The following is a 224060-nucleotide window of genomic DNA, read 5'->3' as shown; positions in this document are numbered from 1 at the left end:
GGTGGTCCCGTCCTCGTCCTGACAGCCGAGCAGCGCCAGCGTGAGGATCGCGAGGACGGGCAGCCATGGCCTCACGCCGGCTCCCCACCGCTGCCGAAACTGCCGTCCAGCGGTCCGGGTGCCATGATCTCGGGCTGCGACTGCTCCCACGGAGACTCCAGATCGTCGACGGGGACAGGGTCGGTGCCAGGGTAGTCCGGCTCGTCGTAGACGTTGTCCGGTCCGATCCAGTCGTCGTCCTCGCGGTACGGGATGACCTCACCGCCAGTGATGACACCCACCGTGTTGGCCCAGGCGTCGGTGCCGGGTGTGACCACGTGGGTGTGCGCGTCGAAGCCCTCCAGGCGTTCTCCGGCGTGCTCACCCTCGGTCCAGCGCCCCGTCTCCAACCGGATGAACTGGTCCGAGGTGTTCGGGTTGTCGCCGTGCCCCCAGTCCTCCGGAAGGCCCACCCACCAGCGCACGTCCTCCGAGGCCTGGGCCACCCCGATGCTGTCGCCCGGGGCGGTCTGGGTGAAGCGCTGGACCTGTCGGTCGTGGCCGTCCCACGTCTGGGGCGGGTACTCGCTGGGGGTGGCGGGTCGCGCACCCCAGGGAGCCAGGGGCCAGGGAAGCGGCCGGTGCAGACCCAGGCCGGACCCCGACGGTGCGACGAGCATCGTCCGGTCGACGTCGAAGCCGTAGACGTCGGCGAAACCGACGATGCCGCCACCGGCGGAGTGACCGACCGCTGTGACCGTCCGCTCCGACATGCCCAGGCCCTCGACGAAGCGCAGCAGCGCCTGACCGCCGTCCTCGGAGTACCGGGTCTGCGTGGCGTCGGAGGCGACCGAGTCCGGCAGGTCGATACCCATCCAGGTCACGCCACTGGTGTTCGGCTCGCGCGCCCAGCGTTCGACCCGCTGCGCATAGCTCCCGATGTTCGACAGGTCGGTCGTCGTGCCGGGGACGAAGATCCCGACGTTCTCGCTGTCGAGCTCGCCGTGCCACTCGGCATACCGGCCGTCCCCACGAGGGTCGAAGAGCAGGACGGCCCGCGCATCGGCGGGCAGCACCGTGCCAGCGGCGTCCTCCACGTCGGCGAAGCGGGGATGCTCCACGGGCTCCACCAGCCCCTCGTAGAACTCCAGCCTGGCCAGGGAGCGCTCCACCTCCTGGTCCCGCAGCCGGAAGTCGTGGAGGAGCGTCTGGGCGTCGTCGCCCATCAGACCGTCGAGGATCGTCTCGCCCAGCCAGTCGGGGTACCACCCGGGCAGCGCGTCGAGAGCCTGCTCGCGGGTCGCGGCGTTGTCCGGCATCGCCTGGAGGATGGCCAGCCGCTGCTGCTCGACGTCGATCGCGCTCTCGACCAGCAACCGGTTGGCCGCCGCCCGGTGCTCCACCGGTATGCCGTCCAGGCTCCCGACCAGGGTCGGGTAGAACAGCCGCATCCGTTGCTGCTCCTGCGGGCTCAACCCGGCCCAGTAGTCCCGGATGACCTCGATCGCGTAGGGGTCGGTGACCTGACCGTCCTCGAGCTCACCGATCGCCTCCCACAGGCCCGACAGCACCGGGTCGTCGGGGTCGCGCGGCTCGTGGTCCGTCGCCAGCGCCGCCATGACGTGCGGATTGCGCTGCAGGAAGCCGGCCAGCCGTTCCTGGTCGAGCTCGTCGAGCAGGGCGCGCACGGCGTCCGGGTCCTCTGCCCGGGCGATCCGGGCGAGCAGGGCCTCGTCGGCCGCGGTGTCGACCAGGCCGTGGTCCCGGAAGACCTGCCAGGTCCCCTCCGGCGCCTGGGACCGGGTGAAGCTCGCGGTGGAGGAGCCGGGCTCCAGGGCGGCCAGGGACGAGCGGACCTGGGCGAGGGTGTCGCGACAACCGCGGTCGGCCGTCCGCAGCATCTCCTGAGGGTGCGCGGCGCGGTCGCGCAGCGCGTCCTCCCGCCGCCGCACCTCCGCCCAGTCCACCGTCTCGATCGTCTCGCCGGTGTAGTGCGTCACCTCGGTGCGCGGCCGGTCGGCGTGCAGCGCATCCCAGTCGCGCTGCACGCCGCGCAGGGTCGGCGCGTGCTCGTCGAGGGCCCCGGCCACACCGTCCAGGGCGCCGCCGGCGGCACGGAGGTCCTCCTGCAGGATCCGCAGGCCGTCCTGCGCCGGGTCGGCGGCCGCGTCGGCCCGGTCGGTGATCTGGCCCTCCCACCCGAGGGCGGTGGCCGCCTGCCCGAGGGTGCGCCGCAGACCCACCCGCTCGTCGTCGACGACGTCCGCGGCCGCGCGCAGGCCCCGGGCGGCGGTCCGCAGCGGGTCGCCGTCACCGACCATCCAGCCGGGGATGTCGAGACTCATCGTCCACCCGTGGCGTCGGCGGTGTGGTCGGCCAGCGTCTGCATCCCCTCGCCCAGCGTCGCGAGCTCCCGACCGGCGTCCGTCAGGCGCAGCCGCGCCGTGCTCTGCAGGTCGGCGAGCACGGCCGCGGTGGAGGTCCCTCGCAGCGCCCCCGCCAGCTCGGCGACCGCGACGTCACCCGTGGCGCCCTCCAGCGCCGCGCCGCCGTCGCCCAGCTCGCGCGCGGCCTCCCTCGTGGCGTCGATGTCGACCCGTGGCATGACCCCTCCCTCGGCGGAGACCATACCGGAGCGAGGGTGCGAGGGCTCCCGGTGAGAGGGGGACGGCGTCGCCGACAGGACACGAGGACGGGCGTTTGGGACGATCAGGGCCCCACCCCACCGCAGGAGGTCGACGATGACCAGCGCCAGCGCGAACCTCGCCCACAACCTCGCCGCCACCGCGCAGGCCCACCCGGACGCCCGGGCGGTGATCCTCGACGACCTCGTCCTCACGTATGCCGAGGTCGAGCACTCGGCCCGGCAGCTTGCTGGGTGGATGCGCGCCCAGGGGGTCGGCGAGGGCGACCGGGTGGCCCTCATGCTGCCGAACGTGCCGGCCTTCCCCGTCCTCTACTACGCCGCGCTGCGGCTCGGGGCGGTCGTGGTGCCGATGAACCCGTTGTTCAAGAGGCGGGAGATCCAGTTCTACCTCGAGGACTCCGGTGCGACGCTGCTCGCCGCGATGCCGGGCGAGGACGCCGTCGCCGCGGCCGAGGCGACGGGCACCCGGCTGCTCACCGTCGGCCCGGAGGGCCTGAGCTCCTACGTCCACGGGGACGACGCGGTGGACCCGGTCGATGAGGTCGTGGAGCGGTCCGGCGACGACACCGCCGTCATCCTCTACACCTCCGGCACCACCGGTCGCCCCAAGGGGGCGGAGCTGACCTGCGACAACCTGCAGTCCAACCAGCTCGCGACGACCGAGACCCTGCTGCACCTCGACTCCTCGGACGTTGTCATGGGCTGCCTGCCGCTCTTCCACGTCTTCGGGATGACCTGCGGCATGAACACCGCCTTCGCGACCGGGGCGACGCTGACGATGATCCCGCGGTTCGACCCGGCGAAGGCGCTGGAGGTCATCGAGCGCGACCGGGTCACCGTCTTCGAGGGGGTCCCGACGATGTATGGCGCGATGCTCGCCGCCGCGGGCGCCGCGGCCACCCCGCCGGACCTGTCGACCCTGCGCACCGCGATCTCCGGCGGGGCCAGCCTGCCGCTGGAGGTCATGAAGAGGTTCGAGGAGACCTTCGGCGCCACGATCCTGGAGGGCTACGGGCTGTCCGAGACCTCTCCGGTGGCCTCGTTCAACCACCCGGACGCCGAGCGCAAGGCCGGCTCCATCGGCACGCCGATCCGCGGGGTGCAGATGCGTCTGGTCGGCGCGGACGGCACCGAGGTCGGGTCCAGCAGCGAGGACGAGCCGCAGGTCGGGGAGATCTGCATCCGCGGGGAGAACATCATGAAGGGCTACTGGAATCGGCCGGACGCCACCGCCGAGGCCATCGACGGCGAGGGCTGGTTCCACTCCGGCGACCTGGCCCGCCGCGACGAGGACGGCTACTACGTCATCGTCGACCGCACGAAGGACCTCATCCTCCGCGGCGGGCTCAACGTCTACCCGCGCGAGGTCGAGGAGCTGCTCTACGAGCACCCGGCCGTCGCCGAGGCCGCCGTCGTCGGGGTCCCGCACCCCGAGCTCGGCGAGGAGGTGGCGGCCTACGTCGTGCTGGCCCCGGACGCGCAGGCCGACGAGGCCGAGCTCATCCGGCACGTCAAGGAGCAGGTCGCGCCGTACAAGTACCCCCGCACCGTGACCCTCATCGACGAGCTGCCCAAGGGCGCGACCGGCAAGATCCTCAAGCGCGAGCTGCGCGGCGAGGGGACCTGACGGCATCTCTCGTCCGGCAGGTCCACCCTCGGCCGCCAGGTCAACCATCAGCCCCCTCCTCGCGGCTGATGGTTGACCACGGGGCCGGGAGACGGCGGGCATGGGGCAGGATCGTGGGGTGACCACGGACCGGCATACCCCTGGCGAGCCCGCGCGGCGCCCGCACATCCTGCTCATCCTCACCGACGACCACGCGGCGCACGCGGTGGGCGTCTACGGCTCGCGCCTCAACGCCACCCCGCACATCGACGGGATCGCCGAGCGGGGGGTGCGGCTCGACCGCTGCTTCGTCACCAACTCGCTGTGCACGCCGAGCCGGGCCAGCATCCTCACCGGCACCTACAGCCACGTCAACGGCGTGCGGACGCTCTCGACGCCCATCGACCCGAGCCAGCCCACCTTCGTGTCGCTGCTCAAGGAGGCGGGCTACCGCACCGGCCTGGTCGGCAAGTGGCACCTCGGCGAGGGGCCGGCCCACCAGCCGCAGGGCTTCGACCACTGGGAGATCCTCGTCGACCAGGGGGAGTACGTCGACCCCACCATCGTCAGCCCGGAGGGCACGCGCACCGAGCCGGGCTACGCCACCGACGTCCTCACCGACCTGGCCCTGGGGTGGCTGGACTCCCTGGACGGGGACGAGCCCTGGTGCCTGCTGCTGTGGCACAAGGCCCCGCACCGGCCCTGGGTGCCGGCGCCACGGCATACCGACCTCTTCACCGAACCGATCCCGCTGCCGGAGACCTTCGAGGACGACCACACCGGGCGCTCCGAGGCGGTGCAGCACGTGTGGATGAGCGTGGCGGAGCACCTGAACGCCGAGGACCTCAAGGTCGAGCCGCCGGCCGGCCTGGTCGGCGCCGAGCTCACCCGGTGGAAGTACCAGCGCTGGATGGAGGACTACCTGCGCTGCGTCCAGGCCGTCGACGAGAGCGTGGGGCGGGTGGTCGACGCCCTCACCGCCCGGGGCGAGCTGGACGACACTGTGCTCGCCTACAGCTCCGACCAGGGGTTCTTCCTGGGTGACCACGGGTGGTTCGACAAGCGGCTGATGTTCGAGGAGTCGATCCGGATGCCCCTCGTGCTGTCCTGGCCGCGCGGCCTCCCGGGCGGCGGGGTGCACGACGGCATCGTGTCCAACGTCGACCTCGCGCCGACCATCCTCGAGGCGTGCGGGGTCCCTGCGCACCCCCGGATGCAGGGCCGCAGCTTCTGGCGCGACCTCGTCGGCGGCGACGCCCCGCCGCCGGCCGACGGCCTCTACTACCGCTACTGGGAGCACGCGGACGGCAACCACCACGCCCCGGCGCACTACGGCTACCGCACCGAGCGGCACAAGCTCGTGTACTACTACAACGACCCCCTCGGCCTGCCCGGGACGACCGGCGGGCCGGGCGAGCCGGAGTGGGAGCTCTACGACCTGCGGGCCGACCCCGCCGAGCTGCGCAACGTCGCCGACGACCCCGGCTACGCGCAGGTGCGCGAGGAGCTGGAGGCCCGGATGTGGCGGGCGCAGGCCGCGCTGGGGGACGAGCCGCACCCGAGCCAGCCCGTGCCCCGGCTGCTGGGCTGAGACCGGGCGGTAGCCTTCCGGGGAGTCCGGGCAGGCCGACGGGAGGAAGGGCCGATGGTGGAGAGCACGGGGCGACGTCCCACGATCTACTCGGTCGCCGACCGCGCGGGGGTCTCGATCGCCACCGTCTCCCGGGTGCTGCGCCGCCCCGGCGAGGTCCGCGCCTCGACCCGGGACCGCGTGCTCGCGGTCGTCGAGGAGCTGGGCTACGTCCCGGACGGCGCGGCGCGCTCGCTCGCGGTGAAGTCGCACGAGGCCCACGGCCTCGTGCTGCCCGAGCTGCGCGGCCCCTACTACGCCGACCTGCTCACCGGCTACGAGCAGGGCGCCGCCGAGGGCGGCGCCAGCGTCGTCGTGCTGCTCACCCACGGCAAGGACGACGTGGACCTGCTCGTGCGCCGCCTGGCCGGGCGGGTCGACGGGATGGTGCTCATGGGTGCGGTTCCCGTGTCCCCCGGCACCCTCGCCGCTGTGCGCGCCAAGCTCCCGGTGCTCGTGCTGGCCGACCGGCACCAGGTCTCGGTCGAGAGCTTCAGCACCGAGAACGTGCGCAGCGCCGAGCAGCTGACCCGCCACCTCATCGACGTGCACGGGCGGCGCTCGCTGCGCTTCGTCGGGTCGCCGGAGTTCGCGGACGACGTCCGGGAGCGGTATGCCGGCTTCGTCGCCGCCCACGAGGCGGCCGGCCTGGTGCCGGCCGAACCGGTCCCGGCCACCTTCCGCGAGGACGACGGTCCCCGGGTGGCCTCCCTGCTGCTGGAGGGCGGGCTCGGGTCCGACGGCGTGGTCTGCGCCAACGACGAGCTGGCGCTGTCGGTGATGCAGCGGCTGCTCGCGGCGGGCGTCGACGTGCCGGGGCGGATCAGCGTCACCGGGTGGGACGACGTCATGGCCGCCCGTTACGTCACCCCGGGCCTGACCACGGTGAGCCAGCCGGTGCGCGAGCTGGGCCGGGAGGTGGCGGTGCGGATGCGGGCGCTGCTGGAGGACCGTCACTCGGCCCCCGAGCAGCACGTGCTGCCGACCCGGCTGGTGCTCCGGCAGTCCTGCGGCTGCGCCTGACCCCTTGTGCTGCCCCGGGACCCGGTGTATCTTCAGGGCAACGCGATGTAAGCGCTTACGACGACGAAGGAGTCCTCATGCGACGTTCCACCCTGCTGGTCGCCCTCACGACCACGACCGCGCTGGCCCTCACCGGGTGCGGCCGGGACGACGGCGGTGCGGGTGACGCGGGTGCCCCGCAGACCGGGGAGGCGGTCTCGACCGACGACCTGTCCGGCGAGCTCCAGGTCTGGGCCATGGGCGCCGAGGGTGAGGCGCTGCCCGACCTCGTCGCCGGCTTCGAGGAGCAGTACCCCGAGGTGAGCGTCAACGTGACCCCGGTCCCGTGGGACTCGGCGCACGACAAGTTCGTCAACTCCATCACCGCCGGCACCACGCCCGACGTCGCGATGATCGGCACCACGTGGATGGGCGAGTTCGCGGGCATGGACGCCCTGGACCCCACCCCCGCCTCCATCGACACCTCCGCGTTCTTCGAGGGCGCGCAGGGCACCACCGAGGTCGAGGGCACGTCCTACGGCGTCCCGTGGTACGTCGAGACCCGGATGGTCTACTACCGCACCGACCTCGCCTCCGAGGCCGGCTACGACGAGGTGCCCACCGACCAGGAGGGCTTCCAGGAGATGGCCGCCGCCATGCAGGAGCAGGAAGGGGTCGACTGGGGCATCAGCCTGCAGCCCGGGCAGACCGGCTCGTGGCAGACCGTGGTGCCCTTCTCCTGGTCCCGCGGCGGGCAGATCGCCACCGAGGACGCCTACACCCTCGACACCCCCGAGACCGTCGCCGCGGTCGACTACTTCGGCAGCTTCTTCGACGAGGAGATCTCCGACGCCAACCCGCCGGAGGGCCAGACCGAGGCCACCTTCACCGACGGCAGCGTCCCGATGTTCATCTCCGGCCCCTGGATGATGAGCCTCATCGAGGACTTCGCCGCCGAGGGCGGTGAGGAGGACTTCGCCCAGCTCTACGACGTCGCCCCCATCCCCACCGCGGACGGCGGCGAGTCCACCTCCTTCATCGGGGGTTCCAACCTCGGCGTCTTCGCCGACACCGAGAACCGCGACGCCGCCTGGGCGCTCGTCGACTGGCTCACCCAGCCCGAGACGCAGGTGGAGTGGTACGACATGACCAGCGCCCTGCCGTCGGTCCAGTCCGCCTGGGACGACGAGGCCCTGACCGAGGACGAGAAGCTCGCGAAGTTCGGTGAGCAGCTCACCACCGCGCAGGCCCCGCCGTCGTTCCCCACGTGGGAGCAGGTCGCCGCCGCCTTCGACGCCGAGATGGAGAAGGTCGCCAAGCAGGACCTCTCCGGCGAGGAGGCCGTCCAGACCGCCCAGCAGCAGGCGGAGTCCATCGGCACCGGGCAGTAAGCCCGTGAGCGCCGTCACCGGGACGCGCCGAGGCGCCCCTCAGACCACCCGTGAGGCCCGGAGGGCCGGCTCCTCGCGCCCACCGGGCGCGCGGCGCGAGGAGCGGGCCGGCTGGCTGCTGACCCTGCCCTTCCTGCTCCTCTTCGGCGTCTTCACCGCCTGGCCGGTGATCCAGTCGGTCTTCTTCTCGGTCACCGACATCACCAACCGGGACCTGCGTACCCCGTTCCAGGTGAACTTCGTCGCCTTCGAGCAGTACGCCAAGGCCTTCGCCGACCCGGTCTTCCGGCAGGCGGCGCTGAACACGGCATACTTCGTGCTCGTCGGGGTGCCGCTGACGATGACCATCGCGCTGGCCGCGGCGATCGCGCTCAACACCGGGATCACCCGCTTCCGGGCGGTCTACCGCCTCGGCTTCTACACCCCGGTCATCACCTCGATCGTGGCGGTCGCCGTGGTGTGGCGCTTCCTGCTGCACCCGGACAGCGGCCTGGTCAACACCGTCCTGGCCTGGGTCGGCATCGACGGGCCCAACTGGCTCGGGTCGACCACCTGGGCCATGCCCTCGCTCATCGCCATGGCGACGTGGCGCAACTTCGGCACCGCCATGATCATCTTCCTGGCGGGTCTGCAGGCGGTGCCCCAGCAGCTGCACGAGGCTGCGGCGATCGACGGGGCCAACGCGTGGCAGCGCTTCCGCAACGTCACCGTCCCCGTGCTGCGGCCGACGATCCTCTTCGTCTCGGTCACCACGGCGATCGGCTACCTGCAGTTCTTCGAGGAGCCCTTCGTCATGACGCAGGGCGGTCCGCTCAACAGCACGATCTCGGCGTCGATGTACACCTACCAGCAGTTCAGCTTCGGCAACTACGGGTATGCCGCCGCGCTGAGCTACCTCATCTTCCTCGTCATCGCGATCGTCACCGCGCTGCAGTTCCGCTTCCTCTCCGAGAAGGAGGACTGAGCGATGAACGAGGTCGGCACCCGTTCCCGCTGGTGGCTCTACGTCCTGCTCACGGTCGCGCTCGTCCTGGTCATCACCCCCTTCGCCTGGATGGTGCTCGGGTCGTTCAAGACCAACGCCGAGCTGCGGCAGATCCCCCCGACGTGGTGGCCGCAGAACCCGACGCTGGACAACTTCACCCAGCTCTTCAGCAGACTGTCCTTCGGGACCTACTTCTCCAACTCCACGATCGTCGCGGTCGTCGTCACGGCGGGCAACCTGCTCTTCTGCTCGATGGTGGGCTACGCCCTGGCGATGCTGCGCTTCCGCGGCCGGAAGATCATCTTCGCCCTCATCCTGGGCACCCTGATGATCCCCGGGGTGGTCACCTTCGTGCCGCTCTTCGTCCTGGTGGCCAACCTCGGCCTCGTCGACACCCTGCCAGGGCTGTTCCTGCCCTTCCTCGTGGCGCCGTTCGGGGTCTTCCTCATGCGCCAGTTCGTGCTCGGGCTGCCCCGGGACCTCGTGGAGGCCGCGCGGATCGACGGTGCCGGGGAGTTCCGGATCTTCTTCCAGGTCATCCTGCCGTTGCTGACTCCGGCCCTGGCGACGCTGGGCATCCTCACCTTCCTCGGCAGCTGGAACAACTTCCTGTGGCCCCTCGTGGTCGCCCAGAGCAATGACACCTACACCCTCCCGGTGGCGCTCGCGCTCTACTCCACCGGGCAGAACGAGCAGCAGTACGGCCTGCTCATGGCCGGCGCGACGATCGTCGTCCTGCCGGTGCTGGTGGTCTTCCTCATCTTCCAGCGGCGGTTCATCCAAGGGATCGCCACGACCGGGATCAAGTGAGTCCCGCGCACCCCTCCATCCCCTCCATCACCGACGAAGGAGCACCGATGCACCCGCTCGACGCACGTCATACCTCTCTGTCCCGCCGCACCATGCTCGCCGGCGGGCTGGCCGGGGGCGTCGCCCTCGGTATGCCCCCGGCCGCCCTCGCCACCCCGCGCGGACCCCGGCGCCCCGGGCCGGCGCCGGAGGGCACCGACGCCGCCACCCTCCTGCGGTGGACGCAGGACACGTGGGCCTCGATGGTCGCGATGACGCCCGAGGACACCGGGCTGGTGTCGGACAACATCACCGGCGACCTGTCCACGCCGGGTGTCTACACCTCGCCGACCAACATCGGCGGCTACCTCTGGTCGGCCGTCGTCGCCCGCGACCTGGGCCTCATCACCCCCGGTGAGGCCACGCGCCGCATCCGGCGCACCCTGCGCACGCTGCAGGGGATGGAGCACCACGAGGCCAGCGGGATGTACTTCAACTGGTACGACCCCCGGGACGGCTCGGTGATCTACTCCTGGCCCGAGAGCGGCGACCCGGTCGTGCCGTTCGTCTCCAGCATCGACGCCTCCTGGCTGGGCGCGGCGCTGCTCGTCGTGCGCAACGCCGACCGGGCCAACGCCCGGCTCGCCGGGCAGCTCTTCGACCGGATGCGCTTCGACGTCTTCGCCGACCCCACCTTCGACAAGCCCTACCTCAACTACGGCGGGTTCTACCTGGAGGAGCCGACCCGGCTGCTCGACCCGCCGCGGACCGAGGCGCGCGACCTCATCGGGGCCGGTGAGCCGGTCTGGTACACCGCCGACCACCACTACGACACCATCGTGTCCGAGACCCGGATCACGACCTACCTGGGCATCATCAAAGGACAGGTGCCGCCGGAGGCCTACTTCCAGGCGTGGCGGACCTTCCCGCCGGAGTGGACCTGGCCGGAGATGCCGCCGGTCGGCCGGTGGGAGACCTACCTCGGCGTCGACGTCTTCGAGGGCGCCCACGACTACCTCGGCCACCGCACGGTGCCGGGCTGGGGTGGCTCGATGTTCGAGGAGCTCATGCCCAACGTCTTCGTGCCCGAGGAGACCTGGGCGCCGGACTCCTGGGGGCGCAACCACCCCAACCACGTCGCGGTGCAGGCCGCCCACGGGCTGGCCGAGTACGGCTACTGGGGGTTCTCGCCCGCGAGCCACCCCGCCGGTGGCTACGCCGAGTGGGGCGTGGACGCCCTGGGCCTCAACCCGGAGGGCTACTTCTCCGATGTCGAGCGCACCGACCGGGTGCACGGGCAGCCCGAGCCGGACTACGGCCAGGGTGTCGTCACCCCGCACGCGGCCTTCCTGGCGATGATGCACGCCCCGGCGCAGTCCTACGACAACCTGGCGGCCATCGAGGCCGACTTCGACTCCTACGGCCCGGGTGGCTTCTACGACGCGGTCAACACCAGCTCGGGGCAGGTCGCGACCCGCTACCTCTCGCTGGACCAGGCGATGATCCTCGGGGCGCTGGGCAACGTCCTCGGCGGTGGCCTGCTGCAGCGCTACTTCAGCACCGGCGCGGCCGAGCGCGCGCTGCGCCCGGTGCTCGCCATGGAGGAGTTCGGTGCGAGCGCATGAGTGACCAGGGCTTCCGCACCGGACCGGAGGGTGTGCGCTACCGCGACCTCAACCACAACGGCGTCATGGACCCCTTCGAGGACCCGCGCCTGCCGGCCGCCGCACGGGTCGACGACCTGCTCGGCCGGCTCGGCCGGGACGAGAAGATCGGGCTGCTCTTCCACACGGTCATCGAGACCGGGCCGGGCGGCAGCGTGCTGGACGGACCGGGGGCGATCAGCAAGACCGGCACCCGGCACGTCGTCGTCGACAAGGGCGTCAACCACTTCAACGTCCACCAGCTCGGCCCGGCCCACGAGGCGGCCCGCTGGCACAACGCGGTCCAGCGCCTGGCGCAGGAGACGCCGCACGGCATACCCGTCACCATCTCGACCGACCCCCGGCACGGCTTCAGCGAGAACGCCGGCGCCAGCTTCTCCGCCGGCTCCTTCTCCCAGTGGCCCGAGCCGCTGGGCATCGCTGCGCTGCGCGACGAGCAGGTGTGCCGGGAGTATGCCGAGGCCGTCCGCTCCGAGTACGTCGCGGTCGGCATCCGGGCGGCGCTGCACCCGACGCTGGACCTCGCGACCGAACCCCGGTGGGCGCGCCAGCTGCACACCTTCGGGCAGGACCCGCAGGTGGTGACCGAGCTGGGCCTGGCCTTCCTCGAGGGGCTGCAGCGCGGCGAGCTCGGGCCGGGCAGCGTGGCCTGCACGGCCAAGCACTTCCCCGGGGGCGGGCCCCAGGCCGACGGGGAGGACGCGCACTTCCCCTACGGCCGGGAGCAGGTCTACGGCGGCGGGCACTTCGCCGACCACCTGGCGCCGTTCCTCCCGGCGGTCCGGGCCGGGGTGGCGGCGATGATGCCCTACTACGGCATGCCCGTGGGGTTGGAGCTGGACGGCGAGACCGTGCCGGAGGTGGGCTTCGGCTTCAACCGGCGCATCGTCACCGGTCTGCTGCGCGACGAGCTCGGTTACGACGGGGTCGTGCTCACCGACTGGGAGCTGGTCAACGACAACCACGTCGGCGACCAGGTGCTGCCCGCCCGCGCCTGGGGCGTCGAGCACCTCGACGCGGCGGGCCGGATGGAGCTGCTCCTGGAGGCCGGCTGCGACCAGTTCGGCGGCGAGGAGTGCGTGGAGGTGCTCGCCGGGCTGGTGGCCGAGGGCCGGGTGAGCGAGCAGCGCCTCGACGTCTCGGCCCGGCGGCTGCTGCTGGTCAAGATGCAGCTCGGCCTGTTCGACGACCCCTTCGTCGACGAGGCGCTGGCCGACGAGCGGGTCGGCACGCCCACGACGGTCGAGGCCGGCCTGGCCGCCCAGGCCGCCTCGGTCACCGTGCTGGCCGACGAGGGCGGGTTGCTGCCGATGGCGGGGTCCGGGCGCGCGGTCTACGTGGAGGGCATCTCGGCCCAGGACGCCGCCGCGCTCGGCCGGGTGGTGGAGCGTCCCGAGGAGGCCGACCTGGCGGTGATCCGGCTGGCCGCCCCGCACGAGCCCCGCTCCGACCTCTTCCTCGAGGCGTGGTTCCACCAGGGGTCGCTGGAGTTCCCGCCGGGGCTGCCGGTGCGGCTGCGCCGGATCCGGGAGCACTGCCCGGTCGTCGTCGACGTGACCCTGGACCGGCCCGCGGTCCTCGGACCGGTCATGGAGGCGGTCGACGCGGTGGTCGCCAGCTACGGCACCGGCGGACCTGCGCTGGTCCGCGCCCTGCAGGGCGAGGCCCGGGGCCGGCTGCCCTTCGACCTGCCGCGCTCCATGGAGCAGGTGCGTACCCACCACCCCGACCAGCCGGGGCTGGGCGACCCGCTGCTGCCCTGCGGGCACGGCATACCTCTGGCCGCGCGGGTGTGACGTGCCGGCGCCCCTGAGGGCGCCGACACCCAGCCTGCCGCGCCATCTCTCGCACCACCCGGACGGAGGGGCGTGGGGGGGGGGGGGGGGGGGGGGGGGGCCCCCCCCCCCCCCCCGGGCCCCCCCCCCGGGGGGGGGGGGGGCGCCCCGCCCGCCGCGGACCCCCCCCACCCCCCCGCTCACCCCGACCGGGCCCACCCCCCCCGCGACCGGGGGCGTCCGGCCCGCCCCCCCCCCCCCCCCGGCGGGGGGGGGGGGGGGGGGGGGGGGGCCCCCCCCCCCCCCCCCCCACCACGGGTGCCGGGCTGCAGGCTGGCGGTGAGCCAGCCGCGCGAGGAGCTCGCCCACCCTCCGGAGCAGCCCCGGGGGCAGACCGACAGTCACGGAAGTCACACCAGACACACCGGCACCCAGGTGCGGGGACGTTGACAGACGCCGGGGATATATCCCGGGGGTCTGTGCATGTCTCCGCACGATGTGACCTCAGTGACGCAGGGGGTGCGTGTGGCAGCTGCCCCACGGCCCGTGCCTGCTCGCTACGCCATCACCCCGAGCTGCGGGCGAGATCGCCCGCGCGACGCTGGAGGTAGCCCTCGGCGGCCCGCCGCCCGGAGACCATGGCGCCCTGGATGGACCCGGTGTCCAGGTGGTCGCCGGCCATGATGAGCCGCGGCTCGACCTCGAGCGACTCCCGCACGTTCAGCGGCGCGGGCTGGGCGGGCAGGGCGTAGTGGATGTCGTCGCGCCGGAGCAGCTCCCAGCCGTCGGTGGGGACGCCGTAGATCCCGGCGAGCTGAGCCGACACCTGCGCGTCGGTGACCGGTTCCTGCCCGGCTCGTAGCAGGCTGCTGGCCTCCACCAGGTGCCGCCCGGGCGGGGCGTAGGACGGGGCGGCGTTGCTCATGACCGCGGTGTTGATGACCGGGCCCGGGTCGGTCCTCTGGTCGATGACCAGCATCGCGTGCTCCGTGGGCGCCTCGTCCACCGCGAACCAGTGCGTCGTCACCCCCTTGCCGGGTGCCGTCTCCCGACCCGTGAGGGCGGCGGCAGCCTCTGCCCCCGTGGCCACCACCACGAGGTCCGCGGAGATCTGCTCACCGCCGGCGGTCTCCACCCGGCCCGGGCCGACCGAGACCACCTCGGTGCCGAGCTCGACGGGGTTGTCCAGCCCGGCCGCCAGCTGCTCGGGCAACGCCTGCATCCCGCGCTCGGGCAGCCCCGGCTTTCCCCGGGCGAACATGCGCGTGAGCATGTGGACGAAGGCGGTCGACGTGCTGCCGTCGTCCTCGAGGACGACGCCGGAGAGGAAGGTGTCGACCACCCGGCGCAGCGGTCCCTGCAGACCCGACCGGTCCATCGACTCCTGGCGCGAGGCGTCCTCGCGGTCGTTGCGCAGGGCCCAGTCCACGCCGAGAGCGGGCGCGGCCCAGCGGGCGAGCGCACCCAGGGCGGCGGGGTGCAACTTGCCCGAGCGCATGGTCTGGCCGATGAACTGGGGCTCGCGCCGCGGGTCGGCCATGACGAGGAGGGAGTCCGAGCGGTCGCTGCGGATCGCGAGGCCGGCGCGGAAGGACCGCAGGCCGAGGGCCTCGACGTCCACGTCCGGGCGCAGCGCCGGGTAGGCCGGGTTGAGGACCTGGAACCCCCGGTCCAGGAGGAAGCCGTCCACCTCGTCGGTCCGGATGCGTCCCCCGACGGCGTCGGACTGCTCCAGCACCCGCACGCCCACGCCGGCGGACTGCAGGGTGCGGGCGCACGTGAGCCCGGCGAGTCCGGCTCCGACGACGGTCACTTCGACAGATGAGGACATGTCCCTCAGGGTAGGACCGCGCACGCCGCACGTCATGTCGTGGCGTGTGGCCCCGGCCCGGACCACCGGGGCCGTGCAGGTCACGCCCCGGATCGTCCGTCCCCACGCCCACCAGGACGGGCGCCGTCGCGGCCGCCTCCGTCGCCAGGTGCCGGTCCAGACGGCGCGATCGCCGGACTCGGCCTATTGTCCAGACTGACGTTCGATGGTCGAGCATGCCGGCGCAGGCGCATGCCCACGTCACGTCGCCCACCCGATGACTGGAGGTTCTGCTATGCACGTCGTGGTCGTCGCCCACGCCCGACACCCGTTGGCCGAGCCCTTCGCCGGGGGCCTGGAGTCGCTAACGGCGCACCTCGTCTCGGGCCTCGCCACGCGGGGGCACCGGGTCAGCGTCTTCGCGGCTCGCGGCAGCCAGGAGATCCCCGGGGTGGACTACCTGTGGCCCGAGCGCCTGAAGCTCAGCGCCGCGGCCCAGACCGACGTCTCCATGCCCGAGGCGGGGTGGATGCAGCAGCACCACGCCCACCTCAGCCTCATGATGAACCTGGCCCAGCGCACGGACGTCGACGTCGTGCACACCCACGCCCTGCACTACCTGCCGGTGGCGATGGCGCCCCTGCTGCCCGCGCCGACGGTGCTCTCCCTGCACACCCCGCCGACGCCGTGGCTGGAGTCCGCGCTTCGGGCCGCCCAGGGCATACCGGGTCGGCAACCGGTCGTGACGGCCGTCAGCCGGCACACCGCCCGGGCCTGGTCGGACCTGGTCCGCCCCCAGCTCGTGCCGAACGGCATCGACACGCGGGAGTGGCGCGTCGGACCCGGCGGCCCGGCCCTCGTCTGGTCCGGGCGGATCACCCCCGAGAAGGCACCGCACCTGGCCGTCGCCATCGCCCGGCGCGCGGGCCTGCCGCTCGTGCTGGCCGGCCCGTTGTCCGACGAGACCTACGCGCGGGAGGTGCTGTGGCCGCTCCTGGGCGAGGGCATCACGTATGCCGGTCACCTGCGCACCTCCGACCTCGCCTCGCTCGTGGGACGCAGCGCGGCCGCGCTCGTCACCCCTGACTGGGACGAGCCCTTCGGCCTCGTGGCCGCCGAGGCCCTGGCGTGCGGCACCCCCGTGCTCGCGCTCGACCGGGGTGGCCTCGGCGAGGTCGTGGGGGAGCACGTCGGGCGGCTCGTCCCGGTGCAGGACCGGGCCGGCCGGCCGCTCCCGGAGACGGAGCTGGTGCGCACCGGCGCCGAGCTGCTGGGCGAGGTGCTGCAGCTCTCGCGCCCGCTGGCCCGCGCCCACGCCCTGGAGCACCACTCGGTGGACGCCATGGTCGACCGCTTCGAGCGGGTCTACGAGTCCGCCGCGCGGCTGGGCCGCCGCTCCCTGCGTCAGCCCCGCAGTGCCGGCAGGGCTCCGCAGCGGGCGGGCCGCAGGGAGCGCGCCCTCCTCGAGCGGACCGCGCACCCGCGGACCGTGGGGTCCCTGGCCCTCTCCGAGGCCGAGGCAGAGCCCGGCCGGTGATCGGCTACTACCTGCACCACCAGGGGTCGGGCCACCGGCGCCGCGCCACCGCCGTGGCCCGCCGCACCCGGCACGCCGTCACCGGGCTCGGCAGCGGCCCCGCCCCGGAGGGTTGGCCGGGCGACTGGGTCGAGCTGGCCCGCGACGACGACCCGCCGGTGTACCCCGAGGGGGCCGACGTCACCGCCCACGGGGTGCTGCACTGGGTGCCGCTGCACCACCCCGGCCTGCTGCGACGGCACGCGCAGCTCCTGGCCTGGCTCGAGCAGGCCGGCCCCGAGCTGCTCGTCGTGGACGTGTCGGTGGAGGTCAGCCTGCTGGCGCGGCTGTGCGGGGTGCCCGTGGTGGTGGGCGGGATGCCGGGGCGGCGCACCGACGCGGTGCACGCGCTGGCCTACGACGTGGCGGAGGCCATCCTCGCCCCCTGGCCCGCCGGCGCCCATCCCCTGGAGGACTGGCCGGCGCGATGGCGCCTCAAGACCTGGGAGGTCGGCGGGATCAGCGCGCTCGCCGGCGCACGGCCGTCCTCCACCGGCGCCCCCGCGCCCGCGGCGGCCGCCGCCCCTGCCCCGACCCGGGAGACCGGCGGGACCGGTCGGCAGGTGCTGGTGCTGTGGGGCCACGGAGGGGAGCCGTTGCGCCCCGCGCACTTGCAGGACGCGCGGTCCGCGACCCGCGGATGGACCTGGGTGGTCCGCGGTGGCGGGCACCCGCCGTCGCCGGACCTGCCGGGCGAGCTGTCCCGCGCCGACGTGGTGGTGTGCCACGCCGGACAGGGCGCGGTGGCCGACGTCGCGCTGGCCCGCCGTCCGGCGGTCGTGCTGGCCCAGACGCGGCCCTTCGACGAGCAGGTGGCGACGGCCGCCGCCCTGTCCCGCCTCGGGATCGCGGCGACGTCCGACGGGTGGCCCGACGGCAGGCGGTGGCCCGGGCTGCTGTCGCGCGCCCTCGAGCTCGGCGGGCAGGGATGGTCGCGCTGGGGGCAGGACGGTCCGGGCGCCGCCGCCGGCCACCTGGACGCGTTGGCCGACTCGCTGGCGCGGCCGGTCGGCGCCGACGCGGACGTGCCCCGCACCCCGACGGATCCTGCGGTCCGTCCCGGCGTGGAGCGGGGCGCATGAGCGTCGCGGTCCTCACCCTGGCGCACGGCCGGCACGACCACCTGCGCGGTCAGATCGCCGGGCTCGCCGGCGGCGTGCGCCGTCCCGACCTCCATGTCGTGGCGGCCATCGACGACCCGGACGTCGCCCGGGTGGCGCGGGAGGCCTGGGACGAGCACGACCGCCCCGACCGGCCCGACCCCCCCGCCGGCCCGGGCGCGGGACCCCGACCGGCCCCGGGGGCCGCCACCCCGCGGCTGCTGGTGGTCGAGGTCGAGGCCGACCCGCAGGGACTGCCGCTCGCCCTCGCCCGCAACACCGCAGCCACCACGGCCGTGCGGCACGGGGCGCAGACCCTCGTCTTCCTGGACGTGGACTGCATACCCGGTCCTGGCACGGTGGAGACGTATGCCGACGCGTTGGCCGCCCCGCGCGACGACGCCGGACCGCTGGTCCTGGGCGGGGACGTGGCCTACCTGCCTCCCCGGGAGCAGGGGTGGAGCAACCCGGCCGAGCTCGTGCGGCTCGGTGAGCACCGGCCCGACCGGGTGCGGCTGACGGCGGGGGAGCAGCGCCGGGAGCCCGACCTCACCCGGTTCTGGTCGTTGAGCTTCGCGACGACGGCCGAGGACCTTCAGGCGGTCGGCGGCTTCTGCACCGACTACGTCGGCTACGGCGGGGAGGACACCGACTTCGGCCAGCTGCTCGGTGCACGTGGCGGGAGGCTCGTCTGGGTCGGTGGGGCGACCGCCTACCACCAGCACCACCCCTCGTCCTCCCCGCCGGTGGCGCACCTGGCGGCGGTCGTGCGCAACGCGGGCGTCTTCGCCGACCGCTGGGGGTGGTGGCCGATGGAGGGCTGGCTCGAGGCCTTCCGCCGGCTCGGCCTGGCCGAGCAGGACCGGTCCGGGCGCTGGGTGGTGAGCGGGTGAGCCCGGTGCGGGTGCGGCACGTCCCCGCCGCCCATCCCTACGTCGAGCACGTGCAGGCGCCACCGACGGGAGCGTCCCCGCCCGCCGTGACGGTGCTCCCCGACCCGCCGGTGCCCGGGGCGCCCGCGGGCCGGTGGTGGCCGCACCCCGCGCTGGAGGAGGCGTGGGTGCGCGAGCACGCGCGCGAGCAGGACGTCCTGCACGTGCACTTCGGGGTGGAGGGGCGCAGCCTGCCCGAGCTGCGCGCCTTGCTGGACGCGCTGGCCGACCTCGGCCTTCCGCTCGTCCACACCGTCCACGACGTCGACCACCCCCACCTGCACGACCAGACCCACCACCGGGACCAGCTGGCCCTGCTCGTCGAGCGCTCCGACGGTCTGCTCACCCTCAGCGAGGGTGCGGCCGACCGCGTCGAGCAGGAGCACGGCCGCCGCCCGCTCGTCCTGCCGCACCCGCACGTGGTCCCGCTCGCGCTGCTCGACGGGCCACGCCCCGTGCACGAGGAGCTGCGCGTCGGGCTGCACCTCAAAAGCCTGCGGACCAACCTGGCGCCGATGCGGGTCCTGCCGGCGCTGCTCGAGGCCCTGCCGGACCTGCCCGCGCGAACCGGCCGCGCGACCGTGCTGGAGGTCCGGGCGCACCCCGAGGTGCTGGACCCGGGCTTCCCCCGGCACGACGAGGCGCTCGCCGGGCTGCTGCGCCGGCTACTCGACGACCCACCGCCGGGGGTCGAGGTGGTCGTGGGCCCACGCCTGGACGACGAGCAGCTCTGGTCCGCCCTGCAGAGCGTGGACGTCTCAGTCCTGCCCTACGCCTGGGCCACGCACTCGGGCTGGGTCGAGGCGTGCCGCGACCTCGGCACCTGGGTGCTCGCCCCGCAGGTCGGCCACCTCGAGGAGCAGGGCGGCGGGATGGTCCGGACGTGGGGGGCGCCGGACCGGGCGCCCTCGCCGTCGCGGCTCGCCGACCTGCTCGCCCGGTGCGCGGTCGGACCCCCCGCCCGCCCCGGCCGGGCGGCACGGTCCGCGCAGCGGCTCGAGCTGGCGCGACGGCACGCCCAGGTGTATGCCGGTGTCCTCGAGGGACGACGGATCGACGGAGGGAGCCCACCGTGAGCGAGGACGGACGGCGTCGCCACTACGGCGGCTTCTACGGGCTGGAGGAGCTGCCCGCGACCGGGCGGCCGCGGCTGGCGGTCTTCGGCAACTGCCAGGCCGAGGCGCTGCGGGTCGCCCTCGACACCGCCGACGTCCTCGACACCGTGCGGATGCCGCCGGTGCACGAGCTGGAGGAGGCGGACCTGGCCCACCTCGACCGCCTGCTGGCCTGGGTCGACGTCCTCGTCGCCCAGTCGGTGGCCGACGACTACCGGGGTATGCCGCTCGGCACGGACCAGGTCGCGACGCGGCTGCGACCGGGGGCGCGGGTGGTGGCTGCGCCCAACTACTTCTTCACCGGTCTCTACCCCGAGCAGGTGCTGGTGCGCCACCCGGACGTCGAGGACCCGCCCGTCGTGCCCTACCACGACGTGCGGCGGCTGGCGCGCGCCGCCGGGTGGGACGGTCCGTGGGAGGCGCCGGCCACGCTCGTGCGCGAGCTCGCCGCCGACTCGCTGGCCGAGCTCGAGCGGCGCGAGCGGGCGCAAGAGAGCCTGCGCATCAGCGACGTCGTCCGGACCGCCGGGGCCGCGGCCGGTCGGACCGTCGACCACCCCGGCAACGAGGTGCTGCTGGCGCTGGCCCGACGGGTGCTCGAGGACGTCCTGCCCGGTTCGGGCGCGGCCGTCCAGGATCCGGGGCGGGTGCTCCTCGCCTCCGTGGCCACCCCCCTGTCCCGCGGGGTCCTCGAGGCGCTCGATCTGCGCGGGGAACCCCGCGAGGGGTGGCTCGTGGACGGCGAGGCGGTCTCCGACGACGAGGTGGGGGACGCCCACGACGAGTTCTACGCCCGTCACCCGCGGGTGGTCGAGGTCGGGGTGCAGAAGAAGGAGGACCTGCTGCGGCGGTGGGGCTGGCGCCCGTGACCCCGTCGCTGGTCCACCTCGTGCCCGGTCCCGAGGAGCACGGTGTCGTGCGGCACGGGCTCGGCGTGCACGCGCACCTGGGGGAGGCCGAGCTCCTGCGGTGCGGCCGGCTGGACGAGCTCGCCGACGGTGCCGTCGCCGGGCGGGTGGTGCTCGCCCAGGTGACCGACCGGCTGCTGGCGTCCGCGCCGGGACAGGGGCTGGTGGAGTGGCGTCGGGTGCTGCGGGGGGCGGCCCGGGTGACGGTGGTGCTGCACGACCTGCCGCAGCGCTCGGACGGGCGCCACCGGCGTGGGCGCAGCGAGCTGTATGCGGGCTTGGCCGCCTCCGCGGACACGGTCGTCGTGGCGAGCGCGCACGAGCGGCTGCTGCTCGCGGCGGCGCTGCGCTGGGCCCGCCCTGACGTCGCCACCGCCGTGCTCGGGCGCACCCTGGTGGTCCCGCTGCCGGTCGAGCCCGACGCCGGCGCCGCGCCCCGACCCTCGTCATCGACCACCCCGGCACCCCTCACCGTCGTCACGCTGGGGTTCGTCTATCCGGGCAAGGGCCTCGAGGAGGTCGTGGACGCCGCTGCGTCGGCGGCCCGCGACCCCCGGCTGCGGGACCGCGCGGTCGAGGTCGTCAACCTCGGGGGCGCGTCGCAGGGCCACGAGGACCTGCTGGCCGCGCTGGCCGCGCGCGCCGAGGAGGCTGGGGTGCGCTGGCACGCCACCGGCTACGTCCCCGACGAGGCGCTGCCGGGTCTGCTCGCCGCGGCGACCGTGCCCGTGGCGGCGCACCGGCACGTGTCCGCGTCCGGCTCGGTGGCGACCTGGCTCGCCGCGGGACGACGGCCGCTGCTGCTCGACTCGAGGTATGCCCGGGAGCTCGCCGCCCGGCTGCCGGGGACCGTGCAGCCGGTCTCCGAGGAGCGGCTGGCCCCGACGCTCGCGGACGCGCTGGTCGAGGCGTCCTCACGGGACGGCGCGGACCCGACCTGGCTGCCCCCCGACGTGCGCCTCGGGCCCACCTGGGAGAGCGTGGGACGGCAGGTCGCGGGCCCGGCCCGGGAGCCGGCGGTCTCCGTCGTGGTGCCGTACTACCAAGACCAGGAGCTGCTCGACCTGCTCGTCGCGCGCCTGGGTGCCCAGACCGGGGTCCGGGGCGGTCTTGAGCTGGTGGTGGCGGACGACGGCTCGCCCCGGCCGCCCACCCTGCCCCCCACCCCGCACGGGGCGCTCGGGCGGATCCGGGTGCTGCGGCAGCCCGACGAGGGCTTCCGGCTCGCGGCGGCCCGCAACCTCGGCCTGGGGGCGACGGCGGGCCGCGTGCTGGTCCTGCTCGACGGGGACACCGTGCCCGAGGACGGCTACGTCGCCGCGCTGCAGCAGGCCTGCCTGGACGGTCCGACCCTCGCGGTCGGTCGGCGTCGCCACGCCGACCTGCGCCGCCATGCCGACCCGAGTGCGGAAACGCGCTGGCCCCCGTCCGCGGAGCTGCCGGCGCCCGCCTGGCTGGCCGAGGGGTATGCGCGGACGCAGGACCTGCGAGCCGCCGACGACACGTCGTTCCGCTTCGTCATCGGCGCGGTGCTGGGGGTGTCCCGTGCGGTGCTGGACGTCGTCGGCGGGTTCGAGGGTCGGCTCACCGGCTACGGCGGGGAGGACTGGGAGTTCGCGTGGCGGTGCTGGCTGGCGGGGGCGGACCTGCGGCACGTGCCCGACGCGGTCGCCTGGCACGACGGCCCGGACGTCGCCGGCCGCGTGGACGCCGCGGGTACCGCACTGTCGGGGGTCAAGAACGCCGAGACCGCCCGCCTGGCCCACCTGCTGCCCCACCCCCTCGTGCGCGGCCGGGGCTGGTGCTACCCCCAGCCGGACGTCGTCGTGGACCTCGACGTCCGGGGCTGGACGCCCGGCCAGGTCGTGCTCGCGGTGGAGTCGGTGCTGCGCCAGGGTGACGTCGGGGTCTGGCTGACCGGGACGGACGCCACGGCAGGGCAGGGGACTCCGGACCCGCGCGACGGCCTGCCGCCGGACCCCCGCGTCCACCCGGGTCGGCCACCGGCCGAGGTCCTCGCCAGGGCCCGGGTCGAGCTGCGGCTGACGCGGCCGGTCTGGGTGCACCGGCTGCCCTGGAACCCGTGGCCGGCTCAGGTGGACGTCCCTGACCCGTCCTGCGGACCGTGGACGGAGGACCCGGCGAGCGGCGCGCAGGTGCGGGTCACCCGTGGCACCGGCCGGGCCCGGCTGCTGGGCGGGTGGTCGGGCCCGTGCTTCCTGAGCGCCGACGCGGTGGAGAAGGTCCCGCCGGACGTGGTGGTCGAGCACTGGCGGGCCGCGCACCCCTGACCGCTCGCCCGTGGTCGTGGGCTCCGGGCCCTCCCCGACGCCGGTCAGCCGGGGGTCGGGCGGTCCGCCTCCAGCTGGTGCATGACCCGCAGCACCCCGAGGTCGTCGAAGGGCCGGCCGACGACCTGCACGCCCACCGGCTTCCCCTCGGCGGTCCGGGCGGTGTCGACCGTCCCGGCCGGTTGGCCGGTCATGTTCCACGGCATGGTGAAGTTGATGTGCCACATGCCGCGTCCGTCGTCGGGGTAGGGCATGGGCTGTTCGGCGGGGAACGCCACCCCGGGTGCGACCGGCGACAGGAGCACGTCCGGGTCGCCGGCGGCGGCCCACGCGGCGACCGTGCGGGCCTGCACCTCGGCGAAGCAGTGGTAGGCGTCCATGACCTCGGTGCCGGTGAGGTCACCCGCCCGGGTCACCCAGTCGGCGATGAAGGGCAGCACCCGGTCCTGCGCCTGCGGGTCGAGCCGGGAGAAGTCCGCCCAGGACCGCGCCTGCCAGAAGAGGTTGACCCCGTCCAGCAGGTCCTGGGTCAGCCACGGCCCGACCCTGCTCACCTGCGCACCCGCGTCGGCCAACCGCCCGGCGGCGCCCTCCACCGCGGCGACGACCTCGGGATCGGGCTCCATGCCATACCCGGCCTGCGTCCACACCGCGACGCGCAGCCCGGCGACGTCGAGGTCGAGGTCCTGCCACCGCGTCCGTTGCTCCGGCAGCGACGTCCAGTCGACCGCGTCCGGGCCGGCGAGCACCGACATGAGCAGGGCGCAGTCCCGGGCCGTGCGCGTCAGGGGCCCGGCGACCCGACCGAGGTAGGGCGCGTGCAGCGGGATCCGACCGGCGCTGGGCTTGAGGGTGGCCAGCCCCAGCCAGGTGCCGGGCAGCCGGACGGAGCCGCCGATGTCGGTGCCGACGTGCAGCGGGCCGTAGCCGCCGGCCGCCGCGGCGCCCGCGCCAGAGCTGGACCCGCCGGTCGTCCACGTCGGGTCCAGCGGGGAGCGGGTGATGCCGTGCCGGCTGGACACGCCGGAGGAGAGCATCCCCCAGTCCGGCATGACGGTGGAGCCGAGGACGACGAGCCCCGACTCGCGGCAGCGGCGGGCGACCGGGGAGTCGGTCTCCGGGACGACCGGCGTGACACCCGCGCAGCCCATGGTCATCGGCACCCTCGCGCGGGCGAGGTTCTCCTTGAGCGTGACCGGTATGCCGTCCAGCGGGCCGAGGGGACGTCCCTGCTCCCAGCGCAGCGCCGACGCCGCCGCCTGCTCCAGCGTGGTGTCGACCGGGTCGCGGACGGCGAACGCGTTGAGCTGCTCCTCCCGCTCGTCGACGACCTGCTGCACCTGGGTCACGACGTCGGTCGGGGAGAGCGAGCCGTCGGCGTACCCGGCGGCGAGGGCCGCCGCCGTGCGGGAGGGGTCGGTCATGGGCCGACGGTAGCCCGTCCCGGCGCCGGTCGCCCGGCGCCCCCGCCCCGGCCGGGTGATCCAGCCCGCACGCGGGTCGGCGCGGGAGTACGGTCGGAGTTGCTGCACCACCCACCGCCCTTCTCAGGGGAGCTGACATGAGCACCGAGAGCACCGAGCCTGGCCGTCCCGACCGCCCCTCCGACCCCGTTCCGCACGAGGACGCCCCGACGAGCCCGAAGAGCCCCGGTCCGCCGCCGGCGTCCGACCCGGCGAGGCGCGAGGACCCCGACCCGCACCGTCCGGACGAGGCGCCGACGGGGCCGGGTCCGCACGACCCGCCGGACTGAGGCCCAGCCGCGGCCGAGGTCCCGACGAGACGTGCGCGCCGCCGCGGGAGAAAAAACGTCGAACCGGTCCAATCCGCCCAGGCGGTCGGCACCGAATGCCTGCTGCAGCCCCTGCTTTCGGGGGTGTCCACCGCCTGTAGGCGCGCACGATGCCGTGCTGCGGGCCGAACAGAAGGAATGTCTCGATGAACTTCTCTCGCAAGCTTCTCGCCGTCCCGGCCGCTGGTGCGGCCGTCCTGATGATGACCGCGGCCCCGGCGCTGGCCTCGTCCACTGCCGGTGAGGGTATGGCTGACCTGCAGCCGGTGCCCGTCAACGACGCGCCCGGCTCGGGCTCGGCGATGATCACGATGAACGGCACCACGCTGGACTTCACCCTGGCCTACCAGGGCCTGCTGGCGGAGGCCCCGCACGCCGCGCACATCCACTACGCCGGGGACGCGGCCAACATGTGCCCCACGGCCGAGGACGACGCGGACGGCGACGGCTTCCTCACCACCACCGAGGGCGCGCCCTCCTACGGCGGCATCAAGGTGTCGCTGACCACCGAGGGCGACACCAGCCCGGACTCGGGCCTGGCGGTGGACCGCTTCGGCGTCGGTGACGACGTCAGCTACTCCCGCGGTGGGGTCGAGGTCGACCAGGAGACCGCGGACGCGCTCGCCGACGGTGAGGCCGTCGTCGTCGTCCACGGTGTGGACCACGACGGCAGCGGCGCCTACGACGAGGGCGACCGCGGGATGTCCGACCTGGACCCCGCCCTGCCCGGTGAGGCGACCGACCCCGCGCTGTGCGGTGTCGTCGAGGTCTCCCAGATGGGTGGCGTGCCCGGTGGTGGTGTCGAGACCGGTCAGGCTCCCGTCGACGGTCAGAACCTCGGTCTGATCGCTGCCGGTGGTGTGGCCCTCGCCGCGGGTGGTGCGCTGCTCGTGTCGCGTCGTCGCAGCGCCGACCAGGGCTGACCGCGAGCGGACCAGGACCAGCTGATGACTGACGACGTCGGGCGGCCGGGCGCGCACCGTGCCGCCCGGCGTCGCGGTCGCCTGCTGCCCACGGCGACCGCCCTCGTGCTCCTGCTCGGGGGCGGCACCGCCGTGGCGGTCGGGGCCTCCGGGCCCGCGCCCGCCCCGGCCCCCCCGAGCCTGGCCGAGAACCCCTCCGTCAGCAGCGTCCCGGCGCCCGCGGCGCCGGCCGGCCGGCCCGACGCACCCACCCCGGATGCCGACGACACCGACGACCCCGGCGCCACGCAGGACTCCAGCCCCGAGGACGCCGCCGCCGGCGCCGAGCAGGACGCCGCGGCCGCCGGGCCGGAGGATGCCGCCGAGGAGCCACCGTCCCCGGTCGCCCAGCCCGCCTCGGTCTCCATCCCCGCCATCGGCGTGACCTCGCACCTGCTGCACCTCGGGCTCGACACCGAGGGTGCGCTCGAGGTCCCCCAGGGAGACGACTACGACTCCGCCGCCTGGTACGACGGGTCCCCCCGCCCGGGCCAGGACGGCCCCGCCGTCCTCCTGGGCCACGTCAGCGGCGCCGCCGGCCCCTCCGTCTTCTTCGACCTCGCCCGCCTGCAGGTCGGCGACACCGTCGAGGTCTCCCGTGCCGACGGCAGCACCGCGATCTTCGAGATCTACGACCTGCAGCAGTTCCCGAAGGACTCCTTCCCGACCGCCCAGGTCTACGGCAACACCCCTGGACCCGAGCTGCGTCTCATCACCTGCGGCGGCACCTTCTCCGACACCACGGGCCACTTCGACGACAACGTCATCGTCTTCGCCCGCGAGGCGTGACCGGTGGCCCTGTCTCCCCTGGAGCGTCCCCCCACGGGCCGCCGGGACGCTGCGGTCGAGGACGCGCGTGAGCTCGGGCGGCCGTCCGCCCGCTCGCTCGCTCCCGCAGCGCCGTGGTCTCCCCGGGTCCGCTCAGCCGCCGCGGTCCTGGTCGCCGGGCCCCTCGTGGTCCTGGTGGTCGCCCTCGTCGTCGGTGGCGGGACGCCGAGCCCGCCCCCCGGAGGCCTTCCCGACGCGGGTGCCCTGACCGGCTGGGGACTGCCGGTGGCCGACCTGGCGGTCCGGGTGCTGGCCGTCCTCACCATCGGTCAGCTGCTCTTCCCCGCGGTGCTCGCCCCCCGGGGCCCCGCGGGGCCCTCACCGGGGTCCCTGGGGTCGCTGCGCGGTGCCTCCTGGACGGCCTCCGGCTGGCTGGCCGCCGAGCTGGTGGCCCTGGTGCTGACGGTGAGCACGATCTACGGCGTGCCGGTCTGGCGGCTGTCCACCCAGTCCGTGCTGGCGGTGCTCACCGCGCTGCCGGTCGGCCGGGCCGCGCTGGACGTGACCGTCCTGCTGCTCCTGGTCGCGGTCGGCAGCTCCGTGCTGGTCCGTGGGCACCCGCGCGGGGTCCGCCCGACGGCGGGGGTGCTCCTGGCTGCCGCGTGCGGGGCCGTCCTCCTCCCCAGCGTGCTGGCCGGCCACTCGGCGGCGGCCGACCACCACGTGCCCGCCGTGCTGGCGCTCTCGGTCCACGTCCTCACCGCGAGTCTGTGGGTGGGTGGTCTCGCGGCGCTGCTGCTGCACGGGCGTGGGCGGGTCGAGAGCGTCCTCGCGGTGCGCCGGTTCAGCGCCCTGGCCCTGGGTTGCGTCCTGCTGCTCCTGCTGTCCGGGGTGGCGTCGGCCCTGCTCGTCGGTGGCACCCCCTCCTGGTCCTGGGCCGGCGAGGGGTGGGTGCACCTGCTGGTCGCCAAGAGCCTGCTGCTGGCCGTCCTCGCCCTCCTGGGCGCGCAGCACCGCCGGGCCGCCCTCCCGGCGCTGACGGCCGGCAGGCCCGGGGCCTTCGTGCGTCTGGGGGTCGTGGAGGTCGCCCTGATGACGGTGACGGTCGCGGTCTCGGTGGCGCTCGGCGCGTCCCCGGCCCCCGTCTCGTCGCCCGGTCCGGAGGTCGGTGCCCCGCAGAGCGCCGCGCCGGCGGACCCCGGGCCGCAGGCGGAGGCGCCGGGAACGGACCGGGACGAGGGCGTCCCGCAGGGCGGGGACGACCCCGCGGGGGCCGAGGACGGCCCCGACGCGGGCCCTGTCGTCGAGGACATGAGCGGGCACGACCACGGCGACCTGTCGGTCACCGTCCTCGTGGACGACGAGCGCTTCCACGTCACCGCGGCCGTCCGGCCCGGTCAGCGGGTCACCGTCTACAACAGCAGCGACGCCGCCGCCACGCTCACCGCGGACGGCTCCGGCACGGCCTTCGACGTCGACGTCCCCGCCCGGACCTTCGTCACCTTCGAGGCGCCCGACCAGGAGGGCGACTACGCCTTCGTCAGCCGACCCGACGGGGCCGACGTCGACGGCTTCGCCGACACCCTCCTGGTCCGCACGGACCCCTGACACCCGGGCGAGGTCCGGCGGCAACCCGACCCGCGCGGCAGCCCCACCCTCAACCGTGCAGCACCTGGCAACCGGGGCACCAGTAGGCCGTCTGCAGGCCCATCCGCTCGGCGCGGACCGTCTCTCCGCAGCGTGGGCAGGGCCGGCCACGGCGCAGGTAGACGGCGTAGCGCCGGCGCCAGCGGGGCACGGACGCCCCGCGGGTGAGCAGGTCCCGCGCGTCGCTGAGCTGCCGGGGGTCGGTGACGATCCAGCCCGCTCCGAGTCCGACCGCCATCAGGTCGATGGCGTCCCGCCACAGCGCCTCCAGCGCCGCGACCGGGACCGCCCGGCCGGGCGAGTGCGGGTCGATCCGGGCCCGCCACAGCAGCTCGGCCCGGTAGACGTTGCCGATGCCGGAGACGACTCCCTGGTCGAGCAGCAGCACTCCGAGCGCCCGCCGTGAGCGGTGCAGGCGAGCGACCGCCGCCTCGGGGTCGGCGTCGTCGCGCAGGGGGTCCGGGCCGAGCCGGTCGTGCAGCGCCGCCACCTCCTCGCCGTCCAGCACCTCGCAGATGGTCGGCCGGGTCACCTCGAGCCGGTAGGTGGCCGTGAGGAACCTCCAGGCCAGACCCTCAGGCGTCGGCGGGTCGGTCCGGGGCAGACCGTCCGCGCCGAGGGCCCGCCGGTGGCGACGCACCGAGACGCGACCGTGCATGCCGAGGTGGAGGTGCACCGTCGACGGGGAGTCGGCCAGCCGGACGAGCAGGTGCTTGCCGTGCGCCTCGGCGCCCCGGACCGCCAGCCCGTCGAGGACGGCCGGGTCGAAGGCCTCGCTGGGCGGCCCCGAGGACCGCCCCGGCTGACCGACCAGCCGGCGCACCCGCGCAGCCATCCCGTGGACGGCGTGACCTTCGGCCATGGGCTGAGCGTAGGCGCACCCTCCGCCGCCCGCCGCGGTCAGTCGGCCAGGGGCGTGACGTAGGCCGAGCTGATCCCGCCGTCGACGAGGAACTCGGCCGCCGTCATGAACGAGCTGTCGTCGCTGGCGAGGAAGGCCACGGCTGCGGCCATCTCCTCGGGCCGGCCGAAGCGCCCCATCGGCACGTGCACCAGCCGCCGCTGCGCCCGCTCGGGGTCGGAGGCGAAGAGCTCGGTCAGCAGCGGGGTGTCGACCGGCCCGGGGCACAGCGCGTTGACCCGGATGCCCTCGCGGGCGAACTGCACGCCGAGCTCCCGGGTCATCGACAGCACCCCGCCCTTGGAGGCGGAGTAGGAGATCTGCGAGGTCGCCGCCCCCATGACCGCCACGAAGGAGGCCGTGTTGATGATCGACCCGCGACCCTGCTCGAGCATGTGCGGGAGCACAGCCCGGCAGCACAGGTAGACGCTGGTGAGGTTGACCTCTTGGACCCGCCGCCAGGCGTCCAGGTCGGTGGTGAGGATCGAGTCGTCCTCCGGCGGCGAGATGCCCGCGTTGTTGAAGGCGATGTCGATGCCGCCGTAGGTCTCCTTGGCCGTGGCGAACAGCCGCTCCACCTGCTCGGCGTCGGTGACGTCGGTGCGGACGAAGAGCCCGCCGAGGTCCTGCGCCAGCGCCTCGCCGACGGACTGCTCGCAGATGTCCGCGAGGACCACGCGGGCGCCCTCGGCAGCCAGGCGGCGGGCGGAGGCCAGGCCGATGCCACTGGCGCCTCCGGTGACGACGGCGACCCGGCCGGCCAGGCGCTGGGTCAGGTCGATGCTCGTGCTCATGTCGTGCCTCGTTCCTGGTCGGTCAGTCGCCGGTGGCGATGAAGACGGTCTTGGTCTCGGTGAAGGCGTCCAGCGCGTGCGGTCCCAGCTCGCGGCCGAGCCCGGACTGCCCGAAGCCTCCGAAGGGGGTGTTGTACCGGACGGAGGCGTGGCTGTTGACGGCGAGGTTGCCCGCCTCCAGCCGCCGCGCGACCCGCAGCGCCCGTCCCACGTCTCGCGTCCAGATCGAGCCGGCGAGCCCGTAGGCCGTGTCGTTGGCGATCCGGAGCGCGTCCTCCTCGTCGCGGAAGGGCAGCACCGAGATCACCGGCCCGAAGATCTCCTCGGTGAAGGCGGGGTCGTCCTCGGCCCGGGTCCGCAGCACGGTGGGCGGGTGCCAGAAGCCGGGGCCGTCCGGGGCGCTGCCCTGGAGGAGCACCTCGGCGTCGCGGACGTAACCCGCGACCGTCTCCCGCTGGCCGGCGGAGATGAGCGGGCCCATACCGCTGGCGTCGTCGCCCGGTGGTCCGCACACGAAGCCGCGCACCGCGGGCTCGAGCCGCTCCAGGAAGGCGTCGAGCACCTCGGCCTGCACGAGCAGCCGCGACCGGGCGCAGCAGTCCTGGCCGGCGTTGTCGAAGGCCCCGCCGGGCGCGGCCGCGGCAGCCGCGTCGAGGTCGGCGTCGGCGAAGACGATGTTGGCGTTCTTGCCGCCGAGCTCGAGGGTCACCCGCTTGACCTGGTCGGCGCACCCGGCCATGACCCGCTTGCCGACGGCCGTCGAGCCGGTGAAGACCACCTTGCGGACGAGCGGGTGGGTGACGAAGCGCTCGCCGACGACCGACCCGGCGCCCGGGAGCACCTGCAGCACGCCCTCGGGGATCCCGGCCTCCAGGGCCAGCTCGGCCAGCCGCAGCGCGGTGAGCGGGGTCAGCTCCGCGGGCTTGAGGACCACGGTGTTGCCGGCGGCGAGCGCCGGCCCGATGGCCCACCCGGCGATCGGCATGGGGAAGTTCCACGGCACGATGACCCCCACCACCCCGAGCGGCTCGGCGAAGGTCATGGCCACGCCACCGTCCACCGGGATGGTCTCGCCGCCGGGCCGCTCCGGGGCGCCGGCGTAGTAGGCCAGCACGTCACGGACGTTGCCCGCCTCCCAGCGCGCGTTGCCGATGGTGTGGCCGGCGTTGGCGACCTCCAGCCGGGCCAGCTCCTCGACGTGGTCGTCGACGACCGCGGCGAAGCGGCGCAGCAGCCGCGCACGGTCGGCGGGGCTCACCTCGCGCCAGGTCTGGTAGGCCCGGTAGGCCGCCTCGACGGCGGCGTCGGTCCGCTCCTCGTCGGCGAGCTCGAGGGTGGTGATGACCTCCTCGGTGGCCGGGTCGACGACATCGGTGGTGCTCATGCGGTCGATCTCTCCTCTCCTGCTGCGGGTCTGGACATCGGTTCCCGGTGCCCGTCCCCCGGATGGCTGTGTCCACGCCGGGGGGTGGTGGTGCGGGTGGTGGCCTGGTGGACCAGGGCGTGGAAGAGACGGCGGTCGGCGGGGTTCTCCTCGGGGTGGAACTGCACGCCGACCGCCCAGCCAGGGGCCTCCGCCGGCTCCAGGGCCTGCACCACCCCGTCGGCCGAGCGCGCCGTGACGACGAGCCCGTCGGCGACCCGGTCCACCCCCTGGTGGTGGTAGCACGGCGAGGCCGCCTCCGGCCCCAGGACCTCGGCGATGCGGGACCCGGGCTCGGTGCGGAAGGTCACCTCGCCGAAGATGCCCGGGCTCGGCTGGTATGCCGTGTGCCCCAGCCGGTCCGGCAGGTGCTGGTCGAGCGTGCCGCCCAGGGCGACGTTGAGCACCTGGACCCCGCGGCAGATCGCGAGCAACGGCACCCCCCGCTGCAGGGCCGCGCGCGCCAGCGCGAGCTCGGGGGCGTCGCGCACCGGCTCGGGCGCGGTGCTCGGGTGGGGTGTCCCGGCGTACTGCGCGGCGTCGACGTCGGCCCCGCCGATGAGGACCAGCCCGTCGAGCACGTCCAGCACCGAGGGGTCGGACCCCACGGGCGGCAGCAGCAGCGGGGTGCCGCCGGCGGCGGCGACGCCCTCCACGTAGACGGCCGGCACGATCGCCGCGGGCCGTCGCCAGACTCCCCAGGCCGCCTCCTTGTAGTAGGTGGTCAGCCCGATCCGTGGGCGGTCGGTCACAGGCGCTCGAACCCCCGCCGCAGCTCCCAGTCGGTGACGGCCGCGTCGAAGGCGGTGATCTCGATGTCCGCCATGTTGACGTAGTGGTCCACCACGTCCTGCCCGAAGGCCTCCCTGGCCACCTCGGAGGCGGCGAAGAGGTCACGGGCCTCGCGCAGGGTGTGCGGCACGAGCGGCGCGTCGGACTCGTAGGCGTTGCCGGTCATCATCGGCTCCAGCTCGAGCTCCTGCTCGATCCCGTGCAGTCCGCCGGCCATCATCGCCGCGACCGCGAGATAGGGGTTGCAGTCCCCACCGGGCACGCGGTTCTCCATGCGGGCGCCGGAGCCCTCGCCCACGGTGCGCACCGAGCAGGTGCGGTTGTCCTGCCCCCACGCCACGGCCGTGGGCGCGAAGGAGCCCTGGGCGAAGCGCTTGTAGGAGTTGATGTTGGGGGCGTAGAAGAGGGTGAACTCGCGCATCGTCGCGAGCACGCCGGCGATGAAGTGGTCGTAGAGCGCGGTGCGCCCGCCCTCGTCCCAGAAGACCGTCGACCCGTCCAGCCCGCGCAGCGAGAGGTGGATGTGGCAGGAGCTGCCCTCCCGCTCGTTGGGCTTGGCCATGAACGTCAGCGACTGACCGAGCTGGGCCGCGATCATCTTGGCGCCGGTCTTATAGACGCTGTGGTTGTCGCACGTGGTGACGACCTCGTCGAAGAGGAAGCCGATCTCGTGCTGGCCGAAGTTGCACTCGCCCTTGGCCGACTCGACGGTCATGCCGGCCTGGTACATGTCGCTGCGGATGCGGCGCAGCAGCGGCTCCACCCGGCCCGAGCCGATGATCGAGTAGTCGACGTTGTACTGGTTCGCCGGGGTGAGACCGGTATACCCCTTGGACCAGGCCTCCTCGTAGGAGTCGCGGTAGACGACGAACTCCAGCTCGGTGCCGGCGACCGCCGACCACCCGTGCCCCGCCGCGCGCTCGACCTGGGAGGCCAGCATGGAGCGCGGGGACATGGGGACCGGGGAGCCGTCGGTGAGCGCGAGGTCGCACTGCACCATCACCGTGCGCTCCAGCCACGGGACCCGGCGGATGGTGTCGGTGTCGAGGGTGAACTCCATGTCGCCGTAGCCCGCCTCCCAGGAGGAGATGGCGTAGCCGTCGACGGTGTTCATCTCGGGGTCGACGGCCAGCAGGTAGTTGCACCCCTCGACCCCGTGCCCCAGCGCGTGCTCGACGAAGTAGGGGGCGTGCAGGTACTTGCCCTGGAGCCGGCCCTGCATGTCGGTGAAGGCGACGATCACCGTCTCGATGCTCTCGTCGGCGACCCCCGCCCGGAGCTGGTCCACGGTGAGCATGCGCTCGCTGCGGGGGTGGGTCATCGCAGGTCTCCTTCGGCTGAGCTGATCTGGTCGAACTCTTCCTCCGGGGCGGAGGAGACGAGGTGGTGGCGGCTGTAGAACCAGAAGTAGGCGACGAACGCGGCGAAGACGGCGGCCGTGATGCCGGCGGCCAGGATGTCGACGACGAAGGTGGCGATGACGGCCACCACGCTGAGGACGAGCGCGATGCCGGTCGTCACCGTGCCTCCGGGGGTGCGGTAGCCGCGCTCGAGATCGGGCTCGCGGCGCCGCAGCACGATGTGCGACAGGTTGAGCAGGACGTAGGACACGGTGGCCCCGAAGACCGCGATGTTGATGAGCAGGGCGCCGTTCTGCGTGATCGCGGCGAGCAGGAAGCCGATGGTGCCGGGCACCAGGAGGGCCACCCAGGGGGTCTGGCGCGACCCGGTGAGCGACAGCACGCGGGGCAGGTAGCCGGCGCGGGAGAGGGCGAACAGCTGCCGGGAGTAGGCGTAGATGATGGAGAAGAAGCTCGCGACGAGCCCCGCGAGCCCGGCGTAGTTGACGAACCCGGCGATCGCGGAGTCCTCGCCCAGGGCCGTGCGCAGGGCCAGCGGCAGCGGGTTGTCCGAGTCGCGCACCGTGTCCGCCCCCGCCGAGCCCGGCACGAGCAGGAGCATGAGGGCGGCGAAGACGAGCAGGACGCCCATGGCGACGATGATGCCGCGGGGCATGTCGCGCTTGGGGTCCGAGGTCTCCTCGGCCGCCAGCGGCACACCCTCGACGGCGAGGAAGAACCAGATGCCGTAGACGAGCGCCGCGAGCGCCCCCGCGAAGCCGTAGGGCAGGAAGCTGCTGGCCCCCGCGGCGTCGGTCGCGGCGATGTCGAAGAGGTTCTCGACCCGGAAGTGCGGCAGCAGGCCGACGACCGTCGCCAGCAGGGCCAGGACGGCGACGGCGGTGATGGCGAACATCACCTTGAGCGCCTCGCCGACGCCCCACACGTGCAGCCCGATGAAGATGAGGTAGGCGACGAGGTAGATCGGCCAGCCGTTGGTCAACCCGAACAGCCCCAGGGCCTCGACGTAGCCGCCGATGAACACGGCGATGGCGGCGGGCGCGACGGCATACTCGATGAGGACGGCCACGCCGGTCGCGTAGCCCCCGAGCGGGCCCAGCGCCCGCCGGGCGAAGCCGTAGCCGGCGCCCGCGGTGGGCAGCGTCGAGGACATCTCGGCCAGCCCGAGGACCATGCAGGTGTACATCACCGCCATGAGCACCGTGGCGATGAGCAGGCCGCCCCAACCCCCCTCGTCGATGCCGAAGTTCCAGCCCGCGAAGTCACCGGAGATGACGTAGCTGACCCCCAGGCCGGCGAGCAGCACCCAGCCGGCAGCCCCCTTCTTGAGCTGCCGGTGCTGGTGGTAGTCCTCGGCGACGTTCTGGTAGTCGACCCTGCGCTTGGCCATGGGGAAGCCTTCCCTGAGATCAATGGATCAGGTGTGGTCCATTGGTGTGGGTCGAGTCTGGTGGGGTCCGGGCGACCCCGTCAAGGGGTCCAGCAGCCTAGGTTGGACGTATGTCCTCCTCAGAGCCACCGTGGGTGCGGCCGGTGCGCAGCGGCAACGTCTTCGAGGAGACGACCGAGCACCTGCTCCGGCTGCTGCACCTGGGCACCTTCCCGCCCGGGGCCAAGCTGCCGGCCGAGCGGGAGCTGGCCGAGTCGCTGCGGGTCTCGAGGACCACCCTGCGGGAGGTCCTGGGCGAGCTGCAGAAGGCGGGCTACGTCACGGTGAGCCGCGGCAGGTACGGCGGCACCCACGTCGCGTCCACGCTGCCCCCTCGTCGGGGGGAGGGGGCGCTGGACCCGGCGGAGGTCGACGACCTGCTCACGGTGCGAGCCATCGTCGAGCCCGCCGCGGCCGGACTGGCCGCCGCCCGGGACCTCGCGGTCGAGCAGCGGGATCGGCTGCGGGGCGTGGCGGCGGACTGCGCCGCGGCCGGGGTGGAGCAGTACCGCCCGCTCGACGCCCGGCTGCACCTCACCCTGGCCGAGCTCAGCGGCTCGCCCAGCCTGGCCGGGGTCGTGGCCGATGTCCGGGACCGCGTCACCGGCATGCTGGACCGCATCCCCCTGCTGCCACCCAACCTCGTCCACTCCACCGTCCAGCACGAGACGGTCGTGGCGGCGGTCCTGGCCGGCCGGCCCGCGGAGGCGACGGAGGCCATGCGCGAGCACCTGGAGGGCACGGCCTCCCTGCTGCGCGGCTTCCTCGCCTGAGCGCGGGCCGGGTCGCGGGGAGCCCGCGCCTCAGCGCTCGTAGTGGTCCGGTCGTCGCTGCGGTCGCTGCCGGCTGAACTCCCCGCCCTCACGGCCGCCGTAGGGCCGGCCGTGGTCGGCGAACTCCTCGCGGACGTAGACGAAGCGCTGCTCGTCACAGGTCACCGTGGCCCCGGTGCGTAGGACGACACCCTCGCCGACCACCGCCCCGGCGACCGACACGTCCCCGTCGACGGCGTGCACGAGGTACTCGTCGTCGGCCGGGTTGCGCCGGACCTCGGCATGGTGCGCCGCCAGGCCCGGGATGACGACGTCGCTGTCCGGGTCGGCACCGATGGTGGTCGTGCCCCGGCGCAGGTGTGCCGTCTGCCGCGGGCTGCCCTGCTCCGGACCGGGGGGCAGGTAGTAGACGAGCCGTGGGTCACCCCGGCCGAGCGGGTCGTGGGTCGTCGTGACCCGGCGCCGCCGCCCCGACGGCACGATGGGGACGGGGGGCCACGGGGTGCTGGGGGGTGTGAGGTCGGCCAGCGACGGGCCCGCCTCGCCGGAGCGCCGCAGCATGCGCAGTGCCGCCCTGCGGTCTCGTACCGCCACGTGCCGCGAGCCGGTGACGGCGCGGTCCAGGAGCCTGGAGCGGACGTCGCCGAAGGCGAGCACCGGTCCGTCCGGGCCGGACACGACGACGGTCAGCCCGGCCCCGGCCGCGAGGGCGCCGACGTCGGAGGCGAGGTCGGCAGCCTGCCGCCTGCCCATGCCGAGCGGCAGGCCGACCAGCCGGTCCAGCGTCACCTCGATCTGGGACCCGGTACCCCGGATGCGGGCCGTCAACCCGTCGTCCTGGGTGCCGTCGCCCGACGGCGACGTGGAGACGGTGAGCGTGAGGTCGGCCTCGACCCGCAGCTGCTCAGCCATCACTCAGCCCTGGTGCTCGCGGTCCTCGGTGGTGATGCGCAGCGTGCCGTCCAGCTTCCAGGTCGCGCGCGGTGCGTCCGGGCCGGTGTCGCGGGGCACCTCGACCGACATGTCCTGGAACGTGTAATTGATCGCCGCGCCCTGCCCGGTCAGGTAGTCCCACATCTCCTTGCCGAGGTCGGTCCAGGAGACGGCCTCGCCGCTCGTCCCGGTCATCTGTCCGTGCTGCTCGCTCATGCCCAGCTCCTCTGCGTCGGGAACACGTTGAAGGTGTGTCCAATGTTTTCCACTATGGACCGCCCCGAGGACCACGCGCAACCGCAGAATGCGGGCAGGTTCCACAGCTTTCACACAAACTGTGGACAAAGGCTGAATCCGCAGCCGGGTGCCCGGACGTAGTAGGGGGTGAGGGCAGAACAGGTCTGCCCCAGCTGCGATGAAGGAGCACCCCTCATGCGGAAGATCACTGCAACCACCACGGCGGCACTACTGGCCGGAGCCGGTACGGCGGCCTTCGCCACCCCGGCCATGGCCGACAACCACGAGGCGACCGTCTCGGTGCTGCACGCCGTACCCGGCCTCACGGTCGACGTCTACGTGAACGGCGAGGAGACCGTCCCCGACTTCGAGCCGGGCACGCTGACCGACCCCCTCATGCTCCCCGAGGGAACCTACGACGTGGAGGTCTACGCCGACGGCGACGACCCCGAGTCCGCCGAGCCGGCGATCTCCGCCGAGGGCCTGGAGGTGCCGGGCGGTGCGAACCTCACCCTGGCCGCCCACCTGGCCGAGGACGGGACCCCGATGCTGTCCGCCTTCGCCAACGACACCTCGACGCTGGACGCGGGTCAGTCGCGGCTCACCGTGCGGCACGCCGCCGCCGCCCCGGCGGTCGACGTCCGTGCGGGTGGTAGCCCGGTGATCGAGGGGCTGACCAACCCCAACGAGGAGGTTCTGAACCTCGACGCCGGCACCGTGTCGGCCGACGTGGTGCTCGCGGGCACCGAGGACGTCGTCATCGGCCCGGCCGACCTGGACCTCGCCGAGGGCACCAACACGATCGTCTACGCGTGGGGCTCCGCCGAGGAGGGCACCCTCGACCTGGCGGTGCAGACCATCGACGGTCTGCACGGCGACCCGGGTGGCGTGCCCTCCGGTCAGGGTGGGATCGCCACCTCGACCGGCGTGCTGACCGTGCTCCTCATGGCCGGCGCTGCGGGCGCGGTGCTCGCCGGCAGTCGCCTGGTCCGTCGCGAGGTCGCCTGACCCTTGCACCGGACCCAGCCCCGCCGCGGCCGGCTCTCGCCGGCCGCGGCGGCGGCCCTGCTCCTCAGTCTCGCGGTCGTCGTCGGGGCCCTCTGGGGCCTGCAGCGAGGACCGCTCCCGGCTGCTGCCGACTTCGGGTCGCCCGCCCCGGCGCCCTCGATCGGTCCGGCAGCACCGGGCGCCGCGGTGGACCCTGTCCCCACCGCGGCGCCGCCGGGGGGCGGAGGGGACGACGCACCCGCGGGGCGTGACGCCCCGCGGGTCGTCGTGCCCCCACCCGACGTCCGGGACGCCTCGGTGGAGGCCGCAGCGGCGCAGGGCCAACCGGCCCCCACGCGGTTGCTGGCTCCCACCCTCGGCCTGGACGTGCCCCTGGACGCCGTCGGCGTCACCGGCGACGGGCTCATGGAGATCCCCGAGGACGCCGACCGGGCCGGGTGGTACCGCCACGGTCCGGCCCCGGGGGAGGACGGCTCTGCGGTGATCGCCGGCCACGTGGACGACCGCGCGGGCCCCGGAGCCTTCCTGGCCCTCACCAGCGCCGAGCAGGGCACCCCGGTCACCATCGTCCGGGAGGACGGTTCCCAGCTCGACTACGTCGTCACCGCACGGCGGACGACCGACAAGAAGGAGCTTCCCGTCGATGACCTCTTCGACCGTGAGGGAGAGCAGCGCCTGCAGCTCATCACCTGCACCGGCGAGTGGTCCGAGCGTGCCGGGAGCTACACCGACAACCTCGTCATCACCGCCACGCCGGCCCCGTGAGCCCGGCGGCCCGACCTCAGCCCTCGGGCCGACGCAGGACCAGCTGGTCCACGCCCATCCGGCCCGCCGCGAAGGTCCAGGCCGCGCCCGCGAGGTAGAGCTCCCAGACCCGGGTGACCTCCTCCCCGACGAGGTCGACGACGTCCTCGCGCCGACGTCGCAGCCGCTCCTCCCAGGAGCGGATGGTCCAGACGTAGTGCTCGCGCAGCGCCTCGACGCCGCGCAGCTCCAGCCCCGCCCGCTCCAGCAGCTGCACCGTGGCACCGACCGGCCGCATCGACATGTCCGGGGCGATGAAGGACTCGATGAAGGGCCCCCCGCCAGGGTTGCGGCCCGGCCGGCTTATCTGCTGCACCAGCACCGGCGCGCCCGGGGCGGCCAGCCGGTGCAGCGTCGCGGCGTACGTCGGGTAGTTCCGGTCGCCGACGTGCTCGCCCATCTCGATCGAGGCCACGGCGTCGAAGCCCGACTCCGGCACCTCCCGGTAGTCCTGGAGCCGCACGTCGACCAGGTCGCCCACGCCCTGCTCGCCGGCACGGGCGTGCACGAAGGCCTGCTGCTCGCGGCTGATGGTCACCGCGGTCACCCGGGCGCCGTGCTCCCGGGCGGCGTGCAGGGTGAGCGAGCCCCAGCCGCACCCGACGTCGGCCAGCCGCTGCTCCCGGCGGGTGTGCAGCCCGAGCTTGCGGCAGACCAGCTCCAGCTTGTCGGACTGCGCCTGCTCGAGGGTGTATGCCGCGTCCTCCCGGCCGCGGAGCAGGTCCGCCCCGTCGGCGGTGACGTAGGCGCAGGAGTAGGCCATCTGCGCGTCCAGGACGAGCTCGTAGAAGTCGTTGGACAGGTCGTAGTGGTGGCTGATCGCCGCCCGGTCGCGGGTCAGGCTGTGCAGGCGTCCCCGGACGACCGCCTGGGAGGCCGGTGGCGCGGGCGGTCGCCCGATGAGGCCGAGGTCCTTGGCGAGCAGCCCCAGCCCGGCGACCGCCCTGGCCCGCTGGGCCGGGGTCGGCCGGGGGGCGCGGCGCGCGAGCTCGTCCCGGACCTGGGTCAGGGCCGTTCCGAGCTCGCCCTCCACGACGACCTCGCCGGTGACGAAGGCCTGCGCGGCGCCGAGCTCGCCGGGTGCCCAGAGCAGACGCCGCAGGGCCTGCGGGGTGGTGAGCCGCACGGTCGGGTGCGAGCGCGGGTCGGCGCCCGCGGTCGACCCGTCCCAGGCGACGAGATGGACCGGCAGCGGGCCGCCGGCCAGCGGCTCGAGCAGGGTGGTCAGGCGAGGCGCGACGGGGGAAGGCATAGCGTCGACCCAAGCACACCGTGCTCGCGGCGCGCGCCGGTTCGCCTAGGGTTGCGTCATGAGCGTGGAGGACGGCGATGACGACGCGATCGCCGTGGCGTGGGAGAACGCCGAGCCCGAAGCGCTCGAGCGTGCCTACCGCCGGTGGGGCGGGCTCGTCCGCGGCCTCGCCCGGCGCGCCGTGGGTCCGGACGACGCCGACGACGTCACCCAGGCGGTCTTCGTGTCCGCCTGGCGCGGGCGCGCGACCTACGACCGCGATGCGGCTCCGCTCGGTGCCTGGCTGGTCGGCATCACCCGGCGCCGCATCGCCGACCAGCTGCGCGCCCGTCAGCGCCAGGTCCCCGTGGCCGTCGCCCGCGAGCAGCAGGACGTCCCCGACGGCAGCGCCTGGACAGCGGCCGACAGCACCGACCTCCTCACCATCTACGAGGAGCTGGAGCGCATCGGCGACCCGCAGCGCCGCATCATCCTGCTCGCCTACGTGGAGGACCTCACGCAGCGGGAGATCGCCGAGCGGCTCGACCTGCCGCTGGGCACGGTCAAGACCCATACGAACCGAACCCTGGCACGGCTCCGAACTCTTCTCGGAGGTGCGCGATGAACCACGATGAGCGGTATGCCGGACGGCCCGCCGACGACGTCACGCCGGACCGTGCGCAGGAGCTGTTGGCGCGCGGCGGCGATCTGTCCGAGACGCCGGGGGACGCGGTGTGGGAGCGCATCCGCGCGGAGATCGAGGGCGCGGACCAGCTCGCCCCGCGCCGACGCCGCGCGCGAGCTGCGGGCGCACGCCGTCGACCCGGCCGCTGGCCCCTGCTCGCGGCGGCCGCGGCCGGTGCCCTCGTCGCGTGGGTGGGCACGGAGGTGGTGGGCGCGGGCCAGCAGGGCGAGGAGATCGTGGTCGCCGACGCCACGCTGCAGGAGCTGCCCGACGCCGGCGGGGCCGTCGACGGCAGCGCGGAGGTGGTCAGCGTCGACGGGGAGCGGCGCCTGCGCGTGCAGCTGGACGAGCTGCCCGACACCGGGTCGGGGTACCTCGAGGTGTGGCTGCTGCGGCCGGACGTCAGCGGGCTGGTGACCGTCGGCGTCATCTCGGGCACGACCGCGGAGTTCAGCCTCCCGGCAGCGGTCGACCTGGACGAGTACCCGGTCGTCGACATCTCCCGGGAAGAGCTCGACGGCGACCCGTCGCACGGTGGACTCAGCGTCGTCCGGGGAGAGCTCAGCACGGCCTCGGCCGGTGCCGGCGACCCACCACCCGTGGCCACCGACCCCCTGACCGACACCCCAGCCCGCAGCGACCGAGAGGCATACCCATGACCGAGCACCACGACTCCAGCCCGTCCGACCCGGTGACCGTCACCTCCGACCCCGAGGCGGTGAAGGAGGCCCACGAGGTCATGTCCACCATGGACGTGGCCATGCTCACCACCGTCGACGCCAGCTCCGACGACGGCCGGCTCACCAGCCGGCCCTTGTCGACCCAGGTGCACGAGGAGGACGGCGACGTGCTCTTCCTCGTGCGCGCCAGCAGCGCCGTGGTGACCGATGTGCAGGCCCACCCCAAGGTCAACGTCGCCTACTCCTCGGCGAAGGCGTGGGTCTCCCTCGCCGGGAGCGCCACCGTCATCGAGGACCGAGAGCTGGTGGAGCAGCTGTGGTCCAAGGGCGCCGACGCCTTCATGGAGGGCGGCCCGGACAACCCGGACAACGTCGTGCTGAAGGTCAACGGCGACACCGTCATGTACTGGGGCGGGGGGTCGCTGGTCGGGACGGCCGTCGACACCCTCAAGATGATCACCGGCAGGGGGGACCAGGAGGACGCCGGCCCGACCGTCGTCGACCTGCCGTGAGCACCCGCGCGCAGCAGGTCCTCGTGACCGTGGCCGCCGTCGTGTGGGTCGGCGGCACGCTCCTCGGCACCGGCCTCGTCGCCGGTGGCGGCGTGGAGACGCAGGGCGGTGGCCTCTTCTCCGACAGCGCGACGCTCATCGCGCCGCAGGGTCCGGCCTTCTCCATCTGGTCGGTGATCTACCTCGGTCTGGCCGGCTACGTCGTGTGGCAGTGGCTGCCGGCCGTCGCCGGCTCGCGCTGGGCCCGGGCCACCCGGGTCCCGGCCGCGGCGGCCATCGCGCTCAACGGGATCTGGCTGCTCGTCGTCTTCGCCGGGTGGGTCCTCGTGTCCGTGCTCGTGATGCTGGGCATCGTCGTCTCGCTCGGCCTGGTGCTGCGCGCGACCTCCGGCCTGCCGCGGCAGGGCGTCGGCGCGGACGTCTGGGTGTCGGCGACCTTCGGGCTCTACCTCGGCTGGATCTGCGTCGCGACCTGCGCCAACATCGCCTCCTGGCTGGTCGGCCTGGGCGTGGCCACGGACAGCGCCCTGTCCACCTGGGTCACCGTCGCGGTGCTCGCCGCCGTCGTCGTCATCGCGACCCTCCTGCTGCGGCGGACCGACCAGCGGCTCTTCCAGCTCGGCCTGGCCGCGGCCGTCGTCTGGGGCACCGCCTGGGTGGCCTCGGGACGGTTGACCGGCGAGCTGCGCTCGGAGGTGGTCGGCGTCGCCGCGGCCCTCACGGCCCTGCTCGTCGCCGCCGCCGGGGTGTGGGCGCTCGCCCGGTCCCGGCCGGGCGTCGACGGCCGGAGCCGGACCGCCTAGGTCGGCGGGGCCCCCGCTCCGCGGGCGGGGAGCGCAGGTCAGCCCGGGTGCCAGGGGCCGACGGGCAATCCGATCGGTGCCGACGGCACGAACACCCGCCATGACCAGTGCCCCGACGACGACCTCTCCCGCACCGGCCCGCGCCGCCGACGACCGACCCACCGTCGCCGTCGTCGGTGCCGGTGTCGCGGGCCTGAGCGCGGCATACCACCTGCGGCACAGCCACCGGGTGCTGCTGCTCGAGGCCGACGGCCGGCTGGGCGGGCACGCCGACACCCACGACGTGCTCTCCGACCGGGGGGAGCGGCTGGCCGTCGACTCGGGGTTCATCGTGCACAACGACCGGACCTACCCCGTGCTGCGGCGCATCTTCGACGAGCTCGACGTCCCCACGCAGGAGACGGAGATGTCGATGTCGATCACCTGCGACGGGTGCGGGCTGTCCTTCGCCGGCGCCAAGGGTCTCGGCGGCCTGCTCGCGCAGCCGAGCCGGGTGCTGGACCCTCGCTACCGACGGCTGCTGCGCGAGGTGCCCCGCTTCCACCGGGCCGCGCTCGCCGAGCTCGCGGCGTCCCGCCGCGGCGAGGCCGCACCCCTCACGTGGGGCGGCTTCCTCGAGCGCGGTCGCTTCGACCCCTACTTCGTGCAGCACTACGCCATCCCGCTCATCTGCTGCGTCTGGTCCTCCGGCCACGAGGACGCCGCGGCCTACCCCGCCCACCACCTCTTCGAGTTCCTCGACCACCACGGCCTCCTCACCGTGGGTGGGTCGCCGACCTGGCGCACGGTCGTCGGCGGCAGCCGGGTCTACGTCGAGCGCATCCGGGAGGCGCTGGTCGCGGCCGGCGCGACGGTGCGCACGGGCGCGCCCGTGACGGGGGTGCACCGGCACGCGGACCGGGTCGAGGTGAGCACCGGTGGTGCCGCGCCGGCCACCGAGACGCTCGACCGGGTGGTCCTCGCGACGCACGCGGACATCGCCCTGCGGGTGCTCGGCGACGCGACCGAGGCAGAGCGCGCCGACCTCGCATCGATCCGCTACTCGCTCAACCCGACCGTCCTGCACACCGACCCGGGGGTGCTGCCGACGGCCCGCCGGGCCAGGGCGGCGTGGAACTACCGGCTCACGGGGTGCGCGGCCCGCGAGGACCGGGTGCTCGTGAGCTACTGGATGAACACCCTGCACCGGCTGGGCCCCGACGTCCCCGACGACTACGTCGTCACCCTCAACCACGTCGGACGGGTCGACCCGGACCGGGTGCTCGTGGAGCGGGAGTACGCTCATCCGGTGTTCACGCACGAGGCCATCGAGGCCGCTGCGCGACTGCGCGAGGCGGGCGGGTCGCGGCTGGCCTTCGCCGGCGCCCACCTGGGCTGGGGCTTCCACGAGGACGGCGCGCGCTCGGGTCTGCAGGCCGCGCGACGGCTGGAGGGGAAGCTGGCGCTCGGCGGTGCGGCATGAGCACCGCCGTCCTGGATCCCCCGTCGGTGCCCGCCCTGGTCGTCGGCACCGTGGCGCACACCCGGCACCGACCGGTGCACCACGCCTTCCGCTACCGGACCTACCAGTGGCTCGTCGACCTCGACGACCTGCCCACGCACCGCGGGTGGCGGCGCCTGGTCAGCACGTTCTCCGCGACCGACCACCTCGACGGAGGCCGGCTGGGCGGCGGCCTGCGCGGCGACCTCGAGCGATTCTGCGCACGTCGCGGGGTGCCGCTGGCGCCCGACGACCAGGTGCTCATGCTCGCCAACGCCCGGGTCCTGGGTTACGTCTTCGACCCGCTCACCGTGTTCTGGGTGCGCACCGCCGCCGGACGGCTGCGGACCGTCGTCCTCGAGGTCCACAACACCTACGGCGAGCGGCACGGCTACCTGCTCGACCTCGACGGGGCCGGCCGCGGCAGCATGGACAAGGAGCTCTACGTCTCGCCCTTCAACGACACCCGTGGACGGTATGCCGTCTCCCTGCGCCTGACCCCGGAGCGGGTCGCCGTGGTCATCGGCCTCGAGCGCGAGGGCGAGCGGGTCATCACCGCGGTGACCGACGGCATACCGCGCCCGGCGACGCCCGGGGCGGTGGCCCGGGTGGTCCGTCGGCACCTGCTCATGCCGCAGGTCGTCACCCTCCTCATCCGGCTGCACGGGCTGCGCCTCTGGCGCCGGCTGCCGATCCACGACCGTCCCACCCACCCGAAGGAGGCCGTCCGATGATCAGCCCAGCCCCCCTACCCGTCCGCACCGACCCCGTGGCCCGAGCCCGCGCGGCCGCCGCCCGGCGGGTCATGGAGCAGGTGCTGCGCCGGGTCGACGTCGACCTGCGCACCGAGGAGGACGAGCGCCGTCGCGCTGACGCCGGCACCGGCCAGGACGCCCGGCCGGTGGGGCGGCCGGCCGTCGTCCTGCACGAGCCGGAGCGCTTCTACGCCCGGCTCGGCGCCTCGCACAAGGTGGCGGTGGGCGAGGGCTACACCGAGGGCGACTGGAGCCCGGCCCCCGGACACGACCTCGCCGCCGTGCTGCTCCCCTTCGCGCAGCGGCTGGGCGACGGCCTGCCCCGACCGCTGCGGGCCCTGCGGCACCTGGCTGACCAGGCGCTCCCCCGCTCCACCCGCAACACCCTCGACGGGTCGCGCCGCAACATCGAGGCGCACTACGACCTGTCCAACGAGATGTTCGCGGCGTTCCTGGACGCGTCGATGACCTACTCGTGCGCGCTCTTCGACGAGGACGCCCCCTGGCACGACCAGACGCTCGAGGACGCGCAGCTGCGCAAGGTCGACGCGGCGCTGGACCGGGCGAGGGTCCAGGAGGGGAGCCGGCTGCTGGAGATCGGGACGGGGTGGGGCACGCTGGCCGTCCGGGCGGCCCAGCGGGGGGCGCAGGTGCGCACGATCACCCTCTCGGGCGAGCAGGCGGCGTGGGCCGGGAAGCGGGTGGCCGAGGCCGGGCTGGCGGACCGGGTCGAGGTGCGGGTCCAGGACTACCGCGAGGTCGACGGCGAGTTCGACGCCGTGGTGTCCGTGGAGATGGTCGAGGCGGTCGGGGAGGAGTTCTGGCCGACCTACTTCGGGAGCATCGACGCCCGGCTCGCACCGGGAGGGACGGCCGTGGTGCAGGCGATCACGCTCCCGCACGAGCGCTACCTGTCGACCCGCAACACCTACGGCTGGATCCAGAAGTACATCTTCCCCGGCGGCGCGCTGCCCAGCCTCGACGCCATGGAGCGGATCTGCACCAGGCACACCTCCCTGCGGCTGGGCGAGGCCCACGTCTTCGGGCAGCACTACGCGGAGACCCTGCGCCGCTGGCGCACCAGCTTCGGCGAGGCCTGGCCGCGGATCGTCGAGCTCGGCTTCGACGAGCGGTTCCGGCGCATCTGGGAGTTCTACCTCGCCTACTGCCAGGCCGGGTTCACAGCCGGCACGATCGACGTGGGTCAGGTGGTCCTGCACCGTCCCGTGCGGGGCCCGGTGGCGGCCGGGCGATAGGTCCGCACCGGACGCGGGCTGTGCACGCGACGGCGGACGGTACGAGTGTTTCCCGCCACCCGTACCGGCCGCTGTCCCGTGCACAGCCCAGAGCGTGCAGACACCACCCGCACCACGGGGAGACGGGCACGGCGTCAACCCTTCCCAGCATGGCGCCGTGGATCGTCCGTGTCAAGGGTTTGTCACATGCTGAGTGCCGGTCGGTCCCCGGTATGCTGGCCCTCGAGGCATCGTGGGACGGCCGCCGAGGCGCGGCTGCACCATGTTTGTCCCACGAGTCACGACAGGCTTCGAGAGGCGGTCCGGTGCCAGGTACGGCAGGGTGGGCAAGCGTGAACCCCGTCACCGAGCTGAGCGCCTTCCTCCGTGCAGCGCTGGTGACGAAGGTGCCTCGGGACCACCGTGACCCGCCCGCCGTCCGGGTGCGTCGTCAGGTGGTGACCGGGCTGACGCTGGTGGTCGGCACGGCCCTGCTGTGGTGGTCCCTGCGCCTGGAGCCCGGCAACCCGCTCTTCTACCTGGGCAGCTCCGCCCTCGCCGCCACCTGGGTGCTCGGCGCCTTCGCCTCGGGTCGTCTCTACCTGGGCCGCGGCCATACCCGTCGGGGCCAGTCCTACGCCCGTCCGGTGGTGCAGTCCCTCGCCCTCGGCCTGCTGCTCCTGGCCGTCTTCACCGCCGGTGCGCTGCTCGTGGCGCAGGTGCCGTTCCTGCTCGGCCCGGTCAACGAGCTCCTGGACCACGTCCGCTTCGCCTCGGTCCCGCTCGTGCTCGTCATCACCGTCGTGAACGGCATCGCCGAGGAGATCTTCTTCCGCGGAGCGCTCTACGCCGCCATCCCCGAACGCTGGACCGTCATCGCGACGACGGCGATCTACGCCCTGACCACCGTGGTGGCCGGGGTGCCGCTGCTCGTCTTCGCCGCCGTCTGCCTGGGGCTGGTCTGCGGGCTGCAGCGCCGGGTCACCGGCGGGATCCTCGGCCCGGCCATCACGCACATCACCTGGTCCTCCGGCATGCTCCTCATCCTGCCCCCTCTCCTGTCGATCGTGAGCTGACACCATGACCTCATCCCCCTCCGACACCCCCACCCCCGACACCCCCACCCGCGTGGCGCTGGTCACCGGCGCCACCGGCTACGTCGGTGGGCTCCTGGTCCCGCGCCTGCTGGACGCCGGGTACACCGTCCGCGCCCTCACCCGGTCGGCCGACAAGCTGCCCCAGGAGTGGGCCGATCGCGTCGAGGTGGCCGAGGGGGACGCCAACGAGCCGGCCGACCTCGCACGGGCGCTGGGCGGCGCCGACCTCGCCTACTACTTCATCCACTCCATGGACGGCTCGGGGGACTTCGTCGAGCGGGACCGACGCCTGGCCCGGGAGTTCGGCCGGGCGGCCCGTGAGGCGGGGGTGGGTCGCATCGTCTACCTCTCCGGTCTGCATCCGCAGGGCAGGCTGTCCAAGCACCTGGCCTCCCGGGTGGAGGTCGGCGAGATCCTCATGGCCTGCGGGGTGCCGACCGCGGTGCTGCAGGCCGCGACGGTCATCGGCTCGGGCTCGGCCAGCTTCGAGATGCTGCGCCACCTCACCAAGCGGCTCCCGGTCATGGTCGCGCCGAAGTGGTTGAAGAACCGGATCCAGCCGGTGGGGATCGACGACGTGCTCCACTACCTCGTCGCCGCAGCGGACCTGCCGCCGGAGGTCAACCGGACCTTCGACATCGGTGGCCCGGACGTGCTGACCTACAAGGCGATGATGCAGGGCTTCGCCGAGGAGACCGGGCTGCGGCACCGGATGATCGTCACCCTGCCCGTGCTGACCCCGTGGCTCGCCGGCCACTGGGTCGGTCTCGTCACCCCCGTCGACGCGGGGGTGGCCAAGCCGCTGGTCGGCTCGCTGGTCCACGAGGTCGTCTGCCAGGAGGACGACCTGCGCGAGATGGTCGGTGCCCCGCCCGGGGGCCCGACGCCGTACCGCGACGCCGTGCGGTCCGCCGTCGGCATCCGCTAGCCGTGCCGGCATCGCCTCCCACGCCCGCTCACCCTCCCGGGGACTGCCTGGGGTGCCGGTGTCGGGCCCACCCCGTAGGGTCTGGGTGATGATCCGCTTCGAGAGCGTGACCAAGAGGTATCCCGACGGCACCACGGCCGTGGACGACCTCAGTCTGGAGGTCCCCCGGGGCGGCATCACCGTCTTCGTCGGGCCATCGGGCTGCGGCAAGACGACGAGCCTGCGGATGATCAACCGCATGGTCGAGCCCACCGAGGGGCGGATCCTCATCAACGACGAGGACGTCGCCGACCGCAAGCCCGCCCGGCTGCGCCGGTCCATCGGCTACGTCATCCAGCACGCCGGGCTCTTCCCGCACCGCACCGTGCTGGCCAACGTCATGACGGTGCCCACCCTCATCGGCTGGGACAAGGGCCGGGCCCGCACGGCCGCGATGGAGGCCATCGAGAAGGTCGGGCTCACCGCCGACCAGGCGTCCCGCTACCCGGCCCAGCTCTCCGGTGGGCAGCAGCAGCGCGTCGGTGTCGCCCGCGCGCTCGCCAGCGACCCGGAGGTGGTGCTCATGGACGAGCCCTTCAGCGCGGTCGACCCGTTGGTGCGCACCGACCTCCAGAACGAGGTGCGCCGCCTGCAGCGCGAGCTCGGCATCACCGTCGTGCTCGTCACCCACGACATCGACGAGGCCATCAGCCTGGGCGACCACGTCGCGGTGATGCGCCAGGGCGGTCACCTGGCCCAGCTCGCCAGCCCCGGGGAGCTGCTCACCGAGCCCGCCGACGACTTCGTGGCCAGCTTCGTCGGCAAGGACCGCGGCTACCGCAAGCTGGGGTTCACCACCACGCAGGTCGAGTCCGATCCGGAGGAGACCGTCGCGCTGGGCGAGGACGTGCCGGCCGGGCGCGGCTGGGTCCTCGTCGTCGACGAGGACGGGCAGCCGCTCGGCTGGGTCGACCGCCAGGGCGGCACCGGCGGTCCGGTGCGGGAGGAGGAGCTGCACCGCATGGGCTCGCTCGCCGAGGTCGGCGACTCCGCCCGGGTCTTCCTCGACGCCGCGCTCTCGGCGCCCTCCGGTCGGGGGGTCGTGGTGGAGGACGGCCGGGTGGTCGGGACCGTCGTTCCCGAGCGCGTGCTGGAGGCGATCAGGGCGCGGGGCGGGAGCGCGGCGTGATCGGGGGCGTCGCCTGGTCCACCGTCGGTGACCTCCTGCTGCGCCACCTCTACCTCGCCGGGGTGCCGCTGCTGGTGGGCCTGCTCATCAGCCTGCCCCTCGGGTGGCTGGCGACGCGGTACCGCTGGCTCGCCCCGCCGATGATCGCGGGCACCGGGCTGCTCTACACCATCCCCTCGCTGGCGCTGTTCATCCTGCTGCCGCTGCTGCTGGGCACCCGCGTCCTGGACGACGCCAACGTCCTCGTGGCGATGACCCTCTACTCCGTCGCGCTGCTCACCCGCACGGTGGCCGACGGCCTGGGCTCGGTGCCCGGGGCGACCCGGCAGGCAGCCACGGCCATGGGGTACGGCGAGCTGCGCCGCACCCTCGTCGTGGACCTGCCGCTGGCCGTGCCGGTCATCACCGCCGGCCTGCGGGTCGCGGCCGTGAGCAACGTCTCCATCGTCTCGGTGGCCGCGCTTATCGGGGTGAGCCAGCTCGGGCAGCTGTTCACCGAGGGCTTCAACCGCAACGACATGGGACCGATCGTCGTCGGCATCGCCGCGTGCGTCGCGCTCGCGCTCGTCCTGGACGCAGGCATCGCGCTGCTCTCCCGGGTGCTCACGCCGTGGCTGCGGGCGGGGGTGGCCCGATGATCTCCCTCACCTGGCAGTGGCTCGTCGACCCCGCCACCTGGACGGGGCCCGGTGGGATCGTCGCCCAGAGCATCACGCACCTGCGGATCTCCGTCGTGGCGCTCCTGCTGGCGGCCCTCGTCGCCGTGCCCGTGGGTCTGTTCATCGGCCACACCGGCCGCGGCCGCTGGCTGGCGATCAACCTGGCCGGCGCCTTCCGGGCCATCCCCTCGCTCGGCGTCCTCTTCGTGGCCACCCTGCTGCTCCTGCCCCGGCTCAGCGGCAATCTCGCCTTCGAGCTGCCGGTCGTCCTGGTGCTGGTGCTCCTGGCCGTCCCGCCGGTGCTGTCCGGCACGTATGCCGGGGTCGAGGCCGTCGACCCGGCCGCCCGGGACGCCGCCCGCGGCGTCGGGATGACCGAGGCCCAGATCCTCTGGCAGGTGGAGTTCCCGGCCGCCCTGCCCCTGCTCATCTCCGGGCTGCGCTCGGCCATGCTGCAGATCATCGCCACGGCCACCATCGCGGCCATCGTGGGCATCGGCGGGCTGGGGCGCTACCTCATCGACGGGCAGGCCTCCCGCCAGTACGAGGTCATGGCCGGCGGCGCCATCGTCGTCGCCCTGCTGGCCCTGCTCGTCGACCTGGTGATGGCCGGCGTCCAGCGGGTCGTCGTCTCGCCCGGGCTCGTCGTCGCCAAGGAGCACTGAGGCGCCCCGATCCCGTGACCACATCGTGACCCAGCGCACGGCATACCCCACCCGGACCCGACGTTCGACCAGACAACCCAACCCCATCGGGAGGACCCCCTCATGCGACGCACCGCAGTCATCACCCTTGCCCTGAGCGCGACCCTCGGCCTGGCCGCCTGCGGCGGCGGCAGCGACCCCATGGACACCGGCGGCGACTCCGAGGCCGGTGGCAGCGAGGACGCCGGCGCCGGCAGCATCACCATCGGCTCGGCGAACTTCCCGGAGAACGAGCTGCTCGCGGAGATCTACGCGGCCGCGCTCTCCGACGCCGGGGTCGACGTCGACACCCAGCTCAACATCGGCAGCCGCGAGGCCTACATCGCCGGCATCCAGGACGGCTCGATCGACGCGCTGCCGGAGTACTCCGGCGGCCTCGCCACCTACCTCAACCCCGAGATCACGGCCACCTCCTCCGAGGACGTCCTCGCCGACCTGGAGGAGAACCTGCCGGAGGACCTGCAGGTCCTGGAGATCAGCGAGGCGGAGAACAAGGACTCGCTGGTCGTCACCGGTGAGACGGCCGAGGAGCTGGGGCTCACCACCATCGGCGACCTGTCCGATCACGCCGGCGACATGACCCTCGGGGGCCCGCCGGAGTTCGAGACCCGACCGAACGGCGTCGACGGCCTCCAGGAGGTCTACGGCCTGGAGTTCGGCAGCTTCCGCTCGCTGGCGGCCGGCGCCAACCTCACCGTGCAGTCGCTGGCCAACGGTCAGGTGGACGTCGCCAACATCTTCACCACCAACCCGGCTGTCGAGGAGAACGGCTTCGTGGTCCTCGAGGACCCCGAGTCGCTCTTCGCGGCCCAGAACATCGTGCCCCTCCTGCGCGCCGACGCGGTCAACCCGACCATCGAGGAGACCCTCAACGAGGTGTCGGCCGCGCTGAACACCGAGAACCTCACCTCGATGATGGTGCAGGTGCAGACCGAGGGCCAGGACCCGGCCGAGGTGGCCCGGGAGTTCGTCGACGAGAACCTCTGAGCGCTCCCGTCACCGCCGCAGGAGGTCGCGCGACACGGCGCGCGCGGCCTCCACGGCAGACGGGGGCAGGGTGCGCCCGAGGGGGTGGGTGGAGCTGCCGTACCCACCGACCCAGACCGGGACGCCGGGGTAGGTCTGGGTCAGCCGCTCGATGAGCTCGCCGGCCGGCTCCGCGTCGCGCGGTATCGGCACCGAGACCACGACACCCGCCGGGCCGAGGGTGCGCACCGAGTGGTCCCAGCTGGCGACCGGGACGTCCGCGCCGAGGAACCGCACGTCGATGCCCTGACGGCGCAGGCAGACGGCGAAGGCCAGGGCGCCGAGCTGGTGCAGCGCGCCGGGGGGTAGCCCCACCAGCGCCACCGGGGCGCCCTCGTTGAGACCGGCCGCGTCGAAGGCGGCCGACAGCCGCCGGTGCACGGCGGCCGAGACGAAGTGCTCGCTGGCGACGTCGACCTCGCCGCGCTCCCAGGCCCGGCCCAGCTCGGTGAGGGCCGGCATGAGCCACCCCTCCAGCGCGTGCTCGAAGGACGTCCGCGCCATGGCCCGGTCGAGCACCGCGGTCAGGAGGATCTGGTCGTAGCGCTGCGCGGCGAGGATGAGGTCCGCGACGGGCGGACCCTCACCGGTGCGGAACTCGCCGGTGCTGGTCGGCTCGGAGGTCTCCTCCTGCACCTGCGTCGCAGCCAGCGATGCCGGGCTGCCGCCGCGCACCAGCTCGGCCATGCGGCTCAACCGTCGGATGTCGGCGTCGTCGTAGAGCCGGTAGCGCGAGCTGCTGCGCTGCGGCTCGACCACGGCATACCGGCGCTCCCAGGCGCGGAGGGTGGCGGGGGCGACCCCGGTGAGGTCGGCCACCTGCTTGACCGTGTAGCGCGCCTGCCCCATCGCGGCCGCCTCTCCATCTAGGACAAAAGTGTGACGATCGTTGAACAGCGTAGGCAGACTGTACCGCGTGTCGAGGCGTCGCGGTCAGGTCGTCGCGCCCGTCCCGTGGAACGGGCGGGGATCTCGGCGGACGCGCCGAGGGCCGCCACCCGGGATGGGTGGCGGCCCTCGGTGTGCGGCTCAGAGGCCGTCGACGCGGCTCTCCGGGGCGGTGAGACCCGGGTTGGCCCGGAGGTAGTCCACCAGGTTGGCCAGGTCCTCGGGGCCACCGACGAGGTCGGTGCCCTCGGTGAACGCGGTGAAGCTGTCGCCGCCCTCCTGGAGGAAGTTCAGGGTGGAGACCCGGTAGGTCTCACCCATCTCCAGCGGGACGCCGTCCAGCGCCATGTCGCTCACCTTGCTGCCCTCGGGCTGGCTGTCGTCCCAGGTGTAGGTGAAGCCCTCCGAGACGCCCAGCGCGAGGTACTGACGGCCACGGTCGGGGACGTACTGCTGCTCGAGCACGGCCTTGATCTGGTCGCCGGTCATGTCGATCGACACGATGATGTTGCCGAACGGCATGACGTTGTAGGCCTCCTGGTAGGTGACCTCTCCTGCCTCCTCGTCGTTGCTGATCTGGTCGACGAGCAGGCTCGCGCGCACCCCGCCGACGTTCATGAAGGAGATCTGCGCCCCGCCCTCGTCGTCGCCGTCGGTGCCGGCGAGGATGGAGTCGGCGATGAGGTTGGCCATCGGGGTCTCGATGCCGCGGTCACCGCCGGCGTCACCGGTGATGTCCTCGGCGACGGTGCCGACGACCTCGCCCGCGAGGACCTCGGCCCGGGCGACCCAGGTGTCGACGACCTCGGCCATCTCCGGGTCGTCCGCGATGGACTGCAGCACCAGGTGGTTGTCGGCGTAGGCCCGGTCGCGGGTCACGTCACCGGAGGTGCGGGAGATGGTCAGCGCGGTCTCGGTGACCACGCGGCCGTACTGGTTGGCGCTGGTCACCAGGCGGTCGGCACCGGCCGGGTCCGGGATCGAGCAGACGTAGGGCTGGTGGGTGTGGCCGGTGACCACGGCGTCGATGGCCGGGTCGAGGTTCTCGGCGATCTCGACGACCGGGCCGGAGATGCCCTCGCACTGGTCGTAGGTGCCGGTCTGGTAGCCACCCTCGTGCAGCAGCACGACGATCGACTCGACGCCCTGCTCCCGCAGCGCGGCGGCCTGGGCGTTGGCGGTCTCGACCTCGTCGAGGAAGTCGACGCTCGCGACCCCGCCGGGGCTGACCAGCGTCGGGGTCTCCTCCAGGGTCATGCCGATGAAGCCGACGTCCACGCCGTCGACGCTGCGGACCTCGGTCGCGGGCAGGATGGACTCGCCGGTCTCCTTGTCCACGACGTTGGCCGCGAGCCACTGGAAGTCGGCCCCGTCGTAGGGCTCGTCACCGAAGCAGCCCCGCTCGGGGTGGCAGCCGCCCTCCTGCATCCGCAGGAGTTCGTCCACGCCCTCGTCGAACTCGTGGTTGCCGACGCCGGAGATGTCCAGGCCCGCGACCTCGAGGGTCTCGACGGAGGGCTCGTCCTGGAAGAGGCCGGAGACGAAGGTCGACCCGCCGATGAGGTCACCCGCCGCCACCGTCAGCGTCTGGTCCTCGAAGGACCGGGTCCGCAGCGCGTCCAGGGTCGAGCTGAGGTTGACCGCGCCGCCGACGAGGTTCTGGTCGGGGTCCTGCTCCTCGTCGAGCGTCCCGTCCTCCTCCTCGATGTGGCCGTGGTAGTCGTTGAACGAGAGCATCTGCACGACGAGCTCGTCGACCCAGACGGGCAGCACGGTCTCGAGGGGCGTCGCCACCCCCTCGTCGGAGAGGGCTCCCTCGCCGCCGAAGAGCACCAGACCCTGGGGGGAGAGCCGGTCGAGGGCGCCGGCCGTGGGTGCGGGCACCTCCGTGGCGCGGCTCAGCAGGAGCGGGCCGGCGTGGTAGGCGGCCAGCGCCCCGCCGGTGAGCGCGTCCGGGTAGTCCTGGCCGCTGGCGAGGTAGGACACCGAGTCGAACTCGTAGGAGGAGGCCAGCGCGACGGCGGTCTCGTAGCGGTCGGTGCCGAAGACCCGGGTGGTGTCGGGCACCAGGCCGGTGACGGACTCCACGACGTCGTCGGAGACGGCGCCGGACCCACCGAGGACGACGACCGACTGCGGCTGCAGCGCGGCGATCGCCTCGGCCGTGCTGGGGCGCAGCTCGTCCGGGTCGGTGAGCAGCAGGGGGGCGCCGTCCCGCCCGGCCCGGGCACCACCGGTGAGGGCGTCCGGGAAGTCGGTCCCGGTCGCGAGGTAGAGGACCGGGAGGCCGGTCGGGAAGAGCGCGGCGATCTCGGCGGAGGTGTCGTAGCGGTTCTCGCCCGAGATCCGCACCACCTCGGCGCCGAAGCCCTCGAGCTCGGTCTCGACGGCGGCCGAGACGGCCACGGTCCCGCCGACGAGGATGATCTGGCTGGGCGCGAGGTCGGTCAGCGCGGCGGCGGTGGCGCCGGGCAGGGCGTCCTGCTTGGTCAGCAGCATCGGCACCGGCAGCCCGGCGGCCTCGGCGTTGTCAGGGCGCGACAGCCCGCCGGCCACACCGGCGGAGCCCGACGGCATCTGCGCGCTGAGGGCGTCGGGGAAGGACTGCCCGGAGGCGACGACCACGGTGCCCGTCGCCTCCTCGGGGAAGGCCCGGGCGATCTCGGCGGCGGTCTCGTAGCGGTCGGCGCCCGCGATGCGGTGCACCTGGGTGGGGTCCTCGATCTCGGGTGCCGTGGGCAGGCTGGGCGCGCTCGTCGCGGCGGCGGCACCGCCACCGACGAGGGCGACCGCTGCACCGACGGCCACGAGGCCACGACGTGCGGAAGGGGTTCGGGGGGACATGCGTGGTGTTCTCCTCATGAGGGTGTCCGTCGCAGGTTCCTCGGCGAACCCGCCGGAAGCAACGTAGCCCATCGCCGGCTCCCCCCACCTGACGAGAAGGTCACGGTCTGGTGAACCCGCGGCGGAGCACCCGGCTGACGGATGATGCGTGTGGGGCAGATGTGATCGATGGGGCATCTGAGGCCGTGCGGATGACGACTTGGTAAAGAAGGGCTGGTGAGGGGTACCGCGGACGACGAGGGGGACGTAGGCTGACCGCAGCGCCGGGCCGCCCCAGCGAGGTGGTGGTCGGCGCTCGTCATGCACACGTCGGGTCGCTGCGGCGCCCACGAGACAGGTCAGGGGTCAGTAGTCGATGGCAGGCACAGGGGGACGGCGTCGGGGTGGGGCTCGCCTGCTCGCGACGTCGATGTTGACCGGGGCGCTCGCGCTCTCCTCGTCGATGGCGATCGCCGACGAGGAGCCGACGGCCGCCCCGGTCGCCGCCGGCGCCGAGGGCACGGGCGGAGCGGACCACGGTCAGGGCCAGCCCGCTCCCACCGGTGACGCGCCCGCCGACGGCACCCACGGTGACGGCACCCAGGGGGACGGCGCGCCGGTCGCGCCCGCCCCGGGTGGTGGGGGGTACTCGCACAGCGGCACGCCCGCCGGGCCGGCCAGCTTCGTGCAGCTGCCGGAGGACCCCGCCTACCCCGTCCCCGGGCCCCCGCAGAACGACGACCTGCCGGTCGAGGTCGACGAGGACACGGCATACCAGAACCAGCTGTCCTGCGACCCGGAGGACCGCCCGGGCGTCATCGCCTTCGCCCTCCTCCTCACCGACCACTACGGCCGTCCGGGCTGGACCGGCGCGCGACCCTGCATCGACTACATGAGCCAGCACCACGACGGCCGGGCGCTGGACTGGCAGCTCGACGCCTTCGACCCGCACGAGCGGCGCATCGGGGACGCCGCCGTGGCCTGGCTGACCGAGGACGACGGCGAGATGATGCGCCGCTTCGGCATCGAGTACATCATCTGGAACGGCCTCGTCTTCATGAAGGACGACAACGAGTGGCGGCACTACGTCGGCCCCAGCCCACACACCGACCACGTGCACCTGTCGTTCACCTGGGACGGCGCGATGATGCGGACCTCCTGGTGGACCGGTGTGGCGGTGACCCAGCCCGACCTCGGGCCCTGCGACACCGTCGCGCGCGAGTATGCCGCGCTGCACACCTTCCCCCGGTTCGAGCCGTGCGCCGACCCGGCCGTGGCCGCCCCGGCTACGGACCTCGCGCGGGTGCGCCCCGGCGAGGCGGGGCCGGGGGTGTCGATGCTGCAGACCGTCCTCGGCATCGAGCCCACCGGGGTCCTGGACGCCCCCACCCGCACCGCCCTCGTCGAGTGGCAGACCGAGCACGAGCTGCCGGCCACCGGCGTCGCCGACGCCCTCACCTATGCCGCCGCCCAGGGGTGGGACCTCGAGGAGGTCCCGGCCTCGGCGCTGTCCATCACCCCCGAGGACTGGCAGGTCTCGAGCTTCACCCCGTACAAGCGGACCACCCTGACGCAGGGCGAGAAGGGGAAGGGCGTCACGACCCTCCAGGAGGCCCTGGGCGCCGAGCCCGACGGGGACTTCGGGCCCAAGACCGCCGAGGCGCTGGCCGAGTGGGAGCAGACCGTCCCGGTGCTCGCCGAGCAGGCCGAGCGGCGCGGTGACGAGCCGGCCGAGGTCACCCCGCTCACCTGGGTCTACCTCGAGCGGGCCGCGCACCCGACCATGGCGCTGCGCGACGTCGAGCTCGCCGAGGGCAGCCGGGACATCGGCGCGGACCCGGACGGCGAGCTCGCCGCCCGTGCCGCGGTCGAGGGCAGCGAGGGCAGCCCCTACGCCGGGGGAGCGGTGGGCGTGCTCCAGGAGCTGCTCGGCGTCGAGGCCGACGGCAGCTTCGGCCCGCTGACCGCCCAGGCCGTCCGCGAGGTGCAGGAGGAGGCCGGGCTCGAGCCGACCGGAGAGGTCGACGGCCCCACCTGGGTCGCGGTCGAGGCGGCAGCCATCGACGCCGAGCGCGTCGCCGGTGCTCCGGGCCTGGAGGCGCAGCGGGCCCGCGAGGAGGCCGCGCGGGAGAAGGAGCGCAAGCAGCAGGAGCAGCAGGAGCGGGAGGCCGAGCTGGAGCGTCAGCGGGCCCAGGAGGCGCACGAGGCGGCCGTCGAGGACGCCGGTCGCTGACCGGAGCGCCCCGGATGAGCCATCCACGTCGACGTCGCGGCAGCACGGTCCTGGCCTCCGCGGTGCTCGCGGGGGTCCTGGCCGCCGGTGGTCTGGGCGTGGTGGCGACCTCGGCGGCGGACCCCGGGGCCGAGGGGGAGCCCGGTTGGTCGGAGGTGCAGGCGGCCACCCCGGGAGCGGTCGGGTGGTCGGGCCTGGGGCAGGCCCCCTGCCCGGAGGGCATGACGCGACGGGTGAGCGTGGGCAGCTGGAGCATGGACTCGGCCGCCCCGCAGGCGCGGTTCAACGACGGCTGGGGCCGGGTGTCCTCCCGGGACGGCGGGGCCGCCCGGGCGGTGGTGTCCTCCGCCGACCCGAGCGACCACTTCTTCCTGCCCTACGTCAAGGTCTCCGTCGACCGCCGCACCATGCTCGCCCTGTCCACCCGCGGGACCCAGGGCAACTCGGCGTACACCCGCGTCCAGATGAACTCCGTGGACCTGCGGGTCTACGCCGGGTCGTCCTGGGACGGCCGGGTCTACGACGTCACCGCCGCCACCGACGACGAGTCCGGCCACCTCGGCACGTGGTTCGAGCACACCAGCCGTGGCGGGGCCACCACCCGCTGGGACGTCGACAACGTCCAGGTCTACACGTGCCGCGACGCGCCGGTCTCGCGCATCTCCGGCTCGGACCGGTACGCCTCGGCCGCCCGCATTGCGGCGACGTACCCGGCCGGGGTGCCGGTCGCCTACCTCGCGACGGGGGAGAACTTCCCGGACGCCATCGGCGCGTCGGCCCTCGCCGCCCAGCGTGACGCCCCGGTGCTGCTCACCCGCTCGGACCGGCTGCCCGGGGCGACCGCGGCCCAGCTGGACCGGCTCTCGCCGCAGCGCCTCGTGGTGCTCGGTGGCACGGGCGCGGTCAGCTCGACGGTCGCCCGGGAGGCCGGGGCCTACGCCGGCACGACCAGCCGGGTGACCGGCGCGACCCGCTACGACGTCTCGGCGGCGCTCGCCGAGACCTACTCCCCGGGCCGGCCGGTCCTCTACGTCGCCAGCGGGGCCAACTTCCCCGACGCCCTGGCCATCGGTGCCCTCGCGGGGGACCAGGGGGCCCCGGTGCTGCTCACCCCGACCGGGGGGCTCCACCCCGCGGTAGAGGAGCAGATCGCCCGGCTGGACCCCGGACGGATCGTCGTGGTCGGTGGCCCGGTCGCGGTGTCCGACACCGTGGTCGGCCAGCTGCGCCGGCACACCTCGGGCTCGGTGACCCGCCTCACCGGCAGCAACCGGTATGCCGTGGCCGCGGCCGTCGCCCGCCAGTTCGACGAGGAGCCCGCGCGCGTCTACGTCGCCACCGGCACCGCGTTCCCGGACGCCCTCGTGGGCGCCGCGCGCGCGGGCAGCCAGGGGGTGCCGGTCGTCCTCACCCGGCAGGACCAGCTCGTCAGCGACGCCCGGTCGGCGCTGCAGGCGCTGGACCCGCTGCGGGGGGTCCTGCTCGGCGGACAGGTCGCGCTGAGCTCGGTCGTCATGGACCAGGTCGGCGCGCAGGTCGGGTGAGGAGGGCCCATGCACACCGAGCACCGTCTGCTCTCCGGTGAGGGCGTGCGCGTCGACGTCCCGGACGCCACCGCCCTGCCGGGGGGCACGGCGCTGGCGGTCCTGGCCCTGGAGGGAGCCGGCCAGCTGGAGGTCACCTCGGGCACCGAGGCCGACCTCGGGTTCTACCTCGAGGTCACCGGGACCTCGCTGCAGCGGGAGGTCGCGCTGCGCGACGGCCGCTCGCTGCGCTACGGCCGGCTCGGTGACGACCCGCAGCAGGGTCTGGGCTGGGCGGTCGCGGTGGGGGCCCACCACGTCTACGGCTCGACCGTGCCGGCCATGGATGTCGAGGCCCTGAGCGGCTACCTCGCCGACGTGGACCTCCGGGAGGACCGGCTGGGCCCGGTCCTCACCCCCACCGGCCGGACGAGCTGGTCGCCCTACCGCACGCAGACCCTCGCCCAGGTGGTCGAGCTGGCCGGGGCGGGCGGGGCCGGCGGCGGGGGGACCCCGGGCTACCTCCTCGACATCCGGCGGGCCCGCACCGGGCAGCTGCAGAGCGGGCGCTCCTCCGGGGCACCCGTGCGGGGCGGGCTGCTGTCGCGGTCCTCGGGTGAGGAACGCCACCCGTATGCCGTCCTCGAGGGCGCCGACTTCGTGACCTACGGCATGCCGGGCAGCGAGGAGGTCGTCGACACGGTCATCGCCTCGATGGCCGAGGTCACCGTGGAGCTGGTCCGGTGAGCGTGCTCGCGGCGGCGAGCACGTGGGCCGTCGCCCTGGTGCTGCTCGTCTCGGGCCTGTCCCACGCCCGGGCCCCCCGGTCGACGCGGGCCGCGCTGCAGGCCCACGGCACGCTCCCCTCCTCCGCCCACCGGTGGCTGGCCCTCGTCCTGGGCCCGGTCGAGCTCGTGCTGGCCGTGGGCCTGCTCGCGGTCGGGCTGGGCGTGCTCGGCCGTCCGGTCGTGCCAGTCCTGGGTCTGGGCGCCGCCGTGCTCTGCCTGGGCTTCGCGGCCTACCTGCACGTGGTGCGGCGGCGCACCGTCGGGCAGGAGGTCCCCTGCGGCTGCGGGCTCGGCACCACCCCGGTCACCGGCTGGAGCGTGGTGCGGGCCGGGGTGCTGGGCGTCCTCGCGCTCGCGGCCGTGGTGCTGCCGACCGGTCCGTGGGCGGCCATCCCCGGCGCCCCGGTCTGGGCCCAGGTCGTCGTGGCCGCCGCCGGCGGGCTGACGCTGGCCGTGGCCACGGCCGCGCTGCCCGCGGCCCGGGCGGTCCCTGCCGGGCTCACCACCCTCACCGGGGCGGTGCGATGAGCTTCACCGCCTCCGCCCTCGTCCTCGCCTTCGTCGCCATCGCGCTCCTGGCCCTGGGGCTGGCCGGTCTGCTGCGGCAGGTCAGCCTGCTCACCCAGCAGCTCGAGGGCGGGGCGGCGGCACCGCACCAGGGCGCCGGGGCGCGGACCACCCGCGAGCTGGTGGGGTTCCGGGTGCCGGGGGACCTGGCGGCCGAGCTCGTCGACCCGACCGCGCGGCATACCCTCCTGGCCTTCGTCTCGCCCGGGTGCAGCTCGTGCTCGCTCACCCTGCGGGCGCTCGCCGCGGACCCGCAGGTCGCGGACGGGTCGGCGGCGCTGACCCTCGTCTCGGCGGGCTCCTGCGCACCCGGCCTCCAGGACGCCGACGGCGCGGGTCGGCTGCGCTGCCTGCCGCAGGGCCGGACGGTGATGGACCGGCTGGCCGTCCCGGCCACCCCCTACCTGGCGCTCCTCGACGCGTCGGGCACCCTGCGGGCGGCCCTGCTGCCGGAGGAGGACACCGACCTGGGCGGCTGGCTCCGCCAGGCCGACACGACGCTCCACCAGGCCGGGGCACGACCGTCGACGAGGGAGGACAGCCCGTCATGATGCGCTTCGAGGACCTACCGGTGGCCGACACCGGCCGGTTGCGGGACCGGCTGCGGGAGCGCCCCAGCCGTCGCGGTTTCCTGGCCCGCGTGCTGGGCGCGGGGACGGCGGTTGGTGTCGGGTCGCTGGCGCTGGTCAACCGCGGCGGCAGCCAGGTGCGGGCCCAGGCCGCCTACTTCCTGGACTACACCGACACCTCGACCGGGCCGTGCGCGACCTACGCCCGCGACCACACCGAGAACGGCATCCAGTGCGGTCCCTCACCCATGTGCCGTGACGGGTCCTGCTGCTGGAAGTACCGCTCCGGTGCCGGCAACGTCGTCGCCTGGCACAAGAACGGGCCGGGCGTCGACCGCTACTACACCCACCGGCCGGACGACTGCTGGGGCGGCGTCTACGACTCCTGGCACTGGAAGTTCAGCGACGGCCGGACCTACCGCTGCTCCGACGGCTGGACCTGCTCCGGCTCCGGCTCCTGCGTCGCGACGATCTGCCCGTGGGCGATCTAGAGGACCCGGACCTGCCGGTCGTGGCCGACGCCGCGACCGGGGTCTCCGCGCGGCGCCGCTGGGCCGCCGACCCGTTGCCGCTGCTCCTGCTCCTCGGGGCCGGCGGGCTGCTCTGCCTGCTGCTGATCCCGGTGTCCGGTCCGGCGTGGGTCGTCCCGGCCCTCTTCGGGGTGACGGTCGCCGGGGTGGCGCTCTCCGGCTCCACCTGAGGCGTCAACAGCGCGTGGGCGCTGGTGGCCTCGGTCCGGGGCCGACAACGACAGCTCTCCCTCTGGGGAGCCTTCGCCGCCGGGACGACCCTCGGCGGTGCCGCCACCGGGTTGGGTCTCGGTGTCCTGTCCGGGCTGGTCAGCCCGGTGCCCGAGCGGGTGCGCCTGGTGCTGCTGGTCGTGCTCGTCCTGGCCCTGGTGGTGCTCGACGCGCTCACGCCACGGCTGCCGCTGCCGCAGCGCTCGATCCTCATCCCGCAGGAGGTCTTCGCCCGGGGCATGGCCCGCGGCGGGCTGCGCTTCGGCCTGGAGTACGGCTGCGGGTGGCGGACCCTCGTGCCGTCGGCCGCGGCATACCTCGCTGCGCTGTTCGTCCTGCTCGTCGTGCCGCCGTGGTGGGTCGCCGTCGCCCTGGGCGCGGCCTTCGGCCTCTCCCGGTCCTGGGCGGTGCTGCTCTGGATCGGCCTGGGCTCACCCGGGTGGCAGACCTTCCTGGCCGGGCACTCGCGCGTCCTCGAACGCGCCGGCAGCGCGCTCGCCGGGCTGCTGCTGCTCGCGGCGGCCTGGGCGCGGCTGGGCGGATAGGGTGGCCGGTATGGCGCGTCCTCACATCGCCGCGCAGCTCGAGGACTCCGTCCGACGGCGCATGAGCTCCAGCCTGCGTCGACGCGGCTGGCACGAGCGGTTGTTCGGCTACACCGGCTACGGCACGCCCGACCGGGTGCGGGTCTTCGCGCGGGTGCTGCTGTCCCGGCACGAGCCGGAGGAGTCGCGCACCGCCCTCACCCACGCGCAGGACTCGCTGCTCGACATCGCGCAGCGCGGCTGGCGGCTGTTCCTCACCGCGCCCGCGGTGGGCGTGACCGTGCACGTGCGGCTCGGCCAGGCGCAGGCGAGCGCCCGCAGCGACCGCGGTGGCTACGTCGACGTGGAGCTGCACGGCCACGGTCTCGGTCCGGGCTGGCAGGAGGCCCACCTCGACCTCGGCAACGGCGACTCGCTCACCGTGTCGGTGATGATCGTGGACCCCGCCGTCGGCGTCGGCCTGGTCAGCGACATCGACGACACGGTGATGGTGACCCACCTGCCCCGCATGTTCATCGCGGGGTGGAACACCTTCGTCCGGTCCGAGCAGGTGCGCCAGGCGGTGCCGGGCATGAGCGCGATGTACCGCGCCCTGCTCGGCGAGGACCCGCGGATGCCGGTCTTCTACCTCTCGACGGGGGCGTGGAACACCGCGCCCGCCCTCACCCGCTTCCTGCGCCGCCACGACTTCCCGGTCGGCCCGATGCTCCTCACCGACTGGGGGCCCACCAACACCGGGTGGTTCCGGTCGGGGCAGGAGCACAAGGAGGCCGAGCTGCGGCGGCTGCGCGAGGACTTCCCCGGGATGCGGTGGATCCTCGTCGGTGACGACGGCCAGCACGACCCGGTGATCTACGGCCAGTTCGCCCAGGAGCACCCGGAGGCCGTCGAGGCGATCTGCCTGCGCGAGCTGACCCCGGCCGAGCAGGTCCTCTCCAGCGGTCTGCCGGTGGCGACGGACGAGCTGCTGGGCAAGCGCGTGCAGGTGCCGATGCTCAAGGCGTCCAACGGCTTCGGGCTGCACCAGCTCCTGGTCGGCGCCCGCAACCGCACCCGGCCGGGGGAGAAGGCCTGATGCCCGAGCTGCCGGAGGTCCAGGCGCTCACGGACTTCCTGTCCGAGCGGGTCACCGGACGGGTCGTGACCGACACCGAGCTCGGGTCCATCGCGGTGCTCAAGACCTTCGACCCTCCGCCGTCCGCCCTCGTCGGGGCGCCCGTGGACGCGGTCCGCCGGCACGGCAAGTTCGTCGACCTCGACGTCGACGGCACCCACCTGGTCTTCCACCTGGCCCGGGCGGGGTGGCTGCGGTGGTACGACGAGGTGCCCCGGACGCAGGTCCGGCCCGGGCGCAGCCCCATCGCCCTGCGGCTGCGGCTGGACGACGGGGCCGGCTTCGACCTCACCGAGGCGGGGACCAAGAAGGGCCTCGCGGCCTACGTCGTGTCCGACCCGGCGAAGGTGCCGGGGGTGGCCTCGCTGGGTCCGGACCCCCTGGCCGACGACTTCGACGAGGCGGCCTTCACCGCGCTCCTGCAGGGACGACGGACCCAGATCAAGGGGGTGCTGCGCGACCAGTCCATCCTGGCCGGGGTCGGCAACGCCTACTCCGACGAGATCCTGCACGCGGCCCGGCTCTCCCCCTTCGCCCTGGCGGCCGGACTCACCCCGGAGCAGGTCGGCGAGCTCTACCAGGCGCTGCGCACCACGCTGCAGGCGGCGGTGATGGCGGCCGAGGGCAAGCCGGCGGCCGCGCTCAAGGACGCCAAGCGCGCCGGGATGAACGTCCACGGCCGCACCGGCGAGGCCTGCCCGGTGTGCGGCGACACCGTGCACGAGGTCTCCTTCGCCGACTCCTCGCTGCAGTACTGCCCCACCTGCCAGACCGGCGGCAAGCCCCTCGCCGACCGCCGCATGTCGCGCCTCCTGCGCTGACCGCTCCCCAGTCCGACAAGGGCGCGACTGCACCGGGTATGTCGTGGAATCGCCCTGCTGAGCGACCTGTCCGCTGCAGTCGCGCACCCCCGGGCGCGGGATCGGGCCGCGCCGGACGTGCCGTCGTGCGGACGGGTCAGCGGGGGAGGGTGAACACCTGGCCGCGCCAGCCGACGGCACGGGCGGCGTCGACGTGGTCGGCCCGGTCGTCGGTGAAGGCGACCTCCGCCGGCGCCACGCGGCGACCCAGGCGACGCTCGATCTCCGCGTGCGCCGCGGCATACGCCTCGGTCTCGGGCTTGGCGGCCCCCAGGTCGTGCGTGCTGAGCAGCATGGGTATGAAGCGCGCCAGGCCGATCTCCTCGAGCTCGGCCGCCACCTGGTCCGGGCGGTCGGTGAGCAGGACGACGGGGATGCCGCCTGTCGTCAGGCTGTCGAGGAGCGACTCGACCGGGCCGTGGCGGGGCACCCCGTCGAGGTCGAGCACGGCCACGCCCGCGCGTCGCAGGAACGCGGCGACCCGCCAGGGCCGGTCGGGGACCGGTTTGGCGACGACGACGTCCGCCCGCCGGATGCGCACGTCCCCGTGGCGGCCTCCCACGACCAGCTCGTCCCCGGTGGCACCGAGCAGCTCGCCGATCGTGTCGGTCGCCCGCTCCCCGTCCTCGATGAGGTGTCGCACCACGACCCGGGAACCGACCGGCAGAGGCCGCCGTCCAGGCTCAGTCACGGGCGTCCCACCGGACTCGCGAGGAAAGTATGCCCATCTCTTGTCTCACGGTAAGAAAAAGGAAGACTCGTGCAGAGGCGGTCAGACGACCGTCGGCTCCTGCCCGTCCGTCCCGCCCACCATGCTCTTGCCCGCCCGGCTCCACGCCTGCATGCCGCCGTCGACGTTGACGACGTCGAAGCCCTGCTGCACGAGCCACTCGACGGCCCGACCCGACCGCCCGCCGCTGCGGCAGACGACCGGCAGCGAGGCGGAGGTCTCGGGCAGCTCGTCGATGCGGGCGGGGATGTCGCCCAGGGGGAGGTGGATGGCGCCGGGCGCGTGACCGGCCGCCCATTCCTCGGGCTCGCGCACGTCGACGACGACCGCGTCGTCCGCGAGCTCGGTGACGGGGATGCTGGGGATGTCGCTCATGCCCTCACTATGGCACCGCCGCCGGTCGCGCGTCGCTAGGGGAACGCCGCGGCCGGGGCTAGAGTGGTCGGCGGCTGAGCACCGCACAGGGGTGATCGCCGCACCACCGACTCGATGTTCCGGTCTGTGCCGGGAGGGGAACGACACCGTATGACCACCGCCACCTCTGGCGCGAACGCGTCACGTCTGCCCGCGCGCAGCCGCGACAAGCGGCCCGCCCTCGCGCTGCTGGCGCTCCTGCTGGTCCTCGTCGGGGCCCTCGGCAGCGCGCTCCTCGTCTACCGCACCGGCAACCGCGTGCAGGTCCTCGTCGCGGCCCAGACGATCCAGCAGGGTGCGGCGGTGACCGAGGACGACTTCACCGTGACCGAGATCGCCTTCGAGGAGGGCGCCCAGGTGGTGAGCGCCGAGTCGCTGCCGCAGTTCGTCGGCTCCCAGGCGGTCAGCACCATCCCGGAGGGCAGCCTGGTCTCGGGCCAGATGTTCACCCCGTCCGAGCTGGCCGGGCCGGGGGTGCAGCAGGTCGGCGTGGTCGTGGCGTCCCCCAGGCGGCCGGCCGACGCGGTGCAGGCCGGCGACATCGTGCGGGTCTTCGCGACGGTCCCCGAGTCGGCGGTGGCCGCCGCCGAGGACGCCGAGCAGCTGGTCGAGGCCGCCAAGGTGGTCGCGGTCGGCCCGGTCGTCGACACCAGCGACACCATCCACGTCACGTTGCTCCTGCCCGAGGACGCCGCACCCGCCGTCGTCGCCGCGAGCGCGACCGGGACCGTGGCGCTGTCGCTGCTGCCGGCCGACACCACGCCGGTGGTCGACTGGCGCACGGAGTGAGCTCGACATGGCCCTGATCTCCTTCTTCAGCGCCAAGGGCGCACCCGGCGTCACGAGCACCGCGATGCTCGTGGCCGCCCTCTGGCCGCGCCAGACGCTGCTCGTCGACGCCGACGGCAACGGCGGCGACCTGCTCATGCGGCTCCCCTCCGAGTCGGGCCTGGCCCTGACCCAGCACCCGGGGCTGCTCACCCTGCTGCCGCTGGCCCGGCACGGACTGTCCTCGGGCGTCGTCCTGGACCACTCGCAGGTGGCCCTCGGTGGCCAGCAGGTGCTCGTCGGGCTGGAGACCTCGGAGCAGGCCGAGGCGTCGGCCGCGCTGTGGCCGACGCTCGCCCGCGCCTTCCGGGAGGTGCCGGGCACCGACGTGGTCGTCGACGCCGGCCAGCTCGCCGCGCGCTCCGGCCAGCTCTCGCTGGTGCAGCGCAGCGACCTCGTGGTCGGCGTCGTGCGGGCCGAGCCGGCCAGCGTCATGCACATGCGCGAGCGGCTGACCGTGCTGACGCAGACCTTCGCCGCCCTCGGGGCGGACGCCCCCCGGATCGGGCTGGTCGCGCTCTCCGGCGTGCAGCGCCAGGACGAGGCGTCCTCGGCGATCGCCACCGTGCGGGCCGACTTCCCCGAGGTGCTGGACCTCGGCCAGGTCGCCCTCGACCCGCGCCCGGAGCGGATGTTCCACGGCGACCCGGTGTCGCGCCCGGAGCGCACGATGCTGGTGCGTTCGGGCCGCTCCCTCGTCGAGCGTCTCGTCGCGGCCCTCGGCCCCGCCGTGGTCCTCGACGCCGGGACCGACAGGCCCGGGGACGCGGACCCGACGGCCGATGACCCACCCCCCGCCCCCGACGCCGCGACGGGGCAGGAGGAGCCGGCCGACGGCATACCCGGGGGTGGACCTGCCGACCCGGCGGCGGACGCCGACACCGGTGAGTCCGACGAGGCCCATGGTGAGCGGCGTCTGCGCCGCGAGCGATCCAGGAAGAAGAGGTGGAGCCTGCGATGACCACGTCCTCGACCCCCCTGCTGACGGGCGCGAGCCCCGAGCAGCAGGCGGAGATGAACCAGCTGGTGCGCACCCTGCGCTCGCAGGTCGCCGACCGGCTCAACCAGCAGCGTCGTCGCGACGAGGTCGCCGGCCGCTCGCCCATGAGCAGCGAGGACGAGCGGCACTTCGCCCGCTCCCTCATCGTCCAGGTCCTCGAGGACCACGCGACCCTCATGATCACCGAGGGGCGCGTGCCGCCGACCGCGGAGGAGGAGGAGCGGGTCGCCGCGGCCATCCATGCCGCCCTCTTCGGGGTCGGTCGGCTGCAGCCGCTGCTGGAGGACCGCGAGGTCGAGAACATCGACATCAACGGCTGCGACCGGGTCTTCGTGGGGTACGCCGACGGCCACGAGGAGATCGCGCCCCCGGTCGCGGACAGCGACGAGGAGCTCATCGAGCTCATCCAGATCCTCGCGGCCAACGTCGGTCTGACCTCGCGGCCGTTCGACTCCGCCAACCCCCAGCTGGACCTGCGGCTGCCGGACGGCTCCCGGCTCTCGGCCGTGATGGGGGTCTGCCAGCGGCCCTCGCTGTCGATCCGGCGGGCCCGCCTCGGCCAGGTCAGCCTGGAGGACCTCATGGCCACCCAGACCTTCAGCGAGGACGTCATGCGCTTCCTCAAGGCGGCGGTCGCGGCCCGCAAGAACATCATGATCGCGGGGGCCACCAACTCGGGCAAGACCACGATGCTGCGCGCGATGGCCGCCGAGATCCCGGCCGAGGAGCGGCTCATCACGGTGGAGCGGGCCTTGGAGCTGGGTCTGGACAAGTTCGAGGACCAGCACCCCAACGTCGTCGCCTTCGAGGAGCGGCTGCCCAACTCCGAGGGCGTCGGCATGGTGACGATGGCCGAGCTGGTGCGCCGCAGCCTGCGGATGAACCCCTCGCGGGTCATCGTCGGCGAGGTGCTGGGCGACGAGATCGTCACCATGCTCAACGCGATGAGCCAGGGCAACGACGGGTCCCTGTCGACGATCCACGCCAACTCCTCGATGGAGGTCTTCAACCGCATCGCGACGTATGCGTTGCAGGCCGAGGAGAACCTTCCCGTCGAGGCCACGCACATGCTCATCGCCGGGTCCGTCAACTTCGTCGTGTTCCTGCGCAAGAAGAACGAGCACGCCACGGGCGGTGGCCTGATGCGTGGCGTGCAGTCGATCCGGGAGGTCACCGGCGTGGACGGCCGCGTGCTCTCCTCCGAGGTCTTCGCAGCCGGTCCGGACGGGGTGGCCCGGGCCAAGGCGCCCATCGAGTGCATCGACGACCTGGTGCCCTTCGGCTACACGCCGACGCCGGTCACCCGGTGGGACTGATGGGCCAGCTCTACACCCTGCTCCTGCCCATGGCGACCGGTGCGGTCGTCGGCCTCGGGCTCTACGTCGCCGTGCTCGCGGTCGTCGGTCTGCCCGAGCGCGACCCGTCCACGCCCCGGCGCTTCGAGAACGTCACGCTGGGCGGGGTCAGCCGCCGTCTCGTCGCCGGCATCGTGGTCGGGCTGCTCGTGCTCCTGCTCACCCGGTGGGTGGTGGCCGCGATCGGGATCGGGCTGCTCGCCGGGCTCTGGGACCAGCTCACCGGCGACTCCCGTGCCGAGACCGCCGGCATCAACAAGCTCGAGGCGCTGGCGACGTGGACCGAGTCGTTGCGCGACACCATCGCCGGGGCCGTCGGGCTGGAGCAGGCCATCCCCGCCACGGCGGTCAACGCCGGCCCCTCGATCCGGTCCTCGCTCAACCTCCTCGTCGACCGGCTGCGCATCCGTGAGCCGCTGTCGGAGGCGCTCATCGACTTCGCCGAGGACCTGGACGACCCCTCCGCCGACGTCATCTGCTCGGCGCTCGTGCTCAACGCGCGGCTGCGGGGGCCTGGTCTGCGCGACGTCCTGGGCGCGCTCGCGGTCTCGACCCGGGAGGAGCTGGACATGCGGCGGCGCATCTCCGCCAGCCGGCGCTCCATCCGGCGCTCGGTGAAGATCATCGTCATCATCGTGCTGTCCGTCATGGGGGGTCTGGCCCTCTTCAACCGCGTCTACGTCGAGCCCTACGCCAGCCTCGCCGGCCAGGGCGTGCTGCTCGTCGTGGCGGGCCTGTTCGCCGGCGGTCTGCTGTGGATGCGCAAGCTGTCCGAGCCGCAGAAGCTCAGCCGGTTCCTCGTGGTCAACCGGGAGGCCCGGGCCCGGGACATGGAGCAGCTGCTCGACGACGTGCGCGAGGGCGCCCAGACCGGTCGGACCGATCGCGGGGGCCGACGGTGAGCTCGATGGTCTGGCCCATGCTGGCCGGGGGTCTCGTCGGCCTGGGTGTCTACCTCTTCATCCGCATGCTGCTGCGGCCGCGGCCCGGCGTGGCCACCCTGGTGGCCCGCATCGACGCCGGCTCGCGCTCGATGCAGACCCACACGCTGTCGGAGTACGACACGTCGTTCGCCGACATGAGCAGCCGGGGTCGTTCGGTCATGACCGGCCTCGCGGACCGCTTCGAGGTGCTGGCCGCCCAGCGTGGCTGGCAGATGAGCCGCCACCGCGCCGACCTCACCATCCTCAACCGCAGCGTCGGTGCCATGCTGGCGCTCAAGGTCGTGAGCGGCACGATGCTGCTCCTCGTGGGGCCCCTGGTGTGGGGGGCGCTGCGCCTCGGTGGCCTCGACATCGGCCCGTCCATGCCCCTCGGGCTGGGGCTCCTGCTGGGCCTGCTCGGCTTCTTCCTGCCCGACCTGTCGTTGCGGGCCGAGGCCGAGCAGCGGCGCCGGGAGTTCCGGCGGACGGTGGGGATCTTCCTCGACCTGGTGGCCATGAACCTCGCCGGTGGACGCGGCCTGCCCGAGGCGCTCCTCGCGGCCTCCTCGGTGAGCGACCACTGGTCCGTGGTCCGGATCCGGCAGACCTTGGCCAACGCGCGCCTCTTCGGCACCACGCCGTGGGAGGCGCTGGGGCGGCTGGGCAAGGACATCGGCCTGGAGGAGCTGGAGAGCCTGTCCGGCGCGCTGGTCCTCGCCGCCGACGACGGGGCCAAGATCCGGCAGTCCCTCACCGCCCGCGCCACCACCATGCGGCGCAAGGCGCTGTCCGAGGCCGAGGGGGACGAGGGGGAGCGCTCCCAGTCCATGCTCATCGCCCAGATGCTGCTCGTCGTCGCGTTCCTGGTCTACCTCGCCTACCCGGCCCTGGTCGCGCTCATGACCGAGCAGGCGATCTGAGGGAACCTCCGACCGACTGGCGTCGTCTGGGTAGGTGTGCAACTATCCTGAGTTGCGACCCCGGTTTCTCGCCGGGGTCAAGACCATGACCGAGGGGTGTCCATGAAATCGATGAGAGCGTATGCGCTGCGTGTCCGGCGCGACCTGATCGCCCAGAAGGACCGTGGGGCGTCCGCACTGGAGTGGGCGCTCATCGCGGCGGTGGTCGTCGTCGCGGCGGCCCTCATCGGGGCGGCCGTCTACAACGTCATCGCCACGCGGGCCGCGCAGGTCGAGTCGTGCGGCAACGTGGGGCCGGGCGGCACCTGCTGATGCCCCTCCGCCGTCGCCCGCAGGTGCGGACGCGGCGGGAGGCCCGTAGGGGCGTCGACCGCGGTAGCTCGGCCCTGGAGCTGGCGATCGTGGCGCCGGTCCTGCTCTCGTTGATCTTCTTCAGCCTGCAGGCGGCGTTCTTCTTCTACGGCCGGGCCGCCGCCACGCACGCGGCCCGGGAGGGGGTGTCCATGCTCCGCCTCGCCGAGGACCGCTCCGACTACGCCGCGCTGGAGCCCGACGCGCTCGCCCGCACCGAGCGCTTCGCCGCCAACGTCGGCGGCCCGGGCCTCGTGGAGCCCGAGGTGGGGAGCTCCTACGTCGAGGAGGGCGACGGCACCGCCCGGGTGACGGTGACGGTGAGCGGGCGCGTCATCACGCTCGTGCCGGGGCTGCGGCTGACCGCCACGGCCGACGCCTCCGGGACGGTGGAGCGCTTCCTCGAGCCCGAGCTGGCGCCCTGACCCACCCCCCTCCAGAGACCACCGACTGCAGAGCACACACCGAGACGAGGACGACATGGGACGGCATACCGCCACCCGGGAGCGCGGGTCCATCGCGCTCGAGTTCGCCTTCGCCGCGCCCATCGTGCTCCTCATGCTCGCCCTGGCCTGGACCTTCGGCCGGGTCGCCTGGGCCAACGGTCACCTCGAGGCCGGTACCCGCGACGCCGCCCGGGTCGCCACCCAGGCCCGGTCGATGCCGGAGGCGCGCAGCAGCGCGATGGCGGTGCTCCGGGAGAACACCCGGGCGATCGAGGGGTGCCCGGCGAGCCTCACGGTGCAGATCACCGGCGACTTCGAGCCCGGCTCGACCCTGACCGTCCAGGCCAGCTGCAGCTACTCCCTGTCCGACATCGGTATGCCCGGCGCGCCCGGGAGCGTCTCTCCCTCCTCCTCCTTCGCCTCCGTCGTGGACCAGTACCGCGGGGTGGACCCGTGAGCCGGCTCGCGCAGGTGCTGCGCGCCGGCCGGGAGCGGGGGTCGATCCTCCCGGTGATCCCGGTGGTGGCCCTGTCCCTGCTGCTCATCGCCGGGCTGGTCATCGACGCCTCGCGCCAGCTCAATGCCCGCAGCCAGGCGGTCGCCTACGCCGAGGAGGCCGCACGGGCCGGTGCCCAGGCCGTCGAGCCCGAGCCGCCGGCCACCCTGGACCCGCAGCAGGCCAGACGCAACGTCGGGGACTACTGCGCCCAGGTGCTGCAGCGCAGCGCCGTGACCAGCTGCGGTGTTACCGACATCGAGCCGGCCGAGGACAGCCCGCGCCCCTACACCATGGTCGTGCGGGTGGAGACGCAGATCCCGACGACCCTGCTGGGCATGGTGGGCGTGCGCAGCCTCAGCGCCTCCGGCGTCGGGCGCGCCGAGCCCGTGGCCGGGGAGCTGCTGCCGCCGCCGGAGCCCGAGCCCGACCCGGGTCCGGATCCTGGACCCGAGCCCGGACCTCCCGACCCCGAGCCCGGACCGCCCGACCCCGACCCCGAGCCCGGACCGCCCGACCCCGACCCTGAGCCCGGACCCCCCGCTCCCTGAGGACCACGATGACGACGACGACCTCCCCGTCGAGGACCGATCCTGCCCGCGCCCGGCTGCTGGCCGGCTGCGCGCTCCCGCTCCTGCTGGGAGCCTGCGGCACCTCGAGCGACGTGCCGGAGAGCTCCCCGACGGCCCTGTCCTCCGACGACGCGGCCGCCGGGACGGACGAGCCGACCACCGAGGAGGCCGCGCCCACCTCTGAGGAGACCTCGGAGGAGCAGCAGTCCCCGGAGGAGGAGCAGTCCTCGGGTGAGGCTGCTGAGGACCGGCCGGACACGTGGGCCACCTTCACCGCGGAGCCGCCCCCGCTCGTCGTCGAGGAGGGCGAGCTCGACGAGGACCCCCGCGTCCTGGCCATCGAGCGCTTCAACGAGGCGTTCGCCCGCGCGGCGACGGCCGACGACCCCCGCGACGAGGGCTGGCTCGCCACCCTCGACGAGGCCGGCCACGAAGGTCTCGTGGAGGTCTTCGAGGAGGAGTTCGGTCGCGCCTACCCCGGCCCGCTGCCCTTCACCCCCCTGCAGGTCACCGAGCTGGAGGACGGGACATGGTCGGTCCAAGGATGTATGGTGACGGACGGGTTCTCGGCCGATCCCTCGCGCTCGGACGACGGCATGACGGGTCTGGAGGTGTCGTCGATCGAGTACTCGCTCGTGGACGACCCGGGCGCGGAGGGGGACTATCTCGTCGAGGCGCTGTACTCCGGCACCATCAACTGCTCGACCACCGAGGTGGAGACACGATCATGGTAAGCATGCCCGCCCTGCGCTCGCGCGGCGCCGCGGCCGCCCTGGCCGGTGCCCTCGTGCTCACGACCGTGCCTCCTGTGGCCCAGGCCGGGGTCAACACCGAGCCGCGTGAGGGTCAACCGGTGGTGTGGCCCTCCGAGAACCGCACGCGGATCAAGACCTACCAGACCGGTGGCGGGGCGTGCTCGCTCATCGCCTCGCCCAACTCGGTGGGCGGGGTGTGCGTCTCGGCCAACGCCTCGGACGGGCCCAGCATCCGCGAGGTGCTCAAGGGGGACGACCTGCCGGACTGCTGGCACGAGCGGCTGACCGCGGACGAGCTGCGCGACACCGAGCTGCCGGCGCCGCCGGAGGGCACGCACTACTACTGGCACCGCTGCCTGCGCGGCATCGACCGCAAGACCTTCGACATCGAGCCGGGCGGTCTGTTCTTCGCCGTCGGCATCTGGATCTACGAGCCCGACGACCCGGAGCTCACCGAGCTCACCCCCAACCAGCAGGCCTTCATCGACCGTTTCGTGCGCCGCGGCAACGTGCCCGACCCGGTCATGCTCTCCTCGCCCAGCGCTGTGCCGTGGGTCAACGACGACGTCGCCTTCTACAACGCGGGCGAGGACGAGCTGCACGTCGACCTGTCCATCCCGGGGGTCGAGATGCGGGGCCGCATCACCGAGCTGCTCGTCTACCCCGAGGGCCGAGGGGGGCCGGTCGTGCGCTGCCCCGGCGGTGGTCGCGAGGTCGAGGCGGACGACACGCCGCGGACCGTCCCCGACGCCTGCTGGCACGCCTACGAGCAGGCCAGCCAGACCCAGCCGGACGACGCCTACCAGGGTGAGATCCACGCCCAGTGGCAGATCGACGCGCGCATCCAGGGCGAGTGGCAGCCCTTCCACTCCTTCGTCAAGAGCGGCGAGGGACTCATGCAGGTCAACGAGGTCCAGGCCCTGGTCCGCCCGTGACCTGAGCCGACAGCGATCCGGGGAGGATCACCGATGAGCACCACCACACCCAGGCGTCCCAGGTCGGGGCGCACCCCGTCGGCGGGCTTCCAGCCGCGGACGGCGGCCGACCACCTTCCCCGCCCGGAGCAGACCGAGCGGTCCGTCCCCCGGGGGCTGGCTGCCCTGCTGGGGCTGCTGGTGCTCGTCGTCGGGGTGCCGGTGGGCCTCGTGCTCCTCGTCGGCAACCCGCTGCCGACCGCCGCGCCGAGCCTCGACTGGCTGACCGCCCCGGTGACCGCCGAGGCGCTCATCAACATCGTGGCGGTGCTGGTGTGGCTCGTGTGGGCCCACTTCGTCGTCTGCCTCCTCGCCGAGTGGCGGGCCGTGCGCGCCGGACGGCTGCCCGGGATGGTGCCGGCGGGGGCCGGGTCCCAGCTCCTCGCCCGCCGTCTCATCGCCGGCGTCCTCCTCCTGGCCGGGTCGGCGACCATGACCGGTCAGGCACCCGGACAGTCCGGGGCCCCGGCGGCCTCCGTGGTGAGCACCGCGCAGGCCGGCGCCGCCGCCGAGCAGGGAGCGACGGGCGGGGTCGGCGTCGGGGAGGCCGGGGCGCAGGAACGCTCCGCCTCCGCCGCCTCCACCGCGTCCGGCGCCGGCGCCGAGGCGAAGGCCGAGGCCGCGTCCTCCACCGTCACCAAGTTCTACGAGGTCAAGCCGCCGTCCGGCCGCCACCACGACACCCTCTGGGACATCGCCGACCGGACGCTGGGGGACCCCTACCGCTACAAGGAGCTCTACCAGCTCAACCAGGGCCGGACGCAGCCCGACGGACGCAAGCTGCAGGAGGCCGACCTCATCCAGCCGGGCTGGCAGCTGGTCATGCCGGCCGACGCGACCGGCCCCGACATCACCTCGGTGCGCACCCAGGCGCCGGCCGCGGCGCCCACGCCGGGCCCGGAGGCCAGCCAGGCCGTCCTCGACGACCTGGGCGGACGCACGGCAGACGTCACCGCGCAGGCCGCGGGAGAGGCCGGCTCCGGCGCGGCCGACCGGGCGGCCGACCTCGCCGTCCCCGCCGTCGGCGGGGCCTCGGGGGACGCCGCGCCCGCCGCCGCGACCGAGGGTGGCGGGGCCGATCAGGTCCCGTTGGGCGACCTCGCCCTCGGTGGCGGCATGGTGCTGGCCGGCCTCGCCCTGGCGCTCTCCACCCGCCGCGGGGCCTACGGCGACCCCGGCGCGCCCGAGCAGGCCCTCCGGCTCGCGGCCGACGGCGGACGGGCCGAGCTGCTCGACCGGGGCCTGCGGGTGCTGGCGGCCGGGCGCCGCGAGCAGGGCCTCGACCTGCCGGACGCCGCCGCGGTCTACGTCGGGGACGAGCAGCTCGTCGTCCACCTCGCGGGAGCCGCCGACCACCCCGGACCCCCCGCGCCCTGGCAGCAGACCGAGGAGGGCGGCGTCTGGGTGCTGCGCGCGGGCGACCTGGACGGTCACCCCGTGACCGGACCGGCGCCCTGGCCGGCCCTCGTCAACGTGGCCCGGTCCCACGGCTTCGACCTGCTCGTCGACCTGGAGTACGCCCCCGGCCTGGTGAGCGTCGGTGGCGACCCGCAGGTCGCCCGAGAGGTCGCCCTGTCCACCGTCGTGGACCTCGTGACCCACCCGTGGTCCGACGGGGCCCGGGCGACGCTCGTCGGCTTCGCCGGGAGCGGCACCGAGGCGCTGGCCGACCTCGCCCCCGGACGCATCCACCAGGTCCGCTCGATCGAGGAGGCGCTGGAGGTCGGACGTCGCGACGTGGAGGCCCACCGCTCGCGGCTGCGCGGGCTCGGGGTCGACGGGGTGCTCGCGGGGCGTTCGGCCGGTGCAGGCCAGGACCTGCGACCGCACGTCATCGTCCTGTCCGGCAGCCCGGGCCCGCAGGAGGCACAGCAGCTGACCGAGCTGCTCGCCGCAGGCCGCAGCGGGCTGGCGGTCCTCTGCGTGGGCCAGACCCTGTCCGCGCGCTGGCGGTTCGTCGTCGACGGCTCGGGGCAGCTCGACCTGGGCGTGCTGGGGCTGTCGGGCACGGCCCGTCGACTGCGCCACGGCGACCTGGACCGGATCGCCGGGTGGGTGCGCGAGGCCGCCGAGGACGGTGCCGAGGCCGCCGCCCGCACCGCCGCGCTGGGCCCCCTGGACGCCGTCGCGACGCTGCCCGCGCAGCGACGCCCCGTCGCGGAGGCCGCCCCGATGTCGGACCGGCAGGCGGCCCTCGCCCACGTCGGGCTCCTCGGCCCGGTGCTCGTCCAGGCCCCCGGCCACGTCGCGCCGGCCCGGGAGGAGCTGCTGACCGAGCTGGTCACCCTGGTGGCGCTGCACCCGGAGGGGGTGCACGACGCGGTCCTGCGCATCTCCCTGTGGCCCCGCGGGGTCGAGGACGACGTGGTGGAGGCCACCTTGGCCTCGGCCACGCAGTGGCTCGGCACGGGCAGCGACGGGACCCCGTTGCTGGACCGCGACGAGGCCGGCCGCTGGCGTCTCGGACCGGAGGTGCACGTCGACTGGCTGGAGCTGACGGCCCTGGCCGGGCGGCGCGACACGCCGCCGCGCGACCTGGCGCAGGTCCTGGGTCAGGCCCGCGGGCCGGCCTTCTCCGGCACCCCCGGCACCCGCTACGGCTGGTTGGCCTTCCACCAGGCGGCCCGGGACGCCCGCGTCGTCATCACCGCCGTGGCCCGGCACACCGCCTCGACCCTCGCCGGCTCCGGCGACCGGCCGGCCGCCGAGCAGGCCCTGCGTGACGGTCTGACCCTGGTGCCGCAGGCCCAGGCCCTGTGGCGCGACCTGCTGCGCCTCCTCGGCGGGTCGGACCCCGACCACGCGGCCGGTGTGACCAGGGAGATGACGGCCGCCCTGGGCGACGCCGCCCTGGAGCCGGAGACCGTGTCCCTCGTCCAGCACCTCAGCCCGGACCTGCGCGAGCTCGGGTGAGCCGGTGCGGCTGCTGATCACGGCGATCGCCGCGGCCGAGGGCCCCTCGGACCCGCTGGACCTCGTCGTCGACACCGAGGACGACGCCACCGTCGGCGACCTCGCCCTGGCCCTGGCCCGCCGGGTGGCCGACACCACGGCGCGCGGGCGCCCGTTCGCCGCGCTGGGGGCGGGCGGGGGTGCCGAGGCCCAGGTCCCGCAGCTGCGCGTCGTGCGGAACGAGGACGGACCCTCCTCGGCCCCGGTCGCGCTCGCCGACCGGGAGCGGGACGCCGTGCCCGCGCCCGCGCTCTACGTGGGTGACCGGCGGCTCGACCCGGGTATGCCGCTGACCGCCAGCCCGGTACGTCACGGCTCCGTGGTCGGCGTCGGCGGGTCGGTGGGCGACCTCCTGGCCGAGCCGCGCGGGACGGTGGAGGTCCGGATCTCCTCCGGTCCCGGGGCGGGCACGGTGGCCCGGCTCAGCACCGGTGAGCACGTGGTCGGCAGCACGGTGCACGCCGCGGTGGCCATGCCCCCGGTGGGTCTGCCCGAGGTCTGTCTGACCGTGCAGGTGCGGCCCGACGGCACGGTCGTCCTCGACCCGGACCCGGACCTGCTGGGGGTGCTGCAGCAGCCGGTGTGGCGCAGCCGGCCGTTGCCGGGCCCGATCGTGCTCGACGCCGAGGCCGAGATCCAGCAGCGGCGCGCCGGTGAGAGCACCTACAGCGAGCTGCCGCCGGGGACCCGGGTCATCAGCGCCGACGCGCCCACGCCCCTGCTGCACATCGACCGTGAGGAGGTGGCGCCGGGCCAGGTGTGGGAGCCGGGGCAGGCCCTCGTGGTGGGCCCCTGCCTGCTCGAGCTCACCGTGCCGACGGCGCCCGACGCCTCGCTGTCGCTCAGCCCGCAGGGCGCCACCCTGGACTACAACCGGCCGCCGCGGCTGCTGCCGGCCGCCCGGCAGACCGAGTTCACCCTGCCCAACGAGCCACGGCGGCCGCTGGGCCAGCAGATCCCCTGGGCCTTCATCTTCCTGCCGGCCTTCGCCGGCCTGGCGATGTACCTCATCACCGGACGCCTCTACACCCTCATCTTCATCGCGTTGACGCCGCTCATGGCCATCTCCAACTGGGTGAGCGGCCGGTCGCAGGAGCGCAAGCGCTACCGCAACGACTTCGCCGAGTACACCGCCCGGATGCGGAAGGTGCAGCAGAGCGCCCTCGCCGGTCTCTCCGACGAGCGGTCCGCCCGGCGACGCGACTTCGCGGACCCCGGGGAGGTGCTCATGACCGCCATCGGGCCCCGGCGCCGGCTGTGGGAGCGGCGCCGCAGCGACCCGGACTGGCTGGTCGCCCGCTTCGGCACGGCCGACCAGGTGTCCTCGGTGACGGTGAAGTCCAACGCCCGTGAGGAGCACGAGGGGGACCTGGCGTGGACCGCCCCCGACGTGCCGGTCACCGTGAGCCTGCTGGAGGCCGGCGTCACCGGCCTGGCCGGTCCGGCCCGGCGCGCGGTGGGCCGGTGGGTGGTGGCCCAGCTGGCGGTCCTGCACTCGCCGGTGGACCTCGACATGACGCTGCTCACCTCGGCCGACGGTGAGGCCGACTGGCACTGGACGCGTTGGCTGCCGCACCTGCGCTCCGACGACGGAGACCCCGAGCTGGCCCAGGTCGGGGTGGACGACGAGACCACCGCCCGGCGGATCGCCGAGCTGGTGGCCGAGCTCGAGCGTCGCCTGGAGGTCGCCGACTCGGGCTCGTTCTCGAGCAAGGGCGTGACCTTCCCGCCGCTGCTGGTCGTGCTCGACGGCTCGCGGCGGCTGCGCCTGCTGCCCGGCATGGTGCCGCTGCTGCAGCGCGGGCCCTCGGTCGGGATCACCTTCCTGTGCCTGGACGAGGACGAGCGGCTGCTGCCGGAGGAGTGCCGGGCCGTGGTCCAGGCCGACGAGCCGCTCATGCGGGTCACGGTGAGCGAGCAGTGGGTCATCGAGGGGGTCCGGCCCGACCTGGTCAGCCCGGCGTGGGGGGAGCGGGTGGCGCGGGCGGTGGCCCCGGTGCGGGACGTGTCTGCCGAGGACGCCGCCGCGACGATCCCCACCTCGAGCCGCCTGCTCGACGTGCTCCGGCTCGACCCGCCCACCGCCGCCGCCGTGCAGGAGCGCTGGGTGTCGGTCGGGCGCACCACGCGGGCCGTCATCGGGGAGGGCACGGAGGGCGCGTTCGCCATCGACATGGTCAAGGACGGCCCGCACGGCCTGGTGGCCGGCACCACGGGCTCGGGCAAGTCCGAGCTGCTGCAGACCGTCATCGCCTCGCTCGCGGTGCACAACCGTCCCGACGAGATGACCTTCGTGCTCGTCGACTACAAGGGCGGCGCGGCGTTCAAGGACTGCAACCGGTTGCCGCACACCGTCGGGATGGTGACCGACCTGGACGGCCACCTCACCGGCCGGGCGCTGGAGTCGCTGGGCGCCGAGCTGCGCCGACGCGAGCACCAGCTGGCGGGCGCCGACGCGAAGGACATCGAGGACTACCTCGCGACCAGGGGACCCGAGGACGAGCCGATGCCCCGGTTGCTCATCGTCATCGACGAGTTCGCCGCGCTCGTCGCCGAGCTGCCCGACTTCGTCACCGGGCTGGTCGACATCGCCCGGCGCGGACGCTCCCTGGGGGTGCACCTCATCCTGGCGACGCAGCGGCCGGCAGGGGTGGTGAGCGCCGAGATCAAGTCCAACACCAACCTGCGGATCGCCCTGCGGGTGACCGACTCGGGCGACTCCCAGGACGTCATCGAGGCCCGCGACGCGGCCGAGATCTCCCAGTCGACGCCGGGACGCGGCTACGCCCGGCTCGGCCACTCCAGCCTCATCCCGTTCCAGTCCTCCCGGGTCGGCGGCCGGCCGCGGGGAGAGGGCAGGGCCGCCGAGGTCGAGCTCCGCGGTATGCCGTTCGCCGAGCTCGGGGTCGCGCCGCCGCGGGCGCAGGCCGCGGAGGAGGACGTCTCGGTCCCCACCGACCTCGCCGCCCTGGTGCAGGCCTGCCAGCAGGCGAGCGAGGAGTCGGGGGTGCACGCCCCGGCCAGCCCGTGGCTGCCGGCGCTCGACGACGTGGTGACCCTCGAGCAGGTGCTGGAGCAGTTCCCGGACGCGGTGCCCGAGCCCGGTCGGATGCGGCTGCCGCTGGGGGTCGTCGACCTGCCCGCGCAGCAGCGCCGGGACGTGGCGGCATACAGCCTCGCCACCGGGTCCCACCTGGCGATCGTCGGGGCCGCGCGCACCGGCCGGTCGAGCGCGCTGCGGGTGCTGGCCGGCGCCGTCGCGCGGGACCTGTCGCCCGAGGACGTGCACGTCTACGGTGTCGACTGCGGCAACAACGCCCTGCTGCCGCTGCAGGCCCTCCCGCACGTGGGGGCCGTCGTCCTGCGCGACCAGACCGACCGGATGGAGCGGCTGGTCGGCCGCCTGCGCGCGCTCATCAGCGAGCGTCAGCAGCTGCTGGCGCAGGCGGGGTACGCCGATGTCGCCGAGCAGCGGTCGGCGGTGGCGCAGGAGGAGCGCCTCCCCTACGTGCTCGTCCTCCTCGACCGCTGGGAGGGCTTCTTCCAGGTCTACGACTCCCTCGACGGTGGTCGGCTGGTGGCGGCCTTCCAGCAGATCCTCCAGGAGGGTGCCGCCGTCGGGGTGCGGGTCGTCATGACCGGTGACCGCTCCGTGGTCATGGGCCGCATGGGCACGCTGCTGGACGACAAGATCATGATGCGCATGACCGACCCCAGCGACTTCTCCAACATCGGCATGCCGGCCAAGAAGGTCCCCGAGCGGATGCCGGAGGGGCGTGGCTTCCGGGCCGAGGGGCTCCGCGAGACGCAGTTCGCGCTGCTGGCCGACGACCCGGCCGGGACCGCGCAGGTGCGCGCCCTGCAGGCGCTCGGCAAGGCCGCCACGCAGCGGTATGCCGACCTGCCGCGCTCGCGCCGGCCGTTCCACGTCGACCTGCTGCCGGTCCGGTTCACCGCTCAGGAGGCGCACCGGCTGCGCGAGGAGGAGCAGGCGCAGGGACTCACCGTCCCCGACACCGCGCTGGCCGTCGCCGTGGGCGGCGACACCCTCGGCCTGCGCCACCTCGACGCGGTCGAGCACGGTCCCGCCGTGCTGGTCACCGGCCCCCGCCGCAGCGGGCGCTCCACCGTCCTGCGCCAGCTCGCCGACGAGGCGCTGCGGGCACGGTGCCAGGTGGCTCTGGTCACGCCGCGCAAGAGCCCGCTGCGCGAGCTCGCCGGGTCGCCGGGGGTGCACGGACCCTGGGACCTGGGCAGCGACCAGAGCGAGGTGACCGAGCAGCTCACCGCCCTGGTGGCAGGGGAGGACCCCCTGGTCGTGCTCGTCGACGACACCGAGCTGGTCGGGTCGGACGGGTGGCTGGCCGAGGCCCTCGTCAAGGCCATCGAGCAGATGCGGGACTCCGACAGCATGCTCGTGGGAGCCGGCACGGCCTCGGACATGCAGAGCCACTACCGCGGCCCGTCCGCAGTGCTGAAGAAGGCCGGCACCGGTGTCCTGCTCAACCCGCAGTCCAGCGCCGACGCCGACCTCTTCGGCGCCCGCCTCAACCGCTCCGCCTACGGGCAGTCCCTGCCCCCGGGTGGCGGCTACCTCGTCGTGGCCGGCCAGGCGGAGCGCGTGCAGGTCGTCTGGCCCGGCTGAGGCGGGAAGGGAGAGCCCCGCCGTCCCCGGGAGCAGGACCGGATGTCGATCGGCAGGATGCTGCCGATGTCCGAGTTTGGCGCGAAGATGACGTCGACAGGGTGGACACGGCGTCCGGGTCTGCCTAGGGTGAGGAAAGGCCGCACCGCCGAGGGGTTTCATGGGGGATGCGGTCGGGACCATTTCCACGAACCCTCGGAAGGGGAGTACTACTCATGGCCGTTGGTGGTGAACTCGCGACTCTGCGAGACCTGCACAAGACGCTCGACACCTCCGCCCTGGACATCCAGCGGGTGTCTGAGGACATCGACAAGTCGCTCAACAGCACCGTCTGGACCGGTGCCAACTCGGAGAAGTTCAAGGACGCCTGGCAGACGTTCAAGCCGACACTGACCCCCAAGCTGGTCGACGCGCTCAACGAGGCCAAGGAAGACATCAAGACGCAGCACAACAACCTGGCCGCCGCCACCGGCGAGTCGGACCGCATCTGAGTCATCCGCCGACAGGGGCCGGGGAGCGCGCGGCGCCCCCCGGCCCCTGTCGTCTGCCCGCGAGGTCGACGATGACCTTGTCTGCGTGTCTCTGACAGATGCGCTAGAGAACGGCATACAGTCCCATCGTGGACCCCATCCGTAATCCTTACGCCCCCGGCGCCGGCCAACGGCCCCCCGAGCTCGCCGGTCGCGACGAGCAGCTCGACCGCTTCCGCGTGGTGCTCGAGCGCATCCAGCGCGGCCGCCCCGAACGCTCCATGGTGCTCACCGGCCTGCGCGGCGTCGGCAAGACGGTGCTGCTCAACGCGCTGCGCGGGGCGGCCGTGCGCTCCCGGTGGGGGACGGGCAAGTACGAGGCGCGCCCGGAGCAGGGGATGCGCCGACCCATGGCGGCGGCGCTGCACGTGGCGGTGCGCGAGCTCGGGCACCCGCAGGGTGACGAGGTCGACCACGTGCTCGGCGTCATCAAGGCGTTCGCCCAGAAGCACCAGCCGGGTGCCAAGCTGCGGGACCGGTGGAACCCCGGCATCGAGGTCGCCGCGGTCACCGGGCGCGCCGACTCCGGCGACATCGAGATCGACCTCGTCGAGCTGCTCTCCGACGTCGGAGGGCTCGCGGCGGACGTCGGGAAGGGCGTGGGCGTCTTCATCGACGAGATGCAGGACCTGCAGCCCGACGACGTGTCGGCCATCTGCGCCGCCTGCCACGAGCTGAGCCAGTCGGCGCTGCCGGTCATCGTCGTGGGCGCCGGGCTGCCCCACCTGCCCGCGGTGCTGTCGGCGAGCAAGTCCTACTCCGAGCGGCTCTTCCGCTACACCCGCATCGACCGGCTCTCGCGGGAGCAGGCCGAGCGAGCGCTGCAGCTGCCCGCGCAGGACGAGGACGCCACGTGGTCGCCGGAGGCGCTGTCGGCGATGTATGCCGCCACCGGCGGCTACCCCTACTTCCTGCAGGCATACGGCAAGGAGGTGTGGGACCTCGCGCCGGAGTCCCCCATCACCGCCGAGGACGTGCGGGTGGCGGGCCCGGAGGCCGAGGCCGAGCTGGCGGTCGGCTTCTTCGGCAGCCGCTACGAGCGGGCCACCCCGGGGGAGCGGGAGTACCTCCGGGCGATGGCCGACCTCGCCGCGCAGCGGGTGGAGACGGGGGAGGAGGTCGACGAGATCGAGTCGGTCGCGACGGCCGACATCGCCAGCCACCTGGGCCGCAAGCCGCAGTCGCTGTCGCCGCCGCGGGACGCGCTGCTCAAGAAGGGCCTCATCTACTCCGGGGAGCGCGGGCGCATCGCCTTCACGGTGCCGCACTTCGGCCGCTACCTGCGCGAGAACACCTGAGCCGCCCGCGCAGGGGCCGCGCTCCGGCCCCGGCGCCTCACCGGCCGCTCGTCCGGCGCGAGCGCAGCGCGCCGCGGGCCAGGGCCAGCAGCGAGCGCAGGTCGCGCTGCCCGCCGTAGATCGTCATCGCCCGGTGCTCGCCGTAGTCCGCGATCTGCTCGACGGCCCGCAGCAGGTCCATGTCCTCCTCGGTGATGGTGAAGTCGACCTCGGTGTTGGCCTGCAGGTGCGCCGGGTCGGCCGACTTCGGCAGCGGCACCAGCCCGAGCTGCAGGCAGTAGCGGATGGACAGCTGCGGCACGCTCACGGCATACCGCTGCGCGACCCGCGCGACTTCCTCGTTCCTCAGCAGCTCGCCGTGCGCGACCGGCGAGTAGGCCTCGACGAGGATGCCGCGGTCCTGGCAGTAGCGGATGAGCTCGTGCGGGGTGTTGCTGATGTGCGCCAGCACCTGGTTGACCATGGGCGCGACGGTGCACCCCTCGAGGATGTTGTCGACATCGGCGACCTCGAAGTTCGACAGCCCGATCGCCCGCACCTTCCCGGCCGCGAGCGCCTCCTCCAGCGCCCGCCAGACCTCGCGGTTCTCCTCGAGGTAGCGCTCCGCGCCACCGAACCTGCGCCAGGGCGTCGGGCTGTGCACGAGGACGAGATCCAGGTGGTCCAGCCCGGTCCGGCGCAGCGAGGAGTCGATGCCGTCCCGGGCCGCGTCGTGGGTCTTCGCCCCGGCGTCGACCTTGGTCGTGACAAAGACCTCGTCCCGCGGCACGCCGCTGCCGCGCACCGCCCTGCCCACGCCCTGCTCGTTGCGGTAGGCGGGGGCCGTGTCGACGTGCCGGTAACCGAGGCGGAGCGCCTCGCCGACCGCCGGCACGACGTCCGTGTCGCTGATGAACCAGGTGCCGAGCCCGAGCCGGGGGATGGTGACCCCGTTGGCCAGGGTGGACGTCTCCTGCAGGATCATGCGTCTCGCCTCCTTCGGGCCGGTGCGCGGTCGGTGCGGACGGGTCTACTCTTCCTCATGCCGGCACGCGCCGTCGGTCGGACCGACCGGGTGCCTGCGGCATCCTCGGTGGCGCGGCGAAGGGACCGGTATGAAGCTCCTGCTCACCTCGGGCGGGGTCACCAACCCCAGCATCGAGCGGGCCCTCGTCTCCCTCCTCGGCAAACCCGTCGCGGAGTCGAGCGCGCTGGCGATCCCGACCGCGACCTACGGGCACCCGATGTGCGACCCCGGGAACGCCTGGCGCTTCCTCTCCGGAGAGTCTCCGTCTCCGATGTGCGACCTGGGGTGGGCCTCGCTCGGCGTGCTCGAGCTCACCGCGCTGCCCAGCCTGCCCCGCCAGCGCTGGGTGCCCTGGGTCGAGCAGGCGGACGCGCTGCTGGTGGACGGCGGTGACGCGACCTACCTCGCCCACTGGATGCGCGTGTCCGGGCTCGCCGACCTGCTGCCGACGCTGACGGACACCGTGTGGGTCGGGCTGAGCGCGGGCAGCATGGTCCTGACCCCCCGGATCGGTGAGCCGTTCGTCACCTGGCGTCCTGACGGCTGGAGCGACCGGACCCTGGGCGTCGTCGACTTCTCGATCTACCCGCACGTCGGGATGAACCCGATGGAGGGAGCCGACCGGTGGGTGGCGCCGCTGGGCGTGCCCGCCTACGCCCTGGACGACCAGAGCGCGGTCCAGGTGGTCGACGGCGAGGTGACGGTCGTCTCCGAGGGGGTCTGGCGGCACCTGCCCGCGGTCGACGGTGCGCGCGGGGACGAGCGGAGGCGCGAGGGGGACCACGGGGCGACCCCGGTGCCGGAGGAGCCGTCCGCCCCGCGCGAGTTCCGGGGGCAGGACCTGAGCGGAGCCCGCTTCGTCGGGTGCTCGCTGTCCGGTGCCGTGATGCGCGCCGTCGACGTCGACGGCGTCGAGATCGACGCCCCCTGGCTGCTGGAGGGCGAGGGGACGCTGCTGGTCAACGGGGTCGATGTCGCGCCGCTGGTCGACGCCGAGCTCGACCGGCGCTTCCCCGGCCGGGAGTTGCGCCGGGCCGCGGACCCGGACGGGCTCCGGGCGGCGTGGGCCGCGCTGGAGACCGCCTGGGCGGGGGCGGTCGCCCGTGCCGAGGGGATGCCGCCCGGCACCGTCGACGTCAGCGTCGCCGGGGAGTGGAGCGTCGCCCAGACGCTGCGCCACCTCGTCATGGCGACCGACACCTGGCTGCGCGGGGCCGTGCTCGGCCTGCCCGCCCCGTACCACCCGATCGGTCAGCCGAACGCCGAGTACGCCCTGGACGGGCACGACCCCTCGGTCTTCCACGAGACCGACCCGAGCTGGGAGCGGGTGCTGCAGGTCCGGGCCGAGCGGGTGGCGATGGTCCGCGCCCACCTCGCCACGGTCACGGCGGACGACCTCGAGGTGCCGCGCCGCAACCCGTGGGCACCGGCATACCCCGAGTCGACGCTCTCGTGCCTGCGCACGATCGTCGAGGAGGAGTGGGAGCACCTGCGGTTCGCGCAGCGCGACCTCGACGTCATCGACGCCAGGACGTGAGCAGTCTCACGTGCTGAGCCGTCGACGCTGCTCAGCGGGGTGTGCGGCAGCTTCCTGACCGGAGTCTGACCGTGGACAGGTTGCGACGTCCAGGTTGCCCCGTCACGGTGGAGGGGCCGCGGGGGAGCCTGCGGCGGTCCCCCTGTACTCAACTTCCCCTGAGGTTCCACCATGAAGCACCGTGCCATCCGCAAGCCCCGCCTGGGCGCGCTCGCCCTCGCCACCGGCCTCACCGGCCTGACCGGCGTCGTGTCCGCCGGGTCCGCCCAGGCCGCCAGCGGCGAGACCTGGGACGCCGTCGCCCAGTGCGAGTCCGGCGGCAACTGGAGCATCAACACCGGCAACGGCTACTACGGCGGCCTGCAGTTCGTGCAGAGCACCTGGGAGGGCTTCGGCGGCACCGACTACGCGCCGCGCGCCGACCTCGCGACGCGGGCTCAGCAGATCGCGATCGCCGAGAACGTCCTGGCGGTCCAGGGCCCCGGCGCCTGGCCCGTGTGCTCCGTCGAGGCCGGCCTGACCGCCGGTGGCCCCGCTCCGGCGGAGCCCGCCCCGGCCGAGCCCGCGCAGCCCGCCGAGCCCGCCCCGGCCGAGCCGCAGCCCGCGGAGCCCCAGCAGCCGGCCCAGCCCGAGCCCGCGCAGCCCCAGCAGGCGGAGGCGGCCCCGCAGCAGGCCGCGCCGCAGGAGCCGGTGCAGCAGGCCGCCCCCCAGCAGGCGCCGGCCGCCGACCTCGCCGAGCACGTCATCGCCAGCGGGGAGACCACCGCGAAGATCGCGCGCCACCACGGCACCACGGTCACCGAGCTGGTGGGGATCAACGACCTCGCCCACGGCGGCGCGCTGATCTACGCCGGCGACGTCATGCTCGTGCCGGCGGGAGGAACGCCCACGGCCGCGCAGAGCTACACCGTGCAGCACGGTGACACGCTGTCGGAGATCGCCGCGCAGCACGGCACCGACGTGCACACCCTGGCGGCGGCCAACGACCTGGAGGACCCGGACCTCATCATCGCGGGCCAGACCCTGTCGGTCGGCTGACGGAGGGCTGACCCACGCACGGTGGCCCGGACCCCGGCCCGCTCGCTCACGCGACGGGGTCCGGGCCACCGGCATACGCGGGGTCCGGAATCCGGTATCAGGCCGCGCAGGCCTCCTCGAGCTCGGTCTGGGCCGCCTCGGAGTCGGACACGTCGACGTCGGGGATCGCGATGACGTCCTCGGTGCGGGTCCCCTCCTCGACGACGGCGTCGTTGACCTCCTCGAAAGGCGCGTTGATGCGCTCCAGGAGGGCCGCGTGGTCCTCGTCCGCCTCCTCGGCCAGCGTCATGAGACGGCCGGAGAGCAGCGTCACCTCCGAGAAGGCGACCGGGTCGAGGTCGTCGCCGGAACTGACGACGTCGCGCTGGGTGGCCGCGCGCTCCGCGAGCGGGGTCCCCTGGCCGGCGAAGAAGCCCTGGCAGGTCGGGTCCTCCGCGACCTCCATGCCCTCCTCGTCGGACGCCGTCCCGGCGGCGTCCTCGTCGCTGGTGTCCTCGGCGATGGCGTTCTCGGGGATCTCTGCGTCTGCGTCCTCCTCGACCGAGCAGGCGCCGGTGAGGACAGCCAGGCTCATCACGGTGGCCATGGTCAGGGCACGTCGCATCAGATCATTCCTCCTTGCGTGGATGGTCGCCGTCCGACATGGACGACGCGAACCGCCCGTGCCGGGCCCCCCGGCCCCGTCACGCGCGAGGATCCATCCTGCCTCATCGGTCCCGGCGCGGCGCGACCGGGTGGCGCCGGGGCGGGGCTACCAGCCCTGGGTGCCCGCCGCCCCCTTGAACGGCCCGCGCACCCTCGAGGTGATCCACCCGCCGTAGAAGTCGCCCTCCTGCGGCTGCACCCGCTCGTCGTCGACGTAGCAGCCGTCCGCCGGGTCGGTCGCGCCGTCGATGGCGCTGGGCATGACGGCGGCGTAGTCGGCGATCTCGCGGAAGGCGGGGGTCGGGTCCGGGTAGGTCCACGCCGCCCGGCTCAGCCGGGTGCCGTCCACGACGAGGTCGAAGTAGGTCGCCGACCCCTTGAACTCGCAGGTCGTGCGGCGGTTGTCGCGGGCCGGCTGCAGGACGCCGGTGACGAAGGCCCCGAGCGGCAGGTAGTAGGTCGGCGGGTGCGAGGTCTCCAGCACCCGGATCGCCGCGACGGTCTCGGCGATCGTCTGCCCGCCCACCCGGATGACGACGTGCTCCCCCCCGGAGGTGTCCACGGCCGGGGGTCGCGGGTAGTCCCAGACGGACTCGGTCTGTGCAGGCATACCCCGACCATAGGGCGGGTGGCCCACCGCGACCAAGGGGTAGCTGCTCAGCCGGCCGGGGTGAGGACCCCGGCGAGCGCCGCGGCCAGAGGGTCGGCGAGCTCGCGGGAGCGGGTCCGGCTGAGGTGGTTGCCGTCGGCCCAGACGAGCGTGGAGCCGTCCACCGCGGGGCACCACCCGTCCGGGCAGAGCTCGCCGTTGAGGTCGACGAGCCCCACCTGCGGGGTCTGCTCCAGCGCGAGTCGCACCGGGGGTGAGACCGGGGCCAGCGCCTGCTCCAGCGGCTCGCCGCACGCCGAGACCTCCTCCAGGTGCTGGGCGACGCACTCCGGCGGGTCCTGCTCGAAGCGGGGGGTCGGTGCCATGGTCAGGACCGGTGCTCCGGCGGCGCCGAGGCGCTCCCAGGCCCGGGCCAGGCCGTCGGCCATGTGCGCGTGCCCGTCCGCGGAACGGACCACCTCGCCGTCGACCCACAACCGGGGGATGGGTACCTGGGCGGTGAGGACCGCGGCGGGCGGGTCGGCGGCGACCGTCTCGGTCACCTCCCTCAGCCAGGTGGGGCAGTCCTCGCGCGGGTCCCTCCCGGCCATGGGGACCACGTCCGCCGCCGGGCAGGACGTCCTCGCCACCAGCTCCACGCGCCACCCGTGCCGAGCGCCGGCCGCCGCGAGGGCCGGCATCCACATGACCGCGTGCGAGTCGCCGACCAGGACCACCCGGGTGTCGCTGTCGACGTCGCCGTCCACGCACACCGTGGCCAGGTCTGCCCCGTCGAGCGCGGCGCAGCCGTCGTAGAAGGGGGCGTAGACGTCCTCCCGCGCGGACGCCGGGGCCGGCTGTACCTGCTGAGCCTGCGCCGGGACGGTCGACAGCGCCCCGCCCGGCGTCAGGGTCACCGTCGCCACGAGGACCGCGACGACTCCCGCGGCGCAGGCGAGGGCATACCCGCTGACCGAGCGGAGGAGCGCGCGGGCGGTGGCCCGCACCGGCGCCCGGGGGATCCGCCCGCGGAAGGGTGTCTCGACGTAGCGGTAGGACAGCCAGGCGACCGGGAGGGTGAGGGTCAGGACCAGCAGGCCGACGCCCCAGGGCAGCGTCTCGGCGCCGACCACGGCGGTGGCCGCGACGAGCAGCGGCCAGTGCCAGAGGTAGAGCGAGTAGGACACGCCACCGAGCCACTGCGCCGGCCGCAGGCCCAGGCCGTGGTGGACCACGCCACCGACGCGGACGAAAGGGCCCCCGAGCAGGACGGCCACCGTGCCGAGCGTCGGCGCCAGCGCGGCAGTCCCGGGGAAGGCCGTCGTCGCGTCGAGCACGACCGCGGAGCCCAGCACGGCGCCGGTCCCCAGGAGGACGAGCGCGGTCGCCGTGCGGGGGCCCGGGTGCCGCGCCTCCCACCACGGCCACAGGGCACCGAGGACCGCGCCGAGCGCGAGCTCCCAGACGCGGGTGGTCGTGACGAAGTAGGCGCGGGCGGGGTCCGCCTGCGACAGCCAGGCCGACCAGGCCAGGGAGAGCGCCCCGGCGAGACCTGCGAGGAGCGCCACCCGGGCCGCGGCCGACCCGCGTCCGCGCCGGACCGGCGCCGCGACCACCAGGGCCAGCACCACGGGCCACACGAGGTAGAACTGCTCCTCGACGGCCAACGACCAGAAGTGCTGCAGGGGGGAGGGGGCCGCGTCCGCCACCAGGTAGTCGACGGAGCGGTCCGCGAGCCGCCAGTTGACGAGGTAGACGGCGCTCGCGCCGATGTCGCCGGCGATGTCGCGCCACCGGGTGCTGGGCAGCAGGGCGACCGTGATGAGCGCCACTCCGAGGACCGACACCGCCGCCGCCGGCAGCAGCCGGCGGGCCCGCCGCAACCAGAACCGGGGGAGGTCGAGCCGGCCGTGCTCACCGATCTCGAGGAGCAGGATCCGGGTCATGAGGAAGCCGGAGACGACGAGGAAGACGTCGACCCCGACATACCCCCCCGTCAGCCCCGGAAGCCCCGCGTGCCACAGCAGCACCAGCACGACGGCGACCGCCCGGAGGGTCTGGATGTCTGCGCGCATCGAACCGGTGTCCCCGCCTCCTCGTGGTCCCCGCGCATCCTACGCCCGGGCGCTACGCTGCCCGGATGAGCGATCGCGGACGCCGTGTGTCGGCCGGCCTCGACAAGGTCCGGAACCTGCTCGGCCGGTCCCGGTCGGCGCCGGACGAGCCTCGGGTGCGGGCCCTGCCCGACCCGGGCGAGAGCCCCGTCGGTGAGCTGCCGCTCACCCCCGAGTCGCGCCGGATCGGCGAGGCGGAGCGGGCCCGGATCGACGCCGGTCTGGCCGCGGTGGAGGCCGACGGCGTGGACGTCGACGACCTGGCCTCGATCAGCGTCGGGCTCGATCGCGAGCTGGCGGCGTGGCTCGCGGCGAAGGGCACGGACGGGCACCACGACGAGGTCGTGGAGCGGTATGCCGTGGCCGTCGGGGAGCACCTGCACCGGCACACCGACCTGGCCTGGGAGGTGGTCACCGACGTCTTCGGCACCGACCTCGCCGTCGCCGCGGGCGACTTCGTCGTCGTCCCCTCCAACCTCGTCGCCGTCCGCTGGATGCGGCGCGAACGAGGGTGGGTGCCCCAGGTCGTGGGGCACATCGTCGAGGTCCGCAGCCGTTGACCCCCGGGACGCCGCCCGGCCTCAGCCCTCGTCGGGCGGGGGCACGGGCCCGCGCGAGGCGGTGGCCTTCTCCCGGCCGGTGACCTTCTGCAGCTGGCGGAAGACCCAGGCGGTCGCGACCTCGCGGCCGGTCGCGACGTACTCGACGGCCGAGTCGTGGAAGACCGTGGAGCGGACCACCGCCAGGTCGAGCTCGCGGCCCAGCAGCAGCAGCGTGTCGCCCTCCTTGAGCTTCTCGTCCATCCCCGGGGTGAAGATGCGGCGCCCGGAGCGCACCAGGACCGCGGGGTAGACGGCGAGCCGCACGTCGCGCTCGTCCGGGTCCCGCACCAGGTCGCCGAGCGTCAGCTCGTGCCCGTTCAGCCACCGCACCACGGCCGGGGCGCTCGTGAAGTCGAGGTCGAGGCGGGTGGAGATCGGGGTTTCGTCCCCCACCACGGCGACGATCTCGTCCATGACCCGGCGGTCCCACTCGTCGTCCTCGTGCAGGACGTGGTCGATGAAGCTCCAGTAGTTCGGCGAGGTGATCCGGGCGACCGCCTCCCGGGCGAGCAGCTCGGTGGGGATGAAGACCGAGTCGGCGTCGAAGGCCTGCAGCGGTGCCGCGTTGACGGCCGAGTTCTGCCGGACGGCGATGAACAGCTGGTCGTTCTCGATGCGGGCGTGCGCGGCGTTGGCCATGTTGACGATGTCGGACTCGGCGCCGGCGATGAACCCCACGGCGTCCGAGACGTCGGGGCGCCCGTCCGCAGGGTCGACGAGGATGACGTCCAGTCCGGCACTCTCCAGGTCGCGGGTCACCTCGAAGCCGAAGGTGCCGTCCGCGCAGACCACCCACTGCCCGTCGGTGAGGTGGGAGAGCCGGTGCGGCAGGTTGGAGCCGCGCTTGCTCATGAGCCAGGAGGCGAGCCGGAACCCGGCCGGGCGGCGCAGGGCCATGACGAGGTAGGCGCCGTAGCGGTCGAAGGGGTTGATGATGACGTCGGCGGCGAAGTCGTGCATCTGCTGGGCGTGCTCGCGGTCGCTGCAGCGCGCGATGACCATGAGCTCGGGACGGAGCAGGTTGACCGACATGACGACCGAGAGGTTGGTCTCGTCGCTGTCGGTGAGGGCGAGCACGGCCTCGCAACGGTCGTGGCCCAGCCCGGCCAGGCCGAGCATGCGGGGGTCCCGCCCGCTGGCCGCGAAACCGGGGTGGTCGCTGGAGTAGCCGTCCAGCGCGAGCTGCTGGACCCGCTGCGGGTCCTCGTCGAGCACCACGAAGTCGCGCCCCTGGTCCTCCAGCGCCCGGCACACCGCCTCACCCGCCTGGCCGTAGCCGACGACGAGCACGAAGGGGGCCTGGAGGCCGCGGACCTTGCGGCCGAAGCGCTGCAGGCGGATGGCCTGGCGGAAGGTCTGCTCCTGCGAGAGCGAGAGCAGCGCGCCGATGCTGTAGGACCAGGCGATGACGCAGGCGTAGATGGTGGCGGTGACCCACATCCGCTGCGCGTAGCTGAACTCGTGCGGCACCTCGCCGTAGCCGATGGTGAGGCCGGTGTAGCTGATGACGTAGAAGCTGTCGAAGACGGCCAGCCGCTCCGGGTTCTCCTCGGTGCCCGGCATCATGCTGAGCCCGAAGGTCATGATGGCGAAGACGCTGACGATGACGACCAGCGGCGTCCGCATGCGGCGCAGGACGAGGAAGACCGCGTCGGTCGTCGGCAGCTCCATCGGCACGTCGACGCGGTAGCGGCGCAGCGAGTCCGGGCGCGGCCGGGCCGGCTTGCCGCGGCCGAGGAGCTGGAGGAGGTTGGCCATCGTGGGCGACGTCGCTCAGCGGCGGCGGTAGGAGACCGTCTCCACGACGAGCAGGACGATGGAGACGATGTTGGCGAGCAGCGCGCCGGCCGCGATGGAGACCACGCTGCTCATGTGCTGCCCGGTCAGCCCGCCCGGGTCGACGTGCCGGGCCCAGATCCACACGAGCGCGGCGACGATGAGCTGGATGCTGGCGACCAGGGAGGTGGCCAGGTGGACCGCGCCGATCTGGGTGCGGTCGCCGAACTTCAGGATGGTCGCGATGATGTTGACCACGACCGCGGCGTACAGCTCGTAGACGTTGTGCAGCCGCGGGTTGTCGATGTCGCCGAGGACGTACCCGAAGTTCAGGGTCGCCGCCAGCAGGACGAAGAAGCCGAACACGACTTTCTCAAGGTTCACAGCCACGACGATAACGCCGTAGGTCTGTCGGTGCCGCCTCCTAGGGTGCGGGGCATGGAACTCGACGAGGCGGGGGCGCTGGCCCGGGGGTTGATGAGAGAGCACGGTCTGGCGGGCTGGGGGTTCGGCTTCGACCGGGCCAAGGTCCGGGCCGGAGCGTGCCACTGGACCGACCGGCGGATCACGCTCAGCCGGGCGATCACGGCGGTGCAGGACGAGGCGCAGGTGCGTCAGACGGTGCTGCACGAGGTCGCGCACGCGCTCGTCGGCCCCGGCCACGGCCACGATGGGGTATGGCGTGCCCGCGCCCGGTCCCTCGGCGCGACCGGGGAGCGGTGCTACACGGTGGGGGCGGAGGGGCCGGTGGTGCCCGGCCGCTGGCAGGGGCGCTGCGCCGCCGGCCACCTGGTCCACCGTCACCGGCGTCCGACGCGGGTGCTCGTGTGCACCCGCTGCCGCGGGGTGCCCGTGCGCGAGCGGGTCATCGGCTGGCGGTTCGACGGACGCGACGTGGACCACGCCGAGCTGGGTCCGCACGTGGCCGCGGCGATGCGCCGCCTGCAGGAGGTGACGTAGCGTCAGGCAGGCGGCGGCCGGAGGGCGCCGGTGCTGGCGTTCCGTGACCAAAGCGTGACCTCGCGAGGGCTGATCGCACGCCGGGTCTGCGCTAGGTTCCGAGAGAGTGGCTCATGCGATGCACCCCTGTTCCGTGAGGCGGTGGCCGTGGGCGCTGATGGAGAGAGGAGCCAATGGTGGCGACTACGAGGTGGCGACGTGCCACGGTCCCGGCGCTCGCGACAGCGGTCGGGCTGACCCTGACGGGCTGTCTGCAGAATCCCGATGCCGGGTCGGTCGGCGCAGTCGGAGCCGTCGGGGCCGAGCCCGAGGAGGGCGACGGGAGCGTCAGCATCCTGGGCGCCTTCGGTGGAGCCGAGGAGGAGCTGTTCAACGCCTCCCTCCAGGAGTTCCAGGAGGAGACCGGCATCACCATCGACTACGTCTCGGACCAGGACTTCACCAACACGATCCAGGTGCGGGTGGACGCCGGCGACAAGCCGGACATCGGGCTCTTCCCGCAGCCCGGCGGGGTGCTCAACCTCGCCGAGCGCGGAGAGCTGGTCCCGGTCGACGCGATGCTCGACTACGACGAGATCGACCGCACCCTGGTCAACGGCTTCCTGGACTCCGCCCGGTTCGACGGTCGCGTCTACGCCGCCCCCATGCGCATGGCGGTCAAGTCGATCGTCTGGTACCCCAAGGGTCCCTACGAGGAGGGCGGCTGGAGCACGGAGCCGGCCAACCTGGACGAGCTCGACCAGGTCGCCGACCAGATCCGGACCGACGCCGACACGCCGCCCTGGTGCATCGGGTGGCAGTCCGACCAGGCCACCGGCTGGGTCGGTACCGACTGGGTGGAGGAGTACATGCTCCGCCTGCACGGCCCGGACGTCTACGACGACTGGATCTACCACCGCATCCCCTTCAACGACGAGCGTGTCGTCGAGGCGATCGAGACCTACGGCGACCTCGCCAACGAGGACGGCAACGTCCTCGGTGGCTCCCGGGGCATCCTCAACACCCCGTTCGCCGAGGCGATGAACCCGGCGTTCAACGACGACCCCGGCTGCTACCTCATGCGGCAGGGCAACTTCGCCACCACGTTCTTCCCCGAGGACGTCCAGGAGAACCTCGACGAGGAGGTCGGCATCTTCGTCTTCCCGCCCGCCGAGGGCGGTTTCGACGGCCAGCCCATCCTCGGCGGCGGTGACCTCGCGGCGGCGTTCACCTACGACACCGACGTGGCCGCGGTGATGGAGTTCCTCTCCTCCGACGAGTTCGGCGGCCCGTGGGCGGAGGCCGGCGGCTGGTTGAGCCCGCACACCAGCTTCGACACCAGCCTCTACCCCGACGAGGTGACCCGGCAGATCGCCGAGTTCGGCTACGGCTCCGACGTCTTCCGCTACGACGGCTCCGACGTCATGCCCCGCGAGGTCGGTTCGGGCTCGTTCTGGACCGGCATGGTCGAGTTCCAGAGCGGGGCCAAGACCGCCCAGGAGGTCGCCGACGACATCGAGGCGGGCTGGCCCGAGTCGGCCGACGCGAGTGAGGAGGGCGAGGACCAGTGAGCACGACATCATCGACCCCTCCCGTCGGGGAGGAGGTACCACAGGCGCCCTCGGACGAGGGCCCGGGCGGGGCAGGCAACGTCGGACCCTCCGACGCCGCTCTCCAGCCGGCCAAGCTCGTCATCGGGGTGCTCGGCATCGCGGTCTCGGTCTGGCTCATCGGCAACCTCTTCCTCGCCTTCGCGTGGTACCCCCAGTGGTTCTTCGACAGCAAGCTGCTCATGGGCGCCCTGGGCCTCGTCGTCGGCGTCGGCGGTGCGGCCGTCCTCTTCTGGTTCCTCAACATGGCGATCGAGGCGCTGCCCCGACGGCTGGAGCACGGCGTCATGCCGTACGCCTTCCTGCTGCCGGGCTTCTCCCTCATCGGGCTGATGCTGCTGTTCCCGACGGTGCAGACGATCCACTACAGCTTCGCGAACCGGGACTCCACGGCCTACGTCGACCCGCTGTGGGCCAACTTCAGCAGCCTCTTCGCCAGCAGCGCCTTCTGGTCGGCGATGTTCAACAACCTGCTGTGGATCGCCATCGTCCCGGCGATCACGGTGGCGCTGGGCGTCGTCGTCGCGGTGCTGGCCGACAAGCTGTCGTCCTCGAGCGAGAAGTGGTCCAAGAGCTTCATCTTCATGCCGATGGCCATCAGCTTCGTGGCCGCCTCGGCGATCTGGCTCACCACGGTCTACGGCTACCGGCCCCCGGGTGAGCCGCAGACCGCGGCGCTGAACGCCATCTGGGTCAACTGGTTCGGTCAGGACCCCGCGAGCTGGCTGGACATCGACACCGCCCGGCTCAACAGCATCCTGCTGATGGTCATCCTCATCTGGCTGCAGACCGGCTTCGCGATGGTCCTGCTCAGCTCGGCGATCAAGGGCGTCCCCGAGGACACCCTCGAGGCGGCCCGGATCGACGGCGCGTCCGAGTGGCAGATCTTCTGGCAGGTCATCATCCCGCAGATCTGGGGCACCATCGTCACCGTCTTCATCACCGTCCTCATCCTGGTGATGAAGGTCTTCGACATCGTCTACGTGCTCACCAACGGGCGCAACAACACCGATGTCATCGCCAACATGTTCTTCCGGGAGATGTTCACCAACCGCGACGCCGGCCGGGCGACGGCCCTCATCGTCGTCCTGCTCGTCGCCATCATCCCCATCCTGATCTACCAGGTCAGGGACTTCCGGAAGCAGGAGGCCATGCGATGAACGCCGGACGGCTCAAGGACGGGCGCCAGCGCAGCCCCGTCTCGATGGTCACCATGCTGCTGCTGGCCCTGCTGTGGACGCTGCCGACCCTCGGTCTGCTCGTCACCAGCTTCCGCAGCCGGGACGACGCGCTGACCAGCGGCTGGTGGTCGGCGATCATCAACCCGTTCGGCACCTCCTGGACCTTCGGCAACTACACCGAGGTCTTCGAGCGGGCGGACATGGGCAACGCCTTCCTCAACGGGATCGTGGTGGCCGTCCCGGCGACGGTCATCCCCATCATGTTCGCCGCCTTCGCGGCCTATGCGTTCACCTTCCTGCAGTTCCGGTTCAAGGAGACGCTGTTCATCATCATCGTGGCGGTGATGGTGGTCCCGATCCACGTGGCCTTCCAGCCGTTGCTCAACCTCTTCGGCCCCAACGGCCTGGGCATCTCCGGCCAGTACCTCGCGGTGTGGCTGCTGCACACCGGGTTCGGCATGCCGTTGTGCATCTACGTGCTGCGCAACTACATGTCCACGCTGCCCTACAGCGTGGTGGAGTCGGCACGGATCGACGGCTGCTCCAACTTCCAGATCTTCTGGAAGCTGGTGGCTCCGATGGCGATGCCGGCGATGGCGGCGTTCGCCACCCTGCAGTTCCTGTGGGTGTGGAACGACCTGCTCATCGCCAAGCTGTTCCTCAGCAACGACAACACCACGGTGATCGTCAAGCTGCAGCAGCTGCTGGGCACCCAGGGTCAGGGCGCCGAGCTGCTGACCGCGGGAGCGTTCATCTCCATGGTGCTGCCGATGATCGTCTTCTTCGCGCTCCAGAACTTCCTGGTGCGCGGCATGACGAGCGGCGCGGTCAAGGGCTGACCACGTCCGCGCCCTGCCTCACCGTCGAGCGGGCGGGAGATCCCCGGTGGAGCTCCCGCCCGCTCGTCGCGTCCGATGATTGGATGTGACCGTGACACGTGAACTCCCCTGGCCCGTGGCACTGCCCCCGGAGGCCCGCGCCCGCACCGAGGCCGTCCTCGACCCGCTGCCCGACCACCGCCGCACCACCTTCGCCCTGCGCGTGGCCCGCTGGTGGGACGACCTCGTCGCCGGCCTCGCGCCCTACCCCGACCCGCCCGCCGTGGCCGCGCGGGTCCTGGAGCTGGCGGCGACGGCATACCGCGACCGCGACGAGGAGCTGCACCTGCTGGACCAGCGACGCTCCCTGGAGCCGGACTGGTTCCAGCGCCCGGACGTCGTGGGCTACGCGGGCTACGCCGAGCGGCTCACCGAGGAGGGCACGCTCACCGCGCTCGCCGGGCTGGCCGACCACCTCACCGGACTGGGGGTGCGCTACCTGCACCTCATGCCGCTGCTGCAACCGCGCCCGGCGCCCAACGACGGGGGATATGCCGTCGCCGACTACCGCTCGGTGCGCGAGGACCTGGGGTCGATGGACGACCTGCGGTCCCTCACCGCGAGCCTGCGCGAGCGGGGCATCAGCGTGTGCCTCGACCTCGTGCTCAACCACGTGGCCCGCGAGCACGCCTGGGCCCGGGCCGCGCGGGAGGGTGACGAACGCTACCGCCGGTACTTCCACGTCTACCCCGACCGGGAGGTGCCCGACGCCTACGAGCGCACCCTGCTGGAGGTCTTCCCGGACTTCGCCCCCGGCAACTTCACCTGGGACGAGGAGCTCAGGGGGTGGGTCTGGACCACCTTCAACGACTACCAGTGGGACCTCGCCTGGGACAACCCCGACGTCTTCGCCGAGCTGGCCGACGTCATCCTCTTCCTGGCCAACCAGGGCGTGGAGATCCTGCGGCTGGACGCGATCGCCTTCCTCTGGAAGCGCCTGGGCACGCAGTGCCAGAACGAGCCCGAGGTGCACCAGCTCACCCAGGCGCTGCGCGCGCTGGCCCGGATGACCGCGCCGGCGCTGGTCTTCAAGGCCGAGGCCATCGTGGGCCCCAACGAGGTCGTGCACTACCTCGGTCAGGGGCAGCACCACGGCAAGGTCTCCGACCTCGCCTACCACAACAGCCTCATGGTGCAGATCTGGTCGATGCTCGCCAGCGGCGACGCGCGGCTGGCCACCCACGCGCTCGGCCGCTTCCCCGTCGTCCCGTCCACCACGGCCTGGATCACCTACCTGCGCTGCCACGACGACATCGGCTGGGCCATCGACGACGACGACGCGCGCTCGGTGATGGTCGACGGCCACGCCCACCGCACCTTCCTGTCCGACTACTACTCCGGGGAGTTCCCCGGCTCGGTGGCGACCGGGCTCGTCTTCCAGCACAACCCGGTCACCAACGACCGTCGCATCTCCGGGTCGGCCGCCAGCCTCAGCGGGCTCGTGCGGGCGCTGGAGCTGGTGGACGGGGCCGTGGACGAGCAGGCGGCCACGGAGGCCGAGCACGCGGTCGACGAGGCGGTGGCCCGGCTCCTGCTCGGGTATGCCGTGGTCTACGGCTTCGGCGGCATCCCGGTCATCTGGTCGGGCGACGAGATCGCGAGCCTGGGCGACGCCGAGTGGGACCAGGTCCCCGAGCACGCCGCCGACAACCGCTGGGTCCACCGGCCCCGGCTGGACCCGGAGGAGGTCGCCGCCGCCCTCACGGCGCCGGAGACCGCCGCCGGGCGGGTGCTGCGGGGGATGCAGCACCTCGCCCGCACCCGGGCGTCCCTGCCCCACCTGCACGCGAGCGTCGAGGCGTTGGTCGTCGCGGCGCCGGACGCGGCCGTCTTCGTCGTGGTCCGCCGCCACCCGGTCGGCACCATGGTGCAGCTCTACAACCTCACGGCCGTGCCACGCTCCGTCCCCGGCTGGTGGCTGCGCGAGCAGGGCCTGTCGGTGGACCGGACCGTCGACGCCCTCAACGGCTACCCGCCGAGCCTCACCGCGGACGGCTCGGTGTACCTCTCGACCTACCAGCCGGTGTGGCTCGTGCGCGCTTGACCTATACCCCCCGGGGTATAGTAGTCTGAAGGTCAGGACGCTGCGACGGCGTCCGACGACCGACCGAGGAGCCCCCCGTGTGCCGAGCTGTCACCTGCAGGACCTGCGGCAGGACCACCTGGGCCGGCTGCGGCCAGCACGTCGACCAGGTCCGGCGCGGGGTGCCGGTCGGCCGGTGGTGCGACGGGCACGAGTCCGCCGCCCCGTCCGGTGGTGGCCTGCTCTCCCGGCTCCTCGGGCGCTGACGTCCCTCCAGCGTGTGCCCGCCGGGCGCGCCGGGTCCCGTCGGTTCCGGACATAGGGTGTCGCCATGCAGCTGAGCGACCTCGCCGCCACCCTGGGGGCCCGTCTCGTCCCCGGCCCTGAGGCCGACGACGTGCGGGTCACGGGGGTGAGCCACCAGGCGGACTGGATCCGGCCGGGGGACGCCTTCGTGGCCATCCGCGGAGCCCGCTTCGACGGGCATACCTTCATCGACCGGGCCGTAGGAGGTGGCGCCGTCGCCGTCATCGGCGAGGGGATGCCCGACGGCGCGACCTGCCCCGTGCCCTACCTGCGCGTCGAGGCGGTGCGGCCGGCGCTGGCCGACGCGGCCACCGCCCTCGCGGGGCGACCGAGCGACGCCCTGCGGGTCATCGGCGTCACCGGCACCGACGGCAAGACCACCACGTCCTGCCTGGCGCTGCACCTGCTGCGCGAGGCGGGGCGGGCGAGCGGGCTGCTCTCGACGATCGGCTACCAGCTGCCCGACGGCGTGCTGCGCCAGCCGCCCTCGCACTTCACCACCCCCGAGGCCCCGCAGGTGCAGCAGATCCTGCGCGAGCTCCTCGAGGCCGGGGCGAGCGACGCGGTGGTCGAGAGCTCCAGCCACGCCCTGGCGCTGGACCGGGTGCGCGGGGTCGACTACGACGTCGCGGTGTGGACCAACCTCACCGGTGAGCACCTGGACTTCCACGGGACGATGGAGCGGTACTTCGCCGACAAGGCCCGCCTCGTGCAGCGGGCGCGGCACAGCGTCCTCAACGTCGACGACCGCCCCTGGGTCGAGCAGCTCGTGCCGATGGCGACCGCCGACGGACACGGCGTGACGACCTACTCCGCCGAGGGCAGCGCGGCCGACTGGCGCGCCACCGACGTGGTCGAGGGGGCCGAGGGCATCACCTTCACCGTCCACGCGCCGGAGGGCGAGGCGCCGGCGCGGCTGCCGATGATCGGCCGCTTCAACGTCGCCAACGCCCTGGCCGCGATGGCCGGCGTCGCGGCCACCGGCGTGCGGCTGGGCGAGCTGGTCGCCGGGCTCGCCACCTTCGCCGGGGTCGCCGGGCGGATGGAGATGGTGGAGCACGGCGACGGCGACCCGCGGGTCATCGTGGACTTCGCCCACACCCCACCGAGCCTGGAGAAGGCGCTGGAGACGGTGCGGGTGACGACCCGGGGCCGGCTGTGGGTCGTGCTCGGCTCGGCCGGCGGGCCGCGCGACCCGTCCAAGCGAGCCCCGCTGGGCCGGGTCGCCACGCAGCTCGCCGACCACGTCGTGCTCACCGAGGAGGACCACCGCACCACCCCGCTGCAGGAGATCCTCCAGGAGATGGAGCGGGGGTCCCGTGAGGCGGGGCGTGACAACTACGTCTCGATCGGCGACCGCACCGAGGCGATCCGGTATGCCGTGCGTGAGGCCGCCCCGGAGGACACCGTCGTGCTGGCGGGCAAGGGCCCGGAGGAGACCATGGAGCGCGGCACCGAGCTGGTGCCCTGGGACGAGGTCGGGGAGGCCCGTCGGGCGCTCGCGGCGCGACGGGGCGAGGACGTCAGCTAGCCGGCTGCTCTCGACCGCCTCCGGCGTCTCCACCTCGGGGCCCCGGCCACCCGGCAGCACTCATACCCCGCACGTGCAGGTCAGCCATGATGCAGCACGGCACGCGAACCATTGCTGCGCAGGAGTCGCCGCCCCGGCACGGCGCCACCCGCGTGCGTCGTGTCAGCCGGCCGAGGACCCCGAGCCGTCGGCCCGGGTGGCGTCGGTCCCCGTGGCCCCGCTGGTTCCGCCGGTCTCGTCGGCGCTAGGAGGGTGCTCCGGCGTCTCCACCTCGGGGCGGCGCAGGGCGCGCACCACGAGCACGAGTCCGGCCACGATGAGCGGGATCGTCAGCCACTGGCCCATGTTGAGCCCGGTTGCCTCGGCGAACTCCGTGAGCTGGGCGTCCGGCTCCCGGAAGAACTCCACGACGAACCGTCCGCCACCGACCCCGATCGCGAAGACCCCGGCCAGCAGGCCGGGCCGCCAGCGCGCCCGGGTGCGCCAGAAGAGCCAGAAGAGCACGAGGATGAGCAGCGCCCCCTCGAGCGCCGCCTCGTAGAGCTGGCTGGGGTGCCGGGGCTGCTCGCCGGCACCGGGGAAGACCATGGCCCACGGCACGTCGCTGGGCCGGCCCCACAGCTCGCCGTTGATGAAGTTGGCGATGCGGCCGAGCATCATGCCGATCGGCACGTTGACCGCGATGTAGTCGGTGACCCGCAGCGGGCTCAGGTGGTGGCGCCAGGTGAACCACGCCATCGCCACCAGCACCCCGATGAGGCCGCCGTGGAAGCTCATCCCGCCGTTCCACGGCTGCAGGATCTCCCACGAGGTCCACAGCGAGGGGTGGTAGAACGTCGCGTAGCCGAGGCGGCCGCCGATGATGATGCCGAAGGTCACCCCGATCATGAGGTCGTCCACCTGCCGCGGCGTGATGGGGCTGCCGGGCGCCTTGGCCATGCGGATGAAGTGCCAGTAGCCGAGCAGGATGCCCAGGAGATAGGCCAGCGCGTAGTAGCGCAGGGTGAAGAAGCCCAGGTCGATGCCCGGGGAGAGCCCCAGGTCCTCCCAGCGCAACGGTGAGTCGTCGCCGGAGGCGCTGGTGGCGAGCAGGGCCAGGTCGGTCAGCAGCGGCACGAGCGCGACGATAGCCGGTGGGCCTGGGTATGCCGTCCCCCGCGCCGCGGTGGTCCTGGCCGGACGGCGTCGGAGGACGTCGGCGCGCCACCCGACGCGCTCCCCGCGCGTTACCCGCCGCGGGTGCTCAGGTGCCGAAGGCCGCCAGCACCTCGGCCCGGGTGACGTCGGCCAGCGAGGCGTGCTGCCAGCGCGGCTGGCGGTCCTTGTCGACGAGCTGGGCGCGGACACCCTCGGCGAAGTCGGGATGGGCCGCGAAGACCGGGCCCAGCCGCAGGTCCTGCGCCAGGACCTCCTCGACGGTCATGGACGCCGCCCGGCGCAGCGCCTCGAGGGTCACCGCCACCGAGTGCGGGGAGCGGGAGCCGACGAGCTCGGCAGCCTCCTGGGCCGCGGGCTCGGGATGCTCGCGCAGCCGTCGCAGGATCTCCCCGGCGTCGTCCCCGGCGTAGCACTCGTCGATCCAGGGCCGCTGCTGCTCCAGCCAGGACGCCTGCACCGGTGCCGTCTCGCCGTGGGCCGAGGTCAGGGCGGCCAGGGCCTCGGCGTCCCGGGTCGGGTCCTCCCGCAGCGCCGCGAGGACCTCGTCCTGGGCCTGGCTCGGGACGACGGCGTCGGCCATGCCCAGCACCACCGCGTCCGCCCCACCCACCGGCGCACCGGTGAGCGCCACGTGCGTGCCCGTCTCGCCGGGGGCGCGGGAGAGCGGGTGGAGCCCGGCCACGTCCGGGAAGAAGCCGATGACGACCTCCGGCATGGCGAGCTGGGTGCGTTCGGTCACCAACCGCACCGAGCCGTGCGCCGAGACGCCGACGCCCCCGCCCATGACGATCCCGTCCATCCACGCCACGTAGGGCTTGGGGTAGGCCGCGACCAGGGCGTCCACGGCATACTCCGCCTCCCAGTAGTCGAGCGCCTCCTGCTCGCGGCCGGCGAGGATCGCCTCCCGCAGCGCGCGGACGTCGCCCCCGGCGCACAGCCCGCGCTCCCCGGCGCCGTCGAGCACGACCGCCGCGATGCGGTCGTCGTCGGCCCACGCCCGCAGCTGGTGCAGCAGCGAGTCGATGCTGGGCCGGTCCAGGGCGTTGATCGCGCGCGGCCGGTCCAGGCGCACCCGCCCCAGCGGGCCGTCCACGGCATACACCACCCCCGCTCCGTGGCCCTCGGCCGGCTGCCAGGTCAGGGAGGCGTCGTCGCGCATGCAGGCAGGCTCTCACGACGCACGTAGACTCGCCCGCTATGGGTAAGGCATCACGCAAGAAGCGGCAGGCGGGCGGCACGCAGGCGCAGGGGTCGGCACGGCCGGCGCCCTTCGTCTCCCGGCCCTTCGAGGGTCTCGCGGGCGAGAGCGAGTGGGTGGCGATGCGGGAGATCCTCCCCGCCGCCTCGGCTCCGGTCACCCTCGCCGTGCCCGAGGGCGCGACGGTCTCAGGCCGCGAGGTCCCCGCGGGCGAGCACCAGGTCACCCTGGTCACCGTGCTGCCCGCGGCGATGCCGGCGATCCACCGCGAGAACGGCGAGGTGCTCGTCGCCCTCCAGTCCCGCACCAGCAGCGGTGACGCCTCCCGTGACATCGTCGCCGCCGCCCTCACCGCGCTCGCCGCGGAGCCGGGCACCTCGGTCAACTCCGTGCGCCCCGCGACCACCGACACCCCGCGGCTGCAGGACGTCCTGGTCGAGGGGCAGCAGCTGGCCGTCGAGGTGCACGACGACTTCGGCTTCTGGCTCGGCGAGGACGCCACCGAGGAGATGACGGCCGCGCTCGAGCAGATGAACGAGTCGGCCGTCCCCATGGCCCGCGTGGAGGGGGTCCCCACGGCGTTCTGGTGCCACATGTCGGGGCGGTCCTACATCCGGTGGATCCTCGACGAGGACGAGGACACGGCGCTGCAGGCGCTGGCCCGGTTGCAGGCCGCCCACGAGCACACCCTGGGCGAGGGCACCGACCTCATCGGGGCCTTCCGCGCCTGCGGGGTGCTCGTCCCCGTCCTGGAGGTGCCTGCCGACAGCGGCGCCGAGGACCACGCCGAGGCGCTGACCGCGCTCCAGGAGCGGTATGCCGCCGCGCTCGGCCAGGAGGCGCCGCTCACCGAGCCCGAGCGCCGGGCCAGGAACGCCCTGGTCTCCCGCCAGGTCACGCTGCGCTGAGCCGATGAGCGCGTCGCAGCCGGTGGAAGGCGTCCCGCAGGAGCTCGTGGTGGCTGTCGTGCCCGCCAAGGACGAGGAGTCCCGGATCGGCGCCACCCTCGCGGCCCTGCAGCGGCTGCCGCTGGTGGGCGCGGTCGTGGTGGTCGACGACGGGTCGACCGACCAGACGGCGCACGTCGCCGAGTGGTCGGGCCGGGTCGAGGTGGTCCGCCACGAGCGCAACCGTGGCAAGGCTGCCGCCATGACCACCGGCGTGGCCCGGGCGCAGGAGCTGCGGCCGGGTGCGCCCGTCCTCTTCGTGGACGCCGACCTCGAGGAGTCGGCCGCCGAGCTGGGGCCGATCATCACGCCGGTGCTCGTCGGGCAGGCCGACATGACGATCGCGGTCCTGCCGCCGCAGCCCGGTGCGGCCGGGCTGGGCCTTGTCGTGCGGACCGCCTCCGCGGGCATCCGCCGGCTCACCGGCTGGGAGCCCACGCAACCGCTCTCCGGACAGCGCTGCCTCACCCGGGAGGCCCTCCTGGACGCGATGCCGCTGGCGCGGGGGTGGGGCGTCGAGGTCGGCCTGACCATCGACGTCGTCCGCTCCGGCCGGCGGGTGCTGGAGATCCCCTGCGAGGTGCGGCACCGGGCCACCGGTCGCGACCTGTCCTCCCAGGCCCACCGCGCCCGTCAGCTGGCGGACGTCTCGCTGGCGCTCGCCGAGCGCTCCGGGGTGCCGGACAAGGTCCGCGAGGGCGGCCTCGAGGGCAGCCGGATCGCCCGCGAGCAGGGGGCCAGGCTCGCCCAGACCGCGCGGGAGCGCGGGGTGCCGCTGGCGCGCCGGACCGCCAGCCAGGTCACCGAGCAGGTGCAGCGGCACGGCCGCCCGCTCCTGGACCGGGCGAAGGCGGCCTACGAGGAGCGCGCGCGCCGTCGTCCGGACGCCTGAGGTCGGACCCGGCCGCCCTCCTCGCCCACGCACTCAGCGTCGCTCCGGCTCCCCCTCGGGGGCGAGCAGCAGGATCCCGGCCGTCAGCAGCATCGTCAGGCAGAGGGCGACCGCCGCGATGCCGGAGTCGTTGAGGACCCAGGCGACCGTCATACCCGCCAGTGCGGCTGCCGCCACCGGGGTCACCCCCGGCTCGCGCCACAGCGGTCCGCTCCACCCCGGCCGGCGGACGACGACCCAGGCCACGGCGAGGAGCGCGGCGACCGCCAGCCAGGACAGGGGATAGCTCACGAGGATCCCCAGGCTCTGCTCGAGCTTGCGGGTGACGATGCCGAGGGCCTCGCCGTCCAGCGCGGACTGCACGAACGCCCCCAGGTGGGTGCGTCGCTCCGGCCCCCGCAGCCAGTCGAGCACCATCGCCAGCAGCGCCAGGACGGCCGACCCGGCGGCCACGGCGAGCAGCGAGCGCCAGGTCCACCGCAGACCCAGGGCGGCGAGCAGCAGCAGGCCGGTCACCACCGCCGTGGCCGGGACGCTGCCGAAGTCGGCGCCCGCGCCAGGAGCCGCGCCGAGCAGCAGTGACGCACCGCCCAGCAGTGCCACGGCCAGGGCCGCCCCCCGGCGCGGGAGCCAGCTGAGGGCGGCGGCCAGGACCACGAGCAGTGCGCCCAGCAGCATGCCGAAGCCGACGTTGCCCTGCCCGTAGAACCGCCCCGCCGTCACCGGCTGCAGCCCCAGGACGCTCACCAGTCCGAGGCGGGAGGACCAGATCGTGTCGACGCCGAGCACGACGAGGGTCGCGGCCGCGACGAGCGCGGGGAGGAGCAGCGGGCTGCGGCGGCTCGGTCCGGTCACCGGCCCGGCCCGGTGGGCGAGATGGACCGCCAGGGCGGCGACCAGCGCGGCGACCGCGAGGACGGTGGCCGTGAGGGCCGGCCAGGGCTGCCCCGCCCGCCACCACGGCACCAGGCCGGCGAGGAAGGTGACGGCGGGCACCGCCATGACCGTCGCGGTCGTGCCGACGAGCAGGCGACGGCTGCCGAGCAGACCGGCGAGCCCGAGCAGCGGCAGGAGCACCACCGCCAGGGCGCCGAGGGTCCAGGGGGCCAGTCTCTTGGCGTCGCTGACCGCGGTCGCCAGGTCCGCCGAGTCCTGGGCGGGGTCCGTCGTCGCGCCCTCCACGGCGGTGACCGGTGAGCCGGGCAGGGCCGCACCGTCCGGGCCGGGCGGCACGTCCGCGAGGGAGAGGACGGTCGGCGTGAGGTCCACCAGCTGCACGAGCCCGGTCTGCCGGGTCGAGCCCGAGCTCAGCTGCGCCGGTGGCGCGAGCTCCTGCGAGCCTCCCGCCGGACCGTGGACCACGAGGACCTGCGCGTCGGGCCGGCCGGCGGTCTGCCCCATCCCGCTCACGACCAGCGTGCTGCCGTCCGGGAGCCCGTCGACGAGGTCGGCGAGGGCCGTGTCGGTGGCCTCCAGCACGTCCGAGCGGTCCCCCTCCAGGACGGTCGGGCCGGCGAGGAGGTGGACCTGGCACTCCGGGTCGAGGGTCGGCCCGGCGAGCAGTCCGGCGCCCGCGGTGTCCAGCTGCGGCCGGCCGGCCGGCCCGGGGGTGGCGGTCAGGCCGTACGTCGCGACGCACCCCCCGGCCGCCTCGACCGGCCCGGTGAGGGCGGGCAGGTCGGGGTCCGTCGAGTCCGGGGAGCCCCACGGGGGCGTCGCGTCCGGGCCGCAGCCGAGGGCCTCGCGCTCGGTCCTCGTGCCCGTACCCACGGTCAGCCAGGCGTCGGCGGCGCAGGTCACCTCGTCGGGCCCCCGGGCGACCAGCGCCGCAGTTCGGCCGGTCCGCGCCAGGGACTGCAGCGTCGGCGTGTCGTCGTCCACGAGGTCCCAGGTGAGCCCCGGTATGCCGACCAGCACCACCTGCGGGTCCGTCGCCGTGGCCAGCGGCCGCGTGTCCGGGGCGTGCGCGGGTGCCAGACCCGTCACCCCGGCGACCACGGCGAGGACCCAGGAGAGGAGCACCGCCCCGACGAGCCCCCAGGCCGCCCGGGGCGACCGCGGGCCGGCCGCTGCCCGGCCCGCCGGGTTCTCCGGCTCGCCGACCGGCGGGGTCCGGGCGTCCGACCCCCGCTGCACGCTGCCCGGCCCGCGCCGTCCGTCTCCCATGGCTCACCTCCCCGTGCATGGTCCCACGGCGGCCCGTCGGCTCCCTGGGGAGCGGCCGGACGCCCGCTGGTGCGTGGCGGCATACCCTGAGCGCGTGGACGCTGCACGCCTGGACCCCGAGCTGCTCGCCTGGACCGCCGGCGCGATCGCCCTGCTCGCCCTGCTGGTCACGGCCGTCGTCTGGCGGCGGCTGCGGGTCGTCGACCGGCGGCTGACCCAGCTCGTCGAGGCCGGCGCGCCCACCACACCCGAGCGCAGCCGGATCGAGGCGCTGGAGCAGGAGCTGGCGAGCGTGCGCGGTGACCTCGCGCAGGCGCTGCGGCACGTGGCGGTCGTGCGGTACGACGCCTTCGGGGACATGGGTGGCCGGATGAGCTTCTCGGCCGCGGTCGTCGACGACACGGGGGACGGCATGGTCATCAGCTCGATCCACGCCCGCGGCGAGAGCCGGACCTACGCCAAGGGCATCGTCGGCGGAGACTCCGAGATCGTCCTCACGCCCGAGGAGCGCCAGGCGCTCGACGCCGCCCGCACCGGCCAGGACACCTGACCCCCGGCCCCCCCGTGGCGGACCCGCAGCGGACGCGCGGTAGGACCGCACCGGATGCACGCCCGGTGCAGGCGGTGGTCAGGCGGCGGTCCCGGGGAGGCGCACCAGCAGGCTGCCGGGGTCGACCTGCACCCGGATGGCCAGCACCGAGCCCATGGTGTCCCCGTCGATCTCCAGCTCCACCGGCTTGTCCGACACGATCCGCACCTCGGGGCTCTGGAAGTGCTCGACCCGCCGGTGCCCGACCCGGCGGCGGGTGGTGAGCTGGGCGACGGTCGCGGCCCAGCCGACGACCCCCTCGGGCGAGAGCAGCACCGCGTCCATGGTGCCGTCGTCGGCGAGCGCGTCGGGCAGCAGCTCCATCCCGCCCTGCAGCTTGCCCACGTTGCCGACCATGACCGAGCGCACCCGTCGGCGCACCTGCCCGGCGCCCGGCATCCGCAGGTCCACGGTGAACTGGGGTCCCTTGAGGTGCTGCAGCCCGGTTACGAGATAGGCCAGCCACCCCACCCGCGCCTTGAGCTTCTCCGGAGCGGCGGCCATCACCTCCGCGTCGAACCCGAGGCCCGCCATGACGAGGAAGCGGTGCTCCTCGCGCATATCAGGACTCGTCCGGTCGTCGACGGCGTCGTCCATGTCGACGCTCTTGGAGGGCTGGCCCTCCTCGTCCTCCAGCCGCGCCTCCAGCTGGGAGGTCGTCGGCCGGACCAGCTCGAGCCGGCAGGTGTCGATGGGGGCCGTCCGGCCGGTGAGGGCGATCGTCAGGGCCCGCTCCAGCGACTCGACCGGCAGCTCCAGGTTGCGGGCCAGCAGGTTGCCGGTGCCCCCCGGCAGCAGTCCCACCGGCACCCCGGAGCCCGCCATCGCGGCCCCCACGGCCCGGACCGTCCCGTCGCCCCCCAGCGGGCAGACGACGTCCACCCCCGCCTCCAGCGCCTGGGCGGTCTGACCAGGCCCGGGGTCCTCGGCGGTGGTCTCCAGCCAGAGCGGCTCCACCCACCCGTGCCGACGGCATACCTCCTCCACCCGCCGGCGCACGCGACCCACGTCGGAGAACTTCGTGGGGTTGACGATGACGGCCGCCCGGCCAGCAGAATCCATGCCGTGACCCTACAGACCCGCCAGTAGGCTGGTCGCATGATCGACCTCCGCGACCTGCGCTCCGACCCCGACCGCGTCCGCACCAGCCAGCAGGCCCGTGGTGAGGACCCGTCCGTCGTCGACCAGGTGCTCTCCGCCGACGAGGCGCACCGCGGCGCACTGGCGCAGTTCGAGGCCGCGCGGGCCGAGCAGAAGGCGTTCGGCAAGAAGGTCGCCCAGGCGCAGGGCGAGCAGAAGCAGGCCCTGCTCGCGGAGGTCAAGGAGCTGGCCGCCCGCGTCAAGACGCTGGACGCGCAGGCCGGTGAGGCGGCGAGCGCCCGCGACGAGGCGATGCGCCGCATCGGCAACGTCGTCATGGACGGCGTGCCGGTCGGCGGCGAGGACGACTTCGTCACCCTCGAGGAGGTCGGCACCCCCCGCGACTTCGCGGCCGAGGGCTTCGAGCCGCGCGACCACCTCGCGATCGGGGAGGGGCTCGGCGCCATCGACATGGCCCGCGGCGCCAAGGTCGCCGGCGCCCGCTTCTACTACCTGCTGGGCGACGGGGCCCGGCTCGAGCAGGCGCTCATGGGTCTGGCCCAGCAGATCGCGCAGGAGGAGGGCTTCGTCCCGGCGATCGTCCCCAACCTCGTGCGTCCCGAGACCATGGCCGGCGCGGGCTTCCTCGACGCCCACGCCGACGAGGTCTACCGCCTGGAGGCCGACGACCTCTACCTCACCGGCACCTCCGAGGTCGCGCTCGCCGGGCTGCACGCCGACGAGATCCTCGACCTGGCCGACGGCCCGCTGCGGTATGTCGCGACCTCCACCTGCTACCGCCGCGAGGCCGGGTCCTACGGCAAGGACACCAAGGGCATCTTCCGGGTGCACCAGTTCACCAAGACCGAGATGTTCGTCTACTGCCGCGTCGAGGACGCCGAGGCCGAGCACCAGAACCTCCTGCGGATCGAGCGCCGCCTGCTCGACGCCCTGGAGCTGCCCTACCGCATCATCGACGTCGCGGCCGGCGACCTGGGTGGCCCCGCGGCGCGCAAGTTCGACTGCGAGGCGTGGGTGCCGACGCAGGAGAGGTACCGCGAGCTCACCTCGACGTCGAACTGCACGACCTTCCAGGCGCGTCGCCTGGGCACCCGCGAGCGTGACCCGCACGGCTCGGGCACCCGGGCCGTGGCGACCCTCAACGGCACGGTCGCCACGAGCACCCGCCCGATCGTCGCCCTGCTGGAGAACCACCAGCAGGCCGACGGCAGCGTCCGCGTCCCGGAGGCCCTGCGCCCCTTCCTCGGGGGTATGCCGTCGCTCACCCCCCGAGGGTGAGGCCCCGCCACCGACCGGTCGCGATCTCCCTCGTGCGGCGGAGGCACGCCCGCGTCGGGTCTGCCTAGGCTGGGTCCCGTGGTGAGACGAGAGCGTGGGCAGGCCCTGCCGTGATCCGGGCGGTCGAGAGCTGGTTCGGGGTCGACGAGGTCTGGGAGCGTCCTGCCCCGGGGCCCGGCGAGCTGCGGGCGGACCTGCGGTGGGCCCTGGTGGCGCTGGTGACGATCACCGTGTCGCAGGAGCTGACCCGCTCGCTCGGGATCCTGCAGGACGAGAGCTACGGACCCGGGTGGCAGTACGTCGGGGTCGTCTCGCTCTGCGCCCTCATCGTCGTGCGGCGGCGGCTGCCGGTCTTCGTGACGCTGGCCGCGGGCACCCACATGATCCTCATGTCGCTGGTCATGCCCATGACGATGTCGCAGCTGACGACGCAGATGGCCTACTTCCTGCTCATCTTCTCCGGCATGGCCTGGGCGAGGAACCGACGGGCACTGGCGGGCGCGGTGGTCGTCGTGCTCGTGCTGCTGGTGCTGCTCTTCGCCTGGACGTATGCCCTCGGCTCGGGCATCGAGGACATCCGCCGCAACCTGGGGGAGTCGGACGTCGAGCAGGTGGGACCGCTGCCGACCGTGCTCGCGGTGGTGCTCTTCTCGATCCTCGGCAACGCGATCTTCTTCGGCTTCGCGATCGGCCTGGGCCAGGTGGCCTGGCGGGGGGCGATGCGCCACGCCCAGGTGGAGCAGCAGGCCGACACGATCCGCGCGCAGACCGAGCGGCTCACCGACCAGGCGGTCGTGGCCGAGCGGCTGCGCATCGCCCGCGAGCTGCACGACGTCGTCGCGCACCACGTGTCCGTCATGGGGGTGCAGGCGGCGGCGGCCCGACGGGTGATGGAGCGCGACCCCCAGGCCGCGCGCGACTCGCTGACCGCCATCGAGCGGGCGGCCCGCGACGGCGTGGCGCAGATGCGCGACCTCCTGGGGACGTTGCGCGTCAGCGACGGCCGGAGCGGGGGTGCCCACGGGGACGCCCACGAGGACGGCCGGCCCGCGCAGGAGGCCACCGACCGCGCACCGCAGCCCACGCTCGCGACGCTGCCGCAGCTCATCGAGCAGGCCACGACGCCGGTGTGCGAGGTCACCGGCCAGGTGGTCGAGTCAGCGCCGGGGGCGGCCGGCCGGGTGCCCCCGCCGCTGCAGCTGTCCGCCTACCGGATCGTGCAGGAGGGGCTGGCCAACGTGCGCCGCCACTCCACCGCCCGGCACGCCCGCGCCACCGTGCGGGTCGACGAGGACGCGGGGACGGTCGAGGTGGAGGTCGTCGACGACGGGTCCCCCCGGGTCGGCACCTCCGGCACCGGCCTGGGGCTGCAGGGGATGCGCGAGCGCGCGGACTACCTCGGCGGCGGGGTGGAGGCCGGTCCGCGCACCGGGGGGCCGGGCTGGCGGGTGCGTGTCTGGCTGCCGCTGGACGGGCACCGGGCGACCACCCGCCCCGCTCCGGACGCGCGCACCACGCCGGCCGCCAGCGCTCCGGACGCCCGCACCACGGCGTCCGGCACCCCTGCCACCCTGAGGAGGACCCCGTCGTGACCACGTCCCCGCTGCGGGTGCTGCTCGTCGACGACCAGCCGCTGCTCCTGCAGGGTTTCTCGATGATCCTGTCGACCGAGCCGGACGTGGAGGTGGTCGGCCAGGCGTCGGACGGGCAGGAGGCACTGGCCGCGGTCGCCGCGCACCGCCCGGACGTCGTCCTCATGGATGTCCAGATGCCGGTGCTCGACGGCATCGAGGCCACGCGGCGCATCGTCACCGAGCACCCGCACGCCAAGGTCGTCATCCTCACCACCTTCGACCGCGACGACTACCTCTTCGACGCCCTCGAGGCCGGCGCGAGCGGCTTCCTGCTCAAGAACGCCGAGGCGGACGACCTCGTCGACGCCGTCCGGGCCGCCGCCGAGGGCCACGCGCTGCTCGCCCCGGAGGTCACGATGCGGGTCATCGACCGGATGGCCGGCGGCCCGGCCGGCGCCGCCGCGGGGCCGGCGGGCGACCCGGAGACCGCGCTGCCGCAGCTCACCGGGCGTGAGCGCGAGGTGCTGCGGATGATGGCACGGGGGCTGTCCAACGCCGAGATCGCGGCCGAGGCCTTCGTCAGCGAGGCCACCGTGAAGACCCACGTCTCGAACGTCCTGGCCAAGCTGCTCGTCCGGGACCGGGTGCAGGCCGTCATCGCCGCCTACGAGGCAGGCCTGGTCCGACCGGGCACGTCCTCCTCTCCGTCCTGAGGGGGAGCCCAGGATCGGCGGCGCGACCGATGTCCCGCCACCCTCGCCCCCACTAGCGTGACGGCATACCAGCCGCGTCCCGCCGGGTCGCGGGACGACGAGAGGGGACACACGTGCTCGAGCTGCACGGACTGAGCCGGAGCTACGGCGAGCACCGCGCCGTCGACGAGGTGAGCTTCACCGTCCCGGACGGGCGGATGGTGGGCTTCGTCGGCGGCAACGGCGCCGGCAAGACCACGACCATGCGGATGATCATGGGCGTCCTGGCACCGACCGCCGGCGAGGTCCGGTGGGACGGCGAGCCGGTCACCCGGGCCGACCGGGTGCGCTTCGGCTACATGCCCGAGGAGCGCGGGCTCTACCCCAAGCAACCGGTCCTGGCCCAGCTCACCTACCTCGGGCAGCTGCACGGTATGCCGCAGGCCAGCGCGCGGGAGCGCTCCGAGGAGCTGCTCACCCGCTTCGGGCTCGGGGAACGGCTCACCAGCAAGGTCGAGACCCTCTCGCTGGGCAACCAGCAGCGGGCCCAGATCATCGCCTCGGTGCTCGGCGACCCCAAGATGCTCGTGCTCGACGAGCCGTTCAGCGGCCTCGACCCCGCGGCCGTGGACCAGATGAGCGCGCTGCTGCGCGAGCACACCGCGAACGGCACCCCGGTCCTCTTCTCCTCCCACCAGCTGGACCTCGTCGACCGGCTCTGCGACTCCATCGTGGTCCTGCACGCGGGCCGGGTCGTCGCGCAGGGGACCTCCGAGGACCTGCGGGCCAGCGCCCCGCTGCGCTACCGGCTGGTCACCACCGGTGACACCGGCTGGGTGCGCGGGGCGGCGGGCGTGCAGGTCATCGACCTGGACGGACCGAGCGCGCTGGTCCAGCCCGAGGACGAGGAGTCGGCGCAGCGGTTGCTCGTCGACGCCGTCGCCCGCGGCGGGGTGCGGGAGTTCTCCCGCATCCGGCCGACCTTGTCCGAGATCTACCGAGAGGTGGCCGCATGAGCACCCTTGCCCCCTGGACCCTGGTCGCCGCGCGCGAGATCCAGGTCAAGCTGACCGACAAGAACTTCCTCGTCGGCACGGCGCTGACCCTCGTGCTGCTGCTCGGGGCCATGTTCCTCCCCGCCCTCATCGGCGGGGGTGCGCCGTCCTACGACGTCGCGGTGACCGACGAGTCGGCCACCGGTGTCGTCGACCAGGCGCAGGAGTCGCTGCAGGCCGCGGACGAGGAGTCCGCGATCACGGCGGTCGACGTGACCGACCGGGCGGCGGCCGAGACTGCCGTCCTGGACGGTGACGTGGACGCCGCCCTGGTCGGCGGGCCGGGCGCCTGGGAGCTCCTGCACGACGGCGGGGCCCCCACCGGCCTCGACGGAGCGCTGAGCGAGGCGGTCAGCGCCTCCGCCATGGCGGCCAACGCCGAGGCGGCGGGGACGACCGTCGCCGACCTGACGGCCGGGAGCGACCTCGCGCAGGTCGACCTGGCGGCCGACGGCGGCGCGATGACCGGGCCGCTGGCCTTCGTGCTGGGCTTCGCCTTCGCGATGCTCTTCTACTTCGCCGCCCTGATGTTCGGGATGCAGATCGCCAACAGCGTGGTCGAGGAGAAGCAGTCGCGGATCATCGAGATCCTCGCCGCCAAGATCCCCACCCGCCAGCTGCTCATGGGCAAGGTGCTGGGCAACACCGTGCTGGCCTTCGGTCAGCTCGCCCTCATCGCGGCGGTCAGCCTGGTCGGCCTCACCGTCGTCGACCTGGACGTGGCCCTGCCCGGCCTCACCCAGGCGATCCTGTGGTACCTGCCGTTCTTCCTCGTGGGCTTCCTCGCCCTGGCCTGCGTCTGGGCGGCCGCCGGTGCCCTCGCCTCGCGGACCGAGGACCTGCAGCAGACGACGATGCCGCTGACGATGGTGCTCGTGGTGCTCTTCGTCATCGGGCTCTACCTCGAGGGGGCCTGGCAGCAGGTCTTCTCCTTCGTCCCCGTGGCCTCCACCTTCGTCATGCCGGTGCGGATCATCGAGGGGGACACCGCGATCTGGGAGCCGGTGCTGGCGCTGGCGCTCGCCCTCGCCTTCTGCGCCCTGACCATCACCCTGGGTTCGCGGCTCTACGAGCGGGCGCTGCTGCATACCTCCGGCAGCCTGTCCTGGCGCCGGGCCATGTCGCTGTCGAAGGACTGAGGAGGCTCCGCCGGGGGCGGGCGGAGGCGGGTGGATAGGCTGGCGGGGTGAGCGACCCCGACCAGTTCGACCCCGCCTCCGCCACCGCGTCCCCGCTCCTCGTGGCGCTGGACGTCGACGGCACCATCGTCCACCACGACGGCTACCTCGCGCCGCGGGTGCGCGAGACGGTCCAGGCGCTGGCGGCCCTGCCGCACGTCACCGTGATGATCGCCACCGGACGCTCGGTGCTCTCGACCCTGCCGGTCATGGACCAGCTCGGGCTGAGCACGGCCGGCCGCCCCGCCGTCTGCTCCAACGGGGCGGTGACGATCAGCGCGGCGCCGCAGGCGGCCGAGGGCTACGAGCTCGTCGACATGGTGACCTTCGACCCGGCCCCGGCCATCGCCCTCGTGCACACCCACCTGCCCTCCGCGCTGGTCGCGGTGGAGGAGATCGGGGTCGGCTTCAAGGTGAGCACGCCCTTCCCGCCCGGGGAGCTGTGGGGCGAGGAGCGGGTGGTGCCCGTCGAGGAGCTGAGCGCCCGGCCCGCGACCCGGGTGACCTTCCGCGAACCCACCCTCAGCTCGGCCGACTTCACCGCGCTCGTGGAGCGCATCGGCCTGCACGGGGTGTCCTACGCCGTCGGCTACAGCGCCTGGCTCGACCTCGCGCCCGAGGGCGTGTCCAAGGCGTCCGCGCTGGAGCTCGTGCGGCGCCGGCTCGGCGTGCAGCCGCACCGCACGGTCGCGGTCGGCGACCAGCGCAACGACCTGGAGATGCTGCACTGGGCCGCTGTCGGGTATGCCATGGGTCAGGCCCCCGAGGAGGTGCTCCGGGTCGCGGACCGCACCACCGGGGCGGTCGAGGAGGACGGTCTGGCGGACGCCCTCGACGAGGTCCTCGCCGAGCTGGTCTGAGCGTGCTCATCACCTCGCCCGCGAACCCGCGGATCAAGGCGGTGGTGGGCCTGCGGCGGCGCCGGACCCGCGAGGCGCAGCGGCGCACGGTCGTGGAGGGCCACGAGGAGCTCAGCCTGGCCCTGGAGGCCGGGGTCGTCCCCGAGCTGGTGCTGGTCTGCCCCGAGCTCATGGCCGGCGGCGTGCTCGACGACGTGCTGGCCCGGGCCGAGGGGCTGGCGGTGGAGACGGTGGAGGCCTCGCGCGCGGCCTTCGAGAAGGCGGCCTACCGGGAGGGGCCGGACGGGGTGCTCGCAGTGGTGCCCACGACGCAGCGCCGGCCGCAGGACCTGGCCCTCCCGAGCGACGCGCTGGTGCTCGTCTGCGAGGGGGTGGAGAAGCCGGGCAACCTGGGGGCCGTGCTGCGCACCGCCGACGCCGCCGGGGTGGATGCGGTCGTCGCGGCCGACCCGGTGACCGACTGGGGCAACCCCAACACCGTCCGGGCCTCCAAGGGCACGGTCTTCTCCGTGCCCGTCGCCGCGGACGGCACGACGGCGACCCTGGACTGGCTGGACGGGCACGGCATACCGCTGGTCGCGGCCACCCCGGACACCGACGCGCTGCACACCTCCGTGGACTACCGCGGGCCCGTCGCGATCGCCGTCGGCACCGAGAAGACCGGCCTCACCGAGCGGGTCCTCGAGCGGGCCGCGCGCCGCGTGCGCATCCCGATGGCCGGTCGGGTCAACTCCCTCAACGTCGCGACCTCGGCCGCGATCATCGTCTACGAGGCGGTCCGGCAACGGGGTGGAGGTCGATGACCTCCCCGAAACACGGGTGTGTCACGATGAGCGCCATGCGTATCGACCACGTGAGTTATGCGGCCGGCCCGGAGGGGCTCCTGGCCACGGCGCAGCGCCTGGCGGCGCAGCTCGAGGTCACTCCGCACGACGGCGGGGTGCACCCGCGCTTCGGGACCCGCAACGTCATCCTCCCGCTCGCCGACGAGCGCTACGTCGAGGTCGTCGAGGTGCTCGACCACCCGGCCTCCGACAAGGCGCCGTTCGGCCAGGCCGTGCGGGCTCGCTCCGCCGCCGGCGGGGGCTGGATGGCCTGGGTCGTCGCCGTCGACGACCTCGCCCCCGTCGAGGAACGGCTGGGCCGCCCCTCGGTCGAGGGGCACCGGCACACCCCCGAGGGGGTCCAGCTGCGGTGGCGGCAGATCGGTGTCAAGAACGTCATCGACCACGGCAACCGCCCGTTCTTCGTGCGCTGGGAGTCCGACGCGCACCACCACCCCTCGCGGCTGGCGGAGTCAGCGACCCGGCTGACCGGCCTCACCATCGGCGGGGACTTCCCCGAGGTGCGCGAGTGGCTCGGTCTGGGCGACGCGCCCCAGGGGTCCTTCGAGAGCGAGATCGAGTTCGGCTTCCTCGAGGAGGACGACTGCCCGTGCCTGGTCGAGGTCTCCTTCGAGACGCCCCAGGGGCCGGCCACCATCTGAGGTCGCGCTCCTCGGGCCCCTCCCGACCCTCGCGACCGGGTCAAGGAATCGTCAAGAAATCCTTGTCAGAGGGTCAAGAACGACGCTAGCGTGTGCGCCCAACGCCCTTGTTGCGGAGGAGAGCACCGTGCGCCCAGACCTGTCGTTGCGCCGCCGGGGAGCGCTCGCGCTCGTGCTGCTGCTCGTCCTCGGTGCCTGCGGGCAGGGCAGTGAGGACGTGGCCGACGAGAATGCTGTCGTCGTCCACTCAGGCGACGCCGCGCCGGCCGCCGACGTGGCGGACCCCGAGGTCCTCGCCGGTGGGGAGCACCCGTTCTCCCTCGAGGAGCGCTGCGCGGGGGGCACCGCTCCGGGGTGCCCGGGGGACCCGACGGTCCTGGCCGGAGCGGGGACGACGTTCCTCGCCGACCACCTGCGCATCACCTACCGTGGCGGCCGCACGGTGCGTGAGCTGACCGCTGACGAGGCCAACCCGGAGTTCCTGGGAGTGGCTGCGGTGTTCGACCTCGAGGTGGTGGGCGACCGGGCGCTGGAGCTGACCAGCAGCCGCGGCTTCGACGAGCTCGACGTCGACGTCTTCACGACGTCCGGGCAGGGTTCGGGCAGTCTCGGCGAGTGCGCCTACGGATGGACCGCGCCCACCGGTGTGCACGGCGACCCGACGTGGCTGGAGCCCGGGACCCGGCTGACGGTCATCTACTGCTTCGGCTCGCTGGGGCCGGAGTCGTTCCTGGCCGGTGACCCGGTGCTGCAGATCTCCGGGGACGGCGCCGCCGTGCTCACGCTGCGCGATGCCGATCCCGACGACGCGGCGCTGGAGGACGTGCTGGCCTCGATCGAGTGGGTCGCCGAGCGCCAGGGGGCGGCGGCGGACGACACCGGGCTGGCGCTGTTCGACCGCTACTGGGGTGAGCTGCACGCCTCCGGGGAGCCCCTCGTGACCGTCGACACCCGCGACGCGGACGCCGAGGCAGGGGGTGCCGGCACACCCGTCGCCGGGTCCGAGCCGCAGCCGGAGGACGGCACGGTGGCCCCGCCCCCGCCACCGGTGGGTCCGGAGGGAGCCGGGTTGGAGGAGGGGTTCGGTGAGGGCTCTGGGCCGTTCGGCGACGAGGTGTGGGTCGGCGACGACCCCGGTGACGGGCCCGAAGGTCCGGCTCCCGGCGGTGGTGAGGACGGGGTGATCGCCTACGACGCCTGGGAGGCGTCCTGGTTGCTCTGGGAGGAGGAGCTGCCCGCCGGCGGGTACCTGGACCGGTGCGAGGACGAGCCGACCGGCGAGTACGCGTGCGTGGAGGTCGTCGAGGAGACCACGGCCGGCGCGCTGGTCGGGCTGCGCCTGGGACCCACGGCCGACCCCGACGAGCGGGACACCTGGGCCACGCTGACGACCGACGGCCAGACGTGGTCGATCGACGAGCGGTGGGACGTCGGCGACGGCGCACCGCCCGCCTGGGTGCCCACCACGACCGGGTCGGGCTAGGCCCGTCCGTAGCCCCGGAGCCGCAGGCTGTTGAGCACGACGAGCACCGAGCTGAGCGCCATCGCCCCACCGGCGATGACCGGCGTCAGCAGGCCGAAGGCGGCGAGCGGGATGGCGAGGGTGTTGTAGCCGAACGCCCACAGCAGGTTCTGCTTGATGACCTGCAGCGTCCGCCGGGACAGCCCGATCGCGTCGGCCACGGTCTGGACGTCGGGGCGCATGAGGACGATGTCCGCGGACTCGGCGGCGACGTCGGTCCCGGACCCCATCGCCATACCGAGGTCGGCCTGGGCCAAGGCGGCCGCGTCGTTGACCCCGTCGCCGACCATGGCCACCACCCGGCCCTGTTCCTGCAGCGCCCGTACGTGGTCGAACTTGTGCTGGGGCAGCACGTCGGCGGTCACGTGGGCCGGGTCGATGCCCACGTGCTGCGCGACGGCCGCGGCGGTGCGCTCGTTGTCGCCCGTGAGCAGGTATGGCGTGAGGCCCAGCCCGCGCAGCCGCTCCACGGCGGCCGCGCTGGTCTCCCGCGGGGTGTCGGCGACGGTGATCGCGGCCCGGGCGGTGCCCTCCCAGCCGACGAGGACGATCGTGCCCTCGGCGCCGGCCATCGCCTCGTGCAGCACCTCGGGGACGACCTCGAAGAGGCTGGGGCGACCGACCGTGACGACCATGCCGTTCACGTCCGCGCGCGCGCCCGCTCCCGGGAGGTTGACGAAGTCCTGGGCGTCGGCGATCCGCACGCCGCGCTCGCGGGCCCCGGCCACGACGGCCTGCGCCACCGGGTGCTCGCTACCGACCTCGACGCTGGCTGCCGCCTTGAGCGCGGCGTCCGCGGGCAGGGACCCCGCGGTGACGACGTCGGTGAGCACCGGGTGCCCGGTGGTCAGCGTGCCGGTCTTGTCGAGCACGACGGTGTCGACGGCCCGGGTGGACTCCAGGATCTGCGGTCCCTTGATGAGGATCCCCAGCTGGGCGCCGCGGCCGGTGCCGGTGAGCAGCGCCGTCGGCGTGGCCAGCCCGAGCGCGCAGGGGCAGGCGATGATGAGCACCGCGACGGCGGCGGCCAGGCCCTCGGTGACGGGGTTGCCGGTCACCAGCCACAGCACCAGGGTGAGCCCGGCGATGACGAGCACGGCCGGCACGAAGACCGCGGAGATGCGGTCGGCCAGCCGCTGCACGGGCGCCTTGCCGGTCTGCGCCTGCTCGACGAGCTCGGTGATCCGCGCGAGCGTCGTCTCGGCACCGACCCGGCTGGCGCGGACGATGAGCCTCCCGTGGCCGTTGACGGTGGCGCCCGTGACCTGGTCCTCCGGTCCGACCTCCACCGGCATGGACTCCCCGGTCACCATGGAGGCGTCGATGGTCGAGCGGCCGGAGAGGACGACCCCGTCGGTCGCGACCTTCTCCCCCGGCCGGACGACGAAGCGGTCACCCACGGCGAGCTCCTCGACGGGCACCCGGTGCTCGGTGGTGGCCATGGCGCCGCCCTTGCCCGCGTCCTGGCGCAGCACCGCCACGTCCTTGGCGCCGAGCTCCATGAGCGAGGTGAGCGCCGAGCGGCCCTGCGCCTTGGCGTGCGCCTCAATGGTGCGTCCGATGAGCAGGAAGGCGGTGACCACCGCCACGACCTCGAAGTACAGGTCGTGGGTGAAGCCGGTGAGCAGCGCGACGACCGACCAGCCCATCGCCGCGGTGGTGCCGACCGAGACGAGGGTGTCCATCGTCGAGGCGCCGTGCCGGGCGTTGACCGCCGCTGCCCGGTGGAACGGCCATGCCGCCCAGAGGTAGACCGGCAGGGTCAGCAGCAGCTGCAGCCAGTGCCCGGCCGCCCCCATCGACTCCCGCACCGGCGGCACCATGTGCAGCACCGCGACGAGGAGGGCCAGCGCGCTGGCCACGACCGTCCGCCGCCGCAACGAGTCCTGGCCGACGACGTCGTGCGTCATCGCCGGACCGCCGCCGCGCCCACGTCCGGAGGCGTCGTCGGTCAGGGGCGTGGCGCCATACCCCGTCTTCTCGACGGTGGCGACGATGTCGGCCACCGACAGGGCCGAGGGGAAGGTCACGCTGGCCTTCTCGGTGGCGAGGTTGACGCTGGCCTCGACGCCTTCCATCCTGCCCAGCTTGCGCTCGATGCGGGCCGAGCAGGAGGCGCACGTCATGCCGCTGATGGCGAGGTCGACGTGCTGGGTGGCGATCTCGGTGGTGCTCATCGGCTCCTCCTGGAGCGGGGGTGGGGCAGGGTCAGGCGCTAGCGGTGTAGCCGGCCTCCTCGACCGCCTCCCGCGCGGCGCCGAGGTCGAGCGGGCCGTCGGAGACGACGAAGACGTCGGTCTCTCCGCCCTTGACGAGGTCCTCGACGCGGACCTCGAGGACGTTGTCGATCTCCTGCAGCTCCTCGGTGACGGAGGCGACGCAGTGCTCGCAGGTCATGCCGGAGACGACGACCTTGGTGGTCTGGTTCTGCAGCGGGGTGTCGGTCATGGGGCTCTCCTCGGGTATACGGTGCGGCCGGCACGCTAGGGCCGGCGCCTGGGTGGGTGCTGGGTCAGCTGCGGACGAGCCGGGCGATGGCCGCAGAGGCCTCGCGGACCTTCTCGTCCTTGGCCTCCTCGGACTCGGCGGCGGCGTCGACGACGCAGTGGCCGATGTGGTCCTCGAGCAGGCCCAGGCTCACCGCCTGCAACGCCTTGGTGGCGGCGCTCACCTGGGTGAGGACGTCGATGCAGTAGGTGTCGTCCTCCACCATGCGGGCGATGCCGCGCACCTGTCCCTCGATGCGGCGCAGCCGCTTGAGGTAGTCCTCCTTGGAGCCCGCGTAACCATTCACAGCCATGCCAACAGCATACCCCCTAGAGGTATTCCAGTCGTTGACAGGAGCGACATGTGTCAAGCACGCTTGACACATGAGTGCCAGACTGGTGTGGGCCTGCGCGATCACCTGCATGCTCGTCGGGGTGGCCCTCGGGGTCGTCCTGGGGGTGAGCGAGGGGTCGGCCCGGATAGGCGGGGAGGTGTCCAGTGCACTCCTGGTGATCGCACCGTTGGGGCTGGCCGTGAACATCACCGCCCGACGGCGTCGGGCGAACCGTGGGGAGGACTCTCACGACAGTGTCGAGTTCCAGGCGGCGGTGAGCGCGCGCAGCGCGGCGTTCGGGGACGCGCTGCTGCTCTCCGCCCTGGCCATGCTGGCGCTCACCATCGCCCCCGGCGCGTTGCCGATGCTCTGGGCGCTGCTGCTGGTGGTCACGATGGTCACCGCGTTCTGGCTCCGGTATGCCGCCGAGCTCAGGCGGTTGCGTGGCTGAGACCGTCAACACGGTGCGCCGGCTGCGGGGGGAGCACGGCTGGAGCCAGGCCCAGCTGGCGCGCGAGCTGGGGGTCTCCCGCCAGACCGTCAACGCCATCGAGACGGGCAGGTTCGACCCGAGTCTGCCGCTCGCCCTGCGCATCGCGCAGCTCTTCGACCGGCAGCTCGAGCAGGTCTTCGGGCTCAAGGCGTGATCATGAGGGCGTCGGCGGACACGGCGGCAATTCGTGGCGTGGCAGGAGCAGCAGGTGCCGGGCTGACGGGCCCTCGCCGACGGAGGGATCACGAGCGTGCGGACTCGGCGTCGGCTCGTCGCTGCGCGACGCCTCGCGTCTGGCCCCTGTGGATGTCACGGACCCACTCCCAGCCCGGGGGCACGTCGGAGCCGATCCGCGGGTCGTCGGGTTCCACCCCGTCGCGCAGGGCGTGCAGGTAGGCGCGGTCGAGGTCGATGCGAGCCCGCACCTGAGTCCCGCGGGCGACAGACCCGTGGCCGGGGACGACGGCGTCGACGTCGTCCGCGACGGACTCCAGCACTCGGAGCCCGGCGAGGTAGTCCTCGACCCGGTCGCGCCCCTCCCGGGCCTCGTCCAGCATGGGGACGAAGACGTCGGACAGCATGTCACCGGCGATGAGGACGCGGCTGGCGACGACGACGAGGGCGGCGTGACCGGGGGAGTGCGCCGGATGCTCGAGGATGCTCACCGACGGTCCCTCCCACGGCAGCTCGGTGACGCCCTCGGCCAGTCCGGTGACGAGCGCGAAGTGCGCCAGCGAGACCTCGTCGACGATCTCGGGCGGCAGCCCCTCCCGGACCTGGGTGCGCCAGTCCGGCTGCGCGCGCAGGTCCTGCAGGAACGCGGCGCACCGGGCGGTGCCGAACCGGGGAGCGTCACCGAGCTCGGGGTGCCAGAGCACGTGGTCCCAGTCGGGGTGGGTCGCGAAGCCGGCCACGACCGGCTCGCCGAGCTCGCGGAGGTCCTGGGCGAGCCCGCGCAGCTCGGCATCGGTGACTCCCGGGTCAGCGAGCAGCACCCCGGAGGGGCCGCGCACGACTGCGGTGTTGTTGCGGAGCAGTCCGCTCTGGTGGACCAGGACGTCATCGGTGACGCGCTGGAGCATGGGTCCTCCCTCCCTCGCCGTCAAAGGTCGGCCGGTGATGCTGGCGTCGCGGAGATGAGTATGCCGTGCCGCGCGAGTCTGTCACGGGTGAGCACCTGAGCGTGAGGAGACCGATGTCGTGCGCACGCTGACCTTCGCCATGAACGTGAGCCTGGATGGCTACGTCGCGACCCCCGACGGCGACCTCGGCTGGAGCGCGCCGAGCCACGAGTTGTTCCAGTGGTGGTCCGACCGCGTGGGTGCGACGGAGCTGTCGCTCTACGGTCGCCGGTTGTGGGAGGACATGAGTTCTCACTGGCCGACCGCGGACCAGAGCCCCGGTGCCACCCCGGCGCACCGTGAGTATGCCCGCCGCTGGCGCGCCATGCCGAAGGTCGTCTTCTCCTCGACGAGCCGCCCGGTCGACTGGAACACCAGGCTGGTCACGGGCGACGCGGTGAGCGAGATCCGTCGGCTCAAGGGCGAGGACGGCGGGCCGATGGAGATCGGGGGCGCCACCCTGGCCGCCGCCGCCATGCGCGCGGGGCTCATCGACGAGTACGTCCTGGTCACCGTCCCCGTCCTGGTGGGGGAGGGCAAGCCGTTCTTCGCGGCCCTGGACAGCTGGGTGAACCTGGACCTCGTGGGGACCAGGACGTTCCCCGGTGGGGTCCTGATGACCCGATACGTAGCCCGCCACTGACCGCCCGTGCGGAGGCAGGGCGGACCGGCCCGCCGCGGGAGCCCACCTCACCCATGGTCTGCCGGACACGTCACATTGAGTCACCCTCAGGATCAGTTCGCCCGTGATGCTCATGGTGACTCAGCGGCGGGCTGATCCACCGCGAGAGTCAGCGGCGGCTTGAGTCGCTCGGCGACTCAGCGGCGGGTTGATTCTGAGGGTGACTCACTGTGACGTCTCTGGCAGGTGGCGCTGCGGTGGGCCCGGGAAAACGAGCCACGATCCCGGGGTGGCCGTGGTGCGCCCCGAGGGAGGGGCGCTACGTTGGTGTGCGGTGCAGGCGACGACGCCTGCGGTGCCTCAGTCCCCGGCACCCGGCACCGTTGGAGACCGACGAGGACGAGGACGAGGTCGTGAGGAGCGTCATGTCGACACGAGACCGGGCGGTCACGGCCCTGGGGCTGGGTGGGGTGGCCGCGTTCCAGCTGGCGCTGGCGCTGGGTGCGCCATGGGGCCGGGCGAGCTACGGCGGCCAGCACGCGGGCGTGCTACCGGGGCGGCTGAGAGTGGTGAGCGGCGCCGCCACGGTGGTCTCCGGCCTGGCGGTTGCCGTCGCGAGTGAGCGGACGCCGCCGCAGGCCCGGCGTGCAGTCCTCACTGCCGTGGCCGGACTGATGTCGGCGGCCGCCGTCCCGAACGCCATCTCGCGCTCTCCCCTCGAGCGGGCCATCTGGACGCCCGCCGCTGTCACGCTCGCGTATGCCGCCTGGCGTGCGCGGGGCTCGGCCGGAGCCTGAGGACCTCAGGTGCCTGACGGCCCACCGCCGGCATCACCTCAGCTGGAAGAGGTAGGCGAAGGCCGTGCGCGTGTAGGCGACGCCGCGACCGGTGGCGCGGATGCGTTCCGGGTCGGCCAGGTCCGGGCGCCGGGGGACGAGGTGCTCGTCGAGCCGCCCGGTCGACACGCGGTAGCGGCCGTCGCGGTGATCGACAGCCGCGACGAGGGTCCACGCAGGGTCGAGACAGCCAGGCTCGCGTCGCCGTGGCTGGTGTTGGCCAGCAGCCATCCTCCTGGGCGCAGGTAGGAACGGGTGTGCTCCGAGACGGGCCCGGCGTAGAGCGAGACGATCAGGTCCACGCTGCGTCGCGGGACCTCCAGCGGTCCGGTGTAGTCGGCGGCGAGGAAGCGCACCCGGGCTCCCGCGCCGGGGCGGGTCCGTCCTGCCAGCTCCTGCTCCACCAGGTCGGTGTCGGCGAAGAACCTCCCGGCCCGGGCGTCGGTGTCGACGTAGGTCACCGAGGCGATCGCGGTCGAGGGTGACAGGTCGACATAGCTGCCGGGGTAGAGCGCCTCTCCCACCGGCCAACGGTCGACCACGGCGGCGAAGAGACCCGAGCGGTCGCCGATGGACTGCCGGTACTGCGACCACGTCGTTCGTCGCACCATCCCCGCATCCAACCACCACGGGGGTGCCGGGCAGCGTCACCCGGCCGGGGCGAACTCGCAGAAACTCTCGTAGTGGTCGTCGGTGTAGTACCAGACCTCGGGGTCGATCTCGTCGCCGCCGGCGACGACCCGCTTCGCGCCGCGGTGCGACAGCCCGGGAGTCTCGACCGTGAACTCGCGGTAGTAGCCGCCGGACTCCTGCGGCAGGTAGCCCTCGTCGTTGCGGAAGGTGGAGCCGTCCTTGCCGGGGTAGTCGTACGGTCCACCGTCCTCGATGTCGTCGACGACCGGCTCCAGCTCCGGCGGCAGCACGGTGTCGGCGCAGGCGGAGACGTCGTCCCAGGAGCGGGTGTCGACCCCGGTGGGGCCGGCCTCGTCGCTGGCGTCCGGCATGGTGGAGCTGCTCGGTGCGGCCGCCCGGTCGTCACCCGCCTCGCCGTCCGTGACGCCCGTGCCCAGCACCAGCCAGAGCACGAGTGCCGCGAGAAGCCCCAGGAGGCCGATCGCGACCGGGCGGGAAAGCCTCACCCCCGGTCCTGCCCGCCGGAGGCCCCCAGCGCCACGACGGCCAGGGCGTCGGCGTCGTCGAGGATCTCGGCCAGGATCCACCACGCCCGCCCGTCACGGGCCGCCAGCGCCCCCGCCTCCTGCCACAGCAGCGCCACCTCCCGGCCGTCCCACAGGTCGCGCAGATCGCGCAGCGCGTCGGCCATCGCGTCGAGGTTGCGCCCTGCCGGAGCGGGCAGCCGCAGCGCCTCGGCCAGCTGCGCCTGCGTCTCCCGCAGCCCACCGCCACCGGGCGTGGTGACCTCGGCGAGGGCATACCCGGCCCGGGCGAAGTGCGCCTCCGCGTCTCCCAGGCGCTCGGCGGGCAGGATGATCACACGTCCCCCAGGTGCTCGACCAGGTCCGGCGCCAGACCGACGTAGGTCGCCGGGGTGAGCGCGACCAGCCGCTGCTCCTCCTGCGCCGGCAGCCCCAGGCCGCGGACGAACTCGACCAGCTCGGCCTGCCCGATCCGTCGGCCCCGGGTCAGCTCCTTGAGCCTCTCGTAGGGGTTGCTCATCCCCTCCAGCCCTCGCGCGGCGAGCGCCCGCATCACCGACTGGACCGGCTCGGCGAGCACCTCCCAGTTGGCATCGAGGTCGGCGGCCATCGCGGCCGGCACGGCGTCCAGCCCGGCCAGCCCACGGCTCACGTTGTCCAGCGCCAGCAGGCTGTGCCCGAGCGCGGTGCCCGCGTTGCGCTGCATCGAGGAGTCGGTGAGGTCGCGCTGCAGCCGGCTGGTCACCAGGGTCGAGGCGAGCACGTCGAGCAGCGCGTTGCTCACCTCGAGGTTGGCCTCGGCGTTCTCGAAGCGGATGGGGTTGACCTTGTGCGGCATGGTCGACGAGCCGACGGTGCCCTGCCCGCGCACCTGGGCGAAGTAGCCCATCGAGATGTAGGTCCACACGTCGGTGGCCAGGTTGTGCAGGATCCGGTTGAACCGCGCGATGTCGGCGTACAGCTCGGCCTGCCAGTCGTGGCTCTCGATCTGCGTGGTCAGCGGGTTCCACGTCAGCCCGAGGTGCTCGACGAAGTCCTGGCTGAGCCGCTGCCAGTCCGCTCCCGGCACCGCCTCGACGTGCGCGCCGTAGGTGCCGGTGGCCCCGTTGAGCTTGCCCAGGTATGCCGCCCCCTCGACCCTGCGCAGCTGTCTCGTCAGCCGGTGCGCCAGCACCGCCAGCTCCTTGCCCATCGTCGTGGGGGTGGCCGGCTGGCCGTGCGTGTGCGCCAGCAGCGGCACCTCGGCGAGCTCGCGGGCCATCGCGGCGAGCTGCCCGGCCAGGGCCTGCGCCCGCGGCAGCCAGACCTTCTGGACCGCGCCCTGCACCATGAGCGCGTAGGACGTGTTGTTGATGTCCTCGCTGGTGCAGGCGAAGTGGATGAGCTGTCCCAGGGCCTCGGCGCGCGCGGCACCGTCGGCGCCTGACTCGGCGAGCAGGGCCGTCAGCCGCCCGCGCAGGAAGTACTCGACCGCCTTGACGTCGTGCACCGTCTCGGCCTCGATGGCCCGGAGCTCGGCGATCGCGTCGGCGTCGAAGTCGACCACCAGCGCCCGCAGGGCGGTGCCCTCCTGCTCGGACAGACCCGGCGCCCCCGGCACCACCTCGTGCTGCACCAGGTGCAGGAGCCATTCGACCTCCACGTGCAGGCGTGCCCGGTTGAGAGCGGCCTCGGAGAGGTGGTCGACCAGCGGCCCGACCGCCCCGCGGTACCTCCCGTCGAGGGCGCCCAGGGCGATGGTGGGAGAGAGCTCGGCGAGCGGCGTGCGGGCGGGAGGCAGCGGCATACGCCCATCTTGGCAGGGTGCGCCAGGACGCCGAACGGGTGCCTCGACCCCCCGGCGACCATGGTGTCAACGCAACGTTGACGTTGGCGCTATGTCAACGTATGGTTGACGCATGACCACTCCTTCTGCCGCCACCGCGATGTCCCGGGTCCGCCTCACCGCCGGCCTGGCGGCGATCGCCATCGGCTTCGTCACCTACGGGCTGAGCCGCGTCGTCGACTCCGGCTTCGTGCACGGCTTCTTCCAGGGCGCCACCCTGGCGTTGATGGTCGCCGGTGCCTACCTGGTCGGGGCCTCGATGTGGCACCGACGCAGCCGGGGACAGGGCGAGGACGACCGGCACTGGCTGCCCAGCCGCGACGGTGCCGACGACGGGCCCGCCCCCGACACCCGGGACCCCCGGTGAGCCAGGCCCACCCCGAGGGGGACCTCGCCGCCCAGATCGGGCACGTCATCCTCGACGGCGGCCCGGAACCCGGCGGACAGACGCTGGACGCCGACGACCACCTCCGCCTGGTGCGCCGCGCCGCGCTGGCCCACGAGGTCAGCGGCGAGCTGCTGCAGCAGGCGGTGACCGCTGCCCGCTCCGGCGGGCAGAGCTGGGCGACCCTCGGCCAGGAGCTGGGGCTGAGCAGGCAGGGCGCCCAGCAGCGTTTCGGCGGTGCTGGGCGTCGGACCGGGACCGCCGACGACTCAGGCCCGAGCGCCGAGAGTGCGGAGCGTCCGGACGAGCGGTGGCTCGGTCCGGTCACCGCCGTCGACGAGCTGGGCGAGCTGGAGCTCGCCGGCCAGCTCGGCTGGCACACCGTCGAGGCCGGCATGTTCCGGCACCGGATGGTGCGGACAGCCACCCGCTGGGAGCACCGCCGGGTGCTGTGGACGCGCTCCACCGCGAGCTACCTCACGCAGGGGTGGCAGGTGGGGGCCCGGGCCTTCCCGTGGCTCTACCTGGTGCGGGACACCGGGCTCCCGGTGAGCGACCCGTCCTGAGCCACCGGCGCCGAGGTCAGCGCTTCTTGGCGTCCGGGTCGATCTCGTCGGCGTTGACGTAGTCGCCGGTGACGCGGTCGCGGTGCTCGCGCGCGATGCGGGTGGCCTCCTCGGCCTCCCGGTGCAGCTTGTCGGCGTGCAGCTGGGCCTCCCGGGCCTTGCCCTGCAGCTCGCGGGCCCGCTCCTCGGCGCTCTGCGCGTAGGACTCTCCGGACTGCGCCTTCTCCCGCAGCCCCGCCGCCTCCTCGCGGGCCGCGGCCAGCCGCTTGTTGCGGGCCATCATCGCCCAGACGGCCAACGCCGCCACCACGACGAGGGCGATGACGACGATCCAGACGACGGTCGAGGTGTCCATGCCCGCAACCTAGCCGATGTGCTGCGGGACCGCTCGGTCGTCCGCTGCCGACGGGGCGTCCCGGCCGACCCGGTGGTCGGTCCAGCGGCCGGTGACCGGCGCGGTGTGGCTCACCAGCACCACCGATCGGCCGCCGCCGAGACCGGCCAGCAACCCGCCGAGCGAGCGCTCGGCCGTCGCGTCGTCGAGGTGCGCGGTGGGCTCGTCCAGCAGGACGACCGGCCGCCCGGACAGCAGCGCGCGGGCCAGGGCGAGGCGACTGCGCTCGCCGCCGGACAGCCCGGTCAGGGGGGTGTCCAAGCCCTGGGGCAGGGTGGCGAACCAGCCGCCGAGGTCGACCGCCCCGAGTGCGTCGAGCACCTCGCCGTCGGTCGCTCCCGGCGAGGCGAGCACGAGGTTGGCGCGGACCGACCCCGCGAAGGCGTGTGGCTCGTCGTCGACGACGGCCACCAGCGCGCGGGTCTCCTCCAGGTCCAGCGTGCGCACGTCCGCGCCGCACCGGCACCCTCCTCCCGTGTCCGCGCCGGAGACGAGGTAGCAGCCCTCCTCCGGGTCGAGGTGGCGCGCGAGCACGGCCAGCGCCGTCGACTTGCCGGCCCCGTTGGGCCCGTCGAGGCGGATGCGGTCGCCCGGCTGCACGTCGAGGTCCAGCGGGGGCAGGTCGGGTGTCGGGCGCCCGGTCGCCCCTGGTGACCACCTGGCGGTGACCTCGCGCAGCTCCAGCGCCGGCGGCCCCGTCGGCGCCGCGGTGGTCCCGCACGAGACCACGGCCGGCGTCTGGTCGACGAGCGCGTCCAGGCGGGCCCGTGCCGACCGGGCCCGGGCCCGGGCGCCCGCGATGTCGGGGACCCCCGCCCAGGCGTCGGCCAGCGCCAACGGCACCAGCGCGACGAGCGCGGCGAAGGGGCCGCTCAGCGCCCCGACGGCACGCGCGTCGAAGGCCAGCAGCGCCACGGTCGTGGCGGTCGCGGCGACGACCACCCACGTGGCCGCCAGCGCGGCGGCCCGGGCCCGGGTGAGCCGCGCCTCGCCACGACGGTGCGCCTCCTCGGCCCGCAGCACGGGGTCGAGCAGCTGCCGGTGCCCCCCGGCGACCCCGCTGACCGCCTGCACGGGGAGCAGCTGGGCGGCCAGGGCGGTTGCCTGTTCGCGCACCTCGCCGCGCCGCGCGACCGCCGCGTCCTGGGCGGGGCGCTCAGCGGCATACCCGAGCAGGGCGACGGCGGCGACGACCAGCCCCCCGGCCGCCACCACCACGCCGGCGGCCGGCAGGTGCCAGCCCGCGACCGCCGCCCCGACAAGGGTCGCGATGCCCGCGGACCACCCGGGCACGTTCACCCGCACGTGCTCGTCGACGACGTCCTCGAGGTCCCGGGCGGCGGCGGTGAGCACCCGGCCGCGGCTGCGCCGACCCAGGCGGGCCGGCGTGAGCGGGATGAGGGCGGCGTAGAGGTCCGCCCGGCGGCGGGACAGGTCGTCGAGGGCCACGTCATGGCTGACCACCCGCTCGGCGTAGCGGAACACCGGGCGGAAGATGCCGAACGCCCGCACGCCCACGATCGCCACGAGCAAGGTGAGCACGACCGGCATGGTGGAGGCCTGCACGATGAGCCACCCGGAGGTCGCCGTCAGGGCCACGCCGCAGCCGACGGAGGCTCCACCGAGCAGGCAGGCCAGCGCCAGGCCGCGGCGGCCGCGGGGGGTCCGGACGGGGGCGACCTCCCCGGGGCGCGGGACCGGGTGCGCCGCCGGGTCGGCCGCCGGGTGGGCCGCCGGGTCGGCCTCCGGGCCGGCGTCGGTCCCGCGGTCGGGCAGGAGCCGGTCGGGAGCCGCGCGGAGGTCGCCGGGTCCACCGGCCAGGGACACCGGCTCGCCGCCGCCCGCCTCGAGCCGCCAGCGGTCGTCCGCGAGCGCGGCGAGGTAGCAGTCGTGCGTCACGACGACGATGCGTCGCGTCTCCGCGAGCTCGGTGATGACCTGGTGCAGCCGGGGTAGACCGTCCACCGCCACGTTGGCGGTCGGCTCGTCCAGCAGGAGCAGCGGCGCCGGCGAGAGGGTGGCCCGGGCCAGCGCCAGCCGCGCCCGCTGACCGGCGGACAGGCCGACACCGTCGTCGCCCAGCCAGGTGTCCAGCCCGTGCCGGTCCGCCAGCTGGCGCCAGAGCCCGACCCGCTCCAGCGCATCCGTCATCGCCGCGTCGGTCGCGTCCGGGTCGGCGATCGCGAGGTTGTCGCGCACGGTGCCCGGCAGCAGCAGCGGCCGCTGGGTCGCCAGGTGGGCCGCAGGTGCGCTGACCGTCCCGGTCGCCGGGATCCGCAGCCCGGCGAGCAGCTCCAGCACCGTGGTCTTCCCGGCGCCGCTGGGGCCGGTGAGCGCGGTGACGCCAGGGCCGGACGGGGTGCGCAGCGAGAGCTCGGCCAGCGTGCGCACCCGGCCGGGGTGGGCGTAGGACACCTCGGTGAGACCGATCGACCCCCCGGCCGGTGTGGCCGGACGGGCACCACGGGCTGCGCTCTCGCCCGACGTGGCGGCCCCGGGGCGTGGTGCCCGTCCGTCCGCACGCCCACCGGGGCCCTGCGCCGCCGCGCCCCCCAGCACCCCCTCGTCGGCGAGCTCCTCCAGCACCTGCGCCCCGTCGGCGGCGTTGTGGAACTCCGCCCCCACCCGGCGGATCGGCCAGTAGGCCTCGGGCGCCAGCAGGATCGCGCTGAGCCCGACGACGAGGTCCATCCCGCCGTGCGCGAGCCGCAGCCCCACGGCCACGGCCACCATCGCCACCGAGATCGTCGCCAGCAGCTCCAGCGCCGCCGTCGACAGGAAGGCCGTCCGCAGGGTCGCGACGCTCGCCCGCCGGTGCCGCTCGCCGACCTCGCGGACCACCTCGACCTGCGCCCGGGCCCGCCCGTAGGCCACCAGCGTCGGCAACCCCTTCATGACGTCGAGGAAGTGCCCGGCCAGCAGGTCCATCGCCCCCCACCGGCGCTGCGTCTCGTCCCGCGTATGCATCCCGATGAGCGCGGCGAAGAGGGGCAGCAGCGGCAGCGTGAGCACGACGATGAGTGCGCTCCATGGATCCACCACCACCAGCGCGACCAGCGCCAGCGCCGGCACCACGGCGGCGGTGACCAGCGCGGGGAGGTAGCGCGCGACATACGGCTCGAGGGCGCTGACCCCGTCGGTGGCGCGGGTCACCGCGACCTCGGTCCGGGGCCGCGCCTCGACCGGCCGCCCCAGCCAGTGCCGCAGCAGCGCCTCCCGGACGATGCCCACGACGCGCAGCCCGGCGCGCCGCGCCACGAGCTCACCCGTCCCGGCGAGCACCCCCCGCAGGACGAGCAGGGCCACCAGCCAGCCGAGGTATGCCGTGAGCTCCTCGCGCGAGCCCCGCACCGCCGCGCCCACGACGAGGGCCAGGGTGAGGGCCTGCGCGATCGCGACGACCCCGGAGAGGATGCCGACGACGGACAGCGAGGCCACCGGTCCGCGGGTCGCCGGGAGGGCGCGCAGCAGGGCGGGGTCGACGGGTCGCACGCGGCTCAGCGCTCCGGTGTCGCCACGTCAGCGGTCCGCCCCGGCCCGCTCGCCGCCGTCGACGACGGCCGCGTGGTGCACCTCGGTGGGGATGTGGTGGCCGGACACCCGCTTGCGGAACGCCCAGTAGCTCCACGCGGTGTAGAGCAGCATGACGGGGGTGAAGACGAGCGCCACGACCGTCATGATGCCGAGCGTCTTCTGGCTGGAGCTGGCGTTCTCCGCCGTGAGCGACCAGGCGGGGTCCAGGCTCGAGGGCATCACGTCGGGGAAGAGCGCGAGGAACAGCGACGTGGTGGCCAACGCGATGGCGACGAAGGTGCCGGTGAAGGCCCAGCCCTCCCGGCCGCGGGCCGCCGCGAGCAGCCCACCCACCAGGCTGGCCGCCGCCACCCCGGCCACCAGCCAGGAGGCCGGCGTCCCGGTGCGCAGGTGCAGGATGCCCAGCCACAGCACGGCGAGCACCGCGCTCGCCGCCCCGAGCCGCAGCGCCAACGCCCGGGCGTCGTGGCGCAGCCGGCCGTCGGTCTTGAGCGCGACGAAGAGCGCGCCGTGGGTGAGGAAGAGGGTGAGGGTGGTCAGCCCGCCGAGCAGGGCCACCGGACCCAGGAGGTTCCAGAAGCCGCCGACGTACTCCATGTCCGCGTCGATGGGCACCCCCAGCACGATGTTGGTGAACGCCACGCCCCACAGCAGCGCCGGGACGGTCGAGCCGGCGACCACCATCGCGTCCATCCGGGCCCGCCAGGCGGGGGAGTCGACCTTGCCGCGGTACTCCAGCCCCACGCCGCGCAGGATCAGCCCGACGAGGATGAGCAGCAGCGGCAGGTAGAACCCGGAGAAGAGGGTGGCGTACCAGTGCGGGAAGGCCGCGAAGATGGCGCCGCCCGCGGTGAGCAGCCATACCTCGTTGCCGTCCCAGAACGGACCGATGGCCGAGAGCATCTGCCGCTTGCGCGTCTCCCCGGTGTGCGGGGACCCGCCCTCGGTCTCGTCGCGCCCGAGCACCGGCAGCAGCATGCCCACGCCGTAGTCGAAGCCCTCCAGGCAGAAGTAGCCGACCCACAGGACGGCGATGAGGATGAACCAGATCGTGGTGAGTTCCATGACGTCCCTGTCTCAGTAGGTGAAGACGAACGCGTCGTCGTCGTCGCGGGCACGGGGGTCGTAGGACGCGTCCTCGGGCACCTGCTCCGCGCCGGCCCGGCCGTAGCGCAGGAGCAGCCCGACCTCGACGACGGCGAGCACGCCGTAGAGGAGGGTGAAGACGGTCATCGAGGTCAGCACCTCGGCGGCGGTCGTGCCCGGGGAGACGCCGGTCTGGGTCGTCATGAGGCCCATGACGAGCCACGGCTGACGCCCCATCTCGGTGAACATCCAGCCGAAGGTGTTGGCCAGCAGCGGCAGCACCAGCACGAGGAGCCCGGCCCAACCCCACATCCGGTGCCCGAGCCGCTGCTCGTCGGTCTCGCTGCCCCGACCCCGCAGCACCCACAGGACCGCGGCCGCGATCGCCATGGCGGCGAAACCCAGCCCCATCATGAGGCGGAAGGTCCAGTAGGTGACCGGGATGACCGGGCGGTAGTCCTCGACGGCCGTCAGCTCGGAGCCCGCGTGGGTCAGCTCGTAGCGGTCCTGGATGTGGTCGATGCCCTCGACGGCGCCGTCCAGGGTGCCGGTGGCGAGGTAGGACAGCAGCTTCGGCACGGTCAGCGCCCAGACCTCCTCGCTCCCGTCGAGGGTGCCGACGGTGACGATGGAGAAGGGGGCGCCCTCGCCCTCGGGCACGTCCTCGTAGAGCGCCTCGGCGGCGGCCATCTTCATCGGCTGGACCTCGGTCATCACCTTGCCCTGCAGGTCACCGGACACGATGACGCCGAGGGAGGCGACGAGGACGGTGACGGCACCGAGCTTGGCGGCCTTGCGGTACATCGGCTTGTCCGTCCCCGGGGTGGCGTCGCGCCACAGGTGCCACATCGCGAAGGCCAGCACGAACCCGCCGCCGGTCATGTAGGCCGCGGCGATGACGTGCGGGAAGGTCACCAGCTGCACCGGGTTGGTGAGGACCGCCAGGAAGTCGGTGAGCTCGGCGCGGCCGGTCTCCGGGTTGAGCCGGTAGCCGACGGGGTTCTGCATGAAGGAGTTGGCGGCGAGGATGAAGTAGGCCGACAGCAGGGTCCCGATGTGCACCAGCCAGATGGCCGCGGCGTGCAGCTTCTCCGGGATCCGTCCCCAGCCGAAGATCCACAGCCCCAGGAACGTCGACTCGAGGAAGAACGCCAGCAGCGCCTCGATCGCCAGCGGGGCGCCGAAGATGTCCCCGACGAAGCGCGAGTAGTCCGACCAGTTCATCCCGAACTGGAACTCCTGCACGATGCCGGTGACCAGGCCCAGCGCGAAGTTGATGGTGAAGAGCTTGCCGAAGAACTTCGTCAGCCGCAGCCACTGCGGGTTCCGGGTGCGCATCCACTGCGTCTGCATGACGGCCACGAGGAGGCTGAGCCCGATCGTGATGGGCACGAAGAAGTAGTGGTAGACGGTGGTGATGCCGAACTGCCAGCGGGCCAGGTCGAGTGCATCCACGAAGGGCGCCTCCCGTCTGCGAGGGGTGAACGACGAGTCGTCGTAGATACTACCCCCGGTCGTAGACGGACAGGTCACCCGGCCAGCGTGAGAAGGGTCACGGCGACGGCCACGGGGACGGCGAGCACCGCGGCGGACAGCGCGGTGACGGCGAGGCGGGTATGCCGGGGCGCCGGCGGGTGGCTGAGGAGCCGGACCCGGGCGCTGACCTCGGGGGTCGCGGCTGCGGCCATGGCGACCAGGGCCCGGGCGAGGTCCGCGTGCCCGGTGCGCTGCTCGGCGATCCGGTCGGCGAGCGCCTCGGTGAGCAGCTGCACCTCGGTCAGGGCCGCCGGCACCCGCAGGCCGCGGGGGACGGCCTCGTGCAGCACGGTGAACAGCTCGAGGAGCAGGTCGTGCCGGGCGTCGAGGTGGCCCTGCTCGTGGGCCAGGACGGCGCGTAGCTCGGCGGCGCCCAGGCGGTCCAGGGCGGCGCGGGTGAGGACGATGCGGTGCCCGCGCCCGGGGAGGCAGTAGGCGCTGGGGTTGCCCAGGGCGAGGACGGTGACGTCCGGCCGGGTGATGCCCTCGGCGCCGTGGGCCAGGGTGTCGTCGAGGTGCTCCCCGACGAGGTCGACCAGCTCGCGGTGCCGGCTGCGGCGGCGGCGCAGGTCGGTGCCGACGCGGTGCCCGGAGGCGAGCAGCAGCACGAGCATGACCCCGGACAGGAGGAGGGCCAGGCCCAGGAGCAACGGCTGGGACAGGCCCGTGGTGAGCACCGCGGTGGGGGCGGCCAGCAGCGCGCACAGGACGCCCGCCAGGCTGACCGACTGCCACAGCAGCAGGCCCGGACCCGGCATGCGGCGCAGCGCGGTCCAGGCGGGGAGCACGCGGGGGGCGCCCAGGACCAGGAGGAGGGCGGCCACCACGACGGCGGCGGTGAGCAGCGGCCCGCCCATGGCTGGGGGTGGAGGGTCAGGCGCGGCGGCGCTCGACCTGGGCGAGCGCGGCCCGCAGGTCGTCGAGCTCACCGGGGCTGGCGTCGTCCAGGAAGTGCAGCATCGCGGCGGTGCGGTCGGCCTGCACGGTCTCGAGGGCCGAGCGCAGGGCACCGGCGGCGAGCTCCTCGCGGCTGGCGGCGGGGGAGTACCGCCACGCCCGCCCCTCGCGGGTCCGCTCGGTCACGCCCTTCTTGGTCAGCCGGTCCAGCACCGTCATGATCGTGGTGTAGGCCAGCTCCTTGTGGTGCTCGCGTCGCTCCAGGTGGTCCAGGACGTCACGGACCGACAGGTCTGGTCCCTCGGACCAGAGGATGTCCATGACGGCGCGCTCCAGGTCGCCGAGGGAGGTGCTGCGCGGGGACATGCTCAGCAGGATACGCCCCGCACCTGGGAGCCGCCCCTCCTTCCCGCACCGGACGCGTGCTCGGACCGCACGGGCAGGCCGTCAGTCCGGGTAGCCCTGCGGGTTCGCCTGCTGCCACCGCCACGTATCGGCGCACATGTCCTCCACCGACCGGCTCGCCCGCCACCCCAGCTCGGTCTCGGCGAGCGAGGGGTCGGCATACGAGCTGGCGATGTCGCCCGGGCGGCGCCCGACGATCTCGTAGGGGATCTGCTGCCCGCTGGCCCGCTCGAACGCGGACACCAGCTCGAGCACCGAGGTGCCGCGTCCGGTGCCGAGGTTCCACACCGACAGCGGACGGTCGTGGCTGCTGATCCGCTCCAGCGCCGCGACGTGGCCCTCCGCGAGGTCCTGGACGTGGATGTAGTCGCGCACGCCGGTCCCGTCGACCGTGTCGTAGTCGTCGCCGAAGACGGACAGCTTCTCCCGGCGCCCGACCGCGACCTGGGCCACGAAGGGCATGAGGTTGTTGGGGATGTCGGAGGGGTCCTCGCCGATCAGTCCGGAGGGGTGCGCGCCGACCGGGTTGAAGTAGCGCAGCAGGGCCACCTTGAGCTGCGGGTAGGCGTGGGTCACGTCGCGCAGGATCTGCTCGTTCATGACCTTGGTCCACCCGTAGGGGTTGGTCGCGGAGGTCGGCAGCCCCTCGGTCATCGGCACCGGCGCGTCCTCGCCGTACACGGTGGCGCTGGAGGAGAAGACGAGGTGCGGCACGTCGTGGGCGACCATCGCCTCGACCAGCCGCAGGGTCGCGCCGATGTTGTTGCGGTAGTAGTCGATCGGCTTCTCGACCGACTCGCCGACCGCCTTGAACGCCGCGAAGTGGATGACCGCGTCGAAGCGCTCCTGGCTGAGCAGCGAGTCGATCTTGTCGCCGTCGGCGAGGTCGAAGGCATGCACCGGGACGGGTATGCCGGCCAGCTCCTCCAGGCGGGGCGCCACCGACGGCTTGCTGTTGGAGAAGTCGTCGACGACGACCACCTCGTGGCCCGCCCGGGCCAGGGCGATGACCGTGTGGGACCCGATGTATCCGGCGCCGCCGGTGACGAGAACGCGCATGGCGTCATGGTGTCAGACGGCAGGTCCGGTATGTCGTGGCTCGGCCCGGTCTGCACCGCGCGGCAGGTGGCCGACGGCATACCCTCGGGGAGTGAGCGACCCCACGAGCATCTCCGCGACCGACCGGACCCACCTCTCCCGGGCCGTCGAGCTGGCCGAGGCCGCGCTCGACGCCGGTGACGAGCCGTTCGGCTCGCTGCTGGTGTCGGCCGCCGGCGAGGTGCTGCTCGAGGACCACAACCACGTCTCCGGCGGCGACCACACCCAGCACCCGGAGTTCGCGATCGCCCGCTGGGCCGCACAGCACCTCTCGCCGCAGGAGCGCGCGGCGAGCACGGTCTACACCTCCGGCGAGCACTGCCCGATGTGCGCCGCGGCGCACGGCTGGGTCGGGCTGGGACGCATCGTCTACGCCTCCTCCACCGAGCAGCTCTCCGCGTGGTCGGCCGGGCTGGGCAGGGGACCGGGACCCGTCGCGCCGCTGCCGATCACCACGCTCGTGCCGGACGCCGTCGTCGCCGGCCCGGACCCGGACCTGTCCGAGCGGGTCCGCGCGCTGCACGCCCGCCACGCCGGTTCCTGACCGTGGAGATGCGGCCCTGGCCACGATTCCACGGTCGGCCGGGCAGGGCTCAGACGCGCTGACCGTGGGAGTGCTGCCCGGGCGACGATTCGCCGGTCGGGCGCGGGTGGCTCCGCGCCGCTGACCGTGAAAGTGCTGCCCCGGCGACCATTCCACGGTCGGGCGCGGGGAGGGCTCAGACCCGCCGTCCGTCGTGCAGCTCGACGACCTGGTCGGCCCGCTCCATGAGGACCGGGTCGTGGGTGGACACCACGGAGGCGATACCGCGCTCGTGCGTCAGGCGGACCAGCAGGTCCATGACCATCGCACCGGTCTCGGAGTCCAGCTGTCCGGTCGGCTCGTCCGCGACGAGGATGTCCGGCTCGCCGACGAGGGCCCGGGCGATGCCGACCCGCTGCTGCTGACCACCGGACAGCTCGTAGGGCCGTTGTCTGCTGTGCCGGGCCAGCCCGACGAGCTCCAGCGCCTCCTCGACCCGGCGGGCGCGCTCGCCCACGACGGTGCGCTGCAGCCGCAGCGGGACCTCGACGTTCTCGGCCGCCGAGAGCACCGGGACCAGCCCGAAGCTCTGGAAGACGTAGCCGATGCGCTCCCGCCGGACCGCCAGCACCTCCTTCTCCGGCAGCTCGGAGAGCACCCGCCCGTCGTCGAGGAGCACCTGCCCGGCGTCGGGCCGGTCGAGCCCGCCCAAGAGGTTGAGCAGCGTCGTCTTACCTGACCCCGACGGCCCGCGCACCACGGTGAGGCGCCCGGCGGCCACCTCCAGGTCGACCCCGGCGATGGCGTGCACCTGGGTGGCGCCGGTGCCGAAGGTCCGGTGCAGACCCACCGCCCGCAGCACCGACGGCGGTCCGTCGACGAGCTCGTCCGCCCGGTATGCCGTCGGCTCACTCATCGTCGTCCTCCTGCGTGCGGACCGAGCGTCCGGTGCGGGGATCGGGCGCGCGCCCCGACGGCGGGGCCGGCCCGTCGCCACCGCGCGTCTGGTGCTCCTCGTCGTCGGGCCAGACCTGCACGTGGGTGCTCTCGTGCTCGAGCCGCACCCGGTCCCGCAGGCCGAGCCCCTCGACGTGCGCCTTCGGCAGCTGGATGCGCCCGGCCCGGTCGATGACGGTGTACTCCCGGGCGACCTGCCGCTGCTCGCCCGACTCGTCGGTCACGACATACCGGAGCACCTCGGTCGAGGTGCGGCCGTCGCGGATCGCGACCGTGCGCCGCACGTGGTCGGAGACGGTGGGGTCGTGGGTGACCACGAGCACGGTGGTGCCGAGGCTGCCGGCGGCCTCGCGCATCACCTCGAGGACCTGGGCGGAGGCGGTGTCGTCGAGCTCACCGGTCGGCTCGTCGGCGAGCAGCACGGCCGGTGAGTTGGCCAGGGCGGTGGCGATCGCGACCCGCTGCTGCTGCCCGCCGGACAGCTCGGTCGGCCGGCGGTCGGCGCAGTCGCCGAGGCCGAGCAGCCCCAGCAGCTCCTCCACCCGCCGGCCGCGCTCGCGGCGACCGGAGATGACCATGGGCAGGGCGACGTTCTCCGCCGCGGAGAGGAAGGGCAGCAGGTTGCGGGAGGTCTGCTGCCAGACGAAGCCGACGGTGTGGCGCTGGTAGTCGACCCGTTGCGCGCGGCTCATCGACAGCAGGTCCACCCCGGCCACCCGGGCGCGGCCCCCGGTCGGCCGGTCCAACCCCGAGAGGATGCCCAGCAGGGTCGACTTGCCGGAGCCGCTGGCCCCGACCAGCGCGACGACGTCGCCAGGGTCGACGACGAGGTTGAGCCCCTGCAGGGCCTGCACCTCCACGCCCTCGGTGGAGTAGATCCGGACCAGGTCCTCGCACCAGATGTCCGGGCCCTGGTGCTCGCGCACCGTCCCGAGCGCGGCGTGGTCGTCCGCCGTCCCGAGGGTGGCCCGGTCGGCCACGGTCGCGAGCCCGGTCGATTCGTCCACGGTCTGCTCCTGGTGGTGCTGAGGGGTCGTGCTCATCGGTCCTCCCCGACGCGCAGGGCCTGCGCGAGGTTGGTGCGCCCGGCGAGCCAGGCGCTGGTGGTGACGGCGGTCAGGACGGTCAGGACCACCGCGCCGAGCACGGCGGCCAGCAGCGGCAGGTCGAGGTGGAGGGCGGGCTGGGTCGTCCCGCCGGTCAGGCCGGTGAGGTCGAGGCCGCGCAGCAGCACCCAGGGCACGGCGAGCCCCAGCACCGTCCCCACGACGAGGGAGGTCGCCAGCAGGGGGGCCAGCTCCCACGCCGTGAGCGCCCGCGTCTGCCCGGGGGCGAGCCCGAGGGTGCGCAGGGTCGCGAGCAGCCGGGTCCGGGCGCCCGAGCCCATGAGCTGCACCACGACCACCGCCAGGACGGTGAGCAGCGCGGACACCAGGGTCGCCCCGACGAACAGCTGGCGCAGCCCGGTCGTCACCGGCGCCTCGGTGAAGGTGTCCAGCCGGGTCGACACCGTCGTCACCACGCCGCCGGTGCCGACGACCTCGGTCACGGCCTCGGCGACCGTCTCCGGGTCGGCACCCGCCTCGACCCCGATGAGGGTGATGGACACGCTGGGCATCGTCCCGCCGGCCGCGACCCACCGGTCGCCGTCGACCAGCACCCCGGCACCGGTGATGCGGACCCCGGGGACCTCGTCGAGGTGACCGAGCACCTGCACATCGCCGAGGCCCGAGACGGCGACCTCGCCCGCCCTCTCGGGCACCGCCTCGCCCGCCGAGCGCAGCGTCATGACCCCGGGTCTGCCGTCCTCGGACCAGAACGCGGCCGGCGGGCCGTCGACGAGGTCGGAGGAGGCATACACCTGCTCCACCTGCGGCTCCGCCACCCAGACGCGCACGGCCTCCCGTTCCCCGTCGACGACGAGGTCCTGGGTCGAGCCGCTGTCGGCGACGCCGCCGACCGCGCCGACCCCGGGGAGGGCCTCGATCTCGGCGCGCAGCTCGTCGGTGAGGACCGGCCCGGTGAGCCGGACCGGTGCGCCGGTGTCCTGCCAGGCCGCGACCTGCGCACCGCGGGTCACGGTGGACAGCAGCACCGCGCTGACCAGCGCCACGGTCGTCCCGAGGACGACGGCCAGGGTCGGCACGAGGCCACCGACCGGGTCGCGCAGGGCGCGGGCGGCGCCCAGGAACGGGGTGAGCGTGGGGCGGCCGCGCAGCAGCCGGGTGAGCGCCGCCAGGGGGAGGGGGTAGAGGCGCAGGGTGAGGACGCAGGCGGCGAGGGCGAGCAGCACCGGGGTGGCCGCGGCGAGCAGGTCGATGCCGGTCGCGGTGGCGTCGTCCCCGCGCGCCCCGCGGCCCAGGAGCCGCCAGGTGGCGACCCCGGCCAGCGCGACGACGGCCACCTCCACGACCCAGCGCCACCGGCTGCCGCTGCGCCCGGCGAGGTCCTGGCGCCGGGTCAGCAGCGAGGCGTCGTCGACGGAGGCGGCCAGCGCGAGGGACGGGACGAGCGCGACCGCGGCGGAGACCGCCCACTGCCACCAGGGGGTCGGTCCCGGCACGAGCAGCGTCGCGGCGACGTGGCCGAGCGCGGCGGCCGGCACCCCCAGCAGCAGGCCCTCCGTGGCCATCACGCGGCGCAGCTGGGCGGGTGAGGCGCCGCGCGCGAGAGTCATCGCCAGGCTCTGCTGCCGACGCTGCACGACGAGCCGGGCGCCCAGTGCGGCGACGGCGAGGGCGACGCCGAGCGGACCGGCGGCGACGACCGCCAGCATGGAGCTCGTCGCCCGCTGCTGGCCGGCGATGCGGTCCAGCGTCTCGGTGAGGTCGGTGGTGAAGAGCGGGATCTGCGAGGCCCGCGCGTCGCCCATCTGCTCGGCGGTGGCGAGCGGGTGCTGGGCGGCGAGGAAGCCGTTGACCTGGGCGGTCAGCGCCTCGACCTGCCCCGTGGTGCCGGTGATGGCGGAGGGGTCGACGGGATACCAGACCCGCATCGAGACGCTGGCCGGCGGGCCGATGCTGCCACGGTTCTCCGGGGAGAGGAACCCGGTGAGGAAGGCCTCCTCCCCCTGGTTGGGGTCGTAGAGCGTGCCCATCACCGCGGCGTTGTCGACGTGCTGCCACCGCGGGTCGTCCGGGTCGCGGGGCTCGTAGGTGCCGCTGACGACGAGGTCGCTCTGCGGGATGACGTCCCCCACCTCGAGGAGCAGCTCCTGCGCAGTCTCCTCCAGGAGCACGATCGGTACCTCCGGTACCTCCGGCGACGGTGGCGCCTCGTCGACGGGCTCGCCGCCGGGCTCACCGGCGCCCACGAGCGGCGACGGTCCGACGACCAGCTCGGGCCAGTCGCCCTCGACGAGCTGGACGTGCTCGCGCAGGTCGGGGTCGACGGCCAGGCTGAGGGTCGCGGCGTAGTAGCCGGACTCGATGTCCGGGGTGAAAGAGACCTCGGACTGCAGCCGGGCCAGGAGCTGCGTCGGGCCCAGCACGTCGCGCAGCGGCTCGGGCTGCTCGCTGCGGACCCGCTCGGCGCCCTCGACGAGCGGAGCCCAGCCGTCGCTCGTCGGGTCGCCGGTGAGGTCCTCGGCGCGGCCGGCGTAGACGCTGCGCTGCCAGTCGCCGCGCAGGTCGCGCTGCGCGGCGGAGAGGGCCTCGATCTCCTGGTCGAGCTGGCGGCCCTGCACGTCGACGAGACCGCGCGGCGCGGCCGTGAGCAGCAGCGCGACGAGGCCGATGAGCAGGGCCAGGCCGACCGACACCCACGGGTCGGCGGAGAACTGGCGTCGGGCCAGCCGGGCCGGCCCCGGAGCCCGAGGTATGCCGTGACGCGGGCTCACCGGATCTCCTCCCGGTAGCCGCGGTCCAGGGCCTGCGCGCGGACGCGCCGCGCCACCAGGACGGTCAGGGCTCCTGCCGTCACGAGGGTGACCGCCAGCAGCGCCGTCCAGGGCAGCGCCTCCAGCCGCAGCGCCGCCGGGAGCTGCAGCCGGCCGGGGGCGGTGGTCGACGACGCCAGCTCCGGCACCACTGCGGCGCCCACGAGCCAGCCCGCGGCCAGGCCGAAGACCGCCGCGACCAGCACCACCCCGGCCAGCTCGAGGGCGCGCGAGCGCGCCTGGGCGGCGGGTGGCATACCCAGCGCCCGGAGCACCGCGACCTCCGGGCGGCGCGCGGTCAGCAGGGTCGCCGCCACGGCGGCGACCCCGGTCAGGGCCAGGAGCACGGCCCCTGCGGAGGCGACCCAGAAGACCAGCCGGGCAGCGCTCGTCGCGTCCGTCACGGAGAGCGTCCCCGGCCCGGTGACGGCACGCAGGTCCGCACGGGCGGAGAGGGCCTCGACGGCGGCCGGCGCCCCCGCGGAGGGGGTGGCCCAGACCTCGTCCGGCCAGGTGAGGCTGCGCTGCTGCTCGGCGAGGACCCGGGAGGCGACCCGCGAGTCCGCCAGGGCGGCGGTCTCCCCCTGCTGCCCGGGCAGCGCGGCCACGATGTGGGTCACCACGCCCGGCACGGTGGTGCCGGCGAGGCGCAGGGTGACCGGGTCGCCGACGGCCAGGTCGGCCGCGGCAGCGGACTGCCGGGTCAGCGCGACCGGGACGGTGGCGGCCGGCGGTTCGTCCTCCGGCGAGGTCGCCCCGGCACCCTGGCCGAGCACCGGGCCACCGCGGTAGGTCAGACCGGGTGACATGCCGACCTCCAGCGGGTCCTGCCGCAGGTCCGGGACCTGCAGGCGCCAGGTCGGGCTCGAGGTGTCCACCCAGGGGGGGACGTCGATCTCGTTGCTCAGCTCGACCGAGGAGACGCGGGGCAGGCCCTCCCCGACGTAGCGCTCGTCGACCTCGATCGCCGTCTCGACGGTGGGGTCCTCGACGGCGGCGGCCTCCTCCAGCAGCGGGGCCACCTGGCCGGGGTCCATCGCGGTCGTGCTGCCCCACCCGTCCGTCCCCGCGAGCAGCTCCTCGCCCCCGGCGGTGAGCGCGAGGTCGAGGTCGAGGGTGGTCGAGGAGTAGCCGGAGAGGAGGTCGGGCGGCACGTCCTCGACCGTGCCCGGCGTGCTGACCGTCACCGAGCGGACCCGGTGCTCGCGCCCCTCGGGGAGCACGAAGCGCAGGTCCGCGGTCGTCCGCTCGGGGGTCGAGGTCCAGTCGCCCAGCCCCTGCGGGTCGTAGGCCAGCTGCGGGCCCTCGGCCCGGACGGCCTCGGACGTCACCGGCGAGGTCAGACCGGTGGCGACATCCTCGACCAGCAGCGTCACCCGGAGCTCGACCGGTGTTGCGGCGGCGGTCACCTCGCTGTCCAGCGTCCGCCGGATCGCGTCCGGGGAGTCGTCGAGGGCGTAGACGAAGGACCCCCCGGCCGCCGCGGTCTGCGCCGGGTCCCAGCCCACCGCCGCCAGTCCCTCGACGAGGCGCCGCTGGGCGGCGGGGAGCTGCTCGAGCCGGGCGATCTCCCAGGCGTCGGTGCCTCGCTCGACCACGAGCTCCGCGCTGATCTCGTCGGCACCCTCGGGGATGGTGACGGGGGAGTCCGCCAGCGGCTCGCCGTCGGCGTCCACCGCCCGGTCCAGGCTGGCGGGCACCAGGCCGCCCGGTATGCCCTGGGGCACGTTCGCGACCGCGCCGAGCCCGCCGGCGCCGGTCCCGGTGGGGGCCAGCGTCAGCGGCACGTCGACGTCCCCGACGCGGGCGTCCGGGTCGGACCAGACGAGGGCGGCCGCGTCGACCTCCGGCAGCGCGGCGAGGTCGGGGGGCGGCTGGGGCACGAGACCGGGCTCGACCGTGGCGGGCGGACGGACGAGGTCGGCCCGCAGCGGCGCGCCCTCCCGGACCGCCGCGAGGTCGTCGCGCAGCTGCGCGCTGGTCCCGGAGAAGAGCGCCGCCAGCGTCGTCGAGCCGGCGGCGAGGACGACGAGGACGACGGGCACGGCATACACCTGCAGGCGACGGCTGACCTGCGCGGCGGCGAGGTGCTGCGTCGCGGCCCGGGTGGGACCGGTGGCCAGCTCGAGCAGCCGGCTGAGCGGCCCCAGCAGGGCCGTCGCGAGGACGGCGGCGGCCGCCAGCAGCAGGGCCGGCGCGGCGGCAGCCACGAGGTCGGTGCCGAGGGTGCCGTCCTCGGCCCGGGTCACCGGGGAGCCCGCGCGGCGCAGCTGCCACCAGCTGAGCGCGGCCGCCCCCAGGACGAGGACCACGGCGGCGAGCGTCGTCGCGGCCCGGACCCGGCCCGACCGGTCGGCCACCGCCGCCCCGCCGGAGAGGCGGCGCGCCTGGAGCACGGCCACGACCCAGAGAGCCAGGGTGATGCCGGCCAGGGTGAGGAGCGCCGTGACGGCGAGCCGGGCCAGCAACCCCTCACCGCCCGGCACGGCCTGCATCACCGCCCACGCCCCGAGGGTGCCGAGGCCCGCCCCCAGCAGCGCGACGAGCACCGACTCGACGAGACCGGTGAGCAGGACCTGGCGCCGTGAGGCCCCCCGCGCCACGAGCAGCTGGGCCTGCGGCTCCCGGGTCGCGGCCAGCAACCGGGCCAGCTGGGTGACGGCGAGCCCGGTGACGAGGACGAGCACGGACAGCGGGACGACCCCCAGGGCCCGGGCCGTGGCCAGGTTGGTCGAGGCCTGGCCTGCGGTGGGTGCGAGGTCGCCCTCGACCTGCACCCCCCGGACCGCCACCCCGTCAGCGTCCCGCAGGTCCGAGCGCAGGCTCTCGGCGCCGGTCGCGAGCACGCCGAGGTCGTCGGGGGTGATGCGGTCGACGTCGGGCCGGACCGGCCAGCGGACGAAGGGCGCGCCCAGCTGCTGCGCCAGGTCTTCGTCGACCACCAGCGGTCCCAGGGTGGCCTCCTCCTCGGCCACCCCGGTGCGGACCAGCTCCTCGCCGAACCAGAAGGCGTCCGAGGGGTCCACCGGCTGCCAGAGCGCGGTGACCTCGACGGCGCGGTCGTCCACGACCAGCGTGTCGCCGACCGACAGGTCCAGGACCTGCGCGGCCCCCACGTGCAGGGCGCCCTGCCCCGGGGCGTCCTCGACGGCTCCCGGCGCCTCGGCCCCGGTGGTCGGCGGCCAGGTCCCGTCCAGCACCGTGACCAGGTCGCCGGGTGCCTCACCCGGCGCCAGCTCCGGACCGCCGACGAGCACGAGCTCGCCGTCCGCGTCCGTGCCGTCGACCCGGACCGGCCGCGGCTCGGTCACCACGAGCCGGCCGATGCTCACCGGGGCGGGGGCGAAGGCACCGGTGATCGTGCGCCGCGCCTGCTCGTCCTGGCGCCGCGGGTCCTCGGCCAGCCGGGTCTGCACCTGGACCCCGGTCTCGGTGGGCTCGCCCTCCGTGAGCGCGCCGCGGGCAGCGGTGCTGGCTGCGGCGCCCGAGTAGCCGACCGTCCCCGCGATGATCGCCGTCGTGACGGTCACCAGCGCCAGCAGCGTGAGCAGCAGCCCCCGGGAGGACCGTGCCCGCGCCCTCGCGAAACTCGCCCACGTCATACCGCTGGACCCTAGGCGGCGCGACCGACACGACCAAGACCTGCCGTCGGGTCAGCGGGGTGATCGTGGCCCGTTCGTGACCTGCGGCGCCGGCGAGTCGGGGTCGTGGCCCGTTCGTGACCTGCGGCCGGCTCAGCCCTCGCGCCGGTCGACGATGCGGCGCGCCTTGCCGACCGACCGCTCGACGCCGCCTTCGGCGAGCACGACGACCTGGGCGCTCGTGCCGATGCGGTCCTTCACCTGCCGCGCGAGCTCACCGGCGAGCCGGTCCCGGGCGTCCGCCCCGAGCCCGGGCTCACCCTCGACGTTGATGGTCAGCTGGTCCATGCGTCCGGGCCGGGACAGGACGCACTGGAAGTGCGGCGTCAGCCCGGGCAGCGCGAGCACCAGCTCCTCGATCTGGGTGGGGAAGACGTTGACCCCTCGGACGATCATGAGGTCGTCGCTGCGGCCGGTGATCTTGGCGAGCCGCCGCATACCGGGCCGGGCGGTGCCGGGCAGCAGGCGGGTGAGGTCGCGCGTGCGGTAGCGCAGCACCGGCATGGCCTCGCGGGTCATGGCGGTGAGGACCAGCTCGCCCTCCTCGCCGTCCGGCACCGGCTCGTCGGTCAGCGGGTCGACGATCTCGGGGTAGAAGTGGTCCTCCCACAGGGTCAGCCCGTCCTTGGTCTCGACACACTCCTGCGCGACGCCTGGCCCCATCATCTCGGAGAGCCCGAAGATGTCGGTCGCGTGCATGGCGCAGCGTTGCTCGATCTCGGCGCGCATCGCCTCGGTCCACGGCTCGGCCCCGAAGACACCGACCTGGAGCGAGGTGCTCGCCGGGTCGGTGCCGCGCTCGGTCATCGCGTCGACGAGGGCGAGGAAGTAGGACGGCGTCACCATGATGACGCGGGGCCTGAAGTCCTCGATGAGCTGCAGCTGCTTCTCGGTCTGCCCGCCGCTCATCGGGACGACGGTGCAGCCCAGCCGCTCCGCGCCGTAGTGGGCGCCCAGGCCGCCGGTGAACAGGCCGTAACCGTAGGCGACGTGGACCAGGTCGCCCGGCCGGGTGCCCGCGGCGCGCAGCGAGCGGGCGACGAGGCCGGCCCAGGTGTCGATGTCGCCCTGCGTGTAGCCGACCACCGTCGGGCGCCCGGTCGTGCCCGAGCTGGCGTGCACGCGGACGCACCGCTCGCGAGGCACCGCGAGCATGCCGAAGGGGTAGTTCTCCCGCAGGTCGGCCTTGGTGGTGAAGGGCAGGAGGCGCACGTCGTCGAGGCTGCGGATGTCGTCGGGGTGCACGCCGCGCTCGTCGAGCCGGCGGCGATAGTGCGCGACGCCCTCGTAGGCGCGCCGCACCCCCTCCTGCAGCCGCTGCAGCTGGGTGCTGCGCAGCTGGTCGACCGACCAGGTCTCCGCCTCGTCGTGCAGGTCGGGTCGGGGCTCGATCTCGGGCAGCTGCTGCGACGCCATGACGGCAGGGTATGCCGTCGCGCCCGGGCCGGCGAGGGGCCGGGGTCAGTGCCGTCCCTCGCGGTCGCTCGCACGGAGGTCCCGGACGAGCCGCGGCGTGCGCCACGACGTCACCTCGCGGGCCCAGGTGGTCGGTGGGAAGGAGAGGCGGACGAGGAAGTAGTTGGCGTACTCGAGGGCCGCGAAGGTCCAGACGGCCAGCGTCAGCAGCCACGGCCCCGGGTCGGGATGACCGGGGACCAGGATCATCACCAGGCCCAGCACCAGGAGCACCGGGTCGAACACGCGGAAGACGCGGTAGGTCCGCGCCACCGGGCGCGGCATGGTGCCCCGGCCGACCCACGACCGGGCCAGGAGCCAGTAGGCGCCCGCCTGCACGAGCACCACGGTCAGCGGGCCCAGCGCCCACCACAGGGTGACCGCCTGGTGGGTGGTCCACCGCGGCCCGACCACCGAGACGGCCAGGGCGAGGAAGACCGTTGCGGCACTCAGCTCGCCGAGACCGAGGGAGAGCAGGCGACGCCGTAGCGCCTCTCGCTGCTGCCACCCGAGCGGCGCTGCCGCCGTCATGCCCGGTGCACCTCGGTCACGAGGTCGGGCGCACCGTGCGGGAGTGCCCGCGGAACTCGGCGACGACGGCGTTGTCGGTGGCGCGGCATACCGTGACGTCCGTGATGCCGCTGCGGCCGTAGGTCACGCGCTCGCGGGCCGTGGCGACCAGCACGTCGTCGAGGTGGGAGGGGAGGAGATAGGTGATGTCGCAGCTGGCGGCGACGGTCGTGCGGCCGGTCGCGTTGCAGGCCAGGGCGAAGGTCGAGTCGGCGAGGGTGAAGACGTAGCCGCCGTGGGCGATGGCGTGGCCGTTGACCATGGTGTCGGTGATGGTCATCCGGGTGCGGGCGCGGCCCAGCCGCCGGCCGGAGTCGGCGGTCTCGACGTCGAGGTCCAGCAGCTCGATGCCGAGGGCCGCCGAGGCCCTGTCCTGCTCCCACATGCGCCGGACGTGGGTGAGGTCGGGTGGGGTCACGAGGCACCGCCCGGTCCGAGGGGGCGGGCGCGGCTCATAGCGCCTCGCTCGGCCGGTAGCGGCCCCCGGGGTAGAGCCGGTCGAGCTCGGTGAGCTGTGCGCGCACGGTGTCCGCGCCGATCTGCTCGAGCCAGCCGAAGGGGCCGTGGGGGTAGTTGGTGCCGAGGGTCATGGCGGTGTCGACGTCCTCGGCGGTGGCCTCGCCGCGGTGGACGAGGTCGACGCCCTCGTTGACGAGCATGGCGAGGGTCCGGGCGACCGGGTCGGTGCGCAGCGGACCGCCGACGAGCTCGGTCGCGCGCCGCTCGTCGGGCTCGGCGTCGACCGCCGTGCCGTCGGCATACGTGAAGACGCCCCGCCCGCTCTTGCGCCCGAGCCGGCCCTCGCGCACCAGCCGGCGCTGCCAGTCGGTCGGCTCGTAGCGGGGGTCCTCGCCGGTCTGCCGCCACACGGACTCGCCGACGGCGAGGTTGACGTCCTGCCCGATGAGGTCGGTGAGCTCGAACGGCCCCATGCGGAAGCCGGCGTCCCGCAGCGCCAGGTCGAGCGTGGCCGGGTCGGCCACCCCCTCGGCGGCCATGCGCTGCGCCTCGCCGTAGAACGGTCGGGCGACCCGATTGACGATGAAGCCGGGGGTGGAGGTGCAGCGCACGGGCACCTTGCCCCAGCGGCGCACGAGCTCGGACGCGGCGTCGAGCACCGCGGTGTCGGACGAGCGCGCGGTGATGACCTCGACGAGCCGCATGAGCGGCGGCGGGTTGAAGAAGTGCAGGCCGAGGACCCGCTCGGGGTAGGCCATCGCGGGGGACGTGCCCCCGTGCATCGCCGCGTCGTGCCCGGTCGCCGTCTGGCCGACGAGGTCGTCGATGGACAGCGAGGAGGTGTTGCTGGCCAGCACGGTCCGGGGCCCCTGGGCGCGCTCCAGCTGCCGGAAGATCGCGCGCTTGACGTCGAGGTGCTCCACGACCGCCTCGACGACAAGGCGCACCGCCGGCACGGTCGTCATGTCCGACGTGGTGACCGGGCTGATCCGGGAGAGGGTGGCTCCGGCCTCCTCCTCGGTCATCTTGCCCTTGTCGACCAACCTCTGGAACGTCCCGTGCAACCCCTCCAGCGCGGAGTCCGCGGCGCCCGCCTGGGCATCGACGAGGACCACCGGGTGCCCGGACTGGGCCGCGACCTGCGCGATGCCCGCGCCCATCGCCCCTGCGCCGAGGACCGCGACCGGGACCTCGTCGGGCGGGTCGAGCAGCGGGTGGGGGCCGTCGGTCAGGGGCGAGTCGTCGTCGGTCACGCGCCCATGGTGCCAGCCCTGCCGGACGGCCGGCACGTGGTGTTGACTCTCCCACGGTGTCAGGCTCTGGAGTGGGGTTGTCATGTTGAGTATCGGAGAGTTCGCCCGTCTGGCCGGGGTCTCGGTGCGGATGCTGCGCCACTACGACCGGCTCGGGCTGCTGCGCCCGCAGCGGGTCGACGCGTTCACCGGCTACCGCTCGTACGCCGCCGCCCAGCTCGCCCGCGCCAACCAGCTCGTCGGCCTCAAGGAGCTCGGGTTCACCCTCGAGCAGGTCGGGGTGCTGCTGGACGCGGACCTGAGCGAGGCCGAGGTGGTCGCGCTGATGCGCGCCCGCCGCGACGAGCTCCGCGGGCAGATGGCGGCCGACGAGCACCGGCTCGCCGCCATCGAGGCGAGGCTCCGGTCGATCGAGAAGGAGAACCCCATGTCCGACTACGTCGAGACGTCGCTGCCCGGGCTCAGCCTGGTGCAGCTGTCCACGCACATCGAGGAGATGGCGCAGATCGAGGAGGAGATCAGCGGCATGTTCCAGCAGGTCAACACCGCGGTCGGGGCGCTGCCGCGCAGCGGTCCCGGTGTCGCCACCTACACGCTGGACGGCGACGGCATGATCGCCGCGGCCGCCGAGCAGATCGGTGACGCGCCGACGCCCGAGGGGCTCGAGGCCGCGATGCTCCCGCCCGCCCCGAGGGCGCTCACCGTGCGCTACACCGGTCGGGACCTGTCCGGCATCCAGCAGGCGTGGCAGGGGCTCGTCGCCGAGATGGAGGCGCGCGGCCTCACGCCGACGGGCACCTGCCGCGAGGTGTACGACGTCACGCCCTTCGACGGCGCCGGCGCCGGCTGGTCGGTGGACCTGCAGCAACCCGTCGCCTGAGAGGTCCGCACCAGAGCGTCCCGTGGGAGTCGGGACCCTGCCCGACTCCCACGGGACGTTCGCAGGGCTGTGGACGACTGGGGCCCTGGGAGGTCCACCTCTGCCAGGGTAGGAGCCGACGCACCAGCCGGGGGGAAGGTTCGGCAGGGGAGGGCATGGCACGACGACCGAGCACCGCAGCCCGTCGACGTGCCTGGCGCCAGGAGGTCGCCCGACGGCTGGCCGACCGCCACTCCGGCGTCGCGCGACGCCAGGACCTGATCGCGGAGGGACTGACCCACGAGGACATCCGGGCCGAGGTGGATCGCGGGGTGTGGCACCGCGCCGGCTGCCACACCCTGTGCATCTCGGGCACCAAGCCGCACGGCGAAGGGGTCCTCTGGTGGGCGTTGTGGGAGTCCGGCCCTCGCGCGGTGCTGGACGGCTCCAGCTCCCTGGTGGCCTCCGGGCTGCAGCACTGGCAGGCGCCGCTCACCCACGTCTCGGTCCCGCGCAACGCCACGGTCCGCTCGTTGCCCGGCGTCCGGCACCACGTCCTGCGCGACCCCGGTCCCGCGATCCTGGTCGGGCTGCGGCGGACCAAGACCGACGTCGCGCTCATCCGCGCCGCGCAGTGGGAGCGCACCGACCGGGCCGCCGCGACGCTGGTGGCGATGACGGTCCAGCAGCGCATCGTGTCGACGAGCGCGCTGATGGACCGCTGGGGCCGGACGAGGCGCTGCGCCCGACGGCAGCTGCTCGACGCCGTGATCCGCGACGTCTGCGACGGCTCCCAATCGATCAACGAGCTGGACGTCGTCGCGGCGTGCCGGGACCACGGCATACCTCCTCCGAGCCGGCAGAGCACCCGGATCCTCGATGCGGGGCGGGTCTACCTCGACCTGTTCTGGGACGACTACGGCGTGCATGGCGAGATCCAGGGCGCCCATCACCAGTGGGGTCTGCACGGCGTCGACGACGCGGTGCGCGGAAACGCCCTTGCCATCAGACAGCGCGACCTCGTCTCGCTGCAGATCCCCGTCCTCGGCTGGCGGCTGGACCCCACGGTCTTCCTCGAGCAGATCGCGTCGGCGCTCCGACGCGGTGGGTGGGCCGGGTAGCGTCCCGTAGGAGTCGGCACCCCTGACGACTATTACGGGACGCAACCGCCCAGGTATGCCGCGTGGGCACGCCCGCGCGGGCGTCGTTACCCTGAGGATCATGGCTGAGACCGCGACGACGTCTTCCGCACACCCCCTGCTCGACACCCACCGCGAGACCCTGGAGGCCGCGGCCCGGGCGTTGCGGGAGCGCAGCTACTACAGCCGCTACCCCGAGTCGCCGAGCCCCCGGGTCTACGGCGAGGGCGCGCCGGAGCGCGGCCAGCTCGCCCACCAGGAGGCCCTCAACAAGGACTTCGACGGTCTGGCGGAGCAGCCCACCACGGGCCGCAGCGTGGGCTCGGAGAAGAGCCCCTACGGCCCCACGCTGGGCGTGCGCTACCCCGCGCTCGACGTCGACGCCGCGATGGACGCGGCGCAGCAGGCGATGCCCGCCTGGCGCGACGCCGGGGCCCGGGTCCGCGCCGCCGTGCTCACCGAGGTCATCGAGCGGATCAACGCGCGCAGCCACGAGATGGCGCACGCCGTCATGCACACCTCGGGGCAGCCGTTCGTCATGTCCTTCCAGGCCGGCGGCCCGCACGCGCAGGACCGGGCGCTCGAGGCGGTCGTCGTGGCGCTCGAGGAGCAGGAGCGCGTCCCCGCCTCAGTGACCTGGGAGAAGCCGGCCAAGGGCGACCCGATCCGCATGCAGAAGGACTACCGCGTGGTCCCCCGCGGCGTGGCCCTGGTCATCGGCTGCAACACCTTCCCCACGTGGAACGCCTACCCGGGCATCTTCGCCTCCCTCGCCACCGGCAACCCGGTCGTCGTCAAGCCGCACCCCCAGGCGGTCCTCCCGCTGGCGATCACCGTGCAGGTCGCCCGCGAGGTGCTCGCCGAGGCGGGCTTCGACCCGGCGCTGGTCCAGCTGGCGGCCGAGGACGACGGTGGCACCCTCGCCAAGGACCTGGCGCTGCACCCGGCGGTGAAGATCATCGACTACACCGGGGGTCCGGGTTTCGGCCACTGGCTGGAGACCGAGGCGGCCGGCGCCGGCAAGCTCGTCTACACCGAGAAGGCCGGGCTCAACACCGTCGTCGTCGACTCCACCGACGACCTGCGCGGCATGCTCGGCAACCTCGCCTTCTCCTTCTCGCTCTACTCCGGCCAGATGTGCACCGCCCCGCAGAACGTCTACGTGCCGCCGACGGTGCGCACCGACGAGGGCGAGCTGAGCGCCGAGGAGTTCGCCGGCCGGCTGGGCGAGGCGATCAGCCGGTTCACCGGTGACGACGCCAAGGCGGTCGAGATCCTCGGGGCGACCGTCAACGACGAGGTCCGCGGCCGGGCCAGCGACATCCCCGCCCTGGCCGGGCAGCTCGGCGGCGACGTCGTCCTCGACTCCCGCGCGGTGACCCACCCGAGCTACCCCGACGCCGTCGTCCGCACCCCCGCCCTCATCGGGGTCGACGCCGGCAACGAGGCGGCATACACCACCGAGTGCTTCGGGCCGGTCGCCTTCGTCGTGCGCACGGCCGACACGGGCGACTCGCTGCACCGCTTCGCGCAGACGGTGGCCGAGCACGGCGGGATGACCGCGGCGGTCTACTCCACGGACGAGCAGGTGCTCGACGACGCGCGTGAGGCCGCCGCGGACGCAGGGGTGGCGCTCTCGGAGAACCTCACCGGCCAGATCTTCGTCAACCAGACGGCCGCGTTCTCCGACTTCCACGGGACCGGCGCCAACCCGGCGGCCAACGCCGCCTACTCGGACGCCGCGTTCGTGTCCAACCGCTTCCGCGTCATCACCAGCCGGCGCCACGTCTGAGGCCTGAGGGTATGCCGACCGCCGAGCGCCCCTCCCCGTCACCGACCGGCGACGGGGCCGCGGGCACGGGTCACCTCACCCCGGACGGCCCGGCGCCCGCCGAGGTCGAGCCCGCCGCCGTCCGGCTGCGCGCCGTGACCGACGGCGTGGTCATGCTGGCCGGGCTGTCCGGGCTGCGTGGTCGGGATCCCGACGAGGCCGTCCTGGCGCTGATGGCCCTGGTGGAGCAGGCGTTCACCGCCGGCCGGCACCGGGTGGAGGCGGAGGTCCGCGCCGACGACGTCGAGACCCGGCGCACCCTGCAGCGCGCCGGCCTGCGCCCGGAGGGCGTGAGCCGCGGGCGGGGCACGAACGGCCGGGGCGTGCCGGTGGACCTGCTGCGCCTGGCGCGCCTCGTCGACGACCCGGCACCGGGGGAGCCGGGGGCCTTCCTCGGCATGCTCAACGCCACGCTGCCGCGCAAGCGTCTGATCGCGCAGGGCCTGGTCCGCGACGACCAGGGCCGGGTCCTGCTCTGCGAGCTGACCTACAAGACCGACTGGGACCTGCCCGGCGGGGTCGTGGACCCCCACGAGTCGCCCCGTCAGACGATCCAGCGCGAGGTCCGGGAGGAGCTCGGTGTCGACCTGCCCGTCGGCGACCTGCTCACCGTCAACTGGCTGCCGCCCTACCGGCAGTGGGACGACGCGCTGCTGCTGGTGCACGACCTCGGCACCCACCCGGACCTCGCCGCACGGGCGTCGCTGCAGCGCAGCGAGCTGCGCGCGGTCCACTGGGTGCGTCCCGACGAGGTCGACCAGCACGTCGCACCCTACGTCGCGCGGCACCTGCGCTCGGTGCTCGCCGACGGTCCCGGGGAGCTGGAGGACGGGCTGCCGGTCTGAGGGGTGCGGCCGCGCCCGGCGGCTGGCAGGATGCGCGCATGACCACCGCCGCGCGTCCCGTGCAGACCGCTCGCACCACCACCGCCGTCCGTGAGGCGGGCGACCCCGCCGCGCCGACCCTGCTGCTGATCCACGGCAACGTCTCCTCCTCGGCCTTCTTCGACCGGCTCATCGAGGACCTCGCCGCCGACGTCCGGGTGCTCGCTCCCGACTACCGGGGGTACGGCGACTCCGCCCGCGCGACCATCGACGCCACCCGCGGCGTCGCCGACCTCTCCGACGACGTCGCGGCACTGCTCGACACCCTCGGGGTGGAGGGCGCGGTGGACGTGCTCGGGTGGTCGGCCGGCGGCAACGTCGCGCTGCAGCTGGCGATCGACCACCCGCACCGGGTGCGCCGCCTCGTGCTGGAGGCGCCCGGCAGCCCGTTCGGCTTCGGCGGCAGCACCGGGCTGGACGGCCGCCCGGTGGCCGACGACTTCGCCGGCAGCGGCGGGGGGACCGCCAACCCGGCGTTCTGCGAGGCGCTGAAGGCAGGGGACCGCGGCGAGGAGCCGACGAGCCCGCGGACCACGCTGCGCACGTTCTACGTGAAGCCCGGGTTCGCCTTCGCGCCCGAGGTGGAGGAGGCATACCTCGACGCGATGCTGCAGACCTGCGTCGGCGACGACGTCTACCCGGGGGACACGACCACCAGCGAGAACTGGCCCGGTGTCGCCCCCGGCACGACGGGGATGAACAACGCGCTGTCGCCGAAGTACCTCGACCAGTCCGGCTTCGCCGACCTCGACACCGCCCCGCCGGTGCTGTGGGTCCGCGGCGACGCCGACCAGATCGTCTCCGACACCTCGATGTTCGACCTCGCCCAGCTCGGGAAGCTCGGCGCGGTCCCCGGCTACCCGGGCGAGGACGTCTGCCCGACGCAGCCCATGATCAGCCAGATGCGCGCGGTGCTGGAACGGGCCGGCGACGTCACCGAGGTGGTCTACGAGGACTGCGGCCACAGCCCGCACCTGGAGCACGCGGAGCGCTTCGCCCGCGACGTGCGGGAGTTCCTGCGCGGCTGACCTGCACTTCTGGACATCGGTTTCTGGGCGACGGGTCCCAGAAACTCTGTCCAGAACGCGAGAGGGCGAGGGGTCGGGGGTATGCCGAGCGCTAGCCGGGCAGCGGTGTCGCCAGTGCGGCGTCGAGGGCGATCGTCACCATGTCGGCGAAGGTCTGCTCGCGCTCCTGGGCGCTGGTCTCCTCGCCGGTGACGATGTGGTCGGAGACGGTGCACACCGCCAGCGCCTGCCGGCCGTGCTGCGCGGCGAGGGTGTAGATCTCGGCGGCCTCCATCTCGACCGCGACGACGCCGTACTCCACGACCTTCTGGGTCAGCTCGGGGCGGGAGTGGTAGAAGCTGTCCGAGGAGAAGACGGTCCCCACCAGGTGCGGCGCACCGGCCGTCTCGGCCGCCTCCACCGCGGCCCGCAGCAGCCCGAAGTCGGCGGTGGCCGGGTAGTGGTAGCCGCCGAAGCGCAGCGTGTTCATCGAGCTGTCCGTCGCGGCGGCCTGCGCCAGCACGACGTCACGCACCGCGAGCCGCTCGGTGAGCGCCCCGCAGGAGCCGACCCGGACCAGCTGCTGCACGGCATACTCGCTGATCAGCTCGTTGACGTAGATCGAGGCGGACGGCTGACCCATGCCGGTGCCCTGGACCGAGACGCGCTCGCCGCGGTAGCTGCCGGTGAAGCCGAGCATGCCGCGCACCTCGGAGTAGCAGGCAGCGTCCTCGAGGAAGTTCTCGGCGATCCAGCGGGCGCGCAGCGGGTCGCCGGGCAGCAGGACACGGGGGGCGATCTGGCCGGGCTCGGAGGCGATGTGGGTGCTCACGCCCCTCAGGGTAGGCGCTCGCGGCGCTCGGGTCGCAGCCCGCGCAGCACGGCCGCCGCGACCGCGGGCCGGTTCGGCTTTCTCATCGTCCTCTCCTCTGCGCATGGTGGGGTCGGTCACGCCGGAAGGAGGAGGTATGCCGCAGCCGACGCCCCGTGAACGGGTGCGCCGCGCCGCTCTCCGGCGGCCGGGGGCGGCGCAGGTGCGTGCTGCGGCGGCCCGGGTCCGGGGCGCCGCAGGCCGCGCGCGCGGAGTGTGGCGGGTGGCCCGGGAACGACGTGCAGCCTGGCGCGCCGACCCGCACGTCGTGGCCCTGGACCTCGTCCGGCAGGTCGAGCGCGTCGCTCCCGACCTGCCCCGGCGACGCCTCCCGCGCACCTTCGTCGCCGACGGCCGGGCGCTGCTGCCGGCACCGGCCCCGGAGCTGGTGCACAGCCTGCTCCCGGCGGCCCCGGCACCGGTGACCGGGGCCGAGCGGCTCGCCGCCCCGGTGGCGGCGGACGCCGTGGTGCTGGCCAAGTTCGCCCTGCTCGGCGGGGTGAAGCTCCGGGCCGCCTACGCCTCCCGTCGGCTGACCCTGGCGGTCGACGGGTCGGGCGACCTCGCCCGGCAGGGCCGGATCCGCGCCTCCCACCAGGTGGTGGGTGCCTGGGACCCTGCCCTGATGCCCCCGCTCGTCGCCCACGGGGTGCTGCCGGGTGGGGCCTGCTGGCTGGTCGAGGGGTGGGTGGACGGCGCGCCGCTGGCCACCGGCGTCTCGCTGGCGACCGCGGCGGCCGAGCTGCTGGAGCGGCTGCGCCAGGTGCATGTGGGGCATGGCGTCGAGCAGCTGCGGCTGGTCGACTGGTGGGACGTGCAGCGGCAGGAGCGGTGGTGGGAGACGGTGGAGACGGGCATCGTCCCCCGTCCGGTCGCCGACGCCGTCGAGGAGCTCCTGGCGGTCGGCGGCACGGTCGCCACGTCGTGGTGCCACGGCGACCTCGTCGCCTCCAACGTGCTGCGCACCCCCGAGGGACTGGTGCTCGTGGACTGGGAGCGCGCGGGGGTCGCGCCGGTCATGCTCGACGCCGCCCGGCTGCACCTCTTCTCCGGCGACCCCGGACGCACCCTCGGCGACGTCCGCGCACGTTGGGCGTGGCCCCTGGCTCCCGGCGAGCTGGGGCACGCCCAGCAGCTCGCGCTCGCGCACGCCTTCCAGCTCAGTGCCTACGCCCTGCGGCGAGCGGGCCTCGAGGGGCACCCGCGCAGCGCGGTCTACGAGCGGCAGGCCGGGCGCTCCGTGCAGCGGTTGGCGCAGGTGCTCGACCTGCCGGTCTGAGGACGCGCGGGTACCGTCGGGCCATGGGTGACCACCTGATCCGGGGCCGTGCGCTGCTGCTGCTCGCGGCGGTGCCGCTCGTGCTCGGGGGGTGCGCGGCCGGCTCCGGCGAGGACGCCGAGGCGGGTGACGACGCGCAGGTCGGCAGCGTCGACTCCGAGACCGCGCCGGAGGAGACCGAGCCGGAGGGCGGGGAGCCGCCGGACGGCGCCTCGGGGGAGGACGACGCCGCCGACACCGTCCCGGCCCTGGACGTCGAGGTCGTCGCCGAGGGGCTCGCGCTGCCGTGGGACGTGCAGTTGCTGCCGGACGGCACCGCCCTGGTGACCGAGCGCGGGGGCCGGCTGCTGGCGCTGGAGGACGGCCAGGTGCGGGAGGTCGCGATCGACATCCCCGACCTCTTCGTCGGTTCCGAGTCCGGGCTCATGGGGATGGCGCTCTCGCCGGAGGGGGACACGGCATACCTCTGCCACGCGACGCAGTCCGGCGGGCAGCCGCAGGACGTCCGGGTCACGCGGTGGACCCTCGACGACGGTGCGGCCGGCGCGAGCGCCGACGGCGTGGTCGTGGCCGGCATGCCGATCACCTCCGGTCGGCACGGTGGCTGCCGGCTGCTGCTGGAGGACGACACGCTCTACGTCGGCACCGGGGACGCGGCGGACGAGACCAACCCGCAGTCGCTGGACTCCCTCGGGGGCAAGGTGCTGGCGGTGACACCCGCGGGGGAGCCGCTCGCGGACGCGCCGTTCGTCGACGGCGACCCCCGGATCCTCACCTACGGCCACCGCAACGTGCAGGGGCTCGCCGCGCAGCCGGGCAGCGGCACGATCTGGTCGGTGGAGCACGGCTCGTCGGTCGACGACGAGGTCAACGTGCTGGAGCCGGGGGCGAACTACGGCTGGGCGCCGGGCCCGGGCTACGACGAGTCGGTGCCGATGACCGACACCGGGCGCTTCCCGGAGGCGGTCGAGGCGGTGTGGAGCAGCGGTGAGCGGACGCACGCGACCAGCGGTGCCGCCTTCCTCGAGGGCGAGCAGTGGGGCGCCTGGGACGGGGCGCTCGCCGTCGCCGAGCTCAAGGACTCGGGGGTCGGTGTGCTGCGGGTCGACGGCGAGCAGGTGGTCGGCGAGGACCGGATGGCCGAGCTCGAGGGCGACTACGGGCGGTTGCGCTCGCTCACCCTGGACGAGGACGGTGCGTTGTGGGTGACCACCTCGAACGGCGAGGGCGACGTCGTCCTGCGCGTCACCCCCGCACCGGACGCGCGGTAGGGCCGCACCGGATGCGCGGTAGGTCCGGTGAAGGACCCCGCTACACCCCGCAGGCCGCCTCGATGCGGTCCGCCGCGGTCGCGACGCCGCGCTCGGCGCGTACCCGGGCGCCGACGAGCGCGGCCTGCCGGACCGTGCCGGTGCCGCGGACCTGCTCGAGGGCCGCCCGCATGGCCTCGACCGAGGTCTGCCCGACCGGCACCGGCGGGGCACCGGCACCGACCTCGTGCACCCGCCGGGCGAAGAACGGCTGGTCCAGCGCGAACGGCACGACGACCTGCGGCACCCCGGAGCGCAGCGCCTCGGCGGTCGTCCCCGCGCCGCCGTGGTGGGCGATCGCGGCCATGCGCGGGAAGAGGAGGTCGTGCGGGGCGTCGTCGACGAAGAGGACGCGCTCGTCGTACGCCTCGGGCAGGCCGGTGCCCCGCAGCGCCACGACGCGGTGCCCGGCCGCGAGGGCGCCCTCGACGGCGTGCCCCAGCGCCGCGCGGGTCTGGGGCAGGCTCTGGCTGCCGAACCCGGCGTAGACCGGCGCCGGCCCGGCCTCGAGGAAGCCCTCGAGCTCGGCACCGAGCCCGGTGCCCGCCGGGGAGTCGCGGAAGGGGTAGCCGGTGAGCACGATGCGCCTCCCGCTCACGCGGCGCGGCGCGATCACCTGCGGGGTGTGGGCGACGAACGTCGGCACGCCGAGGGTATGCCGTGCCGCCCGCGCCCCGGAGCCGCGCGGCACCCCGTGGTCGGCCAGGGCGGCGGCGACGGGTGAGCCTATCGCCATGGCCGGCCGCAGCGCGCGCAGCCCGTCGACGAGGTTGCGCACGGACCGGCCGGGGCGGGTGGCGAACATGCTCGCGTCGCCCCAGGTCGAGGGCAGCGCGGGGACGAACAGCATGAGCGTGTGCCGCCGGGGGTCGCGGGCGGCCAGCTGGCCGGCCCACCCGAAGGTCAGCGCGGTGGAGACGACCGCGTCGTACCTGGGCCACAGGTCCAGCAGCACCCGCGCCAGCTCGGGAGCCATCGCCTCCGCCTGGTGGCGCAGCGCGGCGACCTGCTGGCCGATGCCGGCCCCGGTCATGAGCTGGGCGACAGTGCCCTCGCGGTAGATGCGCATGGCGTCGACCCGGACCTCCTCCAGGTCCAGCCCCGCGTCGTGGATGCTGCCGGCGAAGTCGCTGGACGCCGTGACCCCGACCTGGTGACCGCGCTCGCGCAGCTCGCGGCCCACCGCGAGCACCGGCTGGTAGTCACCCCGGCTGCCCCCGGCCAGGATCGCGATCCGCATACCCCCATCCTCGCAGCAGGACCCGGCGGCCGACGAGGTCGTGCTGGCCCACGCGTGGACGGACGAGGGCGTCCGTCGGTGCTCCGCTGTAGCGTCGGGCGCATGACCTTCGCCAACGTCGGAACGCTGGACGCAGTCCCCGGGAAGCGGGACGAGCTCGTGACCGTCCTCGCCCGCCGCTCGCCCGAGCTCGAGCAGGCCGGGTGCCTGCTCTACGAGGTCGGTGTCAGCGAGGAGAGCCCGGACACCGTCTTCGTCGCCGAGCTGTGGGTCTCCGTCGCGGCGCACGAGGCCTCGCTGAGCCTGGAGAGCGTGCGGTCGGCCATCCAGGAGGCCCGCCCGCTGCTGTCCGGCCGGATGGGAGGCTTCAGTTTCGACGTCGTCGGGTCGCCGCTGCGGGACTGAGGCGGTGCTGCGCGGCCGCCTTCCGGGGACGCCCCGGGGCGACCACCCCGGCCGGGCCCTAGGCTGTCGGCAGCCACCCCCACCGTCAGTAGAGGACCCCCATGTGCCGAGTGCTCGCCTTCATCGGGCCGGAGACCCCGTTGGAGAACCTGCTCCTCACCCCCGCCAACAGCCTGGTCAACCAGGCCCTCGACCCGGAGAGCCACCCCGAGCTCCAGCTGGCCGGGTGGGGGTTCGGCGCGTGGGGTGAGCATCTGGCCAAGCCGCAGGAGCCGTTCATCTACCGCCGGCCCATGGCGGCGTTCTACGACGACAACGTGGAGCACATCGTGCCGAGCCTGCGCGCGAGCACGATGCTGGCGCACGTGCGGGCGGCGGCCTACGACGCGAAGGTCGTGCTGGTCGACGAGAACTGCCACCCGTTCTCGTTCCAGGGGACGCGCTGGATCGTCGCGCAGAACGGCTACCTGCCGGGCTGGAAGATCCTGCAGCGAGAGCTGCTGCAGCACTGCAAGGACGAGTACCTCGAGCAGATGGCGGGGTCGACGGACACCGAGTTCATCTACGTGCTGCTGCTCTCGCTGCTCGACGGCGACGGCGACGAGGACATCCAGCGGGCGGTGGAGCAGCTGATCCGGCTCGTCGCGGGTGCGATGGAGACGCTCGGCCTGCCGGGCCTGACCAAGCTCAAGCTGGCGCTGGTGTCGCAGGACCGGATCATCGGGGTCAACGGCGGGCTCGGGGTCGAGGGCGAGACCGACCCGAGCGGGGACTGGCAGGAGCTGCGCCAGGCCGAGCCGGGCACGGACGAGCACAGCCTCTCGATGCTCTTGGAGCCGATGTACTACCTCATGGGGACGGGCTTCGACCAGGACACCTCGACGTATGCCTTCGAGACGAGCGACGGGGACGAGGAGGCCACCGGCGCCATCTTCGCCTCCGAGGCCCTGACCGAGGACACCGACGGCTGGTCGAGGCTCGATTTCGGCCACATCCTGTTCCTGCGCAACGAGGGCGGGCGGGTGACCCAGACGGTCAAGGAGCTGTCGGTCTAGGCCCCGGCCGCATCCGCCGCACCTCCTCGACGCGACCGCCGGCGTCCCCGGCGCCCGGACCCATCTGCACCACCACGTCCGCGGTCGCCACGGCGGCCGGGTCGTGCTCGGCGACCACGACGGTATGCCCCGCGCCGGCCAGGGCGTGCAGCTGCGCGAGCAGCCGGTGCACGTCGGCGGGGTGCAGCCCGGTGGTCGGCTCGTCGAAGAGGTAGAGCGTCGCGCTGCGGCGACGCTTCTGCAGCTCGGTCGCCAGCTTGATGCGCTGCGCCTCCCCACCGGAGAGCTCGGTCGCCGCCTGGCCCAGCTGCAGGTAGCCGAGCCCCAGCGCGTCCAGGGCATCGAGCGCCCGGGCCGCCGCGGGCAGCCCGGCCAGCGCCTCCCCGGCCTCGCGAACGCTGAAGCGCAGCAGGTCGGCGACGGTGTGCCCGTGCCACCTCACCTCCAGCGTCTCCGGTCCGAAGCGGTCGCCGTGGCAGGTCGGGCACGGTGCGTACGTCCCGGGCAGGAAGAGCAGCTCGACGGCGACGGCACCCTCCCCGCCGCAGGTGGGGCACTGCCCGGCGGTGGTGTTGAAGCTGAAGCGCGACGCGGTGAAGCCGCGCCCCTTCGCCGCCGGGGTCGCGGCGAAGGCCTGGCGCACGGCGTCCCACAGCCCGGTGTAGGTCGCGAGCGTGGACCGCGGCGACCGCCCGATCGGCTTCTGGGTGATCCGCACCACCCGCGTCGGTGCCCCGTCCCCCACGGCCCGCGCCTGCCCGCGGGACCGGGGCGCGGCGCCCGGCCCGGCGCCGCCCTCCTCCTCCGCGTCGGCGGCGCCACCCTCGCCCTCGACGTCCTCCACCCGGGCCAGCTGCCCGCCGACCACGTCGTGCACGGCGTCGAGCAGGCTGGTCTTGCCCGACCCGGACACCCCGGTCACGACGGTGACGACCCCCAGCGGCAGGTCGAGGTCGACACCCCGCACGGTATGCCGTTCCAGCCGCCTCAGCTCCAGCGTCCCGGTCGGGGCCCGCTCACCGCGCGCGCCGGCCCCGCCCCTCCCGGCGGACCGGTCCTGCCCGGCGACCTCGCCGCGCACCTCGTCCTCGTGCACCGGCTCGTGCAGGTAGGCGGCGGTCGGCGAGACCGCGACCCCGGCCAGTCCGTCCACCGGCCCGGACCAGAGGACCTGGCCGCCGTCGCGCCCGGCGCCCGGGCCGACGTCGACCACCCAGTCGCACCGCTGCACGACGGCCATGTCGTGCTCCACGACCACCACGGTGTTGCCGGAGGCGACCAGCGCCCGCAGCAGCCCGAGGAGCTGGTCCACGTCGCGCGGGTGCAGCCCGGCCGACGGCTCGTCGAGCACGTAGACCACCCCGAACAACCCCGACCGGAGGGCGGTCGCCAGCCGCAGGCGCTGCAGCTCACCGGTCGACACGCCCACCGCCGGGCGGTCCAGCGACAGGTGGCCCAGGCCCAGGTCGAGCAGCAGCTCGAGGCGCCCCAGCAGGTCCTCGACGAGCACCGACTCGGCCTGCGCCTGCGCGTCGGGTCCGCCCTGGTCCACCCCGCCTGCCGCCCCCGGCTCGCCCGCCAGCTCGCGCCGACGCGCCCGCAGCACCTCGACCAGCCCGATGACCGGCAGCGCCGCAGCCTCGTCGACCGCGAGCCCCTGCCAGGTCACGGCGAGCGCGTCGGGCCGCAGCCGCCGCCCGGCGCAGGTCGGGCACGCGCGCGTCTCGACGAAGCGCAGCATGCGTCGCCGCGAGGTGGCGCTCCTGGTCTCGGCGAGGGTGCGCCGCACATACCTCGCGGCGGAGGAGAACGTGCCCTGGTAGGGCCGGTTGATCCGCTCCGCGTCCCGCACCGGCACCACGGTGACGACCGGCTGCTCGTCGGTGAAGAGGATCCACTCCCGCGTGCGCTCGGGCAGCTCGCGCCAGGGCGCGTCGACGTCGTGGCCGAGGGTGGCGACGATGTCGCGGTAGTTCTTGCCCAGCCACGCCCCGGGCCACGCGGCGACCGCCCCCTCGGCGATCGAGAGCGTGTCGTCCGGCACCATCGACGCCTCGGTCGGTTCGTGGACCACCCCCAGCCCCCCGCAGTCCGGGCAGGCGCCGACCGCCGTGTTGGCGGAGAAGTGGTCGGAGTCGAGGCGCTGCGCGCCCGGAGGGTAGGCACCGCAGCGCGACAGCAGCATCCGCAGGGTCGCCCCGGTGGTGGTCACCGTCCCCACGCTCGACCGCGCCCCGGCTCCCGACCTGCCCTGCTCGAGCGCGACCGTCGGGGGCAGTCCGTGGACGTCGCGCACCTGCGGGTCGATCGCGGTGTGCAGCAGGCGCCGGGCGTACGGCGCGACCGAGTCGAGGTAGCGCCGCTGCGACTCGCCGTGGATCGTCCCGAAGGCCAGGCTCGACTTGCCCGACCCGCTCACCCCGGTCACGGCCACGAGCGCGTCCCGCGGCAGGTCGACGTCGACGTCGCGCAGGTTGTGCAGCCGGGCGCCCCGGACCTCGATCTGACCGTCCATGCTGGTCAGGGTATGCCGCGTCAGCCCGTGGCGGAGGCGTTCACGGCCCGGCCCTGGTGAACGCCTTCTCGTCGTCGGCGCGGGCTCGCTGGACGATCTGCCGGGTCACCCGCTCCCAGTGGTCGAGCACCTCGGCGTACTCCGGCAGCGCGACCGGGCGCAGCCGCTCGAGGACGAAGAGCACCTGGCGCGGCACCTGCAGCGAGTCCTCGGCGTAGTGCAGCAGCTCCTCCAGGGCCAGGTCGATGACCTCGGCGACCCGCTGCGGCCGGTGCACCAACCGGATGTGGCCCTCGCGCTCGACGACCGCCGGCAGGTCCCGCCGGGTGACGATGAGACGCAGGATGCGGTGCAGCTCGTTGGTCACCTGGCTGGCCGTCGTCGGGTCGTTGATGCCCGGGCTGAGCGCCCGCTCGGCGATGTCGACCAGCTTGCGCACCCCCACCTCGGGGTCCTGGTTGAAGGAGCGGTCCTGCTCGACGACGATCGCGCGGCGCACCGTGCCGAGGTCGAAGCGGTCCGCCAGCTGCCGGTGCTCCTCGTCGTCGGCGCCGTTCATCACCACCCGGCGCTCGGGCAGCGCCAGCCCGTAGATCCGCACCGCCGGCGCCCCCTCGGTGACGTACCGCCCGACCGGTGTGAGGACCTGCACGACCGCGTCGTGCTCGGCCGCCCAGTCGACGAGCCGGCGGTAGCCAATCTCCACGACGTACCCGTGCTCCACCGCCTCCAGCTGCAGCACCGGCGCCGACTCCGGCGGGTCCCACTCCCGGTCGGGGCGGCGGGCGGCCGGCTCGTCGGCGGCCGGGTAGTACCGGTCGATGACCGACATCGTCGAGCTGCCCAGGTGCGTGACGATCGAGGACACCTGGATGGAGGTGGTGATGTGCTGGATGAAGGCGAGGAACGTCCCGACGCTGGCCAGCACGAGGAGGAACCCGAGGGTGACCGAGATCTGCGGGACGAACGACTCCTCGCCCGAGGCGCCCTGCACGGACCGGAGGACGGTGAGCGCGTAGGTGAAGGTCGCCGCGAAGATGCCCAGCGTCGACTGGGTGATCCGGCTGGAGAGGAAGTCGTCCAGCACCCGGGGGCTGAACTGGCTGCTCGCCAGCTGCACCACGACCATGGTGATCGAGAAGACGAGGCCGGTCACCGAGATCATTGCCCCGGCGATGGTGCTGAGCATGCCGCGGGCACCGTCCGCGCCGCCCTGGAAGACGAAAGGCAGGTGCTCGTCGAAGCTCTGCTCCCACTCCGGCAGCACCGCGCCGACGACGGTGGCGACGACGACGAAGGTCATCGGCAGCACCCAGAACGGCCGCCACACCCGGCTCCACCGTGAGGTCCGGCGGATCTGCGGCAGGACACCGACGTCGTCTCCGTCGGGGCCGGCGTCGTCCCGGGGATGCGAGCGGGCGGTCATGGTGCGTCAGTGTCGCAGGGTCACCGGGTGGGCGCGCGCCGACCCGGGACGTCGCCGCGGGCGCTGCGGACGGCGAGGCGGCGCAGCAGCGCGACCTGGGCGCGACGCTCCCGCGCGAAGGTGGCGCGGGGTCCGGAGGTCCAGGTATGCCGCAACAACCCCTTGGCCGCCGCCAGCGCCCGGGGGTCGTGCTCGAGCATGGGGGCGATGAGCTCGTGCGCGAGAGCGACCGGGTCGGCCCCGACCCGGGTGGCCAGGCCGAGCTCTCTCGCCTGCGATCCGGGCACCAGGCGCCCGGTGAGGGTGAGCTCCTGGGCGACGTCGAGGCCGACCAGCTCGGCCAGCGAACGCGTCCCGGTCATGTCCGGGACGAGCCCCCACCGCACCTCGCGGACCGACCACGACGCGTCGGGGGTGGTGGTGCGCAGGTCGGCGCCGAGGGCGAGCTGGATCCCGGCGCCCAGGCAGTGCCCGTGCACCGCGGCCACCACGGGGACGGGCAACCGGCGCCACGCCCAGCACGCCTCCTGGAAGACGTTGGTGCCGCGCCACGGTCGCGGCACGAAGCGGGTGCCGATGCCGACCGGGTCACCGAGCGCCGCCCGCAGGTCCAGCCCCGCGCAGAACGCGTCCCCCTCGCCGGTGAGGACCACCGCCCGGACGGTGTCGTCGCGACGCAGGCCCCGCGCGGTGCGGACCAGCTCGTCGAGCATCGGCAGCGTGAGGGCGTTGAGCTTGTCCGGACGGTCCAGGACGACGTGGGCGACGCCGTCGGGTCGCCGGGAGACCCGGACGTGCTGGTGGGGCGGGGGCGGAGGCATACCCGCGAGCATCGCAGACACAGACCGGCCCAGGCGTTCAGGTGAACGCCTGGGCCGGTCGGTACGGGCGTGTCGTCGGCCCAGGCGTTCACGTGAACGCTCCAGCCGACGTGCTCGGTGGCTGCGTGCGGCTCAGGCCTCCAGCGCGGCGTCCAGCGTGATCTCGACGCCGGTGAGGGCCTTGCTCACGGGGCAGCTGGCCTTGGCGTCCTCGGCGGCCTTGACGAAGGCCTCCTCGTCCAGGCTGTCCACCTCGCCGCGCACGGTGAGGGCGATGCCGGTCAGCCGGAAGCCGCCGGCCGGGTCCTCGCCGAGCGAGACGTCGGCCTTCACCTCGAGGGCCCGGGGGGTGCCACCGGCCTCGGCGAGCAGGTTCGACAGCTGCATCGCGTAGCAGGAGGAGTGGGCGGCGGCGATGAGCTCCTCGGGGGAGGTCGTGCCGGCGGCGTCGTCGGCCGCTCGGGACGGGAAGGACACGTCGTAGGTGCCGACCTTGGAGCTGCTGAGCTCCACCTTGCCCGAGCCGTCCTGCAGGGAGCCGGTCCAGTCGGTGCGTGCGGTGCGCGTGGGCATACGTCGTCCTTTGCTCGGGGGTGCTGTCCTCGGGGTCAACCGGGAGCGGGGTCGGCGCATTCCGTGCGGGGCAGCCGCACCTGACACCATGGGGCCATGCTGGCGGTGACCATGGTGACGATCGACTGCGACGACCCGCAGGCCCTGGCGGAGTTCTGGACCCGCGCGCTGCAGACCGAGGTCGCGGCCGACTGGGGCGACTTCGTCGTCCTCGCCGGTACCCCCGCGATCGGGCTGCAGCGGGTCGAGAGCGTCCAGCCCGGCAAGAACCGCCTGCACCTGGACCTCGCCGGCGGCGACCGGGCCCCCGAGGTCGCCCGCCTCGTCGAGCTGGGGGCCGACGTGGTGCGGACCCACGACGTCGACGGCTTCGGCTGGACGGTCATGGTCGACCCCGCGGGCAACGAGTTCTGCGTCAGCGACCCGCACGACGGTGGCGAGGAGGTGGAGCCGAGGACCGAGGGGGAGGGCGAGCACGGCTTCGACTCCGCGCCCGACGCCGAGCTCGGCCGGGACGACTGCGACGACCCCCGCGGCGACCCCCGCGACGAGGACGCCGGCGCAGGTGGCCACCAGGCGGCCCAGGGCGCCCAGGGCGCCGGCGCGGACGGTCGCGAGGCCGAGGACGAGGGTGTGCCGCCCGGCGTCGAGGACGAGGGCGGCCGGTGAGCGGCGCCGAGGCCGCGGCGGCCACCCCGCTCGTGCTGCTCCACGGCGTGGGCCAGGCGCCGATGGCGTGGGAGGACGTCGTCGTCCCGCTCTACGGCAGCCGCCGGATCCTCACCCCCTGGGTGCCCGGTCTGCGCCCGACCGAGACGCAGCTGCTCGGCCTGAGCGACGCCGCGGCGGCGCTCGACCAGCAGCTCATGCTTGAGGGTATGCAGCAGGTCGACGTGTGCGGCGTGTCCTACGGGGCGATGGTCGCCACCCGGCTGGCGGCCGACTTCCCCGAGCGGGTGCGCCGCCTGGTGCTGGTCGCCGGGCAGGTGCGACCGCCCCGCCTGGCGATGCGGGCGCAGTCGGCGGCGCTCCGGCTGGTGCCGGCCTCACGTCTGGCCGACTCGGGGGTGTCCAAGGAGCGGCTGCTCCAGGCGCTGGAGGTCACCCGCTCGGCCGACCTGACGCAGGCCCTCGAGCGGGTCCAGGCGCAGACCCTGGTGCTCGTCGGAGCCAAGGACAAGGTGAACCAGCCGGGTTCGCGGGCGCTGGCCGAGGGCATACCCTCCGCGCGGCTGCGGATCGTCGAGGGTGCCGGGCACGCCCTCAACGAGGAGGCGCCCCGGGCGCTCGTCGAGCTGCTGCGCGACTTCCTCGACGCCTGAGCCTGTCTCCGTGGGTCGTCCACGGCGCCCCTCGGGTGACGCCCTCAACGACGCTTCTCGGGTGACGCCCTCCACGACGCGCCTCCGGTCGCGCCTCAGGTCATGCCGAGGAAGTCGCGGACCGCGGGCAGCTCGCGGCGCGCCTGCGCCAGCCCCGCCTCGTGGCTGGCCCGCAGCTTCGCCACGTCACGCTCCCCGTTGCCGACGGGCATCCGCTCGGGCACGAAGAGATAGGCAGCGCCGCTGGCCTCGAGGTCGAACAGCTCCTCGCGCACCGCGTTGTAGCGGGCGGGTCGCGCCGCCAGCGCCTCCGGGATCGCGGGGTAGCGGCGGAAGTGGCGCCGGAGGTACCAGTCGCCGCGCTGCCCGCTCTTGCGATAGCCCCGCTCCTGGGTGAGCACGACGAGGAACTTCTCGTAGCCGTCGGCGCGGGCGGCGTCCAGCGCGATCCCCGCCGAGCTGCCCAGGGCCCCGTCGACGTAGACCCGCCCGTCGACGGTCACCGGTGGCATGACCACCGGCATGGTCGAGGAGGCGCGCACCCGGACCATGAGGTCGCGCAGCGTGGCCAGCTCCTCGCGCCCCCACCACACCTGCTCGCCGGCCACGGCGTCGAAGGCGCCGATGCGCACCTGCGCCGGGTCGGCCGCGAAGGTCCCCCAGTCGAAGGGCAGCGCCTGGTTCGGCAGCGAGGTCTCCTCGTAGATGTACTGCGCGTTGAACCACCCCTGCCCGCGGGCGAAGGAGCGCCAGTCACCGAAGCGCGGGTCGGAGGCGAAGTCGGTGAAGCTGTGCCGGGCCCGCCAGGGGTCGTGGCTGACGTAGTTGCACGTGTTGCTGGCCCCGGCCGAGATCCCCCCCACCCACGGCAGGTGTAGGCCGGCCTCGAGCAGGGCCACCACCATCCCGGAGGTGTAGGACGCCCGCATGCCCCCGCCCTCGAAGATCAGCGCGGTGTCGGTCACGGTCTGAGCCACACGCCCGAGCATAGGAGGGCTACATTGGCCCCATGGCCCAGGGTCAGGCCGTCACGGCATACCTGGACTCGCTGCCGCCGACCGCGCGCGAGCGGGTGGAGGCCGTCCGGGCCCGGGTCCACGCCACGGCGCACGGGCTGGGGGAACGGATCTCCTACGGCATCCTCACCTTCACCCTCGACGGGCGGACGGTCTGCTACACGGCGGGGTATGCCCGGCACGTGGCCGTCTACCCCCTGCCGGACGTCTCCGGGGACCCGGGCCTGGCCGAGCGGATGGCGCCCTACGTCGCCGGCCGGGGGACGTTGAAGTTCCCGCACGGCGCCGAGCTGCCGCTGGACCTCGTCGGCGAGGTCGCGACCGCGCACCTGGCGAGGCTGCGCGTCCCGGGTGACCGGCCGGGCTGAGGCGGCCTCAGCAGTCGCACGCCCCCGAGTCACAGGCGCACCCGCCGCCGCCGACCGTCGCGCAGCAGCCCTTGCCCTGCCAGGCCAGCACCCCCTCGCGCAGCGCGATGGCGGCGATGACGAGACCGGCGAGCGGGTCGGCCCACGCCCAGCCGAGGGTGGCGTTGAGCAGCAGGCCCACGAGCAGGACGGCCGAGAGGTAGGTGCACAGCAGGGTCTGGGTGCCGTCCGCGACGACGGCGTTGGAGCCCAGCGCGCGGCCGGTGCGGCGCTGCGCCCAGGACAGCACCGGCATGACGAGGAGGGAGACGGTGGCGAGGACGATGCCCACCGCCGAGGTCTCCGGTTCGCGCCCCACCACCAGCGCGCGGACGGACTCGAACGAGACCAGGGCTGCGAGCGCGAAGAACGCCAGGGCCATGAGCCGCAGCGCCGTCCGCTCTCGTTCCTGCGGCAGGTGGTGGCTGAACTGCCAGAGCACGACGAGTCCGCTGCTCACCTCGACGACGGAGTCGAGGCCGAAGCCGAGCAGCGCCACCGACCCGGCGACCAGGCCCGCCGCGATCGCGACGGCGGCCTCGACGACGTTGTAGAGCACCGAGGTCAGCGCCAGGGCCCTGGCACGCCGCCGGAGCCGCCGCGTGCGCTCCGGGAGGGCCGGGGCCTGCAGGTGCAGGGCGCTCATCGGGTGGCCGCCGAGCCCGTCTCGGGGCAGAGGACGACCGCGTCGCCGGTCGCCGCCAGCACGCGCTCCGCCGCGGCGAAGAGCGACGTCACCAGCAGTGGCTCGGTGACGCTGAAGACGGAGGAGCGGCCCACCGGCCGCGAGGTGACGAGCCCGCAGTCCCGCAGGCAGGCCAGGTGGCTGGAGACGGTCGACTGGGCCAGCCCCAGGTGCTCGGTGAGCCTGCGCACGTTGTGCTCCCCGACGAGCAGGTGCCGCAGGATGGCCACCCGGGAGGAGTCGGCCAGCCCGTGGAAGAGGCAGGCCGCCGCCAGGGCTGCGTCGGGCTCGGTGGCCTGGGGGAGAGTGGCGTCGGGCTGGGTGCCCGCGCGCGGGTCGGGCCCGGTGCTCCTGGTCTTGTCATCGACGCCCGGCTGTGTCATCGTCATGCGCCGATGATAGTCGGTCAGGAGACGCCACCGACCATCGCATCGATCTCTTCGGCCACGCGGCGCGCCCACTGGCCGACCCCGATGAGCGTGGCCGACGCCGCGCCGCACCAGTCGCCGTAGCCGAGCAGGAACAGCCCCGGCACGTCCGGCACGGCGGGACCGCCGTCGGTGACGACCCGCCCGTCGTGCCGCGGCACGTGCAGCCCGCCGAGCCAGGACAGCTCGGGCCGGAAGCCGGTGCACCAGAGGACGGCGTCCAGCTCGTGCTCGGTCCCGTCCGCAGCCACGGCACCGCTCGAGGTGAGGCGGGTGACCATCGGCGTGGCGACGAGCTCGCCGGCGTCTCGGGCGCGGCGCACCGGCGGCACCGCCACGATGTCGCCCAGGCTGCCGACGCCCGCGCCCTCCCCGCGCAGGCTGGCCGAGGCCACCCGGAAGAGCTCGCGGCCGTCCACCTCGTCGGGCAGGTAGCGCGGGGGCCCGAGCGTCGCCCAGGTCACGTCCGCCACCGGAAGGAGGTCGGCCGCGACCTGCGCGCCGGAGTTGGCCCCGCCCACGACGAGGACGCGCCGACCTGCGAACGGGGCCGGCCCGGCATACCGCGAGCTGTGCAGCTGCACCCCGCGGAACTCCTCGATCCCCGGCACGGCGGGCACGAACGGCCGGCCCCAGGTGCCCGTCGCGCCGACCACCGCGTGCGCCCGCCGGGTGCCGTGGTCGGTGTCGAGCACGAAGAGGCCGTGCTGCCGGGTGACCGAGCGGACGCGCACCGGGCGGTGGACCGGCAGGTCGTACCGGTCCTCATAGGCGGCGAGGTAGGCGATGACGTGGGCGGCGTCGGGGTTGTCGCTCCCCTCCGTCGGGGGCATCCGCCAGCCCGGCAGCGAGGAGTAGGCCGCGGGGGAGAACAGCCGCAGTGAGGGCCAGGTGTGCCGCCAGGCCCCGCCGGGCGCGTCACCCGCGTCGAGGACGAGATGCTCGACCCCGCGGCGCCGGAGGTAGAAGGAGGCCGCGAGCCCGGCCTGCCCTCCGCCCACGACGACGGCGGGGAGGGGATCGGTGACCACGCGGGGCGGGGGCTACGGGACGAGCTCGGGGTCGCGCCGGTGGCTGCGGTGGCCCGAGACGGGCTGCGTCGACGGTATGCCGTGCCCCGGCCGCGTCGGGGAGGTCGCGTGCGGCGTGGCGGCGGGGGCGGGCGTCCGTGCCGGGGCCGCGATCGGCCCGGCCGGCGCGGTGGCGGCCTCCGAGGGGTGCGGGCGGGCCGGTGCCTTCTCCAGCTGGCGCCACCAGGTGGCGGTGCGGCGCCGGACCATCCACCGGTCGGCGTCGATGATGGCCCGCAGCACCACCGCGCCGACGAGCATCCCGCCCAGCAGGTCGGAGGGCCAGTGGTAGCCGAGGTAGTAGGCCACCCCGATGGAGTTCAGCGTGATGAGACCCATCGCCCACCCGAGGCGGCGCAGCAGCCGGGTGTCGGGCTGGGAGTAGACGAAGATGAGGTAGGCCGCGGCCCCGTAGAAGAGGATGGCCTCCGAGGCGTGGCCCGAGGGGTAGCTGATGCCGTACCAGCCGTGCTCGGCCGCTCCACCGTTGAGGAAGCGGCCCGAGACGTCGTCGGCCTTCGGCGAGGTGCGGGCCAGGACGACCTTGAGCCCGCCGACCACGGCGTAGAAGCCGATCTCGGCGGCGGCCGCGATCATGACAGGACGCCAAGTGCGGTGTTTCCACGCCAGGAAGAATGCCACCGCGAGCAGGACGGGGAGGCAGACCGCCTGACCGGCGACGGCGTTGGGCACCTGGTCGAGGAAGTCGGTCCACCGGGGCGTCAGGTCGTCGGACCAGAAGCCGTGCAGAGAACGGTCGAGCCCCCGCAGCGGACCCGCGACCAGCAACGTCACCAGCACCAGGGCGCCGATGAGCACCGGCAGGCTGGTGAGGCGGCGAAAGGTCAACATGGAATTCCTAGCGTAGGAAAGAAGACTGGGATGAGTCTGGGCACGCCATTGGGGCCTCGACGACATTTCCACGGTACGCGGGACAGCGCCGGAATGCAGGTCGAGAATGACCGGCCCATGGTGTCGTTATGCCGTGTCGCACGCCGGGACTGTGCGCGTTGGTGGCCCACAGTGGGCCAGGACCGCACACGGTGAGGTGGCGTGCGGCGGGGCGAGAGCGGGTCGGGCCGACCGGTGTCTGCTACACGGCTACACGGGGGCGAGCGCCACCAGCGGGCCGTCCGGCACCGCGACCCGGATCTGGTCACCCGGCCGGACGGCGCCGCCGCGCGTCACGACGGCCATGACGCCGGTCAGCCGCTCCAGCGCGCCGTCGCCCCGCCTGCGCAGCACCCGCTTGAGCAGGCCGGGCTGGAAGTCGTCGATCTGGTAGCACGGGTTGCGCAGCCCGGTGACCTGCACCTCGGCCCCGCCGAGCCCCAGCCGGGTGCCGCGTGCCAGCGCCAGCAGGTCGATGCCGGTCGTCGTGACGTTCTCCCCGAGGTCGCCCGGGCGCACGGCGTGCCCGAGCTCGGCCAGGTCGTCGAAGAGCTCGGCGTGGAGGAGGTGCACCTGGCGCAGGTTGGGCGCCGTGGGGTCCTTCTTCACGCGGTGCAGGTGCTGCACGGTGACCCCGGCGTGCGCGTCCCCGCGCACGCCGTACCCCTCGACGAGCTCGATCTCGGGGACCTGCTCCTTGCGGAACCCGTGGACGGGGCTGAGCTGCACGGCGAGCACGCGGGACGGCATACCCCGCATTCTGCCGTGGCGGCAGCCTCACGCTCGGTCGAGGTCGAGCAGGTCCCCCGGTCGGCAGTCGAGAGCCTCGCAGACGAGCGTGAGCGTGCTGAAGCGGATCGCCCTGGCGTGGTTGTTCTTGAGGATCGACAGGTTGGCCATGGTCAGACCGGTCCGCCGGGAGAGCTCGGTCAGCGTCATGTTGCGCTCGTCCAGCACGTCGCCCAGCCGGCTGACGACCCGGTGCTCAGACGAGGCCATCGGTCGCGTCGACGAGGTCGCGCCCGCGGGCGAAGGCGTGCGCGAGGGTGGCGGCGACGGCGGCGGCCACGATCATGGGGACGGACAACGAGGGGACGTCCAGCCCCAGCCCGCCGCCGGCCCCGGTGGCGTCGAGGTGGTCGGTGAACCAGCCCTGCAGGGCCGCGCCGGTCCCGACGTCCACGAGCAGACGCAGCCCCACGAGGACCAGCAACCAGACCGTCACCCGGCGCAGTCGGCGGACCACGTCGTCGGCGAACGGACGGCCCTGTGCGGAGCGACGCGCGACGTGGTGCACGGCCCGCAGCGCGATGACGAGCATGGCGGTCATGAGGACCGTGCTGCTGATGCCGAGCAGCCGGATCCACAGCGGGAGCACGGTCACCTCCGTGCGGGGGGCGTCGGCCGGCAGGTCGAGCTGCAGCACCTGCGGCACCGCGGTGGGCGGGACCCAGGCGTCGTCGGAGGGGATGAGCGGGATGCCGGAGAGCACCAGGAAGACCTGGAGTGCGCAGAGGGCGACGGCAGCCCCCGCCACCACGTTGACGACGGCTGCCGCGAAGGCCGGCCCCGTTCTCCTGGATCCACGATGGTCGCTGCTCATGCCCGCTCCTTATCGAAGGTCAATATCTCGATTGACGATAAACTAGGGTGGCCAGGGGTGCAACGGCACGGCGGCGGGCGGCCCCGTCCCGCTGCTCCGGGAGGGTGTCCACGACCCGACGAGATGCCGTTCCGTCCCGTGGACGACGACGTCACCCGCTCGCCGCGGCGAGCCGATCACGGTCGAGGGCGCCTCTGCGGTGCGCCGCTTCTCGGGCTGGGCTGAGCGCCTGGACGGCGACGTGCGGAAGGCGACCGGCCCGGACGCGAGCGGGTCGGAGGTGCCATCATCGGGAGAATGCGATTCCTCTCCATCCAGAGCCACGTCGCCTACGGCCACGTCGGCAACTCGGCCGCCGTCTTCCCGCTGCAGCGTCTCGGGCACGAGGTCTGGCCGGTGCTGACGGTGAACTTCTCCAACCACACGGGCTACGGCGAGTGGGGTGGCCCGCTCATCCCCGCCGACGACGTGCGCGCCGTCATCGGCGGGATCGACGCCCGAGGGGTGCTCGGCAGCGCCGACGGCGTGCTCTCCGGCTACCTCGGGGGCGAGGAGATCGTCGACGTCGTGGTCGAGGCCGTCGGCCGGGTCAAGGCGGCGAACCCCGACGCCACGTATACCTGTGACCCGGTCATGGGCAACGCCACCTCGGGCTGCTTCGTGGCGCCGGCGATCCCCCCGCTCATCCGCGAGCGGGTGCTGCCGCACGCCGACATCATCACGCCCAACCAGTTCGAGCTCGGCTACATGACGCACACCGAGCCGGACAGCCTGGAGTCGACGCTGGAGTCGGTGGACCGCGCGCGCGAGCTCGGGCCGCGGACCGTGCTCGTCACCAGCGTGCTGCGCCCGGAGCGGGAGCCGCAGCCCGACGGGGGCGAGACCATCGAGATGCTGGCCGTCGACGACGCGGGGGCCTGGCTCGTGGCGACCCCGCGGCTGCCGATCAAGGCCAACGGCTCGGGCGACGTGACGAGCGCGCTCTTCACCGCGCACTACCGGGAGACCGGGTCGGCCGCCACCGCCCTGGAGCGGACGGCGGCCAGCGTCCTCGAGCTGCTGCAGGTGACCATCGACTCCGGTGAGCGCGAGCTGCGGCTGGTGCAGGCGCAGGAGGCGTTCGTCGCACCCGGGCGGGAGTTCACCGCGACCCAGGTGCGCTGAGGCGACCTCGCTGGGCAGGCGCGGCCGCGCGGGGTGACGCACACTGACCCTCCAGACCGATCGAAGGAGGCGCCGGATGGCGACACCGCCCAAGGGTGTGCAGGAGGCGGCGCAGCGGGCGCTGCGCTGGATCGACGACGGCAAGGCCGGGAAGAACTTCACCGACACCGGCCGCACGAGGGCGAAGCAGCTCGCCGACGGCGACGACGTCAGCGAGGAGGTGCTGACCAAGATGCGCGCCTACTTCCGCCGGCACGAGGCGGACAAGGACGCCGACGGCTTCACCAGCGGTGGCGACGGCTTCCCGTCCCCGGGCCGCGTCGCCTGGGACGCCTGGGGTGGCGACCCCGGCCAGCGCTGGGCTGAGAGCGAGCTGGACGACTGACCCGACGCCTCAGCGCCAGGGGGCGACGAGTTCGGTGACCTGGCCGGTCAGCGCCTGCTGCGCGGGCGCGACGCGGCACCTGTCCGCGCGTAGGGCCGGCTGCTGCTGTGCGCGATCGTGGCCCCTGGAGGGCCACCAGTGCGCACGGCCCCGGGGTGGGCCCGGCGTGACCGACGCCCGCGGCTCAGAGCTGCAGGGCGTGCGCGCGCAGCGTGTCGTAGGCCGGGCGGCAGGCCTCGGCGACCGCGGCGTCGTGGTCGCTGAGCTGCACCTCGCGGGGCCGGTAGGGCTCGAAGCCGGTCGAGGCGACGACCGCGTCGTACCAGTGCGGCGCCCACACGCCGTCGGAGTCGCGCGGCCCGGCCGGCCAGGAGAGCATCCGGTCGGTGAAGCCGATGCCGAGCCAGTCGCACAGCCAGCGCAGGTAGGCCTCGGGGTCCCGCAAGAAGTCGGCCGCGTCGATGACCGGCGGCGACCCCAGCAGGTCGAAGAGCGTGAGCTGCTGCAGCACGCCGATGTCCTCCGGTTGGCAGGCCTCGCGGGAGCGGACGTAGGAGGAGACCACCTCCGCCGGGTCCCGGACGAGCAGCACGTGGTGCACGTGCTCGGCCCAGGCCAGGTCGTCGCCGTCGAGGTAGTGGTGGGTCATCTGCTTGGAGTAGGAGACGGCCGCGTCCGTGGGCGCCAGCAGGGCCCGGGCCACGTCCGCCGGGTCCGTCGGCTGCGAGGCGATGACCTCCTCGCGCGCCGGGTGCTCGATCCCGGTGCGGTGGAGGTATGCCGCGTAGAACGGCTCGTCCACGACCTCGCTGTCGGGGCGGTTCTCCCAGGAGCGCATCATCGCGGTGGAGATGTTGCGCGGCCCGGACCACATGGCGATGCGGACGGTCACGGCGTGTCCTGGCAGGCGGCGCTCCGGCCGGCGGCGTCCGCGGCGACGTGCTCGGCATACCAGCCCTGCAGCCGCTCCACGACCGGTCCCCGCGCGCCGGTCCCGATGGTCCGCCCGTCGACCGAGCGGACCGGCACCACGCCGGCGAAGGTCCCGGTGACGAAGGCCTCCTGCGCGCTGTAGACGTCGGTGAGGCTGAAGGTGCGCTCGTGCGCGGGCAGGCCGCGGTCCCGGCAGACGCGCAGGACGTTGCCGCGGGTGATCCCGGCCAGGCAGAAGCGGCCGTCGCTCGTCCACACCTCCGGCTCCTGCGGCGTGCCCTTGACGACGAAGAAGTGGGTGCTGTTGCAGGTGGCCACGAAGCCGTGCGGGTCGAGCATGAGCGCCTCGTCCGCGCCGGCGGTGTAGGCCTGGATGCAGGCGGTGATGTCGTTGAGCTTGCTGTGCGCGTTGAGCTTGGGGTCCAGCGTGTCCGGCGTGGCGCGGCGCACGTGCGTGGTGAACAGGGTGATGCCCTCCCGGACCGTGGCCGGCAGCGGCTCCTTGTGCTCGGGGATGATGACGACGGTGGGCGGGCCGACCGTCACCCGCGGGTCCTGGTACGGCGTCGACTTCACCCCGCGCGAGACCATGAGCCGCAGGTGCACGCCGTCCCGCATGCCGTTGGCGCGCAGCACCTCGTGGACCGCCGCGCCCAGCTCCTCCCGGGTCATCCCGAGGTCGAGCATGATCGCCGCGGCCCCCTCGAACAGACGGTCGAGGTGCTGCTCCCAGAAGACCGGGTGGCCGTCGTGGACGCGGACGCCCTCCCACACGCCGTCGCCGAGGACGAAGCCGGAGTCGAAGACCGACACCACCGCCTCGGCCCGGGGCCTGAGCTCGCCGTTCACCCAGATGAGGATGTCCTGGTTGCGGGGGTCGTCACCGTGGTCGTGGGTTCCGTGGGGCACCTGGCCAGCGTAGGGGCGGGACCGCGGGGCGGGAACCTCCGCCATCGGGTAGACAGGGAGAATGACCTCGACACGCGACACCGTCCTGCTGGATGCGGACGGCACCCTGGCCGACTCGACCTACCACCACGCCCTGGCGTGGGCCCGGGCCTTCGCCCGCTTCGGCCTCACCCCGCCGCTGTGGCGGGTGCACCGAGCGATCGGCATGGGTGGGGACAAGCTGGTCGCCGTGGTCACCGATGATGAGGTGGAGGCCCGTGTCGGTGACGACGTGCGGGCCAGCTGGGAGGAGGAGTACTCCCGCATCCTCGACGAGGTCGTGCTGCTGGACGGGGCCCGGGACCTGGTGCTGTCGCTGCACGAGCGCGGGCTGCGGGTGGCCCTGGCGTCCTCGGGCAAGAAGCGGTTCACCGACCACGTCATCGAGCTGCTCGACCTGCCCGACGGGGTCCTGAGCACCGTCACCACGTCCGAGGACGCCGACCAGTCCAAGCCGGCGCCGGACATCCTCGGGGTCGCCCTGCGACGAGCCGGGGGCGAGCGTGCGGTCCTCGTCGGCGACACGTCGTACGACGTGGCCTCCGCGGCCCGGATGGGTGCGCCGTGCGTCGTGGTGCGCTCCGGTGGTTTCGGGGTGCAGGAACTGCGGGACGCCGGGGCCGTCCTGATCGTCGACGGCCCGCGTGACCTGATCGCCGCCGACTGGGACGGCCTGTGCCGGGCCGAGCCGCCCGAGGGCTCGGACGACCCGCAGGAGCCGTTACCGCACTGATCGGGGGTGCGGACGACGCCGCACCGGAGGGCGCACGGCCTCCTCGGTCCAGGTCGGGAATGAACCCGGCTGCAGCGAGGTTGAGCCTGATGAACTCAACTTGACTGAGCCCCGGTTTGACAAGACGGCAGGACGCTCCGCAGAGTTGAGCGCAGACGTGTCAACCGCGGCGCGCAACGAACGCCACGACATACCAAGGAGATCAGTTCATGGGACGTGCAGTCGGCATCGACCTGGGCACCACCAACTCGGCTGTGGCCGTGCTGACCGGTGGCGAGCCGGAGATCATCGCCAACGCCGAGGGTGGGCGCACCACCCCGTCGGTCGTCAGCTTCGCCAAGAACGGTGAGGTGCTCGTCGGTGAGGTGGCCAAGCGCCAGGCCGTCACCAACGTCGACCGGACCGTCCGCTCCGTCAAGCGCCACATGGGCACCGACTGGAGCACCACCATCGACGACAAGAAGTACACCGCGCAGGAGATCAGCGCGCGGACGCTGATGAAGCTCAAGCGGGACGCCGAGTCCTACCTCGGCGAGGACGTCACCGACGCGGTCATCACCGTGCCGGCCTACTTCGACGACGCCGAGCGCCAGGCCACCAAGGACGCCGGGGAGATCGCCGGGCTCAACGTCCTGCGCATCGTCAACGAGCCGACCGCCGCAGCGCTGGCCTACGGCCTCGACAAGGGCAAGGAGGACGAGCTCATCCTCGTCTTCGACCTCGGGGGCGGCACCTTCGACGTGTCCCTGCTCGAGGTGGGCAAGGACGCCGACGACGGCTTCGCGACCATCCAGGTCAAGGCCACCCACGGCGACAACAAGCTCGGTGGCGACGACTGGGACCAGCGCGTCATCGACCACCTGGTCACCACGGTGAAGAACCAGTCGGGCGTCGACCTGGGCAACGACAAGATCGCCCTGCAGCGGCTCAAGGACGCCGCGGAGCAAGCGAAGAAGGAGCTGAGCTCGGGCTCCAGCACCTCGCTCAACCTGCAGTACCTCTCCATGGGCGAGAACGGTCCGATCCACCTGGACGAGACCCTCACCCGGGCGCAGTTCGAGCAGATGACCTCCGACCTCCTCGACCGGGTCAAGCAGCCCTTCGAGCAGGTCATCAAGGACGCCGGCATCGACGTCGGCCAGATCGACCACGTCGTCCTCGTCGGTGGCTCCACCCGGATGCCGGCCGTCGTCGACACGGTCAAGAAGATGACCGGCGGCAAGGAGCCCAACAAGGGCGTCAACCCCGACGAGGTCGTCGCCGTCGGCGCCGCGCTGCAGGCCGGTGTCCTCAAGGGCGACCGCAAGGACGTGCTGCTCATCGATGTCACCCCGCTCTCGCTGGGCATCGAGACCCAGGGCGGGATCATGACCAAGCTCATCGAGCGCAACACGGCCATCCCGACCAAGCGCAGCGAGGTCTTCACCACCGCCAGCGACAACCAGCCGTCGGTGGGCATCCAGGTCTACCAGGGTGAGCGCGAGATCGCCGCGCACAACAAGCTGCTCGGCAACTTCGAGCTGACCGGCATCGCGCCGGCCCCCCGCGGGGTGCCGCAGATCGAGGTCACCTTCGACATCGACGCCAACGGCATCGTGCACGTGTCCGCCAAGGACCGTGGCACCGGCAAGGAGCAGTCGATGACGATCTCCGGCGGCTCCGCGCTGCCGAAGGACGAGATCGAGCGGATGATCAAGGACGCCGAGGCGCACGCCGAGGAGGACAAGGCCCGCCGCGAGGAGACCGAGACCCGCAACAGCGCGGAGCAGCTCGTCTACTCGACCGAGAAGTTCCTCTCCGACTCCGGCGAGCAGGTGCCCGCGGACGCCCGCGGCCCGGTCGACACCGCGCTGACCGACCTCAAGGACGCGCTCAAGGCCGACAGCGGCGCCAGCCTGGACGACATCAAAGCCAAGATGGAGACCCTCTCCACCGAGAGCCAGAAGATGGGGTCGGCGATGTATGCCGCGCAGGCCGAGTCCGGTGAGGGCGCGGGCGCGGGTGCCGGCTTCCCGGGTGGCGAGGGCTTCCCCGGCGGCGGTGCCGGCGGCGCCGACGCCGGCCAGCAGGGCCAGTCGACGTCCGAGGAGGATGTGGTGGACGCCGAGGTCGTCGACGACGACGAGGACAAGGACACCAAGTGACCGACCAGCCGCAGGGCAACCCCGGCCCGGGCGCTCCCGACGAGGAGCGCCCGGGCTCGGGCCCGGTCATCCGGGACAAGCGCCGCATCGACCCCGAGACGGGCCGGGTGCGGCAGAGCACGGAGGGTGCAGACGCTGTGAGCGACCAGAGCGACGCGCAGGCCGACACCGGCCGGGCGCCGGAGGAGCAGGTGGTGGCCGAGCCGGCCACCGACGAGCAGTCCCCCCTGGCCACACCGGAGACGGACGGCGTGCCGGAAGCGGTCGACGACGACCACCCGGACACCCGGCTGGCGGCCGAGCGGCTCGAGGAGATGCGCCGGATGCAGGCGGAGTTCGTCAACTTCCGCAACCGCACGCAGCGGGAGCGGGAGGGCGACCGGGGCCGGGCGACCGGGGCCGTCGTCGAGGCGCTGCTGCCGGTGCTGGACGACGTGCACTCCGCGCGCGAGCACGGCGACATCACCGAGGGCAGCCCGTTCGCGGCGATCGCCGACAAGCTGGAGCAGGCCCTGGGCCGCTTCGGGGTCGAGCGGGTCGGCGCGGTCGGCGACGTCTTCGACCCCACCGTCCACGAGGCGCTCATGCACCTGCCCGCCGAGAGCTCCCCCGTGGAGCTGCCCGAGGGCACGACGGAGATGACCGTGGTGCAGGTCGTGCAGCCCGGCTTCAAGGTCGGCGACCAGGTGGTCCGCGCCGCGCGGGTCGCGGTCGCGGACCCGGGCTGAGCGGCAGACCCGGAGCAGGATGAGCACGGCAGGAGGAGGTGAGCACCGGTGGTGAACCAGGACTGGTTCGACAAGGACTTCTACGCGATCCTCGGCGTCAGCAAGGACGTGGACGCCAAGGAGCTGAAGAAGACCTACCGCAAGCTGGCGCGGCAGCACCACCCGGACAGCAACCCGGGTGACGCGGCGGCCGAGCAGCGGTTCAAGGACATCGGTGAGGCCTACGCGGTGCTCTCCGACCCCGAGCAGCGCCAGCAGTACGACGCCGTGCGCGCCATGGGCGGCGGTGCCCGCTTCACTGCGGGCGCCGGCGGCCCGGGCGGCGCCGGCAGCGGGTTCGAGGACGTCTTCGCGCAGATGTTCGGCGGTGCCGGTGGGGCGCAGAACGTGCGCTTCGGCACCGCTGGCGGCGGTGGCGGCGGGATCGACCTCGAGGACCTGCTCGGCGCGTTCGGTGGTGGCGGAGGTTTCCAGCCCGGCGGCGGCCAGGGCTTCCCCGGCGGGAGCCAGGGATTTCCCGGGGGCTTCTCCGGGCGCGGTTACGGCGGGGGTATGCCGAAGGGCCAGGACGTGGAGGCGTCCACCACGCTCGACTTCCGGTCGGCGGCGGTGGGCGAGACCGTGACCCTGTCCACGCCGGACGGGGGGCGGATCACCACCCGCATCCCGGCCGGCGTCAAGGACGGCCAGCGGATCCGGCTCAAGGGCAAGGGCATGCCCGCGCCGATGCAGGGCGGCGAGCCCGGCGACATGTACCTCAAGGTCACCGTCACCCCCCACCCCGTCTTCGGCCGCGACGGCGACCACCTGACCGTCGACCTGCCGGTGACCTTCTCGGAGGCGGCGCTGGGCGCGACGGTGCAGGTGCCTACCCTCGACGGGAGCACCGTCAAGGTCAAGGTCGCCCCCGGGACGCCGTCCGGGCGGGTGCTGCGGGTCAAGGGCCGCGGCATCCAGACCAAGAAGGGCACCGGCGACCTGCTCGCCAAGGTGCAGGTCGTGGTCCCCCAGCGGCTGTCCGACGAGGTGCGGCAGGCCGTCGAGGCGCTGCGCGCCGAGGAGGGCGGCAGCGACCCCCGGGCCGACCTCATCCGGCGGGCGCAGGGCTGAGCCGTGGTCGACCGCGACACCCCCGTCTACGTCATCTCGGTCGCCGCCGAGCTGGCCGGGATGCACGCCCAGACGCTGCGGCAGTACGACCGGCTCGGCCTGGTCACGCCGTCGCGCACCCGGGGCGGGGGCCGTCGCTACTCCTCGCGCGACGTCGACCGGCTGCGCGAGGTGCAGCGCCTCTCCGGCGAGGGCGTCAGCCTGGCCGGCATCCAGCGCATCATGGAGCTGGAGGTGCAGGTCGAGGCGCTGCGCGACCGGGTCGCCCAGCTCCTGGCCGACAACGAGCGGCTGCGCGAGCGGGCCGCCCAGGGCGGACGCGTCTTCGCGGCGGACCTGGCCGGCGAGGTCGTCGCCGTGCGGGCCGGCCAGCGGCCGCAGGGCCGGCCCTCCAGCACCGCGCTGACGCTGTGGCGCCCCCGCGGCTGGCCCGCCGACTGAAGAGGGGCCCCACTCGCACGCCGCGCCGAGACACGGCAGCACCTCGGGTCTCACGAGCACCACCATGCGGGGATGTGCCCCGCAGCCGGGGATATACCCCGTGCAGAGAGCAACATCCCCGCAGGATGTGGCCGACGTGATGGATGTGGCGGGTGACGGGAGCGGGGGCAGGTGCCTACTTCACCTCGCGGCGGGCCACCCGCCACAGTCCCAGCGCCAGCGGGATGAGCACCCACCAGACCGTGGTGACGCCCAGCTGCTGCCACTGCTCCGTGGTGGGGGCCTGGTCCACGGCGGTGAAGGGGACCGCCGCCACGTTGGGGTCGATCCACCCGGACCGCTCGCCGAGCCAGCCGATGCTCATCGTGGCCAGCGAGATGAGCACGGGCAGCGCGAAGAACGCCGCGATCGCCAGCGGGACGTTGAGCAGCAGGGCCCCGAACGCCACGCCCATGAGGACGTAGACCACCTGCAGCGCGACGACACCGACGTAGAGGTGCCACGGCACCGAGAGGTCGACGTCGCCCCCGGCCAGGCTGACCGAGGCCACGTGGGCCAGCGCCGCCAGCCCGAGGGTGAGCGCCACGACCAGGAGACCGAGGCCGAGCGCGGCCAGGGTCTTGGCCGCCATGACCCGGAGCCGTCGCGGCTCCTGGGTGAACGTCACGAGCGCCGTGCGCTGGCTCCACTCCGAGGCCGCGGTGAGGATCCCGAGGACCGGCAGCAGGACCGCCTGCGGCAGCACCGCCGTCGTCAGCAGCGTCGGGTAGGTCGCACCGGCGTCCCGCCCGAGCCACATCGCCAGCCCGGTCGCGAGGACCGTCAGCGCGGCGATGACGACGAGCAGCCACCGGCCGCCCCGGGTGTCGACGGTCTTGCGCAGCTCGGTGCGCAGGAGCCGGGTGAAGGGCAGCCCGCGCTCGTCCGCCCGGGACCCCCCTCCCTGGTCCCAGGGGTATGCCGTGCCGCTCGCCCGGTCGTCGCCGCGCGCGGCACCCTGGCCGGTGCCGTCGGCACTGCCCTCAGGGCCGGGACCGCCGGCTCCGTGGGAGGGGTCGAGGTGCGTGGTGTCCGTGCTCATGCCGCCTCCCGGGCGTCGTCGGCCGTCAGGGTGAGGAACATCTGCTCCAGCCCGCCCCCGGCGGGGGCCAGCGAGGTGATGACGAGCTGCTCACGCAGCGCCAGGCTCCCGATCTGCGCCGGGTCGGCCTGCGCGGTGAAACCGCCCTCCGGGCGGGGGACCGGCTGCAGGCCGGCCTGGTCGAGGACCGTGCCGAGGCGCGCGCGGTCGGTCGCGTCGACGACGACCCCGGCGTCGGTGAGCAGCTCCTCCTTGGTGCCCTGGGCGACGATCCGGCCGCGCCCGATGAGCACGAGGTCCTGGGCGATGAGCTCCACCTCGGACAGCAGGTGCGAGCTGAGCAGGACGGTCCCGCCCTCGCCCGCGTAGTCCCGCAGCAGCCCGCGCATCCAGTGGATGCCGCCGGGGTCCAGGCCGTTGGCCGGCTCGTCCAGGATGAGCACCCGGGGGTCGCCGACCAGGGCGGCGCCCAGGCCGAGCCGCTGCCGCATGCCGAGGCTGTAGTTGCCGACGCGACGCTCGGCCTCGCGCGAGGTGAGGCCGACCCGCTCGAGCACCGCGTCGACCCGGTCGCGCCCGGCGCCGACGAGGATGGCCGCCAGGGTGAGCACCTCGCGGCCGGTCCGGCCAGCGTGCTGCGCCCCCGCGTCGAGCATGACGCCGACGTGCCGGGTGGGGTTGGGCAGGGCGGCGTAGGGGCGGCCCAGGATCCGCGCGCTGCCCGAGGTGGCCGGGGTCAGCCCGCACATCATCCGCATCGCGGTGGACTTGCCCGCGCCGTTGGGGCCCAGGAAGCCGGTGACCCGTCCGGGACGTGCGGTGAAGCTGATGTCGTCGACGGCCGTGAAGGCGCCGTATCTCTTGGTGAGGTTCTCGATCTCGATCATGGTCCCACTCTCGGTGACGGGCCCACCCCGCCACATCGGCCCACGGTCGGTCCTCGGTCGGTCCTCGGTCGCCCGTTGCGCGGCCCCGACCCCGACGAAAGTCGTAGACAGCCGCGACCGACGGCCGAGGCGGACCGCCAGCCACCCGCCTACGCTGCTGCGGTATGACGTCCCCGCGCCCGGTCCCGGGCCCTCCGCCCCTGCGCTGGTGGGGCCACGCCTGGCGGGTCCTGGTGGTGTGGGCAGCCGGCCTGTTCATCCTCGCCGTCACCTTCAGCGGCTCGCCGGCCGGCTCGCAGGAGCTGGGCAGCTACCCGGTCCGGGTCGACGCGCTGCTCCTGGCCGACCTGCTCGTCGGTCACCTGGCCGTGGTCCTGGTCCTCTGGCGACGCCGGTTCCCGGTCGCGGTCGCGGTGCTCACGAGCGCCGCCCTGGTGGTGTCCTCACTGGCGGTGCCCGCCTCCCTCCTCGCGGCGCTCTCGCTGGCCAGCCGTCGCCGGTGGAGACCTCTGCTGGTGGTCGGTGCGGTGAACATCGGTGCGGGTCTCTACTACGAGCTCGTCATCGCGCGCCAGCTCGGCATCGACATGCTCTCCGACGTCGCCTCGCCCTGGTACGCCGGGCTCATCGCGCTGATCAGCGTCCTGCTGTTCGCCCTCGTGTCGCTCATCGGGTGGAACATCGGTGGTCGGCGCCAGCTCGTGGAGAGCTGGCGCAGCCAGGCGGAGACGGCGCACCGGGAGCAGGCGGCCAGGGTGGCGCAGGCCCGGACCGCCGAGCGTGCCCGGATCGCGCGCGAGATGCACGACGTCATGGGTCACCGGCTCTCGCTCGTCGCGATGCACGCGGGCGCGCTCGCGCACCGCCCGGACCTGACCGACGCCGAGCGGGTGCAGAGCGCCGAGGTGGTCCGAGACGGTGCGCACCGGGCGCTGCAGGAGCTGCGCGACGTGCTCGGTGTCCTGCGCGGGGAGGAGGAGGCCGACGGGAGGGCGCAGACTGAGGCGCCCCAGCCCACCCTGACCGACCTGCCCTCGCTCGCGGCCGAGGTGACGACGGGTGGCCACCCGGTCGACCTGACCGCCTCGCCGGGTCTGTGGGACCGCAGCGTCACCCTCTCCGACCGGGTCGGACGCCACGCCTACCGCGTCGTGCAGGAGGCTCTGACCAACGCCCGCAAGCACGCCCCGGGGGCCGCCGTCGAGGTGGACCTGTCCGGGGACGAGTCGACCGGCCTGAGCCTGGAGGTCCGCAACGTCGTGCCGCGCCCGGCGGCCGAGGACCCGGGGGCGCCGGGGCGTGGTCTCACGGGGATGCAGGAGCGCGTCACCCTCGTCGGCGGCACCTTCGAGGCCGGCGGCGGGCCGGGGGTCTTCGTCGTGCGAGTCTGGTTGCCGTGGGAGACGAGGTGACGGCGGGGGCGTCCCGTCCACGGGTGGTGATGATCGACGACGACCCTTTGGTGCGGGCCGGCCTGCGCATGCTGCTGGGCGGGCCCGACGGGGTCGACGTCGTCGCCGAGGGGGAGGACGGCGACCAGGCGGTCGAGCTGGTCGGACGGCACCGGCCGGACGTGCTCGTCATGGACGTCCGGATGGCGCGCACGGACGGGGTGAGCGCCACCCGGGAGGTGCTCGCGGCCTACCCCGACGTCCAGGTGCTCATCCTCACCACCTTCGACGCCGACGCGCTCGTGCTGGAGGCGCTGCGGGCCGGGGCGCGCGGGTTCGTGCTCAAGGACACGCCGCCGGCCCAGCTGGTCGCCGCCGTCCACGAGGTCGCGGCGGGTGACCACGCCCTCTCGCCGTCGGTCGCGGCCCTGCTCGTGCGGGAGGTCTCGGGTGCCCCGGCAGCCGCGGGTGGGGAGCGGACCGGGCGGGCCAGGGCGGCGCTGGCGCAGCTGACCGAGCGGGAGCGCGAGGTCGCCCGGGCGGTCGCCCGGGGCGGCTCCAACGCCGAGGTCTCCCGGGAGCTCTTCTTGTCGGTGCCGACGGTGAAGGCGCACGTCTCCAGCGTCCTGGCCAAGCTCGGCCTCGCCAACCGGGTGCAGATCGCCCTGCTCGTCCATGACGCGCAGGACGGCGACGCGGGAGGCTGACCACGCCGAGTGCCTCCCGACCGCACCCCAGCCCCGGGGACGGGACGGGACGCGACGGAACGGGACGGGCCGTCACCCTTTCGCAAGATCCGGCCGCCGGGGCGCGGCATACCCTGAGGCGGTGAGCACGGTGCTGGTCGTCGAGGACGAGGGGACGGTGCGGGAGGTGATCTGCGCCTACCTGCACCGGGCCGGGCTGCCCACCCACGAGGCCGCCGACGGACTGGTGGCGGTGCGGGCCTTCCCGGACGTGCGGCCCGCCGTGGTCGTGCTCGACGTCATGGTGCCCGGCATCGACGGGTTCGAGGTGCTGCGGCGCATCCGGGCGATCGACCCGGACGTGCCGGTGCTCATGCTGACCGCCCGGAGCGCCGAGCAGGACCGGATCGCCGGCCTGGAGCTGGGCGCGGACGACTACGTCACCAAGCCGTTCAGCGCCCGGGAGCTCGTGCTGCGCGTCCAGGGTCTGCTGCGTCGCGCCGCGGGCAGCTCGCCCGGCGGCGCGCCCACCGGCACCCTCGAGGACGGTGACCTGGTGGTGGACCGCGGGGCCCGCCGGGCCGTCCGGGCGGGGAGGGAGCTGGCGCTCACCAGCCGAGAGTTCGATCTGCTCGTGCACCTCATGACCCATCCCGGGGTCGTGCTGGACCGGGACGACCTGCTGCGCGAGGTGTGGGGGTGGGAGGTCGGGGACCGCTCGACCGTCACCGTCCACGTGCGGCGGCTGCGCGAGAAGGTCGAGGACGACCCGTCCCGGCCGGCGCGGGTCAGCACGGTCTGGGGACGGGGCTACCGGTGGGACCGGGCGCAGGGGTATGCCGATGAGGCCTGAGCTGGAGGCGATCACCCTCGCCGCGGGCACCGCGGGAGCGGTCGGGTTGGCCGGTGCCGCGCTGACGCTGCTCGTCGCCAGGCGCTCCCCGGCGGCGGCGACCCTCCTGGGTCCCGTGGTGGGGGTGGCGAGCGTCGCCGCCGGGGTGGTCGTGACCACGCGGGCGATGTTCCTCTCCGAGCACGACGCGACGCTCATCGCGCTGGTGCTGCTGGCCGCGGCGCCGGTGGCCCTGGCGATCGGGGTCCTGCTCTTCCGCAGCGTGCGGCGGCTGGACCGGCGGGCGCAGCAGCGGCTCGCCGACGAGCAGCGCGAGCTGGAGCTCGCCCGCTCCCGGCAGGACATGATTACCTGGGCCTCGCACGACCTGAGGACCCCGTTGTCGTCGATCCGGGTGATGTCGGAGGCTCTCGAGGACGGTCTCGTCACCGACCAGGACGACTACCACCGCCGCATCCGGGCCGAGGCGGACCGGATGACCGTCATGGTTGACGACCTGCTCGAGCTCAGCCGGCTGCGGAGCAGCGCGCCCGCCGACCCCGGGGAGGCGGTGGACCTGGCGGACGTGGCGGCGACGGTCGTGGCGAGCCAGCAGCCGGTGGCGCAGCAGCAGCAGGTCAGCGTGCGGGTGGCCGGTGACGGGCCGGCGCCGGTGCGGGCGGTCGCCGGCGAGCTCGACCGGGTGGTGGCCAACGTGGTGAGCAACGCGGTCCGGGAGTCCGCAGCCGGGGCCGAGGTCGTGGTGCACGTCGCGGCGGATCCGGCTGCGGAGGAGGTCGTGCTCCACGTCGACGACGCCTGCGGCGGGCTGGCCGAGGAGGCCCTCGCCCACGCCTTCGAGCCCGGGTGGCGCGGCAGCACCGCCCGTTCGGGGGGTGCCGGGGTCGGCGTGGGCCTGACCATCGCCCGCGCCCTCGTCGAGCGCAGCGGGGGCACGATCACGCTGGCCAACCACGGAGCCGGCTGCCGCGTCCGGATCACCCTCCCGCGCCACATCCCCGCACCGGACGCGCGGTAGGGCTGCACCGGACGCGCGGGAGGGACTTGCCCTCAGGGGCCGATCGGCGAGAGGACCCACACCGAGTAGTCCGGCCCCGGCGGGTGCAGCTCGTAGGAGCCAGCGCGCAGGTCCACGCCGAGACCGCAGGCCCGGGCGTCCCCCTCGAGCTCCTCCGGCGGGTAGCGCCGCGCGGATTCCGGCCCGCCCTGCTGGTGCATCCCGACGAGCACCCGCCCGTCGGGACCGAGCAGGCCGCGTACCCGCCCGAGCACCTCGCGCTCGGTCCCCTCGGCGAGGAAGGCCATGACATTGCCCACGAGGACGGCGAGGTCGTAGCCCGGCTCGAGGTCCACCTCGAGGATGTCGGCCTGCGTCACCGCCAGTCCGGGATAGGTCCGCCGCGACTGCTCCACCAGGGCCGGGTCCGGCTCCACGGCCGTGACCCGGTGGCCGCGGGACTGCAGCGCGGCCGCCACCCGCCCCATACCGGAGCCGATGTCGAGGATCCGGGCGCGTCGAGGCACCAGCACGTCGGCCAGCCGCGCCTCCCCGTCGACGTCGGCCCCCTCGGCGACCAGGCGCGCGAAGCGCTCGCCGAACTCACGGGTGTGGTCGCCGGCCAGCTCCCAGCGGGTGGGGCGGTGGGGCATGCAGGACTCCTCGGATCGGGCGGGCGACGGATCCGGTATGCCGTCGGCCGGGCGCTCAACCTAGCGCCGCCGCGCCCTCTCTCACCGCTCGGGGATGAAAGCCGAGACCGCGCTCCGAGGGGGCGGTGGTGTTGCCGAATCCTTACCGCATGACGCACGCTGCGGGTATGCCGCTTCCCACCGCTCCGACCTACGCCGACGTCGAGGCCGCGGCGGCGACGTTGGCGGGGGTGGCCCACCGGACCCCCGTCCTCACCTCGCGCCGGCTGGACGCGCAGGTGGGCGCCCGGCTGCTGCTCAAGGCCGAGCACCTGCAGCGGGTCGGGGCGTTCAAGTTCCGGGGCGCCTTCACCGCGCTCTCGGCCTTCGACGCGGGGCAGCGGGAGGCCGGGGTCGTGGCCTACTCCTCGGGCAACCACGCCCAGGCGGTCGCGCTCGCGGCCCGTGAGCTGGGCATACCGGCGACCATCGTCATGCCCCACGACGCGCCCCGGCTCAAGGTGGAGGCCACGCTGGGCTACGGCGCCCGGGTGGTCCGCTACGACAGGTACACGCAGGACCGGGAGCAGATCGGGCGGGAGATCGCGCGGGAGCGCGGGGCCACCGTGGTCCCGCCCTACGACCACCCGCACGTCATCGCGGGGCAGGGCACGGCGGCCCGGGAGCTGGTCGAGGACGCCGGCCCGCTCGACGTCCTGGTCACGCCGCTGGGCGGGGGTGGGCTGCTGGCCGGGTCCGTCCTCGCCGTGCGCGCCCTCTGCCCGCAGGCCCGGGTGTATGGCGTGGAGCCCGCCGCCGGGGACGACGCGCGCCGCTCCCTCGAGGAGGGACGGATCGTGCACATCGACACCCCGGTGACGATCGCGGACGGGGCGCAGACCCAGCACCTCGGCGAGCTGACCTTCCCTATCCTGCGCGACGGGGTCGACGCGGTGGTGACCGCGACCGACGAGGAGCTCGTCGCGGCGATGGCGCTGGTCGCCGGTACGCTCAAGCAGGTGGTCGAGCCCACGGGGGTGCTGGGCCTCGCGGCGGTGCTGAGCGGGGCCGTGCCGGTGCAGGAGGGTGAGCGCGTGGGCGTGGTGCTCACCGGTGGCAACGTGGACCCGGAGCGGTACGGGCAGCTGCTGGGGTACAACAGGTCAAACGACGAGACCGTGGTATAACAGATATAACAGGTATAACGCGGCAGGGAGGGAGGTGTGCCGATGGGCGCGCGCGGGGGCAACCCCTTCCGTCCGAGCTTCGGCACGAGCCCCCGGGTGGTGGCGGGCCGGGCCGACCTGCTCGACGAGTTCGACATCGCCCTCGACGAGGGCCCGGGGTCGCCCATGCGCTCGATCCTGCTCAGTGGGGCACGCGGCATGGGCAAGACCGTCCTGCTCAACGAGCTGGAGGAACGGGCCCGGGTCCGCGGCTGGCACGTGCTGCGGCTCCCGGAGGGTCCGGGGTTGATGAGCGAGCTGGAGCGGACGGTGCTGCCCGCCCGCCTCACCGAGCACGATCCCGCCTCCCAGCGGCGGCGCATCACCGGCGGCAGCATCAGCGCCGTGGGGTCGGTGTCCACGGACACCTCCGACACCTACCCCACGACCCCCAGCGTCGCGACGATGCTGCAGCGACTCACCGGGATCGCCCGGTCGCACGGCACCGGGGTGCTGCTGACCCTGGACGAGGTCCAGGCTGCTCCCATCGAGGACGTCGCGCGGCTGGCGTCCGCCTACCAGCACCTGCTGCGGGACGAGAGCGAGATCGCCTTCGTGGGGGCCGGTCTGCCGACGGGGATCGCGGCCCTCCTGGGGCAGCAGGGCTCGACGTTCCTGCGACGGGCCGAGCGCGTCGACCTCGCTCCGCTGCGGCGCGCGGAGGTGCTGGACGCCGCCGTCCGGACGGTTCGCGAGGCCGGGCGGGTGATCAGCGCCGAGGCCGGGGAGCGGCTGGCCGACGTCGTGCACGGCTACCCCTACCTGCTGCAGCTCGTGGGCTACCAGGCCTGGCGTGCTGCCGGGGAGGACGAGGTCATCACCCTCGCGGACGTGGAGGCCACGTTGCCGGTCGTGATCGACCGGATGAGCCGGCTGGTGCACACCCCGGCCCTGCGGCAGGTGCCGCAGGGCCAGCTCGACTACCTGCGGGCCATGGCTCTCGACGAGGGCCCCTCGTCCACGGGAGAGGTGGCCGCCCGGCTGGGGGTGAGCAAGCAGCACGGCAACGTCGTGCGCGGCCGGCTCATCGACCGCGAGCTCATCGCGCCGGTCGGCCACGGCCTCGTCGACATGGCCCTGCCCTACCTGCGCGAGCACCTGAGGCGAGGGTGAGCGCGGTCGGCGAGCGGGTCCGCATACCCTCCGAGATCTGGATCCTCGTCGGCGCGTCCTTCGTCATCGCGGTCGGGTTCGGTCTCGTGTCCCCCGTGCTGCCGGGGTTCGCGCGTTCGTTCGACGTGGGCGCCACCGCGGCGACGGTCGTGGTGTCGGCCTTCGCGTTCTGCCGGCTGGTCTTCGCGCCGGTGGGTGGCCGGCTGGTGCAGCGACTGGGAGAGCGTCCGGTCTATCTCACCGGGCTGCTCATCGTGGCCGTCTCCTCCTTCGCCACGGCGTACGCGCAGACCTACTGGCAGCTCCTCGTCTTCCGCGGCCTCGGTGGGGTCGGCTCGACGATGTTCACCATCTCGGCGATCGCCCTCGTGGTGCGGCTCGCGCCACCGACGATCCGAGGACGGGTGAGCTCGCTGTGGGGCAGCTCGTTCATCATCGGGTCGATGCTGGGCCCGGTCATCGGCGGGCTCATCGCCGGATGGGGGATGCGGCTGCCCTTCGTCGTGTATGCCGTCGCGCTCGTCGTCGCGGCCCTGGTCGTGGGTCTGGGGCTGGGCGGGGCGAGGCTGCGGCCGCCGCCGGGCGAGGAGGACCGGCCGGTCCTCACGGTCCGGGAGGCGCTGGGCGACCGGGCGTACCGGGCGGCGCTGGCGTGCGGCGTGGCCAACGGGTGGGCCAACCTCGGGGTACGGATGGCGGTGATCCCGTTGCTCGCGGCGGCGGTGCTGGACGAGCCGTGGGTGGCCGGCGCGACGCTCACGGCCGCGGCGCTGGGCACAGCGATCACGCTGCAGGTCACCGGCCGCCTGGCCGACCGGGTGGGCCGGCGCCCGCTCGTCATCGTGGGGATGACCACCTCTGGGCTGTCGCTGGGGGTGCTCGGGCTGAGCCTGCTCCCTGGTCTCGCCGTCGTCGCCTCGCTCGCGGTGCTGCTAGGGCTGAGCTTCGTCTCCGGTGTGGGGGCGGGCTTCGTCAACCCGGCGCAGCAGGCGGCGGTCGCCGACATCGTGGGGCAGGAGCGCAAGGGCGGCACCGTGCTGTCCACCTACCAGATGGCGACCGACGTCGGCGTCATCGTCGGACCGGTGCTCATCGGGGCCGTGGTCGACCTCGTCGGCTTCGGGGCGGCGCTGGCCGTCACCGGGGTCGTCAGCGTGCTGGGGGCGGCCGTGTGGTTCCGCGCGCCGGAGACCCTGGGTCGAGAGGTGGTGGCCACTCCCGCGCCAGGATCCCCATGACGTGGCAGTCGACCCAGCCGTCGGCATACCGCAGCGCCTCCCGCCTCGTCCCCTCGAGCACGAAGCCGACCTTCTCGTAGACCCGCCGCGCGCGCGGGTTGAACGCGTAGACCTCGAGCTCGACCCGGTGCAGCCCCAGGACCTCGAAGGCGTGCCCGACCGCGAGGCGTGTCGCCTCGGTGCCGAGACCACGGTCGCGTGAAACCCCCAGCCAGATGCGGAAGCCGATGGAGGAGTTGCCGGGGTCGTGGTCGAGCAGCACCGCCTCGCCGACGACCTGGCCGGTGCCGCGGTCGACGACCGCCCAGACCAGCCGGTCGGTGTCGTCGGCCCAGCGGGCGTAGACCTCCTGCAGCTGCGCGACCGTCCACGGGTCGGTCTCGTCCTCCGAGTCGTCGTGCACGGACCCGGTGAGCCGGCCTACCTCGGGGTCGCGCATCAACGCGTGCAACCGCACGACGTCGTGCGCAGCGACCGGTCGGAGCTCGACCAGGCCGCCGGTCAGCGTGGGGGTGTCGGTGAGCAGCGCGGGCACCGGGCCGATGCTACTGATGCGCGCCGCAGGGCGGCACAAATTTCCGGGCACCCCAGGCCACCAGGTCGCCGAGACGTCACATTGAGTCAGATACCGGATCAGTGGCGGGCTGAATCCGGTGGCGGGTCATCGGCGCCCTGATCCGAGGAAGGGGTCAGTGGCGGGCTGAGTCTGATGGTGGATCAGTGGCGCGCTGATCCGGAGGACGACTCAGTGTGACGTGTCTGGAGACTGACCGGGGTGGATCGTCGACACCCTGAGCGCCTGTGGCCGGGGCGGGCGCGCACCTCCTACGCTGCAGGCGTGACCACCACGCAGTCCGCGCACCCCGGTAGCGAGCACCTCGTCGCCCTGCGGGACCGCGAGGTGGCCGAGGCCATCGCCGAGGACCTGGGCGCGGAGGGGTTCCTGCAGGTGCGCGTCGTCCCGGAGTCCGAACGCCACCAGGGGCAGGGCGAGGCCGGGTGGGTGGTGCACATCAGTGACACCCGGCTGCCCGACGCGTCCGGGGGCGGGGCCTACGAGGCGCTGCGCGAGCGCTTCACCGACCTGGCCCGCGAGCACGGCGGGTGGTACGACGAGCCGGGCGACCCGCGGCCCGCCACCCACTGACCGACCGGGCCACCTAGGGTCGACGGTGCACCGACGGCAGGTCACTCGACCGGGTCGGGCGGCGCGTCGATGTGGGAGAGAGGCGGGTATGAGGCAGGTCGAGTCCGAGCTGAAGTTCACCATCGGCGCAGCTGACCCGCTCCCCGAGGTGGGGTACCTCGTCGAGGTGGGGCCGGTGCGGGAGCAGCGCATGCGTGCCGTCTACGTGGACACCCAGGACCTGTGCCTCGTCTCACACCGCATCACGCTGCGCCGCCGCGAGGGTGGTGCGGACGCCGGCTGGCACCTCAAGCTGCCGCGCCCGGACGGCACCCGGCTGGAGGTGCACGCCCCGCTCGGGGACGGCCCCGGCCGGCTTCGGGTGCCGCGGGCCCTGCACGAGGAGCTCCGCGTGGCCCTGGGGGAGGAGCTGCCGGACGGAGCTGAGGGCGCCCTGCTCCCGTCGGCCGTGCTGGTCACCCACCGCGTCGAGCTCGACCTCCTCGACCCTGTCCGCCCGGAGGTGGTGCTCGCCCAGCTGTGCGACGACCGGGTGACCGCCCTGCCGGCGGGGGACACGTGGCGTGAGCTGGAGGTCGAGCTCGTCGACGGCGATACGGGGCTGCTCGAGCAGCTCGCCAGCTCCTTCGAGGGCCAGGGGGTGCCGCTGGCCGACCACCCCTCCAAGCTGACGCGCGCCCTGGGCGACCGGCCGGAGCGCGCGCGGCGGGGCGAGCCACCCTCCGCCGAGGGACCTGCCGCGGACGTCGTGCTGGCCCATCTCGCGGCGCAGGTGGCGGTGATCGTGGCCCGGGAGGGCGACGTGCGCGCCGACGTGCCGGACGCGGTCCACCGGACGCGGGTCGCCACGAGACGGCTGCGCAGCTCCCTGCGCACCTTCCGCCGGCTCCTCGACCGCGAGGTCACCGATCCTCTGCGCGAGGAGATCCGGTGGTTCGCGACCGCGCTGGGGGAGCCGCGCGACGCCGAGGTGGTGCGCGACCACCTCCTGGCAGCAGTCCAGGACCTGGCGGAGCACGAGGTGGTCGGCCCGGTGCGCGAGCGGGTGCGCTCCGAGCTGGATCAGCTCCACGCGGCGGCGCACCACGCGCTCGTCCAGGTGCTGGACTCCGAGCGCTACCTCGAGCTGGTGGACCGGTTGCTGGAGCTGCTGGCGGCGCCGCCGTGGCGGGGACGGGCCAGCGGTCGCGCCGGCACGGTCCTGCCGGACCTCGTGGGGCGGGCCGTCGACCGGGCGCGGACGGAGGCCGACGCCGCTGCCCGGGCCGAGGGCGAGCAGCGGGTGCGCCTGCTGCACGAGACCCGCAAGCGGGCCAAGGCCGTGCGCTACGCCTGCGAGGCTCTCGCCCCGACCCTGGGCGGGCAGGCCTCCGGGGCCGCCGAGGCGTGGGAGCAGGTCACCGAGACGCTGGGTGCCGTCCAGGACGCGGCCCTGGCTGTCGACCGGCTACGAGCACTCGCCGACACCGCTCGGCGCGCGGGGGAGCCGAGCCAGACCTACGACCTGCTTGCCGCCCGGGAGGCCGCCCGCGCCCAGGCGGTGCAGGAGGCAGAGGCGGCGCTCGGTCGGGCCCTGGAGCACGGCTGGCCCTGACGGGCGTGGGCGGTCTCAGTCCCCGAGCGCGCGCTCGAAGTGCGCCAGCACCTCGGTGCTGACGAGGACGAAGCGGACCTCCTCCACGGACGGCACCGCCGGGGCGGTGGCCCGCACCGTACGCGCCGCCACGTCCGCCACCTGCGCGGCGTCCCAGCCGAAGACCCCGGCACTGACCGCCGGGAAGGCGACCGTCCGGGCACCCACCTCCTGCGCCACCTCCAGGCTGCGGCGGAAGCAGGACGCCAGCAGCTCGGGGTCCGTCTGGCCGCGACGACGGTCCGGCCCGACCGTGTGGATGACCCACCGCGCCGGCAGCCGCCCGGCGCCGGTCGCGACCGCCTCGCCGACCGGGAGGCCGTCGTGCCAGCGTGCGGCGCGGACCCTGCGGCACTCCTCCAGCAGCTCGGGCCCCGCGGCCGCGTGCAGCGCGCCGTCCACACCACCGCCTCCCAGCAGCGTCGAGTTGGCGGCGTTGACCACGGCGTCCACGCTCGTCGTGGTGAGGTCCCCGTGCTCAGCGGTGATGCGCATGGTCCCCATCGTGCCCCGACCTGCCGAGGTCTGCGACCGTCGGAGCCCGGGGCGGGCGGTACGGTCGTGCGGCCGACCCCACCCACCGCCGTCGCCGTGACGCCGTCGCGGTCCGACCCGCCGCCCGCGAGGAGGTATGCCGTGCTGCTCGCTCTCGGCGTCACCCTGCTCGCCGGGCTGGCCACGAGTGTCGGCGGGGTGGTCGGCACACGGTCCGCGATGGTGAGGCCGGGCATGATGGCGCTCGCCCTGGCCTTCGCGGCGGGCCTGATGATGACCATCTCGCTCCTGCAGATCGCCCCCGCCGCCCTCGACAGCATGTCCACGGCGCTCGGTCGGGGTGCCGCTGTCGCCTCGGTGTTCGGCGCGATGACCCTCGGGGCCGGGGTCGTCTACGCCCTCCGCCGGCTCCTCCCGCACCGCCCGCACCGCCCGGCGCCGGGGGCGCCCGATGTGCGCGGCCTGGACCCGACCCTGCTGCGCAGCGGTGTCCTCATCGCCCTCGTGGTGACGCTGCACAACCTGCCGGAGGGCCTGGCGACCTTCCTGTCGACCGTCGAGGACCCTGCGGGCGGGGCGGTCCTGGCGCTCGCGATCGCCATCCACAACGTGCCCGAGGGTCTGGCGGTGGCCGCCCCCATCTACGCGGCCACCCGCAACCGGAGGCAGGCGATGCTGTGGGCGACCCTCAGCGGACTCGCCGAGCCCCTCGGTGGCCTGCTCGGCTACCTCGCCCTCCGGGCCGTGCTGCCCGCCGACTGGCTGGACCTGTCGCTCGGGCTGGTCGCGGGGATGATGGTGGCCGTCAGCCTCCTCGAGCTCGTCCCGGGGGCCCGACGGTATGCCGTGGGCCACCGCGAGGTGCTGGTCGGCCTCTTCCTCGGGGCCGTCGTCATGGTCGTCTCGCTGGCCCTGCTGCGGTTGTGAGGCTCAGCGCGCGGGTGCGCCCTGCCACCCTCCGACGCTCTGCTGCTCCAGGTCCGTGGTGTCGAGCACGTCGAGCCCCGGCCCTGCCTGGCCGTCGCCCTGCACGGCGTGGTGCCGGAAGCGGATGAGGTCCTGGACGTCCTTCGCCGTGAGCGTGGCGCCGCCGGCGTCGCCGGCGCGGTTGATCGTCGAGATCCACTTGGCGATGGTCGACCCGGTGCCCGCACCAGGGATCGCGGCGGCGGTGGAGAAGCCGGCGTTGAGGTACTTGCCCTCCCCGACGTAGATGGCGGCGTTGAGGCCGTCCGCCCACTCACCCAGACCCGGGACCAGGCCGACGACGTCCAGCCCGAGGTGGGTGAAGAAGGACAGGGGGTTGAAGCCCTCCATCGGCTTGAGGCGGTCGAGGTCCTCCAGGTGCTGGTCGATGCTGCCCGGGTCCACGGCGGAGAGCTCGACGAGGGCCGCGCCCAGGCTGGCTCCCCGGTCCTGCACCCACGCGCGCTCCAGGGCCAGGTGGCGCAGGTGGGCGGGGATGTCCACGTCGTACTCGTCGTCACCGTCCTCGACCCGGATCGGGACGTCCTCGCCACCGAGGAGGAACGCCCGCAGGGCCTCCGGGTTGGTGCTCATCGCCTCCAGGACCCAGGGCATCGGGTCGATGACGTCCGCGCCCAGCGGGTCGCGGAACACGGGCAGGCGGTCGTAGCGGAAGCGCGAGGTCTCGGTCATCTCGGCCGCCCACGCCTCGGGGTCCTGCTGCTCGATGCGGATGACGTCCTCACCCAGGCCGACGAGCCAGTCGGCGGACCACTCGCCGCGGCTGGCGAGCAGCGCGAACGCGCGCGCGTCGGTCACGTCCTCGGCGCCAGGGAAGTCGAACTCGTGGCTGAGGACTCCGAGCGACCCGGCATACAGCTGCAGGAAGCGCTCCGAGGCGGGCGAGTCGTCGAGCGCCGCGAGGTAGTCGAGGTCGATGCTGGGCCCCATGTCCGTGCTCGCGTAGCCGTCGCCCTCGCGGTAGCCGTCGAGGACGAGCAGGGCGAAGGTCGCGTCCCCGCCGTAGCGCTCCAGGAGGTCGATGAGCTCCTGCGGCGGCGGCATGCTGTCGGTGTCCATGAGGTCGCGGGCCCGGTCGGCGAACTGCTTGGCCTCCTCGTAGGACAGGTCGGGCACGGCCTGATGGTCGTAGGAGACCGTGCGCTGGATGCCCGGTGCGCTCGCCGCCAGCCACTCCGCGTAGAACAGCTGGTTGCGCAGCACCAGGTGCTTGCGGGTCGCCCAGTCGCCGATCTCGGCGACCCCCGAGAGGTCGCGGGCCGACAGCCCGAGCCCGGTCAGCGCCTGCCGGATGCGTGACTCGGCGTCCGCGACCTCGCCCTCCACCCCCTGCAAGGTGCGCACCAGATCGCGCATCGCCTCGAGGTCCACCGACACCTTCGCCATCGTTACCCCCTGCTCCCGACGGGGGGCAGCGTGAGCGGCCATCCCGGGATCGTGCCGTAGGTCTCGCAGCGCCGCACCTGCTCCGGCTCGGCCGCGAGCTCCTCGAGGAGCTGCTCGCGCGCCTGCTCGGCCGCCCTGCCCAGCCGGCGGGCGCGGGCGGACAGCCCGTCGCCGAACCTGTCCGCGGGCGCCCCGGTCCACGCCCCTGCGGACATCGTCGCGCGCTCGGCCGGGTCGAAGGCCGCGCGCAGCGACTCGAGGCCGGGGGCGAGGTTGGTCAGCGTCGCCCGGATCTGCTCCCGCCGCGGGTTGGCGACCATCTCGTGGTTGCCGGTGCCGTCGTCGCACATCGTGCGTACCCCTCCTGGTGATCGACAGCCGCCCTGCCACGGCTGGACCTGAGGGAAGTATAGAGCCACGCCCGCCCGGCCGCACTCCGCCACCGGACCAGAGTCCGCCCAGAGTTGAGCGGAATGCGCTCAACTCTGTCGGTGTTGACCCCATCAGACATTCTTGAACGACACGACACGGCCGTCGAGCTCGCCGCTCCCGGTCGGGGAGGACAGGGGACACCCATGGATCTCAACCTCACCAGCAAGGCCCAGGAGGCCCTGTCGACCGCGGTGCGGGACGCCGCGGCGGCGGGACACGCCCAGGTCGAGCCCGCGCACCTGCTCGCGGCACTGAGCCAGCAGGGCGACACGACGACCGGGCCGCTGCTCGAGGCGGCCGGGTCGAGCCCGCGGGCGGCCAAGCAGGCCGCCGACACCGCGCTGGCCGGCCTGCCGCGGGCCAGCGGGTCCAGCATGGGCAACCCGGGTCTGTCCCGGGCCATGCACGGCGTCGTCAAGGGGGCCCAGGAGGCCATGTCGGCCATGGGCGACACCTTCGTCTCGACCGACCACCTGCTGCTGGCCCTGGCCCGGGCAGGAGCCGTGCCCGGGGTCGACGCGGACGCCCTCGCCGAGCGCATCCCGGCGCTGCGCGGCGGCAAGCGGGTGGACTCCGCCGACCCGGAGGCCACCTTCGACGCGCTGGGCAAGTACGGCACCGACCTCACCGCGATGGCCCGGGAGGGCAAGCTGGACCCGGTCATCGGCCGGGACGCCGAGATCCGCCGGGTGGTCCAGGTGCTCTCCCGCCGCACCAAGAACAACCCCGTCCTCATCGGCGACCCCGGGGTGGGCAAGACCGCGGTCGTCGAGGGCCTGGCCCAGCGCATCGTCGCCGGGGACGTCCCCGAGTCGCTGCGCGACAAGACGCTCATCTCCCTCGACCTGGGCGCGATGGTGGCCGGAGCGAAGTACCGCGGGGAGTTCGAGGAGCGGCTCAAGGCGGTGCTCGCCGAGATCACCGGTAGCGACGGCCAGGTCGTCACCTTCATCGACGAGCTGCACACCGTCGTCGGTGCCGGCGCGAGCGGGGACTCCTCGATGGACGCCGGCAACATGCTCAAGCCGCTGCTGGCCCGCGGCGAGCTGCGGATGGTCGGCGCGACGACGCTGGACGAGTACCGCGAGAACATCGAGAAGGACGCGGCCCTGGAGCGCCGCTTCCAGCAGGTCTTCGTCGGTGAGCCGTCGGTGGAGGACACCATCGCCATCCTGCGCGGGCTCAAGGAGCGCTACGAGGCCCATCACAAGGTGGCCATCGAGGACTCGGCCCTCGTCGCCGCGGCCGACCTCTCCGACCGCTACATCCCCGGCCGCCAGCTGCCGGACAAGGCCATCGACCTGGTGGACGAGGCCGCGAGCCGGCTGCGGATGGAGATCGACTCCTCGCCGGTCGAGATCGACCAGCTGCAGCGGCAGGTCGACCGGCTGACCATGGAGGAGATGCACCTGGCGCGGGAGGAGGACGACGCGTCCCGGGCCCGGCTGGAGAAGCTGCGCTCCGACCTCGCCGACCGGCGCGAGGAGCTGGCCGCGCTCACCGCACGGTGGGAGGCGGAGAAGACCGGCCTCAACCGGGTCGGTGAGCTCAAGGCGCGGCTGGACGACCTGCGCACGCAGGCCGAGCGGCTGCAGCGCCAGGGCGACTACGAGGGCGCCTCGCGCCTGCTCTATGGCGAGATCCCCGCCGCCGACGCTGAGCTGGTCGCCGCCCAGGAGGAGGAGTCGGCGCTCGAGCGCAGCAGCGACACCGCGCCGATGGTCAAGGACGAGGTGGGCGCGGACGACGTCGCCGACGTCATCTCCGCCTGGACCGGGATCCCGGCCGGCCGGCTGCTCGAGGGCGAGACCGAGAAGCTGCTGCGGATGGAGTCCGTGCTCGGTGAGCGGCTCATCGGCCAGCACACCGCCGTGCGGCTCGTCTCCGACGCCGTGCGCCGCTCGCGGGCCGGCATCTCCGACCCGCACCGCCCGCAGGGCTCCTTCCTCTTCCTCGGCCCGACCGGGGTCGGCAAGACCGAGCTGGCCAAGAGCCTGGCGGACTTCCTCTTCGACGACCAGCGGGCCATGGTGCGCATCGACATGTCGGAGTATGCCGAGCGGCACGCGGTCGCGCGCCTCATCGGTGCGCCCCCCGGCTACGTCGGGTACGACGAGGGTGGTCAGCTCACCGAGGCGGTCCGGAGGCGCCCCTACAGCGTGGTGCTGCTGGACGAGGTGGAGAAGGCCCACCCCGAGACCTTCGACATCCTGCTGCAGGTGCTCGACGACGGCCGGCTCACCGACGGGCAGGGCCGGACGGTCGACTTCCGCAACGTCATCCTCGTCATGACCTCCAACCTGGGCAGCCAGTTCCTCGTGGACCCGACCACCGACGAGCAGACCAAGCGCGAGCAGGTCATGGGCACCGTCCGGGCCAGCTTCAAGCCCGAGTTCCTCAACCGGCTCGACGAGGTCGTCATCTTCGACGCGCTGACCCGCGAGGAGCTGGCCACCATCGTGGGGCTGCAGGTCGCCGAGCTGGCCCGCCGCCTCGAGGGACGCCGTATCGGCCTGGAGGTCACCGAAGCCGCGTCCGCCTGGCTGGCCGAGCGGGGTTACGACCCGGCCTACGGCGCGCGACCCCTGCGCCGCCTGGTGCAGACCCAGATCGGGGACCGGCTGGCGCGGCTGCTGCTCTCCGGCGAGGTGCGCGACGGCTCGCACGTCGTCGTCGACCTCGACGAGGGCACCGGGGAGCTCGCCCTGCGCTGAGCCGGGGGTCCTCCCTGCCGGACCTTCGCCCCTCGTTCACCACTCGTTCACCCAAGGCCGTGGATCGCGTCACGTGCGGCTCCTACCTTCTCAAGCGTTGGCGATGCCGCCAGCGTGCCCCTGGACGCGCCGGTGCTCCGCCACCGGCCCGGGGCCACGATCCCTGACAGACGTTGAGAGAGGTTCCCCGTGAAGCAGCACCGCTTGACCCGCACGGTCGCCATCGCCATGGCAGCGTCCTTCGCGCTCGCCGCCTGCGGCGACGACTCGCCGACGACCACCGCCGACGAGGGGTCCGACGCCGGCTCGGAGGAGTCAGGTGAGGAGGGCGGTGAGATGCTCTCTGGCGACGTGCTCGCCTCGGGCGCCTCCTCACAGGAGGCCGCGATGACGGCCTGGATCGCCGGCTACCAGGGTGTGCAGCCCGATGTCACCCTGCAGTACAACTCGGTCGGGTCCGGTGCCGGTCGGGAGAACCTCATCGCCGGCGCCTCCGACTTCGTCGGCTCCGACGCCTACCTCGACGAGGAGGAGCGGGAGGCCGTCACGGACACCTGTGGCGATGGTGGTGCCCTCCACGTCCCCGTCTACATCTCCCCGGTCGCCGTGCCCTACAACCTGCCCGGCGTCGACGGTCTGCAGCTCTCTCCCGACACGCTGGCCCAGATCATGAACCAGGACATCACCACCTGGGACGACCCGGCCATCGCCGAGGACAACCCGGACGCCGAGCTGCCCGACACCGAGATCACCGTCGTGCACCGGTCCGACGACTCCGGCACCACCGAGAACTTCATGGAGTACCTCTCGGCCGCCGCGCCCGACTCCTGGCCGCACGAGGCTGACGCAGCCTGGCCGGTCCCGGCCGAGGCCGCGGCGCAGAACACCGGCGTCATCCAGGTCATCAACGACAACGAGGGCACCATCGGGTATGCCGACGCCTCGGTCGTCACGGGGCAGGCCGCTGCGGTCGGCGTCGGTGATGAGTTCGTCACCTTCTCGCCCGAGGCTGCCGCCCGGGTCGTCGACGCCTCTGAGCCGGCCGACACCGGCCTCGAGGGTGACATGGCCCTGGAGCTGGCCCGTGACACCACCGAGTCCGGCGCCTACCCGATCGTCCTGGTCAGCTACCACATCGCCTGCACGGCCTACGACGACCCGGAGCGGGCCAACCTTGTCAAGGACGTCCTGACCTACGTCGTCTCCGAGGAGGGTCAGCAGGCCGCCGCCGAGGCCGCCGGTTCAGCGCCCATCTCCGAGGACACCCGCCAGAGGGCCATGGACCTCATCGACACCATCGAGGGTGGCTGACACTGGTCCGTCCACCTGTCACGGATGACCGGCGGTCGACCCTCTGGTCGACCGCCGGTCATCCGATGTCCGCATCACTGCCCTCCCGTGAAGGAGCCTCATGAACGCCAACGCTCCCGCTCCGCCGACACGACGTGAGCGTGGCCGCTCCACAGCGGTACGTCGACCCGGGGACCTCGTCTTCTCCGGGGCCTCGGTCGGATCGGCCGTCGTCATCCTGCTCATCCTGGCCGGTGTCGCCCTCTTCCTGGTCCTCGAGGCCGTCCCGGCACTGACTGCACCGTCGGAGGACATCAGCGGCTCCCGAGGCTTTCTCGGCTACGTCGCCCCCCTGGTCTTCGGTACCGTCGTCGCCTCGATCATCGCGATGCTGCTCGCGACGCCGATCGCCGTGGGCATCGCGCTGTTCGTCTCGCACTACGCCCCCCGCCGCCTCGGCAAGGGCATCGGCTTCGTCATCGACCTGCTCGCCGCTGTCCCCTCGGTCGTCTTCGGCATGTGGGGCATGGCGGTCTTCGCCCCGAGGCTCGTGCCGCTCTTCGAATGGCTGGAGCTGCGCCTGGGGTTCCTCCCCTTCTTCGCCGACGCGTCCTCGACGGGGCGCACCCTGCTCACCGCGTCGATCGTGCTGGCGGTCATGATCTTGCCGATCATCACCGCCGTCTCGCGCGAGGTCTTCCTCCAGACGCCCCGGCTGCACGAGGAGGCGGCGCTGGCGCTGGGAGCCACGCAGTGGGAGATGATCCGGACCGCGGTCCTCCCCTTCGGCATGCCCGGCGTCATCGGCGGGACCATGCTGGGCCTGGGCCGTGCCCTGGGCGAGACGATGGCCGTGGCGATCATCCTCGCCCCGGGGGTCTTCACCTTGAACCTGATCGGCAACGGCAACTCCACGATCCCGGCCGAGATCGCGCTCAACTTCCCCGAAGCCGCCGGCCTGCGCCTGTCCGAGCTCATCGCGGCCGGTCTGGTGCTGTTCGTCATCACCCTCGCCGTCAATCTCTTCGCCCGGTGGATCGTGGACCGCCGCAGCGAGTTCTCCGGAGCCAACTGATGAGCCTGCCGACCCAGCCCCAGACCCGTCCGCCCTCGGGCGGAGACCGCGACGACGCCCCACCGGACCACGTCAGCGGCATCGTCCCCTCCCAGGTTCGACCGGCGGGCCGACGCCCGGCCCTGGTGATCGCAGCGCTGGGCGCCGGCCTCGCCGTGGTGGCATGGCTGGTCCTGGACCTGCACATCGCCGCCGCCCTGGTGCTGTCCTTCGTGGCCTACCTCGTCGCGCTCTATGCGACCTACCGGCGGATCGCCGGGAGTCGCGTCGCGGTCGACCATCTCGTCCGCTCGCTGGTCTACTTCGCCTTCGTCTGCGCCGTCGTGCCGCTGGCATCGGTGCTGTGGACCGTGGTCGCGGAGGGAGCGGCGCGCGCCTTCGACCCGCAATTCCTCACGCAGACGATGAACGGGGTCACCGGCCTCAACGACCAGCAGTATGCCGATGGCTCGGCCGACTTCGTCGGCGGTGCCTACCACGCCATCATGGGCACGCTGGTCATCACGGGCCTGGCTACCGTCATCTCGGTCCCCATCGGCATGTTCACCGCGATCTACCTCGTCGAGTACGGCGGCCGGAACCGGCTGAGCCGCGGCATCCGCTTCCTCGTCGACGTCATGACCGGCATCCCCTCGATCGTCGCCGGACTCTTCGCCTTCGCCCTCTTCACCCAGATCTTCGGGATCAGGGACGCCAAGATGGGTCTGGCCGGCGCGGTGGCGCTGTCGGTCCTCATGATCCCGACGGTGGTGCGCAACAGCGAGGAGATGCTGCGGATCGTCCCCAACGAGCTGCGCGAGGCGGCCCTGGCGCTGGGGGTGCCCAAGTGGCGCACCATCGCCAAGGTCGTCCTGCCGACGGCGGCGTCAGGACTGGCGTCCGGCGTGACCCTGGCCATCGCCCGGGTCATCGGGGAGACCGCCCCGCTGCTGGTCGCCATCGGCTACGCCCGCGGCCTCAACTGGAACCCCTTCGACGGCCCCATGAACACCCTCGCCGTCTACGCCTACTTCATGTTCACCAAGCCACTGAGCCCGGCCGTGCGGGAGCCGAGCCTGGAGCGGGCGTGGGCCGCCGCCCTGCTGCTCGTCCTGCTCGTCATCGCGCTCAACCTGCTGGCCCGGCTCATCGCCACGCTGTTCGCGCCGAAGACCGGCCGCTGACCACAGGAGACACTGCATACCTATGTCCAAGCGCATCGACGTCACCGACCTCGACATCTTCTACGGCGACTTCCACGCCGTGAAGGACGTCACCATGTCCATCGAGCCTCGCTCGGTCACTGCCTTCATCGGCCCCTCGGGGTGCGGCAAGTCCACCTTCCTGCGCACCTTGAACCGCATGCACGAGGTCATCCCGGGGGCCTATGTCAAGGGTGAGGTGGCGATCGACGGGCAGAACCTCTACGACCGGGGGGTGGATCCGGTGGATGTGCGCCGCCAGGTCGGGATGGTCTTCCAGCGGCCCAACCCGTTCCCGACGATGTCGATCAAGGAGAACGTCCTCGCCGGGGTGCGGCTCAACTCCAAGCGCATCTCCAGCAAGGCGGCCGACGAGCTGACCGAGAAGGCGCTGCGCGGGGCCAACCTGTGGAACGAGGTGAAGGACCGGCTGGACAAACCCGGCTCGGGCCTCTCCGGCGGGCAGCAGCAGCGCCTGTGCATCGCCCGGGCGATCGCCATCCAGCCCGAGGTCATCCTCATGGACGAGCCGTGCTCGGCCCTGGACCCCATCTCCACCCTGGCGATCGAGGACCTCATCAACGAGCTCAAGGTCGACTACACCGTCGTCATCGTCACGCACAACATGCAGCAGGCGGCGCGGGTCTCCGACAAGACCGGGTTCTTCAACCTGGAGGCGACCGGCAAGCCCGGGGAGCTCGTCGAGTACGACTCCACCCAGAACATCTTCAACAACCCGGGCCAGCAGGCGACCGAGGACTACATCTCCGGCCGCTTCGGGTGACCGGTCCCCGCCCGTCCGGGCGGCGACGCGCGCGCTGCCGCCCGCTGCGGGGGTGGGTGCGTGATACTGGACGTATGAGGTCTCGCGGCGGACGGCATACCCTCACCCGGACGGGCGGGTCGAGGCTCGCGCTCGCCCTCGCGCTGGCCCTCGGGCTGGCCGGGTGCAGCGACGACGCCGACGAGACGGCCACCTCCTCCGCGCCACCACCGCCCACCGCCGCCGACCGGCTGGCCCAGGCGCACGACGTGCTGGTCGACGCGGGGTCGGTCGGTCTGACGCTCACCGGCACCGACCTGCCGGAGGACGAGACGTCCTACATCATCAGCGCCGAGGGGGCCGGCACGATGGACCCGCCGGCCTTCGACGGCACCATCACCGCCGTGATCGCGGGGGTCCAGGCCGACATCCCGACGGTGGCCCTCGACGGCGAGCTCTGGGTGAAGCTGCCCTACGTCCCGGCCCACGTCAACACCGACCCGGCCGAGCTGGGGGTGCCCGACCCGGCGACGCTCTTCGACCCCGAGGACGGCCTGGTCGGCCTGCTCGGGGCGACGCAGGGACCCGAGTTCGGGGAGCGCTCCCGGGCCGGGGCCGAGGTGGTGCAGCAGGTCGTCGGCACGCTCCCGGGGGAGACGGTGACGGACCTGCTCTACGTCGGCGACGCCGAGTCCGAGTTCGACGTGACCTACGGCCTGGTCGAGGAGGACTGGCAGGTCCGCAGCGTGGAGATCACCGGGCCGTTCTACCCGCCGGCGACGTCGACCTACACCGTGACGCTGGACGCCTACGGCGAGCCGGTCACCGTGACGCAGCCCTGAGGATGACGCGGACGCGGGAGGAGGGGCCGGGGGCCGGACCGTCCGCTGACGCCACGGCCACCGTCCGCCCGGCCACCGGGCCCGCCCGCGGCGCCCGGGCGCTGCTGGCCGTCGCCGCGCTCGCGGTGGCGCTGGCCGCGGCGGACACCTACGTCGTCGTGCTGGCGCTGACCGACATGATGGCCGGCGTCGGTGTGGGGATCGAGTCACTGCAGCGCGGCACGCCGATCATCTCCGGGTTCCTGCTCGGCTACATCGCCGTCCTGCCGCTCATCGGGCGTCTGTCCGACTTGGTGGACCGGCGGCGCATCCTGATCTGGTGCCTCGTCGTCTTCGTCGTGGGGTCGGCGGTGACCGCCGCGGCGGTCGAGCTGCCGGTCATGGTCGGGGGCCGGTTCCTGCAGGGCCTGGGCGGCGGGGGGCTGGTGCCGGCGACCCTCGCGCTGGTGGCCGACCTGTGGCCGCGGGGGCGCCGAGGCATGCCGCTCGGCGTCGTCGGGGCCGTGCAGGAGCTCGGGTCGGTGCTCGGCCCGCTGCTCGGGGCGCTCGTGCTCGCCGTCGCCGGGTGGCGGGAGATCTTCTGGCTCAACGTCGTACTCGGCCTGCTCGCCCTCCTCGGCGTCCTCCTCCTCCGTCCCGCGGCCCCCACCCCCGACCGAGCGTCGCGCATGGTTGGCCCCGCCCCCGACCGAGCGTCGCGCATGGTTGTCCCTGGAGTGACCGGGCGTCGCAGATGGTGGGTGACGGGCGCGGCATACCTGCTCGCGGTGCTCGCCGCGGCTCTCTGGACGCTGGCGCTCTGGGCTCCGCAGGCGCTGACGACCTCGGTGGAGCTCGGCCTGCCCTTCGTGCCGTTCGACCCGGACTCCGGCTCCCGGGTCGCCACGCCGGTCGGTCTCGCGGCGGCGACCGTGACGCTGCTGCTGGCCCTGGTCACCCTGCCGCGGTGGTTGCCGCTGCTCCTGCGCGCCGACCTGCTGGGGGCGACCTTCGTCGCCGTCGCCCTGGGCTCGCTGGTGCTGACCTTCTCCACCGCGGACCCCGAGACCGAGGTGCTCGGTCCGTGGGGCGTCTGGCTGCTGCCGCTGGGCTCCGCGGCGGTCGTGGCCTTCCTCCTGCGGCAGCGGCTGGCTGCCGCCCCGCTCGTCCCGCCAGGTGTCGTCCGGCGTCGGGTCTGGCCGGCCCTGGTGGTGAGCCTGCTGGTGGGGGCCGCGATCGTGGCGGTCGTCGTGGACGTGCCGCTGCTCTCCCGCCTCACCCAGGGCACCGACGAGACCGACGCGGCGCTGGTGCTGGTGCGCTTCCTCGTCGCGGTGCCGGTCGGGGCGCTGCTGGGGGGCTGGCTGCTGCGGCGGGTCGGTCCGGCCGTGGTCGCCGCGCCGGGGCTGGCCCTGGCCGCGGTGTCCATCCTCGCCATGGCCCGCTGGGAGCGGGCCTCGCTCGACGACCTCGTCGGCACGACGCTCGCCCTCGCCGGGGCCGGTCTGGGCGTCGGGCTCGCGATCGCGCCGGTGAACGACGCCGCCCTCGCCGACGCCCGGGAGGACGGCCACGGCACCGTCAGCTCGCTCGTCGTCGTCGCCCGCATGGTGGGCATGGTGGTCGGTCTGGCCCTGCTCACCGCCCTCGGCCTGCGTCGCTTCCACCTCGAGGTGGGCACCCTCGCCGACCCCACCGACACCGACGCACTGCTCGACGCCGCGGTCGTCCAGGTGCAGACCGTCCTCACCGGTGCGGGGTATGCCGCCGCGCTCGCGGCGGTGGTCGCGCTCGCCCTCGGCTGGCGACCGGTCGGTGCCGTCCGGACCGGCGCCTCGGGGTCCTAGACCTCCGGGGTGCCCTGGTGGAAGCGCTGCAGCCACTGCTGGCCGGAGCGCTGCCAGAGCGAGCTGCGCAGGGTGCTGGACTCGGCGCCGACGCCCCGCCACAGGAGCAGGACGAGGTCACCGGGCAGCCGCTGGAGGTCGACCACCTCCAGCTCGACCGGGCCGGGCAGCGGCGAGAGCCGGTCCAGCATCTCCTCCCGGCTCCAGCGCCGGCCCGAGCGGCCCACCTCCTGCCAGTCGGGGTGCAGGAGCGCCGCGGCGAGGGAGGGGTCGGAGCGCACCTCCTCGGTGAGCAGCGAGCGCTCCAGCGCCACCACCTGCTCCTCGTCCCCCGGCTCTCCCCGCTCGTCGACGAGGGAGAAGAGGTCGTCGTCGGCCCGGCCGCCCACCGTGAAGGCGTGCTCCGCCGGCGCCGACACCGCGCCGAAGCCGGGCCCGGGCTGCGGCTGCCGACCTGCGGCATACGCCTGGGCGGCGGCGTTGGCCAGCCGGTCGGCCTGCTCGTTGAGCTCGTGCCCGGCGTGACCCTTGACCCACCGGAAGCGCACGTTGGGGCGCATCGCGGCGTCCAGCGCCTTGATGATCTCGACGTTGGCGACCGGCTTGCCGTCCCCCTTCTTCCACCCGCGCCGCTTCCAGCCGGGCATCCACTGGGTGATGGACTTGATGGCGTACTGCGAGTCGCACACGACGAGCAGGTCCTCGTCCAGGTCGGCCGTCTGCTGCAAGAGGTCCAGCACGGCGGTCAGCTCACCCATGTTGTTGGTCCCGTGCGGCCACCCACCGCTGGCCCAGCGGTCGGCGTCGACGTACCACCCCCATCCCGCCGGACCAGGGTTGCCCAGGGCGGATCCGTCCGCGGCCGCGACGACAGTCATGGGTCCAGCCTAGGAGACCTGCCGAGGACACCAAGGAGGACCTAGGCTGCAGGTATGACCGGCACCCTGCACCTGGTCGGCGAGGCCGAGGCCGACCGCATCCTGACCGAGCACCCCTTCGCCCTGCTGACCGGCATGCTCCTGGACCAGCAGATCCCCATGGAGGTCGCCTTCGACGGCCCGCGCAAGATCGCCGAGCGGCTCGGCTCGGTGGACCCGAAGGCGATCGCCGACACCGACCCCGAGGAGTTCGTGGCGCTCTGCGCGACACCGCCCTCGGTGCACCGGTTCCCCAGGTCCATGGGCCAGCGGGTGCACGACCTCGCGACCGCCGTCGTCCGGGACTACGACGGCGACACCGCGGCGATCTGGTCCGACGGCGAGCCGGACGGGCGGGAGGTCCTGAAGCGGCTCAAGGCGCTGCCCGGCTTCGGCGACCAGAAGGCCCGCATCTTCCTCGCCCTCCTGGGCAAGCAGCGCGGCCTGACGGCCGAGGGCTGGCGCGACGCGGCGGGTGACTACGGCCGGGACGGCGTCCACATGTCCATCGCCGACGTCACCGGGATCGAGTCGCTGCAGCAGGTGCGCGCCTACAAGAGGGAGAAGAAGGCCGCCGCCAAGGCCGCTCAGGGGTGAGCGGCTCCCCGATCGAGCCGGACGCGGCCCTCGAGCCACCCGGCCGGGGGTCCGTGTGGTCCACCCCCGGCATGGTGGCGCTCGCGCTGCTCGCGACCGCCGGGTTCACCGGGTATGCCGCGCTGCTGCCCGTCGCGCCGCTGTGGGCGGTCTCGGGCGGCGCGGACAGCGGCGGGGCGGGGCTGGTCAACTTCGTGCTCCTGGGGACCACCGTGGCCACCCAGTTCGCGGTGCCGTGGGCGATCGGCCGGGCCGGCTGGGCATGGGTGCTCTCCCTCGGCATGGTCTTCCTCGGGGTGCCCTCGCTCCTGCACCTGCTGACCGCGGACCTCGGCCCGGTGCTGGCCCTGTCGGCGGTGCGCGGCGTGGGGTTCGGCATCCTCACGGTGGCCGCCAACGCCGCCGCGGTGCTGCTCGTCGAGCCGGCCCGCCGGGGCGCCGCGGTCGGGGCCTACTCCTTCGCGCTGTCACTGCCCCTGGTCGTCGTCATGCCGGTGGGCGGCTGGGTCGCCGACGCGGTCGGGTTCTGGCCGGTCTTCGTCGTCGGCGCCCTGCCGCTGGCCGGGATCCCCGCCTGCGTCGCGGTGGCCCGCCACCTGCCCGCACGCTCCACCCACGACGCCAGCCACCCCGAGGTGGCCGAGCCGACCACGTCGCGGGCCACCTACCTCGCCCTGCTGCGCCCGACGCTCGTCCTGCTCGCCATCACCTTCGCCGGGGGAGCCGTCATCACCTTCGCGCCCCAGATGGTGCAGGTGCCCTGGCTCTCCGCGGCCGGCCTGTTCGCCGTCGGGCTGCTCTCGGCGATCACCCGGTGGCAGGTCGGCGGGCTCGCCGACCGGGCCGGTGCGCAGCGGCTCCTCGTCCCCGCCGTCCTCGCGAGCGTGCTCGTCCTGGCGGCCCTCGCCTGGGTGGTGCGGACCCCCGTCGACGCGTCCCGCGCGGTCCCGTGGATCCTGGTGTGCGCCCTCGTCGGGGTCTGCTACGGCACCCTGCAGACCCTGACGATGCTGCGCGCCTTCGAGGCCGCCGGCCCGCGCCGGGTCGGTGCCGCCAGCGCGGTGTGGAACGCCGGCTTCGACACCGGCACCGCCACCGGCTCGCTCGTCGTCGGCTGGGTCGCCGTGGCCTCCGGCTTCGGGCCCGGCATGGCCCTGGCCGCCGTGCTCTGCCTGCTGACCGTGCCGCTGGCCCGGGTCGCCCCGCGTCGCTGACGCCGGGGGGTAGGGGTCGGGCCCCAGCGGGCCGTCAGGTCAGCGGGCGGTCAGGTCGACGACCACGGGGGCGTGGTCGGAGGCGCCCTTGCCCTTGCGCTCCTCGCGGTCGATGAACGCCCCCTCGACCCGCTCCGCCAGGGCCGGTGAGCCGAGGCAGAAGTCGATGCGCATGCCGCGCCGCTTGGGGAAGGCCAGCTGCGTGTAGTCCCAGTACGTGTAGGTCCCCGGGCCGGGCGTGTGCTCCCGGGTGACGTCGGCATACCCCGCCCCCTGGACCGCGGCGAAGGCCTCCCGCTCCGCCGGGCTGGTATGCGTCCTGCCCTCGTAGTACTCCACCGACCAGACGTCGTCGTCGGTCGGCGCGATGTTCCAGTCGCCCATGAGCGCGACCTGGGCGCTCGCGTCCTCCTCCAACCAGCCGCGACCGGCCTCCCGCAGCGCCCGCAGCCAGTCCAGCTTGTAGTCCAGGTGCGGGTCCTGCAGCGACCGGCCGTTCGGCACGTAGAGGCTCCACACCCGCACGCCGCCGCAGGTCGCCCCCAGCGCCCGCGCCTCGACCGCGGACTCGGCGCCCTCCGGTGCCCACGCGGGCTGGCCGGGGAACTCCGTGGCGACGTCGGCCAGCCCCACGCGGCTGACGACGGCGACGCCGTTCCACTGGTTCAGCCCGACGTGCGCCACCTCATACCCCGCCTGCTCGAACGGCAGCAACGGGAACTGGTCGTCTCGGCACTTGGTCTCCTGCAGGGCCAGCACGTCCACGTCGTGCCGCTCCAGGAAGGCGACCGCCCGGTCGACCCGGGTCCGGATGCTGTTGCAGTTCCACGTCGCGATACGCATCCAGCCAGCCTAGGCGTCGGACGCGGGTGGACCGGCCGTCCCTGGCCATCCGTCCGGCAGGTGGCGACGAATCCCCGACGACAGGAGATGCCGTCGCGGTGACAGGCTGGGTGTCTCGGACTCTCGACCGCAGGAAAGGTGGCCGCCATGGTCATGGGACTACCGGCGCATCCGCTGCTCGTCCACTTCGCCGTCGTGCTGCTGCTGCTCGCCGGCGGCGCCCAGCTGCTCGTCGTGCTGGTGCCGCGCTTCCGCCGCTGGCTGGGGTGGGGTATGCCGCTGCTCGCCGTCGTCGCCGGGGTCGTCACCAGGGTGACGCAGAGCTACGGCGACGCCCTGCTGCAGACGGTAGGCAGCAGCCAGATCCTGCAGGAGCACGGGGCGTGGGGGGTGCGTGCCGGTCTGGGCGGCATCGTCCTGGCCGTGCTGAGCGTCCTGCACTGGGTCGCGACGTCCCCGTGGGGGCGGTCACGGTGGGCGGCGCGCTGGCCGGACCGGGTCGGTGGGGTGCTCGGCGGACTGGCCGCCGCGGCCGCGCTCTGGGCGATCGTGGCCGTCACGCTGGCTGGCCACACCGGTGCCACCTCCGTCTGGGGCGGCTAGCGCCAGAATCCGCCGCGTCCGGCTGCTCCCCGACTCTCGGGGAGGGCTCCGTCGGACCCTCGCCCGAGCACCCGACTTGACGTGGCCGTTGCAATTGATAATGATTCCCATCATGCATAGACGACTGCTACCCATGACCGTGGCCACCTCCCTTCTGCTGGCGGGATGTGCCACGGAGTCCACGACGTCCGGTGCTGGCGGTGCGGAGCAGGAGGCCGACGCCGCCAGCACCGAGGACACCGGGTCCGAGGACACCCAGTCCGCGGACCCCGCCGAGACGACCTCCGCGGAGGAACCGGAGGACGACGAGGGCGAGTCCGAGGCGGCCCCCACCGTCGAGGCCAGCGGCCCGAGCCCGCGGCTGGCGGTGACCTACGACGGCGGCGTCATGGTGCTCGACGCCATGTCGCTCGAGGTCGAGGGGGAGATGAAGGCCGAGGGGTTCGTGCGGCTCAACCCGGCCGGTGGCGGTCGCCACCTCTTCCTCAGCGAGGGCGACGCGTTCCGGCTGCTCGACGCCGGGACGTGGAGCGAGCCGCACGGCAACCACCACCACAGCTACACCACCGCCCCGCAGCTGACCGACCTCACCGCCGACGGCTCCCACCCGGGCCACGTGGTCCGGCACGGGGGGGCGACCGCGCTGTACTTCGACGGAGCAGGCCGGATCGACATGCTCGACCCGGCGGAGCTGGACGCCAGCGCCGGCGAGCTGCCGGTCACCGAGAGCGTCGAGGTGCAGGACCCGCACCACGGTGTCGCGGTGCTCCTCGAGGACGGGTCGCTGCTGCAGACCGTCGGCACCGAGGACGAGCGCACCGGCGCCATGGTCACCGGCCCCGACGGCGAGCAGGTCGCCATGACCGACGAGTGCCCGGGCGTCCACGGCGAGACCGTGGCCGAGGGCGAGGCCGTCGTGCTCGGCTGCGAGGACGGCCCGGTCGTCTTCGCCGACGGCAGCTTCAGCAAGGTCGAGGCTCCCGACGACTACGCCCGGACGGGCAACGTCGCCGGCTCCGAGGAGTCGCACGTCGTCCTGGGCGACTACAAGGTGGACGAGGACGCCGAGCTGGAGCGCCCGGAGCGGGTCGCCCTCATCGACACCGACACGGCGCAGATGCAGCTGGTCGACCTCGGGACGTCCTACAGCTTCCGTTCCTTGGCTCGCGGACCGGAGGGTGAGGCCCTCGTCCTGGGCACCGACGGTGAGCTGCACGTCATCGACCCGGAGAGCGGGGAGATCACCGAGGAGATCCCCGTCGTGCAGGAGTGGGAGGAGCCGATGGAGTGGCAGCAGCCGCGGCCCACCCTCTTCACCATGGGGCAGTTCGCCTACGTCACGGAGCCGGCCTCCAGCGAGATCCACATCGTCGACCTGGCCACGATGGCCGTCATCGACTCGGCCACCGTGCCGCACGCGCCGAACGAGATCTCCGGCGTCACCGGCGACGTGGAGGCCGGGCACGCGGGCGAGGGCGAGGACCACGAGGGCGAGGACCACGAGGACCACGACCACGAGGGCGAGGACTCCTGATCAGGGACGCGTGATCTGACGCACGGCACGCAGGTATGCCGCGCGCGCGGCTGGGGCCGCCAGCGCCGCGAGGGCGTCGGGCACCCCGGCCACGGCATACCGCTGCTCCCACCGGAGCCGGGTGTCGGCGCCCGCCGGGCGCAGGGTGACCTCGATGCGTCCCGTGAGGAGTCGGCCCACCTTCTCGACGACGGCGTGGCGATGGGGCTCCCAGAGCCGGACGACCATCTCGTCGTCGATCTTGACGGGGCCCAGCCGGGTCCGGGCGACGAACCTCGCGCCCGGGGCGAGCGGTCCACCGAGGGTCGTGGTCAACGGGATCGCGGCCGTGTGCCGGTCGAGGTCCCACAGCCGCTCCCACACCTGCTCGGGCGCGCCGGGGACGAGCACGTCGAACCAGAACTCGGCCATGCGGCCAGCCTAGGCCACCCTCTCCTGCAGCGTGCGGTGCCTACGATGGGGCCATGAGCACACCGGCCCTGGGGGCGCACGTCGACCAGACCGACCCGATCGCGCAGGCGCAGGCCCGGCGGGCGCCGCTGGTGCAGTTCTTCCTCGGGGACCCGCAGGGCTACCAAGGACCCGAGATCCGGTATGCCGGCGGCGCCGCGGCGCTGCGCGCGGCCGCCGAGGAGGCCGGGGTCGACCTCTACGTCCACGCGCCCTACATCATCAACGTCGCCACCCTCAACAACCGCATCCGGATCCCGTCGCGCAAGCTGCTGCAGCAGCATCTCGACGCGGCGACGGAGATCGGCGCGAAGGGCCTCATCGTCCACGGGGGGCACGTCAACGCCAAGGACGACCCCGAGAAGGGCTTCGACAACTGGCGCAAGGCCGTGGAGTCCTTGACCTTCGGGGCGACGCCGCTGCTCATCGAGAACACCGCCGGGGGCGACAACGCCATGGCCCGGCACCTGGACCGCATCGCCCGCGTGTGGGAGGCGGTCGGCCGTGCGGAGGGCGCCGAGCACGTCGGTTTCTGCCTGGACACATGCCACGCCTGGGCGGGGGGCATCGAGCTGGACGGGGTCGTGGACCGGGTGCGCGCGATCACCGGACGGATCGACCTCGTGCACGTCAACGACTCCCGGGACGCCGCCGGCAGCGGCGCCGACCGGCACGCCAACCTCGGCGCCGGACAGGTCCCGCCGGACGAGCTGGCCGACGTCGTGCGGGCCGCCGGCGCACCCTCCCTGGTCGAGACCCCGGGCGGGGCCGACGAGCACCTCACTGACCTCGACTGGCTCCGCGAGCAGCTCTAGCGGGCGCTCGGCGTGGCTCGCGCCACTGGACGTGCCCGGCGACGACCTGCACGGCGCGGCGGGGGAGGCCCCGGCATACCCTGAGCCCATGGGAACAGCGCTGGTGACCGGAGCCTCGGCGGGACTGGGACGGGAGTTCGCCGCACAGCTCGCCGGGCGCGGGCACGACCTGGTGCTGGTGGCCCGGGACGGGGTGCGGCTCACCGCGGTCGCGGACGAGCTCATCGCGCGGCACGGGGTGGCCGTCGAGGTCCTGGCGGCCGACCTGTCCGACCGGGCGGCGCTGGGCCGTGTCGCCGAGCGGGTCGCCGACCGGGACCGCCCGGTGGACCTGCTGGTCAACAACGCCGGGTTCGGGAGCCGGCGCGGTTTCGTGCGCGGGGACCTCGCCGAGGAGGAGGCGGCCCTCGACCTCATGGTGCGTGCGGTCATGGTGCTCTCGCACGCGGCCGGAGGCGCCATGCGCGAGCGTCGCCGGGGTGCGATCCTCAACGTCTCCTCGGTCGCCTCCTTCGCGGTCATGGGCCACTACTCCGCGATCAAGTCCTACGTCACCGTCTTTTCCGAGGCGCTCGCCACCGAGCTCGCGCCCCACGGTGTCACCGTGACGGCGTTGTGCCCCGGCTTCGTGCACACCGAGTTCCACGACCGTGCCCGGATGAACATGTCGCGGCTGCCGGACGCCCTCTGGCTGGACGCCGCCGACGTCGTGCGGGCCGGTCTCGACGACGTCGCCCGCGGCACCGTGGTCTCGGTGCCGTCGGTGACCTACCGGTCCCTCGTCGGGTTCCTGCGGGTCGCGCCCCGCCGGCTGACCCGTGGGGTCGCCGGGTCCCTCGCCGCCCGCCGGCGCCCCCGCGACCCACGGGGATGACCCGCCGCAGCCGGTGGGCCGCCGCCCTCGCGGTGCTGCTCGCCTGCGGCGGGTCCCTGGTCTGGCAGGGCAGCCACCGGCAGGTCAGCCTGCACCAGGAGGCGGTGACCCGGGACGCCTGGGGGCGGCTGGTCGAGGTGGCCCCGGGGCGGTCGGCCGACGGGTGGCTCCCGCTGTCCTCGGACCCCGAGACGATGCCCCTCGAGGTCTCCGTGCTCTCCGCCCGCGAGGCCGGGCGACAGGCGTGGCTCGCCTCCGGGTGGCTCCCGGACCCCGCCGACCCGAGGGCAGGGATGGTGCGCACCGCGCTGGCCGACCTGCATACCCTCACCGCGCCCACCGGCACCGCGCCCGGCGCGGTCCTCGCCGGCGCGTCCCCGGCCTGGCAGTACGTCTGGCCCCGCGACGCGAGCTGTGTGGCGGTGGCGTTCGCCCGCACCGGGCACCAGCACGACGCCCTCCTGACCCTGCTCCTGCTGCAGGACCTGCAGGCCGACGACGGCTCGATGCAGGCCCGCTACGTGCCCGTGGGGGACGGCACGGTGCCGGACGACCGGGCGCCCCAGGAGGACGGGCCGGGGTGGGCGGTGTGGGCGGCCGCCGCGGTGATCGAGGAGGGTATGCCCTCGCCCCGGGGCGTCGGTGACACCGGGAGCGGGCGGGGTCCGGCCGGCCCGGCGGGAGCGGACGGGCAGCAGCAGGTGGCCGAGCTGCTCACCCCGCTCGTGGTGCGCTCGAGCGGGCGCCTCCTGGACCGGCTCGACCCGCGGACGGGGTTGCCCCGGCCCTCCCCGGACTACTGGGAGCGCCCGGAGGAGGAGGTCACGCTGGCCATCGCGGCGACCGCCCTCATGGGCCTGGAGGCGGCGGCCGACCTCCACGCCCGGGGGCTGGTGGGCGAGCAGGCGTGGCGCTCGGCCGGGGTCGACCCCGCCCTCCTGGCACCGGCGGCGGCCGACCTGCGGGCCCGGATCGGTGACGCCTTCGGGCCGCGCTTCCCGCGCCACGTCGGCGGGCGCCCGGACGCCGCGGTGACCCTGCTGCTCCCACCGTTCGTCGACGTGCCGGTCCCAGGGGCGGACGAGGCGCGGCTGCGCGCGCAGGAGGCCCAGCGGCGCCCGGCCGGCGGGGTGGCGCCCGGGGCCGGGTGGCGCAACGACGGCGTGTCCTGGACCCCGCAGACGGCGCTCCAGGCCGTCGCCGCGGCGCACAACGGCCGTCCGCAGGAGGCGGCCCGCTGGCTGGACTGGCTGGACGCCCACCGGACGGCGGCGGGAGCGCTGCCGGAGAAGGTGCTGCACGACGGTGACCCGGCGGCGGTGGCCCCGCTGGGCTGGACCGCAGCCCTCGTCCTCCTCGCCACGCGGGCCCCCGCGCCGTGACGGGCTTCGTGCCTTCCTCAGGACGTGTCGGCGCGCTGTCTCCGGACCAGAAGGGCGCGACTGCACCGGGTATGTCGTGGTGTCGCCCTGGCGGGCGACATGTCCGCTGCAGTCGCGCACCACCGGATGCGGGATCTGGCGCTGGCTAGGCTGGGCGCCATGACCCCACGCGACCACCTGCTCCGCCACATCACCGACCTGGCCGTGGTGCACGGCAGGGTGACGCTGTCCTCCGGCGCGGAGGCCGACTACTACGTCGACCTGCGCCGGGTCACCCTGCACGGGGAGGCCGCCCCGCTGGTGGGTGAGGTCATGCTCGACCTCGTCGACGACCTGGCGGTCGACGCCGTCGGGGGCCTGACGATGGGCGCGGACCCGGTGGCGACGGCGATGCTCCACGCCGCCGCGCACCGGGAGGGGCCGGCGCTGGACGCCTTCGTCGTCCGCAAGAGCGAGAAGGCCCACGGTCTGCAGCAGCGCATCGAGGGCCCGGCTCTCGCGGGCCGACGGGTCGTCGTCGTCGAGGACACGTCCACCACGGGCAGCTCGCCGCTGACGGCCGTCGAGGCGGTCCGTGAGGCCGGGGGCGAGGTGCTCGCCGTCGCGGTCATCGTCGACCGGGACAGCGGTGCGCGGGAGCGCATCGAGGAGCAGGGCGTCGAGTACCGCGCCGCTTACTCCCTGGGAGACCTCGGCCTCGCGGACTGAGCGACCCCCGTGGCCCCGTGGCCCAGCTGATGGCTGCGGCGGCCTCAGCGCCGGCGGCGGTCCCAGTGCGCGAAACCGGCGCCGCGGGCCGCGTCCTCGCTCTCGAACCACACCTCGGCCCGCACGCCCTCGTAGCTGGGCGAGTCCGGGGTGTGGAAGAGCATGGAGCCGGTGTTGCCCTTGACCGACCAGCCGGCCGGACCGGTGCCGTCCTCGAGCGGCTCGGCGGACCCGGCCCCGTAGATCGACTCGGCGAAGACCGGAGCAGCGACCTCGGCCTCCGACGGCGGCTCGTCGGCCACGGGCTCCTCGGTGACGGGCTCCTCGACGACCGGTTCGTCCGTCACGGGCTCCTCGGTGACGGGTTCGTCCGTCACGGGCTCCTCGGCGACGGGCTCCGGGGCGACGGGCGCCTCGCGCGTGGGCTCGGTCGGCGGGACGTCGGTGGGGGCGGTGTCCGGGGTGACCCAGGTCTCGTCCTGCCGCTGGTCGGTGCCCGGGGCCTCGGTGGAGGCGGTGTCGGGAGTCACCCACGTGTCGTCGTGCCGCTCGTCCGCGACCGTGGTCTCGGTCCTGGAGGCCTCCGGGGCGGCCCAGGTGTCGTCGGAGACGGGGGCGTCGGCGGGGGCGGTGTCCGGGGACTCCCACAGGTCGCCCTGGTGCTGGTCCACACCCGGGCTCGCCGCGCCGGCAGCACCGGCCGCGCCCGCGGCACCTGCGGCGCGCGCCGTGTCCGCGCCGTCCCAGGCGTCGTCCTGCGCCGACGGCTCGTCCTCGACGGACGCGGTCTCGTCGGTGAGCGGGGCCACCGACCCGTCACCGCCGGGGTAGACGTCGGCAGCCGAGCGAGAGTCCTCCCGCACCGAGCCGTCGTCGTCCAGGACGACGGCCTGCCCCTCCTCGGCACGGTAGGTCGTGGCGTCGTCCCCGACCGGGTACTCCTCGGCGGCGGCGGTGTCCTGCGAGGCGAGGACCTCCTCGGCGGTGAGCGGCTCGGCCGAGGGCTCCTGGGCGGCGGCCGGGTCGGTGAACTCGGGTGCCTCGGCCTCGCGCGGCGCCCCACCCTCCTGGACGTAGGTCGGCTCGTCGGTGACGTCCTGCTCGTCGACGGGAGGGTAGGCGTGCTCGGCAGACCCGGCCTGCTCGTCCACCGGCTGGTAGGTCTCCTCCAGCGAGCCGTCCTGCTCGTCGACCACGGGGGCCTGAGGCTGCTCGTGGGAGGCGTGCTGCTCGTCACGGACGGGGGCGGAGGTGTCCTCGACCACCGGCTGGGCCGGCTGCGCGTCGTACCGGGACTCGGTCGGCGCCACCTGACCGTCCTCCTCGCGGGCCGGCAGGTCCTCAGTCCCGTCGGGCTGCTGGTGGACCTCGCTGCCACCCACCGGCTCGGCCAGCGGCGCCGGTCCGGTCTGCCCGAGGGTCGTGACGGGGTCGCCCGGCTGGTCCGCGGACGGCCCGACGGCCCCCGCGCGCTCGCCGTCCCGGGTGTCCGTCGGAGAGCCGTCGCGGTCCTCGTGGCCAGCCAGCTCGTCGTGGTCGCGTGCGTCCAGGGCCGCATCGCCGTCGTCGCCGGGGCGGCGCAGCAGCCAGAAGACGACGATGCCGACGAGCAGCAGCAGCAGGATCAACAGGATCCAGGTGGTGGAGTCCATGGTGGTGCCTCCGTTCGGCGGCCCGGTGCGGCCGCATGTCGGTCGGTGGCGGGCTGGTGCCCGCGACCGACCCCACCGTAGTGCGAAACACGCAGGTCGGCCATGGCAGGCAGCCGCCGCGGTGCCACAATGCTGCGGGTGAGCGAGTCGACCGATCCCCCGGTGGGCGTCGGTCCCTGGGAGGGGCCGTGGCCGACCCTGGAGTCGGGCGACCTCCCCGCCCACCTCGACCCCCACCTGCTCGAGGCCGGTGACCGCCGCAACGTGCTGGACTGCTACCGCTACTGGCGGCACGAGGCCGTGGTCGCCGACCTCGACACCCGTCGGCACGGGTTCCACGTCGCCGTCGAGAACTGGGGGCACGACTTCAACATCGGCTCGGTCGTGCGCACCGCGAACGCCTTCAACGCGGCGGCGATCCACATCGTGGGCCGGCGTCGCTGGAACCGGCGCGGGGCCATGGTCACCGACCGCTACCTGCACGAGCACCACCACGCCGACGTCGCCGCCCTGCTGCGCTGGGCGGGGGACCGGCGCCTGCCCGTGCTCGGGGTGGACAACGTGCCGGGCTCGGTGCCGCTGGAGGGGTATGCCGTGCCCCGGGACTGCTCGCTCCTGCTCGGTCAGGAGGGCCCCGGGCTGAGTGCGGAGGCGGTCGCCGGGTGCGTGGACGTGGTGGCCATCACCCAGCACGGGTCCACCCGCTCGCTCAACGCCGGGGCGGCCGCCGCGATCGTCATGTACCACTGGGCGCTGCAGCACGCCGGCGACCTGACACCATGAGTGGATGCGCCGACACCTCTCCGCCGACCTGACCGCCACCGTGACCTCGCCGGTCGAGGCCACCCTCGGGGTGACCGTCGCCGAGCAGGTGACCCGGCACGACGAGTCCTTCTCCGTGACCCTGGACGGCCAGGAGGTCGAGGTCCAGGACGTCCTGGACGAGGCCTCCGGCACCCGGTGGCACGTCCTGCGGGACGTGGCACCGGGGGAGCTGCAGGTCAGCTACACCGCGACGGTGGGCGACGGCGGCGCCATCGCCGGGGTGAGCGCGCTGGACCGCATCCGCTACGTGCGTCCGAGCCGCTACGTCGACCTGGACCGGCTGGAGGCCGTGGCGCGGGCCGAGGTCGACGACGTGGCCGGTGAGCAAGGGGTCCTGGACGTGGCCAGCTGGGTGCACGACCACATCCGCTACGTCGTCGGCTCCTCGAGGGTCACCGACGGTGCCAGCGACACCTACCTCGCCCGCCGGGGCGTCTGCCGCGACTTCGCCCACCTGACGCTCGCGCTGCTGCGGGCGCGCGGCATACCGGCGCGGCTGGTCGCCTGCTACGCCCCGGGTCTCTCGCCGATGGACTTCCACGCGGTCGTGGAGGCCGCGCTCGAGGACCGGTGGGTCGTGGTCGACCCCACCCGCCTGGCCCCGCGGCCCTCCCTCGTGCGGATCAGCGGGGGTGCGGACGCCAGCGAGACGTCCTTCCTCACGGTGCACTCCGGCGGCCTGAGCTTCAACAGCCTGCAGGTCAGCGCTGTCGCCGACGGAGACCTCCCCGCCGACGACCACCTGAGCACCGTGACCATCGGCTGACCGCCCGGGTCAGGACCGCAGCGCGGTGAGCTCCACCTCGACGAACATCGAGCTGCTCTTGGTGCCGGTGTAGATGCCGCGCAGCGGCGGCACGTCGCCGTACTCCCGGCCGCGGGCCACCTCGACGTGACGTCCCCCGGGCTGGATGGCGTTGGTCGGGTCCATCCCGACCCACTCACCGTCCCACCAGCGGACCCAGGCGTGCGACTCCCCGGTGTAAGGGGTGCCGATCTCGGGCTCCCGGGCCGGCAGCAGGTAGCCGCTGACGTAGCAGGCGGGGATGCCGACCGCGCGGAGACAGCCGATGGTGAGGTTCGACATGTCCTGGCACACGCCGGAGCGGTTGGCCCACGCCTCGGACGCACGGGTGTGCACACCGGTCGAGCCGGAGACGTACTCCATCTCGTCGTGGATGAGCTCCACCACCTCGCGGGCGCACTCACCGGGGGTCCTGCTCCGGCCGGCGATCTCCTCGACCCGGGCCTTGAGCTCCGCGGGCGGCTCGACCATGGGTGAGGTGAGGAGGTACTCGCTGAGGTCGTCGAAGACCTCCGAGTCACGGACCTCCTCCCAGCTCAGTCCGTGCCCGGTGACCTCGGGGCGCTGCACGTCGACGGTGGCCGAGGCGGTGACCGCCATCCGCGGGTGCGGCTCGTGCACCTCGAACTGGGTCACCGTGGTGCCCCAGTAGTCGGTGTAGGTGTTGGTCCACGCCGTGGGCGAGATGTCGACCTTGGTATGCAGCACCGCCTGGTGCAGCGTCGACCGCGGCGACATCCGGGCCTCGTTGAAGGAGTGCGAGGCCATGCCGGCGTACTCGTAGCCGGTGCGGTGCACGATCCGGAGCAGCATCAGCGCACCCCCGCCCGCCACACGGACGCACCGGCGCCGTCGAAGTAGTGGTCGGACACCGCGTCGTTGACCGCGCTGCAGGTGCGCTGCAACCGGCTCATCCGCTCGGGCAGGTGGGCCATGGTCTCCTCCAAGGATCCGAACTCCAGCTCTGCACGGGCCCGGCCGAGGGCACGAAGCGCCTCGCCGGTCAGCCCGACCCGTCGGCCGCCGGTGGTGGCCTCGAGCGAGGCCAGCGCCTCCTCCGCGGCCTGCAGGGACACCAGCACCGACCGGGGGAACATCCGGTCCAGCAGCAGGAACTCCGCCGCCTGCGCGTCGG

214 protein-coding genes and 1 pseudogene (2 of these 215 cut by a window edge) are annotated in these 224060 nt (G+C 73.9%); 135 read left to right on the top strand and 80 right to left on the bottom strand.

The genetic code is table 11. The features are described from left to right. The 3 genes in view from Q0795_RS08445 to Q0795_RS08435 are tightly spaced (each overlapping or abutting the next) and all read right to left on the bottom strand, a layout consistent with a single transcriptional unit that may run on beyond the window. Nucleotides 1-75, bottom strand: the 5' end (the start) of a protein-coding gene (locus Q0795_RS08445) for a hypothetical protein (RefSeq protein ID WP_298888784.1). Its footprint begins 468 nt before the window's first position; only the first 75 of its 543 coding nucleotides appear in the window; its start codon is at nucleotides 73-75; its stop codon lies off the left edge, out of view. Next, the gene (locus Q0795_RS08440; protein WP_298888782.1) at nucleotides 72-2324 is read right to left on the bottom strand and encodes an alpha/beta hydrolase; all 2253 of its coding nucleotides are present in this window, start codon (nucleotides 2322-2324) and stop codon (nucleotides 72-74) included. Before Q0795_RS08440 ends, Q0795_RS08445 begins: the two co-directional genes overlap by 4 nt. Next, nucleotides 2321-2584, bottom strand: a complete 264-nt coding sequence (locus tag Q0795_RS08435) for a hypothetical protein (RefSeq protein WP_298888780.1) — start codon at nucleotides 2582-2584, stop codon at nucleotides 2321-2323. The genes Q0795_RS08440 and Q0795_RS08435 overlap by 4 nt, the downstream gene beginning before the upstream one ends. Before the next feature lie 136 nt (nucleotides 2585-2720). Here Q0795_RS08435 and Q0795_RS08430 point away from each other — a divergent pair, with 136 nt between their 5' ends. The 8 genes from Q0795_RS08430 to Q0795_RS08395 all read left to right on the top strand — a co-directional run bounded on the left by Q0795_RS08430 (nucleotide 2721) and on the right by Q0795_RS08395 (nucleotide 13489). After that, on the top strand, nucleotides 2721-4253 hold the full coding sequence (locus Q0795_RS08430; protein ID WP_298888778.1) for a long-chain fatty acid--CoA ligase: 1533 nt from the start codon (nucleotides 2721-2723) through the stop codon (nucleotides 4251-4253). Between the two features lie 118 nt (nucleotides 4254-4371). Then, the gene (locus Q0795_RS08425; RefSeq protein WP_298888776.1) at nucleotides 4372-5823 is read left to right on the top strand and encodes a sulfatase; all 1452 of its coding nucleotides are present in this window, start codon (nucleotides 4372-4374) and stop codon (nucleotides 5821-5823) included. A 54-nt stretch (nucleotides 5824-5877) separates the two neighbouring features. Beyond that, nucleotides 5878-6885 (top strand): LacI family DNA-binding transcriptional regulator, encoded by a 1008-nt coding sequence (locus Q0795_RS08420; protein WP_298888774.1) that lies wholly within the window; start codon nucleotides 5878-5880, stop codon nucleotides 6883-6885. A gap of 77 nt (nucleotides 6886-6962) precedes the next feature. Continuing rightward, on the top strand, nucleotides 6963-8255 hold the full coding sequence (locus tag Q0795_RS08415; RefSeq protein WP_298888772.1) for a sugar ABC transporter substrate-binding protein: 1293 nt from the start codon (nucleotides 6963-6965) through the stop codon (nucleotides 8253-8255). A gap of 4 nt (nucleotides 8256-8259) precedes the next feature. After that, on the top strand, nucleotides 8260-9219 hold the full coding sequence (locus Q0795_RS08410; RefSeq protein ID WP_298888771.1) for a carbohydrate ABC transporter permease: 960 nt from the start codon (nucleotides 8260-8262) through the stop codon (nucleotides 9217-9219). A gap of 3 nt (nucleotides 9220-9222) precedes the next feature. Continuing rightward, nucleotides 9223-10050 (top strand): carbohydrate ABC transporter permease, encoded by an 828-nt coding sequence (locus Q0795_RS08405; protein WP_298888769.1) that lies wholly within the window; start codon nucleotides 9223-9225, stop codon nucleotides 10048-10050. A gap of 47 nt (nucleotides 10051-10097) precedes the next feature. Continuing rightward, nucleotides 10098-11654, top strand: coding sequence for a glucoamylase family protein (locus Q0795_RS08400; protein WP_298888767.1), 1557 nt, complete (start codon nucleotides 10098-10100; stop codon nucleotides 11652-11654). After that, nucleotides 11651-13489: a glycoside hydrolase family 3 N-terminal domain-containing protein gene (locus Q0795_RS08395; protein WP_298888765.1), complete on the top strand. Its 1839-nt coding sequence runs from the start codon at nucleotides 11651-11653 to the stop codon at nucleotides 13487-13489. Before Q0795_RS08400 ends, Q0795_RS08395 begins: the two co-directional genes overlap by 4 nt. A 544-nt stretch (nucleotides 13490-14033) precedes the next feature. Here the strand turns inward: Q0795_RS08395 and Q0795_RS08390 are convergent. Then, complete coding sequence (locus tag Q0795_RS08390) at nucleotides 14034-15299, bottom strand: NAD(P)/FAD-dependent oxidoreductase (protein WP_298888763.1); 1266 nt, start codon at nucleotides 15297-15299, stop codon at nucleotides 14034-14036. A 274-nt stretch (nucleotides 15300-15573) separates the two neighbouring features. Here Q0795_RS08390 and Q0795_RS08385 point away from each other — a divergent pair, with 274 nt between their 5' ends. Genes Q0795_RS08385 through Q0795_RS08360 form a run of 6 tightly spaced genes read left to right on the top strand, consistent with a single transcriptional unit; the run spans nucleotide 15574 to nucleotide 23200 of the window. After that, nucleotides 15574-16815, top strand: coding sequence for a glycosyltransferase (locus Q0795_RS08385; protein WP_298888762.1), 1242 nt, complete (start codon nucleotides 15574-15576; stop codon nucleotides 16813-16815). Then, nucleotides 16812-17936, top strand: a complete 1125-nt coding sequence (locus tag Q0795_RS08380) for a hypothetical protein (RefSeq protein ID WP_298888761.1) — start codon at nucleotides 16812-16814, stop codon at nucleotides 17934-17936. Before Q0795_RS08385 ends, Q0795_RS08380 begins: the two co-directional genes overlap by 4 nt. Further along, nucleotides 17933-18847, top strand: coding sequence for a galactosyltransferase-related protein (locus Q0795_RS08375; protein WP_298888759.1), 915 nt, complete (start codon nucleotides 17933-17935; stop codon nucleotides 18845-18847). The genes Q0795_RS08380 and Q0795_RS08375 overlap by 4 nt, the downstream gene beginning before the upstream one ends. Beyond that, on the top strand, nucleotides 18844-19962 hold the full coding sequence (locus tag Q0795_RS08370) for a glycosyltransferase (protein WP_298888757.1): 1119 nt from the start codon (nucleotides 18844-18846) through the stop codon (nucleotides 19960-19962). The genes Q0795_RS08375 and Q0795_RS08370 overlap by 4 nt, the downstream gene beginning before the upstream one ends. After that, a complete protein-coding gene (locus Q0795_RS08365; RefSeq protein ID WP_298888755.1) occupies nucleotides 19959-20870 on the top strand; it encodes a WcbI family polysaccharide biosynthesis putative acetyltransferase in 912 nt (303 codons plus the stop codon). Before Q0795_RS08370 ends, Q0795_RS08365 begins: the two co-directional genes overlap by 4 nt. After that, nucleotides 20867-23200, top strand: a complete 2334-nt coding sequence (locus tag Q0795_RS08360) for a glycosyltransferase (protein ID WP_298888753.1) — start codon at nucleotides 20867-20869, stop codon at nucleotides 23198-23200. Before Q0795_RS08365 ends, Q0795_RS08360 begins: the two co-directional genes overlap by 4 nt. Before the next feature lie 44 nt (nucleotides 23201-23244). On the opposite strand, the gene Q0795_RS08355 is transcribed toward Q0795_RS08360, so the two are convergent. Then, the gene (locus Q0795_RS08355) at nucleotides 23245-24624 is read right to left on the bottom strand and encodes an amidase (protein ID WP_298888751.1); all 1380 of its coding nucleotides are present in this window, start codon (nucleotides 24622-24624) and stop codon (nucleotides 23245-23247) included. A gap of 137 nt (nucleotides 24625-24761) precedes the next feature. On the opposite strand from Q0795_RS08355, the gene Q0795_RS08350 reads away from it, so the two are divergent. From Q0795_RS08350 to Q0795_RS08335, 4 genes are all read left to right on the top strand, one after another. Continuing rightward, nucleotides 24762-24953, top strand: coding sequence for a hypothetical protein (locus Q0795_RS08350; protein ID WP_298888750.1), 192 nt, complete (start codon nucleotides 24762-24764; stop codon nucleotides 24951-24953). A gap of 185 nt (nucleotides 24954-25138) precedes the next feature. Continuing rightward, the gene (locus tag Q0795_RS08345) at nucleotides 25139-25915 is read left to right on the top strand and encodes a CHRD domain-containing protein (protein WP_298888748.1); all 777 of its coding nucleotides are present in this window, start codon (nucleotides 25139-25141) and stop codon (nucleotides 25913-25915) included. A 24-nt stretch (nucleotides 25916-25939) separates the two neighbouring features. Next, entirely contained in the window at nucleotides 25940-26743 is an 804-nt protein-coding gene (locus Q0795_RS08340; RefSeq protein ID WP_298888746.1) for a class F sortase, read from the top strand. A gap of 3 nt (nucleotides 26744-26746) precedes the next feature. Further along, a complete protein-coding gene (locus tag Q0795_RS08335; protein ID WP_298888744.1) occupies nucleotides 26747-28330 on the top strand; it encodes a CopD family protein in 1584 nt (527 codons plus the stop codon). Nucleotides 28331-28379: 49 nt separating this feature from the next. On the opposite strand, the gene Q0795_RS08330 is transcribed toward Q0795_RS08335, so the two are convergent. The 6 genes from Q0795_RS08330 to eat are packed head-to-tail and all read right to left on the bottom strand — an operon-like array spanning nucleotide 28380 to nucleotide 35030. Beyond that, a complete protein-coding gene (locus Q0795_RS08330) occupies nucleotides 28380-29231 on the bottom strand; it encodes a DNA-formamidopyrimidine glycosylase family protein (protein WP_298888742.1) in 852 nt (283 codons plus the stop codon). A 38-nt stretch (nucleotides 29232-29269) separates the two neighbouring features. Next, nucleotides 29270-30046 carry a 3-oxoacyl-ACP reductase gene (locus Q0795_RS08325; RefSeq protein WP_298888843.1) on the bottom strand — a complete coding sequence of 259 codons (777 nt, stop codon included), beginning with the start codon at nucleotides 30044-30046 and terminating at the stop codon, nucleotides 29270-29272. Between the two features lie 40 nt (nucleotides 30047-30086). Then, complete coding sequence (locus Q0795_RS08320; RefSeq protein ID WP_298888741.1) at nucleotides 30087-31448, bottom strand: aldehyde dehydrogenase family protein; 1362 nt, start codon at nucleotides 31446-31448, stop codon at nucleotides 30087-30089. After that, nucleotides 31445-32239: a gamma-glutamyl-gamma-aminobutyrate hydrolase family protein gene (locus Q0795_RS08315; RefSeq protein WP_298888739.1), complete on the bottom strand. Its 795-nt coding sequence runs from the start codon at nucleotides 32237-32239 to the stop codon at nucleotides 31445-31447. Before Q0795_RS08315 ends, Q0795_RS08320 begins: the two co-directional genes overlap by 4 nt. Beyond that, nucleotides 32236-33600, bottom strand: coding sequence for a glutamine synthetase family protein (locus Q0795_RS08310; RefSeq protein WP_298888737.1), 1365 nt, complete (start codon nucleotides 33598-33600; stop codon nucleotides 32236-32238). Before Q0795_RS08310 ends, Q0795_RS08315 begins: the two co-directional genes overlap by 4 nt. Beyond that, the gene (gene eat, locus Q0795_RS08305; RefSeq protein WP_298888735.1) at nucleotides 33597-35030 is read right to left on the bottom strand and encodes an ethanolamine permease; all 1434 of its coding nucleotides are present in this window, start codon (nucleotides 35028-35030) and stop codon (nucleotides 33597-33599) included. Before eat ends, Q0795_RS08310 begins: the two co-directional genes overlap by 4 nt. 110 nt (nucleotides 35031-35140) lie before the next feature. Here eat and Q0795_RS08300 point away from each other — a divergent pair, with 110 nt between their 5' ends. Continuing rightward, nucleotides 35141-35842: an FCD domain-containing protein gene (locus tag Q0795_RS08300; RefSeq protein ID WP_298888733.1), complete on the top strand. Its 702-nt coding sequence runs from the start codon at nucleotides 35141-35143 to the stop codon at nucleotides 35840-35842. 30 nt (nucleotides 35843-35872) lie between these two features. On the opposite strand, the gene Q0795_RS08295 is transcribed toward Q0795_RS08300, so the two are convergent. Together Q0795_RS08295 and Q0795_RS08290 are read right to left on the bottom strand one after the other, a co-directional pair. Further along, the gene (locus Q0795_RS08295; protein ID WP_298888730.1) at nucleotides 35873-36754 is read right to left on the bottom strand and encodes an FHA domain-containing protein; all 882 of its coding nucleotides are present in this window, start codon (nucleotides 36752-36754) and stop codon (nucleotides 35873-35875) included. A gap of 3 nt (nucleotides 36755-36757) precedes the next feature. Continuing rightward, complete coding sequence (locus Q0795_RS08290) at nucleotides 36758-36991, bottom strand: hypothetical protein (RefSeq protein WP_298888728.1); 234 nt, start codon at nucleotides 36989-36991, stop codon at nucleotides 36758-36760. Nucleotides 36992-37207: 216 nt separating this feature from the next. Between Q0795_RS08290 and Q0795_RS08285 the strand changes: the two genes are divergently transcribed. Together Q0795_RS08285 and Q0795_RS08280 are read left to right on the top strand one after the other, a co-directional pair. Beyond that, the gene (locus Q0795_RS08285; protein ID WP_298888727.1) at nucleotides 37208-38020 is read left to right on the top strand and encodes a DUF4397 domain-containing protein; all 813 of its coding nucleotides are present in this window, start codon (nucleotides 37208-37210) and stop codon (nucleotides 38018-38020) included. Between the two features lie 3 nt (nucleotides 38021-38023). After that, the gene (locus Q0795_RS08280) at nucleotides 38024-38785 is read left to right on the top strand and encodes a class F sortase (protein WP_298888726.1); all 762 of its coding nucleotides are present in this window, start codon (nucleotides 38024-38026) and stop codon (nucleotides 38783-38785) included. Between the two features lie 16 nt (nucleotides 38786-38801). Here Q0795_RS08280 and Q0795_RS08275 read toward each other — a convergent pair whose 3' ends face one another. Further along, on the bottom strand, nucleotides 38802-40076 hold the full coding sequence (locus Q0795_RS08275) for a class I SAM-dependent methyltransferase (protein ID WP_298888724.1): 1275 nt from the start codon (nucleotides 40074-40076) through the stop codon (nucleotides 38802-38804). A 58-nt stretch (nucleotides 40077-40134) separates the two neighbouring features. Between Q0795_RS08275 and Q0795_RS08270 the strand changes: the two genes are divergently transcribed. The 13 genes from Q0795_RS08270 (at nucleotide 40135) to Q0795_RS08210 (ending at nucleotide 51748) form a co-directional block, all read left to right on the top strand. Further along, nucleotides 40135-40680: a sigma-70 family RNA polymerase sigma factor gene (locus tag Q0795_RS08270; protein ID WP_298888722.1), complete on the top strand. Its 546-nt coding sequence runs from the start codon at nucleotides 40135-40137 to the stop codon at nucleotides 40678-40680. Beyond that, entirely contained in the window at nucleotides 40677-41399 is a 723-nt protein-coding gene (locus Q0795_RS08265) for an anti-sigma factor (RefSeq protein ID WP_298888720.1), read from the top strand. The genes Q0795_RS08270 and Q0795_RS08265 overlap by 4 nt, the downstream gene beginning before the upstream one ends. Beyond that, a complete protein-coding gene (locus tag Q0795_RS08260; protein ID WP_298888718.1) occupies nucleotides 41396-41932 on the top strand; it encodes a pyridoxamine 5'-phosphate oxidase family protein in 537 nt (178 codons plus the stop codon). The genes Q0795_RS08265 and Q0795_RS08260 overlap by 4 nt, the downstream gene beginning before the upstream one ends. Next, on the top strand, nucleotides 41929-42735 hold the full coding sequence (locus Q0795_RS08255) for a TspO/MBR family protein (RefSeq protein ID WP_298888716.1): 807 nt from the start codon (nucleotides 41929-41931) through the stop codon (nucleotides 42733-42735). The genes Q0795_RS08260 and Q0795_RS08255 overlap by 4 nt, the downstream gene beginning before the upstream one ends. Nucleotides 42736-42835: 100 nt before the next feature. After that, nucleotides 42836-44197: an FAD-dependent oxidoreductase gene (locus Q0795_RS08250; RefSeq protein WP_298888714.1), complete on the top strand. Its 1362-nt coding sequence runs from the start codon at nucleotides 42836-42838 to the stop codon at nucleotides 44195-44197. Continuing rightward, a complete protein-coding gene (locus tag Q0795_RS08245) occupies nucleotides 44194-44949 on the top strand; it encodes a DUF1365 domain-containing protein (RefSeq protein ID WP_298888712.1) in 756 nt (251 codons plus the stop codon). The genes Q0795_RS08250 and Q0795_RS08245 overlap by 4 nt, the downstream gene beginning before the upstream one ends. Next, complete coding sequence (locus Q0795_RS08240; protein ID WP_298888710.1) at nucleotides 44946-46226, top strand: cyclopropane-fatty-acyl-phospholipid synthase family protein; 1281 nt, start codon at nucleotides 44946-44948, stop codon at nucleotides 46224-46226. The genes Q0795_RS08245 and Q0795_RS08240 overlap by 4 nt, the downstream gene beginning before the upstream one ends. A gap of 332 nt (nucleotides 46227-46558) precedes the next feature. After that, complete coding sequence (locus Q0795_RS08235) at nucleotides 46559-47281, top strand: CPBP family intramembrane glutamic endopeptidase (protein WP_298888708.1); 723 nt, start codon at nucleotides 46559-46561, stop codon at nucleotides 47279-47281. 4 nt (nucleotides 47282-47285) lie between these two features. Beyond that, nucleotides 47286-48230 carry an NAD(P)H-binding protein gene (locus Q0795_RS08230; protein ID WP_298888707.1) on the top strand — a complete coding sequence of 315 codons (945 nt, stop codon included), beginning with the start codon at nucleotides 47286-47288 and terminating at the stop codon, nucleotides 48228-48230. An 88-nt stretch (nucleotides 48231-48318) separates the two neighbouring features. Continuing rightward, a complete protein-coding gene (locus Q0795_RS08225) occupies nucleotides 48319-49398 on the top strand; it encodes an ABC transporter ATP-binding protein (protein WP_298888705.1) in 1080 nt (359 codons plus the stop codon). Then, nucleotides 49395-50036, top strand: a complete 642-nt coding sequence (locus Q0795_RS08220) for an ABC transporter permease (protein WP_298888703.1) — start codon at nucleotides 49395-49397, stop codon at nucleotides 50034-50036. The genes Q0795_RS08225 and Q0795_RS08220 overlap by 4 nt, the downstream gene beginning before the upstream one ends. After that, on the top strand, nucleotides 50033-50722 hold the full coding sequence (locus Q0795_RS08215; RefSeq protein WP_298888701.1) for an ABC transporter permease: 690 nt from the start codon (nucleotides 50033-50035) through the stop codon (nucleotides 50720-50722). The genes Q0795_RS08220 and Q0795_RS08215 overlap by 4 nt, the downstream gene beginning before the upstream one ends. 102 nt (nucleotides 50723-50824) lie before the next feature. Beyond that, on the top strand, nucleotides 50825-51748 hold the full coding sequence (locus tag Q0795_RS08210) for an ABC transporter substrate-binding protein (RefSeq protein ID WP_298888699.1): 924 nt from the start codon (nucleotides 50825-50827) through the stop codon (nucleotides 51746-51748). 9 nt (nucleotides 51749-51757) lie between these two features. Here Q0795_RS08210 and Q0795_RS08205 read toward each other — a convergent pair whose 3' ends face one another. Both Q0795_RS08205 and Q0795_RS08200 read right to left on the bottom strand, forming a co-directional pair. Beyond that, nucleotides 51758-52636, bottom strand: a complete 879-nt coding sequence (locus Q0795_RS08205) for a MerR family transcriptional regulator (RefSeq protein ID WP_298888697.1) — start codon at nucleotides 52634-52636, stop codon at nucleotides 51758-51760. 180 nt (nucleotides 52637-52816) lie between these two features. Further along, the gene (locus Q0795_RS08200) at nucleotides 52817-55519 is read right to left on the bottom strand and encodes a cell wall-binding repeat-containing protein (RefSeq protein WP_298888695.1); all 2703 of its coding nucleotides are present in this window, start codon (nucleotides 55517-55519) and stop codon (nucleotides 52817-52819) included. A gap of 355 nt (nucleotides 55520-55874) precedes the next feature. Here Q0795_RS08200 and Q0795_RS08195 point away from each other — a divergent pair, with 355 nt between their 5' ends. Genes Q0795_RS08195 through Q0795_RS08150 form a run of 10 tightly spaced genes read left to right on the top strand, consistent with a single transcriptional unit; the run spans nucleotide 55875 to nucleotide 64398 of the window. Beyond that, nucleotides 55875-57731 carry a peptidoglycan-binding protein gene (locus Q0795_RS08195; protein WP_298888693.1) on the top strand — a complete coding sequence of 619 codons (1857 nt, stop codon included), beginning with the start codon at nucleotides 55875-55877 and terminating at the stop codon, nucleotides 57729-57731. 14 nt (nucleotides 57732-57745) lie between these two features. Further along, on the top strand, nucleotides 57746-59275 hold the full coding sequence (locus tag Q0795_RS08190) for a cell wall-binding repeat-containing protein (RefSeq protein WP_298888691.1): 1530 nt from the start codon (nucleotides 57746-57748) through the stop codon (nucleotides 59273-59275). 9 nt (nucleotides 59276-59284) lie between these two features. Then, nucleotides 59285-60001: a hypothetical protein gene (locus tag Q0795_RS08185; RefSeq protein ID WP_298888689.1), complete on the top strand. Its 717-nt coding sequence runs from the start codon at nucleotides 59285-59287 to the stop codon at nucleotides 59999-60001. Further along, nucleotides 59998-60570, top strand: a complete 573-nt coding sequence (locus Q0795_RS08180) for a MauE/DoxX family redox-associated membrane protein (RefSeq protein ID WP_298888688.1) — start codon at nucleotides 59998-60000, stop codon at nucleotides 60568-60570. The genes Q0795_RS08185 and Q0795_RS08180 overlap by 4 nt, the downstream gene beginning before the upstream one ends. Then, nucleotides 60567-61160: a hypothetical protein gene (locus Q0795_RS08175; protein WP_298888686.1), complete on the top strand. Its 594-nt coding sequence runs from the start codon at nucleotides 60567-60569 to the stop codon at nucleotides 61158-61160. Before Q0795_RS08180 ends, Q0795_RS08175 begins: the two co-directional genes overlap by 4 nt. Then, entirely contained in the window at nucleotides 61157-61669 is a 513-nt protein-coding gene (locus tag Q0795_RS08170; RefSeq protein ID WP_298748619.1) for a hypothetical protein, read from the top strand. Before Q0795_RS08175 ends, Q0795_RS08170 begins: the two co-directional genes overlap by 4 nt. Further along, the gene (locus Q0795_RS08165) at nucleotides 61657-61878 is read left to right on the top strand and encodes a hypothetical protein (RefSeq protein WP_298888684.1); all 222 of its coding nucleotides are present in this window, start codon (nucleotides 61657-61659) and stop codon (nucleotides 61876-61878) included. The genes Q0795_RS08170 and Q0795_RS08165 overlap by 13 nt, the downstream gene beginning before the upstream one ends. A gap of 24 nt (nucleotides 61879-61902) precedes the next feature. Next, entirely contained in the window at nucleotides 61903-62463 is a 561-nt protein-coding gene (locus Q0795_RS08160) for a hypothetical protein (RefSeq protein WP_298888682.1), read from the top strand. Nucleotides 62464-62473: 10 nt separating this feature from the next. Then, a complete protein-coding gene (locus Q0795_RS08155; protein ID WP_298888680.1) occupies nucleotides 62474-63538 on the top strand; it encodes an App1 family protein in 1065 nt (354 codons plus the stop codon). After that, a complete protein-coding gene (locus Q0795_RS08150; RefSeq protein WP_298888678.1) occupies nucleotides 63538-64398 on the top strand; it encodes a DNA-formamidopyrimidine glycosylase family protein in 861 nt (286 codons plus the stop codon). Before Q0795_RS08155 ends, Q0795_RS08150 begins: the two co-directional genes overlap by 1 nt. A gap of 136 nt (nucleotides 64399-64534) precedes the next feature. Here the strand turns inward: Q0795_RS08150 and Q0795_RS08145 are convergent, their stop codons facing one another. Together Q0795_RS08145 and Q0795_RS08140 are read right to left on the bottom strand one after the other, a co-directional pair. Then, a complete protein-coding gene (locus Q0795_RS08145; RefSeq protein ID WP_298888676.1) occupies nucleotides 64535-65080 on the bottom strand; it encodes an HAD family hydrolase in 546 nt (181 codons plus the stop codon). A 129-nt stretch (nucleotides 65081-65209) separates the two neighbouring features. Then, on the bottom strand, nucleotides 65210-65542 hold the full coding sequence (locus Q0795_RS08140; protein WP_298888675.1) for a rhodanese-like domain-containing protein: 333 nt from the start codon (nucleotides 65540-65542) through the stop codon (nucleotides 65210-65212). Nucleotides 65543-65692: 150 nt separating this feature from the next. Between Q0795_RS08140 and Q0795_RS08135 the strand changes: the two genes are divergently transcribed. The 15 genes from Q0795_RS08135 (at nucleotide 65693) to Q0795_RS08065 (ending at nucleotide 83626) form a co-directional block, all read left to right on the top strand. Beyond that, nucleotides 65693-66370: an SAF domain-containing protein gene (locus Q0795_RS08135; protein WP_298888673.1), complete on the top strand. Its 678-nt coding sequence runs from the start codon at nucleotides 65693-65695 to the stop codon at nucleotides 66368-66370. Nucleotides 66371-66377: 7 nt separating this feature from the next. Beyond that, nucleotides 66378-67370 carry a hypothetical protein gene (locus tag Q0795_RS08130; RefSeq protein WP_298888671.1) on the top strand — a complete coding sequence of 331 codons (993 nt, stop codon included), beginning with the start codon at nucleotides 66378-66380 and terminating at the stop codon, nucleotides 67368-67370. Further along, nucleotides 67367-68725 carry an ATPase, T2SS/T4P/T4SS family gene (locus tag Q0795_RS08125; RefSeq protein ID WP_298888669.1) on the top strand — a complete coding sequence of 453 codons (1359 nt, stop codon included), beginning with the start codon at nucleotides 67367-67369 and terminating at the stop codon, nucleotides 68723-68725. The genes Q0795_RS08130 and Q0795_RS08125 overlap by 4 nt, the downstream gene beginning before the upstream one ends. Beyond that, the gene (locus Q0795_RS08120) at nucleotides 68725-69666 is read left to right on the top strand and encodes a type II secretion system F family protein (protein ID WP_298888667.1); all 942 of its coding nucleotides are present in this window, start codon (nucleotides 68725-68727) and stop codon (nucleotides 69664-69666) included. Before Q0795_RS08125 ends, Q0795_RS08120 begins: the two co-directional genes overlap by 1 nt. 5 nt (nucleotides 69667-69671) lie before the next feature. Further along, nucleotides 69672-70607: a type II secretion system F family protein gene (locus Q0795_RS08115; RefSeq protein WP_298888665.1), complete on the top strand. Its 936-nt coding sequence runs from the start codon at nucleotides 69672-69674 to the stop codon at nucleotides 70605-70607. Between the two features lie 102 nt (nucleotides 70608-70709). Beyond that, on the top strand, nucleotides 70710-70919 hold the full coding sequence (locus tag Q0795_RS08110) for a hypothetical protein (RefSeq protein ID WP_139719341.1): 210 nt from the start codon (nucleotides 70710-70712) through the stop codon (nucleotides 70917-70919). Next, the gene (locus Q0795_RS08105) at nucleotides 70919-71383 is read left to right on the top strand and encodes a TadE/TadG family type IV pilus assembly protein (RefSeq protein WP_298888663.1); all 465 of its coding nucleotides are present in this window, start codon (nucleotides 70919-70921) and stop codon (nucleotides 71381-71383) included. Before Q0795_RS08110 ends, Q0795_RS08105 begins: the two co-directional genes overlap by 1 nt. 55 nt (nucleotides 71384-71438) lie before the next feature. Continuing rightward, entirely contained in the window at nucleotides 71439-71861 is a 423-nt protein-coding gene (locus tag Q0795_RS08100) for a TadE family protein (protein ID WP_298888661.1), read from the top strand. Then, nucleotides 71858-72451, top strand: a complete 594-nt coding sequence (locus tag Q0795_RS08095; RefSeq protein WP_298888659.1) for a Tad domain-containing protein — start codon at nucleotides 71858-71860, stop codon at nucleotides 72449-72451. The genes Q0795_RS08100 and Q0795_RS08095 overlap by 4 nt, the downstream gene beginning before the upstream one ends. Nucleotides 72452-72459: 8 nt before the next feature. Beyond that, nucleotides 72460-73206: a hypothetical protein gene (locus Q0795_RS08090; RefSeq protein ID WP_298888657.1), complete on the top strand. Its 747-nt coding sequence runs from the start codon at nucleotides 72460-72462 to the stop codon at nucleotides 73204-73206. 2 nt (nucleotides 73207-73208) lie between these two features. Next, nucleotides 73209-74162: a hypothetical protein gene (locus Q0795_RS08085; protein ID WP_298888655.1), complete on the top strand. Its 954-nt coding sequence runs from the start codon at nucleotides 73209-73211 to the stop codon at nucleotides 74160-74162. A 33-nt stretch (nucleotides 74163-74195) separates the two neighbouring features. Further along, nucleotides 74196-77114: a LysM domain-containing protein gene (locus Q0795_RS08080; protein ID WP_298888653.1), complete on the top strand. Its 2919-nt coding sequence runs from the start codon at nucleotides 74196-74198 to the stop codon at nucleotides 77112-77114. 4 nt (nucleotides 77115-77118) lie between these two features. Then, a complete protein-coding gene (locus Q0795_RS08075; protein WP_298888651.1) occupies nucleotides 77119-81798 on the top strand; it encodes an FtsK/SpoIIIE domain-containing protein in 4680 nt (1559 codons plus the stop codon). A gap of 215 nt (nucleotides 81799-82013) precedes the next feature. Next, the gene (locus tag Q0795_RS08070; RefSeq protein ID WP_058891933.1) at nucleotides 82014-82289 is read left to right on the top strand and encodes a WXG100 family type VII secretion target; all 276 of its coding nucleotides are present in this window, start codon (nucleotides 82014-82016) and stop codon (nucleotides 82287-82289) included. Between the two features lie 128 nt (nucleotides 82290-82417). Continuing rightward, nucleotides 82418-83626 carry an ATP-binding protein gene (locus Q0795_RS08065; RefSeq protein ID WP_298888649.1) on the top strand — a complete coding sequence of 403 codons (1209 nt, stop codon included), beginning with the start codon at nucleotides 82418-82420 and terminating at the stop codon, nucleotides 83624-83626. 37 nt (nucleotides 83627-83663) lie between these two features. On the opposite strand, the gene Q0795_RS08060 is transcribed toward Q0795_RS08065, so the two are convergent. Beyond that, on the bottom strand, nucleotides 83664-84590 hold the full coding sequence (locus Q0795_RS08060) for an aldo/keto reductase (protein ID WP_298888647.1): 927 nt from the start codon (nucleotides 84588-84590) through the stop codon (nucleotides 83664-83666). A gap of 130 nt (nucleotides 84591-84720) precedes the next feature. Here Q0795_RS08060 and Q0795_RS08055 point away from each other — a divergent pair. From Q0795_RS08055 to Q0795_RS08045, 3 genes and pseudogenes are all read left to right on the top strand, one after another. Next, nucleotides 84721-85365 (top strand): annotated as a pseudogene (locus Q0795_RS08055) (Type 1 glutamine amidotransferase-like domain-containing protein); the annotation flags it as partial. A gap of 153 nt (nucleotides 85366-85518) precedes the next feature. Next, complete coding sequence (locus tag Q0795_RS08050) at nucleotides 85519-86169, top strand: DinB family protein (RefSeq protein WP_298888841.1); 651 nt, start codon at nucleotides 85519-85521, stop codon at nucleotides 86167-86169. A gap of 171 nt (nucleotides 86170-86340) precedes the next feature. Continuing rightward, nucleotides 86341-87207: a transglycosylase family protein gene (locus Q0795_RS08045; protein WP_298888645.1), complete on the top strand. Its 867-nt coding sequence runs from the start codon at nucleotides 86341-86343 to the stop codon at nucleotides 87205-87207. A gap of 97 nt (nucleotides 87208-87304) precedes the next feature. On the opposite strand, the gene Q0795_RS08040 is transcribed toward Q0795_RS08045, so the two are convergent. The 3 genes from Q0795_RS08040 to Q0795_RS08030 all read right to left on the bottom strand — a co-directional run bounded on the left by Q0795_RS08040 (nucleotide 87305) and on the right by Q0795_RS08030 (nucleotide 90516). Then, complete coding sequence (locus tag Q0795_RS08040; protein WP_298888643.1) at nucleotides 87305-87811, bottom strand: hypothetical protein; 507 nt, start codon at nucleotides 87809-87811, stop codon at nucleotides 87305-87307. A 147-nt stretch (nucleotides 87812-87958) separates the two neighbouring features. Further along, nucleotides 87959-88462, bottom strand: coding sequence for a DUF427 domain-containing protein (locus Q0795_RS08035; RefSeq protein WP_298888641.1), 504 nt, complete (start codon nucleotides 88460-88462; stop codon nucleotides 87959-87961). Between the two features lie 47 nt (nucleotides 88463-88509). Next, nucleotides 88510-90516, bottom strand: coding sequence for an acyltransferase family protein (locus tag Q0795_RS08030; RefSeq protein WP_298888639.1), 2007 nt, complete (start codon nucleotides 90514-90516; stop codon nucleotides 88510-88512). A gap of 65 nt (nucleotides 90517-90581) precedes the next feature. On the opposite strand from Q0795_RS08030, the gene Q0795_RS08025 reads away from it, so the two are divergent. Next, nucleotides 90582-91115: a DUF3806 domain-containing protein gene (locus Q0795_RS08025; protein WP_298888637.1), complete on the top strand. Its 534-nt coding sequence runs from the start codon at nucleotides 90582-90584 to the stop codon at nucleotides 91113-91115. A gap of 21 nt (nucleotides 91116-91136) precedes the next feature. Here Q0795_RS08025 and Q0795_RS08020 read toward each other — a convergent pair whose 3' ends face one another. Both Q0795_RS08020 and Q0795_RS08015 read right to left on the bottom strand, forming a co-directional pair. Beyond that, nucleotides 91137-92915, bottom strand: a complete 1779-nt coding sequence (locus Q0795_RS08020) for a potassium channel protein (RefSeq protein ID WP_298888635.1) — start codon at nucleotides 92913-92915, stop codon at nucleotides 91137-91139. Nucleotides 92916-92930: 15 nt separating this feature from the next. Beyond that, nucleotides 92931-93317, bottom strand: coding sequence for a DUF6394 family protein (locus tag Q0795_RS08015; RefSeq protein ID WP_139719370.1), 387 nt, complete (start codon nucleotides 93315-93317; stop codon nucleotides 92931-92933). A gap of 54 nt (nucleotides 93318-93371) precedes the next feature. On the opposite strand from Q0795_RS08015, the gene Q0795_RS08010 reads away from it, so the two are divergent. The 7 genes from Q0795_RS08010 to Q0795_RS07980 all read left to right on the top strand — a co-directional run bounded on the left by Q0795_RS08010 (nucleotide 93372) and on the right by Q0795_RS07980 (nucleotide 101401). Continuing rightward, entirely contained in the window at nucleotides 93372-93893 is a 522-nt protein-coding gene (locus Q0795_RS08010) for a SprT-like domain-containing protein (RefSeq protein WP_298888632.1), read from the top strand. A gap of 173 nt (nucleotides 93894-94066) precedes the next feature. Then, entirely contained in the window at nucleotides 94067-95443 is a 1377-nt protein-coding gene (locus Q0795_RS08005) for an ABC transporter substrate-binding protein (protein ID WP_298888630.1), read from the top strand. After that, entirely contained in the window at nucleotides 95440-96642 is a 1203-nt protein-coding gene (locus Q0795_RS08000; RefSeq protein ID WP_298888629.1) for a carbohydrate ABC transporter permease, read from the top strand. Before Q0795_RS08005 ends, Q0795_RS08000 begins: the two co-directional genes overlap by 4 nt. After that, entirely contained in the window at nucleotides 96639-97502 is an 864-nt protein-coding gene (locus tag Q0795_RS07995; RefSeq protein WP_298888627.1) for a carbohydrate ABC transporter permease, read from the top strand. The genes Q0795_RS08000 and Q0795_RS07995 overlap by 4 nt, the downstream gene beginning before the upstream one ends. Before the next feature lie 91 nt (nucleotides 97503-97593). Continuing rightward, nucleotides 97594-99585, top strand: coding sequence for an alpha-amylase family protein (locus Q0795_RS07990; protein WP_298888625.1), 1992 nt, complete (start codon nucleotides 97594-97596; stop codon nucleotides 99583-99585). A 77-nt stretch (nucleotides 99586-99662) separates the two neighbouring features. Next, complete coding sequence (locus Q0795_RS07985) at nucleotides 99663-99830, top strand: hypothetical protein (protein WP_298888623.1); 168 nt, start codon at nucleotides 99663-99665, stop codon at nucleotides 99828-99830. 65 nt (nucleotides 99831-99895) lie between these two features. Beyond that, complete coding sequence (locus Q0795_RS07980) at nucleotides 99896-101401, top strand: UDP-N-acetylmuramoyl-L-alanyl-D-glutamate--2,6-diaminopimelate ligase (protein ID WP_298888621.1); 1506 nt, start codon at nucleotides 99896-99898, stop codon at nucleotides 101399-101401. Nucleotides 101402-101563: 162 nt separating this feature from the next. Here the strand turns inward: Q0795_RS07980 and lgt are convergent, their stop codons facing one another. Then, entirely contained in the window at nucleotides 101564-102517 is a 954-nt protein-coding gene (lgt, locus tag Q0795_RS07975; RefSeq protein ID WP_298888619.1) for a prolipoprotein diacylglyceryl transferase, read from the bottom strand. Nucleotides 102518-102644: 127 nt separating this feature from the next. Continuing rightward, a complete protein-coding gene (locus Q0795_RS07970; protein ID WP_298888617.1) occupies nucleotides 102645-103718 on the bottom strand; it encodes an enoyl-CoA hydratase/isomerase family protein in 1074 nt (357 codons plus the stop codon). A gap of 38 nt (nucleotides 103719-103756) precedes the next feature. Between Q0795_RS07970 and Q0795_RS07965 the strand changes: the two genes are divergently transcribed. Together Q0795_RS07965 and Q0795_RS07960 are read left to right on the top strand one after the other, a co-directional pair. Next, nucleotides 103757-104665: a DUF5926 family protein gene (locus tag Q0795_RS07965; protein WP_298888615.1), complete on the top strand. Its 909-nt coding sequence runs from the start codon at nucleotides 103757-103759 to the stop codon at nucleotides 104663-104665. A 4-nt stretch (nucleotides 104666-104669) separates the two neighbouring features. Next, nucleotides 104670-105596 (top strand): glycosyltransferase, encoded by a 927-nt coding sequence (locus Q0795_RS07960; protein ID WP_298888614.1) that lies wholly within the window; start codon nucleotides 104670-104672, stop codon nucleotides 105594-105596. 33 nt (nucleotides 105597-105629) lie between these two features. On the opposite strand, the gene Q0795_RS07955 is transcribed toward Q0795_RS07960, so the two are convergent. Next, complete coding sequence (locus Q0795_RS07955) at nucleotides 105630-107762, bottom strand: hypothetical protein (protein WP_298888613.1); 2133 nt, start codon at nucleotides 107760-107762, stop codon at nucleotides 105630-105632. A gap of 94 nt (nucleotides 107763-107856) precedes the next feature. Here Q0795_RS07955 and Q0795_RS07950 point away from each other — a divergent pair, with 94 nt between their 5' ends. Beyond that, nucleotides 107857-108312 (top strand): DUF4446 family protein, encoded by a 456-nt coding sequence (locus Q0795_RS07950; protein ID WP_298888611.1) that lies wholly within the window; start codon nucleotides 107857-107859, stop codon nucleotides 108310-108312. A gap of 78 nt (nucleotides 108313-108390) precedes the next feature. On the opposite strand, the gene Q0795_RS07945 is transcribed toward Q0795_RS07950, so the two are convergent. Further along, nucleotides 108391-109413: a diacylglycerol kinase family protein gene (locus Q0795_RS07945; RefSeq protein ID WP_298888610.1), complete on the bottom strand. Its 1023-nt coding sequence runs from the start codon at nucleotides 109411-109413 to the stop codon at nucleotides 108391-108393. Nucleotides 109414-109449: 36 nt separating this feature from the next. Here Q0795_RS07945 and serS point away from each other — a divergent pair, with 36 nt between their 5' ends. The 9 genes from serS to Q0795_RS07900 all read left to right on the top strand — a co-directional run bounded on the left by serS (nucleotide 109450) and on the right by Q0795_RS07900 (nucleotide 119058). Continuing rightward, complete coding sequence (gene serS, locus Q0795_RS07940; protein ID WP_298888608.1) at nucleotides 109450-110730, top strand: serine--tRNA ligase; 1281 nt, start codon at nucleotides 109450-109452, stop codon at nucleotides 110728-110730. A 110-nt stretch (nucleotides 110731-110840) separates the two neighbouring features. Then, on the top strand, nucleotides 110841-112322 hold the full coding sequence (locus Q0795_RS07935) for a histidine kinase (protein ID WP_298888606.1): 1482 nt from the start codon (nucleotides 110841-110843) through the stop codon (nucleotides 112320-112322). Then, the gene (locus Q0795_RS07930; RefSeq protein WP_298888605.1) at nucleotides 112319-113017 is read left to right on the top strand and encodes a response regulator transcription factor; all 699 of its coding nucleotides are present in this window, start codon (nucleotides 112319-112321) and stop codon (nucleotides 113015-113017) included. Before Q0795_RS07935 ends, Q0795_RS07930 begins: the two co-directional genes overlap by 4 nt. Before the next feature lie 113 nt (nucleotides 113018-113130). After that, nucleotides 113131-114012 carry an ABC transporter ATP-binding protein gene (locus Q0795_RS07925; protein ID WP_298888604.1) on the top strand — a complete coding sequence of 294 codons (882 nt, stop codon included), beginning with the start codon at nucleotides 113131-113133 and terminating at the stop codon, nucleotides 114010-114012. Then, nucleotides 114009-115190, top strand: coding sequence for an ABC transporter permease (locus Q0795_RS07920; protein WP_298888603.1), 1182 nt, complete (start codon nucleotides 114009-114011; stop codon nucleotides 115188-115190). Before Q0795_RS07925 ends, Q0795_RS07920 begins: the two co-directional genes overlap by 4 nt. Before the next feature lie 47 nt (nucleotides 115191-115237). Then, nucleotides 115238-116089 (top strand): HAD family hydrolase, encoded by an 852-nt coding sequence (locus Q0795_RS07915; protein ID WP_298888602.1) that lies wholly within the window; start codon nucleotides 115238-115240, stop codon nucleotides 116087-116089. A 2-nt stretch (nucleotides 116090-116091) separates the two neighbouring features. Beyond that, nucleotides 116092-116892 (top strand): RNA methyltransferase, encoded by an 801-nt coding sequence (locus Q0795_RS07910; RefSeq protein ID WP_298888600.1) that lies wholly within the window; start codon nucleotides 116092-116094, stop codon nucleotides 116890-116892. A gap of 35 nt (nucleotides 116893-116927) precedes the next feature. Further along, complete coding sequence (locus tag Q0795_RS07905) at nucleotides 116928-117575, top strand: VOC family protein (protein ID WP_298888597.1); 648 nt, start codon at nucleotides 116928-116930, stop codon at nucleotides 117573-117575. A 127-nt stretch (nucleotides 117576-117702) separates the two neighbouring features. Then, nucleotides 117703-119058, top strand: a complete 1356-nt coding sequence (locus Q0795_RS07900; RefSeq protein ID WP_298888595.1) for a hypothetical protein — start codon at nucleotides 117703-117705, stop codon at nucleotides 119056-119058. Here the strand turns inward: Q0795_RS07900 and Q0795_RS07895 are convergent. From Q0795_RS07895 to Q0795_RS07885, 3 genes are all read right to left on the bottom strand, one after another. Beyond that, nucleotides 119055-121274, bottom strand: coding sequence for a cation-translocating P-type ATPase (locus tag Q0795_RS07895; RefSeq protein WP_298888594.1), 2220 nt, complete (start codon nucleotides 121272-121274; stop codon nucleotides 119055-119057). The genes Q0795_RS07900 and Q0795_RS07895 overlap by 4 nt on opposite strands. A gap of 31 nt (nucleotides 121275-121305) precedes the next feature. Beyond that, the gene (locus Q0795_RS07890; RefSeq protein WP_298888592.1) at nucleotides 121306-121545 is read right to left on the bottom strand and encodes a heavy-metal-associated domain-containing protein; all 240 of its coding nucleotides are present in this window, start codon (nucleotides 121543-121545) and stop codon (nucleotides 121306-121308) included. Nucleotides 121546-121609: 64 nt separating this feature from the next. Further along, nucleotides 121610-121891 (bottom strand): metal-sensitive transcriptional regulator, encoded by a 282-nt coding sequence (locus Q0795_RS07885; RefSeq protein WP_298888839.1) that lies wholly within the window; start codon nucleotides 121889-121891, stop codon nucleotides 121610-121612. A 76-nt stretch (nucleotides 121892-121967) separates the two neighbouring features. On the opposite strand from Q0795_RS07885, the gene Q0795_RS07880 reads away from it, so the two are divergent. Together Q0795_RS07880 and Q0795_RS07875 are read left to right on the top strand one after the other, a co-directional pair. Beyond that, the gene (locus Q0795_RS07880; protein WP_298888590.1) at nucleotides 121968-122369 is read left to right on the top strand and encodes a hypothetical protein; all 402 of its coding nucleotides are present in this window, start codon (nucleotides 121968-121970) and stop codon (nucleotides 122367-122369) included. Next, the gene (locus Q0795_RS07875; RefSeq protein ID WP_298888588.1) at nucleotides 122362-122565 is read left to right on the top strand and encodes a helix-turn-helix transcriptional regulator; all 204 of its coding nucleotides are present in this window, start codon (nucleotides 122362-122364) and stop codon (nucleotides 122563-122565) included. Before Q0795_RS07880 ends, Q0795_RS07875 begins: the two co-directional genes overlap by 8 nt. An 88-nt stretch (nucleotides 122566-122653) precedes the next feature. On the opposite strand, the gene Q0795_RS07870 is transcribed toward Q0795_RS07875, so the two are convergent. After that, on the bottom strand, nucleotides 122654-123493 hold the full coding sequence (locus tag Q0795_RS07870; protein ID WP_298888587.1) for an MBL fold metallo-hydrolase: 840 nt from the start codon (nucleotides 123491-123493) through the stop codon (nucleotides 122654-122656). A gap of 118 nt (nucleotides 123494-123611) precedes the next feature. Between Q0795_RS07870 and Q0795_RS07865 the strand changes: the two genes are divergently transcribed. After that, nucleotides 123612-124175, top strand: coding sequence for a dihydrofolate reductase family protein (locus tag Q0795_RS07865; RefSeq protein ID WP_298888585.1), 564 nt, complete (start codon nucleotides 123612-123614; stop codon nucleotides 124173-124175). Between the two features lie 404 nt (nucleotides 124176-124579). Next, entirely contained in the window at nucleotides 124580-124951 is a 372-nt protein-coding gene (locus Q0795_RS07860; RefSeq protein WP_298888584.1) for a hypothetical protein, read from the top strand. Between the two features lie 38 nt (nucleotides 124952-124989). Here the strand turns inward: Q0795_RS07860 and Q0795_RS07855 are convergent, their stop codons facing one another. From Q0795_RS07855 to purB, 4 genes are read right to left on the bottom strand one after another with little or no spacing between them, the layout of a single operon-like run. Beyond that, nucleotides 124990-125601, bottom strand: a complete 612-nt coding sequence (locus Q0795_RS07855; RefSeq protein ID WP_298888583.1) for a hypothetical protein — start codon at nucleotides 125599-125601, stop codon at nucleotides 124990-124992. 36 nt (nucleotides 125602-125637) lie between these two features. Beyond that, nucleotides 125638-126129, bottom strand: a complete 492-nt coding sequence (locus tag Q0795_RS07850; protein ID WP_298888581.1) for a ribonuclease domain-containing protein — start codon at nucleotides 126127-126129, stop codon at nucleotides 125638-125640. After that, nucleotides 126126-126485, bottom strand: coding sequence for a barstar family protein (locus Q0795_RS07845; RefSeq protein ID WP_298888579.1), 360 nt, complete (start codon nucleotides 126483-126485; stop codon nucleotides 126126-126128). The genes Q0795_RS07850 and Q0795_RS07845 overlap by 4 nt, the downstream gene beginning before the upstream one ends. After that, on the bottom strand, nucleotides 126482-127933 hold the full coding sequence (purB, locus tag Q0795_RS07840; protein ID WP_298888577.1) for an adenylosuccinate lyase: 1452 nt from the start codon (nucleotides 127931-127933) through the stop codon (nucleotides 126482-126484). Before purB ends, Q0795_RS07845 begins: the two co-directional genes overlap by 4 nt. Before the next feature lie 112 nt (nucleotides 127934-128045). Here purB and Q0795_RS07835 point away from each other — a divergent pair, with 112 nt between their 5' ends. After that, on the top strand, nucleotides 128046-128339 hold the full coding sequence (locus Q0795_RS07835) for a hypothetical protein (RefSeq protein ID WP_298888575.1): 294 nt from the start codon (nucleotides 128046-128048) through the stop codon (nucleotides 128337-128339). Next, nucleotides 128336-128923 (top strand): hypothetical protein, encoded by a 588-nt coding sequence (locus tag Q0795_RS07830; RefSeq protein WP_298888573.1) that lies wholly within the window; start codon nucleotides 128336-128338, stop codon nucleotides 128921-128923. Before Q0795_RS07835 ends, Q0795_RS07830 begins: the two co-directional genes overlap by 4 nt. A 16-nt stretch (nucleotides 128924-128939) precedes the next feature. On the opposite strand, the gene Q0795_RS07825 is transcribed toward Q0795_RS07830, so the two are convergent. The 7 genes from Q0795_RS07825 to galE form a co-directional block, all read right to left on the bottom strand. Continuing rightward, a complete protein-coding gene (locus tag Q0795_RS07825; protein ID WP_298888571.1) occupies nucleotides 128940-129278 on the bottom strand; it encodes a hypothetical protein in 339 nt (112 codons plus the stop codon). A 9-nt stretch (nucleotides 129279-129287) separates the two neighbouring features. Then, nucleotides 129288-132809 (bottom strand): thiol reductant ABC exporter subunit CydD, encoded by a 3522-nt coding sequence (cydD, locus tag Q0795_RS07820; protein WP_298888569.1) that lies wholly within the window; start codon nucleotides 132807-132809, stop codon nucleotides 129288-129290. Between the two features lie 27 nt (nucleotides 132810-132836). Further along, nucleotides 132837-133916 (bottom strand): cytochrome d ubiquinol oxidase subunit II, encoded by a 1080-nt coding sequence (cydB, locus tag Q0795_RS07815; RefSeq protein ID WP_298888567.1) that lies wholly within the window; start codon nucleotides 133914-133916, stop codon nucleotides 132837-132839. A 12-nt stretch (nucleotides 133917-133928) separates the two neighbouring features. Then, nucleotides 133929-135392 carry a cytochrome ubiquinol oxidase subunit I gene (locus Q0795_RS07810; protein ID WP_298888565.1) on the bottom strand — a complete coding sequence of 488 codons (1464 nt, stop codon included), beginning with the start codon at nucleotides 135390-135392 and terminating at the stop codon, nucleotides 133929-133931. 74 nt (nucleotides 135393-135466) lie between these two features. Further along, nucleotides 135467-136330, bottom strand: coding sequence for a M56 family metallopeptidase (locus tag Q0795_RS07805; RefSeq protein ID WP_298888564.1), 864 nt, complete (start codon nucleotides 136328-136330; stop codon nucleotides 135467-135469). Between the two features lie 16 nt (nucleotides 136331-136346). Continuing rightward, complete coding sequence (locus Q0795_RS07800) at nucleotides 136347-136736, bottom strand: BlaI/MecI/CopY family transcriptional regulator (RefSeq protein ID WP_298888562.1); 390 nt, start codon at nucleotides 136734-136736, stop codon at nucleotides 136347-136349. Between the two features lie 81 nt (nucleotides 136737-136817). Then, entirely contained in the window at nucleotides 136818-137834 is a 1017-nt protein-coding gene (gene galE, locus Q0795_RS07795; protein ID WP_298888560.1) for a UDP-glucose 4-epimerase GalE, read from the bottom strand. Nucleotides 137835-137925: 91 nt separating this feature from the next. Between galE and Q0795_RS07790 the strand changes: the two genes are divergently transcribed. Next, a complete protein-coding gene (locus tag Q0795_RS07790; RefSeq protein ID WP_298888558.1) occupies nucleotides 137926-138417 on the top strand; it encodes a nucleoside deaminase in 492 nt (163 codons plus the stop codon). Between the two features lie 175 nt (nucleotides 138418-138592). Here Q0795_RS07790 and Q0795_RS07785 read toward each other — a convergent pair whose 3' ends face one another. The 8 genes from Q0795_RS07785 to Q0795_RS07750 all read right to left on the bottom strand — a co-directional run bounded on the left by Q0795_RS07785 (nucleotide 138593) and on the right by Q0795_RS07750 (nucleotide 150608). Beyond that, nucleotides 138593-139312, bottom strand: coding sequence for an ABC transporter ATP-binding protein (locus Q0795_RS07785; RefSeq protein WP_298888557.1), 720 nt, complete (start codon nucleotides 139310-139312; stop codon nucleotides 138593-138595). Next, nucleotides 139305-140279, bottom strand: a complete 975-nt coding sequence (locus Q0795_RS07780; protein WP_298888838.1) for an ABC transporter ATP-binding protein — start codon at nucleotides 140277-140279, stop codon at nucleotides 139305-139307. The genes Q0795_RS07785 and Q0795_RS07780 overlap by 8 nt, the downstream gene beginning before the upstream one ends. A gap of 113 nt (nucleotides 140280-140392) precedes the next feature. Further along, nucleotides 140393-143191: an FtsX-like permease family protein gene (locus Q0795_RS07775; protein ID WP_298888555.1), complete on the bottom strand. Its 2799-nt coding sequence runs from the start codon at nucleotides 143189-143191 to the stop codon at nucleotides 140393-140395. Next, a complete protein-coding gene (locus tag Q0795_RS07770; RefSeq protein ID WP_298888553.1) occupies nucleotides 143188-146832 on the bottom strand; it encodes an ABC transporter permease in 3645 nt (1214 codons plus the stop codon). The genes Q0795_RS07775 and Q0795_RS07770 overlap by 4 nt, the downstream gene beginning before the upstream one ends. A gap of 132 nt (nucleotides 146833-146964) precedes the next feature. Further along, the gene (gene paaK, locus Q0795_RS07765) at nucleotides 146965-148287 is read right to left on the bottom strand and encodes a phenylacetate--CoA ligase PaaK (RefSeq protein WP_298888551.1); all 1323 of its coding nucleotides are present in this window, start codon (nucleotides 148285-148287) and stop codon (nucleotides 146965-146967) included. Between the two features lie 45 nt (nucleotides 148288-148332). Beyond that, entirely contained in the window at nucleotides 148333-148857 is a 525-nt protein-coding gene (locus tag Q0795_RS07760) for a hypothetical protein (RefSeq protein ID WP_298888549.1), read from the bottom strand. A gap of 16 nt (nucleotides 148858-148873) precedes the next feature. After that, complete coding sequence (paaI, locus tag Q0795_RS07755; protein WP_298888539.1) at nucleotides 148874-149314, bottom strand: hydroxyphenylacetyl-CoA thioesterase PaaI; 441 nt, start codon at nucleotides 149312-149314, stop codon at nucleotides 148874-148876. Nucleotides 149315-149348: 34 nt separating this feature from the next. Then, nucleotides 149349-150608, bottom strand: a complete 1260-nt coding sequence (locus Q0795_RS07750; protein ID WP_298888537.1) for a 3-hydroxyacyl-CoA dehydrogenase NAD-binding domain-containing protein — start codon at nucleotides 150606-150608, stop codon at nucleotides 149349-149351. 82 nt (nucleotides 150609-150690) lie between these two features. On the opposite strand from Q0795_RS07750, the gene Q0795_RS07745 reads away from it, so the two are divergent. The 5 genes from Q0795_RS07745 to Q0795_RS07725 all read left to right on the top strand — a co-directional run bounded on the left by Q0795_RS07745 (nucleotide 150691) and on the right by Q0795_RS07725 (nucleotide 156349). Next, nucleotides 150691-151488: a MerR family transcriptional regulator gene (locus Q0795_RS07745; protein WP_298888535.1), complete on the top strand. Its 798-nt coding sequence runs from the start codon at nucleotides 150691-150693 to the stop codon at nucleotides 151486-151488. A 155-nt stretch (nucleotides 151489-151643) separates the two neighbouring features. Further along, nucleotides 151644-152588: a hypothetical protein gene (locus tag Q0795_RS07740; protein WP_298888533.1), complete on the top strand. Its 945-nt coding sequence runs from the start codon at nucleotides 151644-151646 to the stop codon at nucleotides 152586-152588. A gap of 100 nt (nucleotides 152589-152688) precedes the next feature. Beyond that, nucleotides 152689-154398 carry a phenylacetic acid degradation protein PaaN gene (gene paaN, locus Q0795_RS07735; RefSeq protein ID WP_298888531.1) on the top strand — a complete coding sequence of 570 codons (1710 nt, stop codon included), beginning with the start codon at nucleotides 152689-152691 and terminating at the stop codon, nucleotides 154396-154398. 11 nt (nucleotides 154399-154409) lie between these two features. After that, on the top strand, nucleotides 154410-155282 hold the full coding sequence (locus Q0795_RS07730) for an NUDIX hydrolase (RefSeq protein WP_298888529.1): 873 nt from the start codon (nucleotides 154410-154412) through the stop codon (nucleotides 155280-155282). Between the two features lie 38 nt (nucleotides 155283-155320). Beyond that, a complete protein-coding gene (locus Q0795_RS07725; protein ID WP_298888527.1) occupies nucleotides 155321-156349 on the top strand; it encodes an alpha/beta hydrolase in 1029 nt (342 codons plus the stop codon). A gap of 91 nt (nucleotides 156350-156440) precedes the next feature. On the opposite strand, the gene deoD is transcribed toward Q0795_RS07725, so the two are convergent. Then, a complete protein-coding gene (gene deoD / locus Q0795_RS07720; protein WP_298888525.1) occupies nucleotides 156441-157160 on the bottom strand; it encodes a purine-nucleoside phosphorylase in 720 nt (239 codons plus the stop codon). Nucleotides 157161-157296: 136 nt separating this feature from the next. Here deoD and Q0795_RS07715 point away from each other — a divergent pair, with 136 nt between their 5' ends. After that, entirely contained in the window at nucleotides 157297-158478 is a 1182-nt protein-coding gene (locus tag Q0795_RS07715; RefSeq protein WP_298888523.1) for a phosphotransferase, read from the top strand. Between the two features lie 23 nt (nucleotides 158479-158501). Then, the gene (locus tag Q0795_RS07710) at nucleotides 158502-159749 is read left to right on the top strand and encodes a PQQ-dependent sugar dehydrogenase (RefSeq protein ID WP_298888521.1); all 1248 of its coding nucleotides are present in this window, start codon (nucleotides 158502-158504) and stop codon (nucleotides 159747-159749) included. A gap of 40 nt (nucleotides 159750-159789) precedes the next feature. Here the strand turns inward: Q0795_RS07710 and Q0795_RS07705 are convergent, their stop codons facing one another. Further along, nucleotides 159790-161028, bottom strand: a complete 1239-nt coding sequence (locus tag Q0795_RS07705) for a glycosyltransferase (RefSeq protein WP_298888519.1) — start codon at nucleotides 161026-161028, stop codon at nucleotides 159790-159792. 102 nt (nucleotides 161029-161130) lie between these two features. On the opposite strand from Q0795_RS07705, the gene Q0795_RS07700 reads away from it, so the two are divergent. Continuing rightward, entirely contained in the window at nucleotides 161131-161433 is a 303-nt protein-coding gene (locus Q0795_RS07700) for a putative quinol monooxygenase (RefSeq protein ID WP_298888517.1), read from the top strand. A gap of 101 nt (nucleotides 161434-161534) precedes the next feature. After that, a complete protein-coding gene (locus tag Q0795_RS07695) occupies nucleotides 161535-162488 on the top strand; it encodes a class II glutamine amidotransferase (RefSeq protein WP_298888516.1) in 954 nt (317 codons plus the stop codon). On the opposite strand, the gene Q0795_RS07690 is transcribed toward Q0795_RS07695, so the two are convergent. The 4 genes from Q0795_RS07690 to Q0795_RS07675 all read right to left on the bottom strand — a co-directional run bounded on the left by Q0795_RS07690 (nucleotide 162469) and on the right by Q0795_RS07675 (nucleotide 167823). Beyond that, a complete protein-coding gene (locus tag Q0795_RS07690) occupies nucleotides 162469-165003 on the bottom strand; it encodes an excinuclease ABC subunit A (protein ID WP_298888514.1) in 2535 nt (844 codons plus the stop codon). The genes Q0795_RS07695 and Q0795_RS07690 overlap by 20 nt on opposite strands. Nucleotides 165004-165043: 40 nt before the next feature. Further along, nucleotides 165044-166429 (bottom strand): DUF2254 domain-containing protein, encoded by a 1386-nt coding sequence (locus Q0795_RS07685; protein ID WP_298888512.1) that lies wholly within the window; start codon nucleotides 166427-166429, stop codon nucleotides 165044-165046. A gap of 20 nt (nucleotides 166430-166449) precedes the next feature. Beyond that, nucleotides 166450-167250 (bottom strand): crotonase/enoyl-CoA hydratase family protein, encoded by an 801-nt coding sequence (locus tag Q0795_RS07680; protein ID WP_298888511.1) that lies wholly within the window; start codon nucleotides 167248-167250, stop codon nucleotides 166450-166452. A gap of 132 nt (nucleotides 167251-167382) precedes the next feature. Then, nucleotides 167383-167823, bottom strand: coding sequence for an OsmC family peroxiredoxin (locus Q0795_RS07675; RefSeq protein WP_298888509.1), 441 nt, complete (start codon nucleotides 167821-167823; stop codon nucleotides 167383-167385). A 96-nt stretch (nucleotides 167824-167919) separates the two neighbouring features. On the opposite strand from Q0795_RS07675, the gene Q0795_RS07670 reads away from it, so the two are divergent. After that, on the top strand, nucleotides 167920-168492 hold the full coding sequence (locus Q0795_RS07670; protein WP_298888506.1) for a VOC family protein: 573 nt from the start codon (nucleotides 167920-167922) through the stop codon (nucleotides 168490-168492). After that, nucleotides 168489-169145 carry an alpha/beta hydrolase gene (locus tag Q0795_RS07665; RefSeq protein WP_298888505.1) on the top strand — a complete coding sequence of 219 codons (657 nt, stop codon included), beginning with the start codon at nucleotides 168489-168491 and terminating at the stop codon, nucleotides 169143-169145. Before Q0795_RS07670 ends, Q0795_RS07665 begins: the two co-directional genes overlap by 4 nt. 95 nt (nucleotides 169146-169240) lie before the next feature. On the opposite strand, the gene Q0795_RS07660 is transcribed toward Q0795_RS07665, so the two are convergent. Further along, complete coding sequence (locus Q0795_RS07660; protein WP_298888503.1) at nucleotides 169241-170122, bottom strand: patatin family protein; 882 nt, start codon at nucleotides 170120-170122, stop codon at nucleotides 169241-169243. A 32-nt stretch (nucleotides 170123-170154) separates the two neighbouring features. Here Q0795_RS07660 and Q0795_RS07655 point away from each other — a divergent pair, with 32 nt between their 5' ends. Continuing rightward, on the top strand, nucleotides 170155-170529 hold the full coding sequence (locus tag Q0795_RS07655) for an iron chaperone (protein WP_298888501.1): 375 nt from the start codon (nucleotides 170155-170157) through the stop codon (nucleotides 170527-170529). Between the two features lie 7 nt (nucleotides 170530-170536). On the opposite strand, the gene Q0795_RS07650 is transcribed toward Q0795_RS07655, so the two are convergent. From Q0795_RS07650 to Q0795_RS07620, 7 genes are all read right to left on the bottom strand, one after another. After that, nucleotides 170537-171214 (bottom strand): cation transporter, encoded by a 678-nt coding sequence (locus Q0795_RS07650; RefSeq protein ID WP_298888499.1) that lies wholly within the window; start codon nucleotides 171212-171214, stop codon nucleotides 170537-170539. Beyond that, nucleotides 171211-171642, bottom strand: a complete 432-nt coding sequence (locus Q0795_RS07645) for a metalloregulator ArsR/SmtB family transcription factor (protein ID WP_298888498.1) — start codon at nucleotides 171640-171642, stop codon at nucleotides 171211-171213. Before Q0795_RS07645 ends, Q0795_RS07650 begins: the two co-directional genes overlap by 4 nt. 17 nt (nucleotides 171643-171659) lie before the next feature. Next, nucleotides 171660-172712, bottom strand: a complete 1053-nt coding sequence (locus Q0795_RS07640; RefSeq protein ID WP_298888496.1) for an ArsO family NAD(P)H-dependent flavin-containing monooxygenase — start codon at nucleotides 172710-172712, stop codon at nucleotides 171660-171662. Between the two features lie 12 nt (nucleotides 172713-172724). After that, nucleotides 172725-173603: a phosphatase PAP2 family protein gene (locus Q0795_RS07635; RefSeq protein ID WP_298888494.1), complete on the bottom strand. Its 879-nt coding sequence runs from the start codon at nucleotides 173601-173603 to the stop codon at nucleotides 172725-172727. A 249-nt stretch (nucleotides 173604-173852) separates the two neighbouring features. After that, complete coding sequence (locus Q0795_RS07630) at nucleotides 173853-174401, bottom strand: MOSC domain-containing protein (RefSeq protein WP_298888492.1); 549 nt, start codon at nucleotides 174399-174401, stop codon at nucleotides 173853-173855. A gap of 18 nt (nucleotides 174402-174419) precedes the next feature. Continuing rightward, a complete protein-coding gene (locus Q0795_RS07625) occupies nucleotides 174420-174641 on the bottom strand; it encodes a helix-turn-helix domain-containing protein (RefSeq protein ID WP_298888490.1) in 222 nt (73 codons plus the stop codon). Then, nucleotides 174628-175245: a DUF2975 domain-containing protein gene (locus Q0795_RS07620; protein WP_298888488.1), complete on the bottom strand. Its 618-nt coding sequence runs from the start codon at nucleotides 175243-175245 to the stop codon at nucleotides 174628-174630. Before Q0795_RS07620 ends, Q0795_RS07625 begins: the two co-directional genes overlap by 14 nt. 297 nt (nucleotides 175246-175542) lie before the next feature. On the opposite strand from Q0795_RS07620, the gene pdxY reads away from it, so the two are divergent. Further along, on the top strand, nucleotides 175543-176409 hold the full coding sequence (pdxY, locus tag Q0795_RS07615) for a pyridoxal kinase PdxY (protein WP_298888487.1): 867 nt from the start codon (nucleotides 175543-175545) through the stop codon (nucleotides 176407-176409). A gap of 76 nt (nucleotides 176410-176485) precedes the next feature. Then, nucleotides 176486-176794, top strand: coding sequence for a hypothetical protein (locus Q0795_RS07610; RefSeq protein WP_298888486.1), 309 nt, complete (start codon nucleotides 176486-176488; stop codon nucleotides 176792-176794). Nucleotides 176795-176978: 184 nt separating this feature from the next. On the opposite strand, the gene Q0795_RS07605 is transcribed toward Q0795_RS07610, so the two are convergent. Next, entirely contained in the window at nucleotides 176979-177686 is a 708-nt protein-coding gene (locus Q0795_RS07605) for an HAD family hydrolase (RefSeq protein WP_298888484.1), read from the bottom strand. After that, on the bottom strand, nucleotides 177683-178636 hold the full coding sequence (locus tag Q0795_RS07600; protein ID WP_298888482.1) for an aminotransferase class IV: 954 nt from the start codon (nucleotides 178634-178636) through the stop codon (nucleotides 177683-177685). Before Q0795_RS07600 ends, Q0795_RS07605 begins: the two co-directional genes overlap by 4 nt. A gap of 61 nt (nucleotides 178637-178697) precedes the next feature. Between Q0795_RS07600 and Q0795_RS07595 the strand changes: the two genes are divergently transcribed. The 5 genes from Q0795_RS07595 to Q0795_RS07575 all read left to right on the top strand — a co-directional run bounded on the left by Q0795_RS07595 (nucleotide 178698) and on the right by Q0795_RS07575 (nucleotide 183831). After that, a complete protein-coding gene (locus Q0795_RS07595; RefSeq protein ID WP_298888481.1) occupies nucleotides 178698-179408 on the top strand; it encodes an HAD family hydrolase in 711 nt (236 codons plus the stop codon). 209 nt (nucleotides 179409-179617) lie between these two features. After that, a complete protein-coding gene (dnaK, locus tag Q0795_RS07590) occupies nucleotides 179618-181552 on the top strand; it encodes a molecular chaperone DnaK (protein WP_298888480.1) in 1935 nt (644 codons plus the stop codon). Continuing rightward, nucleotides 181549-182280: a nucleotide exchange factor GrpE gene (locus tag Q0795_RS07585; RefSeq protein ID WP_298888478.1), complete on the top strand. Its 732-nt coding sequence runs from the start codon at nucleotides 181549-181551 to the stop codon at nucleotides 182278-182280. The genes dnaK and Q0795_RS07585 overlap by 4 nt, the downstream gene beginning before the upstream one ends. 48 nt (nucleotides 182281-182328) lie before the next feature. After that, entirely contained in the window at nucleotides 182329-183390 is a 1062-nt protein-coding gene (locus tag Q0795_RS07580) for a DnaJ C-terminal domain-containing protein (protein WP_298888476.1), read from the top strand. Nucleotides 183391-183393: 3 nt separating this feature from the next. Further along, nucleotides 183394-183831: a helix-turn-helix transcriptional regulator gene (locus Q0795_RS07575; protein WP_298888474.1), complete on the top strand. Its 438-nt coding sequence runs from the start codon at nucleotides 183394-183396 to the stop codon at nucleotides 183829-183831. Between the two features lie 175 nt (nucleotides 183832-184006). On the opposite strand, the gene Q0795_RS07570 is transcribed toward Q0795_RS07575, so the two are convergent. Further along, a complete protein-coding gene (locus Q0795_RS07570) occupies nucleotides 184007-184912 on the bottom strand; it encodes an ABC transporter permease (protein WP_298888472.1) in 906 nt (301 codons plus the stop codon). Continuing rightward, nucleotides 184909-185799 carry an ATP-binding cassette domain-containing protein gene (locus tag Q0795_RS07565; protein ID WP_298888470.1) on the bottom strand — a complete coding sequence of 297 codons (891 nt, stop codon included), beginning with the start codon at nucleotides 185797-185799 and terminating at the stop codon, nucleotides 184909-184911. Before Q0795_RS07565 ends, Q0795_RS07570 begins: the two co-directional genes overlap by 4 nt. A gap of 164 nt (nucleotides 185800-185963) precedes the next feature. Here Q0795_RS07565 and Q0795_RS07560 point away from each other — a divergent pair, with 164 nt between their 5' ends. The 4 genes from Q0795_RS07560 (at nucleotide 185964) to Q0795_RS07545 (ending at nucleotide 189747) form a co-directional block, all read left to right on the top strand. Next, nucleotides 185964-187211 (top strand): histidine kinase, encoded by a 1248-nt coding sequence (locus Q0795_RS07560; RefSeq protein WP_298888467.1) that lies wholly within the window; start codon nucleotides 185964-185966, stop codon nucleotides 187209-187211. Beyond that, nucleotides 187196-187897 carry a response regulator transcription factor gene (locus Q0795_RS07555; protein WP_298888465.1) on the top strand — a complete coding sequence of 234 codons (702 nt, stop codon included), beginning with the start codon at nucleotides 187196-187198 and terminating at the stop codon, nucleotides 187895-187897. The genes Q0795_RS07560 and Q0795_RS07555 overlap by 16 nt, the downstream gene beginning before the upstream one ends. A 121-nt stretch (nucleotides 187898-188018) precedes the next feature. Continuing rightward, entirely contained in the window at nucleotides 188019-188729 is a 711-nt protein-coding gene (locus Q0795_RS07550) for a response regulator transcription factor (protein ID WP_298888463.1), read from the top strand. Beyond that, nucleotides 188719-189747 (top strand): HAMP domain-containing sensor histidine kinase, encoded by a 1029-nt coding sequence (locus Q0795_RS07545; RefSeq protein ID WP_298888461.1) that lies wholly within the window; start codon nucleotides 188719-188721, stop codon nucleotides 189745-189747. Before Q0795_RS07550 ends, Q0795_RS07545 begins: the two co-directional genes overlap by 11 nt. Before the next feature lie 32 nt (nucleotides 189748-189779). Here Q0795_RS07545 and Q0795_RS07540 read toward each other — a convergent pair whose 3' ends face one another. Further along, the gene (locus Q0795_RS07540; protein WP_298888459.1) at nucleotides 189780-190379 is read right to left on the bottom strand and encodes a bifunctional 2-polyprenyl-6-hydroxyphenol methylase/3-demethylubiquinol 3-O-methyltransferase UbiG; all 600 of its coding nucleotides are present in this window, start codon (nucleotides 190377-190379) and stop codon (nucleotides 189780-189782) included. 149 nt (nucleotides 190380-190528) lie between these two features. Between Q0795_RS07540 and Q0795_RS07535 the strand changes: the two genes are divergently transcribed. The 3 genes from Q0795_RS07535 to Q0795_RS07525 are packed head-to-tail and all read left to right on the top strand — an operon-like array spanning nucleotide 190529 to nucleotide 193935. Next, a complete protein-coding gene (locus Q0795_RS07535; RefSeq protein ID WP_298888457.1) occupies nucleotides 190529-191545 on the top strand; it encodes a threo-3-hydroxy-L-aspartate ammonia-lyase in 1017 nt (338 codons plus the stop codon). 42 nt (nucleotides 191546-191587) lie between these two features. Next, nucleotides 191588-192697, top strand: coding sequence for an ATP-binding protein (locus Q0795_RS07530; protein WP_298888455.1), 1110 nt, complete (start codon nucleotides 191588-191590; stop codon nucleotides 192695-192697). Beyond that, on the top strand, nucleotides 192694-193935 hold the full coding sequence (locus Q0795_RS07525; protein ID WP_298888453.1) for an MFS transporter: 1242 nt from the start codon (nucleotides 192694-192696) through the stop codon (nucleotides 193933-193935). The genes Q0795_RS07530 and Q0795_RS07525 overlap by 4 nt, the downstream gene beginning before the upstream one ends. Here Q0795_RS07525 and Q0795_RS07520 read toward each other — a convergent pair. After that, nucleotides 193847-194470 carry a GNAT family protein gene (locus tag Q0795_RS07520; RefSeq protein WP_298888451.1) on the bottom strand — a complete coding sequence of 208 codons (624 nt, stop codon included), beginning with the start codon at nucleotides 194468-194470 and terminating at the stop codon, nucleotides 193847-193849. The two genes, Q0795_RS07525 and Q0795_RS07520, sit on opposite strands and share 89 nt — an antisense overlap. Nucleotides 194471-194773: 303 nt before the next feature. On the opposite strand from Q0795_RS07520, the gene Q0795_RS07515 reads away from it, so the two are divergent. Both Q0795_RS07515 and Q0795_RS07510 read left to right on the top strand, forming a co-directional pair. After that, a complete protein-coding gene (locus Q0795_RS07515; RefSeq protein ID WP_298888449.1) occupies nucleotides 194774-195082 on the top strand; it encodes a ribonuclease E inhibitor RraB in 309 nt (102 codons plus the stop codon). Nucleotides 195083-195170: 88 nt separating this feature from the next. Further along, nucleotides 195171-196676: a CYTH and CHAD domain-containing protein gene (locus tag Q0795_RS07510; protein ID WP_298888447.1), complete on the top strand. Its 1506-nt coding sequence runs from the start codon at nucleotides 195171-195173 to the stop codon at nucleotides 196674-196676. 15 nt (nucleotides 196677-196691) lie between these two features. On the opposite strand, the gene Q0795_RS07505 is transcribed toward Q0795_RS07510, so the two are convergent. Continuing rightward, nucleotides 196692-197210, bottom strand: a complete 519-nt coding sequence (locus Q0795_RS07505; protein ID WP_298888445.1) for an O-acetyl-ADP-ribose deacetylase — start codon at nucleotides 197208-197210, stop codon at nucleotides 196692-196694. A 141-nt stretch (nucleotides 197211-197351) separates the two neighbouring features. On the opposite strand from Q0795_RS07505, the gene Q0795_RS07500 reads away from it, so the two are divergent. Beyond that, nucleotides 197352-198137 (top strand): ZIP family metal transporter, encoded by a 786-nt coding sequence (locus Q0795_RS07500; protein WP_298888443.1) that lies wholly within the window; start codon nucleotides 197352-197354, stop codon nucleotides 198135-198137. Between the two features lie 3 nt (nucleotides 198138-198140). Here Q0795_RS07500 and Q0795_RS07495 read toward each other — a convergent pair whose 3' ends face one another. Beyond that, nucleotides 198141-199583 (bottom strand): hypothetical protein, encoded by a 1443-nt coding sequence (locus Q0795_RS07495; protein ID WP_298888441.1) that lies wholly within the window; start codon nucleotides 199581-199583, stop codon nucleotides 198141-198143. A 2-nt stretch (nucleotides 199584-199585) separates the two neighbouring features. Continuing rightward, nucleotides 199586-199933, bottom strand: coding sequence for a hypothetical protein (locus Q0795_RS07490; RefSeq protein ID WP_298888439.1), 348 nt, complete (start codon nucleotides 199931-199933; stop codon nucleotides 199586-199588). A gap of 225 nt (nucleotides 199934-200158) precedes the next feature. On the opposite strand from Q0795_RS07490, the gene clpB reads away from it, so the two are divergent. The 7 genes from clpB (at nucleotide 200159) to Q0795_RS07455 (ending at nucleotide 209706) form a co-directional block, all read left to right on the top strand. Continuing rightward, on the top strand, nucleotides 200159-202729 hold the full coding sequence (clpB, locus tag Q0795_RS07485) for an ATP-dependent chaperone ClpB (protein WP_298888438.1): 2571 nt from the start codon (nucleotides 200159-200161) through the stop codon (nucleotides 202727-202729). Between the two features lie 189 nt (nucleotides 202730-202918). Next, nucleotides 202919-204040, top strand: a complete 1122-nt coding sequence (pstS, locus tag Q0795_RS07480; protein WP_298888437.1) for a phosphate ABC transporter substrate-binding protein PstS — start codon at nucleotides 202919-202921, stop codon at nucleotides 204038-204040. A 100-nt stretch (nucleotides 204041-204140) separates the two neighbouring features. Next, nucleotides 204141-205094: a phosphate ABC transporter permease subunit PstC gene (pstC, locus tag Q0795_RS07475; RefSeq protein ID WP_298888435.1), complete on the top strand. Its 954-nt coding sequence runs from the start codon at nucleotides 204141-204143 to the stop codon at nucleotides 205092-205094. Continuing rightward, complete coding sequence (gene pstA, locus Q0795_RS07470) at nucleotides 205094-206257, top strand: phosphate ABC transporter permease PstA (RefSeq protein ID WP_298888433.1); 1164 nt, start codon at nucleotides 205094-205096, stop codon at nucleotides 206255-206257. The genes pstC and pstA overlap by 1 nt, the downstream gene beginning before the upstream one ends. A gap of 22 nt (nucleotides 206258-206279) precedes the next feature. After that, nucleotides 206280-207059, top strand: coding sequence for a phosphate ABC transporter ATP-binding protein PstB (pstB, locus tag Q0795_RS07465; protein WP_298888431.1), 780 nt, complete (start codon nucleotides 206280-206282; stop codon nucleotides 207057-207059). A gap of 74 nt (nucleotides 207060-207133) precedes the next feature. Continuing rightward, nucleotides 207134-207880 carry an LppX_LprAFG lipoprotein gene (locus Q0795_RS07460; RefSeq protein WP_298888428.1) on the top strand — a complete coding sequence of 249 codons (747 nt, stop codon included), beginning with the start codon at nucleotides 207134-207136 and terminating at the stop codon, nucleotides 207878-207880. Nucleotides 207881-207882: 2 nt separating this feature from the next. Continuing rightward, complete coding sequence (locus tag Q0795_RS07455; RefSeq protein ID WP_298888426.1) at nucleotides 207883-209706, top strand: MFS transporter; 1824 nt, start codon at nucleotides 207883-207885, stop codon at nucleotides 209704-209706. Here the strand turns inward: Q0795_RS07455 and Q0795_RS07450 are convergent. Beyond that, nucleotides 209703-210584 carry an RNase H family protein gene (locus Q0795_RS07450; RefSeq protein ID WP_298888424.1) on the bottom strand — a complete coding sequence of 294 codons (882 nt, stop codon included), beginning with the start codon at nucleotides 210582-210584 and terminating at the stop codon, nucleotides 209703-209705. The two genes, Q0795_RS07455 and Q0795_RS07450, sit on opposite strands and share 4 nt — an antisense overlap. Nucleotides 210585-210638: 54 nt before the next feature. On the opposite strand from Q0795_RS07450, the gene Q0795_RS07445 reads away from it, so the two are divergent. Both Q0795_RS07445 and Q0795_RS07440 read left to right on the top strand, forming a co-directional pair. Then, nucleotides 210639-211220, top strand: coding sequence for an HhH-GPD-type base excision DNA repair protein (locus Q0795_RS07445; RefSeq protein ID WP_298888422.1), 582 nt, complete (start codon nucleotides 210639-210641; stop codon nucleotides 211218-211220). Continuing rightward, a complete protein-coding gene (locus tag Q0795_RS07440; protein ID WP_298888420.1) occupies nucleotides 211217-212434 on the top strand; it encodes an MFS transporter in 1218 nt (405 codons plus the stop codon). Before Q0795_RS07445 ends, Q0795_RS07440 begins: the two co-directional genes overlap by 4 nt. 39 nt (nucleotides 212435-212473) lie before the next feature. On the opposite strand, the gene Q0795_RS07435 is transcribed toward Q0795_RS07440, so the two are convergent. Further along, complete coding sequence (locus Q0795_RS07435; RefSeq protein ID WP_298888419.1) at nucleotides 212474-213277, bottom strand: exodeoxyribonuclease III; 804 nt, start codon at nucleotides 213275-213277, stop codon at nucleotides 212474-212476. Nucleotides 213278-213424: 147 nt separating this feature from the next. On the opposite strand from Q0795_RS07435, the gene Q0795_RS07430 reads away from it, so the two are divergent. Further along, nucleotides 213425-213880, top strand: a complete 456-nt coding sequence (locus Q0795_RS07430; RefSeq protein ID WP_298888417.1) for a DUF2231 domain-containing protein — start codon at nucleotides 213425-213427, stop codon at nucleotides 213878-213880. A gap of 133 nt (nucleotides 213881-214013) precedes the next feature. Beyond that, nucleotides 214014-215414, top strand: coding sequence for a zinc metallochaperone AztD (aztD, locus tag Q0795_RS07425; RefSeq protein ID WP_298888415.1), 1401 nt, complete (start codon nucleotides 214014-214016; stop codon nucleotides 215412-215414). Here aztD and Q0795_RS07420 read toward each other — a convergent pair whose 3' ends face one another. Next, the gene (locus Q0795_RS07420; RefSeq protein WP_298888413.1) at nucleotides 215415-215825 is read right to left on the bottom strand and encodes an SRPBCC family protein; all 411 of its coding nucleotides are present in this window, start codon (nucleotides 215823-215825) and stop codon (nucleotides 215415-215417) included. Between the two features lie 53 nt (nucleotides 215826-215878). Here Q0795_RS07420 and Q0795_RS07415 point away from each other — a divergent pair, with 53 nt between their 5' ends. The 4 genes from Q0795_RS07415 to pyrE all read left to right on the top strand — a co-directional run bounded on the left by Q0795_RS07415 (nucleotide 215879) and on the right by pyrE (nucleotide 219643). Beyond that, nucleotides 215879-216679: a deoxyribonuclease IV gene (locus tag Q0795_RS07415; protein ID WP_298888411.1), complete on the top strand. Its 801-nt coding sequence runs from the start codon at nucleotides 215879-215881 to the stop codon at nucleotides 216677-216679. Between the two features lie 88 nt (nucleotides 216680-216767). After that, nucleotides 216768-217553: an SDR family oxidoreductase gene (locus Q0795_RS07410; RefSeq protein WP_298888410.1), complete on the top strand. Its 786-nt coding sequence runs from the start codon at nucleotides 216768-216770 to the stop codon at nucleotides 217551-217553. After that, nucleotides 217550-218935, top strand: a complete 1386-nt coding sequence (locus Q0795_RS07405; RefSeq protein ID WP_298888408.1) for a glycoside hydrolase family 15 — start codon at nucleotides 217550-217552, stop codon at nucleotides 218933-218935. Before Q0795_RS07410 ends, Q0795_RS07405 begins: the two co-directional genes overlap by 4 nt. A 159-nt stretch (nucleotides 218936-219094) precedes the next feature. Then, complete coding sequence (pyrE, locus tag Q0795_RS07400) at nucleotides 219095-219643, top strand: orotate phosphoribosyltransferase (RefSeq protein ID WP_298888406.1); 549 nt, start codon at nucleotides 219095-219097, stop codon at nucleotides 219641-219643. A gap of 44 nt (nucleotides 219644-219687) precedes the next feature. Here pyrE and Q0795_RS07395 read toward each other — a convergent pair whose 3' ends face one another. Further along, a complete protein-coding gene (locus tag Q0795_RS07395; protein ID WP_298888405.1) occupies nucleotides 219688-221295 on the bottom strand; it encodes a hypothetical protein in 1608 nt (535 codons plus the stop codon). A gap of 138 nt (nucleotides 221296-221433) precedes the next feature. Between Q0795_RS07395 and Q0795_RS07390 the strand changes: the two genes are divergently transcribed. Beyond that, nucleotides 221434-222078, top strand: coding sequence for an RNA methyltransferase (locus Q0795_RS07390; RefSeq protein ID WP_298888404.1), 645 nt, complete (start codon nucleotides 221434-221436; stop codon nucleotides 222076-222078). A 4-nt stretch (nucleotides 222079-222082) separates the two neighbouring features. Then, entirely contained in the window at nucleotides 222083-222886 is an 804-nt protein-coding gene (locus Q0795_RS07385; RefSeq protein ID WP_298888402.1) for a transglutaminase family protein, read from the top strand. A 9-nt stretch (nucleotides 222887-222895) separates the two neighbouring features. Here the strand turns inward: Q0795_RS07385 and Q0795_RS07380 are convergent, their stop codons facing one another. Together Q0795_RS07380 and Q0795_RS07375 are read right to left on the bottom strand one after the other, a co-directional pair. After that, complete coding sequence (locus Q0795_RS07380) at nucleotides 222896-223738, bottom strand: transglutaminase family protein (protein ID WP_298888400.1); 843 nt, start codon at nucleotides 223736-223738, stop codon at nucleotides 222896-222898. Continuing rightward, nucleotides 223738-224060 carry the 3' portion of an alpha-E domain-containing protein gene (locus Q0795_RS07375; protein WP_298888398.1) on the bottom strand. 610 nt of this gene lie beyond the right edge of the window, so only the last 323 of its 933 coding nucleotides appear in the window; the start codon falls outside the window, past its right edge; it ends in the stop codon at nucleotides 223738-223740. Before Q0795_RS07375 ends, Q0795_RS07380 begins: the two co-directional genes overlap by 1 nt.

This window comes from uncultured Serinicoccus sp., from assembly GCF_947487915.1.
Taxonomy (GTDB): Bacteria; Actinomycetota; Actinomycetes; order Actinomycetales; family Dermatophilaceae; genus Ornithinicoccus.
Note: the sequence above shows the minus strand (reverse complement) of the source record. Positions and strands in the feature narration are given on the sequence as shown.

Bases quoted from the DNA above. Each gene is read 5' to 3' on its own strand.
- Q0795_RS08030 (WP_298888639.1), bottom strand. From the start codon at position 90,516: ATGCGCGCAGACATCCAGACCCTCCGGGCGGTCGCCGTCGTGCTGGTG.
- Q0795_RS08320 (WP_298888741.1), bottom strand. From the start codon at position 31,448: ATGAGCACCACCGATGTCGTCGACCCGGCCACCGAGGAGGTCATCACC.
- Q0795_RS08205 (WP_298888697.1), bottom strand. From the start codon at position 52,636: ATGGGGCAGGCGCGCTACACGGTCAAGCAGGTGGCCGACCTCACCGGG.
- pyrE (WP_298888406.1), top strand. From the start codon at position 219,095: ATGACCCCACGCGACCACCTGCTCCGCCACATCACCGACCTGGCCGTG.
- Q0795_RS07870 (WP_298888587.1), bottom strand. From the start codon at position 123,493: ATGCTCCAGCGCGTCACCGATGACGTCCTGGTCCACCAGAGCGGACTG.
- Q0795_RS08070 (WP_058891933.1), top strand. From the start codon at position 82,014: ATGGCCGTTGGTGGTGAACTCGCGACTCTGCGAGACCTGCACAAGACG.
- Q0795_RS07645 (WP_298888498.1), bottom strand. From the start codon at position 171,642: ATGACGATGACACAGCCGGGCGTCGATGACAAGACCAGGAGCACCGGG.
- Q0795_RS07890 (WP_298888592.1), bottom strand. From the start codon at position 121,545: ATGACCGACACCCCGCTGCAGAACCAGACCACCAAGGTCGTCGTCTCC.
- Q0795_RS07395 (WP_298888405.1), bottom strand. From the start codon at position 221,295: ATGGACTCCACCACCTGGATCCTGTTGATCCTGCTGCTGCTGCTCGTC.
- Q0795_RS08340 (WP_298888746.1), top strand. From the start codon at position 25,940: ATGACTGACGACGTCGGGCGGCCGGGCGCGCACCGTGCCGCCCGGCGT.
- paaN (WP_298888531.1), top strand. From the start codon at position 152,689: ATGGCTGAGACCGCGACGACGTCTTCCGCACACCCCCTGCTCGACACC.
- Q0795_RS07880 (WP_298888590.1), top strand. From the start codon at position 121,968: ATGAGTGCCAGACTGGTGTGGGCCTGCGCGATCACCTGCATGCTCGTC.
- Q0795_RS08175 (WP_298888686.1), top strand. From the start codon at position 60,567: ATGAGCTTCACCGCCTCCGCCCTCGTCCTCGCCTTCGTCGCCATCGCG.
- Q0795_RS07630 (WP_298888492.1), bottom strand. From the start codon at position 174,401: ATGCGGGGTATGCCGTCCCGCGTGCTCGCCGTGCAGCTCAGCCCCGTC.
- Q0795_RS07700 (WP_298888517.1), top strand. From the start codon at position 161,131: ATGACCTTCGCCAACGTCGGAACGCTGGACGCAGTCCCCGGGAAGCGG.
- Q0795_RS08420 (WP_298888774.1), top strand. From the start codon at position 5,878: ATGGTGGAGAGCACGGGGCGACGTCCCACGATCTACTCGGTCGCCGAC.
- Q0795_RS07675 (WP_298888509.1), bottom strand. From the start codon at position 167,823: ATGCCCACGCGCACCGCACGCACCGACTGGACCGGCTCCCTGCAGGAC.
- cydB (WP_298888567.1), bottom strand. From the start codon at position 133,916: ATGGAACTCACCACGATCTGGTTCATCCTCATCGCCGTCCTGTGGGTC.
- Q0795_RS08060 (WP_298888647.1), bottom strand. From the start codon at position 84,590: ATGATCCTGCAGGAGACGTCCACCCTGGCCAACGGGGTCACCATCCCC.
- Q0795_RS07595 (WP_298888481.1), top strand. From the start codon at position 178,698: ATGACCTCGACACGCGACACCGTCCTGCTGGATGCGGACGGCACCCTG.
- Q0795_RS07650 (WP_298888499.1), bottom strand. From the start codon at position 171,214: ATGAGCGCCCTGCACCTGCAGGCCCCGGCCCTCCCGGAGCGCACGCGG.
- Q0795_RS07510 (WP_298888447.1), top strand. From the start codon at position 195,171: ATGAGGCAGGTCGAGTCCGAGCTGAAGTTCACCATCGGCGCAGCTGAC.
- Q0795_RS07760 (WP_298888549.1), bottom strand. From the start codon at position 148,857: ATGACGGCGGCAGCGCCGCTCGGGTGGCAGCAGCGAGAGGCGCTACGG.
- Q0795_RS08405 (WP_298888769.1), top strand. From the start codon at position 9,223: ATGAACGAGGTCGGCACCCGTTCCCGCTGGTGGCTCTACGTCCTGCTC.
- Q0795_RS07445 (WP_298888422.1), top strand. From the start codon at position 210,639: ATGACCGGCACCCTGCACCTGGTCGGCGAGGCCGAGGCCGACCGCATC.
- Q0795_RS08430 (WP_298888778.1), top strand. From the start codon at position 2,721: ATGACCAGCGCCAGCGCGAACCTCGCCCACAACCTCGCCGCCACCGCG.
- Q0795_RS08390 (WP_298888763.1), bottom strand. From the start codon at position 15,299: ATGTCCTCATCTGTCGAAGTGACCGTCGTCGGAGCCGGACTCGCCGGG.
- Q0795_RS07565 (WP_298888470.1), bottom strand. From the start codon at position 185,799: ATGATCGAGATCGAGAACCTCACCAAGAGATACGGCGCCTTCACGGCC.
- Q0795_RS07625 (WP_298888490.1), bottom strand. From the start codon at position 174,641: ATGGCCTCGTCTGAGCACCGGGTCGTCAGCCGGCTGGGCGACGTGCTG.
- aztD (WP_298888415.1), top strand. From the start codon at position 214,014: ATGACCGTGGCCACCTCCCTTCTGCTGGCGGGATGTGCCACGGAGTCC.
- Q0795_RS07405 (WP_298888408.1), top strand. From the start codon at position 217,550: ATGACCCGCCGCAGCCGGTGGGCCGCCGCCCTCGCGGTGCTGCTCGCC.
- Q0795_RS08210 (WP_298888699.1), top strand. From the start codon at position 50,825: ATGCGACGCACCGCAGTCATCACCCTTGCCCTGAGCGCGACCCTCGGC.
- Q0795_RS08415 (WP_298888772.1), top strand. From the start codon at position 6,963: ATGCGACGTTCCACCCTGCTGGTCGCCCTCACGACCACGACCGCGCTG.
- Q0795_RS07530 (WP_298888455.1), top strand. From the start codon at position 191,588: ATGGGCGCGCGCGGGGGCAACCCCTTCCGTCCGAGCTTCGGCACGAGC.
- Q0795_RS08130 (WP_298888671.1), top strand. From the start codon at position 66,378: ATGGCCCTGATCTCCTTCTTCAGCGCCAAGGGCGCACCCGGCGTCACG.
- Q0795_RS07745 (WP_298888535.1), top strand. From the start codon at position 150,691: ATGTTGAGTATCGGAGAGTTCGCCCGTCTGGCCGGGGTCTCGGTGCGG.
- Q0795_RS08035 (WP_298888641.1), bottom strand. From the start codon at position 88,462: ATGCCTGCACAGACCGAGTCCGTCTGGGACTACCCGCGACCCCCGGCC.
- Q0795_RS08435 (WP_298888780.1), bottom strand. From the start codon at position 2,584: ATGCCACGGGTCGACATCGACGCCACGAGGGAGGCCGCGCGCGAGCTG.
- Q0795_RS08050 (WP_298888841.1), top strand. From the start codon at position 85,519: ATGCGCGCCGTCGACGTCGACGGCGTCGAGATCGACGCCCCCTGGCTG.
- Q0795_RS08005 (WP_298888630.1), top strand. From the start codon at position 94,067: ATGGTGGCGACTACGAGGTGGCGACGTGCCACGGTCCCGGCGCTCGCG.
- Q0795_RS07955 (WP_298888613.1), bottom strand. From the start codon at position 107,762: ATGGGAGACGGACGGCGCGGGCCGGGCAGCGTGCAGCGGGGGTCGGAC.
- Q0795_RS08140 (WP_298888675.1), bottom strand. From the start codon at position 65,542: ATGAGCGACATCCCCAGCATCCCCGTCACCGAGCTCGCGGACGACGCG.
- Q0795_RS07995 (WP_298888627.1), top strand. From the start codon at position 96,639: ATGAACGCCGGACGGCTCAAGGACGGGCGCCAGCGCAGCCCCGTCTCG.
- Q0795_RS07535 (WP_298888457.1), top strand. From the start codon at position 190,529: ATGACGCACGCTGCGGGTATGCCGCTTCCCACCGCTCCGACCTACGCC.
- Q0795_RS08105 (WP_298888663.1), top strand. From the start codon at position 70,919: ATGCCCCTCCGCCGTCGCCCGCAGGTGCGGACGCGGCGGGAGGCCCGT.
- Q0795_RS08125 (WP_298888669.1), top strand. From the start codon at position 67,367: ATGACCACGTCCTCGACCCCCCTGCTGACGGGCGCGAGCCCCGAGCAG.
- Q0795_RS08350 (WP_298888750.1), top strand. From the start codon at position 24,762: ATGAGCACCGAGAGCACCGAGCCTGGCCGTCCCGACCGCCCCTCCGAC.
- Q0795_RS08355 (WP_298888751.1), bottom strand. From the start codon at position 24,624: ATGACCGACCCCTCCCGCACGGCGGCGGCCCTCGCCGCCGGGTACGCC.
- Q0795_RS07945 (WP_298888610.1), bottom strand. From the start codon at position 109,413: ATGGATTCTGCTGGCCGGGCGGCCGTCATCGTCAACCCCACGAAGTTC.
- Q0795_RS08270 (WP_298888722.1), top strand. From the start codon at position 40,135: ATGAGCGTGGAGGACGGCGATGACGACGCGATCGCCGTGGCGTGGGAG.
- Q0795_RS07495 (WP_298888441.1), bottom strand. From the start codon at position 199,583: ATGGCGAAGGTGTCGGTGGACCTCGAGGCGATGCGCGATCTGGTGCGC.
- Q0795_RS08395 (WP_298888765.1), top strand. From the start codon at position 11,651: ATGAGTGACCAGGGCTTCCGCACCGGACCGGAGGGTGTGCGCTACCGC.
- Q0795_RS07680 (WP_298888511.1), bottom strand. From the start codon at position 167,250: ATGCCTCCGCCCCCGCCCCACCAGCACGTCCGGGTCTCCCGGCGACCC.
- Q0795_RS08150 (WP_298888678.1), top strand. From the start codon at position 63,538: ATGCCCGAGCTGCCGGAGGTCCAGGCGCTCACGGACTTCCTGTCCGAG.
- Q0795_RS08135 (WP_298888673.1), top strand. From the start codon at position 65,693: ATGACCACCGCCACCTCTGGCGCGAACGCGTCACGTCTGCCCGCGCGC.
- Q0795_RS07545 (WP_298888461.1), top strand. From the start codon at position 188,719: ATGAGGCCTGAGCTGGAGGCGATCACCCTCGCCGCGGGCACCGCGGGA.
- Q0795_RS07725 (WP_298888527.1), top strand. From the start codon at position 155,321: ATGACCACCGCCGCGCGTCCCGTGCAGACCGCTCGCACCACCACCGCC.
- Q0795_RS08295 (WP_298888730.1), bottom strand. From the start codon at position 36,754: ATGGCTGAGCAGCTGCGGGTCGAGGCCGACCTCACGCTCACCGTCTCC.
- Q0795_RS07960 (WP_298888614.1), top strand. From the start codon at position 104,670: ATGAGCGCGTCGCAGCCGGTGGAAGGCGTCCCGCAGGAGCTCGTGGTG.
- Q0795_RS08275 (WP_298888724.1), bottom strand. From the start codon at position 40,076: ATGCCTTCCCCCGTCGCGCCTCGCCTGACCACCCTGCTCGAGCCGCTG.
- Q0795_RS08090 (WP_298888657.1), top strand. From the start codon at position 72,460: ATGACGACGACGACCTCCCCGTCGAGGACCGATCCTGCCCGCGCCCGG.
- Q0795_RS07455 (WP_298888426.1), top strand. From the start codon at position 207,883: ATGACGCGGACGCGGGAGGAGGGGCCGGGGGCCGGACCGTCCGCTGAC.
- Q0795_RS07710 (WP_298888521.1), top strand. From the start codon at position 158,502: ATGGGTGACCACCTGATCCGGGGCCGTGCGCTGCTGCTGCTCGCGGCG.
- Q0795_RS08285 (WP_298888727.1), top strand. From the start codon at position 37,208: ATGCGGAAGATCACTGCAACCACCACGGCGGCACTACTGGCCGGAGCC.
- Q0795_RS07730 (WP_298888529.1), top strand. From the start codon at position 154,410: ATGCCGACCGCCGAGCGCCCCTCCCCGTCACCGACCGGCGACGGGGCC.
- Q0795_RS08020 (WP_298888635.1), bottom strand. From the start codon at position 92,915: ATGGCCAACCTCCTCCAGCTCCTCGGCCGCGGCAAGCCGGCCCGGCCG.
- Q0795_RS07435 (WP_298888419.1), bottom strand. From the start codon at position 213,277: ATGCGTATCGCGACGTGGAACTGCAACAGCATCCGGACCCGGGTCGAC.
- galE (WP_298888560.1), bottom strand. From the start codon at position 137,834: ATGCGCGTTCTCGTCACCGGCGGCGCCGGATACATCGGGTCCCACACG.
- Q0795_RS07380 (WP_298888400.1), bottom strand. From the start codon at position 223,738: ATGCTGCTCCGGATCGTGCACCGCACCGGCTACGAGTACGCCGGCATG.
- Q0795_RS08290 (WP_298888728.1), bottom strand. From the start codon at position 36,991: ATGAGCGAGCAGCACGGACAGATGACCGGGACGAGCGGCGAGGCCGTC.
- Q0795_RS08040 (WP_298888643.1), bottom strand. From the start codon at position 87,811: ATGCGACGTGCCCTGACCATGGCCACCGTGATGAGCCTGGCTGTCCTC.
- Q0795_RS07430 (WP_298888417.1), top strand. From the start codon at position 213,425: ATGGTCATGGGACTACCGGCGCATCCGCTGCTCGTCCACTTCGCCGTC.
- Q0795_RS08330 (WP_298888742.1), bottom strand. From the start codon at position 29,231: ATGGCCGAAGGTCACGCCGTCCACGGGATGGCTGCGCGGGTGCGCCGG.
- Q0795_RS07825 (WP_298888571.1), bottom strand. From the start codon at position 129,278: ATGGACACCTCGACCGTCGTCTGGATCGTCGTCATCGCCCTCGTCGTG.
- paaK (WP_298888551.1), bottom strand. From the start codon at position 148,287: ATGGCGTCGCAGCAGCTGCCCGAGATCGAGCCCCGACCCGACCTGCAC.
- Q0795_RS07685 (WP_298888512.1), bottom strand. From the start codon at position 166,429: ATGACCGCCCGCTCGCATCCCCGGGACGACGCCGGCCCCGACGGAGAC.
- Q0795_RS07570 (WP_298888472.1), bottom strand. From the start codon at position 184,912: ATGAGCACGGACACCACGCACCTCGACCCCTCCCACGGAGCCGGCGGT.
- Q0795_RS08375 (WP_298888759.1), top strand. From the start codon at position 17,933: ATGAGCGTCGCGGTCCTCACCCTGGCGCACGGCCGGCACGACCACCTG.
- pstA (WP_298888433.1), top strand. From the start codon at position 205,094: ATGAGCCTGCCGACCCAGCCCCAGACCCGTCCGCCCTCGGGCGGAGAC.
- Q0795_RS07385 (WP_298888402.1), top strand. From the start codon at position 222,083: ATGCGCCGACACCTCTCCGCCGACCTGACCGCCACCGTGACCTCGCCG.
- Q0795_RS08195 (WP_298888693.1), top strand. From the start codon at position 55,875: ATGGCAGGCACAGGGGGACGGCGTCGGGGTGGGGCTCGCCTGCTCGCG.
- Q0795_RS07610 (WP_298888486.1), top strand. From the start codon at position 176,486: ATGGCGACACCGCCCAAGGGTGTGCAGGAGGCGGCGCAGCGGGCGCTG.
- Q0795_RS08120 (WP_298888667.1), top strand. From the start codon at position 68,725: ATGGGCCAGCTCTACACCCTGCTCCTGCCCATGGCGACCGGTGCGGTC.
- Q0795_RS08260 (WP_298888718.1), top strand. From the start codon at position 41,396: ATGACCGAGCACCACGACTCCAGCCCGTCCGACCCGGTGACCGTCACC.
- eat (WP_298888735.1), bottom strand. From the start codon at position 35,030: ATGGCCAAGCGCAGGGTCGACTACCAGAACGTCGCCGAGGACTACCAC.
- Q0795_RS07895 (WP_298888594.1), bottom strand. From the start codon at position 121,274: ATGAGCACCACCGAGATCGCCACCCAGCACGTCGACCTCGCCATCAGC.
- Q0795_RS07800 (WP_298888562.1), bottom strand. From the start codon at position 136,736: ATGTCCCCGCGCAGCACCTCCCTCGGCGACCTGGAGCGCGCCGTCATG.
- Q0795_RS08345 (WP_298888748.1), top strand. From the start codon at position 25,139: ATGAACTTCTCTCGCAAGCTTCTCGCCGTCCCGGCCGCTGGTGCGGCC.
- Q0795_RS07655 (WP_298888501.1), top strand. From the start codon at position 170,155: ATGGCCCAGGGTCAGGCCGTCACGGCATACCTGGACTCGCTGCCGCCG.
- Q0795_RS07635 (WP_298888494.1), bottom strand. From the start codon at position 173,603: ATGTTGACCTTTCGCCGCCTCACCAGCCTGCCGGTGCTCATCGGCGCC.
- Q0795_RS07970 (WP_298888617.1), bottom strand. From the start codon at position 103,718: ATGCGCGACGACGCCTCCCTGACCTGGCAGCCGGCCGAGGGCCACGGA.
- Q0795_RS07420 (WP_298888413.1), bottom strand. From the start codon at position 215,825: ATGGCCGAGTTCTGGTTCGACGTGCTCGTCCCCGGCGCGCCCGAGCAG.
- Q0795_RS07695 (WP_298888516.1), top strand. From the start codon at position 161,535: ATGTGCCGAGTGCTCGCCTTCATCGGGCCGGAGACCCCGTTGGAGAAC.
- Q0795_RS07705 (WP_298888519.1), bottom strand. From the start codon at position 161,028: ATGCGGATCGCGATCCTGGCCGGGGGCAGCCGGGGTGACTACCAGCCG.
- Q0795_RS07980 (WP_298888621.1), top strand. From the start codon at position 99,896: ATGCAGCTGAGCGACCTCGCCGCCACCCTGGGGGCCCGTCTCGTCCCC.
- pstB (WP_298888431.1), top strand. From the start codon at position 206,280: ATGTCCAAGCGCATCGACGTCACCGACCTCGACATCTTCTACGGCGAC.
- Q0795_RS07920 (WP_298888603.1), top strand. From the start codon at position 114,009: ATGAGCACCCTTGCCCCCTGGACCCTGGTCGCCGCGCGCGAGATCCAG.
- Q0795_RS08250 (WP_298888714.1), top strand. From the start codon at position 42,836: ATGACCAGTGCCCCGACGACGACCTCTCCCGCACCGGCCCGCGCCGCC.
- Q0795_RS08155 (WP_298888680.1), top strand. From the start codon at position 62,474: ATGGCGCGTCCTCACATCGCCGCGCAGCTCGAGGACTCCGTCCGACGG.
- Q0795_RS08385 (WP_298888762.1), top strand. From the start codon at position 15,574: ATGCACGTCGTGGTCGTCGCCCACGCCCGACACCCGTTGGCCGAGCCC.
- Q0795_RS08200 (WP_298888695.1), bottom strand. From the start codon at position 55,519: ATGTCCCCCCGAACCCCTTCCGCACGTCGTGGCCTCGTGGCCGTCGGT.
- Q0795_RS07805 (WP_298888564.1), bottom strand. From the start codon at position 136,330: ATGGGCGGGCCGCTGCTCACCGCCGCCGTCGTGGTGGCCGCCCTCCTC.
- Q0795_RS07670 (WP_298888506.1), top strand. From the start codon at position 167,920: ATGCTGGCGGTGACCATGGTGACGATCGACTGCGACGACCCGCAGGCC.
- Q0795_RS07505 (WP_298888445.1), bottom strand. From the start codon at position 197,210: ATGCGCATCACCGCTGAGCACGGGGACCTCACCACGACGAGCGTGGAC.
- pstC (WP_298888435.1), top strand. From the start codon at position 204,141: ATGAACGCCAACGCTCCCGCTCCGCCGACACGACGTGAGCGTGGCCGC.
- Q0795_RS08080 (WP_298888653.1), top strand. From the start codon at position 74,196: ATGAGCACCACCACACCCAGGCGTCCCAGGTCGGGGCGCACCCCGTCG.
- dnaK (WP_298888480.1), top strand. From the start codon at position 179,618: ATGGGACGTGCAGTCGGCATCGACCTGGGCACCACCAACTCGGCTGTG.
- Q0795_RS08310 (WP_298888737.1), bottom strand. From the start codon at position 33,600: ATGACCCACCCCCGCAGCGAGCGCATGCTCACCGTGGACCAGCTCCGG.
- Q0795_RS07965 (WP_298888615.1), top strand. From the start codon at position 103,757: ATGGGTAAGGCATCACGCAAGAAGCGGCAGGCGGGCGGCACGCAGGCG.
- Q0795_RS08190 (WP_298888691.1), top strand. From the start codon at position 57,746: ATGAGCCATCCACGTCGACGTCGCGGCAGCACGGTCCTGGCCTCCGCG.
- Q0795_RS08085 (WP_298888655.1), top strand. From the start codon at position 73,209: ATGCCCGCCCTGCGCTCGCGCGGCGCCGCGGCCGCCCTGGCCGGTGCC.
- Q0795_RS07415 (WP_298888411.1), top strand. From the start codon at position 215,879: ATGAGCACACCGGCCCTGGGGGCGCACGTCGACCAGACCGACCCGATC.
- Q0795_RS08225 (WP_298888705.1), top strand. From the start codon at position 48,319: ATGATCCGCTTCGAGAGCGTGACCAAGAGGTATCCCGACGGCACCACG.
- Q0795_RS07620 (WP_298888488.1), bottom strand. From the start codon at position 175,245: ATGAGCAGCGACCATCGTGGATCCAGGAGAACGGGGCCGGCCTTCGCG.
- Q0795_RS07835 (WP_298888575.1), top strand. From the start codon at position 128,046: ATGACCACTCCTTCTGCCGCCACCGCGATGTCCCGGGTCCGCCTCACC.
- Q0795_RS08100 (WP_298888661.1), top strand. From the start codon at position 71,439: ATGGGACGGCATACCGCCACCCGGGAGCGCGGGTCCATCGCGCTCGAG.
- Q0795_RS08240 (WP_298888710.1), top strand. From the start codon at position 44,946: ATGATCAGCCCAGCCCCCCTACCCGTCCGCACCGACCCCGTGGCCCGA.
- Q0795_RS07855 (WP_298888583.1), bottom strand. From the start codon at position 125,601: ATGGTGCGACGAACGACGTGGTCGCAGTACCGGCAGTCCATCGGCGAC.
- Q0795_RS07490 (WP_298888439.1), bottom strand. From the start codon at position 199,933: ATGTGCGACGACGGCACCGGCAACCACGAGATGGTCGCCAACCCGCGG.
- Q0795_RS08265 (WP_298888720.1), top strand. From the start codon at position 40,677: ATGAACCACGATGAGCGGTATGCCGGACGGCCCGCCGACGACGTCACG.
- Q0795_RS07740 (WP_298888533.1), top strand. From the start codon at position 151,644: ATGGCACGACGACCGAGCACCGCAGCCCGTCGACGTGCCTGGCGCCAG.
- Q0795_RS07905 (WP_298888597.1), top strand. From the start codon at position 116,928: ATGCGTATCGACCACGTGAGTTATGCGGCCGGCCCGGAGGGGCTCCTG.
- clpB (WP_298888438.1), top strand. From the start codon at position 200,159: ATGGATCTCAACCTCACCAGCAAGGCCCAGGAGGCCCTGTCGACCGCG.
- Q0795_RS08045 (WP_298888645.1), top strand. From the start codon at position 86,341: ATGAAGCACCGTGCCATCCGCAAGCCCCGCCTGGGCGCGCTCGCCCTC.
- Q0795_RS08110 (WP_139719341.1), top strand. From the start codon at position 70,710: ATGAAATCGATGAGAGCGTATGCGCTGCGTGTCCGGCGCGACCTGATC.
- Q0795_RS07540 (WP_298888459.1), bottom strand. From the start codon at position 190,379: ATGCCCCACCGCCCCACCCGCTGGGAGCTGGCCGGCGACCACACCCGT.
- Q0795_RS08230 (WP_298888707.1), top strand. From the start codon at position 47,286: ATGACCTCATCCCCCTCCGACACCCCCACCCCCGACACCCCCACCCGC.
- Q0795_RS08440 (WP_298888782.1), bottom strand. From the start codon at position 2,324: ATGAGTCTCGACATCCCCGGCTGGATGGTCGGTGACGGCGACCCGCTG.
- Q0795_RS08245 (WP_298888712.1), top strand. From the start codon at position 44,194: ATGAGCACCGCCGTCCTGGATCCCCCGTCGGTGCCCGCCCTGGTCGTC.
- Q0795_RS07560 (WP_298888467.1), top strand. From the start codon at position 185,964: ATGACGTCCCCGCGCCCGGTCCCGGGCCCTCCGCCCCTGCGCTGGTGG.
- Q0795_RS07770 (WP_298888553.1), bottom strand. From the start codon at position 146,832: ATGACGTGGGCGAGTTTCGCGAGGGCGCGGGCACGGTCCTCCCGGGGG.
- Q0795_RS08010 (WP_298888632.1), top strand. From the start codon at position 93,372: ATGGAACTCGACGAGGCGGGGGCGCTGGCCCGGGGGTTGATGAGAGAG.
- serS (WP_298888608.1), top strand. From the start codon at position 109,450: ATGATCGACCTCCGCGACCTGCGCTCCGACCCCGACCGCGTCCGCACC.
- Q0795_RS07715 (WP_298888523.1), top strand. From the start codon at position 157,297: ATGCCGCAGCCGACGCCCCGTGAACGGGTGCGCCGCGCCGCTCTCCGG.
- Q0795_RS08185 (WP_298888689.1), top strand. From the start codon at position 59,285: ATGCACACCGAGCACCGTCTGCTCTCCGGTGAGGGCGTGCGCGTCGAC.
- Q0795_RS07690 (WP_298888514.1), bottom strand. From the start codon at position 165,003: ATGGACGGTCAGATCGAGGTCCGGGGCGCCCGGCTGCACAACCTGCGC.
- Q0795_RS07460 (WP_298888428.1), top strand. From the start codon at position 207,134: ATGAGGTCTCGCGGCGGACGGCATACCCTCACCCGGACGGGCGGGTCG.
- Q0795_RS08115 (WP_298888665.1), top strand. From the start codon at position 69,672: ATGGTCTGGCCCATGCTGGCCGGGGGTCTCGTCGGCCTGGGTGTCTAC.
- Q0795_RS08170 (WP_298748619.1), top strand. From the start codon at position 61,157: ATGATGCGCTTCGAGGACCTACCGGTGGCCGACACCGGCCGGTTGCGG.
- Q0795_RS08400 (WP_298888767.1), top strand. From the start codon at position 10,098: ATGCACCCGCTCGACGCACGTCATACCTCTCTGTCCCGCCGCACCATG.
- Q0795_RS08025 (WP_298888637.1), top strand. From the start codon at position 90,582: ATGAGCGATCGCGGACGCCGTGTGTCGGCCGGCCTCGACAAGGTCCGG.
- Q0795_RS08215 (WP_298888701.1), top strand. From the start codon at position 50,033: ATGATCTCCCTCACCTGGCAGTGGCTCGTCGACCCCGCCACCTGGACG.
- Q0795_RS07410 (WP_298888410.1), top strand. From the start codon at position 216,768: ATGGGAACAGCGCTGGTGACCGGAGCCTCGGCGGGACTGGGACGGGAG.
- Q0795_RS07450 (WP_298888424.1), bottom strand. From the start codon at position 210,584: ATGACTGTCGTCGCGGCCGCGGACGGATCCGCCCTGGGCAACCCTGGT.
- pdxY (WP_298888487.1), top strand. From the start codon at position 175,543: ATGCGATTCCTCTCCATCCAGAGCCACGTCGCCTACGGCCACGTCGGC.
- Q0795_RS07785 (WP_298888557.1), bottom strand. From the start codon at position 139,312: ATGAGTGAGCCGACGGCATACCGGGCGGACGAGCTCGTCGACGGACCG.
- Q0795_RS08300 (WP_298888733.1), top strand. From the start codon at position 35,141: ATGTCCTCCTCAGAGCCACCGTGGGTGCGGCCGGTGCGCAGCGGCAAC.
- Q0795_RS07860 (WP_298888584.1), top strand. From the start codon at position 124,580: ATGTCGACACGAGACCGGGCGGTCACGGCCCTGGGGCTGGGTGGGGTG.
- purB (WP_298888577.1), bottom strand. From the start codon at position 127,933: ATGCCGCTGCCTCCCGCCCGCACGCCGCTCGCCGAGCTCTCTCCCACC.